Below are 230,686 nucleotides of genomic sequence, written 5' to 3' on the forward strand. Positions count from 1 at the left end.
CTGGAAGCTGATGGCATCGCCGAGGAAGGCGCCCAGTGCGGCGCATACCAGCGCATACGGACCCGACAGCTCACCCAGCCCGATCAGCATGCCCACCGCGAACAGCAGCGGCAGCGCGGGGACGATGGCTCCCAGCACGATCACCGCATCGCAGAAGGCGATGGCGAAGATGACCCCGCCTGCGGCCACGGGATGCGCAGTGATCCAGGCCAGCAGGCTGTCGAACCAGGAAGGATTCATTGCGCCGATTATAAGGGGCATGTCATAGCGGGCATGCCATGGAGGCCATCCCGCGCAGCGCGCCCGGGCGCCGCGGCAGGCATGCGTTTAAACTGTCGACATGAATCGCGTTGTCAGCAAGCCCGAGCCCGCCGTTGAAGTAGAAGCCCTGAAGGCCGACAGTTTCGGCCGCATTGCCCTGATGCGCGATGCCGGCGGCCTGTTCGTACGCCGCGATCTTTCCGCATCGCCCTGGTGGCTGCGCTTTCCCGCCTGGCGCCTGGCACGGCGCGAAGCAATGGCGCTGCGGCACCTGGTCGGCCAGGCGCAGACGCCGCAGTTGCTGAACTGGGACGGCACCCACCTGGATCGCAGCTTCCTCGACGGCGTGGCCATGTACAAGAATCCGCCACGCGGCGACCTGGCCTACTTCCGCGCTGCGCGCCAGTTGCTGCAACAGGTGCATCGGCGTGGCATCGCCCACAACGACCTGGCCAAGGAAGCCAACTGGCTGGTGCGCGCCGACGGCAGCCCGGCGCTGATCGATTTCCAGCTGGCGGTGCGCGGCAATCCACGTTCGCCCTGGATGCGCCTGCTCGCCCGAGAAGACCTGCGCCACCTGCTCAAGCACAAGCGCATGTATTGCCGCGACCGCCTGACCCCGGTCGAATGGCGCCTGCTCAAACGCACCTCGTGGATGCGCGACCTGTGGTTCCGCACCGGCAAGCCCGTCTACCGCTTCGTGACGCGCAAGGTCCTGAAGTGGGAAGACAATGAGGGGCAGGGGCCGAAGCCCTGAGAGCGGTGAAGTGGGGTAGACAGTAAATAGCAAATAGTAAATTCGGCCGCGTTGCGGCCTGCCAATGCCGGTTTGTGCGCACCGTTCCTGCCCCAACGTTTGCAACGCCGCAGGCGCGACTTCACCCTTTGCCATTCACCTTTCGCCATTCACCTTTGCCCCTTCACCTTTCCCCCTTCACCCTCCACCGCATGGAGCCGCAATGAGCAGCCTCGCAGGCAAGACCCTCTTCATCACCGGTGCCTCGCGCGGCATCGGCCTGGCCATTGCGCTGCGCGCCGCGCGCGATGGCGCCAACGTGGCGATTGCCGCCAAGTCCTCGGTACCCAACCCCAAGCTGGCGGGCACCATCCACACCGCCGCCGAAGCAGTGAACGCGGCCGGCGGCCGCGGTCTGGCGCTCAAGTGCGACATACGCGAAGAAGACGACGTCAGGGCGGCAGTCGCCGCCACGGTGGATGTTTTCGGCGGCATCGACATCCTGGTCAACAACGCCAGCGCGATCTGGTTGCGCGGCGCGCTGGACACACCGATGAAGCGCTTCGACCTGATGAGCCAGGTCAACTCGCGCGGCAGTTTCCTCTGTGCGCAGGCTTGCCTGCCGCATCTGCTGGAAGCCGCCAACCCGCACATCCTGACGCTGGCGCCACCGCCCTCGCTGGATTCCAAATGGTGGGCGCCGCACACCGGCTACACCTTGGCCAAGATGGGCATGAGCTTTGTCACCCTGGGCCTGGCCGCGGAATTCGGGCCGCAGGGTGTGGCGGTCAATGCGTTGTGGCCGCGCACGCTGATTGCGACCGAAGCGCTGAACATGATTCCCGGCGTGGAAGCCGCCAATGGCCGCAAGCCGGAGATCATGGCCGACGCGGCGCATGCGGTGCTGGTGCGCGAGGCCCGCGGTTTCTCCGGCCACTTCCTGATTGACGACGAAGTGCTGGCCGAAGCCGGCATCACCGATCTTTCCGGCTATGCGATCGATCCGTCCAAGCCGCTGTATCCGGATCTTTTCCTCGACTGAAACCCCCACACCCACCCGTCGGAGCCCCCGCCACGATGAAATACCTGCACGCCATGATCCGCGTCCATGACCTGGATGCCACCAGCAGATTCTTCACCGAAGGACTCGGCCTGACCGAGACCCATCGCATTGAAAACGAAGCCGGCCGCTTCACCCTGGTCTATTTCGGCGCGCCGGAGAACCCGGAAGCGGAAGTGGAGTTGACTTACAACTGGCCCGAAGACGGCTCGCCCGCCGAGGACTACGGCAGCGCCCGCAATTTCGGCCACCTGGCTTTCGAGGTCGACGACATCTACGCCACCTGCGCGCATCTGCAATCGCAGGGCATCACCATCAACCGGCCGCCGCGTGACGGGCGCATGGCCTTCGTGCGTTCGCCGGACCTGATTTCCATCGAGCTGCTGCAGAAGGGCGGCCGCCTGCCGCCGCAGGAACCATGGCTGTCGATGCCCAACACCGGCGTCTGGTAAAACCATCTGGCAGGTCCGGGCTTGCCCGGATGTTCCGCAAGTCCCCTAGTCGCAGATCCAGCCGCAGAAAACCAATGACCATCACCTCCGACCTGATCGCCGCAGGCCAGCAGTACTACCTCCCCGTCTACCGTCCACGCGAGGTAGTGCTCGAACGCGGCCAGGGCGCGCGCGTCTGGGACAGCGAGGGCAGGGAATACATCGATCTTTCCGCCGGTATCGCCGTCTGCGGGCTGGGCCACAACGACCCCGACCTGGTCGCGGCGTTGACCGAACAGGCAGGCAGGCTGTGGCATACCAGCAACGTCTTCTACAGCGAACCGCCGCTGCGGCTGGCCGAGGAACTGGTCAGCGCCTCGCGTTTCGCCTCGCGTGTGTTCCTGTGCAATTCGGGCGCCGAAGCCAACGAGGCGGCGATCAAGCTGGTCCGCAAGTGGGCCACCGCGCAGGGGCGCGCACCCGACAGGCGCGTCATCGTGACCTTCCGTGGCAGTTTCCATGGCCGCACCCTGGCCACCATCACCGCCACCGCACAGCCCAAGTACCAGGAAGGTTACGAGCCGCTGCCGGGCGGATTCCGCTACGTCGATTTCAATGACCTGGGCCAGCTGGGAGAAGCAATGGCAGCGGGCGACGTTGCCGCCGTGCTGGTGGAGCCGATCCAGGGCGAAGGCGGCGTGATGCCGGCGGCCGACGGTTTCCTGGGCGGCGTGCGCGAACTCTGCGATCGCCATGGCGCCTTGCTGGTGCTGGACGAGATCCAGTGCGGCATGGGCCGCACCGGCAGCCTGTTCGCGCATTGGCAGGAAGGCATCACCCCCGACATCGTCACCCTGGCCAAGGCGCTGGGCGGCGGCTTTCCCATTGGCGCGATGCTGGCCGGGCCGAAGGTAGCCGAGGTGATGCAGTTCGGCGCGCATGGCACTACTTTTGGCGGCAATCCGCTGGCCGCTGCTGTCGCGCGGGTGGCCCTGCGCAAGCTGGGGTCGGAACAGATCGCAGCCAATGTCGCCCGGCAATCGCAGGCCCTGCGCGATGGGCTGGCCTCGCTGGAGGCAGAGTTCGGACTGTTTTCGGAAGTGCGTGGCCGCGGCCTGATGCTGGGCGCGGTGTTGAAGCCCGAGTACGCCGGGCGCGCCGGGGAAATACTCGACCACGCTGCGGCGCAGGGCTTGCTGATGCTGCAGGCGGGCCCGGACGTGCTGCGCTTCGTGCCGGCGTTGAACATCAGCGATGAAGAGCTGGCGGAAGGGCTGCTGCGTTTGCGCGAGGCGCTGGCGAAATTCAAGGCGACGGTAAGCGAGTCGTAGGCCAGGCAGTTGTGGGAGGGGCTTCAGCCCCGACGCTTCTCGACCCAGTGTCGGGGCTGAAGCCCCTCCCACAGTTGTGGCAGGGTCGCTTTAGTCGGGCGCTCTTACGAGTCTCCCACCGGCTCATCACCCCCGCGTCCGGCGGGATGATGGCTGGAATACGGTATGACGATGCGAGGCCTCGTAGAGCGAGCCTGCCCGGCTGCTGCTCGCAGGGAATCAACGGTCCTTCAAAGGCGTTGCGCGGGCCTTCGTTTGTAGGAGCGGCGCGAGTCGCGAAGCACGTGGCGCCCGATTGCCAACAGTATCTGGTCCGTTTCCTGGCTCCGCGACTTGTGTCGCTTCGGGAACCCTGGGGGCGTCAGCCCTACTGCAGCGCCTGCGCCAGGTCGGCAATCAGATCATCCACGTGTTCCAGCCCCACCGACAGGCGCAGCAGGTTCTGCGGCGTGGTCGTCAGCGGTCCTTCCACGGAGCCGCGATGCTCCACCAGCGATTCGCAGCCGCCCAGTGAGGTGGCGTTGGTGAACAGCCGCAGCTTGCCTGCCATTGCCAATGCGGCTTCGCGGCCGCCGCGCAACTGCACGCTGAGCATGCCGCCGAAATCGCGCATCTGCTGCGTCGCCACCACATGGCCGGGATGGGACGCCAGACCGGGATAGTTCACCCGTTCGACCTGCGGCTGCGCCTCCAGGAGCGTGGCGATGCGGCGTGCATTGGAGCAGTGCAGGGCCATGCGCGCCGGCAGCGAACGGCAGCCGCGCAGGGTCAGCCAGGCATTGAATGGCGCCAGCACCGCGCCGGTGATGTGCAGGCGATGGGTGACCCTGGCAAAGAATTCGTCCTCGCGCTTGAACGCCAGCGCCCCGCCCAGCACGTCGCTGTGGCCACCGAAATACTTGGTGGTGGAGTGCATGACGATGTCCGCACCCAGCGCCAGCGGTTGCTGCAGCACCGGCGAGGCGAAGGTGTTGTCGCAGACCAGCAAGGCGCCGTGTTCGCGTGCCAGCGCGGCCAGCGCGGCGATGTCGCTGACCTTCATCAGCGGGTTCGATGGCGTCTCGGCCCAGAGCAGGTCCACGCCGTCGGCGCAGGCGCCGCGTACGGCATCCAGGTCCGCCATGTCCACGCGCCGCACCTGGATGCCGCGTTCGGGCAGGAACTCGGCGGCCAGCATGCGCACGCCGGAATAGCAGTCATCGGGCAGCACGATGCGGGCGCCCGATGGCAGCGATTCCAGCAGGGTGGTGGCCGCGGCCATGCCCGAAGCGAAGGTCAGCGCGGTGGCCCCGCCTTCCAGCGCGGCGATTGCGGTCCGCAGGCGGTCGTTGGTGGGATTGCCCTCGCGCTGGTATTCGTAGCCGGCGATGCGTTCGCCGGCAGGGCCATGCCGGAAGGTGGTGGCCAGGTGGATCGGTGGCGTCGCCGCCCCGGTTTCACTGTCGCTTTCGCCGCCGGCATGGATGGCGAGGGTTTCAAGGCGCATCGGGTCGATCCTCCAGAAGGCCGTGCCGGACCAGTTCCGTGCGCAGCAGCATGTGATTGAGGTAGTGGTGCGCGACCAGCCCCGCCGCGCGTGCGCCGGCTGGATTATCCGGCTTGTCGTCGATGAAGAGGCAGGCCTCCGGTGCCGTCTGCAGCGCTTGCAGACAAGCCATGAATATCCGGGGATCGGGCTTGCCGCAACCGAACTGCGCCGAGCAGAACACCCGTTGTTCGAACAGGGGAAACAGCGGCGGGCAGATCTCGGCCAGGTTGTCGCGCAACAGCAGGTTGTTGTTGGTGAGGATGGCGACGCGCGTCTTTGCCGCGAGCTGGCGGGCAAGCGCCAGCACCTCGGTGTCGGCGCTCATTGCCGCCTTCCGGGCCGCGATCAGGTCCCCGATGGCGACCGGCGCCCCCAGCCTTCTGGCCAGCTCGTCGGCCTGCGCCTGGGCATCGTACAGGCCCAGGTCGGCCTCCAGCTCCAGTCCCGACTCGAACAGGGCCCGGGAGACTTCTGCTTCGCTGGTGCCGGTGCGCTCGGCCAGCACCCGCAGTCGTGAGTCATGTTCATAGCGCGCCAGTACGCCGTCCAGGTCGAACAGGACCAGCGCGATGCTCATCCCGCGGCGACGACCTGGAAGGCCTCGCGCGCGGCGACAAGGGTGGCTTCGATGATCGATGCATCGTGCGCGCTGGACATGAAGCCCGCTTCGTAGGCCGACGGCGCCAGGTACACGCCGCGTTCCAGCATGGCGTGGAAGAAGCGGTTGAAGGCCTGGGTGTCGCAGGCAATGGCCTGGGCGTAGGTGTCGACCTGTTCGGCAGTGAAGAACAGCCCGAACATGCCGCCGACGCGGGTGGTCGTGAGCGCCACGCCCGCGTCTTTCGCAGCTTGTTCGAGCCCATCGCAGAGCGCGTCGGTGGCCGCGGCCAGTCGTTCGTGGAAACCCGGCGCCTGCACCAGTTCCAGCATCGCCAGGCCCGCCGCCATGGCGACCGGGTTGCCGCTGAGCGTGCCGGCCTGGTAGATCGGGCCGCTGGGCGCGATCTGCGTCATCAGGTCGCGGCGGCCGCCATAGGCGCCTACCGGCATGCCGCCGCCGATGATCTTGCCGAAGGTGGTCAGGTCGGGAGTGATACCGTAATGGCCCTGCGCGCCACCCAGGGCCACGCGGAACCCGGTCATCACTTCGTCGAAGATCAGCAAGGCGCCGTGCCGCGTGCACAGTTCGCGCAGGTGCTGCAGATAGCCTTCCCGCGGCGGCAGGCAGTTCGCGTTTCCCACCACCGGTTCGATGATGACGCAGGCCACTTCGCTGCCGAGTTCATCGAAGAGTTTCGTCGCGCCTTCGAAATCGTTGTAGCTCAGGGTCGAGGTGAGTTCGCTGAGGCCGGCGGGCACACCTGGCGAAGTCGGCACGCCCAGCGTCAGCATGCCCGAGCCCGCCTTGACCAGGAACGAGTCACCGTGGCCGTGGTAGCAGCCTTCGAACTTGACGATGCGCATGCGCCCGGTCGCCCCGCGCGCCAGCCGGATCGCCGACAAGGTGGCCTCGGTGCCGGAGTTGACCATGCGCACCATCTCGCACGACGGCACAAGCCGGGTGATGGTCTCGGCCATGGTCACTTCGGCCGGGCAGGGCGTGCCGAATGACAGGCCGTCCTGGATCGCGCGCTGCACGGCCTCGCGCACCTGTGGATGGTTGTGGCCGACGATCATCGGCCCCCAGGAGCCCACGTAATCGATGTAGCGGTTGCCGTCCACGTCGAACAGCCAGGGGCCATCGGCGCGCTGCACGAAGAAGGGCTCGCCACCGACCGACTTGAATGCACGCACCGGCGAGTTCACGCCGCCTGGCAGCAGTTCCTGGGCGCGGGCGAACAGGGCATAGGATTTTTCGTGGTTCATGGTGTCATCGTTTCAGGAGAAGGGGATTTGCAGGAGCGTCGCCGCTCGCGATGTCGCATTGGCGACATGGCTTCATTGTGATTGACGTCGCTACTGCACGTGGAAACATTCGCGATAAGCGTGCACGGCGGCGACGGAATCGGGCGCGTCGTACACGCCGCTGATCACCGCGAGCAGCTCGGCGCCAGCATTCACCAGCGTGCGTGCATTGTCCGGGCTTATCCCCCCTATCGCCACCCGTGGCACCTCCAGTGCAGCCGCCTGGGCCAGCAGTTCGACCCCAGCCCGGCGCGTGCCGCTTTTGCTGCGGGTGGGGAAAAAGGCGCCGAAGGCGACGTAGTCCGCGCCGGCGCCGACGGCGCGTTCGGCCAGTGGCAGCTGGTCATAGCAGGAGGCGCCGATGATGGCCTGCGGCCCCAGCAGCGTCCGGGCCGCTTCGATGGCGCCATCGTCCTCGCCCAGGTGAACCCCTGCGGCGCCGATGGATTTCGCCAGCCGCGCATCGTCGTTGATGATCAACGGAACCGCCGCCGCTGCGCACAGCTCCTGCAACGCCAGCGCCTGCTGCTGCCTGAGTGCGTCGCCAGCATGCTTGTTGCGGTACTGCAGCCAGGTCACGCCCGCCGCCAGCAAGGGCGCGGTGCGCGCGAGCAGCCGGGCGGTATCGGATTCGTCGGGCGTGATCAGGTACAGGCCGCGGGGTGCGGGATCGGGCTGCGGCCAGCGGGGATTCATCGGCGAACTTCCGGTGCGGGGCCGGGGGTGGGACAATGGACGCCCGCTTCCACGACATTATCGCCCCGATGACCGACACCGACGACAGCCGTTACCAGACCTGGATGTGCGTCGTGTGCGGTTTCATCTACGACGAGGCCAAGGGCCTGCCCGAGGAAGGGCTGGCGCCGGGCACGCGCTGGAAGGATATCCCCGACACCTGGACCTGCCCGGATTGTGGCGTGGGCAAGGATGATTTCGAGATGGTCGAGGTCGACTGAAGGCTTCAAGCCCGGGTCGTCTCGCGCCCTAGCGTCGTTCCTGTAGCGCCGAGCTTGCCCGGCTGCTTCCATCCATCCTCATAGGGCAGCCGGGCAAACTCGGCGCTACACGGCAAGCGTCGCCGACCGGCGCAGCGCCGGTAGCCACCTCAGTGCATCCGGCTCCTGCTGGTGTTCAATTCCACCAGGCGCTCGCGCAGCGCATGCGCATCGGCAGCATCAGGGGCCAGGTGCAGGTAGCGGGCCAGGTCGTGGCGTGCGCCGTGCTGGTAGTCCATTTTCAGATAGGCCAGGCCACGGTCGCGGAACGCCTCGGGCTGCTCGGGCGCCAGTTTGAGCACGCGGTCTGCGCTGCGCGCGGCGCGATCCCACTGGTCGCGTTCGGCATACACGCCGTGCAGGTTGCGCAGCATGCGGATCAGGATGGCGCGATGCGATGCCGGGTCCAGGATATGCATCAACGCGTTGTCGTCCGGAATATCACCGCCCAGGTGGGGCTTGGCGCGCTCACGCAACTCGTCGGCGCCCAGCGGGCGGCCACCATTGAACGGGTCCATCACCAGGATGCCGTCATCCACCGGCAGCCGGACCAGGAAATGCCCGGGAAAGGACACTCCGTCCAGCGGCACGCCCAGCCGGCGCGCGACTTCCATCTGCACCATTGCCAGGGTGATCGGATTGCCCAACCTGCGTTCGAACACCTCGTTGAGGTAACTGTTGCGCGGATCGTAATACTCGTCGTGGTTGCCGGTATAGCCCAGCTCGTCGAACAGGTGCCGGTTGATCGCCGCCATCTTCAGCGGCCACTCTTCGATCGCCTCGATTTCCGGACGCAGGTGCTCGGCATGGCTTTGCGCCAGGGTGTCGTAGAGGTCGGCATCGAGGCCGGGGTATTCGTCGCGCGCGATCAGCAGCGCGGTTTCCAGCAGCGGCACGGTGTCGTCGGCCTGCGCCGCCAGCGAACTCCAGTCCGGCAATGTCAGTCGTTCCCCCATGCAGGAAGATTGGCGCCGATCGCCGCGACAATCAAGCCCCGCCGGCCGCTTCGGCGGCCATCGATTCATGGCCGTCGCGATTGCGTCAGCGCGCTGGCGGCTGCCCGCAGCGCCACCTTTTTGCCGGGTATCGGCGCGCCATAATCTGCACATGGCCGCACCACGACCGCTTGCAACGGGGAATTCGCCGGATCAGTGGACCGCGGGCCCGGCTAGGGCAGCGTGCGAAGGCCGCCGCCCAGTTTCAGCACGGCGCCATTCTGCAGCTTCAGCCGCGCCGCCTCGCCGGCGTTCAGTTCCAGGACGTAGCGCGCCGGCGCGTTGCTGGGATACGGCGGGCAGGCGTTGCCGGCGGAGCAGGGCGGTACGTCGCGCTGCTGGGCCACCAGCTTGCGCGTGTTGTCGAAGTACAGGATGTCCAGCGGGATGCGGGTGTTCTTCATCCAGTAGGCCTGGGGCTCCTCGCGCTCGTGCAGGAAAATCATCCCGGTTCCTGCCGCCAGTTCATCGCGGAACATCAGTCCGCGCGCGCGTTCGGCATCGTCGTCGGCAATCTCGACCTTGTAGCGTTGTCCGCCCAGTTCCACCCAGTCACCGGCATTGGCGCAGCCGCTGAGCAGCAGAGTCATGACTAGCAATGCGATGCGGGGAAAGGACATGGGCGATTCCGGTCGAGTGCAGGCGGCTAGTCTAAGGCGGGCGGGGGAAAACCGGGCAAGCACGGTCAGAACAGCGTGCCGGTCTGCCCGATATCCAGGTCCGGTCCGGGCACTGCCTTGCGCTTCGAAGACCAGCCCGCTGCACCGGCCTTGGCCGGCGCCGTCTCCCTCGCGCCGTCCGGTCCGCGTGCATGCCGCTTCTGCGACTCGCGGTGTGCGTTCTCGGCCATCACCTTGAACTGGCGTTCGCGCAGCAGGTACAGCTCGTCGGCGCTGGGGCTCGGGCTGCGTGCGGCACCGCGCCGGCGGGTCGCTGTCTCTTCTTCCAATGCCGTTTCCGGTACGTGGGCGAAGGGAATGCGCATGGGCGCCGCATCGTGGTCGATGGCTTGCTGCATGGCCCCGAAGTAGACCGCATTATTGCCGTACTTGCGGTTGATGCTGTCCAGCACCGTGCTGACCTGGCGCGCACGTCGACGGCCCTCCATCAACTCGCCGGCGAGGCTGCCGGCGGTTTCCAGTCCCGTCAAGGTAACCGCCACCGACAGCGGTGGATGGCGGCGTGGATTCCAGCGGCCGCGCGCGATGCTGTCTTCGAGTTGCAGGAGTTGTTCGCCAAGCTGGTGCAGGAAGGCGGTGGTGTCATCCAGCGGCGCGAAGCAGAGATCGCGTTCGAAGCGCGCTTCCAGCCCCACGAAACGGATGCGCAGGGCCAGGCCACGGGCCAGGTACTGGTCCTTGCGCAGGCGCATCGCCGCCTTGGCCAGCAGTTTGAACAGCACCGAACGCATGCCGGCGAAATTGCGCAGCTCCGGGCCGAGTACATGCGAATGACCCACGGAACTGCGGGTGGTCTTGCGATCGGGCAGGTCATGGCCGCGCAGCTGCAACCAGAAGCGATCACCTTCGACGCTGCCCCATGCCGCGCGCAGGTGTTCGCGGGTGGTGGCGCACAGCTGCTGCACGGTATGGATGCCGGCGGCGCGCAGCCGGCTTTCCATCGACGGGCCGATGCCGCAGAAGTCGCGCAGTTCCAGTGCGTGCAGGATGTCGGGAAGATCGGCGGCTTCCAACACGGTCAAGCCGTCGGGCTTGAGCATGTCCGAGGCGGTCTTGGCCAGGAATTTATTGGGCGCGATGCCGATGGAGCAACGTATGGCCGGACTGTAGCCACGCTCGACCAGGGTCTGCTTGATCCTGAGGGCGATGGCCTCGGCATTGCCGCGCTGGCGCTCGCGCCCGATCAGCCAGCACGGCACTTCATCGATCGACAGCGGCTCGCCATGCGGGATGCAGTCGCCAATGGCCGCCATCAATTCATGGTGCAGTTCCACGTAGCGCGCCGGGCGCGCCTGCACCAGCTTGAGGTCCGGATATTTCTCCAGCGCTTCCCATACCGGCGTACCGGTGCCGATGCCGTAGGTCTTGGCTTCCACACTGGCGGCGATGCAGCAGGTGGTCGCCGCGATCACCGGCACCACGCCCACCGGCCTGCCGATCAGCGACGGGTCGTCGTACTGCTCCACCGAGGCGAAGTAGGAGTTGAAGTCGACGAAGAGGCAGCGCAGGGTCATGGCAGCCCCATTATCGCGCGAGTGGTTCTCAGGCCTGGAGAAACCAGCCGGGCCGGCAGCGTGTGGAATCCGCCAGGCCCGCGGCGTTCAGAGCACGCGCGGTGGCTCGCCGCCGACGATCACCACGTCGGCCGGGCGGCGCGCGAACAGGCCGACGCTGACCACGCCTGGGATCTGGTTGAGTTCGTTTTCCAGCGTCACCGGGTCGGTGATGGACAGCCCATGCACATCGAGGATGACATTGCCGTTGTCGGTGACCACGCCGTCGCGCCAGACCGGCTGGCCACCGGTCAGGGCCAGGATCCGGCGCGCGGCCAGGCTGCGGGCCATGGGTATCACTTCAACGGGCAGCGGGAACCGGCCGAGGACCGGCACCTGCTTGCTGGGGTCGATCAGGCAGATGAATTGCCTGCTGGCCTCGGCAATGATTTTTTCCCGGGTCAGGGCCGCGCCGCCGCCCTTGATCAGGCGCTTGTGCGGATCGCACTCATCGGCGCCGTCCACGTACAGGGCAAGCTCGCCGGTGTTGTTGAGCTCCATGACCTCGATGCCATGCGCGCGCAGGCGTTCAGTACTCTGCTCGGAGCTGGACACCGCACCAGCGATGCGGTGCCTGATGCGGCCCAGCGCGTCGATGAAAAAGGCCACGGTGGAACCGGTGCCCACGCCAACGATCATCCCGTCTTCCACGTACTCGATGGCTTTTTCGGCGGCCAGGCGTTTTGCTTCGTTCTGCGACACGTCGGTAGTTCCCGGTAGTCAGGTTATTCGAGGGACAACAACAGTTTCCATTGCGCCGCAGTGACCGGCATCACCGACAGCCGGCTGCCCTTGCTGGTCAGGGCGAAACCCTCGCCCAGTACATCGGCGTGCTGCTTGATCTCCTCAAGTGGGATGACGCGCTTGAGTTTTCGTTCGAAGGCGACATCCACCAGCATCCAGCGCGGTTCCTCGCGCGTGGCCTTGGGGTCGTGGTAATGGCTCTTGGGGTCGAACTGGGTTTCATCCGGGTAGGCCTTGCTCGCCACCTTTGCAATCCCGGAAATCCCCGGCACCGCGCAGTTGGAGTGGTAGAACAGCACGCCGTCGCCGACCTGCATGCCATCGCGCATGAAATTGCGCGCCTGGTAGTTGCGCACCCCGTTCCAGGGTTCGACGCCAACCTTCCGCAGGTCATCGATGGAGAAGGCATCCGGCTCGGATTTCATCAACCAATAGCGCTTGCGGTCAGTCATGGCGGGGCTCGGCCAGCAGGGTTCGGGTTTCGGTGCAGATGGCGTCGGGCAGCACGTCCCAGGATTCGAGTGGCAGTTGCCCGACCTGCTGGGCGTCGAAGCCCACGCCGACCAGCCACGGCGGCGGCATGTCCCTGTTGCGGAATGCGAAGCTGCGATCGTACCAGCCGCCTCCCATTCCCAGCCGGTGCCCGTCGCCATCGAACCCGACCAGCGGCATCACCGCCAGCGACAGCGCCTCGGCAGGCAGCGCCGAGGACGGCGCGATATCGGGTTCGGGAATGCCGAAGCGATTGGTCACCAGGCCATCGCCCGGACGCCATGGCGCGAATCGCAGCGTGTTGTCGTCATGCAGGACGGGCAGGCAATACACGGTCTCGCGCGGCAGGCGCAGTTGCCAGCTGTGCAACGCGATCTCACCGTCCATGGCCCAGTAGCCAGCCACGTAGCCACGGGCAGGCGCAAAGGCGAGCGCCAGCAGGCGGTTGGCCAGGGCATCGGCGGCGGCAATGCGTTGCGGGGCGGGAATGGCGCGACGTTGCGCACGCAGGTCGCCGCGCAAGCTGGCGCGGTCGGGCGTCGTCGGGTCGGAGGGCATCAGGAGTTGCGCGCTGCAGTCTTCATGTGCGGGATTCTAAGCCAAGCCGCGAAACCGGGCCGGGCGCAGACGAATCATGCGCGCGTGTGAGATCCAGGCTGTACCTGGACCCTGAGGAAACATCGTCGGCGACGATGGATCCTGGAGAGGAATACACCCTCCGCCATGACGATGCCTGCGAAACGACCTTGAACCGTGGGTTCAAGTGGGAAGAGTTGGGGGCCATCGGGCTTTCCGCAACGAGGCGGACATGCACTCCCGGCTTCCGTTCCCTTCCCGTGGTCGTAATTAAGGGACAAGGCGAATGTTTTGCATGCCGTCGTTCACGGCAGAGGATGCGCGGCCAGTATAGCGATGTCGGGAAAAATGCAAAGTCCGTTCGTCGGTTCCGGTTCATTCGCGGTGCATGGCCCAACGCACATGCAGTTTCCAAACCGCGCAGCATGCGCGGGGAATACTCCGCTCAGCGTGGTGCGTCCAGGACGCCGTCCAGCTTGCGGTGCAATTCGCCGAGGGCGCGCGACAACTCGCCGTCGCGCGCGCTGCATTCGTCGCGCAATTGCTGCAGCTCGTGCGCCAGGTTCAGCGCGGCCAGCACCGCCACGCGATCGACCGCGGCCATCTTGTTGCTGCCGCGGACCTCGCGCATCTTGCCATCCAGCAGTTTGGCCGCCGCCATCAGGCTGCTGCGCTCGCCTGCTTCTACACCGATGGTGTATTCACGTTCCAGGATGTGGACGCTGACCGTCTCGGTGCTGCTCACGTGTGTTGCTCCAGCGATTTCAGGCGCGTGATCATGGCTTCCACCCGCGAGCGGGCCTGTTCGTTCTTGGCAAGCAGCTGTGAACGCTCGCCCACCAGTTGCTCCTGCTGCGTGCGCAGGCTGCGGTTCTCATCCGCCAGGCGGTGGCAGCGCTCGGCCAGTTCCTGTATGCGCGCGGCCAGGGTGCGGAGCTGTTCGGCGGCTTCAATATCCATGGCGGCCACGATAGGGGCGCGCCGGGCAGGCGGTCAAGCGTTGGCGAGGCGCCGGGCTTGCCGGGTCAGGAGGCGACCTTGATGGCGTGGTCCACGCCGTACTCGCGGATGAAGCGCAGGCACTCGTCAGCCACCAGGGCGTGCGAAATCCAGTAGCCCTGGACCTCGTCGCAGCCATGGTCGCGCAGGAACTGCAGCTGGGCCGCTGTTTCCACGCCTTCGGCGATCACGTTGAGCGACAGCGAATGGCCCATGTTGATGATGGTGCTGGTGATGGCTTCGTCATCGCTATCGTGGGTCAGATCGCCGACGAACTCCTGGTCGATCTTCAGCGTGGTCAGCGGCAGGCGCTTGAGGTAGGCCAGGGAGGAATAGCCGGTGCCGAAGTCATCGATGGCAATGGATACGCCCAGCGCGCGGCATGCGCGCAGGGTGTCGGCGTTCTTCTCGGGGTTGGCCATGATCACGCTTTCGGTCAACTCCAGCTCCAGGCAATGGGCCGGCAAGCCGGTTTCGCCGAGGACCTGGGCGACCACGTCGGACAGGTCGCCGCGTTGCAGCTGCAGCGCGGAGACATTGACCGCGACGGTCAGGTCGGTCAGACCCTGTTCGTGCCAGCCGCGCAAGGTCAGGCAGGCTTCGCGCAGTGCCCAGGCACCGATCTCCAGGATCTGCCCGGATTCTTCGGCCAACGGAATGAACTGCGATGGCGAGACATCGCCGAACTCCTTGCTGCGCCAGCGCATCAGTGCCTCCGCGCCGGTGATTCGCTGCCGGGTCAGCGACAGCCGCGGCTGGAACACCAGCGACAGTTCATTGTTTTCCAGTGCGCGTCGCAATGCACTGGCCAGGATGGCGCGATGCCGGGTCTTCTCGTCCATCGCCTCCGAATACACCTGGTAGGTATGCCGCCCGGCGGCCTTGGCCTGGTACATGGCGGTATCGGCGTGCTTGAGCAGGTCGGTCGGCACCTGGGCATGGTCGGGGTAAAGGCTGATGCCGATCGAGGGAGAAACCGCCAGTTCCAGGCGGTCGCCGAAGCTGAGTGGCAGACGGAAGGCGTTGATGATCTGCTCGGCGATGTCCTCGGCTTCCTCGAACGAGGCGATGTCCTCCAGCACCACAGTGAATTCATCACCGCTGAGGCGGGCCACCGTGTGCTGCGCGCCCACGGTCTGCTGCACGCGGGCGGCGGCCGCGCGCAGGATCCGGTCGCCGGTGGCATGGCCCAGCGAGTCATTGATGTCCTTGAAGCGGTCCAGGTCGATGAAGAGCACGGCGACGCGCCCGTTTTCGCGGCGCGCACGCACGATGGCGCGCGACAGGCGTTCGGACAACAGCGAACGGTTCGGCAGGCTGGTCAGCGTGTCGTAGTTGGCCAGGTAGCGCAGTTCCTGTTCGGCGCGCTTCTGCTCGGTGATGTCGTTGAGGACCATGACATATAGGCGGCGCTGCCCGCTGGCATCGGGTACCACGTTGGTCTCGATCTTGCAGAGGATTTCCTCGCCGTCCTTGCGCACCTTCCATACTTCGCCCGACCAGCGGCTGTCGCGATCGAGCTGGGCGCGCATGTGTTCGAACAGCGACTTCTCGTGCTGGTCGCTGTCCAGCAGCGTGACCTGCCTGCCGATGACCTCCACGTCGGCGTAGCCGGTGATGCGGGTGAAGGCCTGGTTGATGGCCACGAAGTTGTAGTCCCAGTCCAGCACGGCCACCGCCTCGCTCATGCTGCGCATGACTTCGCTGGCGATGCGGTGCTCGTATTCGGCATTGCGGCTGGCGGTGATGTCGCGCGCGGTACCGGCTATGCGCAACGGGCGGCCGTCGGCATCGCGTTCGACCACGCGGCCGCGTGCGCGCACCCACGTCCAGTGGCCGGTACCGGCCAGGTCCATGCGGTGTTCCGACATGAACAGGGGGGTGTCTCCCTGCAGGTGGCTGCGCAGGCGCTGCATGACCAGTGGCATGTCCTGTTCGTGGATGGCGGGGACATCGCCCTGCCGCGTCAGCAGGGTGATCTGGGCCGAATGGGTGGCGTTTTCGTCGGCGCGCATGCGGTGCATGCGCCGATGGACCAGGTCGTAGTCCCAGAAGTGCTCGCCCGATGCCCACAGGGCCAGTTTCAGGTGCTCGTCGCGTTCGCGCTGCGACTCGGTGCGTGGAGCCTCCGGCGCTACCCGCGGTTGCGGTCGCCAATAGCGCCGCGTGGCGATCGCCGCCACTGCCGCCAGCAACCCCAGCGCCACCAGCATCGCCAGCAGGCGCGCGGGGGAAGGCGCAGCCTGGTTGACCAGGGCGAGGGCGGCGGTCGATAGCATGGGTAATCTCAGCCTCGCTGCGGCGCCGAGGCCGTCAGAGTACCGAGTGTAGGCACGCCGCACGCCGGACAACAAGCGGCCCGCCGGGTTTTTCATTGCTACACTTTCTGCCCGGGCTCCGGTTGTCCTGCCCGTCGTGTGGAATCCGTTGAATGGCCGAACTTCCCCCTATCGCCGACGTTGCCCAGGCCTCTCTCCGCGCCGGGCTGGGTGCCGATCCTTCCGAATTGCATGGCGCCCTGTGTGGATGGTTGTGCGGGGGAGGTGAGGATGCCGCGAACTGGCCCGCGAAAGTACTTGCCGACGATGCCCTGTCGGCGCCTGAAGCCGACGGCCCGCTCGACGAACTGCGCAAGGCCAGCGTGGCGCAACTCGAGGATCGGGGCTTCGGTTTCGAACTGCTGCTGCCGGAGATTGGCGAGTCGCTGAACGACAGGGCCGATGCGCTGTTCGACTGGTGCCGGGCCTTCCTGGGTGGCTTCGGCCTGTCGGCCGGCGCCAAGCCGCCGCTGTCGGAGGAAGCCGAAGAGGCCTTGCATGACCTGGCGCGGCTTGCGCAGGCCGCACCCGAAAGCAGCGACGACGACGAGGACGAGCACGCCCTGGCCGAGATCGAGGAATTCGTCCGCGTCGCGGTGCTGCTGCTGCATGGGGACTGCGTACTGGCGCCACGCCACCGCCAGAGCCTGAACTGATGAAAGCGTCGACCGGCATTTCCGCTGCCGAGTTCGCCCGCCGCCGCAAGCAGCTGATGCGGATGTCCACCGACGACGCGATCCTGATCCTGGCAGCGGCCCCGGAACGCGTTCGCAGCCACGATACCCACTACCCGTATCGCCAGGATTCCGATTTCTGGTACCTGACCGGCTTCAACGAGCCCGACGCCGTGCTGGTGCTGGTCCCCGGGCGCAAGCATGGCGAGGCGCTGCTGTTCTGCCGCGAACGCGACCTGGAACGTGAAGGCTGGGACGGCCCGCGGGCCGGACAGGAAGGCGCCGTCGACCAGTTCGGCATGGATGACGCCTATCCCATCGAGGACCTGGACGAGATCCTGCCCGGCCTGCTGGAGGGTCGTTCGCGCGTCTACTACCACTTCGGCCGTGACGCCGAGTTCGACCTCAAGCTGATCGGCTGGGTCAACCGCGTGCGCGAGCAGGTCCGGCATGGCGCGCAGCCGCCGCACGAATTCCTTGAATTGGGACACTTGCTGCACGAGCTGCGTCTGTTCAAGTCCAGGGACGAGATCAAGCTGATGCAGCGCGCGGCCGATATCAGCGTGCAGGCGCATGAAATCGCCATGCGCGCCTCGCGCCCGGGCATCCATGAATACGAATTGCAGGCCGACCTGGAGCGGGTGTTCCGCGCCAATGATGCCTGGCCGGCGTACGGCAGCATCGTGGGTGCAGGCCGCAATGCCTGCGTCCTGCACTACCGCGCCAACAACGCGCGCGCAGCCGATGGCGAGCTGGTGCTGATCGATGCCGGCGCCGAGTTCCGCGGCTATGCGTCGGACATCACGCGTACGTTCCCGGTCAACGGCCGCTTCAAGAAGGAACAGCGCGCGTTGCATGATCTGGTCGGTGCCGCGCAGGCCGCTGCTTTGTCGAAAGCCCAGCCGGGAATCGCGTATGAGGCAGGTCACGCCGCCGCCGTGGAGACCCTGACCGAAGGCCTGCTGCAACTTGGTCTTTTGAAAGGAAAGCTGGAGAAGAACATCGCCAGCGGCCAGTACAAGCGTTTCTACCGCCACAAGACCGGCCATTGGCTGGGCCTGGACGTGCACGACGTGGGCGACTACCGGCTGGCGGGCGAGTCGCGGATGCTGGAGCCCGGCATGGTCTTCACCATCGAGCCCGGACTCTATGTATCGGCTGACGACACGACCGTGGATGCCAAGTGGCGTGGAATCGGCATCCGCACCGAGGACGACGTGCTGATTACCGGAGATGGCCACCATGTCCTGACCGACGCGTTGGCGCGCAGTGCCGACGAGTTGGAAAGCCTGATGAATTGAGCAAGGCCGGCATGACCTTCGCCGCAGGGAAGGCGTTCACCCCATAAGGATTGGCGCGATGAATCCACTGCACAGCCTGTTGCTGGCATCGGTCTTGCTCTTGCCCTGGCGCCTGTACGCACAGCCTGCGGTCGTCGAACCCATGCCCCCTGCGGAACTGGAAGCGCTGCTTTCCGCCGATGCGGACCCGGCCACGCGCCAGGCCTCGATGCTGAAGCTGGTCGGGCTGGCCCAATCCGGCCAGGGCTATCCCGCCTTCATCCTGGGCGCGCTGTACCGGCATGGCATGGACCATCCCGCGCGCCTGGTCGAGCGAGACGAGGAAACGGCGCGCCACTGGCTTGAAAAATGCGTCGAATCCAGGAACTGTCCCTTGCTGGCGCTGGCCTCGCTGGCCGAGTTGGAGCTGGCCGCGGGCAATGCCAGGCCGGCCATGCAGTGGGCGCAGGCCTGGATAGTGCTGGACCGTGAGCATGACCGCCAGTCGCGGAGCCGCCCGCTGCGCACGCGCGACGAGCAATACCAGTACACCTCCTACCAGGCCTATCTGATCGGACGTTGCTACAGGATCATGCCCAAGGCCCGGGACGCCAGCGCTTTGGGCAAACAATGGTTCAACGAGCTGCGTGTCGCCCGTGGTGTCGTGCTGGACACGATGTTGTTCGACGCGCTGGATTCGGGAGCGGGATGGAATCCGGCAAGCGGTTCGACCGTCGCATCCGGGGAAGGGCTGCAGATCAGCGCCGAGAACCAGCAACGCAAGGAAATCCTGCCCGATGCACCCCAACCCTTTTCCCCGGCGATGGGCCTGTACCTTTATCGAGGCGCACCCGCGGGTGGGCGGGCCGAGAACATCGAACTGATCGAAGCGTTGCCTGCGCCCCTCGCCGCCCGTGGGCTGATGCAGTCGGCGCGCAACCTGCGTACCAAACCCTACGAATCATCCAGCAACGGCGCCCGACGTTACGGATTTGTGCCGGTCAGCTACAACGACGGGGTGCATTCGCTCGTCCCTGACGGGAAATAGGGCGCGTCCACCGTTGCAAGGCAGGGTTTTTCAAGCCGCCGGCGCCAGCAGGGCCAGGGTGTCACGTGCCGAAAACACCGGTCTGCAATAAACTCGCGCCTCTTTAGGTTTCAACCACTGGATATACATGGAATCACTCGCCAATCCCGAAATCTGGATCGCATTGGCCACGCTGACCGCGTTGGAGCTGGTGCTGGGCATAGACAACATCATCTTCATCTCGATCCTGGCCGGCAAATTGCCCGAGCACCAGCGCGACAAGGCCCGCAAGCTGGGCATCGCCCTGGCAGCCATTACCCGGCTGGCGCTGCTGCTGGTGATTTCCTGGATCATCGGCCTGACTGCGCCGCTGTTCTTCCTGTTCGGCAATGACTTTTCGTGGCGCGACCTGATCCTGATCGGCGGCGGCCTGTTCCTGATCGGCAAGGCCACCCATGAGATCCACCAGAAACTCGAAGGAGCATCGGAGCAGGTCACTCCCGGCGCAGCGGCGAGTTTCATGGGCGTGATCGTGCAGATCATGCTGCTGGACGTGGTGTTCTCCCTCGATTCCATCATCACCGCGGTGGGGATGGTCGAACAACGCTGGGTCATGGTGACCGCGATCCTGATCTCGATCGCCTTCATGATCGGGTTCGCCAAGCCGATCGGCGACTTCGTCGAGCGGCATCCGACCGTCAAGGTGCTGGCGCTCAGCTTCCTGATCATGATCGGCCTGGTGCTGATCGCAGACGGCTTTGGCCAGCATATTCCCAAGGGCTACATCTACGCGGCGATGGCGTTCTCGGTCTTCGTCGAGCTGATCAACCTGTGGATCCGCAGGCGCAGCGCCGCTGCGCGCATCGCCCCGGTGAAATTGCACGAGAAATACCTGCCGCCGGGCGGCGGGCAATAATTGTCCGAACGCCCGTTCGCCGGCTGACGTGCGATCGCGATGACTTGGCAAGCCCCTTAGAGAAGGGGCCATGAGTATTTTCGTAGAGGTGTAAGAGGGGTGTGGTGTAGGAGCGACGCGAGTCGCGAAGCTTGTGATGGTTCAATGGTCCGTGGTTTCGCGACTCGCGTCGCTCCTACACCGGATCAGGCGTTGGCTGCGAAGGCCGGCCGGGTCAGGTTGTCCGCATCGCCGTCGGTGCACAGCACTTCGTCTTCGATGCGGATACCGCCATAGGGCCGGAACGCATCCACCCGCGCCCAGTCCACGCTGGCGGCGAGGCCGTTCTGCCTGACCTCGTCCAGCAGCATGTCGATGAAGTAGAGGCCTGGCTCGATGGTGACCACCATGCCGGGCTCCAGTACGCGGGTCATGCGCAGGTAGGGATGGCCCGGCGGCCGCGCGATCTTGCCGCCGCGGTCGGTTTCGGCGAAGCCGGCCACGTCATGCACCTGCAGGCCGATGGGATGGCCCAGGCCATGGGGGAAGAACGCGGCGCTGACGCCGGTCTCCAGCGCGGCTTCTGGCGACACGGTGATCACGCCGAAATCCCTGAGGATGCCCATCAGGGCCAGGTGCGCGTCGATATGCAACTGCCTGTAGTCGACGCCGGCGCGGACGCCTTGGGCCATCGCGACCTGCGCTGAGTCCACGGCATCGATCAGTGCCTGGAATTCGCCCGTCGTGTCCATCGCGTAGGTGCGGGTGATGTCGCTGGCATAGCCATGGAAGCTGGCGCCGGCATCGATCAGGAAACTGCGGACCGGGGCCGGTGCGGTGCGGCCCAGCTCGGTGTAATGGAGCACCGCGCCATGCTCGTTCAGGGCCACGATATTGTTGTAGGGCAGCTCGCCCAGGTCCTGGCCGACCGCACTGCAATAGGCCATGTGGATGGCGAATTCGCTGGCCCCTTCGCGGAATGCGGCCTCGGCGGCGCGATGGCCGCGCACGCCAAGCTGCTGCGCTTCGCGCATCAGCGCGATCTCGTACGGGGTCTTGTAGGAGCGCTGGTACTCCAGGTAGTTGATCACCGCATCGGGATTGTTGGGCGCGTATTGCTCGGCCGTTGCGGCGCCCAGCGTGCTCTGCGCTTCGCCCAGGATGGCGCAGCGTGCGGCGGGCCTGGGCAGCAGCGCCAGCGCGTCTTCGGGTTTGCGGATGATGTGGATATCGAAATGTTCCACCCACCAGCCGCTGGGTGCTGCGGGCACCACGTGCCAGTAGTCGAAGGGCTGGTGGAAGATCACCTTCGGCCGCTCGCCCGGCGTGTACACCAGCCAGCTGTGGGGAACGCGGGTCAGCGGCAGCCAGGCCTTGAACTGCGGATTGACCGCATACGGGTAGTCGCGGTCATCGAACAACTGGTAGTGCGAGGTGCCGCTTGGCACGACCAGGTGGTCGAAGCCACCGCGCGCCAGGGCCTCGTCGGCACGCTGCTTCATCGTGGCCAGGTGGGCGGCATAGAGGACGGTGAAATCGGGCTGGATCATCGCGGCAGACTCATCGGGGATGACGCGATTTTGACCCAAGCCGCGTTTGCGCGCAGTGCAAGGCAGCGGCGCTGCCTCAGTGGCGGGCCTCGGGACGCGCGATCCAGTGGCGCAACACGGCCAGCTGCCTTTCCTCCACGGTCAGGAAACGCAGGCCTGCCCAGCTCTGGCCCGGAGTATTGGCGCTGCCCATCCAGACCACATGGGCGCCCACATCGATGGCCACCATGCGTCCGGTGCGGTCGATGATCTCGAAGCGCAGCTGGTACAGCGCGTCTTCCCGCAACGACCCGCTGGCCACCAGCAACATGCCTGATTCGGAAATGTTGCCTACCCGGCCGAGTACCTGCTCGGTCATGGTGTCCAGCACGGTCACCGACTCGTGCACGTTGCGCCGGTGCGCGCGGCGGGCTTCGGTCATCATGCGCTGGCTTCCGTGGCTGCTGCCGGTGCGCCGCCGGCCAGGTTGCGCAGGGCAGTCACCGTCGCCTGCCATGCGCGATCGATCAGGCGGCTCTTGTTCTGGGTGACCACGCGCACCTGCCCGCGCGCCATCAGCCGGGCCAGGCTGTCCATCGACTGTTCGCCGATGCGCTGGCCGCGCTGGTTGACGAACAGGGCGTTGTCGGTGATCGGGCTGTACCAGGACAGGCGCCGGCGGGTCAGGTCGCCCTGCTGGTTGCTGGTGAATTCAAACCAGGTGCCGAACGGCAGGGTGCGCAGGTAGTCGTGGGCTTCCTGTTCCTGCGGCGAACGGTCGACCGGGGCCTTCTTGCGGGGCTCGGCCTGTTCACCCAGCCGCGCACGCGCCTTCAGGCGCGCGGTGAGTTCGGTGCGCGAAGTGGTTTCGTCTTCACCATCGGCGCTGGACAGGCGCCGTGCGATGGCTGACGCCTCGTCGCCGTGGTAGCCGACCTGCACCAGCGCAGTCTCTATCTGCCCGGTGAGCTCGGCATCCAGGGGCGGCGCACCTTCGTCGCCGGAGGCCCCGGCTTCGCTGGCGGTGGTGGCCACGATGCGCTCGGTGATCGCGACCTGTTCGCGCCACTCCTCCGAATCCTCGCCATTGCGTAACTGGGTCAGGGTGAGCACGTCGGCCCAGGCCTGGTTCAACAGCGCCTGCACGAACTTCTGCGGGGCGTGCCCCTGCAGGGCCTGCTCGATGGTTTCGGCGGCGCGGAACTTGGCGACTTCCAGCCGGTCCTTGCCGCGCGCGGCTTCCACATGCCGGCGCTCGGTGACCTCGGCCTTGCGCGCCATGGCCCGGAAGTGCGCCTGCACGTCGTTGTTGACGCTTTCGAATATCTCGTCGTCGCCGTTGTAGTCGGCGACGACGCGCTCGACGGCGTGATGCAGCTTCTGCACCAGTTGAGGGTCGGCATCGCCCGCGCCCAGCCAGGCGGCGCCGGATTCGGCCACCGAGTTCAGCAGTTCGCGCGCCGGATGCTGGGGCCGCAGGAAGAACTGGCGATCGTGCAGGGCGGCCTGGGCGACCGGCACCTGCAGGCGTACCAGCAGTTCCACCGCCGGCGCGTCGCGCTGCACCTCGCGCTCGATTTCGTTGTAAAGCAGGCCCAGCAGCTCGAAGGTATCGGCGTCCTGCTGGACCAGCGTGGCATTGGGTCCGTGCTGCTCGCGCACCTGCGCCAGCAGGGTGTCCTGCACGTCCATCATGGTGCGGCGGGGCTGCCCAGGCGTGACCGAAACGGGCATGGCCTGCAGGGTTCGCAAGGTGCTGAGCACGTCGTGCGTGGACATGGGTACGGTGAGGCCGCCGGAACGGGCCTCGGCGGAGAAAGCGCCGCGCGGGCCGGTTGCAGGGCCCGCCGCCATTCCACCGGCAGGGGTAGCGCCGTGTTGGCCTGTCGCATTACTGCCAGGGCCGCCAGCGCTGGACGCACGCCGTCCGGACAGCAGTTGCTGCAGGGTGGCGAAAGAAGAGGCTTCGCCGTCCGCGTCGCCATGGGGAGATTGCGCGTGCGCCATTGCATGGCCGGCCGTGCCGCTGCCAGCACCGCCGGCACCGGCTGGACCTGGCGCGGCTCCGCCATGCGATGCGCCCGCGTCTTCGATCCCGAACGCCGACCAGGCCGACGGGGACGAGTGGCCATACCAGTCGGTCATTGGTCGCGAGCCATCGGCGGGCATTGCTTCGCCACCGTATCTGCGCGATCCGCTGCCGCGATCGCTGCGTGCGCGCTGTGGTGCATAGACCAGGCCGGGCAGCACGCCCTGCTGGGCGAGCAGGTTGTTGAGTACTTCGATCCATTTGCCGTAGTCACCCATGACCTTCAGGTCGAAGGACTTGTACAGCAGCAACTGCGAATCCAGGTCGATCTCGAAGGCGGCCGCAACCGCCGCGCGCAGCACCCTGCACAGCACCTGTGGTCCGACCGGCAGCTGTGCCGGCTCGAATGCAGGCGCGCCGGCCAGTACGCCGAATCGCTGGCCCATCAGGTAAAGCGGCGTATGGCTGCGAGCATCGTGGCGTCGCGCGATCTCGCGCAGCACGATGTCCTGGTCCATTTCCGCGTCTTCCACCAGGGTCAGCGTCTGGTACTCGATGCGCTCATGCGCGTCGCTGGATTCGGGTGCTCGCGGCTGGCGCACTGCGGCGACCTCCGCCTCCAGGCCGGCCAGGAACATCGGCAGCAGGTCGGCGCGGCTCTTGCGCAGGGCGTGCAGGTTGGCGAACTGCTCCGATTGCTTCTCGTTGCTGCGCGCCCGTTCGGCCAGCTTGAACAACTGCTGCTCGTATTCCACCAGCATCTGGTTGATCCGCTCACCCAGGTCGGACGAAACCTGGGTCATGAAAACCTCGAGGATGCGGCGCACGCGTGGAGGCAGCGACGCCGCCGAAGCGATCGTCGCCGGAGCCGTCGATGGCGTTCCGGACGATGTGTTGGACATGCGCTGCAAGTACTCCCCTGACGCGGTTATTTAACACATTCCCCTTGGGTGCGCCTTCGCCGCAATGCAGCAAGGCGGTGATCACCGTTCCAGGAAAAGCCCGACCACGTCATTGGTGAAACGCCGTCCAAGCGCGCTGGGGGACACCTGTTCGCCGTCGACCTGCAGCCAGCCACGTGCAACCGCGTGGTCCATCCGGGCCTGGATGGTGTCGCGTGAGAGCCCGGTCCGGGCCTCGAAATCGCATAGCCGGAATCCCTCGTTGAGTCGCAGCGCGTTGAGCATGAATTCGAACGCCCGCCGTTCCGGCGCGATCCGCTCATCGCCACCCAGCGAGGCAGGCGTGCCGGCTTCGCCCTGGTAAACGGTCGGATGCCGGGTCTTCCAGCGCCGCAGAATGTCCTGGTCGGCGCCCAGGGTCAGCTTGCCGTGGGCGCCCGCGCCGATGCCCAGGTAGTCGCCGAAGCGCCAGTAGTTGAGGTTGTGCGCGCACTGCCGCCCGGGCCGCGCATAGGCGCTGACTTCGTACTGGGCATAACCGGCGTCGGCCAGCAGCGCCTGGCAGTGTTCCTGCATGTCCCAGGCGCTGTCCTCATCGGGCAGGCCCTGCGGCGGCCTGGCGAAGAACATGGTGTTGGGTTCCAGGGTCAGCTGGTAATGCGAGATGTGGGTGGGCTGCAGGGCGAAGGCGCGTTCGAGGTCGCGTTCGGCCATGGCCACATCCTGGCCGGGCAGGGCGTACATCAGGTCCAGGTTGAAGTTGTCGAAGCCGGCGTCCTGCGCCAGTTTCACCGCGCGCTCGGCCTCGGCGCTGTCGTGGATGCGACCCAGCCGCTGCAGGCAGCCGTCGTCGAAACTCTGGATCCCGAAACTGATCCGGTTCACGCCCGCGTTGCGGTACTGGTCGAAGCGCCCGTGTTCGGCGGTGCCCGGGTTGGTCTCCAGGGTGACTTCAAGGTTCGGCGTGAAGCGCAGGCGGCTGCTGGCGGCCTGCAGGAAACGGTCGATTTGTTCCGGTGGAAACAGGCTGGGCGTGCCACCGCCGAAGAACACCGAATGGATGCTGCGGCCCCATACCAGCGGCAGGTCCTGGTCCAGGTCTCGGATCAGCGCGTCCACGTAGCCCGCGAACGGCAGTTCGCCCTTGCCTTCGTGCGAATTGAAATCACAGTACGGGCATTTGCGCACGCACCAGGGCAGGTGCACGTACAGCGACAGGAGCGGAGGGATCAGCATCCGCGCAGCGCCTGCCCCAGGCGGCCGCGCAGCAGCGCGAGCGCCTGACCGCGGTGGCTGATGGTGTTCTTGAGCTGCAGGTCCATCTCGGCGGCAGACTGGCCCTTCTGCGGGTCGAAAAACACCGGGTCGTATCCGTGCCCGCCGTCGCCGCGACGCCCGTGCAGGATGCGCCCGTTCCATTGGCCCTCGACGATCAGCGGCTGCGGGTCGTCGGCATGGCGCAACAGCACCAGCACGCAGTAGAAATGCGCGCCACGCGCAGCGTCCGGGACTCCCTGCAACACCTCCAGCAACTTGTCGATGTTGCGCGACGCGTTGCCGTGTTCGCCGGCGTAGCGCGCCGAGTACAGGCCGGGCGCACCGTGCAATACGTCGACGCAGATGCCGGAGTCGTCCGCCAGCGCGGGCAGCCCGGTAAGGCGGGTGGCATGGCGGGCCTTCAGCAGCGCGTTTTCCACGAAGGTGGCGCCAGTTTCTTCCGCATCGTCGACCCCGAGGTCAGTTTGCGCGACCAGCTCGATCCCTTCACCGGACAGCAGGTCGCGCAGCTCCTCGAGCTTGCCGTGATTGGAAGAGGCCAGCACCAGTTTCATGCTGTGGCCGCCGGCGCATTGACTTGCAGCAGGTCCCAGCGGTTGCCGTACAGGTCGCGGAACACGGCAACGGTGGCGTAGGTTTCCTCGCGCGGCGTTTCCTCGAACACGACGCCCCGCGACTGCATGGCCCGGTAGTCGCGCCAGAAATCGTCGGTTTGCAGGAACAGGCCGACGCGACCGCCGTGCTGGTCGCCGATGCGCGCCTGTTGGGTCGCGTTGCTGGCGCGTGCCAGCAGCAGGCCTGTTTCAGTGCTTCCACGCGGCGCGACGCGGACCCAGCGCTTGCCGCCGCCGCGGTCACTGTCTTCCAGCAACTCGAAGCCCAGGTCGCCGGTGTAGTGGGCGATGGCCCTGTCGTAGTCGTCAACCAGCAGGCTGACCAGGCTGAGCGTCTGTTTCATGTTCCGGCTTCTTCGGACCCGCAGGAGCGACGCGAGTTGCGAAGCTCCCGACAATGAAGTTGCGCAGGGTCTAGGGGCATCGCGACTCGCGTCGCTCGTACCGGTCGGGCCTGCAGTTGTTCTTACAGTGCGATTGCCAGGGCGGCGCGCTGCGCCGCAAACAGCTCGGCCATGCCTTTTTCGCCCAGGGCCAGCATGCCGTCCAGTTCATCGCGACGGAAGGCATGGCCCTCGGCCGTACCCTGCAGCTCGATGAAACCGCCGCCTTCGTTCATCACCAGGTTCATGTCGGTATCGCAGTCGCTGTCTTCCGGATAGTCCAGGTCCAGCACTGGCACGCCGCGGTAGATGCCCACCGACACCGCCGCGACCGCGCCGTGGATGGGGTCGCGCTTGAGTTCGTTCTTTGCCGTCAGCACGTTGATCGCATCGACCAGGGCCACGTAGGCGCCGGTGATGGCGGCCGTACGGGTGCCGCCGTCGGCCTGCAGTACGTCGCAGTCCAGGGTGATGGTGCGTTCGCCCAGGGCCTTGCGGTCGACGCAGGCACGCAGGGCACGGCCGATCAGGCGCTGGATTTCCAGCGTGCGCCCGCCCTGCTTGCCGCGGGCGGCCTCGCGGTCGCTGCGGGTGTGGGTGGAGCGGGGCAGCATTCCGTATTCGGCAGTGATCCAGCCCTCGCCCTTGCCGCGCAGGAAACCTGGCACCCGGTTTTCGACACTGGCCGTGCACAACACACGCGTATCGCCGAACGACACCAGCACCGAGCCCTCGGCATGGCGGGTGAAGCCGCGCTGGATGCTGACGTCGCGCATCTGCTCGGGAAGGCGGCCACTGGGGCGAACTACGGTCATGCGCGAATCCGTGAAATGGGTGGGCTAGGGTACCATTCGCCTCCCGCAGCCCCGGCAGCGCCCACAGGCCGAACGATGATCCGCAGCATGACCGCCTACGCCACCGCCGAGCGTGCCACCGATGGCGGGACCCTGGCCTGCGAGTTGCGTGCGGTGAACCATCGCTTCCTGGAGCTGGGATTGCGCCTGCCGGAGGAACTGCGCGTGCTGGAGCCGGTCCTGCGCGAACGCATCTCCGCCCGCATCGCGCGCGGCAAGCTGGATTTCTCGCTGCGCCTGCGCTCGCCCGAAGGCGAAGGCGCCCTGCGCATCAACCAGGAGCTGATCACCCAGCTGGCCTCGGTGGCCAGGGAACTGGATGTGCACTTCCCGCAGCTGCGCGCCGAGTTCATCGACCTGCTGCAGTACCCCGGGGTGTTGCAGAGCAAGGGCGTGGATGCCGAAGCGCTGCAGGAGCACGCGCTGGCGCTGCTGGACACGCTGCTCGACCAGTTCGTGGCCGGACGCGAGCGTGAAGGCGAGAAGCTGGCCGCTGCGATCAGTGAACGCGTGGTCGCGTTGGCCGCACGCGCCGGCGAAGTGCGCGAGCTGATTCCCCTGATCCGTGCCGGGCAGCGCCTGAAGCTGGAGACCCGCCTGGCCGACCTGGCCCAGCCTGCCGACGCCGGCCGGGTCGAGCAGGAACTGGTCCTGTGGCTGCAGAAGCTCGACGTGGACGAGGAACTGGACCGCCTGGACAGCCACATCAAGGAGATCCGCCGCGTCCTGAAGCAGACCGAGCCCGTCGGCCGGCGCCTGGATTTCCTGCTGCAGGAGTTCAACCGCGAAGCCAACACGCTGGGTTCCAAGTCGGTCGACGTGCGCACCACCAACCTGGCCGTGGAGCTGAAGGTGCTGATCGACCAGATCCGCGAACAGGTGCAGAACATTGAATAAGGCCGCGAAGGGGGAAGGAGGAAGGGGGAATCGGAGAAGCCTCGGGCTTTCCGGCACTCCCGGTCTTGTCGCGTCCGTTGCCGGGTTCCCGCCCGTCTTCCTTTTTCCTTCCCGGCTTCCCTCATGACCATGCGTGGAACCCTCTATGTCGTCGCCGCGCCCTCGGGTGCCGGCAAGAGCAGCATCGTCAACGCGGTGCTGGCGCGCGACCCGCAGATCGCGCTGTCGATCTCGTTCACTTCGCGCCAGCCGCGGCCCGGCGAACGCCATGCGCAGCATTACAACTTCGTCACCGCCGACGAATTCCAGCAGATGATCGACGCAGGCGATTTCTTTGAATATGCCAAGGTCCACGGCGACTGGAAGGGCACAGCCCGGCAGTCGGTGGAGCCGCAGTTGAACAGCGGCAAGGACGTGTTGCTGGAGATCGACTGGCAAGGCGCGCGCCAGGTACGCAACCGGGTGCCTAACGCGGTCAGCGTGTTCATCCTGCCGCCCTCGCGTGATGCGCTCGAACAGCGCATGCGCAGCCGCGGCCAGGACAGCGAGGCGGTCATCTCGCAGCGGCTGGCCGCCGCGCGCGAGGAAATGTCGCATTACGGCGAATTCGACTACGTGATCGTCAACGAGGTCTTCGACACCGCGGTCGGGGAGATGTGTGCCATCTTCACCGCCAGCCGGCTGCGCCGGGAACCCCAGGTGGCCAGGCATGCCGGTCTGATCGAGGCGCTGTTGTCCTGAGTCAAGGCCGCTCCTTGCGGCTTCTCAGTGACCCTGGACAAGCCATAAGTGATTGATTAACAAGACGGAATAGGCCCGCAAGCTTGCATGTGGCCAGCCTGGGCTCTACAATCCGCGCCCCTTTCTGTATTAATCGCGCGGCCCCCGGGTCGCCGGGAGCCCGCATGGCCCGCATCACCGTAGAAGATTGCCTGGAAGTCGTCGGAAACCGTTTCGACCTGGTCATGATGGCCGCCAAGCGCGCCCGCCAGCTCGCCAACGGCGTCGAGCCGACCGTCGACAACAGCGAATCCGGCGACAAGCCGACCGTGCTGGCGCTGCGTGAGATCGCAGCCCGCAAGATCGACAACGAGTTGATCGACCGCGTCGAGAAGTCCGAGCGCGAACGCGCCGAGCGCGAAGCGCTGGAATGGGCCGCCGCCGAAGTGGTCGCCGACGACGACCTGTCGAAGGGCGACGACTGAGCCTGGTCCGTCATCCGCTGCAATCACGACAGCCCGCGAAAGCGGGCTGTTTGTTTTAGGGCGCGGCGGTTCGCGCGCAGCATTGATGCGCCAATTCGATATGCGTATCCGCAGTTGTGCCGTGAACACCACGTGATTGGTGATCTGCCCGCTGGGCCGGCTGCGAATCGATTTGCCGTTGTTTGGCCACTGGCATAGGCTGGCGGCATGACTCCCAGCCGCACCGCCAAGACTGTCGCTCATCCGCAAGCTCCCGATGACGGGGTGCCGGATTACGTGCGTCAGCTGGAACGCGCGGCCAGCTATCTGCCCGCGGAGCAGTTGCCGTTGTTGCGACGCGCCTGGGAAGTGGGCGCGGCGGCGCACGAGGGTCAGACCCGGAAGTCAGGCGAGCCGTACATCACCCATCCCGTCGCCGTGGCGCAGGTGCTGGCCGAATTGGGCCTGGACGTGGAGACACTGATTGCGGCGATCCTGCACGACACCATCGAGGACACGCCGCTCACTCATGCCGAAATCACCGAAGCCTTCGGTGAATCGGTGGCCGAGCTGGTCGACGGAGTCACCAAGCTGGACAAGCTGCATTTCCGCGACCGCCAGGAGGCGGCGGCGGAGAGCTTCCGCAAGATGCTGCTGGCGATGTCGCGCGACCTGCGCGTGATCATGATCAAGCTGGCCGATCGCCTGCACAACATGCGCACGCTGGGGGCCCAGAGCCCGGAGGCGCGCAAGCGCATCGCCAAGGAAACGCTGGATATCTACGCGCCCATTGCCCAGCGGCTGGGAATGAGCCTGGTGAAGTCGGAGCTGCAGGACCTGGGTTTCCGCGCCATGTATCCGTGGCGCCACGCGATCATCGACAAGCACATCCGCAGCCAGCCGGTGATGCGCCGCGAATCGATGGCGCAGATCGAGGCGCACCTGTCGCAGCGACTGGCGCGCGACGGTCTGGAACACAAGCTGGTGAGCCGGGTGAAGACGCCCTGGAGCATCTACAACAAGATGCACGGCGAAGGGAAAAGCTTCGACCAGGTGATGGATGTGTTCGGCTTCCGGGTGGTGGTCGACAGCGTGCCGCATTGCTACCAGGCATTGGGATCGGTGCACGCGCAGTACAAGCCGCTGGATGCGCGGTTCCGCGATTTCATCGCCATTCCCAAGGCCAACGGCTACCAGTCATTGCATACGGTGCTGTTCGGCCCGTACGGCTCGCCGATCGAAGTGCAGATCCGCACCGTGGAAATGGACCTGATCGCCGAGCGCGGCATCGCCGCGCACTGGACCTACAAGTACGGCGCGCAAACGCCCAACAGCGCGCAGAGCCGGGCCCATGCCTGGATCATGGAACTGATCGAGAACCAGCGCGCGGCCGGCTCCTCGCTGGAGTTCCTCGACAACGTCAAGGTCGACCTGTTCCCCGACGAGGTCTACCTGTTCACGCCCAAGGGCAAGATCCTTTCGCTGCCGCGCAGTTCCACCGCGCTGGACTTCGCCTATGCCGTGCACACCGATGTGGGCAACCAGGCCGTGGCCTCGCGCGTGGACAAGAAGCTGGTGCCGCTGCGCACCAAGCTGGCCAGCGGCCAGAGCGTGGAGATCATTACCGCCAAGTCGGCGCTGCCCAAGCCGCAGTGGCTGGAATTCGTGGTCACCAGCAAGGCGCGTACGGCGATCCGCCACCAGCTCAAGCAGCTCGAGCACGAGGATGCGGTGCAGCTCGGCCACCGCATGCTGGACCGCGCGCTGGAGGACTTGAACAGTTCGCTGGAGCGCCTGCCCCAGCAGCGCCTGGAAGCCTTCCTGGCCGAGCACCGCTATCCGCGCCTGGAGGCCTTCCTGGCCGACGTGGCGCTGGGCAACTGGATGCCGACCCAGGCGGCGCAGGCGCTGACCGCGTTCGCCGAGTTGCGTGCTGGCGGCCACTCCAAGCATTCGCAGGAAAAGATCCTGATCAACGGCACCGAGCGCGGCGTGGTGAGCTTCGCCAACTGCTGCCAGCCGATTCCCGGCGACGACATCATGGGTTACCACACCGCCGGCAAGGGCATCGTGGTGCACCGCCTGGATTGCCCCAACGTGGCGGAGTTCCGCAAGTCGCCGGAACGCTGGATTCCGATCGGCTGGGATACCAACGTGAGCGGCGACTACGATGCCTCGTTGCTGATAGACACCGAAAACCGTCCCGGCGTGCTGGCCCAGGTCGCCGCCGCCGTGGCCCAGAGCCAGTCCAACATCGACCGCGTGGAATACCTGGAACGCGACATCAATGCGGCGCTGCTGCGTTTCTCCATCCAGGTGCGCGACCGCAACCACCTGGCCGAAGTGATGCGACGGCTGCGCCGGCTGGGCGTGGTCAATGGCGTCCGCCGCCAGTAGCGTCCGGGCGTACCGCACCCACAGACAGGACCCGTAGAGCCGGGCTTGCCTGCTTTTCATGCATGCAGATCGCAGCAGCCGAACAAGCCCGGTTCTACAAGGCGCGTGCGGCTGGATAGAATCGATCGTCCCTGACCATGGAATCGCCATGAGCCGCCATATCATCCACACCGACCTTGCCCCCGCCGCCATCGGCCCCTACTCGCAGGCCGTCCGCGTCGGCGACACGGTTTATTTTTCGGGACAGATCCCATTGGACCCGGCCACCGGCAATCTGGTCGAAGGCGACATCTCAGTCCAGGCCAGGCGCGCCTTCGACAACCTGAAAGCCGTGGCTGAGGCCGCGGGCGGATCGCTGGAACAGATCGCCCGGCTGGGCCTGTACCTCACCGACCTGGCGCAGTTCGGCGCTGTGAACGCGGTGATGCAGGAGTATTTCCATGCACCCTTTCCGACACGTTCCACCGTCGAGGTTTCGGCGCTGCCCAAGGCCGCGGTGTTCGAAGTCGATGCGGTGATGGTGCTCGACTGAAGTAGGTCGGATTACGTCCCCGACGCAATTTACTCACCCGCGCATGATCGCGTGATCCAAAGGCACGCGGCGGGAGTCCGCTCCCACGTAGCTGAGTCACGCCATCTGCCCGCGCGCCTCGCTTGGGGTGTGCCCGGTCCAGCGCTTGAAGGCACGGCGGAACTCGCGCGCGTCGGCGAAGCCGATGTGTCCGCCCACCTGGCTGATGGTCAGGTGGTGGTCGTGCAGCAGCTCCAGCGCGCGTTCGGTACGGATGCGGTCGTGCAGGCGGCTGAAGCTGATGCCGTCGGCGGCCAGTTGCCTGCGCAGCGTGCGTTCGCTCAGGTGCATCGCCCCGGCAATGGCCGCAAGCGTCGGATTCTCGCGCACGTGCTGGCGAAGGAAGCGCTCCACGGTCGCGGTCAATTCACCTTGCGGCGAGGCGATGTCAGCCAGCTGGCGGCGGCATAGCTCCAGTACCTGGCGTGCGATGACGGCGTTGTACGTGGGGAAGCTGAGCTGCATCCATTCGCTGCCGATCACCATGGCGTTGTGCGGGCGCTCGAAATGCAGCTCGCACTGGAACAGCTCGCGATAGCGCTCGACATGACCGGGAGCGGCGTAGGACAGCTCCAGTCGCAACGGGCGGAAGGCATCGCCCACCAGCTCGCGCGCCACCATCAACGAACTGGCGAACATCTCCTCGCACAGGAACGGCAGGATCGCCGGCATGGCCACGGGCGGGCGCGCGGTCATCGCCACTTCTGCCGGGTTGGAGATGTCGGTATCGATGTCCAGCATCGCGCCGGTGGTGCGCTGGTAGGTCATGCCCAGCAGCACCGCCTCGCCAAAGGTGGGCGCCGTCTTCATGGCCAGTCCAAGCAGCCCGAAGTTGCCCACGTCCTGCCTGCAGCCGAGCACCAGCCCCAGGTCCGGACGCCCCAGCGCTGTAATCGCTCGGGTCACCACCTCGCTGGCCTGGCGATAGGAGATGCGGGTCGCAGGGTCGTCGATCTCCTGTGGCTCCAGGCGCATGCCCCTGAACCATGTCGTGCTGTCGACGTTCTGTTCCCGAGCAAGCTGCATCAGCTGGCAAAGCATGTTGGTGGGAAGTACGGCTGCGGCAAGTCTGGCCTCGTCGGCCATGTCCAGGGTGACGCGCATCGAAGCCCTCCAGCTTGTCCGCTTTGCCCCCCCAAGTATGCCGCTCCCGCCCTCACCGGCGTCAAGGACCCGCCACAGACTGCAACGTGAAGTCCGCGTGGATACGCGGGCGTACTGCGCGACCCGTCCCGCCACCCTCCTGGAGAATGAGCAATGCGACAGCACGTCGTCCGTCCGCATGTTGTTGCAGCCACCCTGTTGCTGGCACTGTCTGCCTGCCAGAAGGAAGCGGCCCCGCCGCCCAGCGCTGCCGTGGCCGCGGGTGACGCCGGCTTCGCCGCGCAGCTGCACGAGCGCCTGCTCGACGCCAAGCCCGGCGACGTGATCGACATTCCCCCCGGCAAGTTTTCCTTTGACCGCAGCCTCACCCTGCGCGCCAGCGGCATCACCATCCGCGGCGCGGGCATGGACAAGAGCGTGCTCAGCTTCAAGGGCCAGAAGGCCGGCGCCGAGGGCCTGCTGGTCAACGGTGACGATTTCACCATCGAAAACCTGACCATCGAGGACTCCAAGGGCGACGGCCTGAAGATCAGCGAATCGAAGAACGTGACCATCCGCAGGGTCAAGGTGCAGTGGACCGGAGGACCCAGTACGAAGAACGGTGCTTATGGCCTGTATCCGGTGCTGACCAGGAACGTGCTGATCGAGGACTCGGTGGCGATCGGCGCCTCCGATGCGGGCATCTATGTGGGCCAGTCCGACGGCGTGATCGTGCGCCGCAGCCGCGCCGAGTCCAACGTGGCCGGCATCGAGATCGAGAACACCCTCAACGCCGACGTCTACGAGAACGTGGCAACGAAGAACACCGGCGGCATCCTGGTCTTCAACATGCCAAACCTGACCCAGCAGGGCGGCAACATCCGCGTCTTCAACAACAAGGTGATCGGCAACAACACCGCCAATTTCGGCGCCAAGGGCACGCCGGTGGCCAGCGTCCCGGCAGGCTCGGGGATCGTGGTCAACGCCAACGACGACGTGGAGATCTTCGACAACGAGGTCGCCGACAATGCCACCGCCAACTTCATCATTTCCTCGGTGTATTCCACTGGATACAAGGACTCCAGCATGGCCAAGGACTTCGATCCTTACCCGGAGCGCATCTACGTGCATGGCAACAAGGTTTCCGGTGGCGGGGATTCGCCCGATGGACTGGACCTGAAGACACTGAAGGTGGCCCTGTACGGGCTGGGTGGAAACTTCCCCGATGTGCTGTGGGACGGCTACTACAACAAGGACCGCCTGGTCGATGGCAAGAAGGCGGCCGGTCCCGAGATCTGCCTGCGTGATGTCAGTGGCGTCATCAATGCCGATGGCCCCGGTGGCTACAAGAATCCCAGCAAGGAGGCCAAATCCTTCGCATGCGACCTGACGCGGCTGCCTGCGGTCGACCTGGGGCGCGGCTGAGCACCGATGATGGCGTTGCGTGGAGTTGCCTTTCTGTGCGCCTTGCTGATGCTGGCCGGCTGCAGGCGCGAGGAGGCGGGCGTCCGTTTTTTTCCCGAAGGCCAGCCGAAGTCGCTGGGTGAATGGCATGTCCTGAAGGTCGATGGCGGCCGGCTGTCCTTGAACGATGGTGTGGTGCCCTACGACCTCAATACGCCGCTGTTCAGCGACTACGCGCACAAGCTGCGCACCATCTGGATACCGAAGGGGAAAGCCGCGCGCTACGACGCGCAGCGCAGCTTCGATTTCCCGGTCGGCACGATCATCAGCAAGACCTTCTATTACCCGCTGCCCGGCGACGGTAAATGGGACGGCACGTCGGTCGCACGCACCAGCACGGGCAACGACCTGCAGGGCGGATCGCTGGACCTTTCCCGGGTGCGCCTGATTGAAACGCGCCTGCTGGTGCGACGCGAGGCAGGTTGGGATGCCATGCCGTATGTGTGGAACGAGGCCCAGACCGAAGCCGTGCTGAAGCGCGCCGGCGCGCTGCTGTCACTGGAACTGGTGGCGGCCGATGGCAGCCGCGAGGCCGCCAATTACCAGGTGCCCGACCAGAACCAGTGCGCCAGCTGCCACGCCACCGACAACAAGACCCGCGCGCTGCATCCGATTGGCCTGAAGGCGCGCCACATCAACCGCGACTTCGCCTATTCCGGCGGCAGCGAGAACCAGCTCGCCCACCTGTCGCGGGTCGGCTACCTGGTGGGCGCCCCTGCCGCGGAGCAGGCCCCCCGCAATGCCGACTGGAAAGATGCGGCGCACGCGAAACTGGAAGACCGCGCCCGCGCCTACCTCGACGTCAACTGCGGCCATTGCCATAGCCAGACCGGCCCGGCCATCACTTCTGGCATGTGGCTCGACGCTGCCGTCAGCGATCGGTTGAAGCTCGGCTTCTGCAAGCAGCCGGTGGCGGCGGGCAAGGGGACCGGCAACCGCTTGTTCGATATCGCGCCCGGGCATGCCGATGCCTCGGTGCTGGTGTTCCGCATGGACAGCGACGATCCGTCGGTGATGATGCCGGAGCTGGGGCGGTCGGTGGTGCATCGCGAAGGCGTGCAGCTGGTCAGCGACTGGATCGATGCGCAAAAAGGCACGTGCGACTTTTGAGGCCGGTGCACGTCGCCGGGTTGGCAATGCAGGGCATGGGGAAAGCGTTCATTGATGTAGGGAAGGCATGACGGCGCAGCCATTTCGGCGCGCCGCATCGCAATCAACGGGAGAGGACGATGAAGTTGATCCAACGCGGTCTGGTGGTCGGGATGCGGCGCGCCCTGTTTGGCGGTTGCCTGCTGGCGGCGTCGGCGGGAACAGCCTTGGCGCAGCAGGCAGGGGCCGCGCCGGCCGAACCGGCGCCGCCCGCGGACACCGGGGCCGTGCAAGCCACCACCCTGGACCGGATCATGGTGACCGCGCAGAGCCGCGAGCAGGAACTGCAGGACGTGCCTATAGCGCTGCAGGTGGTGGATGAGTCCCTGATCCGCGACCTGGCCGCGGAGAACATCGGCGACCTGGACAGCTTCGTGCCCGGCCTGGTGGTCAGCGACAGCCAGCCGACGCAAGCCAGCTTCCGGCTGCGCGGCATCAGCACCGGGGATTTCGGCATCGGCACCGACCCGGCGGTCGGCGTGTATGTCGATGGTGTCTATGCCGGGCGCGGTGGTGGCACCGTGCTGCCGTTCCTGGACGTGGAGCGGGTGGAAGTCTTGAAGGGACCGCAGGGGACGCTGTTCGGGCGCAACTCGGCAGCCGGCGCGGTCTCGATCATCACCAAGCGCCCCACCGACGAGGTGGAGGGGCGGGTCAAGCTGCGCCTGGGCAACTACGACAAGCGTTACCTGGAGGGCATGTTCAATACGCCTGCCGGTGACAACGCGGCCTTCCGCCTCAATGCGCTGGTCAACCGCAGCGACGGCTGGCTGCAGGACGCAGCCACCGGCAAGAACCTCAATGGCGATGACAACTGGGCCACGCGCGCGGCCTTTCGCTGGGACATCAGCGACAACACCCAAGCGCTGTTGAGCTGGGACCATGAAAAGCTGGACCAGAAATCGCATCCCACCATTGGCATCGTCCCGCTGCCACCCGCGCCCGGGCTGCCGGCATTCCCGGTGGACACGGACGCCTACCTGGATCCGCGTGACCAGCCCATCTACAGCGACCTGGTCGACAACACCGAGGCGCGGAATTTCGACGGCGTGACCCTGATCGTGGACCATGCACTCGAGTGGGGCCACCTGACCTCCACCAGTGCCTGGCGCGATTTCGACACCGTCAACCGCGCCGAGGAGGACGGCACCAACCGGCGCTACCTCTATATCGACACCGCCAACCGCGAGGAGAACACCAGCTGGTACCAGGAGTTCAAGTTCAGCGGTGGCAGCGGCAAGCTCGACTGGGTCGCGGGCGCCAGCTACTACCAGGAAAAGGCGAAGCAGGCGAGCGAGGTGAATGCCTTCAGCGATACGGTCAACACGATCACCATCACCCAGGATGTGTGGGGGCCGTTCGGCGGCTTGTTTGCCTTTGCCGATACCCTGCTGGCAGGCGCGGGCGTCAACGCATCGCTGCTGGGGCATCCCTGGCAGGAGGCCTACCTGAATACGCTGGATTCGAAGGCATACGCGGTGTTCGGCGATGTCATCTGGCACGCCACCGACAAGCTGAACCTTACTTTCGGCCTGCGTTATACGCGCGACGAAAAGGATTTCACCTGGTACAACGCGCGGCGCACTGCGCCCGGGTTCGACGCGGTGCTCGATCAGGCCGAAGCGGCGGGATTGTTTGAAGCATTGGGCATACCCCGCGGTTTCCTGGTGTTCGATATCGCCTTCGTCGATCCCATCTCCGAGGCCAACAAGGGCGTGACCACCCGTGCCGGCAACGCCTGGAGCGACTTCAGCCCGCGCTTCGTCATCGACTATAACCCCGGCGAGGACACCATGCTGTTCGCCTCGCTCGCCAAGGGCTACAAGGCAGGCGGCTTCAACACCTTTGCCCGGGGCGCCTCGATCGACAACGAAGATGTGTGGAACTTCGAGACCGGCATCAAGCGGTCCCTGGCCGACGAACAGCTGCAGTTCGAGGCCTCGGCCTACTACTACGTCTACGACAACCGCCAGGCGCTGCGCCTGGACACCACCACCAGCATCCCGCGCTACGTCACCGATACCAGCGACCAGACGGCCTGGGGTATCGATTTCAGCCTGCGCTGGCAGCCGACCCGGGCAGTGAGCGTGGACTTCAACACCGCCTGGATAGATTCCACCTACAAGAACTACATCACGCCCGAAGGCCAGGACCTGGAAGGCCAGCCCACGGGTGAGCCCCTGTGGTCGTTCGCCACCGGCGTCAACTACGACCTGGACCTGGCTTCGAACGGCGGGGTCAGGTTTTCCCTGCGGCATTCCTATCGCGGCAGCACCCGCTGCAATTCCGGATCCGGCAGCCAGGGCAATTGCGGGCGCTACCAGGCCTTCTCCATCGGTGGCGAACAGAACCGTACCGACCTGTACGTGCAGTGGCGCTCGCCTGCCGATGCGTGGGGCGTGGCCGTGTATGCGAACAACCTGTTCGACAACCAGTACGTGACCGGATTGAACAGCTACGGCACCACGGTCTTCGGAACCACCGGTGCCGGCATCAGCGAACCGCGCTTCTACGGCCTGGAGCTGCTACACAAGTTCTGACGCACTGACGCGGCAAGTTCTGACTGGCGCTAACCCGGCGCGGTCGGCATCCTAGCCAGATGCCGTCCGCGCCACGCAGCGAAGAACCCGCCTTCAACCAGCCCATTGCCGGACAACTGTCCGGGGTGGGACCGCGCGTGGCGGAGAAGCTTGCCGCGCGTGGCCTGCTGACCTTGCAGGACCTGTGGCTGCACCTGCCGCTGCGCTACGAGGACCGCACCCAGCTCACTCCCATCCGCAACCTGCAGCCCGGGGTGGCCGCGCAGGTGGAGGGCCGCGTGGAAGCGGTGGAGCGTGGCTTCCGTTACCGGCCCATGCTGCGGGTGGCGATCGGCGATGACTCCCAGGCGACGCTGGTGCTGCGGTTCTTCCATTTCCGTGCTGCGCAGGTGGCCCAGTTCGCCCCGGGCACCGTGGTGCGTTGCTACGGCACGCCCAAGCCTGGACAGCAGGGGCTGGAGATCGTGCATCCCAGCTATCGCGTGCTGGGCGACGTGGATTCCCCCGATCTCGGCGAGGCCCTGGATCCGGTCTATCCCGCGGTCGAAGGCATCGGCCCGGCTTCCATGCGCAAGCTCATCGCCCAGGCTCTGGACCGCCTGCCGGATGACCAGGCACTGGAATTGCTGCCGGCGGACATGCTGCGTGGCCTGGGCCTGCCCTCGTTGCGTCAGGCACTGCTCGGCATGCACCGGCCGGCACGCGACACCGACCTGGCCGCCCTGGCCATCGGCAAGCATCCGGCGCAGCAAAGGCTCGCGCTGGAAGAACTGTTGGCGCACAACCTCAGCCTGCGCCGGCAACGGATCGCGCTGCAGCGGCATCGCGCCCCGGAGCTTCCTGGCAAGGGCGCACTCGTGCAGCAGTTGCAGGCCGCATTGCCGTTCGCGCTGACTGGCGCGCAAGAGCGGGTCTTCGCCCAGATCCGCCACGACCTGGCACAGGCTTCGCCAATGCTGCGCCTGGTCCAGGGGGACGTGGGCAGCGGCAAGACGGTGGTGGCAGCGATGGCCGCCATGCTGGCGGTGGAAAGCGGCAAGCAGGCCGCCCTGGCCGCGCCGACCGAACTGTTGGCCGAGCAGCACCTGGCCAACCTGCGGAGCTGGCTGGAACCGTTGGGCATCCGCGTGGTCTGGCTGGCAGGCAAGGTCACGGGCAAGGCGCGCGCCGAAACGATGGCGGCGGTGGCCTCGGGGGCAGCGCAGGTGGTGGTGGGTACGCATGCATTGATGCAGGAAGCCGTGGTGTTCCACGACCTGGCGCTGGCCATCGTCGATGAGCAGCATCGCTTCGGCGTGCACCAGCGCCTGGCCCTGCGCGACAAGGGCGCTTCCGGCGAGTCGGTGCCGCACCAGCTGATCATGACGGCCACGCCCATCCCGCGCACGCTGGCCATGGCCGCTTACGCCGACCTGGACGTGTCGGCGATCGACGAGCTGCCGCCAGGCCGCACGCCGGTGCAGACCATCGCGCTCAGTGGCGAGCGCCGCCCGGAACTGGTGGAACGCATCCGCGCCGCCTGTGCCGAAGGGCGGCAGGCCTACTGGGTCTGCACCCTGATCGACGACAGCGACGAAGTCGTGGCGCAGGCGGCGCAGGGCACCTACGAGGCACTGTCGGTGCAACTGCCCGAATTGCGGGTCGGGCTGGTGCATGGGCGCATGAAGCAGGCCGACAAGCAGCAGACCATGCGCGCGTTCAAGGCCGGGGACATCGATCTGCTGGTGGCGACGACCGTCATCGAAGTCGGCGTGGATGTGCCCAACGCGTCGCTGATGATCGTGGAGAACGCCGAGCGGCTGGGCCTTGCCCAGTTGCACCAGCTGCGCGGCCGGGTAGGGCGCGGCGCGGCCGCTTCCAATTGCGTGCTGCTGTACCAGGCGCCGTTGTCGCTGATGGCCAGGCAGCGCCTGGCGACCATGCGTGAAACCAGCGATGGCTTCGTCATCGCCGAAAAGGACCTCGAACTGCGCGGTCCCGGCGAGCTGCTGGGAACGCGCCAGACCGGGCTGCCCGCATTCCGCGTGGCCGATCTTGCCCGCGACGCGGGACTGCTGCCACAGGTACGCGAACTGGCGGATCGATTGCTGGCCGATTCGCCGGACATCGCCGACCGCATCATCGCCCGCTGGGTCGGCGGGGCGGCGCGCTACGCATCCGCCTAGTGTCATGCGGTATGCGAAACTCATGCGTCTACAAGGAAGGCAAGAAATGACCGACAAGATCCCATTGCTGATCGACACCGACCCGGGCGTGGACGACGCGCTGGCCCTGCTGATGGCTTTCAACGACACCCGCCATGCATTGGTGGGCCTGACCATCGCTGCCGGCAATGTGGGCCTGGATCACACCGTGCGCAATGCGCTCAAGCTGTGCGAAGTCGCGGGCCGGGAGGACGTGCCGGTGTACGCCGGTTGCGCCGAGCCACTGCTGCACCCGGCGGTGGATGCCGCGCACGTGCACGGTCTGGATGGATTCGGTGATATCGGGTTCGAGCCGGCGGCACGCGGGGCCGAGGCCGAGCATGCAGCGCTGGCGATCCTGCGCCTGTCGCACGAACATGCGGGCAGGTTGCTGCTGGTCGCGCTGGGTCCACTGACCAATATCGCGTTGGCGCTCAAGCTGGATCCGAGTTTGCCCGGGCGCGTCCACCGGTTCGTGGTGATGGGTGGTGCGGTCACCGCACACGGCAACATCACCGCTGCCGCCGAATTCAACATTGCCTTCGACCCGGAAGCCGCACATGTGGTGTTCCAGGCTTTCCCCCGGCTTGACCTGGCTGACTGGGAGGCGGTGATCGCCCACGGTTTCCTGCACACGCGCGCCGCCACCTGGCTGCAGGCCGAGTCGTCGCGCGCCCGTTTCTACGACCGGATTTCCATGAAGACCCGCAACTGGTCCGCCGATTCGCGTGGCGAGCGCTGGCATTCGGCTGATGCGTTGGCCATGGCCTACGCGCTGGAACCGGACGGGGCCCAGGAGCTGGCCGAGCGCCCGGTAGCGATCGAGCTGGCCGGCACCCTGACCCGCGGCGCCACCATCGTTGACTGGAACCGGCAACATGGACGGCCCGACAATGCCCGCCTGCTCATGCGCTATGACCAGCAGCGTTTCGAAACCCTGGTCCAGGCTGCCCTGGCGGCCATTTGAGGGGTAGGTTGCGCCGGGCCGACCGGTCGGGCTAAAATGCCGCTCTTCACTTCCCAGATAATTGGTGCCGCCATGAAGGCTGACATCCATCCCGCATACCGCGACGTCGTTTTCCAGGACGTCACGTCAGACTTCAAGATCCTGACCCGTTCCACCCTGGCCTCCAAGGACACGGTGAAGTGGGAAGACGGCAATGAATATCCGTTGATCAAGGTGGAAATCTCCTCCTCGTCGCATCCGTTCTATACCGGCCAGCACAAGGTCATGGATACCGGCGGCCGCATCGACAAGTTCCAGAAGCGCTACCAGCAGAAGTAATACCCGCTGTGCAGCGAAAGCGAACGGCCGTGCCCAGCGCGGCCGTTTTCGTTTGTCCGGCGATCGCGCGCCTCTAGTCCTTTGGTCTGACGGCTGTGCTCTTTTGAGCGACGGCTCCAAAACGCGTGTGCGATAATCTGGGTTATCCAAGGGTCAAGACTTTGACTCCCGTCACGCGTCGCCGGCACTCCGTGCGGCGCCTCCCCACGAAGGAGCGCAACTGTGTCAGAACTCGACCAGGTCACGTTGACTGCCGGCGAAAAGTCGGTGGCCATGCCGGTACTGAAGCCCACGCTGGGTAACGATTGCGTCGACATTTCCAAGTTGACCAAGGAAACCGGCCTCTTCACCTACGATTCCGGTTTCACCGCCACCGCCAGCTGCAAGTCCGCGGTGACCTACATCGATGGCGACGCCGGCGTGCTGCTGTATCGCGGCTACCCCATCGAGCAGTTGGCCAAGCAGTCGAGTTTCCTCGAAGTGGCCTACCTGCTGATGAATGGCGAACTGCCGACGGCGGATGAATTCGCCAAGTTCGACCACGAAGTCGCGCACCACACGATGATGCACGAGGCCTTCAAGAACTTCCTCGGTGGCTTCCGCCATGACGCGCATCCGATGGCGATGATGGTGGGCATGGTCGGCTCGATGGCCGCCTTCTACCACAACACCCTGGACCTGGAAGACCCCGAGCAGCGGCGCCTGGCCGCGATCCGTCTGATCGCCAAGGTGCCGACCATCGCGGCGGCGTGCTACCGCTATTCGATCGGCTGGCCGGTGCGCTTCCCGCGCAACAACCACGCCTACGTCGACCGCTTCCTGCACATGATGTTCGAGGTGCCGAGCGAGCCGCTGGAACTCAATCCGGTCGCCGCCAAGGCCTTGGATCTGCTGTTCATCCTGCACGCGGACCACGAGCAGAACGCGTCGACTTCCACCGTACGCATGGTCGGTTCCACCGGCGCCAACCCTTACGCCTGCGTGGCCGCCGGCGTTGCCGCGCTGTGGGGTCCCGCCCATGGTGGCGCCAACGAGGCCGTGCTGAAGATGCTGGGCGAAATTGGCCGCCCGGAGAATGTCAGCGCCGCCGTCGACAAGGCCAAGGACAAGGAGTCCGGTTTCCGGCTCATGGGCTTCGGCCATCGCGTGTACAAGAACTTCGACCCGCGCGCCAAGATCATCCGCGAGATGACCCACGAAGTGCTGGGCGAACTCGGCGTCAACGATCCGATGCTGGAAGTGGCGCTGCGCCTGGAAGAGGCCGCCCTGAAGGACGATTACTTCGTGCAGCGCAAGCTGTATCCGAACGTCGATTTCTACAGCGGCATCATCTACAAGGCACTCAACATCCCGACCGAGATGTTCACCGTGATGTTCGCCATCGCCCGCACCGCCGGCTGGGTGGCGCACTGGCTGGAACAGCAGGTGGATCCGGAAGCCAAGATCGGCCGCCCGCGCCAGATCTACACTGGCTATGCCGAACGCGACTACAAGGGCATCGACCAGCGCTGACCGCAGCGTGCCCTTAACAACGAAGGAGCCCCGCAACGCGGGGCTTTTTCTTGGTCACCGGCGGCATCGCTGGCTTTCAGCGCAGTCCGGATTCGTACTGGAGCATCTCCTCGTTCGCCAGCAGTTGCTGCAGGGCCGAGAGCGAGGCCCGCTTCATCGGCTTTTCGTCCACCCCCGACAGTGGCGCCTGACGCAAGGCATCCAGCGGGAGGACTGTCAGGTCGAAGGTCAGGCCCTCGGCGCTGAACACCCAGACCTGGAAATCGCCGCTGCGGTCCCGGTCCAGCCTGAGGTGGCGGCTGCGCGCATCGGCGGGAATGCGATGTTCCTCAAGGAAGCGCGGCACCGAATCCGCATCATCGGAATGCAGCTGCAACAGCACCGGCGAGTTCGAATCCGCCGTGCCGTCCAGCACGGGTCCCACCAGGCGGGGCGAGAAGTCGGCGAGGAAATCCAAGGCGCGCACCGCGGCGTCGCGGCGCAGGCCAAGCGCCTGCCGTTGTGATTCACCCACGAACAGCCGTTGGTATTCGCGCAGCGCTTCCTCGATCTCGCGGTTGCGGGGCAGGGACGCATCGTCATGGATGCCCAGGCGCTCGGCGGCCTTGAGCTTGGCCTGGTGGTAGTCGCGGAAACCACCTTCGGCCATCAGGCGCGCGGCTTCATGGGCCAGCCGGTGGCGGCGTTCACGGGTACGGGTTTCAGCGTGCTGGCGCGCGTGGTGCATGGGGAGCCTCCGCGTCGAACTGGAGCAGACTGTACCCGATGCAAGGGGTGGGCAGTGTGGCGGTTGTGGCCGCCACGCTTCCGGTGCTTAGAAGATGTCGAAGGCTGCTTCGTCGGCCGCCGCGCTGTCGTCGGTGTTGAAGCTCTCTTCACTCTGGATGCGTTCCAGGTCTTCGACCTTGACCCACTCGGTGGCGCCGTTGCTGGTGGTTTGCACCATGCCTTCAGGTGGGTCATTGGCGGCAATGGGCTGGTCTTTCAGGGACGCGCGCATGAAATCGATCCAGATCGGCAAGGCGGCCTTGCCGCCATATTCGCGATTGCCCAGGCTGCGGAAATCGTCGCGTCCCACCCACACGACAGTGGAATAGCGTCCGCCGAAACCACCGAACCAGGCATCGCGGTGGTCGTTGGTGGAACCGGTCTTGCCGCCGATATCTTCGCGATTGAGGACCTTGGCCGCAGTGGCAGTGCCGCGCAGGACCACGTCGCGCATCATCGAAACGAGCTGGTAGGCAGTGCGGTCGTCGATGGCGCGAGGCGCAATGCGCATATTGGGATCAAGAGGCTTGGGCGGCTCCACCGGTTTTGTCGGCGTTGCAGTGGCCGGCTTGGGTTTGCCGCCGGCCTGGGCCGGGCCCAGGTCGAATCCGTCCACCACCGAGCTGACCTGGGTCGCACCGTTGCCACCGCGCCCACAGGTGCGGCAGGCGGTTGCCGGGTTCTCCTTGAAGACAATATTGCCTTCGCGGTCCTTCACTTCGTCGATGAACCACGGTGTCACCAGCGATCCGCCGTTGGCGAACACCGCATACCCACGCGCCATGGACAAAGGCGTCAACGAGGCAGTGCCCAGCGACATGGACAGGTTGGGCGGCAACTCGGCCTCGTTGAAGCCGAACTGGCTGATGTACTTGCGCGCGAAATCAACGCCAATGCTGTCGAGCAGCCGTACCGACACCAGGTTGCGCGACTGGACCAGCGCATCGCGCAGGCGCATGGGACCGCGGAAGCCGCCGCCGTCGTTCTGCGGCCGCCACATGTGGCCGCGACGGTCGCGGAACACCACGGGCGCGTCCAGCACTATCGACGCCGGATTGAAGCCGCGCTCGAATGCAGCCGCGTAGAGGAAAGGCTTGAAACTGGAGCCGGGCTGGCGGCGCGCCTGGGTGGCGCGATTGAATTTGTTGCCGGCAAAGCTGTAGCCGCCAATGATCGCCTTGACCGCACCAGTGCCTGCGTCCAGGGAAACCAGCGCGGCCTGACCGCGTGGAAGCTGATCGATCTCGTAGGTGGCCGCCGTTGCGGTGGACGCCGTGGTTTCCGCTGCCGTGCCCGCCGCTCCGGCCTTGGGCGCCGCGGCTTTCGGTGTTACGGCCTTGATTCGTACCAGGTCGCCGCGCTTGACCAGCGAGGCGGCGCTCTTGCCGGTCCATTTGCTGGCCGATGCCGGCAGCATGACTTCGCTTGCGTCCGCGAGCACCACAGTCACGCCGCCGCCATCATTGCTCCGTGCAACGACTGCGGGAATGAGGCCGTTCTGGATGGGAATGCCGGCCAGATGGCTAGCCAGCGCCGCCGCATCGGCATCGGCAGTGACTTCGAAATGCTGCTCCACTCCGTGCCAGCCATGCCGGTGGTCATACAGGCGCAGGCCCTCGCGCACGGCCACGTCCGCAGCCAGCTGCATGCCCGGATCGATCGTGGTGGTGACGTGGTAACCCTTGGTCAGCACCTCGCCACCGAAGCGCGCGATCATCTCCTGGCGCACCATTTCAGCCACGTACGGCGCATACACCTCCACCGGCCGCTCATGCGGCTTGGCGTGCACGGGCTCGTTCTTTCCCTGCTCGGCCTGGGCGGCGTTGATGTAGCCGTCTTCCAGCATGCGCTGGATCACGTACACGCTGCGCTGGTGGTTGCGCTCGGGATTGCTGATCGGATTGCCGCTGGAGGGAAACTTGAGCGCGCTGACCAGGCTGGCCGTTTCGCCGAGCGACAGCTGGTTCAAAGGCTTGCCGTAGTAGTACTCCGCCGCTGCGGCCACGCCGTAGGCGCGGTTACCGAAGAAGCTCTTGTTGAGATAGAGCTCAAGGATCTCGTCCTTGGTCAGCATCTGCTCGATCTTCATGGCGAGCATCATCTCCACCAGCTTGCGGCTGTAGCTGACCTCCGAACTCAGGAACCATTGGCGCGCCACCTGCTGGGTGATGGTGCTGCCACCGGCTACCCGCCCTTTCTTGAGTGTCAGGGTCTGCCAGATCGCGCGCGAGGTGCCTTTCGGGGAGACGCCCTTGTGGGTGAGGAAGTCGGCGTCTTCGGCCGCGATGAAAGCCTGGCGGACAGCCTGCGGCACGTCCTTGATGGCGACCGGGTAGCGGCGGGTTTCACCGAAAAGGCCAATGAGCCGGCCATCGCTCGCATAGACGTACAGGGGCTCCTGGAGCTCGACATTGCGCAGGGACTGGATGTCCGGCAGCTTGGACGAGACCACGTAATAGAGGATTCCCAAGCCGATGGCGCCAAGCAGGAACAGGGCAGTGAACGCGATAATTGCCCAGCGGAGCAGGCGGCGGAAACGGGGCATCCGATCAGATTCCGATTGCAGTATTCGTGGCGGCGGAGTATAGATGACGCGGGGTGAGGCGGTTACGTTCCGGGGGGAAACAGTGACTTGCCGCATATCTTTAGTGAACCGTGACAAGCCGCACAGGCTGGTTAACGGGTATTGCAAGTGGTGAAAAGTTCGTTATTAATGTGAGCCGGGGCTCGACCTGCTTGTTGCGCCTGTCGGAAGGGGAGATACCGTGGGGCTTATACCTAAAGGCCAGTCGCCGCTCATTGGCGTCGACATCAGTTCGACTGCGGTAAAGCTGCTTCAGCTTTCCCGGGTCGGCAACCGTTTCCGCGTAGACCACTACGCCGTGGAGCCGTTGCCGCCCAATGCGGTGGTCGAGAAGAACATCGTCGAGGTCGAGGCGGTCGGCGAGGCCATCCGCCGCGCGGTGACCCGCGCAGGCAGCAAGGCCAAGTACGCCGCAGCCGCGGTCGCCGGCTCTGCCGTGATCACCAAGATCATCCCGATGCCCGCCGAGCTGGACGAGAACGACCTGGAAGCCCAGGTGGAGCTCGAGGCGGTCAATTACATCCCGTATCCGATCGAGGAAGTGAACCTCGACTTCGAGGTGCTGGGTCCGATGCCCAACAACCCCGAAATGGTGCAGGTGCTGCTGGCCGCATCCCGTTCGGAAAACGTCGAGCTTCGCCAGTCGGCCCTCGAGCTTGGCGGTTTGACCGCCCGGATCATGGACGTCGAGGCCTTCGCGGTCGAAAACGCATTTGCCCTGCTGTCAGGCGACCTGCCCATTCCGCATGACGGCGTGGTCGCGCTGGTCGACATCGGCGCCACCATGACCACGCTCAATGTGCTCCGGTCCGGCCGTAGCCTCTACAGCCGCGAACAGGTGTTCGGTGGCAAGCAGCTGACCGATGAAGTCATGCGCCGCTATGGCCTGACCTACGAAGAAGCAGGCATGGCCAAGCGCCAGGGCGGCCTCCCTGAAAGTTATGAAATAGAAGTGCTGGAGCCGTTCAAGGAAGCCACCGTCCAGCAAATCAGCCGCCTGCTCCAGTTCTTCTATGCCGGCAGCGAGTTCAACCGCGTTGACCAGGTCGTCCTGGCAGGTGGCTGCGCTGCACTGGTGGGCTTGCCCGAGATGGTGGAAGAACAGCTGGGCGTGCCGACCGTGGTCGCCAATCCGCTTGCACAGATGACCTTGGGTCCACGCGTGCAGGCGCATGCCCTTGCCCAGGATGCACCGGCGCTGATGATCGCCACCGGCTTGGCCCTGAGGAGCTTTGACTGATGGCGAAGATCAACCTGCTCCCGTGGCGCGCCGAACGACGCGCCAACCGGCAGCGAGAGTTTTATGGAATGCTTGGATTGGCGGCTGCGACGGGCCTGGTGCTCTCCTTCCTGATCTGGTTCTACTACAGCCAGCAGATCAGTGGCCAGAACACGCGCAACGAGTTCCTGCAGGCTGAAATCCAGAAGGTCGAGGGCAAGATCAAGGAGATCGAGGCCCTGGACAAGCAGAAGGATCGCCTGCTGGCCCGCAAGAAGGTAATCGAGCAGCTGCAGGCCAACCGCTCGCAGATGGTCCACCTGTTCGACTCCCTGGTTCGCACCATTCCTGACGGCGTGGCCCTGGCCAACATCAAGCAGGAAGGCGAGATCCTGACCTTGGAAGGCCGGGCCCAGTCCAACGCGCGGGTCAGCAACTACATGCGCAACCTGGAAAGCTCGGGCTGGATGACCAATCCGGACCTGTCCATCATCGAGGCCAAGGCCGAGGCGACCACGACTCCGGCGACCGTTACCCCGGGCGCGCGTGCGCTTCCCTACGCATTCACCTTGAAAGTGAAACTGGCCAATCCCAATGCACCGGATGCGGACGGCAATGTCGTGGCTCCGGTTGCGATAGGTCCTGACGCCGCGGCAGTTCCTCCCGCCGCGCCTGCAGTGCCAGTCGTGGCCCCGGCGGCCGCACCGGCCACCACCGCGCCGGCGACGGCACCTGGGGCAGCGACTCCCGTTCAAACACCTGCGCCGACGAACCAGGGGAGGCCGGCGTCATGAGTCAGAAGAAAGTCAAACTCAGCGACTTGGATTTCAACAACATCGGCAATTGGCCGCAGAACTACAAGATCGGCTTCTGCGTGCTGGTGGGTTTCCTCATCCTGCTGCTTTCCTACTTCCTGCTTATCAAGGGCAAGCGCGAAGAGCTGGACGGCCTTGAGCGCACCGAGACCCAGCTTCGCGCCGACTTCGAGGACAAGGCGGGTCGTGCTGCCAACCTGGAGCCGCTGAAACAGCAGCTGGCACAGATGGAGCAGGTGCTGCAGCAGATGCTGCGCCAGCTTCCCAGCAAGACCGAAATGCCAGACCTGATCGTCGACATCTCGCAGACCGCGCTGTCCAGCGGCCTGTCCAACGAGCTGTTCCAGCCCGGCCCGGAGACTCCGAAGGAGTTCTACGCCGAGAAGCCGATTGCATTGCGCATGGTGGGCAGCTATCACCAGTTCGGCGCATTCGTGAGCGGCGTGGCGTCACTGCCGCGGGTTGTGATCCTGACCATGCACGACATTTCGCTGAAACCCCGGGACAACAAGGGTCGAATCACCGACAACAGCGCACTTGAGCTGTCCGGCACCGTCAAGACCTATCGCTATCTCGATGAAGAAGAGACGGCGGCCCAGGAAAAGAAGGCCGCTGAGGAAGCCAGGGCAGCGGGCGGCACGCCGCCGGCCGCACCGGCTGCAGGGGGTGGCGCATGAACATGCATCAGACCGTGCGGCTCAGGCTCCTGCGTTCAATCTGCCTGACCGCGGCAGTACTGCTCGCTGCCGGTTGCGCACGCGGGATCTCCAGCTCGCCTGGTGACGCGCCCAACCTTGAAAAGTGGGTTGCAGACGTGCAGGCCCGACCCGCGCCAGCGCTGGAACCACTGCCCGTGATGCAGCAGTTTGAAACCTTCGAATATGCGGCCCAGGGCCTGCGCGACCCCTTCAGCGATGCCTGGAGCAACGCTGACAGTGGCGGACTGCGCCCTGATCCGAATCGTCGCAAGGAAACACTCGAGCAGTACCCGTTGGACAGCCTGGACATGGCCGGCACCATCGGCAAGGGCGCGGGGCTGGTCGCATTGGTGATGGCTCCCGACAAGGTCACCTACAGGGTGAGGCCGGGTGCTTACATGGGGCAAAGCGATGGCCGCATCACCAGCGTCCATGAAGATCGCATTGAACTTGTCGAACTTGTGCCAGATGGTGCGGGCGGCTGGCTGGAACGGCCGGCGTCGATTGCGCTTGAAGATCAATGATTAGGGGATACAGGATGACTGCTTCGAACGCTCATAGCCCGCTGCCTTTCCGGCGCTTGGCCACCTTCCGGGCATGTACGCTTGGACTCGCCATCGGCTTGATGGCATTTTCCAGCGTCGCGACAGCGGCGGTGCCCGTGGCTACCGCGCCGGTCGCCAAGGCCGGGCCAGCCAGCCAAGTGCCCGGGGCCCTTGAGGTCTCGAGTATCGACTTCAAGCGTGGCGAGGCCGGGGCGGGTCGCCTGATCCTGCGTTTCAACGGCAAGGGCGCCATGCCCGACCTGCGCAACCAGGGCAACAATGTGGTGGTGGACGTTGGCAATGCCAGCCTGCCGGCCTCGTTGCAAAAGCCGATCAACGTCGTCGATTTCGCTACCCCGGTACAGCGTGTCGACGCACACAGCGCCGGTGCAGGGACCCAGCTGGTTCTCAGTACCAATGGTCTGTATGAATCATTGGCCTACCAGACCGGTAACGAGTACGTGGTCGAAATCGTGCCGCGTGCGGCCCAGTCCGCAGTAGGCGCCTCCAGCGCCGTCGCGGTTGCTGCCGGCTCAGCACGCGTAGCCACCGCAGCCAGGTCCTTCAGTGGCCGGCCGGTGACGTTCAACTTCCAGGACGTGCCGGTCCGTACCGTCCTGCAGCTGATTGCAGAAGAGTCGAACCTCAACATCGTCGCGTCCGACACCATCCAGGGCAACGTCACCCTGCGCCTGGTCAATGTGCCGTGGGACCAGGCATTGGACATCGTTTTACGCGCCAAGGGACTGGACCAGCGCCGTGAAGGCGGCGTGGTCTGGGTTGCCCCCCAGCCCGAACTGGCCAAGTTCGAGCAGGACAAGGAAGACGCGCGCATCGCCATCGACAACCGCGTCGACCTGGTCACCGATTACGTGCAGATCAATTACCACAGTGCTTCGGCCATCTACAAAGCTTTGACCGAGGCCAAGGGCATCGGTAACAGCGGTGGCGGTGGCAGCGGCGGCGCCGACCAGGAGAACGGCTTCCTCAGCCCGCGCGGTCGCCTGGTTGCGGACGAACGCACCAATACGCTGATGATCAGCGACATCCCCAAGAAGGTCGCGCAAATGCGCGAGCTGATCAACGTGATCGACCGCCCCGTGGATCAGGTGCTGATCGAAGGTCGCATCGTCATTGCCACCGATACGTTCGCTCGTGACCTGGGCGCCAGGTTTGGTGTCGGCGGGACCCGCAATTACAACAATGGAGCCAACACCGGCACCATTGGCAGCAGCGTAGGTGGAACCACTGGCGCAAACCGCGGGCTGAATGTCGACCTCCCGGCGGGCGCATTCACAAATGGCTCCCCTGCCAGCCTTGCCTACACCCTGCTGGGTGCCAACTTCAACCTGGACCTGGAACTTTCCGCGCTGCAGGAAGAAGGTCGTGGTGAAGTGATTTCCAACCCGCGCATCATCACCGCCAACCAGCGCGAGGGTTATATCCGCCAGGGCCGCGAAATCGGCTATGTGACCATCACCGGCGGTACCGGTGGTGCAGCGGCCACGCCCAACGTGCAGTTCAAGGAGGTCCTGCTTGAGCTCAAGGTGACCCCGACCATCACCAACGACGGTCGCGTGTTCCTCAACCTCAACATCAAGAAGGACGAAGTGGAGGAATTCATCATCCTCGCCGGTTACGGCCAGGTCCCAACCATCAGCAAGCGCGAGATCAATACCGCTGTGCTGGTCGAGGACGGACAGACCGTGGTCATCGGTGGCGTGTATGAATTCACGGATCGTAGCGATGTTGCCAAGGTGCCGTTCCTGGGTGATATCCCGTTCCTCGGCAACCTGTTCAAGAAGAAGGGTCGCCTGAAGGACAAGGCTGAACTGCTGATCTTCATCACTCCTAAGGTGTTGTCAGTCGCAAAGCGCTGAGCAGCCGCAACGCGTCATGACCGAACGGGACTGCTTGCGGTCCCGTTCCTGTTTCCGCGACCCATTCCCTGAACCGCATGGAACAAGTCTGGCGGCCGCATGAACCAACTGGGGGCAGGCTCGGTCAAAATCGCCCGATGCCCATTCCAGAACGCCCCAGCATGGATAGTCCGACCTTTCCCGCGGCCATAGACAGCGCCGCCGACAGTCAGTCACACCTCCACAGCGCTTTCATGGAACTGAGCGCAGGGCTGTCCGAAACCATCGTCGGCCAGGCCGCGCTGGTGGAAAGACTGCTCATCGCCCTGCTGGCCGATGGCCACCTGCTGGTCGAGGGCGCGCCGGGGCTCGCCAAGACCACCGCCATTCGCGCCCTGGCCTCACGCCTGCAGGCGGATTTCGCCCGGGTCCAGTTCACACCCGACCTGCTCCCGGCCGACCTGACGGGTACCGAGGTGTGGCGCCCGCAAGAGGGCAGTTTCGAGTTCCAGCCGGGCCCCATCTTCCACCCCATCCTGCTGGCCGACGAGATCAACCGCGCGCCGGCCAAGGTGCAGTCGGCGCTGCTGGAGGCGATGGGCGAGCGCCAGGTCACGGTCGGTCGGCATACCTATCCGTTACCGCAACTGTTCCTGGTGATGGCCACGCAGAACCCTATCGAACAGGAAGGGACGTTCCCTCTGCCGGAAGCGCAGCTGGACCGCTTCCTGATGCATGTGCGCGTCGGCTACCCCGAAGCGGCGGCCGAGGCGGAAATCCTGCGGCTGGCGCGAGAACGTGCGCGCGACACCCTGCAGCACACCCCCGAGGCGATCGTCCGTCTTCCGATCGAGGATGTGTTCGCGGCCCGTGCCGCCGTCCTCGAGCTGCACGTCGCCCCGCAGCTGGAGCGCTACCTGATAGAGCTCGTGCTGGCCTCGCGCGATGCAGGTCGCTACGACCCGCAGTTGGCGCGTCGTATCGCCTGGGGCGCAAGCCCGCGTGGTTCGATCGCGCTGGAGCGATGCGCGCGCGCGCGCGCCTGGCTGGCGGGCCGTGATTTCGTTACCCCCGATGACGTGCGGGCGATTGCCCCGGACGTGCTTCGCCATCGGGTGCTGCCCAGCTATGAAGCGACCGCCGAAGGCTGGGATGGCGACCGCCTGGTCGCCGCGCTGCTGGACGTGGTCCCGCTGCCCTGAGCATCAGGCCGGAGCAGGAACAGATGAATGCCAATGGCGCAGCCGGCGATGGACTCAAGCCGACGTTGGCCGAACTGGTGGCCTTGCGTGCGATCGCGCAGCGTCGGATCGCGGCGCGCAAGGGTCGCCATAACGTCACCGGCCCTGCGCAATCCAGCCTGCGCGGTCGCGGCATGGAATACGCCGAGTCGCGCGAATACGTAGCCGGCGACGACGTACGCCACATCGACTGGCGGCTCACCGCGCGTAGCGGGCGCACCCATACCAAGCTGTTCCAGGCCGAACGCGAGCGCCTCACGCTGATCGTCGCCGATACTTCGCCGGCCCTTTATTTCGGCACCCGGGTGCGCTTCAAGTCGGTGCAGGCTGCACGCGCTGCTGCCGTCGCCGTCTGGGCGGCCGTGCGCGATGGCGATCGCGTCGCGATCCTGCGCGGCAGCAGCAGGGAAGCGCCGGTACCTCCGGCGTCGGGCGCGCGCGGTGCGTTGCGTGTGCTCGATGCGCTGGTCCGCTGGTATTCGCAGCCGCCACAGGACGATGCCGGGCTGGGCGTGGCCCTGGACCATGCGCTGCGGCTGCTGCGTCCCGGCTCGCGGTTGATAGTGCTGGCAGATCCGCGCAGCATCGCCGCGCTACCTGAATCGCGCTGGCCGGCCCTGGCCGCGCACCACGAAGTAGTAGTGCTGCTGCTGACCGATGCACTGGAAAGCGCGCCGCCCGAAGCCATGCTGCCGTTCGCGCTGGGCGACCATCGCGTGGAGCTGGACCTCGCCAATGCAACCCAGCGCAAGCGCTGGCAGCAGGAGTTCACCGGCCCGGTGGAAAGCGCGCTGGAGGCGCTGCCGCGTCGTGGCGTGCGGGTCTATTCACTGCAGGGCGACGCACCCAGCGAATCGTGGCTGCCATTGCTGGGCCGTTCGCAGTCGCAGGTGGCCTGATGCAGGCTTCCGAACTGGTATTGCGCGATGTGCACGTGCCGGCGGCACCGTCGCTGTGGCCGCCCGCGCCGGGGTGGTGGTTGATGGCCGCCGCCCTCATGCTGGTGGTGGCTGTCGCATGGTGGATCAGGCGCCGACGTTCGCGCAGGTTGCGCGCCTGGTCGGAACTGTTCGAAGAAGCCTGCACTGGTGCCCCATCCAGCCAGGCAGGGGCGGCCTCGGAATTGCTGCGTCGCGCCGCGCGCCGCATCGATTCTTCCGCTGATCGCCTGCAGGGTGAAGCCTGGCTGCGTTTTCTTGATGGAACCGGCAAACGCAGGGATTTCAGTGAAGGTCCCGGTCGTCTGCTGCTGGAAGGCGGATACCGGCGCGAGCTTCCCGCAAAGCAGTGGGACGCGGCGCGCGAACTGGCGCGCCAGCGCTACCTCGCACTGATGGCGAAACGCAAATGAGCAGCGCCGTGTTCGAGCTGCTCACGACCGCATTTGGAGGCTTTGCGTGGCCCTGGATGTGGCTGGCTTTCCCCTTGCCGTGGTTGGCCGGCGTGTTCCTGCCGCCACTGCGCAATACGTCGGCTGCCTTGAGGGTGCCGTACGGCGCCAGGCTCGATGCCATTGCCACCACGGGAGCCGCGCGGCCCCGGCACTTGCATGTCGCCGTGCTGGCCTGGCTGGCGTGGTTCCTGCTCTGCGCCGCAGCCGCGCGCCCGCAGCAGCTTGGCGAAGCAGTCGCGCCGCCGCAGAGCGGACGTGACCTGATGCTCGCCGTGGACCTGTCAGGCAGCATGAGCGAACCGGACATGGAGCTGGGAGGTGATGTGGTTGACCGCCTCACCGCAGCCAAGGCGGTGCTGGCCGATTTCCTGGATCGCCGCGTGGGCGATCGTGTGGGGCTGCTGGTATTCGGCCAGCGCGCCTACGCACTGACCCCGCTGACCCGCGACCGGGATTCGGTGCGCGACCAGCTGCGTGACAGCGTGGTCGGACTGGCCGGGCAGGACACCGCCATTGGCGACGCCATAGGACTGGCGGTCAAACGCCTGCGGGAACAACCACAAGGGCAGCGCGTATTGATCCTGCTTACCGACGGCGTCAATACCGCAGGCGTGCTGGATCCGCTCAAGGCGGCCGAACTTGCGAAGTCCGAACACGTGCGCATCCACACCATTGCCTTCGGCGGGTCCGGGGGCGGCTTCAGCCTGTTCGGACTGAGCCTGCCGATCCCCGGAGGTGGCGATGAAATCGATGAAACCGTGTTGCGGCAGATTGCGCAGAAGACCGGCGGCCAGTCGTTCCGCGCCCGGGACACGGCGGAGCTCGCGGGCATCTATTCGGAACTTGATCGCATCGAACCGGTGGCCCACGAAGGCCAACGCGTGCGGCCGCGCATCGAACGCTACTGGTGGCCGCTGGCGGCCTCTTTGCTGGTCGCGTTGTGCGCCTTCCTGATGACAGGGCGCCGCCGATGAGCGCCTGGTGGGACACATTGCATTTCCTGCGGCCGCAGTGGCTCTCGGCCCTGCTTGCGCTACCGGTGTTGTGGTCGTTCTGGCGAATGCGCCGGCGCCGCCAGCACGCCTGGCGCGATGTCGTCGACGCACACCTGCTGCCGCACCTGCTTGAAACCGGTGGGGCGGCCACGCGCAGCCTCGCCTGGATCGGTGCGCTGGGTTATCTGCTGGCGGTCTTGGCCCTGGCCGGGCCCAGCTGGCGGCAGGGCGAACAACCCTTGTGGCAGTCGCAGGCCCCGTTGGTGATCGCCTTCGACCTGTCCAGCAGCATGACGGCACCCGACCTGCCTCCTTCGCGACTGCTGCAGGCACGCAGCAAGGTCGCCACCCTGTTGCGCGAGCGCGCCGGCGGCCAGGTAGGCCTGGTCGCCTATGCAGGCGAAGCCTTCACGGTGGCGCCGCTGACCGACGATGCCGCCAATGTGGCGCTGTTCCTGGATGCGCTGGAGCCTGCGGTGATGCCAGTGGATGGCCAGCAGGTCGACAAGGCCATCGCCTGGTCCGCGCGACTCCTGCAGCAGGCCGGTTTCCAGCGCGGCGACATCCTGGTGCTGGCCGACCACGCCGATGCGGCCGCGCTTGCCGCCGCCGCCGATGCCTCGCGCCAGGGATTTCGCGTGGCTGCACTGGGCACGGGCACGGCGGCGGGTGCGCCCTACCGTGATGCGGAAGGTCGCATCCTGCATGCGCGGCTGGACGCGGCTTCGCTCGCTGCGCTGGGAACGGCCGGTGGGGGCGGATATCAATCCCTTTCTGCGGGCGAGGGTGACCTGCGCGCACTCGGCGTGCTGGATCCGGCACAGGCCGATGGCGCCGCGCAGCGTGGCGAACAGGGGCTGGCCTGGCTGGATGAGGGTTACTGGCTGCTGCCGCTGCTGATGCTGCTGGCGTTGTTCGCGTTCCGCCGCGGAGGAGCCTTCGCCGCGATCCTGCTCTGCGCGGCCATGCCGCTGGCCATGCCTGCGCACGCGGCTGAAGGCAATCTCTGGCAGCGCGCCGACCAAATCCAGCATCAGCGCATCGCGCAGGGCGCCGATGCCTATCGCAAGGGTGATTTTGCTGCTGCCGAGAAGTCGTTCACGGGCATCGAGCAGGCCGACGCGTATTACAACCAGGGCAACGCACTGGCCAAGCAGGGCCGTTACGACGAGGCCATCGCCGCCTATGACCAGGCCTTGAAGCGGCAACCGAAAATGGAAGACGCCATCGAGAACCGCAAGGTCGTGGACGCGGCGCGCAAGCGCAAGAACAACGAAGGCAAGAACAAGAAGGACGGCCAGGGCAACCAGCAGAAGCAGGAGCCGTCGGGAAACAAGGGCCAGGGTTCACCACAGGCTGGCAAGGAGGCGGAGCAGCCAGCGAACCAGGGCAAGCAGCCTGCGCCCCAGCCCGGCCCGCCGAAGCAGGAGGCCGGTGCGGGTCCCTCGCCACAACAGAAAGCGGCCGATGCCAAGGCGCAGCAAGCCGCCGACGCCGCGCAGCGCGAACGCATGGCCCAGGCCATGGAGAAGGCGGGCCAGGGCAAGCCGGCAGCCGGGAAGCCGCCGGGTCCGGCACGTGCCGAAACCGCGCAGCAGCGCGAGCAAAGGCAAGCGGTGGAAGCGTGGCTGCGGCGCGTGCCCGATGAGCCGGGCGGATTGCTCAAGACCAAGTTCCGGTTGGAATACGAACGCCGACAGAAGGAAGGCCCATGAAACACGACGGCAGGTTCGGAATGTGGTGGGTGTTGCTGCTGTGCCTGGTACTGGTGCCGGCGCAGGCGACCACGCGTGCCTGGCTGGACAGGGACCAGGTGCCTTTGGGTGAGTCGGTCAGCCTCAGCATCGAGACCGACCAGGCCGCCGCGCGCCCCGACCTGTCACCGCTGCAGGCCGATTTCGAGATATCCGCGCAATCCAGCAACAGCAGCGTGTCACTGGTCAACGGCGTGGTCACCGCGCGCACCACTCACATCGCCTCGCTGACGCCGCGGCGCTTCGGCGCGCTCGCCATTCCGGCCTTGCGGGTGGGCAGCGAGCGCACCGCGCCTATGGTGTTGAGCGTCAGTGCGACTCCCGCGGCAGCGGCACCACGCGGCAATGCGACGGCGTTCCTGGAAACCGATGTCGACGATCCCACTCCGTACGTGCAGCAGTCGGTCGGCGTTACCGTGCGCCTGTTCTATGCCGTTCCGCTGGTCTCGGGCCAGCTCGACCTGGACGCGCCGGAAGGTGCATCGCTGCAGCAGATGGGCAAGGACGTGCAATCGAGCCGCCAGCTCAACGGCCGCAACTACAACGTGGTCGAGCGGCGCTTCCTGCTGGTACCCGATCGCAGTGGCGCCCTGGTCATCCCGGCGCCACGCTTCATCGGCCGTGGTGCCGGCGGCTGGATGGATGACCTGCTGGGCGGCAACAGCCGTGAAATGCGAGCCAACGGCGCGCCGCGTGCGATCAGCGTGCGCGCGCAACCGGCCAATGCGCCGCAACCCTGGCTGCCGTTGCGCGACCTGCGCCTGCGTTACGTGGCCGCGCCACAGGCCGCGCGTGCAGGGGAAGCCGCCACCCTGGTGGTGGAAGCGGTGATGCTGGGCGCCACCCAGTCGCAGATGCCGGAGTTGCCGGTGCCCTCGATAAACGGTGCGCAGGTGTTCGCCGAACCGCCGCAGTACGACGAAACCTTCGTGGCCGGTTCGCCACAGGTCAAGCTGACGCGCCGTTATTCGGTGGTGCCCAATGGCGCAGGCAAGCTGGTGGTGCCGGGCATGCAATTGGCGTGGTGGGATGTGCGGGCAGGCAAGGCAAAGACCGCGTCGCTGCCGGACCTGAGCTTGCAGGTGGCGCGTGGCGTGGGCGGTTTCGCCACCAATACACTGGCCGAGCCGGAGGACACCGGCGTGGCCGCAGGCGCAACTACGGCTGGTCTATCCGGTGACGGCCAGCGCGCGTTCCCGTGGCAATGGATGGCGGTCGGCTTCGCTGGACTATGGCTGGTGACCCTGGCCTGGGCCCTGCAGCGCCGTACCCGCCCGCCGACACGCAAGCAGGCGCCCACGACTGCGCATGAACCCCCGGGCGCAATGCCCACGCACGCGCTGGCAGACCTGCGGCGCGTGCTGGACAACGGCGACCTGGACGAAGTGGGCGAAGTGTTGCGAGGCATGTCCACGCCGCCCAGTGCCGACCTGGATGCCCTGGTTGCCAAGCTGGACTCGCCGCCGCAGCGCAATGCCGTCGAGCAACTGCGTCGTGCGCGCTGGGCCGACGGTGACGGCGTGGCGGCGCGCGCCGCCTTGCGCGAGGCATTCGCCAAAGGGCCGCTGTGGCGCAGCGTGCAAGCATCGCGCAAGGAAGTATTGGCGCCGCTGTATCCGCCGCGCTGAGCGGCATGCGCAGGCGGTAGGCGGTAGGCGGTTGTAGAGCCGGGCTTGCGCGGGTGCTCTTGATTGCTTGGGTTAGGCGCGGACAGCAGTCGAGCAAGCTCGACTCTACAAGGCAGGCCTGCCCAGCAGGCAACGCATCGCCGAGGCGCTGATCGGCGGTTTGCTAAGCTGCGGTCGAACCGACACAGGAACCACCGCATGAGCAACGCGCCCGTTTCCGGCAAGCCCGTACCCACCAGGGGCAAGCTTCCGTTGCACTGGAAAATGGCGATCGGCTTCGGCCTGGGCCTGCTGCTGGGGCTGGTGGTGCATGCGACCGGCGGAGGCGATGCCGAATGGGTCAAGGCGGTCACCACCTATGTGACCACGCCGTTCTCCAAGATCTTCCTCAACCTGATCTTCATGCTCATCGTGCCGCTGCTGTTTTCGGCACTGGTGGTCGGCATCGCCGAAATGGGCGACATCCGCGCGCTGGGCCGCATCGGCTGGAAGACCCTGGCCTACACCGTGGTCCTCTCCTCCATCGCCGTGATCATCGGCCTGGTGCTGGTCAACGTGCTCAAACCCGGCGCAGGCGTGGACCCGGTGCTGGCGCAGAGCCTGCTCACCGACAACGCCGAGCGCGCCAAGGAAATCGTCGCCAGCGTGGACAAGCAGCCGCGCGGCATGGACATGCTGCTGTCCATCGTGCCGAGCAACGTGATCGGCGCGGCGGCGGACAACGGCGCCATCCTCGCGCTGATGTTCTTCGCGGTGATGTTCGGCGTGGGCCTGGTGCTGACCGACAGCGAAAACACCCGCATCCTCAAGCGTGGCATCGAAGGCATCTTTGAAATCTCCATGACCCTGATCGGGCTGGTGATCCGGCTGGCGCCGTATGCGGTGGCCTGCTTCATGTTCAACCTGGCCGCGATCTTCGGCTTCGACCTGCTGGTGCGCCTTGGCGCCTATGTCGGCGTCGTGGTGCTGGCGCTGGCGGTGCACATGTTCGTGGTCTATTCGCTGGCATTGAAGACGGTGGGCAAGTCACCGCTGGCGTTTTTCCGTGCCACCCAGGAAGCCAGCGTGATGGCGTTCTCCACCGCTTCCAGCAATGCCACGCTACCGACCGCATTGCGGGTGGCGGAAGAAAAGCTGCACCTGCCCAACCGCGTGTCGCGCTTCGTGCTGACCGTGGGCGCCACCGCCAACCAGAACGGTACCGCCCTGTTCGAAGGCGTCACCGTCTTGTTCCTGGCCCAGTTCTTCGGCGTCGAACTGGGCATCTGGCAGCAAGTCATGGTCATGCTGGTCTGCATCCTGGGCGGTATCGGCACCGCCGGCGTGCCGTCGGGCTCGCTGCCGGTGGTGGCGCTGATCTGCGCCATGGTCGGCGTGGACCCGGTCGGCATCGGCATGATCCTGGGCGTCAACCACTTCCTGGACATGTGCCGCACCACCCTGAACGTGACCGGCGACCTGACCCTGGCCACGCTGGTGGCGCATGGCGAACCTGACGCGGTGGAGCAACGCGCCGCGGTCGCCAACACCCGCGCCTGAGCGGGCGGAGCGCGACAGGGCGGCCCCCGGGATGGGACAATGGGTCGCCCGAGCTACGGGCGACCTCCCTGAAATCGCCCCCATGACGACGCCCGCCTCGAACAAGCCTGGCCGCCGCCAGCTCGCCAACGCCATCCGTTTCCTCGCCGCCGATGCGGTGGAAGCCGCCAAATCCGGCCATCCCGGCATGCCCATGGGCATGGCCGACATCGCCGAAGTGCTGTGGAACGACTACCTCAGCCACAACCCCAACAATCCGAAGTGGTTCAACCGCGACCGCTTCGTGCTGTCCAACGGCCACGGCTCGATGCTGCAGTACGCGCTGCTGCACCTCAGCGGGTACGACCTGCCGCTGCAGGAGCTCAGGAACTTCCGCCAGCTGCACAGCAGGACCGCCGGCCATCCGGAACACAGCGAAACCCCGGGCGTGGAAACCACCACCGGCCCGCTGGGACAGGGCTTCGCCAACGCCGTCGGTTTCGCCCTGGCCGAGAAGCTGCTGGCCCAGCGCTACAACCGCCCCGACTTCGACTTGGTCGACCACCGCACCTGGGTGTTCATGGGCGACGGCTGCCTGATGGAAGGCATCTCCCACGAAGCCGCCTCGCTGGCCGGCACCTGGGGGCTGGGCAAGCTGGTCGCCTTCTGGGACGACAACAAGATCTCCATCGACGGCAACACCGACGGCTGGTTCACCGACAACACCCCGGCGCGCTTCGAGGCCTATGGCTGGCAGGTGATCCGCAACGTCAACGGCCAGGACGCGATCGAGATCAAGACCGCCATCGATACCGCGCTGAAGACTCCAGGCAAGCCGACCCTGATCTGCTGCCGCACCACGATCGGTTTCGGCGCGCCCAACAAGGGCGGCAAGGAGTCTTCGCACGGCGCGCCGCTGGGCAAGGACGAACTGGCTGCTGCACGCGTGCAACTGGAATGGCCATATGCGCCATTCGAGGTGCCCGAGGAAATCTACGCAGGCTGGCGCGCCGGCGTTGCCGGTGACGAACGCGAGGCCAGGTGGAATGCGCTGCGCGACCAGTACGCAGGCAAGCATGCCGACGAGGCCGCCGAGTTCGCGCGCCGCTCGCGCGGCGAATTGCCGGAAGGCTTCGTCGATTCCGCCAATGCCTTCATTGCGAAACTGCAGGCCGAGGGCCCGGTCATCGCTTCGCGCAAGGCCTCGCAGATGTCGATCGAGGCGTTCGCGCCGTTGCTGCCGGAACTGATCGGCGGTTCGGCCGACCTGGCCCATTCCAACCTGACCCTGTGGAAGGCCAGCAAGTCGGTCGCCAGCGACGATCCCAACGCCAACTACGTCTATTACGGCGTGCGCGAATTCGCGATGACCGCGATCAGCAACGGACTGGCCCTGCACGGCGGCTTCATTCCGTTCGACGCCACCTTCCTGGTCTTCAGCGACTACGCACGCAATGCGGTGCGCATGAGTGCGCTGAATCCGGCGCACGCCATCCACGTGTACACCCACGACTCCATCGGTCTGGGCGAAGACGGCCCGACCCACCAGCCGGTCGAACACCTGGCCTCGCTGCGCTACATCCCCAACAACGACGTGTGGCGTCCCTGCGATGCGGTCGAGTCGGCCGTGTCGTGGCGTGCCGCGATCGAGCGCAAGGACGGGCCGAGCTGCCTGGTGTTCAGTCGCCAGAACCTGCAGCACCAGCCGCGTAGCGAAGCCCAGGTCACCGACATTGCCCGCGGCGGCTACGTGCTGGCCGAGGCCGAAGGCGGCACTCCGGACGTGATCCTGATCGCCACCGGTTCGGAAGTGGGGCTGGCCACGCAGGCCAAGGCCACCCTTGAAGCCGACGGCATCAAGGTACGCGTGGTATCGATGCCCTCGACCGACGTGTTCGACCGCCAGCCGGCCGAGTACCGCGAATCCGTGCTGCCGAACGCCGTGCGCAAGCGCGTCGCCATCGAAGCCGGCGTCACCGGTTTCTGGCGCCAGTACGTGGGCCTGGATGGCGCAGTCATCGGCATCGACACCTTCGGCGCCTCGGCGCCGGCGGAAGTGCTGTATCCGCACTTCGGCATTACCGTCGAGAAAGTGGTGGAAGCGGCGAAGTCGTTGGGTTGAGTGCCGTTGGCGGGAACTCGCGTATCTCAAACGGGATTTTGTGGAAGGGGCTTCAGCGCCTCACAACCGATCGGCATGAGTGATCGCAGCGTGCATAGGGTTTTTGTGGGAGGGGCTTCAGCCCCGACGAACGCAGCGGGATGAGCGTCGGGGCTGAAGCCCCTCCCACACTCTCCTGTTAGATAAGAGGTTCTTCCGACAGCAGGGCGCGCCATCAGCTGATGGCGCGCAAAGCAGGCAGGCACGAGGATGCGGGCATGAATCTGCAACCGCCCCTGCCCGGATACCAGGCTTTGCGCCGTGGCCGCTGGTCTGGGCCAGGCCAGGTGTACCTGGTCACCACCGTCACCCACCAGCGTCAAAGACTCTTCCTCGACTGGACTTCAGCATCCCTTGCCTGTTCGATATTTTCGGATGCGCGCAACTGGGCGGACGCACGCCTGCTGTGCTGGGTGCTCATGCCCGACCACTGGCATGGGTTGGTCGAGCTCGGCAGTCTTGAATCTCTCGCTGATCTGCTGGGGAGGGTGAAGGGAAAGTCGGCTCGCGCCATCAATCTCGCTGCGGGTCGAACTGGACCGGTGTGGATGCCGGGGTTCCATGATCGCGCGCTGCGTCACGAACAGAGCGTTGTCAAAGCAGCGCGATATTTGGTTGCCAACCCCTTACGCGCGGCGCTGGTCGACAGGCTGGGCGACTATCCTTACTGGGACAGCATTTGGCTGTCGGCAGAGGATGCCGATGTGCGCTCAGAGCGTCGGGGCTGAAGCCCCTCCCACAAAAGCACGGGTATGGGCTGAAGCTCCCTCCGCAGCAACTACTTTCGCGACCCGCGCTTCCAAGGCCGCTGGACTGCGCCGTTGTGGGGAGGGGCTTTCAGCCCCGACGCCTTTCAACTGCCAGCACATCAACCTGTCGCAGTGCATAGGCCAGCAGCCTCGACTCGATCCTTTGGGCCAGACCCGAAGTCCGTGCCAATCCCATCCTCTGCTGTGCCTCCTCATCCGCCCGCACCGGTCCGACAACAGCCCGGAATATCGTCGAAACCTTCTTCGGTAGCGTCCCGGTCTGGGCCTTCAACCATCCCAGCGCCTTCGCCAGCCGCTGCTCCACTTCGGTGAAATCGCTGCCCAGCGGGTAGTCGGGCAGGGTGCCGTCGCTGCGGAACGGGGCCAATGCATCGCGCAGGCGTTGCGGGGTGTTGCGCGACCACTCGGGTTCGGCGGCGAAGTCCTTGTCGATTTTCCGCGATGCCTTCGCCTGGTCCAGCAGTGGCTGCTGGAAGCGCGCATCACTGATGGCGGCCATCGCGATCACGCAATCCTCGTCGGTCTGGCCGAGCAGGTCGGCGATGCCGTATTCGTTGACGAAGATGTCGCGCAGGTGGCGGGGGATGGTGGTGTGCCCGTAGTTCCAGCGCACGCTGGATTCGGCCGCATCGCCTTCGCCGCGTTGCGAGCGGAACATCAGCACGCTGCGCGCATCGTCCAGGGCATGGGCCATGGCCACGAAGTTGTACTGGCCGCCCACGCCGGAGACGATGCGCCCGTCTTCCAGCCCGTCCGATACCGCATCGCCCAGCGCCGTGGCCATCATGCAGGTATTGAAGAAACGCGACCCCACGCGCTGCAGGCGCTCCAGCGATTCGTGGCCGCCGTAGAGCTGGTTGATCTCGCTGATCCGGCGCATGCCGATCGCGCGGCGCTGGTCGTCGGGAAGGTTGCGCAACCAGTCGTAGAAGGCCGGCGATCCCAGGTAGAAGGCGCCATGCAGGTACTCGCCGTCGCGCTGCAGCCGTGCCTGGTCGCCGAGGTTGGCGCTGCCATTGGCCAGGCGCTCCATCAGCGCTTCGTCGTCCACCACCTTGCGCCGTATCACCCCTGCTTCGACCAGGCGCTTGAAGCCTTCGTTGAGCATCTCGCTGCAGCCGTACAGGCCGATGGTGAACGGGGCCATGCCGCCGCTGGCGATTACCGCCGGGTGGTGGGTGAGCTCCGGGTCCAGCGCGTGCAGGATTTCGCGATACTTTTCGTTGTCGGTATGGCGCAGCGTCAGCGCATGCGACAGCGCGTCGGAAAGCGCACCGATGCCGATCTGCAGCGTGCCGCCATCGCGCACCAGCGTGCTGGCGTACAGGCCGATGGCGTAGTCGGTGTCGCCCACTGGCTGGCGAGGCATCGCGAACAGCTTCGGATAGGGGCCGGGCGGGGTGATCACCAGGTCGAAATAGCTTTCCTCCACCGCCGCGGTCCCATCGATCCATGGCAACAGCGGATCGATTTCAGCAACCAGAAAAGGGCGTGGCAAGCCCAGGGCGCGAATTGCATCCACCGTATCCTGGGTGGTGTCGGTGTTGCATGACATGGAAAGCCTCGCTGCCCTGCCATGCGGCGGATCCGGCTCACGCGCCACCTTCTGCAGGATTGCATTGGCGCCACGCTGGGCCACGCCTGCCGGGGCCTCGGTGTAGTTGAGGCTGGTATAGCGGCGTTGCGCCTGCGACGAATGCAGCAGCGCGCCGGACTGCATGTAGAACTCCTCCACGGTGATGTTGGCCGGCAAAGCATCGCGCTTCAGCGCTTCCACGTAGCGCAGGCGCGGGAAGTCTTCGCCGAAATGCCGCGAAGCGAATGGGCCCAGGAAGCGGCGTTCCAGCCCCGGCGCTGCACTTGGCGGATCCAGCGACAACGCCGTGTAGATTTCCAGCCGGCGGGCCGGTTCCTGTTCGATGCGCTGGTACAGCGCGTTGAGCAGCCGGTGCGGCTTGCCGATGCCAAGCGGCGCGGCGATGCGCAGGGTGCCGGGGATGCGCTTCAGCAGCAGCGAAACGGCTTCGTCAAGATCAGTGAGGTGCATGGTCATGGGGGAAGGGTAACGGCGCGCCCTTGAACTGACCATGGAAAATGCGGATTGCCCCGTGGCAATGGCCCCTTGCGACACGGTCTCCAGCCGCGGACTGGCTGTCGCTGTTGAACTTGTGGCTGGTCAGCCCCCCACAACAAGCCCGGTCACGGGGGCATTCTCAGTCCAGCAGATGCACCGCGTCGGTCAGCCGTTTCACCTCGTCGGCCGAATGGCTGACGTAGATGATTGGCAGGGTGGTCTCGTCGCGCACGCGCTGCAGGTAGGGGATCAGTTCCTCGCGGCGGGCCTGGTCGAGCATCGACAGCGGCTCGTCCAGCAGCAGCAGGGCTGGTTGCGAGAGCAGGGCGCGGCCCAGGGCGATGCGCTGGGATTCGCCGCCGGACAGGTTGGCAATGCGGCGTTCGAGCAACGGTTCGATTCCCAGCAGCGCGACCACGTTGTCGAAACCGAAGGCCTCGGCCGTGCCGCCCGCATGGCGTCCGTATTGCAGGTTGCGGCGCACGTCGAGGTGCGGGAACAGGCGTGCGTCCTGGAATACATAGCCGACGCGGCGGCGGTGGGCCGGGACGTCGATGCCGCGCGCGCTGTCGTAAAGGCGCTGCCCGTTGATTTCGATGTGGCCGGAGCGTGGCGTCACCAGTCCCGCGATGGCATGCAGCACGCTGGTCTTGCCGGCGCCCGAGTGTCCGCTCAGCGCGATCACCCGGGCCGTGTCCTCGACGCGCACGTGGCGCTCGAAGCTGCCGCGGCGCAGCTGCAGGTCCAGCGACAGCATCAGTGCACCTCGTCTTCGCGCTGGCGGCGCGCCAGCCATTCGGACAGCAGCAGGGCCAGCAGCGAAATACCCACCGCCACCATCGCCAGCCGCCAGATGCTGGATTCTCCGCCGGGCACCTGCAGCAGGTTGTAGATCGCGGCGGACAGGGTCTGCGTTTCCCCGGGAATATTGGAGACGAAGGTGATCGTGGCGCCGAATTCACCCAGTGCCTTGGCGAATGCCAGCACCGCGCCGGCCACGATGCCAGGCCAGGCCAGTGGCAGGGTGATGGTGTGGAACACGCGCCAGGGACTCGCGCCGAGCGTCGATGCAGCCTGTTCCAAGCGCCGGTCGGTGGCTTCGATGGAAAGGCGGATCGCGCGCACCATCAACGGAAAACCCATGATTGCGCTGGCCAGCGCGGCGCCGGTCCAGCGAAACGAAAAATCGATTCCGAAGTTCGCCAGGAAGCGTCCAATCACGCCCTGGCTGCCGAAGTTCACCAGCAGCACATAGCCCACCACCACCGGCGGCAATACCAGCGGCAGGTGCACCAGCGCATCAACCAGCGACTTGCCGAAGAAGCGCTTGCGCGCCAGCAGCCAGCCCAGGGCAATGCCGAACGGCAGGCTGGCCAGCGCCGCAGTGAAAGCGACCTTTAGGCTGAGCGCGATCGCGGTCAGTTCATCGGCGGTGAATGGCGACATGGGTCCGGGTACGCCGACCTACAGCACCTTGAAGCCGTGCTTACGGAAGATCCGGGCCGCACTGGGTGTGGCCAGCCAGCGGACGAAAGCCGCCGCGCCGGGGTGGCGGCTCGACGCGATGCGCGCCACCGGATAGACGATCGGGGGGTGCGTGTCTTCTGGAAACACGCCGACCACGCGTACCTTCGGCTCGGCCTGCGCATCGCTGCCGTAGACAACGCCGAGCGGCGCCTCACCGCGCGCCACCAGCATCAACGCGGCGCGCACGCTTTCGGCCTCGGCCACGCGCGGCTGCAGCGCAGTCCACGCGCCCAGCGAAACAAAAGAGGCCCTGGCGTATTTTCCTGCCGGGACGCTGGCCACCAGGCCCATGGCGATGCGGCCACTGGCGCCCAATCGCGGCAGCAGGTCGACGCCGCGCTGCATTTTCACCGGCCTGACGTCGCCGGCGGCCGGCGCAACCAGCACCAGGGTATTGCCCAGCAGGTTGCGTCGCGTGGCAGTGTCGACCCGCTTGCGTTGCTGCAGGTAATCCATCCATTCCAGGTCGGCGGAGAGGAACACGTCGGCCGGCGCGCCCTGTTCTATCTGTCGCGCCAGTGCGGAACTGGCCGCATAGGACACGCGCACCGGCTGTGCGGTTTGCTTCTGGTAGGCGAGGACTGCTTCGTCCAGCGATTCCTTCAGGCTGGCGGCGGCGAACACGGTCAGCGGCCCCGAAGCATCGGCGGCACGCGCGGCAGGCAGCAGGGCGGCCAGCATCACTGCGCACAACAGCAGTCGCATCAGGGTTCCGATGGATGTCATGGGGCGCTTACCACGGTAATGGAATGGACTTGCCGGACCCAGCGCGCATCCTGTGACTCGCCGGGCGCGATCAGGCGGAGCGGGCCGTCTTCCTGGTCCAGTGCCTTGCCATCGCAGCGGTCGACCAGCAACACGCGATGGTTGCCAAGCGTGGGTTCCACTTCGGCCAGCGAAAACAAGGCGCGGTAGCCATCGCGCGCCGTGACCAGCACGTAGTTGGCGAGACGCGGTCCCCGCAGCGCTTCCGCATCCAGCGCGCCAGCGCCGCGCAGCAGCACTGCCAGTGGAATGCCTGCGCAGCGCAGGGTCTTTCCGTGCGCCATCGCGGTCACTGACTCGCGCGGCAGCCTTGCCAGGAAGGCGGTGTCCAGCGATACCACCAGCGGCGAGGCGTGTGTCACGTTGCCGGGCGAAGACGCGTGCTGGTGCAGCGATGCGGTGCTTGCATCACCCTGTGCGGGCTGCGCCAGCGCCGCCTGCGTGGTCGCCAGCGCGAGTGCGAGCAGGCTGGATCGGAAAGACGGTTTCATGGGCTCAGCGTACAGGCAGGAACTTGCGGCAGAGCGCCGAGCCTGCCAGCAAGGCAAGGACGAAGACAACCGCTTCGAGCGTGCCGTGGGCGAGGTTGGCCAGGGCCGGCCCCGGGCAGTAGCCCGCGATGCCCCAGCCGATTCCAAACAGCGCACTGCCGGCCAGCAGGCGCGCATCGAGGCGTGGCGAGGGCGGATCGGGCAACGCGGCGCCGCTGAAACTGCGTCCGCGCCTGCGCATCCAGGCGAACGCCGGCGCGCTGACCGCCAGCGCGGCCCCCATCACCAGGGCCAGCGACGGATCCCACTGGCCGGCCACATCGAGAAAGTTCAGCACCTTGTCCGGATCGGTCATGCCGGACACGGCCAGGCCCAGGCCGAACAGCAAGCCGGAAACCGTGGCGACCAGCAGCCGGTTCATGCGATGCCTCCCACGGCGTGCCGCAGCACGAAGACCGTCAGCATCGCGCAGGCCATGAACACGACCACCGCCACCAGTGACCGGCGCGACAGCCGTGCCAGCCCGCAGATGCCGTGGCCGCTGGTGCAGCCATTGCCCAGCCGCGTGCCAAAACCCACCAGCAGGCCGGCCGCCAGCAGCCACGGCAGGGGGAAATCATTGCGGGGCGAGGGCACGCCATGCCCCAGCGCGAACCACAGCGCGGCACCGATGATCATCGACAACAGGAATGCGATGCGCCAGCCGCGGTCGGCGGCCTGCTCCAGTGCCTGGTTGAGCAGGCCGCTGATGCCCGCGATGCGGCCCAGCGCCGCATACAGCACTGTCGCCGCCAGTCCGATCAGCGCGCCGCCTGCCAGTGCGGTCAGTGGAGTGAAGGAAGTAGGCATCGCGCGCTCCTCAGAATTTGTCCAGTGGCACTTTCAGGTAACGCAATCCGTTGTCTTCCGCCGCGGGCAGCTCGCCTGCGCGGAGGTTCACCTGCAGCGCGGGAATGATGATCGCCGGCATTTCCAGCGTAGCGTCGCGCGCTTCGCGTATCGCAACGAATTCGGCTTCGCTGATGCGTTCGTGCACGTGGATGTTGCAACGCTTCTGTTCACCAATCGTGGTTTCACAGGCGAACTCCCGACCGCCCGGTGCGTAGTCATGGCAGACGAATACCCGCGTGGCATCCGGCAACCCGAACAGGCGTTGGATCGAGCGATACAGCAGCGCGGCATCGCCCCCGGGAAAATCGCAGCGGGCGGTGCCGCCGTCAGGCATGAACAGCGAGTCGCCGGTGAACAGCGCGTCGCCGACCAGGTAGGCATTGCTGTCGCTGGTGTGGCCGGGCACGGCGATTACGCGTGCCTGCAACGAACCGAGGGTGAAGGTTTCGTCGGCGCCGAACAGGTGATCGAACTGCGAGCCGTCCACCGGGAACTGCGCGCCCAGGTTGAACACGGGCCCGAAGGTCTGCTGCACCGCGCGGATGCCTTCGCCGATGGCCAGTTTCGCATCCGGCAATTGCGCCTTCAGCCAGTGACCGGCGCTGAGGTGGTCGGCATGCGCATGGGTTTCCAGGATCCACGCCACCTGCAGCTGCGTATCGCGCACATGGTCGAGCAGTGCCTGGGCCGAGGTGGTGGCAGTGCGCGCCGACTTCGGATCGAAATCCAGCACCGCATCCACCAGTGCGGCGGCGCCGCTGGCCGGGTCCGATACCACGTAGCTCCAGGTATTGCTGGGCGGGTGGAAGAAGGCCTTTACCTGTGGATTCATCATGTTCTCCCGCATGCAGGAATCTTGGCGACGGCGCGCACCTGGACAGGACCCCCAGCCGGCCGCCGCTTGTGCGGACCAGCTGTCAATTCACCAGCGTCGCGTTCAACAGGTCCGCAAGACGCTTGGCCGCAATCTCCACCTGTCGCTCGGCGAGCGGACGCTGCGCATCCAGGTAGCGATGGTCCAGCCTGTGTCCCTTGGGGTACAGGCGATGCGCGTCGATCAGCTTGCAGGCTTCCATCGACCAGTCCGCCGGCCTTGGGGACTTGCCGATGTTCTCCGGCGGCCACGGGCGCGTGCCCAACCGCTCGGAATAACCATCCGCCGTCAGGCCTGCCGACGCGAGCACGTAGTAGTCCCAGATGGAATGCAGGTTGGTTCCCATCACCCCGTCCACATACTTGCTGGCCAGTTCGCCGGTAGGGACCAATGGCGTGCGCAGGCTGATCTGGTAATCGTTGCCGCCCTTGTCCTTGTAGTTGCTGTTGTGCAGCGGCTGGTGCGCGTCGCCGACGAAATGCACAAGGAATTTCAGCGCGTCACGCCGGACGGCCACGGGCTGCGTGCGGTCGGCCAGGATCAGGCGCTGGCGCTCGATCTGGCCGACCACGCAGTTGCCGTCGGGGCAGTCGCGTGGCGGCTCGTAGGTGCAGGTCCTGGCAGGAAAATTGACGTAGTGCCAGCGATCGCTGCCGGGATAGGCTTGCGGGTCGTCCTTGCGCAGCGTGTCGGCCCAGGACGCGATGCCGGCCAGGCTGGGCTCGGCTTCGCCCTGCAGTAGTCCGGCAACCTGCGCGTTGGCCGCTGCAGTCAGGTGGCGCTGGGCGAGTTCGCCGACAAGTCGATGACCCAGGTTGGACCAGGCCATGGCTGGCAGCGGCAACAGGAAAATGCAGGCAATCAGTAAGGCAGGGAGTCGGATCATGCAGTGGATTCTACCCGGCATGATCCGTACACCCGATGACGCGCGGCAGCGGGGATCAGAACTTCCAGACGTAGGCGGCGCCATAGACCAGCGGATCGATGTTGGCGCTGCCCAGCCTGGCGCCGTTCAACGACACTTCGGTGTCGATATCGGCCCAGCGCACGTCGACGCGCACGGCGCCGCGCTCACCGACCTTGAAGTCCAGGCCGGCATGCGCGGCCAGGCCCCAGGAATCACCGAGCTTGAGGCGGTCGCCGGCCAGCGCGCCCCTGCTTTCTTCGCTGAAGAAGGTCGTGTAATTGATGCCCGCGCCCACGAACGGCGAGACCGTGCCGGCACTGTTGAAGTGGTATTGCAGCGACACGGTCGGCGGCAGGTGTCTGGTGCTGCCCACGGTGCCCAGCCCGTCGATGGCGATGTCGTGCTTGAACGGCAGCGCGGCCAGCACCTCGATGCCGAGGTTCTGGCGCACGAAGTATTCGAAGGTGATGGTCGGCTTGACGTCGCTGTCGACGTCCAACGCCAGGGTGCCGCCGGCGAGGGCGCCGTTGCCGGACTTCGGGTTCACCTGGTGCACGCCGACGCCCAGGGTCCAGTCGCCTGCCGACTGGGCCAGGGCGGGTGTGGCGAGGCCGGCAAGGGCAAGGGCGAGCCCCAGGGCAAGGGGGCGTTGGCTGTGGATCATGGGTTGCTCTCCGTGGGGTGACGATCACCCGTTGCAACCGATTTTCCGCCGCCTTCCAAACGCGCGTTTGAGAATGATCAAGTTCCTTCGCCCGCAGGCGTGCATGGGCGGCGGTCCTCACGTGGCCAGGGCGGATCGGCTAAAATCGCCAATCCCGTTCCATTCAATCCAGTCCGTTATATCCAGGAGTTACAGGCAATGGCGATCAAGGTGGGCATCAACGGCTTCGGCCGCATCGGGCGCAACGTGCTGCGTTCGGCCGTGCAGAATTTCGGCAACGACATCGAGATCGTGGCCATCAACGACCTGCTGGAACCGGACTACCTGGCCTACATGCTGAAGTACGACTCGGTGCACGGGCGTTTCGATGGCGACGTGTCCATCGACGGCAACCACCTGGTGATCAACGGCAAGAAGATCCGCCTGACCCAGGAACGCGATCCGGCCGCCCTGAAGTGGGACGAAGTGGGCGCCGAGGTGGTCATCGAATCGACCGGCCTGTTCCTGGACAAGGTCACTGCGCAGAAGCATCTGGATGCGGGCGCGAAGAAGGTGATCCTGTCGGCGCCGTCGAAGGATGACACGCCGATGTTCGTGTTCGGCGTCAACGACAAGAAGTATGCGGGCGAGGCGATCATCTCCAACGCCAGCTGCACCACCAACTGCCTGGCGCCGATCGCCAAGGTGCTGCATGACAAGTGGGGCATCAAGCGCGGCCTGATGACCACGGTGCACGCGGCCACCGCCACCCAGAAGACCGTCGACGGCCCCAGCAACAAGGACTGGCGCGGCGGCCGCGGCATCCTCGAGAACATCATTCCCTCCAGCACCGGCGCGGCCAAGGCCGTCGGCGTGGTGATCCCGGAATTGAACAAGAAGCTGACCGGCATGTCGTTCCGCGTGCCGACCTCGGATGTCTCGGTGGTCGACCTGGTGGTCGAGCTCGAGAAGGATGCCAGCTACGCCGAGATCTGCGCGGAGATGAAGGCGCAGAGCGAAGGCGCGCTGAAGGGCATCCTGGGTTACACCGAGGACAAGGTGGTGGCCACCGATTTCCGCGGCGACACCCGCACTTCGATCTTCGACGCCGATGCCGGCATCGCCCTGGACAGCACCTTCGTCAAGCTGGTCAGCTGGTACGACAACGAATGGGGCTATTCCAACAAGTGTCTGGAAATGGTGCGCGTGGTGGCGGCGAAGTAGGCCACACCTATCCAACGAAAGTTTGACGGGAGCGCCTATATGGCGCTCCCGTCGTATCCGGGCCCTACCCGTTGTCGCTAAAACCTGCTGTTGTAGGAGCGACGCAAGTCGCGAAACACGCATTACCCGATTGCAGACAGAACGGGTCCCGACGATTTCCTGGCTTCGCGACTTGCGTCGCTCCTACGACACCCGGTCAGGCGGTTCTTCCGGTGTTAGGAGGATGGCGTTGGAAGGGGCGCGATGGTAAGCCAGTTGCAAAGCGGTACCGATTCATCGACGCTTCGCTGAAGCAGGCATGGGGAATGGACGCGAATGGATGATCTGGCGGGGATACTGGTTCTGCTTGGACTGGTGGTGTTGGCGGTACCGGTGCTGCTGGTCATGGCGCTGGTTTCCATCAGTGGCCTGAAGCGCCGCGTCGGCGACCTGGAAGATGAAGTGCGAGGCCTGCGCATCGCGCCATCGCCGTTGCCGGCCGCCGTGCACGGCGGTGAACGGGTCGATAACGGGCCCGTTGCCCAGGGCGCACCTGCTGCGGAGCCTGGTCTTCGCGAACCGACACTGGCCGAACTCACACGCAGGCCCAGCGTGCAGGAGCCGGCCGTCATCATTACGCAAGTCGAAGTTCCCGACCCGACGCTCGCCGCGCCACTGCCGCCGCCACTGCCGCCCACACCGCGGATTCCTGCAGCCGCGCGGCGTTCTTCCGCGCCTCCGCCGCCATCAACGCCGGATGTATTCACCGTCGCCTCGCGCGCGGTCAAGCGCTGGTTCACCGTGGGCAACGTGCCGGTCAAGATCGGCATGCTGGTGCTGCTGGCCGGCGTGGCCGCGCTGCTGAAATACGCGGTCGACCAGGGCATGTTCACCCTGCCGATCGAACTGCGACTGGCCGGCATTTCCGCTGCGGCGCTGGCCGGCCTGGTATTCGGCTGGCGGCAGCGCGAGCACAAGCGCGCGTTCGCGCTGGCGCTGCAGGGCGGCGCCATCGGCGTGCTGCTGTTGACCGTGTTCGCCGCATTCAAGCGCTACGACCTGCTGGAAGCGGCGCCCGCGTTCGGCATCAGCGTGGTGCTGATTGCGGGCATGGGCGTGCTGGCGGTGCTGCAGGACTCGAAGACGCTGGCCGTGCTGGGCATCCTGGCCGGTTTCATGGCGCCGATCTGGCTGTCCACCGGCAGCGGCAACCACGTCGCGCTGTTCTCCTACTACGCGGTGTTGAACGCAGCCATCCTCGCCATCGCCTGGTTCCGGCCGTGGCGGGTGTTGAACCTGCTGGGCTTCGTCTTCACCTTCGGCATCGGCACGCTGTGGGGCGTGCTGAAGTACGACGCCACCAAGCTGGCCAGCACCGAACCCTTCCTGTTGCTGTTCCTGGCCTTCTACCTGCTCATCCCGATCCTGTACGCGCGCAAGCAGCCGGCCAGCCGCGGCGACCTGATCGACGGCTGCCTGGTATTCGGAACGCCGCTGGTGGTGTTCTCGCTGCAGGCCGCCCTGCTGATGCCCGCCGATGACAGCCCGCGCATGCCGCTGGCGCTGTTCGCACTGGGGCTCGGCGCGCTGTACGCGGTGCTGGCGAAACTGTTCATCCACCGCGAGCGCTATGCAGCGCTGGGCACCTCGTACGCCCTGCTCGCGGTGGGCTTCGCCACGCTTGCCGTGCCACTGGCCTTGTCGGCACGTGCGACCGCATCGGTGTTCGCGCTGGAAGGCGCCGCCCTGGCCTGGCTGGGGTTGCGCCAACAACGCTGGCTGCCCCAGGTCACAGGTGCGGGCCTGCAACTCGCTGCGGCCGCAGCGTTGTCCATCGGTGCTTCGCGTTACTGGCCCGGCGAGCAGGCCGTTGCCAATCCCACCTTCATGGGTGCGTTGCTGATCGCGCTGGCCGGCATCGCCAGTGCCTGGGCGTACCGCCGCGAAAACAGGCCGCAAATCGCACTGGCGTACTACCTGTGGGCGCTGGCCTGGTGGTGCGGCACCGCGCTCAACGAGATCGGCGATTTCATCGCCCGTGACACGCGCGCCGACGTGGTGCTGGCGTTCGCCGCCGTCACCGGCTGGCTGGCCGCCGAGGTGCATCGACGCAACCCGGCGCCCGCGCTGGCGCTGACCACGCTGGGCGGTTTCGTCGCGGCGATTCCGCTGGCGCTGTTGCAGATGGACGCGCACCAGCAGCCGTTCGCCGGTTACGGCCTGTGGGCCTGGCTGGTGTTCGCGGTACTCGGCATCCGCAGCCTGCTGTGCCTGCGCGTCAGCGAAGACCGCTTCGCTGGCTGGGCGCAGTTCGCCTGGTGGCTGGTGTGGCCTTCGGTGGCCTCTATGCTGTTCTCGTGGCTGGCCGGGCGCTTCGATCTTGCCCAGGGCTGGCAGGCGGCGTTGCTGGCCCTGCCGTGGCTGCTGGCAGTCACCCTGTCGATGTTCCGCTGGCCCTGGCTGGCGGCACCGCAGGGCGAAAGCTTCGATCCTTATCGCACCGGCCTGCAGACCGTCTATTTCACCGTGCTGGGCCTGTGGTGGCTGGTCGCCCTGTTCCTGCCCGGCGACAGCACGCCGCTGCCGTGGCTGCCGGTGCTCAATCCGATGGAACTGGCGCAACTGGCGCTGCTGGCGCTGGCCGCGCGCTGGCTGTGGTCGGAACAATCGCCGCAGTGGCTGCAGAACCTGCGCATCTTCAAGATGTCGGCGGCCGGCTTCCTGATGGTCACCTTCGTCACCCTGCGCGCGGTGCATCACTGGGGTGGCGTCGAATGGAACGCGGGCATGCTTTCGACCAGCCTGGCGCAGACCAGCCTGACCGTGGTCTGGAGCGTGCTGGGCGTGCTGGGCTGGGTGATCGGCTCACGCCGCGGCCAGCGCGGCCTGTGGCTGGCCGGCGCGGTGCTGATGGGCGTGGTGCTGGCCAAGCTGGTATTCGTCGACCGCCAGCACCTGGGCAACCTGCTCGGCATCGGCTCCTTCATCGCCTACGGCCTGCTGTGCACGCTGGTGGGCTACTTCGCGCCGGCGCCGCCGCGCACCGCCAACGAGGAAGTCCCCGCATGAAAACCGCCGCTGTCAGCCGTCTGGCCTGGATTGCATTGCTGCCCCTGGCCGCCTTCGCCGGTGTGCGCGAGGACTATGCCCGGCAGTGGCCACTGACTTTGTCGAATGCCGATGCCGGCGCCTACCGCGTGGTGCTGGATCGCGACGTATATGCGCAACTGCAATCCCCCGCCTTGAAAGACCTGGTGGTGGTGAATGCCGAAGGCGCTGCCGTGTCGGCTTCGTTGTTCGATGCGGAACAGCCGTTGGCGCAGTCCATCCCCGCGGTGGAGGTGCCGTGGTTTCCGCTGCCGACCGGCAAGGCACTGGCGGGCGACATCGCTTCCATCAGCGAGATCGCCGCCGACGGCAGCCTGCGTCGCGTGGTGATGACCGGCGCGGGAGCGGCGGCAGCGGCCAGCAGCGATTACCTGATCGACACCAGCCGCCTGCGCCAGCCCGTGCGGGCCTTGCAGGTCAGCTGGCAGGCAGGGCAGGGGCCTTTCGACCGCGCCTACCGGGTCGCGGCCTCGGATGACCTCAAAGCCTGGCGTACGGTGCAGGAAGAGGGACACCTGGTCGACCTGCAGAACAACGGTGCACGCATCCTCGAGGACCGCATCGAACTGGACGGCGTGCAGGCCAGGTACCTGCGCCTGCAGCCGTTGCAGAAGGACCAGCCGGCGCTGGCCCTGACCGGCGTGCGTGCCGGTTTCGCCGCTGCCGCCGCGCCCGATTGGCAGTGGGAGGAAATCAGCGGCAAGCGCGTCGTCGAAAAAGATGGCATCGCGGCCTTCGTCTATGAAATCAAAGGGCGGTTTCCGTTCGAGCGTGCGGACGTGGTGCTCCCCGGCAACAGCAGCAACGAGTGGATGTTGAAGTCGCGCGACCACGAGGATGCCCCATGGCGCGCCGTCGCGGCACCGTGGATGGCCTTCCAGTTGCAAGGTGGCAGCAGCCGTTCCGCGCCGCAGCCGCTGCAGGGACTGGATCGCGATCATTACTGGCAGCTGACCTCAAAATCCGCTGCCGATGGCGCCGCGCCGCTGTTGCGGCTCGGCTATCGTCCCGAAGTGCTGGTGTTCCTGGCACAAGGCCAGCCGCCTTATGCGGTGCTTGCCGGCAGCGCGCGGGCCGCGCGTGCAGAGGCTCCACTGTCGCAGCTGGTCGATGCGCTGCGTGCGCAGCGCGGACAGGACTGGCGGCCTGCCAGCGCCACCCTGGGCCAGGGTGAATCCCTCGCCGGCGCAGCGACGGCATTGACGCCAGCGCCGGTGGAGCGCGACTGGAAGGCGTGGCTGTTGTGGGCGCTGCTGGTTGGCGGCGCACTGGTCGTGGCCGGTTTCGCCTTCAGCCTGCTGAAGAAGCCGAAGCAGGCGCAATAGCCAACGAGCTGCTGTAGGAGCGACGCCCGTCGCGAAGCAGTGGAGATTGCAGCGGCAGCGACTTGCGTCATCGCGCCATCCCGAACCCGGCTCCGGGGACAACCACGCCAATCGTGATCGCCCCCGGTTCCACTGCTTCGCGACGGGCGTCGCTCCTACAGGGATGCGTCGCTCGTGCAGGTATACCGTCGCATGTGCAGGGAGTGCATCCCTGTCGGCGTTACAGCTTGGCGCGCTGTTCCTGCAGGCCGCTCAGCTGGGCGCTCCAGTCGAGCAGGCGCTGGCGTTCCTGGTCGATGACGGCCGGCGGGACCTTGTCGCTGAATTTCCCGAGCTTGGCTTCGCTCTTCTCCTTCTCGGCCGCGACCCGGGCAATCTCCTTGTCCAGGCGCGTGCGTTCGGCATCCAGGTCGACCAGTCCTTCCAGTGGTACCAGCAGCTTCAACTCACCCACGATGGCCACGGCCGAAGCGGGAGCCTGTTCGTTTTCCTGCAGCCATTCGATCGCTTCAAGCCTGAGCAGGAAGGCCAGCTGCGACGCATAGCGATCGGCCAGCTTGCGATCGTTGGCGTTGCCATCCTGCAGCAGCAGGCGCACCTGCTTGCCGGGTGACACACCCAGCTCGCTGCGCACGCGGCGCAAGCCCGAGACCATGTCCTTCAACCACTCGACGTCGATACCGGCCTGCGTGTAATCGTCGGCAGCATGATCGGACGCGGCCGGGTAGGGCTGCAGTGAAATCGTCGGCGCATCGATGCCCAGGCGTGGGGCGACCTGCTGCCAGAGTTCCTCGGTGACGAACGGCACCAGCGGGTGCAGCAGGCGCAGCAGCGCTTCCAGCACGTACAGGACGGTGTGGCGGGTGCTGTCGGCGGCCGCCGCATCGCCACCGTTGAGCGCCGGCTTGGACAGTTCCAGGAACCAGTCGCAGAACTCGTTCCAGGCGAATTCGTACAAGGTCTGCGCAAGCAGGTCGAAGCGGTAGCTGGCGTAGTGGGTTTCGGCCTCGGCCGTGGCCTTGGCGAGGCGCGACAGGATCCACTTCTCGGCGTCGGTGACAGCCGCGGGAGTGCCTGCGGGAGCCGCGAAGCCCTCGGTGTTCATCAGCACGAAGCGCGTGGCGTTCCACAGCTTGTTGCAGAAATTCTTGTAGCCCTCGGCGCGGCCCATGTCGAACTTGATGTCGCGGCCGTGGTTGGCCAGCGCGGCGATGGTGAAGCGCAGCGCGTCGGCGCCGTGCGCGGCAATGCCATCGGGGAATTCCCGGCGCGTGGCCTTCTCGATCTTGGGCGCGTCGGTCGGCTTCATCAGGCCGGTGGTGCGCTTGGCGATCAGGTCTTCCAGGCTGATGCCGTCGATGATGTCCAGCGGGTCCAGCACGTTGCCCTTGGACTTGGACATTTTCTGCCCGTCCTTGTCGCGGATCAGGCCGGTGATGTAGACGTCCTTGAACGGCACCTGCCCGGTGAAGTGGTCGGTGAGCATGATCATGCGCGCGACCCAGAAGAAGATGATGTCGAAGCCGGTGACCAGCACGCTGCCGGGCAGGTAGCGGTCGAAGCCGCGCTCGTCCATGGCGCCGGCATCGGGCCAGCCCATGGTGCTGAAAGGCCACAGGCCCGAGCTGAACCAGGTTTCCAGCACGTCGTGGTCCTGGGTGAGGCGGATTCCGGTCGCTGATGTTGTGGGAGGGGCTTCAGCCCCGACGCTTTCACCCACCTGCGCGGTCGGGGCTGAAGCCCCTCCCACAGAAGCGGCGGCCTTTGCATAGGCCTCTTCTTCGGTGCGGGCGACGTAGTAATTGCCTGCCTCGTCGAACCACGCCGGGATGCGGTGGCCCCACCAGAGCTGGCGGCTGATGCACCAGTCCTGCAGGTTCTCCATCCAGTGGCGGTAGGTGTTGATCCAGTTACCCGGGACGAAGCGCACGTCGCCGTCGTTGGCGAGCTTCAGGCCGCGCTCGCCCAGCGCGTCCATCTGCACGAACCACTGGTCGGTCAGGTAGGGCTCGATCACCTGCCCGGTGCGGTCGCCCTTGGGCACCTGCAGCTTGTGCGGCTTGGTTTCGACCAGCAGGCCTTGGTCCTCGAGGTCGGCCAGGATGCGCTTGCGTGCTTCGTAGCGATCCAGCCCGCGGTATTGCTCCGGTGCGTTGTCGTTGATCGATGCGGTCGGGGTGAGGATGTTGATCAGCGGCAGATGGTGGCGCAGGCCGACCTGGTAGTCGTTGAAGTCATGCGCCGGGGTGATCTTGACCACGCCGGTGCCGAATTCGCGTTCGACATAGGTATCGGCAATCACCGGAATTTCGCGATCAGTCAGCGGCAGCTTTACTGTCTTGCCGACCAGGTGCGCATAGCGCTCGTCTTCCGGATGCACGGCCAGCGCCGCATCGCCCAGCATGGTTTCCGGGCGCGTGGTCGCCACGGTGAGGGTGCCGCTGCCGTCGCTGAGCGGGTAGGCAATCGACCACAGGAAACCATCCTGCTCCACGTTCTCCACTTCCAGGTCCGAGATCGCGGTCTGCAGTACCGGGTCCCAGTTGACCAGGCGCTGGCCGCGGTAGATCAGGCCTTCCTCGTGCAGGCGCACGAAGGCTTCGATAACGGCCCTGGAGGCCGGCGGATCCATGGTGAAACTGCTGCGGCTCCAGTCGCCCGAGGTGCCCATGCGTCGCATCTGCCGCTCGATGGTGTCGCCGGACTGCGCCTTCCATTCCCATACTTTCTCGATGAAGCCCTTGCGGCCCAGCGAATCGCGGGTCTCGCCATTGCCTTCCAGCGCGAGGTTGCGCGACACCACCATCTCGGTGGCGATGCCGGCGTGGTCGGTGCCGACCTGCCACAGGGTGTCGTAGCCGCGCATGCGGTGGTAGCGCACCAGCGCGTCCTGCAGGGTGTGCTGGAACGCATGGCCCATGTGCAGGGTGCCGGTGACGTTCGGCGGCGGCAGCAGGATGGTGTAGGGCTCGCCCTTGCCGCTGGGCTTGAAATAGCCGGCGCTTTCCCACTCGGCGTAGAGGCGTGCCTCGAAGGACTTGGGGTCGTAGCTGGGTGCGAGTTCGGCGGTCATGGGTGACGCTGCAAGGAGGGAAAGGGATGGAGCGGAAAAAGAGCGAAGGGGAAACGGCGGGAAGTGCGCAGACTGCACGCGCGCGGCGGCAGTGTCTTTCTTCACCCTTCACCCCTCACTCTTCCCCGCTCTCACATATCGTGTTTCTTGACCTCGTACCCGCGCGCCTTGTACTGCTTCCAGCGCTCGCGCAGCGGTTCGCGCGCCGATTCGTCGGCGGGCACGACTTCCAGGATGCGGTCGCAGGGGCCGTCGAAGGTCGCATCGCGCAGGTTGATCACCAGCGCGCGTGCCGGCACGTCGACATCGGGCGTGGCGATCAGCACGGGCGCCAACTCGTCTTCCTCGTCGCCGGCAACCTGGTGCGGAATGTAGGCGTCGTCGTCCATTTCCCACAACAGCGCGTCGATCTGCTCGGCCTGCTCCGCGTCACGCGCCAGGATCAGCGTCCACAGGTTGGCGTCGTAGGACTTGCGCGCCAGCTCGCAGACCAGCTTCAGCGGTTCCTCGAGGAACCGCGGCTTGGCGATCAGGTAGAAGTCGGCGCGTGGCATGGGATTCGCTTCGCTCGCGGTCAAGGGTGAAGTCGTGCGCTTTGCGCACTGTGAATGGCGAAGAGGGAAAGCGAGCGCTTTCCTTTGCCATCTGCAGCCTGCGAAGCAGGCGAATTCACTCCTGGCCGCTCCGATCCAGCAGCCACTGGGTCAGCAGGCCAACCGGGCGGCCGGTGGCCATGCCGCGCTTGCCTTCGTCATTGGCCACGCCGGCGATGTCCAGATGGGCCCAGCGCTGGTTTTCAGTGAAGCGCGCCAGGAAGCAGCCGGCGGTGACCGCGCCGGCCCAACGACCGCCGATGTTGTAGACGTCGGCGAAGGTGGAATCGAGCTGGGTCTGGTATTCGTCCCACAGCGGCAGGCGCCAGGCGCGGTCGAACACGTGTTCGCCGGCGGCGACCAGTTCGTTGGCCAGGTCGTCGTGCTTGCTCATCAGGCCGGTGGCGTAGCGGCCCAGAGCCACGATGCAGGCGCCGGTCAGGGTGGCCACGTCGAGCAGGGCTTCGGGTTCGAAACGCTGCGCGTAGGTCAGCGCATCGCACAGGATCAGGCGGCCTTCGGCGTCGGTGTTGCCCACTTCGATGGTCTTGCCGGACATGCTGGTGATGACGTCGGACGGGCGATAGGCGTTGCCGTCGATGGCGTTCTCCACCGCCGGTACCACCACGATCACGTTCAGCGGCAGCTTCATCTTCACCGCGGCCACGAAGGTGCCGATCACGTTGGCCGCGCCGCACATGTCGTACTTCATTTCCTCGATGCCGCCCTGGGTCTTCAGGTTGACGCCGCCGGTGTCGAAGGTGATGCCCTTGCCGACCATCACGTAGGGCTTGGCGTCGGCCTGGGTCGCGCCGTTCCACTTGAGCACGATCAGGTGCGGGCGGTTCACCGAGCCGCGCGCGACGGCCAGCAGCGAGCCCATGCCCAGCGCTTCCATCTGCGCCTCGTCCAGGATCTCCGATTCGGCGCCTTCATGGCCGGCGGCGAATTCCTGCGCCTGTCCGGCCAGGTAGGCAGGGGTGCAGATATTCGGCGGCAGGTTGCCCAGTTCGCGGGCGAAGGCCACGCCGGCGGCGATGGCAGCGCCCTGCGACAACGCGGTTTCGTCATTGCCGCTGATCGACAGGGTGGCCAGGCCGGCGTCGTCGTTCTTCTTCTTGCCCAGGGTGGCGGTGTAGCGGTAGCTGGCGTGGTCCGAGGCAATCACCGCCTGGCGGATGTTCCAGGCCGCGTCGCGCCCTTTCACTTCCAGTTCCGACAGGGTGAACAGTGCGTGGGCAGACGGCCCGATCTTCAGCGCGCGGGTCGCATCGCCAATGGCCTTCAGGTATTGGGGGACGCCGAATTTGGCCACGTCACCCAGGCCGATCACCAGCACGCGCGGTGTGGTGACGCCGGCAAGGTCGTGCAGCAGGGTGGTCTTGCCGGTCTTGCCGCTGACATCGCCACGCTGGACCAGCGTATTGAGCTGGCCGCCGCTGGCCGCATCCAGGGCGCGCGCAGCCGGGGTCAGGGTCTTGTCGCCGTATGCGCCTACCACGATGCAGTCGAAGCTGGCCGTGGCCGGCGCGTCGTGGTTCAGGGTGAATTGCAGTGCCATTGAGCAGATTCCCAGATCAATTAATGACTAGTTCCGTACAATCGCTGGTTCCCGGCATGCGGGATGACCCGCGCCAGACCGCGAAACAGGCCGTAAACATGCGGCCAATCCCCAGCGAACGAACCCGAGATTGTAAACCAACCCCTCATGGCGAAGCTGGACCGGTACCTCTTCCGTGAATTCACCCAGAGCTTCCTGGCCACGCTGATCGTGTTGCTGGTGGTCAGCCTGGGCGGGGTCATGGCCGACCTGCTGGGCAATATCGCCGATGGCCGCATTCCGGCGACCCTGCTGCTGTCACAGGTTGGCCTGCAGTTGCTGAACTACCTGCCGGTGATCCTGCCGCTGGCGCTGATGCTGGGGCTGCTGCTGGCTTTCGCGCGCATGTACCGGGATTCGGAGATGCCGGTGCTCACCTCGATCGGGATCGGGCCACGGCGCCTGCTCCGGCCCCTGCTGATGCTGGTGGGGCCGGTGGTGGCCGTGGTCGCCATGCTTTCGCTCTGGCTCGGTCCCTGGGCCGACCGCACCAGCGAACGCATGATCGAGCACGCCAACCGCAGCCTGGTGGTGGCCGGGCTGGATGCCGGCAAGTTCACCATGCTGCCCAATGGCAGCGTCATCTACATCGGCGGCATTTCCGCCGATGGCACCCAGCTGCAGCGGATCTTCGTGCAGCGCCAGGAAGGCGAGCGGCTGGACGTGGTCACCGCGCGCAGCGGGGAGATGTTCTTCGAAGGCGCCCGCGACCGTTACATGCGCCTCAACGAGGGTTTCCGCGTGGAAGGGCCGCTGGACCGCGGCCGCGACTACAACCTGATGCGCTATGTCAGCAATGAGTTCGCCTTGCCCGACCGCGCCGACGTGCGCGAGCAGACCGATCCCGAGCTGCTGCCCACCCTGGCGCTGTTCAGCGACAAGCGGGCCAAGGCGCAGGCCCAGTTGCATGCGCGGCTGACCCCGCCGCTGCTGGCGCTGGCGTTCGCCCTGATCGCCCTGCCCCTGGCGCGCAGTTCACCGCGGCAGGCGCGCTACGGCCGCATCATGCTGGGATTCCTTGCCTATCTGGTCGGCACCAACCTGATGTTCATCGGCACCGATGCGTTGTCGAAAGGCAAGATTCCCGCCCTGCTTGGCCTGTGGTGGCTGAGCCTGCCGCTGCTGGCGCTGGGCCTGTGGTTGTACCTGCGCGATGGGCGCATGAAGCGCCTGGGCCTGAAGGCATGAGGTTGCGTCCGAACCTGCATGACCTCTACGTCGGCCGGGTGGTGCTGACCACCGTGCTGCTGGTATGGGCGGTGCTGGTGGGGCTGGACGTGGTCAACGCGATTGCCTCGGAAGTGGGCAACGTGGGCAAGGGCAGCTACAGCTTCGGCCACGTCGTGGCCTACGTCGCCTACACCGTTCCGCGCCGCGCCTACACCATGTTCCCCACCTCGGCGGTGATCGGTGCGCTGATGGGCCTGGGCCAGCTGGCCAACAGCTCCGAACTGATCGCGCTGCGCGCGGTCGGCCTGTCGCGCCGCCGCCTCAGCCTGTCCGTGGCGATCACCCTGTCGCTGCTGACCGGGCTGATGGTGGTGGGCATGGAGACCGTCGGCACCTGGGGCCAGCACCAGGCCGACAGCCTGAAGATCGCGGCCACCTCCAACAACCTGGCGCAGGCCAAGTACTCGGGAATCTGGGCGCGCGAAGGCAATACCTTCCTCAATGCGCAGAGCGGCGACGAGCGCGTGGAGAACGGCAAGCAGTGGCTGCAGTTGCGCGATGTGCGCCTGTACGAGCTGGGCGACGACGGGCGGCTGGCCTCGATTTCCCATGCCACCACCGCTGAACATTTCGAAGGCAACTGGGTGCTGAAGAATGTCCTGCGGACGACCTTCCATGCGCGCTCTGTGACCCAGCAACAGATGCTGGGCATGCGCTGGGAGTCGGACCTTGAGCCCGCCGCGATCGCCGCCACCATTGCCAGGCCGCGCTACATGACGGTGGGCGACCTGGCCAGCAGCATCGAATACCGCCTCCGCAACGGCCTGGACGCACGCGAGTACGAGGACGTGTACTGGGGGCGCTGGTTCTATCCGCTCAATGTGCTGGCCCTGTGCCTGGCGGCGATTCCGTTCGCCTTCGGCAGCCTGCGCAGCGGCGGGCTGGGCAAGCAGCTGTTCCTCGGCATCCTGTTCGCGTTGGGGTTCTGGTTGCTGCAACTGCAATTCAGTCGCCTGGCCGGCGCCTTCAAGTTCGACTACCGCATCGCCTACCTGGTGCCACCGATCCTGATGCTGGGCATCTCCACCTGGCTGTTCAAGCGCAGAAGCACCTGAGAGGGCGGGCCCTGGCCCGCCATTGACATGGTCAGGCTTGCGATGGCAATGGAACGAATCCATTCCCGCGCGTGTGACGACTCGCGCCGATCCGCGTCGATGTCACCCGGTTGCCGTCGGGGCCCTGGGGGATGGCAATGGCGGGTTGAAACCCGCCCTACGTTTTCGGCAGCCGGATCATGCGCGTGGCGCTGGCCCGGTCATGCCACGTCAGCTTGTCGCGGTCGAAAAACGCCCACCAGAACCCCAACCCTGCCGCCAGCACCGACAGGCAGCCCACCAGGAAACGCACCAGCAAGGCCTTCCAGCCCGGTGCCTGCCCATTGGCGCCCGCTACTTTCAGCCGCCACGGCCGCATTCCCAGGGTCTGTCCACCGCGCCGCCAGCTGAGTACCGCATACAGGCCGGTGACGGTCAGGCAGATCAGCCACTGCGCCCACCACAGCGGCGAAAACGGCGCGATGTTCTGGTGCGCGTCATGTCCGCCGATGAAGGTGTAGCCGAGCACGAACGGCACCGCCACCAGCATCCACATCGCCAGCACCGGCCACAGGTCGTAGAGCAGGGCCAGCAATCGCCAGCCGATCAGTGCCTGCGGGCGCGGAGTTGCGGCGGGGTGTTCCAGGGCCACGGGTTGGTCATTCATGGGCCACAGAATACCGGCGCCACCCTTTCCACGGAACGCCGCGCGCCGCCTCGAAAGCGCGACGCGTTGCTTGTGGCGCGTTCGCGCGGTGCGCGCGGCGGCCTGCAGCGGCTAAGCTCCCCCGATGAATCCCGCCACGCCTGCCGAGCGCCGCCAGTCCGCCATGGCGCTGCCGCCGGTACCCGACGCCGATGCGCTGCTGATCGCCTCCTTCCTGGATTCGATCTGGGCCGAGAACGGGCTGGCCAGGCAATCGCTGGCCGCCTACCGGCGCGACCTGGAGGGCATCGCGCGCTGGCGCAACGGCCAGGGCGGGCTGGTCGCCGCCGATCGCAGCGGCCTGTTCAACTATTTCGCGGCGCGCACCGTGCAGGGCTATTCCCCGCGCAGCAATGCGCGCCTGCTGTCCTCGCTGCGCGCTTTCTATGCGTGGCTGTTGCGACGCGGCGACCGCAGCGACGACCCGACCGCGCTGCTGGACCCGCCGAAGCTGCCGCGCTCGTTGCCCAAGGCGCTGGCCGAAAGCCAGATAGACGCCTTGTTGCTGGCGCCGGCGGTCGATACGCCGCTGGGCCTGCGCGACCGGGCCATGTTCGAACTCATGTACGCCGCCGGCCTGCGGGTCAGCGAACTGGTCGACCTGCCGGCCAATGCGGTGAACCTGCGCCAGGGCGTGGTCCGGGTCACGGGCAAGGGCAGCAAGGAGCGGCTGGTGCCGCTGGGCGAGGAGTCACAGCACTGGCTGGAGCGTTACCTGGCCGAAGCCCGCCCGCAACTGGCGGGCAAGACCCGGCCGGACAGCCTGTTTGTCGGCAGCAACGGCAACGCGCCCAGCCGCCAGGAATTCTGGGGGCTGGTGAAGCGCTACGCCGCCGTTGCCGGCATCGATCCGGCCCGCATCAGTCCGCATGGCCTGCGCCACAGCTTCGCCACCCATCTGCTCAACCGCGGCGCCGACCTGCGCGCGCTGCAGATGCTGCTGGGGCACAGCTCGCTGTCCACCACCCAGATCTACACCTTCGTTGCGCGTGAACACCTGCAGAAGCTGCACGGCAAGCACCATCCGCGCGGTTGATCGGTAGAAGACATGGGGGTGGGCCGCCATGTCGTAACTCACAGGCGCGGAAATGGTTCGCGCCATTGCCACCGCGGGCGCGGGCGCAGCAATGGCGGGCTTCGTTCGATGGCCATCGCGACCGGGCGCATGGCAATGGCGGGTCAAGACCGGCCTTACGCACGGGAAGGGGTTCATTCCATTGCCGTCGCGAGGGGGAAGATGGGAATGGCGGGTCAAGACCCGCCCTACGCGTTTATCGCGAGGCAAATTGACTCACGCACGAGGCAAATCCACTCAGCGATGAGGCAAATTGACACACGCACGAGGCAAATCCACTCAGCGATGAGGCAAATTGACTCATCGTTGAGCCAGATTCCCTCGCCGTCAGCCTTGGGCTCCTGCATCGCGCCCGGGCGGGCGTCGGGGGCATTCCTGTGGTTCTGGCCACCCTTGGGAGCGGCCGGGGCCGGTCTCACTGGTGATATGCGAAAATCGGCGAACCTGGCACCCGGCCTGCGGTCGAATCCTTCCCCGCGCCTGCGCCCAGTTCCCAAGGATTGCTTGATGAAGCTTCTGTACTGCATTGCCGCGCTGCTGGCCTCGGCCAGCCTGACCGCCTGTGCCCAGGCCCCACAACCGGGCCAGCCGGCAAAGCCAGCCGCCGCCCCGGCCGCCGCCCCGGCTGCCGCTGCGCCGACAGGAGCCACGCCCGAGGCCCGAGCCCGCGCCGCATTGCAGACGCTCAACCCGCAGGTCCAGATCGACTACGTCGGCGAAGCGCCGCTGCCCGGCTTCCGCGAGGTCATCGTTGGCGGCCAGGTGGTACTGGTCAGCGACGACGGCAAGTACCTGGTGCAGGGCTCGGTGCTGGACATCGCCCAGAAGAAGGAACTCACCCAGTCCAGCCCGGCCCTTTCCAAATACCGCGTGGACCTGCTCAAGAGCGTCAAGGCCGGCGACCGCATCGTGTTCGCCCCGCCCAACCCCAAGTACACCATCAGCGTGTTCACCGATATCGAATGCGGCTACTGCCGCAAGCTGCACAGCGAGATCGCCGAATACAACCGCCAGGGCATCGCCATCGAATACATGGCCTTCCCGCGCATGGGCCTGGGCAGCAAGGACCACCTCGACATGATCTCGGTCTGGTGCGCCAGTGACCGCAAGCAGGCGCTGACCGATGCCAAGAACGGCAAGCCGGTGCCCAAGCGCAGCTGCCAGAGCACGCCGGTGGACATGGAATACAACCTCGGCCAGCGCCTGGGAATTTCCGGCACCCCGGCCGTATTCGCCCCGGATGGCAGCCAGCTGGGCGGTTACCTGCCGCCGGACAAGATGCGCCAGGCGCTGGACGAGCTGGCGGCAGGCGTATCGGGCGGCATCAACTGAGCCCGCGTTCGCCAACATGATCCCGACGAAGCCGGCCCTGTGCCGGCTTCGTTACAATAGGCAATCCACGCTCCTCTACGGTTTCCCGGACATGATCGTCCTCGAGGGCCAGTCGGCCTTGTCGCAGTTCCGCCGCGCGCGGCTTGAATCCCGATTGCAGTCCCTGTCACCGATGGTCCTGGTGCGTGGCGCCTGGCATGTGTATTTCGTGGAGCCCGAAACCGGCGCCGGGATCGACATGGACGCGCTGGGTCGCATCCTGCAGGCCTCGGCCGAGCCGGTGGCTGCCGCCGCCGACAGCCAGTCCCGCTTCGTGGTCCCGCGCCTGGGCACGCTGTCGCCCTGGGCCAGCAAGGCCACCGAGTTGCTGCGTGGCGCCGGCCTGCCGGTACGGCGGGTCGAGCGCGGCACCCGCATCGACCTGCAGCACTGGGAAGACAGCGCGGCGCTGGCCAAAACCCTGCACGACCCGATGACCCAGTCGCTGCTGGCCACGCGCGAGCAGGCCTCGGCCCTGTTCACCGCGCCGGCCCGCGGCGCCCTGGAACGGATTCCGCTCGGCGCCCTGGAAGCGGCCAACAAGCGCCTGGGCCTGGCCCTGGCCGAGGACGAGATCGAATACCTGCGGCTGCGTTTCGGCGAGCTGGGGCGCGACCCCTCGGACGTCGAGCTGATGATGTTCGCCCAGGCCAATTCCGAGCACTGCCGGCACAAGATCTTCAACGCCAGCTGGAGCATCGACGGCAAGGACCAGGATCGCTCCCTGTTCCGCATGATCAAGCACACCCATGCCCAGACCCCGCAGCACACCCTGTCGGCCTACAGCGACAACGCGGCGGTGGTGGAAGGCTACGTTGCCTCGCGCTTCCGGCCGGATGCCTCGGGCACCTACCGCAGCGAGCCGGCGGTCGAGTCGGCCTTCTGCATCAAGGTGGAAACCCACAACCACCCGACCGCCATCGCCCCATTCCCCGGCGCGGCCACGGGCGCGGGCGGCGAGATCCGCGACGAGGGCGCCACCGGTCGCGGCGGCAAGCCCAAGGCCGGGTTGACCGGCTTCTCGGTCTCGCACCTGCGCATCCCGACCCTGCCGCAGCCCTGGGAAGAATTCGATACCAGCCGCCCGCGCGCGCTGAACCCGCGCATGGCCCCGGCGCTGGAAATCATGCTCGACGGCCCGCTGGGCGGCGCCGCCTTCAACAATGAATTCGGCCGGCCCAACCTGGCCGGTTATTTCCGCAGTTTCGAACTGTCCGAAGGCCGCGCCAGCGATGGCAGCACGCTGACCCGTGCCTACGACAAGCCGATCATGCTGGCCGGCGGCCTGGGCGCGATCGACCGCATCCAGGTCGAGAAGATCCGCCTGCAGGATGGCGATGCGGTGATCGTGCTCGGCGGCCCGGCCATGCTGATCGGGCTGGGCGGCGGCGCCGCCAGTTCGGTGGCCTCCGGCGACAGCGCCGAAGACCTCGACTTCGCCAGCGTGCAGCGCGACAACCCGGAGATGGAGCGCCGCTGCCAGGAAGTCATCGACCGCTGCGTGGCGCTGGGCGCCGGCAACCCGATCCGCTGGTTCCACGACGTCGGCGCGGGCGGCCTGTCCAACGCCATTCCCGAGCTGCTGCACGACTCGGGCCGGGGCGGGGTGATCGACCTGGACAAGGTGCCCAGCGACGATCCCTCGCTGTCGCCGATGCAGCTGTGGTGCAACGAATCGCAGGAGCGTTACGTGCTGGGCGTGGCCCAGGAGCGGCTGGCCGAGTTCGCCGGAATCTGTGAGCGCGAGCGCTGCCCGTTCGCGGCGGTGGGCACCGCCACCACCGAGGAGCGGCTGGTGGTCGCCTACGGCGCCGCGGTGGGATCCCTACCCGAAGCGCGCGCCATCGACCTGCCCATGGACGTGCTGTTCGGCAAGGCGCCGAAGATGCACCGCGACGCCACCCATCCACCGGCGCCGCGCTGGCCGGCGTTGCAGACCGGCGGCATGGACCTGCATGAGGCCGGCCTGCGCGTGCTGGCCCATCCTTCGGTCGCCTCCAAGCAGTTCCTGGTCACCATTGGCGACCGCAGCGTGGGCGGCCTGACCGCACGCGACCAGATGATCGGTCCCTGGCAACTGCCGCTGGCCGACTGCGCCATCACCCTGTCGGGCTTCGACGGATTCACCGGCGAGGCCATGGCCATCGGCGAACGCACGCCACTGGCGCTGCTGGACGCCGCCGCCTCGGCGCGCATGGCCGTGGGCGAGGCCATCACCAACCTGTGCGCGGCGCCAGTGGCCTCGCTGGACCGGGTCAAGCTGTCGGCCAACTGGATGGCCGCGGCCGGCCATCCAGGCGAAGACGCGTTGCTGTTCGATGCGGTGCGCGCGGTCGGCATGCAGCTGTGCCCGGACATCGACCTCAGCATTCCGGTCGGCAAGGATTCGCTGTCCATGCAGGCCCAGTGGCAGGCGGGCGGCGATGCGCAGAAATCCGTTTCCCCGGTCTCGCTGGTCATCACCGCGTTCGCCCCGGTCACCGATGCGCGCGAGCAGGTGACGCCACTGCTGGCGCGCAGCGAAGACAGCGACCTGTGGCTGATCGGGCTGGGCGCGGGCAAGCAGCGCCTGGGCGGCTCGGTGCTGGCCCAGTGCCATCCGCATGCCGGCGGCGGCCCATTGCCTGCCTTCGGCGGCGACGTGCCCGACCTGGACGACCCGCAGCGGCTGCGCGATTTCTTCGAACTCATCGGCGATGCGCGCGAAGCCGGCGTGTTGCTGGCCTACCACGACCGCAGCGACGGCGGCGCTTTCGCGGCGCTGTGCGAAATGGCCTTCGCCGCGCATTGCGGGCTGGACATCCAGCTGGACGGCTGGGGCGACGATCCGTTCCGGACCCTGTTCTGCGAGGAACTGGGCGCGGTGGTCCAGGTCGCGGCCGAACACCGCGCCACGTTCGCGGACCTGGTCGAACGCCACGCGCTGACCGAATGCGCCCAGCGCATCGCCAAGCCGACGACCGCGCCGGTGATCCGCGTGCAGCAGGACGGCGAAGTGCTGGCGCAGTGGCGCTGGGACGCGCTGTTCGATGCCTGGTGGTCGGTCACCCACGCCATGCAGAAGCTGCGCGACAACCCCGAGGTTGCCGACGAGGAGCGCGCCATCGCGCGTGACTACGCCGCGCCCGGCTTGCGGCCCCGATTGTCGTTCGATCCCTCCGACGACATCGCCGCGCCTTATGTGTCGCGCGGCACCAGGCCGAAGGTGGCGATCCTGCGCGAGCAGGGCGTCAACGGCCAGATTGAAATGGCCGCCGCCTTCGATCGCGCCGGCTTCGACGCCCACGACGTGCACATGAGCGACCTGCTGGGCGGCCGCACCAGGCTGGAAGGTTTCACCGGCCTGGCCGCCTGCGGTGGTTTCAGCTACGGCGACGTGCTGGGCGCGGGCCGCGGCTGGGCGACTTCGATCCTTGAGCACAGCGCGTTGCGCGATGCCTTCGCGGGATTTTTCGCGCGCGGCGACAGCTTTTCGCTTGGGGTCTGCAACGGCTGCCAGATGATGAGCCAGCTGAAGGACATCATCCCGGGGGCGACCCACTGGCCGCGCTTCCTGCGCAACCGCAGCGAACAGTTCGAGGCACGCTTCTCGCTGCTGGAAGTGCTGGAGTCGCCGTCGCTGTTCCTGCAGGGCATGGCCGGTTCGCGCATCCCGGTGGCGGTCTCCCATGGCGAAGGACGCGCCGAATTCGACAGCCCCGCCGACCAGGCCGCCGCCCAGGTCGCGCTGCGCTTCATCGACGGCGAGGGCAGGGTGGCCACCCACTACCCGCTCAACCCGAACGGCTCACCGGACGGCATCACCGGCCTGACCACCGACGACGGCCGCGTCACCATCCTCATGCCGCATCCCGAACGCACCCTGCGCAGCGTCAACCTGAGCTGGAGTCCTGGCGAGTGGAACGGGGAGTCGCCCTGGTCGCGGATGTTCGCAAACGCCAGGGCCCGCGTAGGCTGAGTGGTCCGGAAGCGTTCCGGAAGACACATCCAGGCCATCCTTGTTGCCGAAGCCCGCCGAAGCAAGTTCGGCGGGCTTTCGCGTTCCGGCGCCGGCCATTGCCGTCGTCCAGGGGCGTGTACGCGGCTACATGATGCGTAGGGGCCGCGTCCCTGCCGTGGTTTGTGCAGTGCGGGAATCCGTGCAGGCCCGACCCCGCTGCCAGCAAATAATTTCTGGATATCCGAATCATTTCCGGAACGTGCGGAAGCCAATAACGACGGGCTTCCCGGGGTTTTCGACGTACCCGGGCGTATCGATCATTGCGGCCTGAAAAAAAATAGCCAACCGCTTGTTTTCAGCGGAAATCCTTTTTCGTGCCAGCGCATTCTGCTGGCCGGTCCGGATGGCGCGAGTGTGGCGTTTTGTGACTTGACTCGCGATAACGGACTGGTGACTATCGGATTCAGGTTGCGTGGTAAAGGACACATTCAGCTAGTGCTTTTGATTTGGGGAACAACCTCCGATGCCCCGGGTGGGCATCCCACGGGAGGCTTCACGACTTTCAGCTAGGTTGTCGCGCATCAGCGCGACGGCCCGGGTATTGCTTTGCCAATTTTCTATAGGGGACAGTTTCGATGAATCGTATTTATCGCAAGGTTTGGGATGCGGCCCGCGGCGTGGTGGTGGCTTCGGAATTGGCAAAGTCGAAAGGCAAGGGCAAGGGCGGCAGGCTGCTGCAGGCGGTAGCGCTTGCAGGTGCGCTAGGCGCGACGACCAGCGCGCTTGCCGCGGGGGTCTGTTCCGTGACTGGAACCAGCCTGGGTACGGCGGCCACCGCCGTCGGGGCCAACTCCTTCGCCTGCGGTGCCAACGGCACCATCGCCAACGGCAGCGGGGCCAACGCATTCGGTACGCAGGCCCGCGCCGTGGGCGCCAACACCACTGCCGTGGGCAATTTGGCTTGGGCAACGGCTGCCAACGCGACCGCAGTGGGACAGGATTCGTTTGCTGCCGGAATCAACTCCACCGCCGTGGGCAATTTCGCTTGGGCAACGGCTGCCAACACGACCGCAGTAGGACAGGACTCGTTTGCTGACGGAATCAGCTCCACCGCAGTAGGCGTCTCCGCCTATGCGTTGGGCGACGACGCCGTGGCCGTGGGATACGCCAGCCGGGCTACCGGCTTGGGCAGCGTGGCAGTGGGCGGCAATGCGGGTGGCTTTGCGGCCGAGGCGCTGGCTGATGGCGCCGCCGCGTTCGGCTCCGGCTCCGGCGCGCTCGCTGACTTCACCACCGCCATTGGCACCCTGGCTTCCAGCGATGCGGTGCAGGGCACCGCGCTGGGCGCGGGTTCTTATGCCAGTGCCGAAAACAGCGTGGCGCTCGGTGCGTTGTCGGTAGCTGATCGTGTGGACACCGTTTCAGTAGGCGCCGCAGGCGGCGAGCGGCAGGTGGTGAACGTGGCCGCCGGTACCGAGGGCACCGATGCGGTGAACCTGGACCAGCTTCAGGATGCCACCGCCAGCACCCATTATTTCCAGGCTTCGGGCAACGATCCGCTTGATGCGTCGTCCGATCCGGGCGCGTTCGTCGACGGCATCAACGCGACGGCCGCCGGTGATGCGGCCAATGCGATCGGCGCGGGCGCGTCGGCCTTCGGCAGCGGTGCCAATGCCTATGCCGACGGCGCCACCGCGGTGGGCTTCAATGCACTGGCGTTCGATGCCAATGCCGCGGCCTTTGGCAGCAATGCCCAGGCCCTCGGCGACTCGGCCACGGCGGTGGGTTCGGACAGCCTGGCCAGCGGTTTCGGGTCCGCGGCCACCGGCGCCGCCAGCCTCGCTTCTGGCGATGTGGCCACGGCCGCGGGCTTCGCCAGCGAGGCCTCCGGCCTGGGCGCCAGTGCGCTGGGTGCTTTATCGATTGCCAGCGGCGACTATGCGACTGCGGTGGGTGTGGCGGCCGAGGCCTCCGGCCTGAGCAGCTTGGCGGTGGGCGATTTCAGCATCGCTTCGGGTGATGAGAGCTTGGCCCTGGGTTCCGGCGCCGTGGCGGTGGGTGCCCTGAGCTCGGCAGTGGGCGGGCTGAGCTTCGCCGACGGCGCCAACTCAACCGCGATCGGTGGTGCCGCGTTCGCATCGGCCGATGACTCCACGGCCTTGGGCTTTGCATCAACTGCCTTGGCCGCCAACAGCGTGGCCCTGGGTACCCTGTCGGTCGCCGACCGCGCGGACACCGTCTCGGTGGGCGATGTCGGTTTTGAACGCCAGATCACCAACGTGGCCGCGGGTGTGGAAGACACCGATGCGGTCAACGTGGCGCAGTTGAACGACGTGGCAGACGTTGCCGCGGGCACCGATCGTTACTTCAAGGCCGACGGTTTGAATGACGGTACCGACGATGCGTCCATCGCCGGCATCGGTGCGGTGGCCATTGGCGCCAGCGCAATCGCCAGCAACGACGGCGCCATCGCGCTGGGCGCAGCCAGCGAAGCCAGCGGCGAGCAGGCCATCGCGGTAGGCGCCGGCAGCGTGGCCAGCGGCGACGGCAGCGTGGCCACGGGTGCGTTGAGCGAGGCCTCCGGCCTCGAGTCGACCGCCAATGGTTACTTCAGCACCGCCTCCGGTGACTTCGCCACCGCAATTGGCGCAGAGTCGATTGCCAGTGGTACCGAAGCAGCGGCCTTTGGCTATGCGGCCGAGGCCTCGGGCAACTACAGCACCGCCGTGGGCGGCAATGCTTGGGCCGCGGGTTTCAACAGCACCGCGCTCGGCAATTTCAGCACGGCTACCGGTTCCTCGGCCGTGGCACTGGGTTCGGACAGCACGGCCGATGGTGACTACAGCTTGGCCGTGGGCCAGGCCAGCACGGCTTCGGGCGAGGCCAGCGTGGCCGTAGGCCAGGGCAGCATTGCCACCGGCATCAACAGCGTGGCCGTCGGTGGCGCCACTTCGTTCGGTACCGAGGCCAGTGGCGACTACAGCACTGCGGTCGGTGGTGAAGCCTGGACTCCGGGTTTCAACAGCACGGCGCTGGGCAATGCCTCGATCGCCTTTGGGGACAACACCGTCGCCCTGGGCTCCGATGCCATCGCCGAAGCCGAAGGCAGCGTGGCCCTCGGCCAGGGTTCCTATGCCGGCCGCGACAACACCGTGTCGGTGGGTGACGTGGGCAGCGAACGCCAGATCACCAACGTGGCTGCCGGTACCGAGGGCACCGATGCGGTGAACTTGGACCAGCTGACCGCCGTGGCCGATGTGGCCGCGACCACCAACAAGTACTTCCAGGCCTCCGGTGGCCCGGGCAGCGATGCCGGTGCCTACGTGGACGGCGACTACGCCACGGCCGCCGGTGAGGCGACCAATGCGATCGGCGAGGGCGCCTCGGCCTTCGGCAGCGGCGCCCTGGCCTATGCCGACGGCGCCACGGCAGTAGGGTTCAATGCACTGGCTTCGGGCCAGAACAGCGCCGCCTTCGGCCAGAACGCCCAGGCCACCGGCCCGGCCGCGGTCGCGGTCGGCGGCAATGCGGTGGATGAGAACGGCGATCCGCTGATCACCAATGGTGGCGTGCCCGTAGACACCGGCGCGACCAGCGCTGGCGTGGGCGGCACCGCGGTCGGCGCCAGCGCGCAGGCCGATGGCTTTGCCGCCACGGCGGCGGGCGTGGGTGCCTATGCATCGGGCGCGCAGTCCTCCGCCTTCGGTGCGGTGGCCAACGCCACCGGTGACTACTCCACCGCGGTGGGCACGGAAACCACCGCCTCGGGCACCAGCAGCGTGGCCGTCGGTGGCCCGGCAGACCTGATTCCAGGCCTGGGCTTCTTCGTGACCACCCAGGCGACGGGGGAAAGCTCGGCCGCATTCGGCGCGGGCACCATTGCTTCGGGTGACTACAGCACGGCGGCCGGCAGCCTGTCGGAAGCGGCAGGCCTGGAAAGCACGGCGGTGGGCTATTTCGCCTATGCCGCTGGCGACAACGCCAGTGCCCTGGGCGCCGAGTCCTGGGCCAGCGGCACCAACAGCACCGCAGTCGGTTTCTACAGCACGGCTTTCGGCGAGTATTCGGTTGCCGTGGGTGACAACAGCCTGGCCAGCGGCGACGAATCGGTGGCACTGGGCGGCAGCGTGGGCGGCTCCATCTCCACCGAGGCAGCGGGTGCGGGCGCCACGGCATTGGGTGCCGGAGCCCTGGCCGTGGGCGACCAGAGTTCGGCGGTGGGCTGGCTGAGCACGGCCGAGGGCCTCAACTCAACCGCGGTCGGTGGTACCGCGGTGGCATTGGCCGATGACTCCACGGCCTTGGGCTTTGCTTCAACTGCCCTGGCCGCCAACAGCGTCGCCCTGGGTACCGGTTCGGTCGCCGACCGCGCCGATACCGTCTCGGTGGGCGATGTCGGTTTTGAGCGCCAGATCACCAACGTCGCCGCGGGTGTGGAAGACACCGATGCGGTCAACGTGGCGCAGTTGAACGAGGTAGCCGACGTCGCCGCAGGCACCGACCGTTACTTCAAGGCTGATGGTTTGAATGACGGAACCGACGATGCCTTCATCAGCGGCGTGGGTGCGATTGCAATCGGCGCCAATGCGGTCGCCAGCGCGGACAACGCCATTGCCCTGGGTGCGGGCAGCCAGGCCACGTCCGAGTACGCAACGGCTGTGGGTGCAGGCAGCGCGGCGAGCGGCGAGCAGAGCACGGCGACCGGCGCGCTCAGCGTGGCCAGCGGCGATGGCAGCGTGGCCACGGGTGCGTTGAGCGAGGCCTCCGGCCTCGAGTCGACCGCCAATGGCTACTTCAGCACCGCCTCGGGCCTGGGCTCGACGGCATTGGGTGCCGAGTCCACCAGCAGCGGCGATTACGCCACCGCGGTGGGCCTGGCGTCGACGGCTTCGGGCGTCAGCAGCGTGTCGGTGGGCGAGTACAGCATCGCTTCCGGTGACGAGAGCGTGGCCCTGGGCGGGACGGCGTTCGGCTTGTTCAGCGCCGAGGCCAGCGGCTACGGCGCCGTGGCTTTGGGTGCGGGCACTTACGCGGCGGGCGACTTCAGTTCGGCGATCGGCTGGCTGACCGAGGCGACCGGCTTCAACAGCACGGCCGTCGGTTCGGCGGCCAGCTCCGCGGGCTACAACAGCACCGCACTGGGTTCGGATTCCGAAGCAGTGGGCGAAGGCAGCGTGGCCCTCGGCCAGGGATCCTATGCCGACCGCGACAACACCGTGTCGGTGGGTGACGTGGGCAGCGAACGCCAGATCACCAACGTGGCTGCCGGTACCGAGGGCAGCGATGCGGTGAACCTGGACCAGCTGACCGCCGTGGCCGATGTGGCTGCGACCACCAACAAGTACTTCCAGGCCTCCGGTGGCCCGGGCAGCGATGCCGGTGCCTACGTGGACGGCGACTACGCCACGGCCGCCGGTGAGGCGACCAATGCGATCGGCGAGGGCGCCTCGGCCTTCGGCAGCGGCGCCAATGCCTATGCACTCAACGCCACGGCGATCGGCTTCAACGCCCTGGCCATTGGTGAGAGTGCCCTGGCACTGGGCGCCAGCAGCCAGGCGACGGGTGAATTCGCCACCGCAGTGGGTGCTGAAAGCGAAGCCAGCGGATACCTGTCGACCGCGACCGGCGCCGGCAGCGTGGCCAGCGGCGATGGCAGCGTGGCCAGCGGTGCATTGAGCGAAGCCTCGGGCGAGGAATCCACGGCGCTGGGCTTCTTCAGCAGCGCTTCGGGTGACGTGTCCACGGCGCTGGGTGCCGAAAGTATCGCCTCGGGTATCGAAGCGACCGCCGCCGGTTTCCGCAGTGAAGCCTCAGGCGTGGGTGCCAGTGCACTGGGTTCGGAGTCGCTCGCCAGCGGTGACTATTCGACGGCAGTAGGCTTGGCGGCTTCGGCCACCGGCCTGAGCAGCGTGTCGGTGGGTGAATACAGCATCGCCTCCGGCGACGAGAGCGTGGCCCTGGGTGGCACGGCCTTCGGAACCCTGAGTGCGGAAGCCAGCGGTGCCGGTTCCACGGCGCTGGGAGCCGGGGCCTGGGCCACCGGTGACCAGAGCACGGCGACCGGCTGGTTGAGCACGGCCGATGGCGTCAACTCGACGGCCGCGGGCGCGGCATCGTGGGCGGAAGCCGACGACTCCACCGCCCTGGGTTACGGTTCCTACGCCTCGGCCGCCAACAGCGTGGCCCTGGGCGCGGGTTCGGAAGCCGATCGCGTCAACACGGTCTCGGTGGGTTATGCCGGCGGCGAACGCCAGATCACCAACGTGGCCGCGGGTGTGGAAGACACCGATGCGGTCAACGTGGCGCAGTTGAACCAGATCACCGGCGACCTCAGTGACCTGGCCGCTGATGCGGTGACCTACGACGACGCCAGCAAGGACACCCTGACGCTGGAAGGCGCCACTGGCACCACCATCACCAACCTGGCGGCTGGTGCCATCTCTTCCACCAGCACCGACGCGATCAATGGCGGCCAGTTGTACGGTTCGCTGGACAGCATCGCCACCGCCCTGGGCGGCGGCACCTATGTCGGCGCGACCGGCGGCCTGGTCGGCACCACCTACGTGGTGCAGGGCGGCGATTACTTCAACGTCGGCGACGCCCTGGCGGCGATTGATGCAGCGGTGACTTCGATCGACGGCAGGCTGACCGTGGTGGAAAACACTCCGCCTCCGGGTCCGGCTCCTGATCCGCATATCGCGATCGGCGGCGAGACCGACGGCAGCGACCCGGCGGTGATCGGTGCAGGCACCAATGCCGTGGCCATAGGTTCCAACGCCACCGCCAACGCCGATGGTGGCGTGGCGATCGGCGCCGATGCCTACGCCCATGGCCCCAATGACACCGCGATCGGTGCCGGCTCGCATGTCGGCGCCGATGGCAGCACCGCGGTGGGTGCCAATACCACCATCAGCGCCACCGCCACCAACGCCGTGGCCGTGGGTGAAGGGGCCAGTGTCACGGCCGCGTCGGGCACGGCGCTGGGTCAGGGCGCTTCGGTAACGGCGGCCAACGCGGTGGCCCTGGGCCAGGGTGCGGTCGCCGACCGCGCCAATACCGTGTCGGTGGGCAGCGCGGGCAACGAACGTGCGGTCACCAACGTGGCCGCAGGTACGGCGGCTACGGATGCAGCCAACCTGGGCCAGGTGCAAGCCGGCGATGCGGCCACCCTGGCGACCAGCAAGGCCTACACCAACACCACTGCAACCCAGACCCTGACCTCGGCCAACGCTTATACCGATTCGCGCTTCGCGGCCATGGATGACAGCTTCGAGGACTTCCGTACCCAGACCGATCGCCGCTTCCTCGACCAGGACCGTCGCATCGATCGCCAGGGTGCGATGAGCTCGGCCATGTTGAACATGGCAACCAGCACCGCCGGCATCCGCACCGACAATCGCGTCGGCGTCGGCATCGGCTTCCAGGGCGGCGAGAAGGCGTTGTCGGTCGGTTACCAGCGTGCGCTGAGCGACCGCGCCACCATCACCATCGGCGGCGCGTTCAGCGGCGACGAGAAGTCGGTGGGCGTCGGTGCCGGCTTCGGCTGGTGATGAAACACACGGGGCTTGCCGCCGGTTGCGGCCGGCAAGCCCCGGAGGTTGTGGCCTGATTCGCGGGCCAGCGCAGGAAACACCTGGCCGGGCCGGCCAAGGGACCGGGGTCGCAAGCCACCACAGCAAACGGCCTGACATCTCGCGGCTCCAGGCAAGTCGTTCAAATACATTGCTCAAACACATTGCTCAAACAAATTCCATGAGGGCTTCAACGTGATCAAGAAGAACAAACTCGGTTTGGCGGTAGCAGGCGCGGTAGTGATGATTGCAATGGGTGGCCCGGCGGCATTCGCCGCCGCCCCGGACAAGACCGTGCCCGTCGCGCACCCCTATGCCAACCCCGACATGGGCGCCCGGATCATCGTCAAGTATCGCGATGCGAGCGGCAGCAATGCGGCGAAGCTGACGTCGGTGCGCTCGGCCGCATCGCGGGCCGGCGTGGTCCAGGGCCGCAGCGGCACCACCGCCACGCCGCTGGCCGTCAGCTTCGTGCGCAAGCTTGGCGTGGGTGCGGACGTGATCAAGCTGTCGCGCTCGCTGAGCGAGGCTGAAATGACCAACCTCACCCGTGAGATCGCGGCCGATGCAGCGGTGGAATTCGTCCAGGTCGATCGGCGCATGAGCCGCCTCAGCACGCCCAACGACCAGTACTACGCCACCTACCAATGGCATTTCAACAATGCAGTGGGCGGCATCAACGTACCCACCGCGTGGGACATTTCCACGGGCACCGGTGCGGTCGTGGCCGACCTGGACACTGGCATCCTGCCGGCCCATCCGGACATGAGCGCCAACCTGCTGCCGGGCTACGATTTCATCACCGATGCGTACGTGTCGCGCCGCGCGACCGATGATCGCGTCCCGGGCGCGCTCGACTATGGCGACTGGACCGACGGCAGCCAGGCCGAAATCGATTACTGCGGCGATGTGGGCGCCGAAGCGAGCTCGTGGCATGGCACGCACACCGCCGGCACCATCGCGGAAATGACCAACAACAGCATCGGCATGGCGGGTGTGGCGCATAACGCCAAGGTCCTGCCGGTGCGTGTGCTGGGCCGCTGTGGTGGTTACACCTCCGATATCGCCGATGCCATCATCTGGGCCTCGGGCGGGACGGTAGCCGGCGTGCCGGCCAACGCCAATCCGGCCGAAGTGATCAACATGAGCCTGGGCGGCGGCGGCGCCTGCGACACCGTGACCCAGGCCGCGATCAATACCGCCGTGGCCAACGGTACCGTGGTGGTGGTCTCGGCTGGCAACAGCAACGCCAACGCCGCGAACTATTCGCCGGCCAGCTGCGCCAACGTGATCACCGTGGGCGCCACCGGCATCAAGGGCGCGCGTGCGTACTACTCCAACTACGGGGCGCTGGTGGATATCTCGGCCCCGGGTGGTGGTGTCACCGACAGCACCGTGAATGCGGAAAAATACGTCTGGCAGGCCGGCTACAACGGAACCACCACGCCGACCTCCGGCGCCTACAGCTACATGGGCATGGCGGGTACCTCGATGTCGGCTCCGCATGTGTCCGGCGTGGCCGCACTGGTGCAGAGCGCGCTCATCGCCGGTGGCAAGGATCCGCTGACTCCCGCGGCGATGGAGGCACTGCTGAAGGAAACGGCCCGCGCATTCCCGGTCACCATTCCTGCCGCCACCCCGATCGGCGCCGGCATCCTCGATGCCAGGGCAGCGCTGGACAAGGCCCTGGAAGAGCCGTGCGATCCGGCGACCGAAACCTGCGGCCCGGTGGCCACGCCGCTGGTCAACAAGACCAACGTGACCGGCCTTTCCGGCGCAGCGGGCAGCGAGAGCCTGTACAGCTTCCAGGCGACCGCCGGCAGCGTGCTCAGCATCATGACCCTGGGCGGCACCGGCAACGTCGGCCTGTACGTCAGCTTCGATGAAGAGCCCACCACCAGCTCGGCCGACTTCACCTCGGTGCGTCCGGGCAACAGCGAAACGGTGCGCATCACGGCGCCGCAAGCGGGCACGTACTACATCAAGCTGGTCGGCAACGGCGCCTACAGCGGCGTGACCCTGGTGGCGCGCCAGTAAGCAGGCGCGTTTCACTGGTCTAAACGGAACCCCGGCCATGGCCGGGGTTCCTGCATCTGCGCTTCGCACGCGTGCGAACGCCTCCAAATTCAGGATGGAATCGCTGCTAGAGTGTGCCCCGGTTCCCTGCGGAGTACTGCATGAGCGCAGCGCTTTCACCCGACATCCAGCACCCGTCCATCGCCGCGATGGATGCGGAGGAAAGGATCGTCGCCGCCCTGCTGGAAAAAGGCAGGCTGAAGGATGCCGACCTGGTGCGCGCGCGCCGCCTGCAGGAAGAGACGGGCGGCAGCCTGTTGTCGTTGCTGGCGCGGCTGGGACTGGTGTCAGAGCGCGACCATGCCGAAACCTGTGCCGAGGTCCTGGGCCTGCAGCTGCTGGGCCTGAAACAGCTTCCCGAACTGCCGCCCGAACTGCTGCCCGAAGCGCAGCCGCTGTCGCCGCGCTTCCTGCGCCAGTTCCATGTCTGCCTGCTGGGCGAAAGCAAGGGCCAGCTGGACCTGTGGATGGCCGACCCCTACGATTCCTACGCCATCAAGGCGGTGCAGCTGGCCACCGGCATGCGCGTGCGCCCCTGGGTCGGGTTGCGTTCCGAGATCGACGACCTGGTCGAACGCTGGCACGGCCAGGGCCGCAGCGCGATGGGCACGATCGTGGAAGACGCCGATGGCGAAAGCACCGGCAACCTGGACGACGTGGAGCACCTGCGCGACCTGGCCTCCGAAGCGCCGGTGATCCGCCTGGTCAACCTGGTGATCCAGCGCGCGGTCGAGCTGCGCGCCTCCGATATCCACATCGAGCCGTTCGAGAACCGCCTGAAGGTCCGTTACCGCGTCGATGGCGTGCTCGAAGAGGGCGAGAGCCCGCCGGCCAACCTCACCGCCGCGGTGATCAGCCGGGTCAAGATCATGGCCAAGCTCAACATCGCCGAGCGCCGCCTGCCGCAGGACGGCCGCATCATGCTGCGCGTTCAGGGCAAGGAGCTGGACCTGCGCGTAAGCACCGTGCCGACCGCGCATGGCGAATCGGTGGTGATGCGCCTGCTCGATCGCGAAACCGTGGTCTTCGATTTCCACAGGCTCGGCTTCACCGACCACTTCCTGCCGCAGTTCCAGAAGGTGCTGGAGCAGCCGCATGGCATCCTGCTGGTCACCGGACCCACCGGCTCGGGAAAGACCACCACGCTGTACACGGCTTTGAGCAAGCTCAACACCGCCGACGTCAAGATCATCACCGTCGAGGATCCGGTCGAATACCAGATCGAGGGCATCAACCAGATCCAGGCCAAGCCGCAGATCGGGCTGGACTTCGCCCATGCGCTGCGCAGCATCGTGCGCCAGGACCCGGACATCATCATGATCGGCGAAATGCGCGACCTGGAGACCGCGCGCATCGCCATCCAGTCCGCGCTCACCGGCCACCTGGTGTTGTCCACCCTGCACACCAACAATGCCGCCGGCGGCATCACCCGCATGCTCGACATGGGAGTGGAGGATTACCTGCTCACCTCCACCATCAACGGCATCCTGGCCCAGCGCCTGGTGCGCCGGCTGGAGCCGGTGCACGCGGAAAAATACGCCGCGTCGCCCGAGGAAATCGAGAAGTTCGCGCTGCGCCGTTACCAGCCGCAGGGCGAGATCTTCCTGTACCGCCCACGCGCCTCGCCGCTGGCGCCGACCGGCTACTTGGGCCGCACCACGATCATGGAATTCCTGGTCATGAACGACGAGCTGCGCCGCGCGGTGATGCGCCATGCCGGCATGGGCGAACTGGAGCAGCTCGCACGCGACGCCGGCATGCGCACCATGTACGAGGACGGCATCGTCAAGGCGCTGAGCGGGCAGACCACGATCGAGGAGGTGTTGCGGGTTACGGAGGATGCGTAGTGCCGCGAGGTGGGAGATGGGAGGTGGGAAGCGGGAGGCGCGATAGTGCTTCGCGTTTTGTGCTGCCCGAGTGCATCACTAGGGTCTCAATGCAACCCGGAGTTTTTCAAGATCGTCATTCCCGCGAAGGCGGGAACCCAGCGACTTTGCTTTTGGAATGCTTATGGACAAGCAGCCTGCGACGTACATTCTGGCCAGCGAGCGGAACGGAACGCTTTACATTGGAGTCACCAGTAACCTTATAGCGAGGGTTTGGCAGCATCGTGAGCATGTAGTGGAAGGATTCACCAGCAAATACGAGGTGAGCGTATTGGTTTGGTACGAGTTCCACAGCGCGATGGAGGAAGCCATCCTTCGCGAGAAGCGGATAAAAAATTGGAACCGGGCGTGGAAGATCCGGTTGATCGAAGAAAAGAATCCCTATTGGAACGATCTCTGGAACGAAATAGCGGGATGAACGGCAAAGTCACTGGGTTCCCGCCTTCGCGGGAATGACGGCTGAAATGAATCGAATGACTACAAATCACTGCTATCCGTACATCAATAAGCAAAACCTAATAACTACCCAACAACTCATCCCTAGCCCACAACACCATGCCCCTCTACCACTACAAAGCCCTCAACACCCGCGGCGAAGTCCTTGACGGCCAGATGGAGGCCGCCAGCGACGTCGAGGTGGTGGCGCGGCTGCAGGAGCAGGGACATCTGCCGGTGGAGGCACGGCTGGCGACCGAGGGTGGTGGCGGCGGCTCATTGAAATCGCTGTTCCAGGCCAAGCCCTTCGCAGGCGAGCGGCTGGTGCAGTTCACCCAGCAACTGGCCACGTTGCTGGGGGCCGGGCAACCGCTGGACCGTGCGCTGAGCATCCTGCTGGAGCTGCCCGAGGACGAAAAGGCCCGGCGCACGATTGCCGACGTGCGCGACGCGGTGCGCGGCGGTGCGCCGTTGTCGGCGGCGCTGGAGCGCCAGCACGGCACGTTCTCGCGGCTCTACATCAACATGGTGCGCGCGGGCGAGGCCGGCGGCAGCCTGCATGAAACCCTGCAGCGGCTGGCCGATTATCTGGAGCGCAGCAGCGCGCTGCGCGGGCGCGTGATCAACGCGATGATCTATCCGGCGATCCTGGTGGTGGTGGTTGGCTTTGCGCTGCTGTTCCTGATGGGCTTCGTGGTGCCGCAATTCGCCCAGATGTATGAAAGCCTGGACGTCACGTTGCCCTGGTTCACGCGCATCGTCCTGGGCGTCGGCATGGGGGTGCGCGACTGGTGGCTGCTGCTGGTGCTGGCCCCCGCCGCGCTGCTGTGGTGGTTCGATCGCAAGCGCCGTGACCCGGTGTTCCGGGATCGCTTCGATGCCTGGATCCTGCAGCGCAAACTGGTCGGCCCGCTGATTGCCCGGCTGGAAACCGCGCGCCTGGCACGCACGCTGGGCACCTTGCTCAAGAACGGCGTGCCGCTGCTGGCCGCGCTGGGGATCGCGCGCAACGTGCTGGGCAACCGCGCACTGGCAACGGACGTGGATCAGGCCGCCGAGGACGTGAAGAACGGCCACGGCCTGTCGGTGTCGCTGGCCAAGGGCAAGCGTTTCCCGCGGCTGGCGCTGCAGATGGTGCAGGTGGGCGAAGAGTCCGGGGCCATGGACACGATGCTGCTGAAGGCCGCCGATACCTTCGAGCAGGAAACCGCGCAGGCCATGGACCGCATGCTCGCCGCCCTGGTGCCGGTGGTGACCCTGGTCTTGGCAGCCGTGGTGGCGGTGGTCATCATCGCCGTGCTGGTGCCGCTGTACGATCTGGCCGGCGCCATCAGCTGACCCTTAATCACGGAATACAAGATGCGAAACCCACGAAGCAATTCCCGCACGCCACGCCGCGGCCGCCAAGCCGGCTTCACCCTGATGGAAATCATCGTGGTGGTGATCCTGATCGGCGGCATCGTGGCGTTCGCCGCGACCCGCATCCTGGGCAACGCCGACCGCGCCAAGGTCCGGCTGGCGCAGGCCCAAGTGCAGACCGTCGCCGAGAAGATCCAGCAGTACGAGATGGACACCGGCAGCCTGCCCAACACGCTCGATGACCTGGTTGCCGCGCCCGGGGACGCCGGCGGCTGGCTGGGCCCGTACGCCAAGACGGCCGAGCTCAAGGACCCGTGGAACAAGCCCTACGAATATCGCGTTCCCGGTGACGGCGCGCCGTTCGACCTGCTGAGCCTGGGCAAGGACGGGCAGCCGGGCGGCGACAGCGTGAGCGCCGACATCAAGTACCAGCAGTAAGCCACAATGGAGCTTGTCGCCCGCGCTCGCGACAGGACATCGATGCCCGCGGCGCGTACTGCGCATGGCTTCACGCTGATCGAGATCCTGGTGGTGCTGGCGCTGATCGCCTTCGCCACCACGCTGGCCGCGGTGGCCTTCAGCGGCGGAGTGGACGGCATGCGCCTGCGTTCGAGTTCCAAGGAAATCGCCGCGCAGTTGCGTTACGCACGGACACTGGCCATCGCCACCGGCACGCCGCAGCGCTTCAGCATCGATCCTGCCGGGCATCGCTGGCAGGGCGCACGGCAACGCCACGGCCGCATTCCGGAATCATTGAGCGTCGAGTTCACCGGCGCGCGCCAGGCGGGCGTGCGCGGGGGCGAGGGCGGCATCCTGTTCTTCGCCGATGGCGCGTCCACCGGCGGACGCATCCAGCTGCAGGTCAAGCGGGCGGCCTGGCGCATCGACGTCGGCTGGCTGACCGGCGAGGTGAAGCTTGCGCGCGTCGACCCAGGCTTGCTGCAGTGAGGCCGGCGACACGCCACGCGCAGCGGGGCTTCATGCTCATTGAAGTGATCGTGGCATTCGCATTGCTGGCGCTGGCGCTGAGTTTCCTGCTGGGAGCGCTTTCCAGTGCGGCGCGACAGGTACGCATCGCCGAACAGTCCGGGCGGGCAACGCTGCATGCGCAGTCATTGCTGGCGCAGGTGGGAGTGGGTGAAACCCTGCAGGCAGGGCATAGTGCAGGCAGCCTGGAAGAAGGCCGCTATCGCTGGACCCTGGACGTGGCGCCCTACGCCGACCCGGCCCTGCCGGCTTCGTCCTCCACCGTCGATGCCGCGGCGCCGCGCCTGCTGGAACTGCGCCTGCACATGCAATGGGGGGACAGCGCGGCGCAGAAGCTGCAGTGGCAGACCTTGCGGCTGGCACCGGCCGACATCAACCAGCCCGCCCTGCCATGAACAATGCGAAGCAGGCCGCGGGCGGCTTTACCCTGATCGAAGTGCTGCTGGCGACCATGCTGCTGGTGATGGGGCTGGGCTTGGCATTCGCCACCCTGCGCGCCTCCACCACGGTGGTGCAGCGGGGCGAGCTCATCGCCCAGCGCAGCGAGCGCATGCGCGCGGTGGAGGGATTCCTGCGGCGCCGGCTGGCTGCCGCGCAGATGATCGCCTTCGCCACCGATCCCTCCACCCGGCAGCAATCGCGTTTCATCGGCGAGCCGCAGCGCATGCGCTTCGTTTCCGACCTGCCGGATTACCTGGGTCGTGGCGGACCCTACCTGCACGACCTGGTGGTCGCCGATGGCGGCAGTCGTCTGCTGGTTGCATTCCAGATGGTGCATGCGGGGCAGGCCATCGAGGAGGCGCAGCCACGACCGCCCGAAGCGCTCGCCGACGGACTGCGCGAGGTGCGTTTCCGTTATCGCGGGCTGAAGCCGGAGGGTGGGCTGGACGACTGGCAAAGCCAGTGGACGGCGAGCGAAACCCTGCCGCTGCAGGTGTCCATCGACATCGAAGCGGCCGACGGCAGCCGCTGGCCGGCGCTCATCGTCACCCTGGCCCAGGGCAGTGGTGGCGGCTACACCGGTCTCGATGGCAACACCGGTTTGCCGACCCGATGAGCAGGCAACGCGTACAAGGCGCGGCGCTGGTGCTGGTGCTGTGGCTGACCATGCTGCTGGCCACGCTGATCGTGGCCTTCACCCTCACCGCGGGTGTTGAATCGATGCAGGGCAAGGTGCTTGGCAAGGGCGCAGCCGCCCAGGAAGTCGCGCGCGCCGGGGTGGAGTACGCGCTTCTGCGGGTGGGCCAGGCCGATCCGGCCGTGCAATGGCTGCCCGATGGCCGGCCCTACCGCTGGGACTATGCCGGCAGCGTGGTGACCATCCGCATCGTCGACGAGACCGGCAAGGTCGACCTCAACCAGGCCGAGGCACCACTGCTCTCCGCGCTGGTGCGCACCGTTGGCGGCGAGCCGGCGCTGGCCGATGGCATCGCCGCGGCGATCATCGACTGGCGCGACAGCGACCCGCTGACCCAGCCGGCCGGTGGCGCCGAGGATCCGGACTATGCCGCCGCCGGCCTGCCGTACGGCGCCAAGGACGCACCGTTCGAATCGGTGGCCGAAGTGGAACAGGTGCTGGGTATGACGCCCGAACTCTACGCGCGGCTCGAGCCCAGCCTCACCCTCTACAGTGGCCGCCCGCAGCCTGATCCCACCTATGCGCAGGCCCCGGTGCTGACGGCGCTGGGGCTGGACCCGGGCGAATACGAAGCGCGTCGTCGCGGCGCCGTGGCTGCTATCGCAGGGCAGCAACTCGTGGGCGGCGGCACCGGCACGTATAGTATCCAGAGCCACGTCCGCACCGCCGAGGGAGGCGATGCGACAACCAGGACGGTAGTGCGCGCAGGCGGCGGCCCGGTGCCGGGCTCCGTGTACACCATTCTGCGCTGGGAGGAAGCTGCGGCACCCCGATGACTAGTCTCGACCACAGTCCCGCGCTGGCGGACCGTATCCGGCGTTATGGCGTTGGCACCGGCAGCTTTCTGATCTGGTGGCGCCAGGCGCTGGCCAGCTGGCTGCCCGCACGCTGGCGGGTGCTGCTGGGCCTGGCCCAGGACCGCCTGCTGCTGGCCGGTGCCGGCGAGGAAGTCCAGTTGCAGTGGCAGAACGGCAACGGCGTGCACGACGTCGTGCGCCTTCCGCTGCCCTTGCAGGACGCCGACCTGGAACGCGTGCTCGGCAATCGCCTGGCCGCATTGCCGCGCTGGCTGGTGCTGCCGCCGGGCCTGGTGCTCAGGCGCTCCATGCTGCTGCCGGCCGCCGCGGCCGAACGCTTGCGCGACGTGGTGGGTTTTGAAGTCGACCGGCAGACTCCCTTCAGTGCAGCCGCGGTGCGCTTCGATGCACGCCTGCTCGGGCGTCGCGCGGACGGCCAGCTGGAGGTGGAGCTGGTGGCGGTGCCGAAACCGGCGTTCGAGGAAGCGCTGTCCGCTTTGGGCGGACTGGCCGGCGGACTGGTCGGGGTGGACGCGCTGGACGCCGCGGGCACGCCGCTGGGGGTCAACCTGTTGCCGCAGGAGCAGCGCCGCAGCCGCAGCACTCCAATGCGTAGCTGGAACATGGTGCTCGTCGCAGTGGCCTTGCTCGCCGTGGTCGCCACTGCCTGGCAGGTGCTGGCCAACCGCCGCGATGCCGCGGCGGCGTTCAGCGCGCAAGTCGACGCGAGCGCGATCCAGGCCCGCAAGGTCGCCATCCAGCGCGACCGCCTGCGCGATATCGTCGAAGGAGCGAAGTTCCTGGACCGGGCGCGCGCCAGCCGGCCCACCACCGTGGAAGTGATCGACGAAGTCAGCCGCCGCCTTCCCGACAACACCTATCTGGAAAAGCTCGCCATCGAAGGCGATCGCCTGCTGCTGATCGGCCTGAGTCCCGAGGCCTCCGCGCTGGTCGGCAGGATGGAGGGCTCCAGCCTGTGGAAATCGCCCGCGCTCAGCGGCGCCCTGCAGCCGGACCCACGCACCCGTCGCGACCGCTTCAGCCTGACCGCCGACCTGGTCGGCACCCGCCCGGCGGCCACCGCCCCAGCAACGGGGGCTGCCAATGGCGATGCCCGTCGCTGAGCGCGACCGCTGGCTGGCGCTCGCGCTGCTGCTGGCGGTGCTGGGGATCGGCTACCTGCTGCTGGTCCATCCGTGGTGGACGGCGCCCATGCTGGCCGTGAACCAGGACATCGCCGCCAGCCAGGAACGCGAGCTGCGCGTGCGCACCCAGTTGCAGCAGGCACCCCAAGTGGAAGCCCAGCTGGCCGCAGCCCTGGTGCAGGAGGCGCAGCGACCGGGCTTCCTGCTCGAGTCCAGCGCCGAGCTGGCCACCGCAGGACTGGTGCAGCGACTGGAAACCGTGGTCGTCCAGGCCAGTCCTGGCAACCGCAGTTGCGCCATCAGCAATCGTTCGCCCATGCCGCAACCCGGCCGCGAGCGTTTCGAGCGGGTGGTCGTGCAGGTGCGCCTGCGCTGCGGCACGCCGGAACTGGCCGCGGTGCTGCATGCGCTGGAAAGTGGCACGCCGCGGTTGTTCATCGATAACCTCAACGTGCTGGCCCAGCGCTATGCCTATGTGTCGGCCGCGCCCGCTGCGGGCAGTGGTGGCCTGGACGTCAGCTTCGACCTGTATGGCTACCTGCGACCGGTTGCAGGCGCCACGGCCGCCAATGCCGCAGGACGGCCCGCTGCACGCAGGCCGCAGGTGACGGCTGCGCAGGGAGGCATGGATGGGATCTGACGCCATCGGACCGCGCACCTGGTTGCTGGTCGCCGTCGCCGGCTGGGCCGTGCTGGCCTGGGTGCTGGCGTTGTCCGGCATGGGCGGCGTGATCCGTCCGCTGCCCGCCGATCCCAGCCTGGTGCAACCGCTCCCGCAACTGCAGGCCGCGACGAACGAAAGACTCGGGCCGCTGGCGCAGTACGGGGAAATGAGCGCGCGTCCGTTGTTTTCCGAAAACCGCCAGCCGGAAGCCTTCTTCATTGCCGGCGAGGAAGGCGGCGAGCAGCCGCAGACCTTCGATTTCGAGCTGACCAGCGTGCTGATCAGCCCGGGACTGCAGTTGGCGATCCTGCAGTCCAGGGAAAGCGGGGAATCGGTACGGGTCAAGCTGGGTGAAGCACCCGATGCCGCACCCAACTGGCGGGTCATCGAGATAAGGCCGCGCAGCGTGGTGTTCGCCGGTCCGGAAGGCCAGCAGACCCTGGACCTGCGGGTGTTCGATGGCAGTGGTGGCCAGCCGCCTACGCCTTCCCAGGCAGCGGCCGGGCCGGGCGCAACCACAGCCCCCGCGCAGCCCCCCAGGCAGACGCCGACGCCTACACCCGTACCGGTGTCGCCCGCAGCTCCGGCGATGCCCGTACCCACGGCCAGCGGCGCGACTGCCGAACCCGTGCTCACCACCGAGCAGCAGATGGACCTGATCCGCAAGCGTATCGAGGCAAGACGCGCGCAACTGCGCGAGCAGGGCGCAGTCCCGCCAACCCCAGACAAGACAAAGTAGAGTGCAGGCATGACCTCACGTTTCATCCTTATCTCCGTGTTGGCGGGCCTGCTGGCTGCGTGCGCGACCGTTCCTACCCCGGACGTGCGCCGCAAGGGCAATCCCGATCGCGTTGTGGTCGCCGGCAGCGGCGTACAGACCTCGCCATTGGATGTGGTGGAAGAGCCGCAGGCCGGACCGCAGGCAGTGATCCGTCGTGGCAGCGGCCAGGTGATCAACCGCAGCGCCGCCGCCGCGGCCCCGCCGTCACTGTCCAACCTCAGTGGCAGCGGCGCGACCTTCAATTTCGAAGGCGAATCCGTGCATGCGGTGGTCAAGGCCATCCTCGGCGACATGCTGGGCCAGAACTACGTGATCGCGCCGGGCGTGCAGGGCACGGTCACCCTGGGCACGCCCAAGCCGGTGTCGCCGGCCCAGGCCATGACCCTGCTGGAACAGGTGCTGGGCCAGAACAACGCGCGCATGGTCTACAGCGACGGCCGCTACAACATCGTGCCCGCCGACCAGGCGCTGTCCGGCACGCTGTCGCCGCGCACCGGACCGGCTGCCAATGCCCGTGGCTTCGAGGTGCGGGTGGTGCCGCTGCGCTTCATCTCGGCCAGCGAAATGAAGAAGGTGCTGGAGCCCTATTCCCGTCCCAACGCCATCGTCGGCGTGGACAACTCGCGCAACGTGATCACCCTGGCCGGTACCCGCAGCGAGCTGGAAAACTACCTGCGCACGGTGGAGATTTTCGACGTCAACTGGCTGGCGGGGATGTCGGTGGGCGTGTTCCCGCTGCAGTCCGGGCGCGCCACCAAGGTGGTCGCCGACCTGGAGAAGGTGTTTGGCGAAACCAGCAAGACGCCCAGCGCCGGCATGTTCCGCTTCATGCCGCTGGAAGGCGCCAACGCGGTGCTGGTGATCACGCCGCAGGCGGCCTACCTGGATGACATCCAGGACTGGCTGGAACGCATCGACGGCGCCGGCGACGGCGCGCGCCTGTTTTCCTACGAACTGAAGTACATCAAGGCCAAGGACCTGGCCGACCGCCTGGCCGAGGTGTTCGGCGCCGGCCGCAGTGGCAGCCAGCAGACCGGCGGCGACAGCCCGGCCTCGCTGATGCCCGGCACCGACCCGGTGCAGATCCGAGACGGCGCCAATGGCGGCAGCGTCGACTTCGGCGGCAGCGGCAGTGATTCCTCTGCCGGCAGCAGCGGCGGCGGGCTTGGCAACGGATCGCTGTCGCTCAACCAGCGTACCGGCGGCAACGGCAGCGTGACCCTGGAAGTGGAAGGAGACCGGGTCGGCGTCTCCGCCGTGGAAGAAAACAACACGCTGCTGGTGCGCGCCAGCGCCAGCGCCTGGAAATCGATCAAGGATGTGATCGAGAAGCTGGACGTGATGCCGCTGCAGGTCCACATCGAGGCGCAGATCGCCGAGGTCAACCTGACCGGCGACCTCAGCTATGGCGTCAACTGGTACTTCGAGAATGCCGTCACCGCTGCGCCGCCAGCCGGTCCGGGCCTGCCCAGCGCGCTTGGCCGCGACATCTGGGGCGACATCGCCGGCAGCATCACCGGCAGCGCCGGGCTGGGCTGGACCTTCCTGGGCAGGAATGCGGCCGCAGTCATCACCGCGCTCGACCAGATCACCGACGTGCGCCTGCTGCAGACGCCGTCGGTGTTCGTGCGCAACAACGCGGAGGCCACGCTCAACGTGGGCAGCCGCATCCCGATTTCCTCGGTCACGGTCAATCCCGGCCTTGGCGGGGACAACACCTACAGCCAGGTGCAATACCTGGACACCGGCATCATCCTGAAGGTGCGCCCACGGGTGACCCGCGACGGCATGGTGTTCCTGGACATCGTGCAGGAAGTCAGCACCCCGGGCGACATCCCCGATGAGAACGGCAACGTCCGCATCAACACGCGCAGGTTGAAGACCGAGGCGGCGGTGCAGGCCGGCGATACGGTGATGCTGGCCGGCCTGATCAGCGACTCGGCCTCCAACGGCTCTTCCGGGGTGCCGGGCCTGAGCCGGCTGCCGATCATCGGCTCGCTGTTCGGCAAGAAGACGCAGAACTCGACCCGCAACGAAGTCATCATCCTGCTGACGCCCACGATCGTGCGCAACCCGCAGGAAGCGCGCAACCTGACTGACGAGTACGGGCAGAAGTTCCACGCGCTCGACCCGCTGCAGACACCGAAGAAGAAGTGAGCCCGGCACCCGCCGCTGCGCTGCCCGTCATCCTGCTGCCGGTCGGCGTCGACGACGACGCGCTGGACGCCTGCCTGGGCTCGCTGGATGCCGGCACCCCGGCAGGCACGCGCATCTGGCTGGCCGACGACGCCCAGGCCGGGCCGCGCGCCGCCGTCATCATCGAGCGCTGGCTGAAGCGCACGCCGCTGCAGGCCGACTACACGCGCCGCCACAGCATGATCGGCGAGGTCGCGCACCTGGATGAAATGCTGAAGGCCTGTGCGGGCGCGGACGTGGTGGTGCTGGCGCCTGACGCCCAGCCGCTGCCCGGCTGGCTGCAGCAACTGGCGGCCTGCTTTGCCCGTGATGCCTCCATCGCCAGCGCCACCCCCTGGTGCAATGCCGGCGAAGCGGCCTCGTGGCCGCAGCTGGGCGAAATCACCGCGCCTCCGGTCGACTTCGAGCGCACCGCCGCCGCCTGCGCGGCCATGCCGCCCGTGCATCCCGAGCTTCCCTGCGCGGTCAACCATGCCGTTGCCCTGCGCGGCAGCGCGCGCCAGCGCGCCGGCGGCCTGGATGCCAGCAGTTACGCTTCCTGGTATGCGGCGCTGATCGATCTTTCGCTGCGCATGTCGGGACTGGGCTGGCGCAATGCGCTGTGCGAAACCGCGTTCGTGGCCCGCGGCGGCGAAGGTCTCCCCGCCGATGGCGACATGGATACCCTCAACGTGCGCTGGCCGGCCTGGCATGCGCGGCTGGCGAACTTCCTGATGCAGGATCCCCTGCGCACCCAGCGCGAGCAGCTGGCCGCGCTGTACGCAAAGACTGCATCGCCGGAGCCGCAGCGTGAACTCTTCCACTGACCCGCGCGACATCGCCGCCATCGTGGTCAGCCACGAAAGCGCCAGCACCCTGGACGAATGCCTGAAGCGGCTGCGTGCCGCCCACGGCGTCTGCGAGATCCGCATCATCGACAACGCCTCGGTGGACGGCACGCTGGACCTGATCCAGCGCCACGCGGCCCAGGATGCGCGCGTGCGCTTCATCGGCAATCCCGACAATCCCGGCTTCGCGGTGGCCTGCAACCAGGGCGCGAAGGAATCCGCCGCGTCGTGGCTGGCGTTCGTCAATCCGGACCTGATGGTGGAAATCGATACGCTGTCGCGGTTGCGCGCGCATGCCGATGCCCTGTGCGGCAATGTCGTGCTCGGCGTGGACCTGGTGGATGAGTCCGGGATGCTGGACGAGGCGGCGCGTCGCCGGGATCCTGATTTTGGTGCCATGGTGGCGTCGCCCGCGGCGTCACGTCTGGGGATTGCCGCCGATCGGGAATCCAGCGTGCAGGTCGTGGATGCAGTCTCCGGTGCATTGATGCTGATGCCGCGTGCCCTGTTCGACACCTTGCACGGTTTCGATGAAGGTTATCGCCTGCATGCCGAAGACCTGGACCTGTGCCGCCGCGCGCGCACGGCCGGGGCGATCGTGGCCATCGCCAACGACATCCGCGTGCTGCACGTGCGCGGCGTGTCCAGCCGCGCGCGGCCGCTGTTCGTGGAGTGGCACAAGCACCGCGGGCTGTGGCGGTACTTCAGCAAGTTCGAGGCGCCGCGGCGCAGCCTGTTGACCCGGGCCATGGTGTTCGCGTCGATCTGGTTGCGGTTCGGGTGGGTGGTCGTGGGAAAATACGTCTCCACAAGAACCGGCGACAGGCATTGAATATCCTTCAAGCAGGAAACTGCGCCAGTTGCGATCGCGCCATCGACGGCGCCCTGCAAAAGTTCTGCCCGGCCTGCGGCCAGCCCACGCCGGCGCATCGCATCGACTGGCATTTCCTCGGCCACGAACTGGAGCACAGCGTGCTGCACATGGACCGGGGCATCCTGTACTCGCTGAAGGAGCTGATGTTGCGGCCCGGCCATCTGATGCGTGATTACATCAACGGGCGCCGCGGCCACCAGGCCAAGCCGTTGCTGATGCTGATGGTGATGGCGGCCGTGGTGGTGATTCTCAGTAAATACCTGGCCGGCGAGGGAGTCGCTGACGCCGCAATGATGGCCGGAGCGGCAGCGGCCACAGAAGGCAGCGGGGGCGTGCCTGTGGACAAGGCGCTGCTGGACAAGACCACCCGCATGGCGGCCGACTTGATGAACCAGTACTTCGCCGCGTTCACCTTGCTGCTGCTGCCGCTGGAGGCGGCCGCATTCCGTCTGGCGTTCCGTCGCGTGGGCAACCTCAATTACCCCGAATGGCTGGTGATCACCGCCTTGCTTACGGTGCAGGCTTTCGTGTTCTGGGCCGCCCTGCTGGTCCTGCATCGATGGATACCGCAACCGGCGATCTGGGCGTTGTTGCTGTCGATGGTTTACGCGGTGTTTTCCCTGGTCCAGTTCTTTCAGGGCTATCCGCGCTGGAAATCCGTGCTGCGTACGCTCCTGGGCCTGGCAATCTTCATGGTCATGAACATGGTGGTCAGCCAAGTCGTGGCGATGCTGCTGTTCCTTTCGATGCGCTGACCCGAGTGCTGCTTCGCTCGCCGGACCCACGCGAGGGGTTACGGCCTGGAGTGCAAGGGTGTATCGGGGATCAACGGCAGCAGGAACGAGACGCCCGCCAGTCGGCGTTTGCTCGCAGCGTCAATCTTCCTGGCAATGAGCGGTCAGGTCGACCGGGCGCGCACCAGATCCTGTAGGAGCGACGCAGGTCGCGAAGCTTCCATCGTCCGGACGGCGATGGCTCGGCGACCCGCACTGCTCCTGCAAAATCCGGGATCAGGCGACCGGGCTGCGATGTAGTGGTCAGGTGTGACGCATCGGCAAAATCGCGCTGCACGCGGTGCTTTTCAGATCAGGAACAAAGTCCGTGGATTCCCGCCTGCGCGGGGATGACAGATTGGCCAAGCCGCGCTGCAAGCGGTGCTTTTCAGATGAAGAACAAAGTCGCTGGATCCCCGCCTGCGCGGGGATGACAGATAGGCTAAGCCGCGCTGCGCGCGGTGCTTTCAGATGAGGAACAAGGTCGCTGGATCCCCGCCTGCGCGGGGATGACAGATAGGCTAAGCCGCGCTGCGCGCGGTGCTTTCAGATGAGGAACAAAGTCGCTGGATCCCCGCCTGCGCGGGGATGACGCATTGGCAAAACCGCGCTGCGCGCGGGCCAATGCGTCACTTCAGTGCCTTGAACCTCAGGCGTTTGGGTTGCGCGCCTTCGGCGCCCATGCGGCGCTTCTTGTCTTCTTCGTATTCGCGGTAGTTGCCCTGGAAGTACTCCACGTGCGAGTCGCCTTCGAAGGCGAGGATGTGGGTGGCGATGCGATCCAGGAACCAGCGGTCATGGGAAATGACCACAGCGCAGCCCGGGAACTCCAGCACTGCATCTTCCAGCGCGCGCAGGGTTTCGATGTCCAGGTCGTTGGACGGTTCGTCGAGCAGCAGCACGTTGCCGCCCTGCAGCAGGGTCTTGGCCAGGTGCAGGCGGCCGCGCTCGCCGCCTGACAGCGTGCCGACCAGCTTCTGCTGGTCCTGGCCCTTGAAATTGAAGCGGCCGATGTAGGCGCGCGACTGGATCTCGACGCCATTGATGTTGAGGATGTCGGCGCCGCCGCTGACCTCCTGGAACACATTGTGGTTGCCGGTCAGGGCGTCGCGGCTCTGGTCGACGTAGGCGATCTTGGTGCTGGGACCCTTGACGACTTCGCCCTTGTCCGGCGTTTCCTGGCCGGTGATCATCTTGAACAGCGTCGACTTGCCCGCGCCGTTGGGGCCGATGATGCCGACGATGGCGCCCGGCGGGATGATGAAGCTCAGGTCGTCGATCAGCAGGCGGTCGCCAAAGCTCTTGGACACGTTCTTGAACTCGATCACCGACTGGCCCAGGCGCTCGCCGGGCGGGATGAAGATCTCGTTGGTCTCGTTGCGCTTCTGGTATTCGACCGAGTTCAGTTCTTCGAACCTGGCCATGCGTGCCTTGCCCTTGGTGCGGCCGCCCTTGGCGTTGCTGCGCACCCACTCCAGTTCCTTGGCCAGGGCCTTCTGGCGCGCCTTTTCGCCGGACTCTTCCTGCTTCAGGCGCTCGGATTTCTGCTCCAGCCAGGCGGTGTAGTTGCCTTTCCACGGGATGCCCTTGCCGCGATCCAGTTCCAGGATCCATTCGGCCACGTTCTCCAGGAAGTAGCGGTCATGGGTGACGGCGACCACGGTGCCGGTGTAGCGGGCCAGGAATTGCTCCAGCCATTCAACCGACTCGGCGTCCAGGTGGTTGGTCGGTTCATCCAGCAGCAGCATGTCCGGCTTCTGCAGCAGCAGCTGGCACAGGGCCACGCGGCGCTTCTCGCCACCGGACAACTTGCCGATGATCGCGTCCCACGGCGGCAGGCGCAGCGCGTCGGCGGCCACGTCCAGCTGGTGTTCCAGGGTATGCGCGTCATTGTTGGCCAGGATGGCTTCCAGGCGCTGCTGGTCGATGGCCAGCTTGTCGAAGTCCGCGCCTTCCTCGGCATAGGCCTCATAGATCTTGTCGAGTGCGGCCTGGGCCTTGAGCACTTCGCCGACGCCTTCTTCCACCGCCTCGCGCACCGTGTGCTCGGGGTTGAGCTGCGGCTCCTGGGCCAGGTAGCCGACCTTGATGCCGGCGGCAGGGCGTGCTTCGCCGCTGAAATCGGAGTCCACGCCGGCCATGATTTTGAGAACGGTGGACTTGCCCGCGCCGTTCAGGCCCAGCAGGCCGATCTTGGCCCCCGGGAAGAAGGACAGCGAGATGTCCTTGATGATCTGGCGCTTCGGCGGCACGACTTTGCTGACGCCGTTCATGGTGTAGATGTATTGCGACATGGGGTCTCCGGGGAAGGCACTGCCGTGCCCGCGCAAGGCTGGCGCGGTGGCGAAAATCGAGAAAGGGCGAATTATACGGGCTGCGGCCCGCTGGCTGGGGTCTTAACGGTTTTCTACAAATCCATTTACAGAAGGCCGTGGTTCAGCACGTCCATTCGATATTCAACCCACCAGGGCAAACAGGAGGTGGATACGATGAATTACGTGATCAAGACCGGCTTGGCGCTGCTGTTCGCGGCGACCGTGGCCTCCGCCCCCGCAATGGCCCGTGATCACCACAGAGACCGCGAGCACGGCAGCCGGGGTTATGAGCGTGAGTGGAGTGACCGCGGTGTAGGGCGCTACGAAACGCGCCAGAGAAGGGAAGACGGCAACTACCGCGCTTACATGCACAATGACCGTAATTACCGCCCCGCCCCGCCCCGCGTCGTTTACCGGCCGGCCTATCGGTCCTCGTATGGCAACGCGGGCTACGGACCCCCGCGCTGGGCCCGGGGCGCACGCTACTACGGTGACGGCTATGGCCCGACCTATGTGGTCAACGATTACCGGGGCTATGGTCTTCGTGCTCCGCCTCGCGGCCAGTACTGGCGCCGCAGCGACGCAGGCGACTACCTGCTGGTCGCCGTGGCCACGGGCATCATCACCGACCTGATCCTGCGTCACTGATAGTCCCAGAGGATCTGTTTGAACGGAAAAGCGCGCCGCAAGGCGCGCTTTTTCTTTGTGGGCAGGCGTTTACCCCTCACAACTCCGTTCCATTCACTTCTTTTGTAGGGGCGGGAGCGGGGGGCTACAATCGGCAGCCCGATCCCTCCCGGAGCTCCGATGTTCCAGCGCAACGCCCGCATTGAAGGTTACGACCCCGAACTGGCCGCCGCGATCGCGTCGGAGAACCGCCGCCAGGAGGACCACGTCGAGCTGATCGCCTCCGAGAACTACTGCAGCGCACTGGTGATGGAAGCCCAAGGCAGCCAGCTGACCAACAAGTACGCAGAGGGCTACCCGGGCAAGCGCTATTACGGCGGCTGCGAATACGTCGACATTGCCGAGAAGCTGGCCATCGAGCGGGTCAAGCAGCTGTTCGGCGCCGACTACGCCAACGTGCAGCCGCATTCGGGCTCGCAGGCGAACCAGGCCGTCTACCTGGCGCTGCTGAGCCCCGGCGACAGGATCCTGGGCATGTCGCTGGCCCATGGCGGCCACCTGACCCACGGTGCCAAGGTCAATATCTCCGGCAAACTGTTCGATGCCATGCAGTACGGCGTCAACGAGCAGGGCCTGATCGATTACGACGAAGTCGAGCGCCTGGCGCTGGAACACAAGCCGAAGATGGTGGTCGCTGGTTTCAGTGCCTATTCCCAGGTGGTCGACTGGGCGCGCTTCCGCGCCATCGCCGACAAGGTGGGCGCCTATCTGTTCGTCGACATGGCCCATGTCGCCGGCCTGGTGGCCGCGGGTGTCTATCCCAATCCGTTGCCACATGCGCACGTAGTCACCTCGACCACGCACAAGACCCTGCGCGGTCCGCGCGGCGGCATCATTGTCGCCAAAGGGGCGGGCGAAGAGATCGAGAAGAAGCTGCAGAGCATCGTCTTCCCCGGCATCCAGGGCGGCCCGCTGATGCACGTGATCGCGGCAAAGGCGGTGGCCTTCAAGGAAGCGCTGGAGCCGGAATTCAAGGCCTACCAGGCGCAGGTGGTGAAGAACGCGCAGGCCATGGCCAAGACGATCATTTCCCGCGGCTACAAGATCGTCTCGGGCGGCACCGAGAACCACCTGATGCTGGTCGACATGATCGGCAAGGGCGTCACCGGCAAGGCCGCCGAGGAAGCGCTGGGCAAGGCCCACATCACCGTCAACAAGAACGCAGTGCCGAACGATCCGCAGAAGCCCTTCGTGACCTCGGGCCTGCGTCTGGGCACGCCTGCGGTCACGACCCGCGGTTACCTGGAACCGGATTGCGTGGCCCTGGCGAACTGGATCTGCGACGTGCTGGATGCGCCGGGCGATGAAAATGTCATCGCCGGAGTGCGTGATAACGTCGAGAAGCAGTGCGCGAAGTTCCCGGTGTACGGATGAGCGGGTTGCGCTACGCAGCCTTCAATCTGCTGGCCCTCCTGGTTGGATGCGCAGCATTGCCCCCGCTGCTGCATGCGGCCGGGCAGCCGCCGACCAAGGTCAACGAGGCCGCCCTGCAGAACAGCAAGCGCATCACCACCACGATGCGACTCGCACGTTACGATGGCACGACCGGCCTGTGCACCGCTGGCTCGGTGCAGCTTTTGACGAAAGCGGCGATTCTGGAGCGCAAGGCGGCCTGGAACGAAAAGTCGGTGGACGGTGGCTGTGTCGACCCTGCCAAGAAGCCGGTGCAGGCGCGGGCCCTGTATCCGGTGGACGAAAAGGGAAAGCACTTGCGGGGAGCGGCGCACCTGCTTCTGGAGCTGGACGAGGCCGGCGCCATCGCGGCCGTGCGTCCGGTGTGTGCGACCGATGCCGCGTTCGCAAGCGCCGCAGCGGTCACCGCCGCCAAGCTGGCGTTCTCCCCCAGGATGTGTGGTGGAAAGGCGGTCCGCAGCGCCATCCTGCTGCCTTTCGCATTCGATCCCTGAAATGCATTGCCCCTTCTGCCAGCACACAGACACCCGCGTGATCGACTCGCGCGTTTCCGAAGACGGCGCGACCATTCGCCGTCGCCGTGAATGCGAGGCGTGTGGCGAGCGCTTCAGTACCCTCGAGAACATCGAGATCAAGTTGCCCACCGTCATCAAGGGTGATGGCCGCCGCGATACGTTCGACGCGCGCAAGTTGCGGGTGGGCTTCGATCGCGCATTGCAGAAGCGGCCGGTGTCCGAAGAGCAGATTGAATCGGCGGTGCGCGCGGTGGTCCACCAGATCCGCATGAGCGGCGAGCGTGAAATCGCCTCGCGCCGGATCGGCGAATTCGTGATGACCGAACTGCGCAAGCTCGACCATGTCGGCTACGTACGCTTTGCGTCGGTCTACCGCAGCTTCGAGGACGTGGCCGATTTCCGCGAGGAGATCGAGAAGCTCGAGCGCGACCTGCCTACCTCCAGCGGCCAGTTGCCCTTGCTGGGCGGCGAGGTGGTGCCGATCGACAAGAACAAGAAACGCTGATGATGAAGCTTCTCCAATTCGGGAGAAGGTCGCGCAAAGCGACAGCGGGAACCCGGTGGAATTGCTGACCCTCATGTCACCCGGATTCCACCGTACCCTCACCCCAACCCCTCTCCCGATGGGAGAGGGGCTCGACAGCCGGTCCACATGACTGCCTTCACTGCCACCGATCACCTGCTGATGGCCCGCGCCCTGCGCCTGGCCGAACGTGGCGCCTATACCACCCGCCCCAATCCTATGGTCGGCTGCGTCATCGCCCACGGTGAGGAGGTGGTGGGCGAAGGCTTCCACCAGCGTGCCGGCGAGCCGCACGCCGAAGTGCTGGCATTGCAGGCGGCCGGTGCGCGCGCCCAGGGCGCGACCGCATACGTCACCCTGGAGCCCTGCGCCCACACCGGTCGCACCGGTCCCTGCGCGGAGGCGTTGATCGCCGCAGGTGTCAGCCGCGTGGTCTCGGCCATGCGCGATCCCTTCCCGCAGGTCGACGGCGCGGGCTTCGACCAGTTGCGTGCCGCCGGTATCACGGTCGAATCAGGTTTGATGGAAGCACAGGCGCGCCAGCTCAACCGCGGGTTCCTGTCGCGGCTGGAACGTGGCCGCCCGTGGGTGCGGGTCAAACTCGGCACCAGCCTGGATGGCCGCACGGCGATGGCCAGTGGCGAATCCAAATGGATCAGCGGCGAAGCCTCACGCCAGGACGTGCACAAATGGCGCGCCCGCGCCGGCGCCATCATCACCGGTGCCAACACAGTGCTGATCGACGATCCTTCGCTCACGGTGCGCTTCGATGACGACACGCCGTTCCTGCCACCGCTGCGCGTGGTGCTGGATCCGGGCCTGGCCACGGTGGCGCGCGGGCGGGTCCGGGATGATGCGGCACCGACGCTGTACCTGCACGCTTCCGATGCCAAGCCTCCGCGTGATCTTGACGTGCAGCGCGCCGTCGCTCCGGTCAATGGCGGGCGCTTCGACCTGGAGGCGGTGCTGAAGCTGCTGGCGGCGCGCGAAATCAATGAAGTGCAGGTTGAAGCCGGCGCCACCCTGGCCGGGGCCTTCGTGGCGGCCGGCTTCGCCGATGAAATCCTGTTGTATGTGGCGCCTGTACTGCTGGGCGAACGTGCACGGCCGCTGTTTGCAGGCCTGGGGATCGACGCCATGGCGCAGCGTGCGCAACTCACCGTGGTCGATGCGCGTGCAATGGGCGAGGACCAGCGCCTGCTGCTGCGACCGGCAAAGGCCTGAACAATGCAAACAGGCGCTCCGGTCGCACTGCCAGCGAACGCAGCCTCGGCATCGGTAATGCCGCGATGACAACGCAGTTCCTGTTGCCAGCACCGGGTTGCACGAGCGCATGAAAACCTTCAAGGATCACTTCTCCCAGGTCGCAGGCGCCTACGCCAGCTGGCGGCCTACTTATCCCGATGCATTGTTCAATGCCATCGCCGCGGTAGCGCCGGCAAATGCTTCGGTATGGGAGCCGGGCTGCGGCAGTGGCCAGGCCACGCGCGGATTGAGCCAACGCTTCGCCGATGTGTTCGCCACCGATCCCAGTGCAGCGCAGATCGGGCAGCACTGGGCCGCGGGCGGAGACACCGCCAACGTCCGGGTCGCGGTCGAGCCGGCAGAAGCCACGTCGCTGGCCGACCACAGCGTGGCACTGGTCGCGGTCGCGCAGGCGCTGCACTGGTTCGACCGCCCGCGCTTCTTTGCCGAATGCGAACGCGTGCTGCGCCCCGGTGGGGTGCTGGCGGCCTGGACCTACCAGGACATGGTGTTTTCGGATGACCTGCTACCCGCGGCGGATGCCTTTCGCGCGCAGATCGAAGCGTACTGGCCGCCGGAACGCGCGGACGTGGATGCCGGTTATGCAGGCTATGCATGGCCGTTCCCGGCCTTGCCAGCACCGGCCTTGTGGCTGACCGCCGAGTGGAACCTGCCGCAGTTGCTGGGTTACCTGGGCAGCATGTCGGCAACCGCGCGCTGCAGGGCCGACACCGGGCGTGACCCGGTCGAGCACCATGCCGATCCACTCGCCGCGGCCTGGGGCGAACCCATGCGCCAGCGCACCATGCGTTGGCCGCTGGTGCTGCACCTGCGCCGGAAACCCCGCTAGCAGGGCTTGACCGCGATGCGCTTGCGGAAAACCAGGCGGGCCAGGTCCGTTGCGGCCTGAGGTGGAACATTGCGTCCGGCGGCCGACGCAGGTGGCGATGCTAGAATTCGCCGCCGGTTCGCCGGCCAGCACCAACCAGTAATTCCAACCAGTAAACGTCTTCAGGGCGGGGTGCGATTCCCCACCGGCGGTAGGTCTTCGGCGTCATGCGCCCTTGATGAGCCCGCGAGCGCCTCTGCAGTTTCCACCCAGGAGACCGCCGAAGGGTCAGCAGATCCGGTCCGATGCCGGAGCCGACGGTCATAGTCCGGATGAAAGAAGACGAGCCATGTGCGACCTCGCGGTTGCGCGTTGCCCCGTGCCCTGTGGGCGTTTTTTCGCATTCTTCAACGCGGGAAACGATCCATGACCATCGCCAAGCAGGATTTTCCAGTCGCCGCCTTCCTGGGTGCGCACTGATGTTCACCGGGATCATCGAAGGCGTGGGCCGCCTGGCCGGCATCGACACCGGCAGCGGCGATGCGCGCCTGGACATCGAGGTCGGCAACCTGCCTTTCAGCGACGTACAACTGGGCGAGAGCATCGCCGTCAATGGCGTCTGCCTGACCGTGGTCGCCTTCAGCGCGACCCATTTCGAGGCCGATGCCTCCAACGAAACCCTGTCGCTGACCACGCTGGGCGCTTTGCTACCTGGAGCACTGCTCAACCTGGAACGCGCAATGCGGCCGACCGATCGTCTGGGCGGCCACCTGGTCAGCGGCCACGTCGACGGCGTGGGCAAGGTGCTTGGCATCCTGCCCGACGCACGTGCGCAACGCTGGCGATTCGCGGCGCCGCAAGCCCTGCTGCGCTACGTCGCCAGGAAGGGTTCGATCTGCGTGGATGGCGTCAGCCTGACCGTCAACCAGGTGGACGCGGATGGGTTTGAAGTAGCCCTGATCCCGCACACCGTTGCCAACACCGCTTTCGCCGGCACCGCGATCGGCGCGGCGGTGAACCTGGAAATCGACCTGGTCGCGCGTTATGTCGAGCGCCTGCTCGGCGCGCATTCCGACGGAGCAAGCGCATGAGTTTCGCCACCATTCCCGAACTGCTGGAAGAGATCCGCAACGGCCGCATGGTCGTGATCGTCGACGACGAGGACCGCGAGAACGAAGGCGACCTGATCATGGCCGCCGAACTGGTCAAGCCTTCCGACATCAACTTCATGGTCACCCATGCGCGCGGCCTGGTGTGCCTGTCGCTGACCCGCGAGCGTTGCCGCCAGCTTGGCCTGCCGCCCATGGTTCAGGACAACACGTCCCAGCACCACACCAACTTCACCGTCAGCATCGAGGCCGCGGAAGGCGTCACCACCGGCATCTCCGCCTACGACCGCGCCCACACCATCCGCACTGCCGTGCGTCCCGACGTGAAGCCGCAGGACCTGTCGCAGCCGGGGCACATCTTCCCTCTGACCGCGCAACCTGGCGGCGTGCTCAACCGCTCCGGCCACACCGAGGCGGCCACTGATCTGGCGATGCTGGCGGGAATGGAGCCGGCCGGCGTGCTGGTCGAGATCCTCAACGCCGACGGCAGCATGGCGCGCCGGCCGCAACTGGAGGAATTCGCGCGCACCCACGGCCTGAAGATCGGCTCCATAGAGGAACTCATCCGCTACCGGCTTAGCACCGAGCACACCGTCGAGCGCGTGGACGTGCGCGAGATCGAAACCGAACACGGCCCATTCCGGCTGCACACCTATCGCGATCGCCTCAGCCACGGCCTGCATTTCGCGCTGCTGCGCGGCGACGCAGACGCCAGCGTGCCCACGCTGGTGCGCGTGCACATGCAGAACCCGCTCGCCGATGCGCTGCACTGGCGGCGCGCGGATTTCGGGCCGGCAGTGGGGGAGGTGCTGGCGGCTATCGCCCGCGAGGAGCGCGGCGCGTTGGTCCTGCTGGATGAGGCGTCCAGCCCGCAGGCGCTGCTGGCGCGGATCCAGGCCCAGCCCGGCCACGACTCCGAGCCGCCCAGCGGGGGCGCGCTGGCCGAATGGCGGCGCAATGGTGCCGGTGCCCAGATCCTGGCCGACCTGGGGCTGGGCAAGCTGCGCGTGCTCGGCACCCCGCGCCGGCAAGTGGGACTGGCTGGCTATGGTCTGGAGGTCGTGGAATACGTCTAGTTGCCAGGCAGTAAAGGGCTGCAGCGCCGATCACTTCCGGGTCGAGCGCCGGGACTGGAGCCCGGCCCACGAGGCATCGGGCCTCTGTCGCTGCTGTTAAACTGCCGCCCCCAAGGAAACATCACCCATGCCCCATTACGAAGGCGAGCTGCGCGCTCCCGAAGCCGCACGTTTCGCAATCATCGCCAGCCGCTGGAATCCGCGCATCACCGATGCGCTGGTCACCGGTGCGCGGCAGAGCCTGGCGGACAATGGGATTGCCGATGCGGCTGTGGACGTGGTCCGCGTGCCGGGCGCCTGGGAAATTCCGCTGGCCGCGGCGCGCATCGCCGCCGCCAGCCAGCATGCGGCGATCATCGCGCTTGGCTGCGTGATCCGCGGTGACACCCGCCATTACGAACACGTGGCTGATCGTTGCGCCGAGGGCCTGATGCGGGTGTCGCTGGATTTCGGCATCCCGGTGATGAACGGGGTGCTGGCGGTCGAACGCATCGAGGATGCCGAGGTGCGCGCCGGCGGCAGCCACGGCAACAAGGGCGAGGAAGCCGCGCTGGGCGCCATCGAGATGGCGCAGCTGCTGGAGCAACTGCCATGAACCGAAATTTCCGCAAGGACAGCAACCGTCGCGACGGCGTCGACCCGGTCACCCGCGCGCGCGCGCGCCGCCGCGCCCTGCAGGCGATCTATGCCTGGCAGATATCGGGCGGCCTGGTGGATCAGGTCATCGCCCAGTTCGCGCACGAACAGGCGCACGAGATCGCCGACCTGGAATACTTCGACGACCTGGTCCGCGGCGTGATCAAGCATCGCGCCAGCCTGGACGAGGCGCTGGTGGGCTGCCTGGACCGTGCGGTCGAGGAAGTGGACCCGATCGAACGCGCCGTGTTGCGGCTGTCGGCCTACGAGCTGATCCACCGGCTGGACGTGCCGTATCGCGTGGTCCTCAACGAAGCCATCGAGATCGCCAAGCGCTTCGGTTCCGAACACGGCCACACCTACGTCAACGGCGTGCTGGACAAGGCCGCCGCCGAATGGCGCCCCGCGGAATTCAGCGCCACCCGCTGACCAGGCCGAGCGGGCCGGTTGCCGATCGTCTTCCCCCACTCATTGCTGGCGCCGCCACACCGCTTCCAGCTGGCAACGCCGTGCCAGGGCGATAGGATGCAGCGATGGGTACCGCAGAATTCGACCTCATCTCCCGTATCCGTGCACGCATCGGCGCACGCGGCGACGTGGTGCTGGGCATCGGCGACGATGCCGCGCTGCTAGCGGTCCCCACGGGCATGCAACTGGTAGTCACCGCCGACACGCTCAATGCAGGCGTGCATTTTCCCCATGCCACCACGGCCGCCGACATCGGCTGGAAGTCACTGGCGGTAAACCTCTCCGACCTCGCGGCCATGGGCGCCGTGCCCACCTGGTGCACGTTGTCGCTTTCGCTGCCGCAGGCGGAGGAAACCTGGGTCGACCAATTCCTGGACGGGTTCCTGCAGCTGGCCGAACCCCACGGGATTGCGCTGGTAGGCGGCGACACCACGCGCGGCCCACTGTCGATTTCGGTCACCGCCATGGGCCTGGTGGAAGCAGGCACTGCCTTGCGCCGCGATGGCGCCCGCATCGGCGACGACATCTGGGTCACCGGTACCCTGGGCGACGCCGCAATGGCATTGCATGGCGTGCTGGAAGGAGCGGAGGCCAGCGCGTCATCGCGCCTGCGCCTTGATCGCCCAAGCCCGCGCGTGGCAGCGGGCCGGCGCCTGTCCGGTCTGGCGAACGCCTGCATCGATCTGTCCGACGGATTGTTGGCCGACCTCGCCCACGTGTGCGAACGCAGTGGCATGGGCGCCGAAGTGGACTTGCCTGCGTTGCCTGCTTCGGCCGAACTGCAGCAACTCGATGCGGCGGCCCGCTGGCCGCTGCAGGCCTGTGGTGGCGACGATTACGAGTTGTGTTTCAGCGCCCCGCCAACGCATCGGGAATTGATCCTGCAGGCAATGGATTTCGCCGGCGTCGACGCCACGCGCATCGGCCGCATCGTGCCGGGGCAGGGCGTAAGGGCACTGGATGGCGGTGGCGCGGAGTGGCACCCGGCCCGTTCCGGATACCAGCACTTCCGTTGAGGCCCGCAAGCGCCGGCGCGGGCGCCCGGGCAGGCGGTCCACGCCCCGCATTCCCCGTGTAGGCTAGGGACAACAGCGGCACCGGTGCCGCCGCGGCGCTGCCCATGTCCGACCGCAACGACGTCCCGCTGCTGGCCAACAGTCTGGTGCTTGGAGTCACCGGCCACCGCAGGTTGCGCAGCGCCGATGTGCCCGGCCTGCAGGCGCGGGTGCGCACGTTCCTTGAAGACTTGCAGGCGCGTCATCCCGAATTGCCGCTGGTCCTGCTGTCGCCCATGGCCCAGGGCAGCGACCAGCTGGTCGCGCAGGTGGCGCTGGACCTGGGCCTGCGCGTGATTGCGCCGCTGCCGCTGCCGCTGTCGACCTACCGCGAGGACTTCGATGCGCCGGACCTGCAGTGGCTGGAGCGGCAACTGCCACGGGTCGAAGTGCTGGAACTGCCGCTGGAACGCGGCAGCACGCCCCAATCGGTGGCCGTGCCGGGACTTGACCGCGACCGGCAGTACGCGCAGGCCGGGATTTTCGTCTCCAGCCATTGCCATGTGCTGCTGGCGTTGTGGGACGGGCAGGAATCAGGACGGCTCGGTGGTACTGCGCAGATCGTGCGTTTCCACCTGCACGGGGCGATGTTCGGTGGCGCTGAACGGCGCCACGCCACGGCCAACCTGCTGGGACCCGACCACGAGAACGTCGTGCACCACATGCACACCGCCCGCCAGGGCGACGGCGATGTCTCCGATCCGGGCGGCCGCTGGCTCACTGCAGCCGAAGGAACGCAGGCCAGCGAAGAGCTGCAACCGGAGTTCGCCCAGATGCTCCATCGCCAGGCGGACTACAACGTCGACGTGCACAAGTACGCCGCGCAGATCGCCGCCCAGCCGGCAGACTCGGCGCAGGCAGCGCAGTGCCCGGTCTGGAAGACATTCATCGCGGCGGACTGGCTGGCCCGCACTTACCAGCGGCGCGTGGGGCGAGTGCTGCGCAGCACCTATGCGCTGGTCGCGCTGATGGGCTTTGCGTTCTTCACCTATACCCACGTGGTGACCCAGGATGTGGTGATCTACACCTTCCTGTTGCTGTTCCTCATCGGCATGGGCGTCACCGGCCTGGCCAGCCGCCGCCAGTGGCAACGCAAATACCTGGACTACCGCACGCTGGCCGAGGGCCTGCGCGTGCAGTCGTACTGGCGCCGCGCAGGGATCGTGGTCCCCGGCACCCCGGCTTTCGCGCATGACAATTTCCTGCAGAAGCAGGACGTCGAGCTGGGCTGGATACGCAATGTGATGCGCGGCGCCAGCCTGGACGGGATGCTGGCGCCGGTGATGGCCGATGCCGGCCACGTCGATGCGGTGATCGGCGAATGGATCGGCACCTCGCGCTCGGGCGGACAGCTCGGTTATTACTCCCACTCGGCGCTGCGCAGGTCACGCCTGCATCATCGTGCCGAGCTCATGGGCCATGTCTGCATCGGGCTGGGCGTGGCGCTCAGCGTATTGCTGGCCATCCTTGCCCATCGCTTCGACGACCACCTCAAGCACACCCTGGTATCGGTGATGGGCATCCTTTCGGTGATCGCCGCGGTGCATGAAGCCTACGTGCACAAGAAGGCGGACAAGGAGCTGATCCGCCAATACCGCTTCATGCAGCGCATTTTCGCTGCGGCGCAGCGCCTGCTCGATAGCGCGCGTGGACTGGAAGAAAAGCGCGGGATCCTGCGCGCACTGGGCGAAGCGGCCCTGACCGAACACGCCGAATGGAGCCTGATGCACCGGGAGCGGCCGCTGCCTACCTCGCGCATCTGAGCGCCGAACCATGCACGTGCGGGCGGAGTGCGGCCCGGGGCCGATACCGCGGGTCAGTGGTTTGTCGATCCCGTGGCGGGGCGGGCGCGCCCGCGCAGCTCAGCAGTCGTCGGCGCGGAACGCATCGCGCAGCCAGGTGATGCGTGGTGAGTCGGGGTCTCCATCGGCCTCGATGACATCGAAGCGGCACGCCGTATTCGCGTATTGCCGGTGTTCGGACAGGAAACTCTGGGCGGCATGGATGAGCTTGCGGCGCTTGCCGGCATCGACCGAAGCGGCACCGCCACCGAACGCCGCCGATTTCCGGTACCGCACTTCCACGAACACCAGGGAGGGGCCGTCGCGCCCGCTGTCATCGCGCATCACCAGGTCAAGCTCGCCGCCGCGGTAGTTCGCATTGGACGCGACCTGGCGCAGGCCCGCGCGCAGCAGGTATTCAAGCGCAGCCGTCTCGGCACGGTCGCCACGCGCCCTGCGATCGATCACGCGGGCCGCTCAACCGCCTCCGGAAACCGGCACTGCACGTCCGTCGTTGAAGGTGGCCCATGCCGGCATGCGGATCACGTTGCCAAAGCCATCCAGGGTGAGCTCGCCGGTCGCGCCCTCGAGTCGCGCGTTGTTGCCCGTGGCCAGCTTCTCCAGGTATGCCGTCAGCATCCAGGCGTCGTAACCAAAGGCGAACAGGCGCGCGGCCGGGCCGCGGGCGGTGGGCAGGCGTGCACCCACCACGCTGGCCGCCGGCAATCCGCCAAGACCGCGTGCAGTCCACACTTCAGTGGGGTAGACGATGCCATCCAGCGCGCTGTCCTGCTCGGGCTTGCCCGTACCCGAGATCAGCTGGGAGCTGGCCACGCGACTCTTGCCGGCCAAGCCGGCCAGCGCCAGCTGTGGCGCGATCGCACGCGCGGTGTTGCCCTTCATCGCAAGGAAGACCGCGTCCACGCCGCGTTGCGCCGCAGTGGCCAGGTTGGCGGAAATGCTGCCCGGCACCTCGGCCACGCCAATGGTTTCCACCACGGTTCCGCCGCGCTGGGTGAAGCGCTCGCGGAACGCGGTGGCCGCCCGCCTGCCGCTGTCGTCGTTGCCGTTGATCACCACCGCTGTGCGACGCTCGCGGCCCAACAGGTATTCGGCGGCAATGATGCCGTCGTCCTCGGGGGCCAGCGAGAAGCCCGCGTTGCCTGCAGGCGGCGCGGAAGTGCCGCGATTCAGCGCCAGCACCGGCACCGACAGATTGGCCTGTCCGAACACCGCGCTGACTTCGTCGCGTCCCAGCGGACCGATGATGAAATCGGCGCCCGCCGCGGCCGCAGACGCATAGGCGGCGACCGCGCCGCCGGCCGTTCCCGCGGTGTCGTAGAAATTGATCTCGGGGCGGCGCCGGCTTTCACCGTAATACCCGGCCAGCAAGCCATCGCGAACCGGTGCCGCGGCCGTGGCCAGCTGTCCGGACAAGGGCAGCAGCACCGCCAGTTTCACGGGCGGACGATAGCCGTCGCGCTCCGCAGCGGGGCGGTTGTTGAGGTCGAAACGCCACTGGGCGCCACGTTCGAACGCGTGCGGCAGGGGCAGGCCCCGGCTCAGCAGCGCGCGGCCCACGAACGGATACAGGGGATCGCCGGCACGCAGCGCCGATGCACCGCGCGCCAGGCTTGCGTTGTCGATGGCGGCCAGCAGGCGTTCGATCTGCCGCGCATTGTCGGCCTTGGCCTGGCCGCTCAGGCTTGCATCGTTGCGCGCCAGCTCCGATGCGGCAGAGAGAGCGCCGCGCTCGGCCTGCGTGGTCTGGCCGCCGCCGCTCACCTGGGTGGTCGCGCAGCCGGCGAACAGCGCCGCCAGCATGAAGAGGGGGAAGATCCTTCCGAATCGCATATCCATGGGGCTTGCTCGGCGGGGGTGCGTGGGAACCGGCTAGGATTGTACCTTCGGCGGCGCTGGACTGCGTTCAGGCCACGGCCCAAGGATCATGTAATGCCTGCTGGAACTCTGTTCATCGTGGCAACGCCCATTGGCAATCTCTCCGACCTTTCGCCGCGCGCGCTGGAGACGCTGCGGAGCGTGGCCGGCATCTGTGCCGAAGACACCCGCCACACCCGCCAGTTGCTGTCCCATTTCGGCATCGAGCGCCCGCTCATCGCATTGCATGAACATAACGAGGAAGCGATTTCCGAGCGCGTCGTGGAACGCATGGTGGGTGGGGATTCGCTGGCGCTGGTCAGCGACGCCGGCACTCCGCTGGTCAGCGATCCGGGTTTCCGGGTCGTGCGGGCAGCGCGTGCGGCGGGCCTAAGGGTCAGCCCGGTTCCCGGCGCCTGCGCGGCTATCGCGGCGCTGAGCGTGGCCGGATTGCCCAGCGACCGTTTCGTCTTCGAAGGCTTCCTGCCGGCCAAATCCTCGGCGCGGCGCGAACGCCTCGGCAAGCTGGCCAGCGAGACGCGCACGCTGGTCTTCTACGAATCCTCGCACCGCATCGCCGAATCGCTGGCCGACATGCGGGTGGTGTTTGGCGATGCGCGCAATGCGGTCATGGCGCGCGAGTTGACCAAATTGTTCGAGACCGTGCTCGATGGCAGTCTGGAATCACTGCATGCGCAAGTGCTGGCGGATGACAACCAGCGCAAAGGCGAGTTCGTGGTGATGGTGCAGGGCGCGGGCGACGACGAGGAGGCCCAGCTCATCGAAGGCCGGCGCCTGTATGCCAGGCTCAGCGAACACCTGCCGCCGTCGACGGCGGCCAAGCTGGCGGCCGAACTCAGCGGCGCGCCGCGGAAGTCCTTGTACGGCAGCTGACAGCGGCCGGTACCGGCGACGTGAGACAATGCGCGCGGCGGAGTCGGCCAGACAGTCGCGTCACTCGCAAGAGTGCCGAGGAAAGTCCGGGCTCCACAGGGCACGGTGCCAGGTAATGCCTGGGCGGCGCGAGCCGACGGAAAGTGCAACAGAAAGATACCGCCGATGGCCCGCAAGGGATCAGGTAAGGTTGAAATGGTGCGGTAAGAGCGCACCGCGAGTCTGGCAACAGACCGGCACGGCAAACCCCACCGGGAGCAAGACCAAATAGGGACCTCATGACGCGGCCCGCGTCGGGTCCGGGTAGGTTGCTTGAGCGTAACGGCGACGTTGCGCCTAGAGGAATGACTGTCCACGACAGAACCCGGCTTATCGGCCGGCTCCGCCACTTTCATCGACGCTTTGCTTTCGATGAAAGTCCCAAAGTTTGCTTTGCAAACTTTGGGCCCCTGGCTTGTGCCTCCAATTCCCCGCCGCTGTCGCGGCGCCCCCTTTACCAAAGGGGGCTGTTGCTCCGCTTTCGACTGATGGCTCCGACAGTAGACGGGGCGATGAGAGTCGCGACTTTCCGCGCTACGCCCAGGAAAATCCCAAAGTTTGCTTTGCAAACTTCGGGCGCCGCTTGTTATCCAATTCCCTGCCGCTGTCGCGGCGCCCCCTTTACCAAAGGGGGCTGTTGCTCCGCTTTGGACTGATGGCTCGGGCACTAGACGGGGCGATGGGAGCCGCGACTTCCCGCTCTGCGCCAGAAAAATCCCAAAGTTTGCGTTGCAAACTTCGGGCCACGCTTGTGCCAGCGATTGCCCGCCGCCGTCGAGGCGCCTGCTTGCCAAAGGGCCTGTCGCTCCGATCCTTGATCGATGGTTTGGCATTGCAGGGTGCGGCCGGGCACGGCAGGGGCGAGGTAGGTAGTGATTGAGGCGACAGAGGCGACTCGGGTCGCTCTTGCGCCAGCTACGGATCTGTATTGATCGACAGGGTGGTTTCGCCTTCGAACAGGCCGTTCGGGCCGAAGCGGCGTTCACTGATGAAGCCGCGGCCTTCGTAGTCGATGGCGATGAGGGTGCTGGCGCGGGTGCCGTAGGCCTGGCCGCGGATAAAGGCAGCCGAAAGCAGGCGTTCCAGTTCGATGCCGACGCCGGTATCCGGCAACGCGGAGTCTTCGGCAATGCGTTCGTCGGCCAGCGCGTTCCAGAGCGGAGCAAGGTCCTCTTCGCCGGAATCGATCCATTTTTCCAGCGCTCCGCACAGGCGCCTGGTCTTGGGCCAGGCGACGTCGAATCCGCCATTCGACATGCCGTGGATGCCCGGTGCGATGGCGTGCTGTTCCAGGCGCGGATGGTTGCCCAGGTAAGCGCAGGCGTCCGCATCGACCAGCAACAGGTTGAAGGGCGCGTAGCCGGCGGCGTCACTGGCAAGGGCCGTCGTCGTGGCCAGTGCATCGCGGCCTCCTTGCAGGAACCGCACCGGCAGCTGTCCGCGCGAAGGGCCGGTGCTGGCGGCAAGGGGGTCGCGCACATTGGTCACCACGGCGCAGCGGCCCCGTGCGTCGGCGCCCACCCAGGTGCCGCCCGAGCGCAGGTCGCGGCCGGCTTTGACCCCCGCAGGCAGCCGCCATTCGGCCAGCGGCGCGGTGGGGCGGGCGTGGAGCTCGTCACGGTTGCCCGCCATCAGCCAGCGCCAGCGGGGGTGGGTTTTCCAGGCAAGGGCGACCAGGCACATGGGTGGGATTCTCCGCCGGCGCGGAATGCAGGGCCAGTCGGGGATACCTCTCGACCAGGATCATGTCGTTTTAACAAGCCGTCGACAGGGCTGAATGATGGCTCAATCTCAAAATTTGAGACTAAACAGCAGCTTGTGGATAACCCTTGAACAAGTTTGTGAAGTTGCTCGCAAGCCATTGAAGTAAAAGACGATTTATCACTCTGTTTCCTGTTGACAACCTTTCGGGCGGTGCTAAGGTGGGCACCAGAGGGAAAACCGGGTTATTGGTGGTTTTTCGTGGTTCAATTGCCGCCTTCAAGCGGGTTTCGTGGGTGCAGGGCTTGTGTTCCAGGGTGAGACCGCTATCACAGTTGACGACAAGGGCCGGTTGGCGGTGCCCACCGCCTACCGGGATCTGGTCGCGCGCGAGTGCGGCAATCGTCTGGTGATCGCTTACAACCCGTTCGAGCTGGGTTGCCTGTACCTGTATCCCGAGAAGGAATGGCAGCGGGTGCGGGACTCGGTCAACGCCTTGCCCAGCACCCAGCGCGCCCATCGCAACCTGCAGCTGAAGCTGGTGGGTGCGGCGACGCCGGTGGAGCTGGACGGCAACGGCCGCATCAGCATCCCGGCCAGCCACCGCAGCGCGGTGGGCATCGAGAAGAAAGCCGTGCTGCTGGGCATGGGTGACAAATTCGAATTGTGGAGCGAGCAGGCGCATCACGCGCAGATCCGTCAGACCTTGTCCGACGAAGATCTGAGCGCGCACATGCTCGAACTGAAGCTGTGACGGACGGTGCCCGGGTGCGCGGCGAAGCGCAGGCCGGCCACCTTCCGACGCACTTGCCGGTGATGTTCGAGCAGGTCATGGAAGGGCTGCGGGTCCAAGAGAACGGAACCTATCTGGACGGCACGTTCGGGCGCGGCGGCCATGCGCGCGGGGTGCTGCAACGACTCGGCCCGGGAGGCCGGCTGCTGCTGATGGACAAGGATCCCGAAGCGATCGCGCATGCCGGGCAGCTGTTCGGCGGCGATGCGCGCGTGGCGATCCACCGCGGCAGCTTCGCGGCCATGGCCAAGTGGGAAGCGACTTCCGCGGGCCTCGACGGAATCCTGCTGGACCTGGGGGTTTCCTCGCCGCAGCTGGACATGGCCGAACGCGGTTTCAGTTTCGGCAAGGACGGCCCGCTGGACATGCGCATGGATCCGGACAGCGGCGAAAGCGCCGCCCAGTGGCTCGCACGTGCCGAAGAAGCCGAAATCGCCGACGTGCTGTGGACCTATGGAGAAGAACGCCTGAGCCGGCGCATCGCCAAGGCCATTGTCGCGCGCCGCGCAGACAAGCCGTTTACCCGCACGGCCGACCTGGCCGATCTGCTGGGCGCGGTGGTCGGGCGTGGCAAGCACGACATCAATCCAGCCACGCGCAGCTTCCAGGCCATCCGCATCCACATCAATCGCGAACTGGCCGACCTGGAAACCGGGCTGGATGCGGCCCTGGAACGCCTGAACGTGGGCGGCCGCCTGGCCGTGATCAGCTTCCATTCGCTGGAAGACCGCATCGTCAAGCGCTTCATCGCAAAGTACGCCAAGGCGCCGCCCGCCAATCGCCGGTTGCCCGAGCTCGAAGTGTTCGTGCCGACGCTCAAGGCCATCGGCGACGCCGTGCGTGCCGAACCCGCCGAAACCTCCTCCAATCCACGTGCCCGCAGCGCCGTCCTGCGCGTGGCCGAGAAGCTGGGGCGGGCCGCGTGAGCCGCTTCCTGCTGGCGGTGCTCATCCTGGCCTGCGTCGGTTCGGCTATCGGCGTGGTCCATGCGCGCCATCGCCATCGCCTGCTGTTCGTGGAGCTGTCGCGACTGGAAAAAGCGCGCGATGAACTCAATATCGAGTTTGGCCGCCTGCAGCTGGAACAGGCCACGGTGGCCGAGAGCAACCGCATCGACCAGGTGGCGCGCCTGCGCCTGGGCATGAAGTTCCCGGAAGCGGGCGACGTGGTGGTGATCCGCCCATGAAAGGTTCGGTCAAGAACGCAGCCCCCAACCGCAGCCGCAGCCGCGCACGCTTCAACCTGCGCGGCCGGGTGCTGATGGTGGCGTGCGCACTGGGCCTGTGCTCCATCAGCCTGGTCGGGCGCGCCGCCTATGTGCAACTGGTCAACAGCGACTTCTACCAGCGCGAAGGCAACGAGCGTTTCGTGCGCGACATCGAGATCCCGATCTCGCGCGGCATGATCACCGACCGCAATGGCGAGCCCGTTGCGGTGTCCTCGCCGGTGGAATCGATCTGGTGCGACCCGAAGGAGCTGTTGAAGACGCCCGACCGCCTGCCCGAACTTGCCAGGGCCCTGGGCGAGCCGCTGGAACTGCTCACCAGCCGCATCAGCCAGCGCGCGGAGAAGGAGTTCTACTACCTCAAGCGCCGCATCAACCCCGACGAAGCCAGGAAGATCCTCGCCCACGGCGTGCCGGGCGTGTATTCGAAGCGCGAGTTCCGCCGCTTCTATCCGCAGGGCGAAGCCATGGCGCACGTGCTGGGCTTCACCAATATCGACGACCGCGGCCAGGAAGGCGTGGAGCTGGCGTTCGACGAATGGCTGCGTGGCAGCCCGGGCGAGAAGAAGGTGATCCGCGACCGCCGCGGCCGCATCGTCGAGAACGTCGACCTGGTGCGCCAGGCGCAGCCAGGCAAGGACCTGGTACTCAGCATCGACCGTCGCATCCAGTTCCTGGCCTACCGCGAACTGCGCAACGCACTGGTGTCCAACAATGCCAGCAGTGGTTCGGCGGTGGTGCTGGACGTGGCCACCGGTGAGGTGCTGGCCATGGTCAACCTGCCCACCTTCAATCCGAATGCGGCGTCGCTGGGCAAGCAGGAAGCGCACCGCAACCGCGCGATCACCGACATGATCGAGCCGGGTTCGACCATCAAGCCGATCACCGCGGCGGCGGCCCTGTCGGCGGGCCTGGTCACGCCGGGCACCCAGTTCAATACGGCGCCGGGCTGGATCCCCAATGGCAGGTGGAAAACCACCGACACGCACAATTACGGTTTGCTGGATGTCACCGGCATCATCCGCAAGAGCTCGAACGTGGGCGCGGCCAAATTGGCTGCCCTCGTGCCCGATCGCCAGTACTACGAGTTCCTGCGCAAGTTCGGTTACGGCAGCAAGACCGGCAGCGGCTTCCCGGGTGAAGCGGCGGGCGAAATATCTCCGCCCGAACGCTGGAGCGGCACGACCAAGCAGACCATGTCATACGGCTACGGCCTGTCGGCGACGCCGCTGCAGATAGCGCATGCCTACGCGACCATCGGCAACGGCGGTCGCGCCATCGCGCCGACCTTCATCAAGGGCCAGCGCAACGAATCGACCGAAGTGCTGTCGCCGGCGATCGCAAGCCAGGTGCTGCACATGATGCAGACGGTCACCGAGCCGGGCGGCACCGCCACCCAGGCGGCGATCCTGGGCTACCACGTGGCTGGCAAGACCGGTACCGCGCGCAAGGCCAGCGCGGGCGGCTACTCGCGCGAATACCGCGCTTTCTTCGCCGGCCTGGTGCCGGTGGAAAATCCGCGCTTCTCCATGGTCGTGGTGATCGACAATCCTCAGGCCGGTTCCATCTACGGCGGCATCGTCTCGGCGCCCGTGTTCCGCAACGTCATGGAAGGCTCGCTGCGCCTGATGGACGTGCCGCCGGACGATATCGAGACCTGGATCGCGGCACAGGAAAAGAACGAAGCCAAGCGCCCGCTCGCTGCGCGGCTGCCGACGGCCATCGCCGAGCCCGCCACCGCCGTCGACGTGCGCGCGGCGTTGCCCGCGCCCTTGCCGGGCAACGTGCAATGAGGCGCGCGATGGCCCTTGCCGACCTGCTGCCGGAGCTGGACGTGCCGCGCGACATCGTGGTGCGCGGACTGGTGCTGGACAGTCGTGCGGTCGAGCCGGGCGACGCCTTCGTCGCCATCGGCGGATTTGGCGCGCATGGACTGGGATTCGTGGAGCAGGCGAAAGCGGCCGGCGCGGCGGCGATCCTGTTCGAGCCGCCGGCACCGGCCGAGCTGCCCGCGCCTGCCGATGCCATTGCCGTGCCGGGGTTGCGCGAGCGGCTGGGCGACATGGCCGATCGTTTCCACGCCCGTCCGTCGCGTGACATGGACATGGTCGGCGTCACCGGTACCAACGGCAAGACCTCGACCGTGCAGTTGCTGACCCAGGCCTGGCACCTGCGCGGCAAGCGCGCCGGCAGCATCGGCACCCTGGGTGCGGGCATGCATGGCGAAGTGGTGCCGACCGGGTTCACCACTCCCCTGGTGCTGCAGATGCACGCGCTGCTTGCGGAAATGCGCGATGCCGGGGCCAGGGCCGTGGCCATGGAAGTCAGTTCCCATGCGCTGGACCAGGGCCGCGTGGATGGCGTGCATTTCGACGTGGCGGTGTTCACCAACCTCACCCGCGACCACCTCGATTACCACGGCGACATGGACAGCTATGGCCGCGCGAAGGCGCGCTTGTTCGCCTGGCCCGAGTTGAAGGCCGCGGTGCTGAACCTGGACGATGCGTTCGGCCGCCAGCTGCAGGCGGAACTGCCGGCCCAACTGCGCAGCATCGGCCTGAGCTCGCGCGGCCAGCCGCTGGCGACCGTCCGCGCCGAGCAATTGAGCCTGGACGCCAGCGGCATCACCTTCGAGCTGGTCATCGAAGACCAGTCCCAGCACGTGGAATCCAGGCTGCTGGGCCGCTTCAACGTGGACAACCTGCTGGCCGTGGCCGGTGCGCTGCATGCGCTGGGCGACGCCCCCGCCGATATCGCGCGCACCCTGGCACGGCTGCAACCGATCCACGGGCGCATGAACCGCCTGGGCGGCGACGGCGAGCGGCCACTGGTGGTCATTGACTATGCACACACGCCCGATGCACTGGAGCAGGCGCTGTCCAGCCTGCGTGACCATGCGGCGGGCCGGCTGATCTGCGTGTTCGGCTGCGGTGGCGAACGCGACGCCGGCAAGCGCCCGCAGATGGCGGCCAGTGCCGAACGACTGGCCGACCTGGTGATCGTCACCGACGACAATCCACGCGGCGAATCCGGCGATGCGATCGTGGCCGACATCCTGGCCGGTTTCTCCCGGCCCGGTGCGGTGATCGTGCAGCGCGACCGGGCTGCCGCCATTGCCCGCGCTATTGGCGAAGCCGGCCCGGACGACATCGTCCTGGTTGCCGGCAAGGGCCATGAGCCGTACCAGGAAATCGACGGCGTCAGGCATCCCTTCGACGACACCCAGGTGGCGCGCCAGTGCCTGGAGGTGGCCGCATGAAGCGACTGCCGCTCTCGCTGCTCGCGCACTGGGCCGGTGGCGAACTGCACGGCGATGACGTGCTGGTCGACACCCTGGCACATGACACCCGCGCGCTGATGCCCGGCAGCCTGTACGTCGCCTTGCGGGGCGAGCGTTTCGACGGCCACGACTTCGCCTATGACGCGGCCATGCGCCACGCCGGTGCCTTGCTGGTCGACCACCCGGTGCAAGTCGAACTGCCGCAGATAGTGGTGGCCGACACCCAGCTTGCGCTGGCCCGCATTGCGTCCAGCCTGCAGGGCGACCGCAGCGCGCGCGTGGTCGCGATCACCGGCAGCAACGGCAAGACCAGCGTCAAGACGCTGCTCCACTCCATCCTGCAGCTGGCTGGCAGCAGCTATGTCAATCCGGGCAACCGCAACAACGAAATAGGCCTGCCGCTGGCCGTGATAGATGCGCCCGACGATGCCGACTTCGCGATCTACGAGATGGGTGCCGGCAAACCCGGCGACATCGCCTACCTGACCGACATCGTCACCCCGCAGGTGGCGCTCGTGAACAACATTGCATCGGCTCACCTGGAGCGCCTTGGCAGCCTGCTGGGTGTGGCCGAGACCAAGGGCGCGATCTATGCGGCGCTGCCGGCTGACGGAGTGGCGGTGATCAACGCCGATGACGCCTTCGCGGAATATTTCGCCGGCATTGCCGCGGGCCGGCGCATCCTGCGCTTCGGTCTGGAGGCCAGCGCCGACGTGACCGCGAGCAACCTGCGCAGCGATGGGCATGGTTCGCAGTTCACCCTCAGCACGCCGCAGGGCGAGATCGCCGCGAGCCTGCCGCTGCCGGGCCGCCACAACGTGCTCAACGCGCTGGCGGCGGCCTCGCTGGCACTGGCCTGTGGCGTTTCGCTGGCCACCATCGCCCACGGGCTGGCCGAGACCCGGCCGGTGCCGGGCCGGCATGTGCCACGCACCTTGTCCAATGGCGCGGTGCTGATCGATGACAGCTACAACGCCAATCCGGGGTCGCTGGCCGCGGCCATCGACACCTTGGCTGCCGATGGCGGCGAGGCCTGGCTGGTATTGGGTGACATGCGCGAGCTTGGTGATGAAGGTGAGGCGCTGCACGCCGATGCCGGTCGACGCGCCAAGGCTGCCGGCATCGCCCGCCTGTACACGCTGGGAGCGCTCAGCGCCGCCGCTGCGCAGGCATTCGGCGAAGGCGCGCGCCATTTCGAAACACACGCCGCACTGATCGATGTCTTGCGCGTCGACCTGCGCGAATCGACGCAGCCCAAGGCGCTGCGTTGCCTGGTGAAGGGATCGAGGGGAAGCGCGATGGAACGCATCGTCAGTGCATTGCTGTCCAACGGGGAGGGCGCATCACATGCTGCTTGAGTTGACACGTTGGCTGCAGCAGCTGGAGAGCCTGTTCGGCTTGTTCGGTTACCTGACCTTCCGCGGCATCCTGGCCGCGCTGACTTCCCTGTTCCTGTCCCTGTGGCTGGGGCCGGCGGTGATCCGCCGGCTGGCCCAGTTCAAGGGCGGCCAGCCGATCCGCGCCGACGGCCCGCAGACGCATTTCACCAAGGCCGGTACGCCGACCATGGGCGGTGCGCTGATCCTGATGACGGTCCTGCTCTCGGTGTTGCTGTGGGGCGACCTGCGCAACCGCTATGTGTGGGTGGTGCTTGCGGTGATGCTGGCCTTCGGTGCCATCGGCTGGTACGACGACTGGATCAAGATCGTCAGGCGCGATCCGAATGGCCTGAAGTCGCGCTGGAAGTACCTGCTGCAGTCGGTCTTCGGGCTGGCCGCGGGCATCTTCCTGTGGATGACGGCCGACCCGTCGGTGCCGGCGTCGACCACCTTCTACATCCCCATGATCAAGAGCGTGGCCTTGCCGCTGGCCGGGCTCAGCTTCATCGCCATTGCCTATTTCTGGATCGTCGGTTTTTCCAATGCGGTCAACCTGACCGATGGCCTGGACGGGCTGGCCATCATGCCGACCGTGCTGGTCGCGTGCGCGCTGGGCGTATTCGCCTATGCCTCGGGCAACGCGGTGTTTTCGGCCTACCTGCAGATTCCGCAGGTGCCTGGCGCGGGTGAACTGGTGATCATCTGCGCGGCCATCGCCGGCGCAGGGCTCGGCTTCCTGTGGTTCAACACCTATCCGGCCATGGTGTTCATGGGCGATATCGGGGCCCTGGCGCTGGGCGCGGTACTCGGCACCGTGGCCGTGATAGTGCGCCAGGAGCTGGTGCTGGTGATCATGGGCGGCATCTTCGTGATCGAAACCCTGTCGGTGATGATCCAGGTGGCGTCGTTCAAGCTCACCGGCAAGCGCGTGTTCCGCATGGCGCCCATCCACCATCACTTCGAATTGAAAGGCTGGCCGGAGCCGCGCGTCATCGTGCGCTTCTGGATCATCTCGGTGGTGCTGGTGCTGGTTGGCCTGGCCACGTTGAAGGTGCGCTGATGAACGACACGCCGAGCCAGGCAACGCGCGCGGAGGCCATCGGTGGCCGCTACGACCCGTGGCTGCTGGCCGCGGCGCTGGCATTGGCGGGCCTGGGTGTAGTGATGGTCGGCTCTGCCTCGATCGCCATGACCAGCGATCCCTTCCATTACCTTTCGCGCCACGTCGTGTTCCTGGCCTTGGGCGTCGCCCTGGCGTGGGGGGCGATGCGCCTGGAATTGAAGACCGTCGAACGCTACAACCAGCTGCTGCTGCTGGGTTGCGTGGCGTTGCTGCTGGTGGTGTTCCTGCCGGGCATCGGCGTCAACGTCAATGGCGCCCGGCGCTGGATCAACCTGGGTTTCGTGCGCTTCCAGAGCGTGGAAGCGGTGAAGGTCCTCTACATCGTCTGGCTGGCCAGCTACCTGGTGCGCTTCCGCGACGAGGTCAACGCCACCTGGCCGGCGATGCTCAAGCCGCTAGGCGTGGCCGTCGTGCTGGTCGGGTTGCTGCTGCTGCAGCCTGACTTCGGCTCGTCGACGCTGCTGCTGGCCATCACCGCCGGCATGCTGATCCTGGGCGGCGTGAACCTGCCGCGCATGTCGGCGCCGATCCTGATCCTGCTGCCGGCGCTGGTGGCCATCGCCATCATCGAGCCGTACCGCGTACGCCGCATCACCTCCTTCGTCGATCCGTGGAAGGACCAGCTGGGTTCGGGTTACCAGCTCTCCAATGCCTTGATGGCAGTGGGTCGCGGTGAGTGGACCGGGGTGGGCCTGGGCGGTTCGGTGCAGAAGCTCAACTACCTGCCCGAGGCGCATACCGACTTCATCTTCTCGATCATCGGCGAGGAACTCGGCTTCGTGGGTGTATGCCTGGTGGTCGCGCTGTATGCGCTGCTGGTCGGGCGCGGGTTCTGGATCGGTTACCGCTGCGTGGAGATGCGTCGGCATTTCCCCGGCTACTGCGCCTTCGGCGTGTCGCTGTGGATCAGCCTGCAGGCCTTCGTTTCGATCGGCGTGAACCTGGGCATGCTGCCGACCAAGGGCCTGACCCTGCCGTTGATTTCCTCCGGCGGCTCCAGCGTGATGATGACCTGCGTGGCCGTGGGCCTGATGCTGCGGGTGTCCTACGAACTGGAGCGTACCCAGCGCCAGGTGGCGCTGCTGCGTGGCGAGCCGTTGCCGGCGCAGGACCTGCCGGAAACGACCCAGCGTGACGCTGCACCGGTGGCGCCGAAGCGCGGCACCAGTCGCCTGAACGCCCGGGTCGAGCCGACCTTCGAGAGGATTGCATGAGCGGCGCTGCGCCCGTCACTCCGCTGCGCCGTGGCGATGCCGCGCCGGTGATGATCCTGGCCGGTGGCACCGGCGGGCATATCTTTCCTGCGCTGGCCGTGGCCAAGGTATTGCGCGCGCGCGGCGTACCCGTGACCTGGCTGGGCGCCGACGGTGCCATGGAAACCAGGCTGGTTCCGCAGCACGACATCCCGCTGGACACCATCGCCATCTCCGGCGTGCGTGGCAAGGGTGCGCTATCGCTGCTGGGCGCGCCGCTGCGCGTCCTGAAGGCCGTGCGCAGCGCCGGTGGCGTGCTGCGCCAGCGCGCGCCGCGTGCAGTGGTGAGCTTCGGCGGTTTCGCGGCCGGTCCCGGCGGCATGGCCGCGCGTCTGCAGGGCCGTCCGCTGCTGGTGCACGAGCAGAACCGCGCGCCCGGCCTCACCAATCGCATCCTTGCGAAATTCGCCCGGCGCATCCTTACCGGCTTCCCCGGCAGCTTCGGTTCGCGCGAGGAAGCGGTAGGCAATCCGGTCCGCGCCGAGATCGCGGCGCTGCCGCTGCCGGCGCAACGCCTCGCCGGATCAACGCGCGAACTGAAACTGCTGGTGCTGGGCGGCAGCCAGGGCGCGCGCGTACTCAACAGCGCATTGCCGCAGGCGCTGGCCGCCTTGCCCCAGTTGCAGATCACGGTGCGCCACCAGTGCGGCGAGAAGATGCGCGACGAAGCCGTGCGTGCCTATGCCGATGCGGGCGTGGCCGCAAGCGTGGAAAGCTTCATCGCCGACATGGCCGAAGCCTATGCCTGGGCGGACCTGGTGGTATGCCGGGCCGGGGCTTCCACCCTTGCGGAACTTTGCGCGGTGGGTATCGGCAGCGTGCTGGTGCCCTTCGCCGCCGCGGTGGACGACCACCAGACCAAGAATGCGATGTACCTGGTCGAGCACGGCGCCGCCGTGCTGCTCCGCCAGGACGACCAGCTTGCAAGCCGCCTGCAGGAACTGCTGGGTGAACTTGCGGCCGACCCGGCGCGCCGCCTGGCCATGGCCGAAGCCGCACGCGTGCTGGCCAAGCCCGATGCCGCCGAGCGTATCGCCGACATCATCCTCGAAGAATCAGAACTGGAACGCGCCGCATGATGATGGCCGCCGCACGCGAACGCCGCCTGCAACACACGGGCAACCTGGCCCAGGAATTCCGCCGCGTGCATTTCGTGGGCATCGGCGGCTCGGGCATGAGCGGCATTGCCGAAGTGCTATGCACGCTGGGCTATGAAGTGTCCGGCTCGGACAATGCCGACAATGCCGCCACCCGCCGGCTGGCTTCGCTGGGCGCGCGGGTGATGCGCGGACACAACGCCTCCAATGTGCTCGGCACCGATTGCGTGGTCGTCTCCAGCGCGATCAAGCACGACAACCCGGAGCTGATGGAAGCGCGCTCGCAGCGCATCCCGATCGTGCCGCGCGCGGCGATGCTGGCCGAACTGATGCGCTTCCGCCGCGGCATCGCCGTGGCTGGCACGCACGGCAAGACCACCACCACCAGTCTCACCGCCGCGGTGCTCAGCGAAGGCGGTCTGGATCCGACTTTCGTGATCGGCGGGCAGCTGTTGGCCGCCGGCGCCAATGCCAAGCTCGGCGACGGCCAGTGGCTGGTGGCCGAAGCCGACGAGAGCGACGGCAGCTTCCTGCGTCTGAATCCGCTGATGGCGGTGATCACAAACATCGACTCGGACCACCTGGAAAACTACGACAACGATTTTTCCAAGGTGCAGGCCGCGTTCGCCGAATTCCTGCAGCGCCTGCCGTTCTACGGGCTGGCCGTGCTGTGCATCGATGATCCGGAAGTCGCTGCGCTGGCCGCCGACACGCCGCGCCACGTGATGAGTTATGGCTTTGCCGAAAACGCGGACGTGCGCGCCGAGAACGTGACCCAGGAGGGCGGGTGCATGCGTTTCACCCTGCGCCTGCCGGAAGACACACAGGTACAGGTGACGCTGGCGCTGCCCGGCCGCCACAACGTGCAGAACGCGCTGGCCGCGGCCTGCATCGGCTGGCAACTGGGCGTTTCCCCACACGACATCGCCAATGCGCTGGAGAAGTTCACCGGCATCGGCCGCCGCTTCAACGAACTGGGTGAGCTCACCACGCCGCAGGGCGCGCGCGTGCAGCTGGTCGACGACTACGGCCACCACCCGCGCGAGCTGGCGGCGGTGTTCGCGGCCGCGCGCGGCGGCTGGCCGGACAAGCGCCTGGTCGTGGCCTTCCAGCCGCATCGCTACAGCCGCACCCGCGACCAGTTCGATGCGTTTGCCGCGGTGCTGTCGGAAGTCGACGTGCTGGTGCTGAGCGAGGTCTATCCGGCTGGCGAGGCGCCGATCGCCGGCGCCGACGCCAAATCCCTGGCACGTGCCATCCGTGCGCGCGGCCGCAATGAACCGGTCGTGGTCAGCCAGGTGTCCGAACTCGCCGGCGTGCTGCCGGACGTGTTGCAGGACGGCGACCTGTTGCTGCTGATGGGGGCGGGCGACATCGGCCACGTTGCCCAGGACCTGGTCGCGTACGGCTTTGGCGGGAACAGGTTCGAATGAGCACGCCCGCGATTCCCGCGCCGACCGTCACCGACCCGAAGGCCTTCGGTCGCGTCGCCGTGCTGCTGGGCGGCACCTCGAGCGAGCGTGAAGTCTCGCTGGACTCCGGCCGCAACGTGCTGGACGCCCTGCGCGCGCGCAGCGTCGACGCGACTGCGGTCGATGGCGTGGCGGCGTTGATTGAAGGTCTGGCGCAGGACCGGTTCGATCGCGTCTTCAATATCCTGCACGGCGGTGAAGGCGAGAACGGCGTGCTGCAGGGGCTGCTCGAGGCGCTGGGTGTTCCGTACACCGGTTCCGGCGTACTGGGCTCGGCGCTGGCGCTGGACAAGATCCGCTGCAAGCAGGTGTGGCTGGCGGTAGGCCTGCCCACGCCCGCGTATCGCAAGCTGGCCAAGGGCGATGACGTGCAGGCAGCTGCGCATGCCATCGGCCTGCCCTTGATCGTCAAGCCATCGTGCGAAGGTTCGAGCGTCGGCATCTCGCGCGTGGTCGATGCAGGCGACCTGCCGGCCGCCCTGGAACTGGCCGCGCGTTATCCCGGCGAACTGCTGATGGAGCAGATGGTCATCGGCGACGAACTGACAGTGCCCATCCTGGGTGACATTGCGCTGCCGTCCATCCGCATCGTGCCGAAAGGCCAGTGGTACGACTACCACGCCAAGTACATCGCCGATGACACGCAATACCTGTGTCCGGGACTGGAAGGCGCTGACGAGATCGAGATCGGCCGCATCGCGGTCGAGGCCTTCAAGGCGGCGGGTTGCCGCGGCTGGGGTCGCGTAGATGTGATGCGCGATCGCGCCACCGGCAATTTCTACCTGCTTGAAGTCAACACGGCACCGGGCATGACCAGCCATTCGCTGGTGCCCAAGGCCGCCGGGCAGGCAGGCATCGGGTTCGAGGAACTGTGCTGGCGCATCCTGGAAACCACGCTTCCGGAGGTGGCCGGCTGATGAATGCCGCGCTGCGCATCTTCACCTGGCTGCTGGCGATCGCGCTGGTCGTGCTGCCCGTGGTTGCCGTGGTGAATGGCTGGGTGGGCGGCGAACGCTGGCCGCTGACCAGGCTGCGCGTGCATGGCCAGTTCCAGCGCGTCGACCCGGTGCAGTTGCGCGCGGTGGTGCTGCCACATGCCCGGCCGGGCTTCTTCGCCGTACGCCTGCAGGAAGCGCAGGACGACGTGGAAAAGCTGCCCTGGGTCGAGCGTGCCGAGGTACGCAAGCGCTGGCCCGACGTGCTTGAAGTGGAAGTCGTGGAACACAAGCCGTTCGCGCGCTGGGGCAGCGATCGCCTGTTGTCCGAGCATGGCCGCCTGTTTCCGATTCCGAAGGGCTTGCAGCTGGAGGCCTTGCCGCAACTCGGTGGACCGGATACGCAGGTCAAGGAAGTGGTGGCGCTCTACAACGAGTCACGCGAACTGTTCGCGCAGATCGGCGTCAAGGTCGACAGCGTGGTCATGGACCGCCGCGGCAGCTGGTCGCTGGCATTGAGCAATGGCACCCAGGTCGTGGTGGGGCGCGCCGATGCGCGCCCGCGCCTGGACCGCTTCGCGCGGATGCTGCCGCAGCTGCTGGCGCGCAATGCGTTGCCACTGGAGCGCGCGGACCTGCGTTACACCAATGGTTTCGCGTTGAGCTGGGGAGAGCTGGCAACGGGGAAGGGGGAATCGGGAACAGGGAAGGCTGCTCAGGCCGCCCAGGCATCTGCCACATCCGTTGGCCAGGTCCGGAATTCCGGAGACCCGCTTTCCTCCATTCACCATTCACCATTCCCAATTCACGGTCTTACATCATGAATCGCAAAGGCGACAAATCGCTGATCGTCGGTCTCGACATCGGCACCTCCAAGGTCACCGCGCTGGTCGGCGAGTATTCGCCGGGCAATCCCATCGAAGTGATCGGTATCGGCTCGCATGAATCGCGCGGCCTCAAGCGCGGCGTGGTCGTCGACATCGAATCCACGGTGCAATCGATCCAGCGCGCGGTGGAAGAAGCCGAGCTGATGGCCGGCTGCGAGATCCGCTCGGTCTACGCCTCCATTTCCGGCGCCCACGTGCAATGCAAGAACTCGCCCGGCATTGTGCCGATCCGTGATGGCGAAGTGACCTGGGGCGACCTGGACCGGGTGCTGGAAGCGGCCAAGGCCGTGGCCATTCCCGCCGACCAGAAGATCCTGCACGCCATTCCGCGCGAATACGTGCTGGACGACTCGCAGGAAGGCATCCGCAACCCGGTCGGCATGACCGGCGTGCGCCTGGAAGTACACGCCCACCTGGTGGTCTGCGCGCAGTCGGCCGCCGCCAATATCAGCAAGTGCGTGCAGCGCTGCGGATTGCAGATCGATGACCTGATCCTGTCGTCGCTGGCCTCCAGCGTGGCGGTGCTGACTTCCGACGAGCGCGAGCTGGGCGTGGTGCTGGTCGACATGGGCGCGGGCACCACCGACCTGGCCGTATTCGTGCAGGGCGCGATCTGCCACACCGCTTCGCTGCCGATCGCAGGCGACCACGTCACCAATGACATCGCGCACATGCTGCGCACGCCCACGCCCGAAGCCGAGCAGATCAAGGTGCGCTACGCCTGCGCTCTGGCGCAACTTGCGACGGCCGAGGAAAGCATCCAGGTGCCCAGCGTCGGCGACCGTCCGCCGCGGCGCCTGCCGCGACATTCGCTGGCGCAGGCCGTGCAGGGCCGCTACGAGGAAATCTTCGAGATGGTGCAGGCCGAACTGCGCCGCTCCGGCTTCGAGGAAATGGTGCGCGCCGGCATGGTGCTGACCGGCGGCGCTTCGAAGATGGAAGGCGTGGTCGAGCTGGCCGAGGAAATGTTGCAGATGCCGGTGCGCATCGGCATTCCGCAGCACGTCACCGGCCTGGGCGAAGTCGTCGGCAACCCGGTCCACGCCACCGGCGTGGGCCTGCTGCTGATGGGCAGCCAGATCGAGCATCCAAGGCGTCCGTCCTTGCCCCTGGGCAAGACCGGAAGCCTGTTCAACAAATTGAAGAACTGGTATCGCGGCGAGTTCTGAGGTCGCGCATGGGCAGGCGCATCCGCGACGGCGCGGGTGGGTGAGGCGGGAAGGGAAAAACGGGAATTGAGCAACAACCCGATTGATTGAATACACCACATAACTATTACGAGGACACGGACATGGCACATTTCGAACTGGTTGAAAGGATGGCTCCGAACGCGGTGATCAAGGTCATCGGCGTCGGCGGCGGCGGCGGCAACGCGGTCGCGCACATGGTCAGCAGCAGCGTGGACGGGGTGGAGTTCATCACCGCCAACACCGACTCGCAGGCCATCAACAACTGCGGCGCCAAGACCCAGCTGCAACTCGGCGGCAACGTCACCAAGGGCCTGGGCGCAGGCGCAAACCCGGAAGTGGGCCGCCAGGCCGCGCTCGAGGATCGCGAGCGCATCATCGCCGCACTCGACGGTGCCGACATGGTGTTCATCACCGCCGGCATGGGTGGCGGCACCGGCACCGGCGCGGCACCCGTCGTGGCGCAGCTGGCCAAGGAAATGGGCATCCTGACCGTTGCAGTAGTGACCAAGCCGTTCCCGTTCGAAGGTCGCCGCCGCATGCAGGTCGCGCTGAAGGGCATCGAGGAACTCAGCCACCACTGCGATTCGCTGATCACCATTCCCAATGAGAAGCTCATTACCGTGCTGGGCCGCAACGCCACCATGATCCAGGCTTTCCGTGCCGCCAACGACGTGCTGCTGGGCGCCGTGCAGGGCATCGCCGACCTGATCGTGCGTCCGGGCCTGATCAACGTCGACTTCGCCGACGTGCGCACCGTGATGTCCGAAATGGGCCTGGCCATGATGGGTACCGGTTCGGCACGCGGCGACGACCGCGCCCAGGCCGCCGCCGAGGCCGCCATCCAGAACCCGCTGCTGGACGACGTCAACCTGTCCGGCGCCAACGGCATCCTGGTCAACATCACCGCCGGCCCGGATTTCACCATGGCCGAGTTCGACGAAGTGGGCCGCACCATCGAGGGCTTCGCTGCCGAAGACGCCACCGTGGTGCTGGGCACCGTGCTGGACCCGGACATGCAGGACGAAGTCCGCGTCACCGTGGTCGCCACCGGCCTCAACCGCACTGCTGCCGCCCGCGCACCGATCGGCCGCAACGATGGCCTCAACCTGCGCGAGCCGATGCGGGTGCCGGTCAAGCTGGTCCGCGACGGCACTACGGGCATGGCCTATGACGCCAACGCCGGCATGGACGCGGTGGCCACCGCGGTGGGTGGCCTGGGCCTGCGTCGTGGCAGTGCCGAGCCCGCCTCGTCACCTGCCTCGGCCGCTCCGGCGGTTGCCGACATGCCTGACTACCTGGACATCCCGGCCTTCCTGCGCCGCCAGGCGGACTGAGCAACCCGTTCCTCCTGCACCGCGGGAGGGAAGGGCAACCGTTGAACGCGGACTCCTTGCCATGGGAGTCCGTGATGCAAGACCGTCCTGTTCTTCTTGCTGCCGGGCCTGTTCGGCCCGGCAGGTTTTCCCCGTGCATACCGCGTTTGCCCGCCCGTAGCGAAGGCCGGGGCGACGCTGCTCTTCCTATATGATTCAGGCACCTGCGTGCTAATCTCGCGGTCCGCTTGATCCAGACCCCCCTTGCAGCACAATCCTGTCGCCCCATGACCCAGCAGCGCACCCTCAAGAATGTGATCCGCGCCACGGGCGTGGGATTGCACAGTGGGGAAAAGGTCTACATGACCCTGCGGCCTGCGCCGGTCGACAACGGCATCGTGTTCCGCCGCGTCGACCTGGATCCGGTGGTGGAAATCCGTGCCAGCGCCGAGCTGGTCAGTGAGACCACCCTGTGCACCGGCCTGAGTCAGGACGGGGCCAAGGTGATGACCGTCGAGCACCTGATGTCGGCCATGGCCGGATTGGGTGTCGACAATGCCTATGTGGAACTGTCCTCGGCAGAACTGCCGATCATGGATGGTTCGGCCGGTCCGTTCGTGTTCCTGCTGCAGTCGGCGGGAATCCAGGAGCAGGGCGCGCCCAAGCGCTTCATCCGCATCAAGCATGAAGTGGAAGTGCGCGATGGCGACAAAGTCGCGCGCTTCGTGCCACATGACGGCTTCAAGGTTGGCTTCACCGTGCAGTTCGACCACCCCATGATCCCGGCCTCGCAGTCCCGGGCCGAGATCGATTTCTCCACTGCCGCCTACACCAAGGAAGTCGCGCGCGCGCGCACTTTCGGCTTCATGCGCGATCTGGAATACATGCGCGAGCGCAACCTGGGCCTGGGCGGCTCCATGGACAATGCGATCGTTCTGGACGAGTTCCGCGTGCTGAACGATGACGGCCTGCGCTACACCGACGAATTCGTGCGTCACAAGATCCTGGATGCCATCGGCGACCTGTATCTGGCCGGTCACCCCATCCTGGGGGCGTATGAGGGCTTCAAGTCCGGGCATGCGCTCAACAACAAGCTGGTGCGGGCCCTTATGGCCGACCGTTCGGCTTGGGAAGAAGTCACCTTCGAGACCGCCGCGGCCCCGGCGCCGGTGGCCTATGGCAATCCCGCCCTGGCGGTGTAAGTCGCCAGGCCGCTAACGCCCGAACTGTGAACCCGGACCGTTAGATGTCCGTGAATTCACTTTTATTTAACGAACCGCTAACTACCGCTGGGCCCGTCGTGGGTACCATGCTTCGGCCTGTGCGCGCCGGATTCAACGTTTCGTCCGGCCGCGCCGGTGCTCTGGAAGGGGTTTGACACCCCCGTCGGATTCTGTGGAGACGGGATCTTCCAGGGCTGCCAAGGCGGCTTTCAGCGCAATGCGCGAAGCCTCCGACAATGGTTTCACCGCAAGTCCGGCCGGCTGGGGCCGCTGGAAAGGTGCAGTCGTAGTCTTGGCAACCACTTCGGTGGCGGCAAACCCGACGGACCGGGCCAAGTTGATCAGTTCGGGTGCGGCGAGGCGCAGTTTGGCGTGCCACACCGCGGAATCGACGATAAAAACGAGTTTTCCACCGGTCACGTTCCCCAATCTGCAATGGGGGGCCAGGGCAGGAGGCAGACAGGGGCGAAGTAACTGTTCCAGCGCTTCGAGCCGCATGGCCCGGCGTATCGGGTCGGTGGCGGCATCGGTCATCGCAGCCTGCAAGGCGGGCTGTGGCGATGAAGCACGACGCGGCTGGGACTTCGAATCAGACATTGGTATCCATGAATTTACAAAACATCCTAAACAATTCGCGCGCCCGCCTGGCGCACAAGCAGGCCAGCATGTCACGGCAGGCGCGTGGATTCGTCCATGCCCGCCCGCTCGCCAGTGCCGGCCTACTGCTTTTCGCCGGCCTGCTGGTCGGCTTCGGCGGCCGCAGCGCCGCCGGCATGGGCCAGGTCTCCCTGTTGCAGGCCAAGGCCGAGCGCCAGCAGTCTGAACTGGATCAGGTCCGGCGCGGCGCCCAGCAGGAAGTCAACGCCATGGCCGCGCGCCTGGGTGAACTGCAGGCCCAGGCCAACCGCCTGAACGCGCTGGGCGAACGCCTGACCCGCGTCGGCCAGTTGCAGGACGGCGAGTTCGACTTCAATGAACCGGTCGGCGTCGGCGGCAACGACCAGGCCTTCGACATGGCGCCCAAGGCGCTGGACGCGGGCGTGACCCAGCTGGAGAAGCAGTTCGCCGCCTCGGGCAAGCAGTTGTCGGTGCTGGAAGCGCTGCTGTTCAACCGCGAGCTGGACAAGAATGCCATGCCCTCGCGCCTGCCGATCCTCAACAGCTACATCACCTCGGGCTTTGGCGGCCGTGCCGATCCGTTCGGCGGCGGCGGCCAATACCACAAGGGCATCGACTTCAAGGCCAGCGTGGGCGACCCGGTGCTCACCGTGGCCGACGGCGTGGTCAGCTTCGCCGGGGTCAAGAGTGGCTACGGCAACGTGGTCGACGTGGACCATGGCAATGGCTACGTGACCCGCTATGCGCACAACTCGCGGCTGGTCGTGCGCGTGGGCGACCTGGTGCGGGTTGGCCAGGAAATCGCCAAGGCCGGCTCCACCGGGCGCTCCACCGGCGCGCACGTGCATTTCGAAGTTTGGGAGAACGGCGCCGTGGTCAATCCGCGCAAGTTCCTGGGCGAAGGCCCCACCCCGACCGGCAAGGTCATCCGCGGCTAGTTTACCCCGGGCAGGATCGGCCGGGCCTGGAGGCCAGCTTTCCGAACGGAGCGCCAGCCGGTGCTCCGCTCGCTGCATGGGAGCCTTGATTCACTGGCTGCCGCCCCAAGCTACAATAGGCAGTTGCCACAGGGCGCTTTGCGCCCTGTTCCATTTGGGCGCAGGCCATTTCCGGGAATCCACACTGCCCGGCATCCAGCCATTGCGCCCGGTGCTCCCTCCCAACCGGTTCCCTACATGATCAACAGTCTGCTCACCCGTGTCTTCGGTAGTCGCAACGAACGCCTGCTCAAGCAGCTGCAGCGCAGCGTCGGCAAGATCAACGCGCTGGAACCGGAGCTCGAAAAGCTCTCGGACGAGGCGCTGAAAGCCAAGACCCCCGAGTTGCAGAAGCGCATCGCCGATGGTGAATCCGTCGACAAGATCCTGCCGGAAGCCTTTGCGGTCTGTCGCGAAGCCTCGCGTCGCGTGCTGGGCATGCGGCACTACGACGTGCAGCTGATCGGCGGCATGGTGCTGCACCTGGGCAAGATCGCCGAGATGCGCACCGGCGAAGGCAAGACCCTGGTCGCCACGCTGCCCACCTACCTCAATGCGCTGGAAGGCAAGGGCGTCCACGTCATCACCGTCAATGACTACCTTGCGCGCCGCGACGCCGCCTGGATGGGCAAGCTCTACAGCTGGCTGGGCCTCAGCGTCGGCGTGGTCTACCCCGGCATGCCGCATGGCGACAAGCGCGAGGCCTATGCCGCCGACATCACCTACGGCACCAACAACGAATTCGGCTTCGATTACCTGCGTGACAACATGGCGATGTCACGCGAGGACCGCTACCAGCGCGGCCTGAACTACGCGATCGTCGACGAAGTCGACTCCATCCTGATCGACGAAGCACGCACCCCGCTGATCATTTCCGGGCCCGCCGACGAGTCGCCGGAACTCTACATCCGGGTCAACCGCATCGTTCCGCAGCTGATCAAGCAGGAAGCCGAAGACGGCGAAGGCGACTTCTGGGTCGACGAGAAGGGCAAGCAGGTGCACCTGTCCGAATCCGGCATGCAGCACGCCGAGGAGTTGCTGCGCGAAGCCGGCATCCTGACCAGCGAAGAGGACAGCCTGTACGGCGCCAACAACCTGAGCGTGGTCCACCACCTCAACGCCGCGCTGCGCGGGCACGCGATCTACCAGCGTGACGTCGACTACATCGTGCGCGATGGCGAAGTGATCATCGTCGATGAATTCACCGGCCGCACCCTGACCGGGCGCCGCTGGTCCGACGGCCTGCACCAGGCCGTCGAAGCCAAGGAAGGCGTGCCGGTCCAGCGAGAGAACCAGACCCTGGCCAGCATCACCTTCCAGAACCTGTTCCGCATGTACAACAAGCTGTCGGGCATGACCGGCACGGCCGATACCGAAGCCTTCGAATTCCAGAGCATCTACGGGCTGGAAGTGATCGTCATCCCGCCCAACCGCCCGACCGTCCGCAAGGATTCGCCCGACCAGGTCTTCCTCAACCGCAACGGCAAGTTCAATGCGGTGCTGGTCGACATCCAGGACTGCTATGCGCGCGGCCAGCCGGCGCTGGTGGGTACCACGTCCATCGAGACCTCCGAGCTGCTGTCCGAGCATTTGGGCAAGGCCGGCGTGCCGCATGAGGTGCTAAACGCCAAGCAGCACGAACGCGAAGCCCATATCGTGGCCAACGCCGGCATGCCCGGCGCCATCACCATCGCCACCAACATGGCCGGTCGCGGCACCGACATCGTCCTGGGTGGGTCGCTGGATGCGGCGCTGGAGGAGTTGCCCGAAGAAGCTACCGCTGCCGACCGTGCGCGCGTGAAAGCCGAGTGGCAGCAGCGCCACGACCAGGTCGTCGCCGCCGGCGGCCTGCACATCGTCGGTACCGAGCGCCACGAATCTCGCCGCATCGACAACCAGCTGCGCGGCCGCTCAGGCCGGCAGGGCGACCCGGGTTCCTCGCGCTTCTACCTGTCGCTGGAAGACAACCTGATGCGCATCTTCGCCAGCGACTGGGTACAAAAGGCGATGAAGCTGATCGGCATGAAGGAAGACGACGTCATCGAGGACCGCCTGGTCAGCCGCCAGATCGAGAAGGCGCAGCGCAAGGTGGAAGCGCACAACTTCGACATCCGCAAGAACCTCCTGGACTTCGACGACGTCAACAACGACCAGCGCAAGGTCATCTACAACCAGCGCGACGAATTGCTGGACGCCGAGTCGGTGAAGGACAACATCGAGGGCATCCGCGGCGACGTGGTCGAGGACCTGGTGGCGAAATTCGTGCCGCCCAATTCGGTCGACGAGCAATGGGACCTGGAAGGCCTGGAGCAGGAGCTGGCGGTCGAAGCCGGGCTGCCGTTGCCGGTCACCAGCTGGCCTCTGGAAACCGGGGAACTGGACGCCGAGGCGATCAGCCGCCGCGTGCAGGAAGCCATGGCCGCGCACTTCGAGGAGAAGGAGTCGCAGCTGGGTCCGGAGACCATGCGCTCGCTGGAAAAGCACATCATGCTGACCGTGCTCGACAAGAGCTGGAAGGAGCACCTGGCCAGCATGGATTACCTGCGCCAGGGCATCCACCTGCGCGGTTATGCGCAGAAACAGCCGAAGCAGGAATACAAGAAGGAAGCCTTCGAGCTGTTCTCCGAGATGCTGGAAAAGGTCAAGCGCGAAGTGGTGACGGTGCTGGCGCGCGTGCGCATCCGCAGCGAGGAGGAAGTGGCCGCTCTGGAAGCCGAGGAACGTCGCATCGCGGCCGCCCGCGCGCAGCAGCTGCAGTTCCAGCACCAGGAGGCGGGCGGCTACAGCGCCGACGAGGAAGCGGCCGATGTCGAAGCCGCACAGCTGGGCTTTTCGCCTGTCAGCCGCGACGGACCCAAGGTCGGACGCAACGATCCCTGTCCCTGCGGCAGCGGCAAGAAGTTCAAGCACTGCCATGGGCAGCTGAGCTGAAAAACAAAAAGGGCGCCGCAAGGCGCCCTTTTCATTTGCGTTGCGGGCCTCCTTGCCGGCAAGCTCGGGGCATGCCTCCTTCCCCGCAGCGATTCATCCACGTGGTCGCCGCCGTCATCACCGACGTGCGCGGCCGCGTCCTGCTGGCGCGGCGCACCGATGGCCGCGACCTGGCCGGTCTGTGGGAATTTCCAGGCGGCAAGCGCGAGCCGGGTGAATCACCCGAAGCGGCGCTGGTGCGCGAACTGCAGGAAGAACTGGGCATTACGGTGCAGGTGGGTGCGCCGCTGATCAACGTGCCGCAGCAATACCCGGACAAGCGCCTGGTCCTGGACGTGCGCCGGGTGACCGCCTGGCAGGGCACGCCGCGCGGGGTGGAAGGCCAGGCCCTGGCCTGGGTGGCGCCTGGCAAACTTGTGCGCTATCCCATGCCGCCGGCCGACCGTCCGGTAGTCGCCGCCCTGCTGCAGCCCGATCGCTACCTGGTGACCCCGGAACCCGACGAAGACGGAAAGGCGTGGCTGGCCTCCCTGTCCCGGGCCCTGGCCGCCGGCATCCGCCGCGTGCAGTTGCGGGCGCCTGCCGGGCAGTCGCAGGCCGGCTGGCCCGGACTCGTCACCCAGGCCGCGGCCCTGTGCCGAAAGGCCAAGGCGGAAGTGCTGGTCAACGGCGACATCGTCCTGGCCCGCGAACTGGGCATTGGCGTGCACCTGCGCGCCTCGCAACTTGCCGGGCTGCCGGCCCGCCCCTTGCCCGAAGGCCTGCCGGTCGCGGCGTCCTGCCATGGCGTCGCGGAACTGCAACTGGCCCAGGCACTGGGCTGCGATTTCGCGGTGCTGGGCAGCGTGCTGCCCACTGCCACGCATGCGGGTGGTGCGGTGCTGGGATGGGAAGGCTTTGCGGCCCTGCGCGAGTCAGTCTCGCTGCCTCTCTACGCCATCGGGGGCCTGGCGCCTTCCGCCATCCCCCACGCCCGCCAGCAAGGTGCCCAAGGCATTGCCGCCATCCGCGCGTTGTGGCCGAGCCTCCCGTAGGAGTGCGCCTTGCCTGCTCCTATGACGCTGCCGCGGCCAGGGCACGGTAGCGGGCGTCCAGATCGGCGGCGGCTTGTTGCAGGTGGCCGAGGGAGCCGTCGTTGACCACGATGTCGTCGGCCAGCGCGAGCCGCTGGGCGCGACTGGCCTGGGCGGCGATCATGCGTTCGGCCAGATCGGAATCGATGCCATCACGCTCCATGAGCCGGTCTTTCTGCGTGGCGAACGGGGCATCAATCACCAGGATCCGGTCCAGCCACGGATAGGCGCTGCGGCCGCCTCCCTCGGTCAATAGCGGGATGGTCGCGATTGCGTAGGGACTGTCGGCGCCGCGGCACTGGTCCAGCAAGGTGGTGCGGATGAGCGGGTGCAGGATTGCCTCCAGCGCGTGCCGCGCCGTTTCATCGCCAAAGACGTAGGCGCGCAGACCGGCGCGGTCGAGGCTGCCGTCGGCAGACAACACCGAAGCCCCGAAATGCGCGGCCACGGCCGCCAGTGCAGGCTGTCCCGGCTCCACGATCTGCCGCGCAATCAGGTCGGCATCCGCTACGAAAATGCCGCGCGCCGCGAATTCGCGTTCCAGCGCGCTCTTGCCCGAGGCGATGCCGCCGGTGAGTCCGATGCAGTAATCGCTCATCGCTTGGTCCTACGCGCGGGTTACGCCAGGCCGGAGAACTTCATGTAGGCGTCAATGATCGGCTTGCCCCAGAAGAACACGATCCAGCCGGCGATGGCCAGGTAGGGGCCGAATGGGATCGGGGTGGCGCGGTCGCGGCCCTTCATGGCCAGCCAGACCGAACCGATCACGGCGCCGACCACCGAAGACAGCAGGATGATCGGCAATATTCCGCTCAGGCCGACCCAGGCACCCAGTGCGGCCAGCAGCTTGAAATCGCCGTGGCCCATGCCTTCCTTGCCGGTCAGTTGCTTGAACACCCACCAGACGACCCACAGCGAGCCGTAACCCACGATCGCCCCAAGCAAGGCAGGCTTGGCCGGCATGTAAAGGTTGTCCAGGCTGGCGATCAGCCCCAGCCACATCAAGGGCAGGGTCAGCTGGTCAGGCAGCAGTTGCGTGCGCAGGTCGATGCCGGACAGCGCGACCAGGAAACAGCTCAGCAACACCGCGCCGAAACCCTGCCAGCCGAAACCGAAATGCCACACCGATACCAGCGCCAGCAATGCGGTCAACAGCTCCACGGCGGGGTACTGGGCCGAAATCGGCGCTTTGCAGTGCCGGCACTTGCCGCGCAGGGCCAGCCAGCTGAACACCGGGATGTTCTCGTACCAGGACAGCTTGTGCTTGCAGTGCGGGCAGTGCGAAGGCTCGATGACGATGCCCGGCGGCGGCGGGTCATAGACCTCGGGCAGCTCCAGGATCTCGGTCGCATCCCGCTTCCATGACCACTCCAGCCGCCGCGGCAGCCGCAGGATCACCACATTGAGGAAACTGCCCACCAACAGGCCCAAACCGGCCGCGAGGGGATAGCCCAGCGCGGGGTTCTGGTCAAGAAATGCCATGCAGGATCAGCCGACCACCGCGCCAAGTTTGAAGATGGGCAGGTACATGCCAATGACCATGCCGCCAACCAGCACGCCCAGGATCACCATGATCATGGGCTCGATCAGGCTGGCCAGCGCATCGACTGAGTTGTTCACTTCCTGCTCGTGGTATTCGGCCACCTTGAACAGCATGGCATCCAAGGCGCCGGCCTCTTCGCCGATAGCCACCATCTGGATGACCATGTGCGGGAACAGGTTGGTCTGCTTCAGGGACATGTTGACCGGGTAGCCCACGGCCACGTCGTCGCGCACGCGCAATACCGCTTTTTCGTAAACGGTATTGCCGGTCGCGCCTGCCACCGTCTCCAGCGCCTCGACCAAAGGCACGCCGGCCTTGAAGGTCACCGCCAAGGTGCGCGAGAAGCGCGCAATGGCGGAGTTGTGCATGATCTGGCCAATGACCGGAACCTTGAGGATGAGTCGGTCGAGTAAATGCTGGAACGCCAGTGAGCGCTTCTTGAAGTAGATGAAGGCGAAAATGGAGCCGGCTACCGCGAACAGCATGATCCACCAATACGACACCATGAAGCGCGAGGCTGCAACGATCATTTTGGTGAAGGCCGGCAGGTCAGCCCCGAAGCTCTGGAACACCTGTTCAAACTGCGGCACCACGAACACCAGCAGAATCGCACTGACGATCAGGGCCACGGCAATGGTCATGGCCGGGTAGAACATGGCCTTCTTGATCTTGCCCTTCAGGGTTTCTAGGTTTTCCTTATAGGTTGCGATGGTGTCCAGCACCGTCTCCAGTACGCCAGCGCCTTCACCTGCACGCACTAAGTTGCGGAACAGCTCGTCGAACTGCACCGGGAACTTGCTCACTGCCTCGTAAAGGGACGAACCACCCTCGACGTCTGTCTGCATGTCCTTGACCATCTTCTTCATGCGCGCGTTCTTGTGGCCGCTGCCAATAATCTCCATCGACTGTACGATCGGGATGCCCGACTTCATCATGGTCGCCATTTGGCGGCTGAAGAAGGCGATCTCCTTGGGAGTAATGGGCTTCCCAGCGCTGCCAAACAGGGGCTTGGGCTTGGGCTTGACCACGGTGGGCGTAATTCCTTGGCGGCGCAGCTCGGCACGCAGGAAGTTCACGTTCTTCGACTGCTGTTCACCCTTCATCTTGACGCCGCGCTTGTCGTTGCCTTCCCAGACAAACGTCACCAGCTGGTTCGTGTTGCGAACCGCGGGATCGACTTTCTTCATTGCGCTACGGGTCACGGCCATCTTCAACTCCCCAAGGCCGGCATCCCCACGCCAGCGGTCATGGCGCATGGTAACGGGTAATTAAGGCCAGCGGTATTCGCCACTGTGACGGCCCGCAGGGTTTAGGAACTACCGTACAAGCCTTCCCATAGGAGCGGGCCTGGCCCGCGATGCCCGTACCGAATACCCGGAAACCAACAGTATCGCGGGCCACGCCCGCTCCTACAGAGTCAGTCCTTGGTGACGCGGTTGATCTCGGCCAGGCTGGTCACGCCTTGGCGAGCTTTGCTCAGCGCCGACTGACGCAGGTCGCGCACCCCGGCACGCTGGGCTGCCTGCGCTATCTGCATGGCATTTCCACCCTCCAGCACAATGGCAGCAATCTCGTCGCTCATCGGCATGACCTGATAAATGCCGCTGCGGCCCTTGTAGCCTTCGGTGCACTCTTCGCAGCCCACGGCCTCATAGAGGTTGATGCCAGCATTGATTTCGGCTTGGCTGAAGCCCTCGGCCAAAAGGGCGTGCGCCGGCAGGTCCACCAGCCGCTTGCACTTGTTGCACAGGCGCCGGGCCAAGCGCTGCGCGATGACCAAGGTGACCGAACTAGTGATGTTGTAAGGCGCGATACCCATGTTCATGAGGCGGGCAATGGTCTGGGGGGCGTCGTTGGTGTGCAGGGTACTGAGCACCATATGGCCAGTCTGAGCGGCCTTGACCGCAATTTCGGCGGTCTCTAGGTCGCGGATTTCGCCAACCATGATGATGTCCGGGTCCTGGCGTAGAAAGCTGCGCAGCGCGGCAGCAAAGGTCATGCCACGCTTGGTGTTTTGCTGTACCTGGTTCACTCCGGGCAATCGGATTTCCACGGGATCTTCGACTGTGGAGATATTGCGAGTCTCGTCGTTCAGTATACCCAGGGCCGTGTACAAGGACACCGTCTTGCCGCTGCCGGTCGGGCCGGTGACCAGCACCATTCCGTAGGGCCTTTGGATGGCATCCTCGAACAGTTTCTGCTGATCGGGCTCGTAGCCCAGTTTTTCGATGCCCAGCTTGGCGGCACTGCCGTCTAAAATACGCAGCACGACTTTTTCACCGAACAAAGTCGGCAGCGTGCTAACGCGGAAGTCAACCTGCTTGGTCTTGCTAAGATTCAACTTCATGCGCCCGTCCTGTGGCACCCGCTTCTCGGCGATATCGAGCTGAGCCATAACCTTGAGCCGCGCCGTGATGCGCATATTGAGCTTTACAGGGGCCTTGGCCACCTGCTTAAGGATGCCATCAATGCGCTGGCGCACGCGGTAATCGGTTTCATATGGCTCGAAATGAATATCCGAGGCGCCTCGCTTGATCGCATCTACCAGCATTTTGTTGACAAACTTGACGACCGGCGTGTCGTCTTCTTTTACGCCACTGCTTTCACTGGCAGGGCCGTCATCTTCACCGCCCGAGATGTCCAGCGACTCCATGCCGTCGTCGTCGCTGTTGAAAGCGTCATTCAAACTCTCGGTCAGGTTGGACCACTGCTCGAGGGTGCGGCGAAGCGAGTCCTCGTCCACAAGGATCGGCTCTACCACGAGGTTGGTATGGAACTTGATCTCGTCGAGGGCATTAGTGCGGGTAGGGTCAGACACTCCGACAAATAGCTTATTGCCACGCTTGAACAGCGGCAGCACCTGATGTTTGGCCAACAGCTCTTCGCTGATTAGCTTCAGCGCCCCATGGACGGGGTCGAATGCGTTGACGTCGAGTAACGGCATGCCAAACTCAATTGCATTGGCAGCGGCCATGTGCGCAGAGCTGACGAGCTTTTTCTCTGCGATCCACTGGGCCAAAGGCACCTTGGCTTCGCTCGCACTTGTCATCGCGGCCCGTGCAGCGTGTTCGTCCAGTGCTCCGTCGGAAACCAGGCGGCGCGCGATACCCGTGATACCGACCAAGTTTGGAGAATTAGCAACGACGGCATTCATGCGTTTGATTCCTGGTGGCTGGGTACAATCTCTGGTGCTTAAAGCCATCTAAGGCGCAAGCAGCCTAAGGCGCAAGTAGCGCGCCAATCCGAACTCTAGCGCATGCGCGCTGCTATGGCCTACTACCTGACTAATCGCTCAGCTAAACGACGAATCGGCAGGCGGTCCGCAGTGGCAGATTTATTGAACCCACTGGTCCGTGCAGGGAGCCAGTATCAAGCGCTTCCAGGTTTATGCGATCAGAGAACCATGCCTCAATTTGCACTGCGGCTCGATCGTAAACCATCGAAGGCTGGTGTGCGGGTGAACATATATGCTCCTTCGGAGGCCCGGCCTCCGTAGGGAGTGTCGTGGGTGCTCACTTTATAACAATCGCTATCGACAGCTTGCTGGCACGTGCTTTGCCAGACCGGCGATCGTAGTACAGGCCCACTGTAGTTGGTCGTCTGTGTTGGCCTGTGTCGGCGTGTACCTGAGTACCGGGGAGACAACTGCACCGGTGTTCTTGGTGGTCACTGTTATCTCGCCTGTTACCGCAGTTATTGTCACTGATGCAACGTAAGCGTTAGTGGCCGTCGATGGATTGAACGCCCAAGCGACATTTGCGGAAGTGACATTGGCAAGGCGGCCTCGGGCGACGGCTGCTTCAACGACGGCCAGCTTGGCCGAAGAGGCCATGCCTACGCCTTCTGCCACTTTGGCTCGAATTGTGTAGTCCTGATAGGCAGGCAGCGCGATGGCAGCCAAAATTGCGATGATGGCGACAACGACCATCAGTTCGATGAGGGTAAAGCCTCGAATATCCGCTTTCATAAAATTGCCCCCTTGGCCGCTTATCCATCTGCCGCGCTTGTAACGATTGCCGCCGAGCGGGAGACGGTCGGCACCACCCGCAGCGTAGCTCGTAAATAAACGCAATTACCATGCCAGCGCTGGACTGCAAATCACGTGCCGCGTCTATCCCTGACTAAGCACAATTTTGCTACATGCAAAAAAACCCCGGCCTAAGCCGGGGTCTTATGCAAACAGATCAGACCGGGGCAATTAGCGGCAGTTGGCCGGCACGTGCTTTGCCAAGCCAGCCGTAAATTTGCAGGTCCACTGCAGCTGGTCATTCACTGTTGCTTGAACCGGCGTAAGCGTAAGGACAGGTGCAACAGCCGCACCAGTGTTCTTAGTGGTGACCGTTACAACACCGGTGACCGGAGTGATGGCGACAGAAGCGACGTAGGCATTGGTGGCCGCCGACGGCGTGAAGGTGTAGCCGGAGTTGGCAACGGTAACGTTGGCCAAACCGCCTTGAGCAGCCGCGGTCTCTGCGACAGCGAGCTTGGCAGCGGAGGCCATCGAAACGGCTTCCGTCACCTTAGCGCGGATGGTGTAGTCCTGGTAAGCCGGCAGAGCGATGGCGGCCAGGATGGCGATGATGGCGACAACGATCATCAGTTCGATGAGGGTGAAGCCCTGCATGTTCTTCTTCATGGGTGAAACTCCTGATTGGCTTGATTAATGGGACACAAGCCCCGTGTCCCATATTGGTATGGACCGTGGGCGCCGTGGTTGACGTGCCACGTGCACGGGGATGATCGCAGGAAGCGTGCCAACTACTTTTTCTACCCCCTCGGCTCAACTCTGCGTCGACAACCCTTCCGTTTCCGGAAAGATCTGCGCTTATGGCCATTACCCCGTGACCCGTTGCGTCAGCAAGTGACGTTTTGGGTCAGATTTCAGGTCTCCATAACGGGCCAACCTTGACGACGGTCACGCTCGGCAGCTTTTCGCCCCCTTATTCCATTCCCAGTTTTTTCAACTTGTAACGCAAGGCCCGAAAGGTGATGCCCAGTTGCGCGGCGGCCTTGGTCTTGTTCCAGCGGTTGTCTTCCAGCGCCTTCTGGATCGCCGCCCGTTCCAGTTGCTCTATGTAGGAGGGCAGGGCGCCGGCGCCGGGGTCTATGCCGGCGAGCGGGGCCTCGTCGGCCAGCGCGGGCACCTCGACCGGGGCGCCGCGGCCGCCGTGGCCATTGCCTTGGGGCAGATGCAGGTCGGGCGCATCGATGGTGTCGCCGTCGGCCATGGCCAGGGCGCGTTCCAGGATGTTTTCCAGCTCGCGCACGTTGCCCGGGAAGGAGTAGCCGGCCAGGGCGGCAATGGCCGCGGCGGTCATGTGCGGGACGCTGCGGCCGTGGCCTGCGGCCAGGCGGTCGAGGATGGCGGTGGTCAGCTCGGGCAGGTCGCCGGTGCGCTCGCGCAGCGGCGGCACCCGCAGTTCGATCACGTTGATGCGGTAATAGAGGTCGTGGCGGAAGCGGCCGTCGTTGGCCAGTTCGCCCAGATCCTTGTGGGTGGCCGAGAGGATGCGCACGTCCACGGCGACCTCGCCCGAGGCGCCAACCGCGCGCACGGCCTTTTCCTGGATGGCGCGCAGCAGCTTGACCTGCATGGACAGCGGCAGCTCGGCGACTTCGTCCAGGAACAGGGTGCCGCCGTTGGCGGCCTGGAACAGGCCGGTCTTGTCGGCATGGGCGCCGGTGAAGCTGCCCTTCTTGTGGCCGAAGAACTCGCTTTCCATCAGTTCGGCCGGGATGGCGCCGCAGTTGACCGGCACGAACGGCCCGGCTACGCGCGCACCCTGCTCATGGATGGTGCGGGCAACCAGTTCCTTGCCCACGCCGGACTCGCCGAGGATGTAGACCGGGGCCTGGCTGCGGGCGACCTTGGCGATGGTGTCGCGCAGGGTGCCCATCGCGGCCGAACTGCCGCGCAGGCGGCTGGCGTGTTCCGGTGGAGCGGGCGGGGGCGGGGCGCGTTCGGTGTTGTTGAGTTCCAGGGCGTGCTTGACCAGGCCGCGCAGCACGCTGATGTCGACCGGCTTGCTGACGAAGTCGAAGGCGCCGGCCTTAAGTGCCTCGACCGCCAGCTCGACGTTGCCGAAGGCGGTGATCATGGCCACCGGGATGTGCGGATAGTTGCGGTTGATGTCGCCAACCAGCTCGATGCCGTTGCCGTCGGGCAGCTGCATGTCGGTGAAGCAGAGGTCGTAGCGGTTGCGGGTCAGCAGCTCGCGCGCTTCGCCCAGGTTGGCGGCAGTGTCGATGCGCAGGCCCATGCGGCCCAGGGTCAGGGTGAGGAGTTCGCGGATGTCGCGTTCGTCATCCACGATCAGGGCGCTGCGGTTTTCGCTCATTCTTTAGCCTCGGATTGCCCCTGTTCCCGAAGTGTAGCGGTTTGCGGGGGGTTGTAGGAGCGGCTGCCAGGGCGCGTTTGGCTGGCAGGTCCGGGCTTGCCCGGACGCCCTGGGCTCGACCGAAGCCCAAGCATCCGAGCGAGCTCTGACCTACAAGGGCAGGCATCCCCCGCCGTGGCGTGGTGCGGGCGCGATCAGGCGGGCATCAGCGTATGCGGTGCGGCCAGGGTGATGCGGAAGCAGCTGCCGCCGCCCGGTACGGCGACGTGTTCCAGGGTGGCCTGGTTGGCGCGGCACAGTTCGCGGGCGATGTAGAGGCCCAGGCCGGTGCCGTGTTCAGAGGTGGTGTAGAACGGGCGGAACAGCTGCGCCGCCACGCCTTCGGGAATGCCGGGACCACGGTCCAGCACGTCGATCATCGGGCGCTGGTCGACCAGGAACACGCGCAGCCGCACGCGGGCCGGCTCGCCGGGCAGGCGGCCGTAATACAGCGCGTTCTGGACCAGCACCGTCAGTACCTGCTGCAGGTGGCGCTGGTCCATCAGCCCGTGCACAGGCTTGCCGCCGATCACCGTTTCCAGGCTGTCGGTCTCGATCGACATGTTCTGCTGGTACTCGGCCACGAACTGGCGCACATAGCCGTTGAGGTCGAGGTTCTCCGGGCTGGCGCGCTCGCGCCGGGCCAGGCTGAGCACGCTTTCGACGATTCCGTTGGTGCGCTGGCACTGCTGGTGGATGATCTGCAGCAGGCGACGGTCGCCGTCGATGATGCTCTTGGATTCCTCCAGCAGTTGCACCGCGTAGTTGATCGCCGCCAGCGGGTTGCGGATCTCATGGGCCAGGCTGGCCGAAAACCGGCCCAGGGCGGTCAGCGTCAGCGATTCGGCACGACGCGAGACCACGCTGGTGTCGTCCAGGAACACCAGCGACAGCTCGCTGCCAGCCAGCAGGCGGGCGAAACGCGGTTGCACCTCGGGCTGGTCGGGCGACAGTTGCAAGGCGCTTTCGTCGCCCTGCCAGCCGTTGCGCCACTGGTCCAGCCGGCGGGCCAGCTCGGGCGCGACCTGCGGCAGGTGGATGCCACGGCCGTCGGATTCGCCGTCGCCGCCGTCCCCCAGCAGCAGCGAGGCGGCCTCGTTGGCCAGGCGGATGCGGTTGCCGGCGTCGACCACCAGCACGCCGGTGCGCATGCGGCGGATGATCAGTTCGTTGACTTCGAACAGGTTGGCCACCTCGGCGCCGCGCTGGTCGGCCAGGGCCAGGCTGGAGCGCTGGCGCTGGCCGGCCTGGCTGGCGAGCAGGCCCACCGCGGCGTAGCTGATCGCGAACATGATGACTTCGGCGACCGGCCGGTCGGTGACCTGCTTGGTGAATACTTCCACCAGGAATTCGAGGATCACGGCCACCGGGGCAGCGGCTGCCACCGCGAAGCCCAGCCGCATCGGCAGCAGCAGGCAGGCGGCGGCGACGTTGAAGAGCAGCAGCATGGCGATGCCGGCGGTGGCCTGCGGCACGGCATAGGTCGCCAGGCAGGCGACCAGGATGTCCACGCCCACGCCGACCAGCAACAGCGGCACCAGCCAGCGCTGCTGCCGGCCCAGCAGCATCATCGCCATGGCGAACAGCAGGTAGAAGCCGGTGACCGCGGTACCCAGCCCAGGTGCCCGCAGCTCGCCCAGCACCCCGGACAGCGGGCTGAACATCAGGCCGGCCAGGATGCCCGCTTCGAGCACCCGGTACAGGGAGAAAAAATAGAGTTCGCGCCCGGGAGCGGATTCGATGTGGGCGATGATCGAGTGGCGCTGCGTCAAGCGGGGGATTCCCGACGGCGGAGCCCACAGTATAAGGAGTGTTCCTCCCGACCGGCCGGTCTACGCCCAAGGTCGGTTTTGCACCGCAGCACCCGGTGGGGGACAATGGGCGGCCCATCCACGCCCTCCGGCCCGCCCGGACCTTCGCGTGCGATGTGTTCTGTTCCTCCCTCAAGGTGATGCATGAACTTCCACGAATACCAGGCGAAGCAGTTGTTTGCCGAATACGGCATTGCAGTGCCGGCCGGGCGCATCGCGCGCACGCCGGATGAAGCGGTCGAGGCCGCCAAAGCCATTCCCGGCGACCTCTGGGTGGTCAAGGCCCAGATCCACGCGGGTGGCCGCGGCAAGGCCGGTGGCGTCAAGCTGGCCCGGACCCTGGACGAAGTGAAGCAGTACGCCAAGGCGATGCTGGGCACGAAGATGGAGACCTACCAGTCCGCTGGCGTGGCCCTGCCCATCGACACGGTGCTGATCTCCGAGGGCACCGACATCGCCAAGGAGCTTTACCTCTCCGTGCTGGTCGACCGCGCCAGCCAGGCCATCACCTTCATCACCTCCAGCGAGGGCGGCGTCGACATCGAGACCGTCGCCAAAGAGACGCCTGAGAAGATCCAGACCCTGGACGTCAACTTCGTGCAGGGCCTGCAGCCGTACCAGACCCGCGAAGTCGGCTTCAAGCTGGGCCTGACCGCCAAGCAGGTCAACCAGCTGAGCAAGATCATGCTGGGCCTGTACAAGCTGTTCAACGAGAAGGACCTGGCCCTGGTGGAACTCAATCCGCTGGCCATCCTCACCAACGGCGACCTGGCCGTGCTTGATGGCAAGGTCAATTCCGACGACAACGCCAGCTTCCGCCACCCCGACCTGGTGGCCATGCGCGACAAGGCGCAGGAAGACGAGACCGAAGTGCTGGCCAGCGAGCACGACCTCAACTACGTGACCATGGACGGCAACATCGGCTGCATGGTCAACGGCGCGGGCCTGGCCATGGCCACCATGGACGTGATCAAGCTGAGCGGCGGCGAGCCGGCCAACTTCCTCGATGTGGGCGGCGGCGCCACCAAGGAACGCGTGACCACGGCATTCAAGCTGATCCTGTCCAGCGACAAGGTCAAGGCGATCTTCGTCAACATCTTCGGCGGCATCGTCCGCTGCGACATGATTGCCGAAGGCATCATCGCCGCGGTCAAGGACGTGGGCGTCAAGGTGCCGGTGATCGTGCGTCTTGAAGGCACGAATGTCGAAGCGGGCAAGGCGCTGCTGCGCGAGTCCGGCCTGGACATCATCACCGCTGACGACATCAACGATGGTGCCCGCAAGGCGGTTGCCGCCGTTGCCCAGGCGGCCTGATCCACATCATGTAGCAGCGGCGTGAGCCGCGACCGTGACCCTGGCGTCTTCCGGAAAATTCCGCAGGACGTGACGTTTTCCGGCCGCAGCTTGCGCAGCTCCTACGAAGCACAAGGATTTAAAAATGAGCGTTTTGGTCAACAAGAACACCAAGGTCATCGTGCAGGGCTTCACCGGCCAGCAGGGCACCTTCCACGCCACCCAGATGGTCGAATACGGCACCAAGGTGGTCGGCGGCGTGACCCCCGGCAAGGGCGGCACCACCCACATCGAACTGCCGGTGTTCAACACCGTGCGTGAAGCGGTCGAGGCCACCGGCGCCGACGCGTCGGTGATCTACGTACCACCGCCGTTCGCGGCCGATGCGATCCTGGAAGCAGCCGAGGCCGGCATCAAGGTCATCGTCTGCATCACCGAAGGCATCCCGGTGCTGGACATGCTGCGGGTCAAGAACACTTTGAAAGGTTATCCCGACACCACCCTGATCGGGCCCAATTGCCCCGGCATCATCACCCCGGGCGAGTGCAAGATCGGCATCATGCCGGGCCACATCCACCTGCCGGGCAAGATCGGCATCGTCTCGCGTTCGGGCACGCTGACCTATGAAGCGGTCAAGCAGACCACCGACGTGGGCCTGGGCCAGAGCACCTGCATCGGCATCGGCGGCGACCCGATCAACGGCGTCAACTTCGTCGACGCGCTGAAGCTGTTCAACGAGGATCCGCAGACCGAAGGCATCATCATGGTCGGCGAGATCGGCGGTTCGGCCGAGGAAGAAGGCGCTGCCTACATCAAGCAGTACGTCAAGAAGCCGGTGGTCGGCTTCATCGCCGGGGCTTCGGCGCCGGCCGGCAAGCGCATGGGCCATGCCGGCGCGATCGCGTCGGGCGGCCAGGGCACGGCCGAAGGCAAGTTCGCGGCGATGGAAGCGGCGGGCGTGGTCACGGTGCGTTCGCCCGGTGACCTGGGCGCGGCGATTGCGAAGCTGGTGAAGAAGTAGAATCGCGTCTGGTACGCGCTCACGAAAGGCCGCCGCGTGCGGCCTTTCGTTTATCCGGAGTCCGCATGAGCAACACCCTACGCATCGCATTGGCCCAGTTCGACTTTCCGGTCGGTGCGGTCTACCAGAACGCCGAACGCATCGCCGCGATGATCGCCGAGGCGCGTGACGTGCAAGGCGCCGACCTGGTCCTGTTCCCCGAGCTCGCCATCAGCGGCTACCCACCGGAAGACCTGCTGATGCGTCCCGGCTTTCTTCGCGATTGCGAACTCGCGCTGCAACAGGTGGCCCGCGCCACCCAGGGCATCGTGGCGGTGGTGGGCTGGCCGCAGTCGGCCGGCAGCGTGCTCTACAACGCCGCCAGCGTGCTGCGCGATGGCGGGGTGGAGACGACCTACCGCAAGCGCGAGCTGCCCAACTACAACGTGTTCGACGAGCGCCGCTATTTCGACGTCGACCCCGATGGCGGCGCCTGCGTGTTCGAGGTCAAGGGCGTGCCGGTGGGCCTGGTGATCTGCGAAGACCTGTGGTTTGCCGAACCACTGGCCGAAACCCGCGACGCCGGCGCGCAGCTGGTGCTGGTGCCCAATGCGTCGCCGTTCGAACGCGACAAGCACGCGCAGCGTGATGCATTGTTGGCACAGCGCGTGAGCGAGACCGGCATCGCGCTGGCCTACCTCAACGTGGTCGGTGGCCAGGATGCACTGGTGTTCGATGGCGCCTCGGTGCTGGCCGATGGCGATGGCCTGGTGCATCCGGCCGCGCGTGCGTTCGAGGACCACTGGCTGCTCGCCGATTTCGATGCCGCGACACGCAAGTTCACCGCGCTGCAATGGCCGCAGGACGGCGATGAAGGCCGCGATGCGCTGGCCTGGCGCGCGGTGGTGCGCGGCACTCGCGACTATTGCCTGAAGAACGGTTTCGCGAAGGTTTGGCTGGGCCTGTCCGGTGGCATCGATTCGGCCCTGGTGCTGGCCATTGCCGTCGATGCGCTGGGCGCCGACAACGTCACGGCAGTACGCCTGCCTTCGCGTTACACCGCCGACCTGTCCAATGACCTGGCGGCCGAACAATGCGCCACGATGGGCGTGAAGATGGAAAGCATTGCCATCGAGGCGCCGTTCAAGGGATTCATGGAGGCATTGGCGCCGCTGTTCGCCGGGCGCGATGCAGATACCACCGAAGAGAACCTGCAGTCGCGCAGCCGTGGGGTGATCATGATGGCCCTGTCGAACAAACTGGGCGGACTGCTGCTGACCACCGGCAACAAGAGCGAGTACGCGGTCGGCTACGCGACCATCTACGGCGACATGTGCGGCGGCTATGCACCGATCAAGGACCTGTACAAGACCGAGGTGTTCGCGCTGGCCCGCTGGCGCAACACGGTGGGCGGTACTCCCGTCATTCCCGAGGCGGTGATCAGCCGGCCACCGTCGGCTGAGCTGCGCGAAAACCAGACCGACCAGGATTCGCTGCCGCCCTATGACGTCCTGGACGCCATCCTGCTGCGCTACGTCGACCAGGAACAGTCGCGCGACGAGATCGTCGCCGCCGGCTTCGAGGCTGGCATGGTCGACCGCATGCTGCGACTGGTGCGGATCAACGAATGGAAACGCCACCAGGCGGCGCCCGGGCCGAAGGTGTCGCGGCGTGCTTTCGGCCGGGAACGGCGCTATCCGATCAGCAACAAGTATCCGGGGTGAGCACCGACAGCCTCCGGCCTGCGCCGGAGAAGAAGGATAAAAAAGGGGCCTTGCGGCCCCTTTTCCTTCAATCCTTTTTCTTGGTATCCACGGCCGACTTCTCGCCGGCGAACGGGTTGAGCTTGCGTAGCGAGTTGGGATAGTCCGGCCAGTTGCCGGTCAGCCAGGGATGTTTCGGATCGTTCTGCTGCAACACGCGGCGCGCGTCGGCGGCCAGGGTTTCATTGCCAAGGTGCGTGTAGGCCTCGCCCAGCACGGCCACTGCGTCGTACTGGTATTCGCTCTGCGGATAGGTTTCCAGCAGGTACTTGCCGCGGGCGGCAGCCGAAACCCAGGCATCGCGGCGCAGGTAGTAGAGCGCGGTGTCCAGCTCGTGGCGGGCGAACAGGTTGCGCAGCGCCAGCATGCGCAGTCGCGCATCGGCGGCGTAGCGGCTGTTCGGATAGCGCTCGGCCAGCAGGTTGAAGTCGCTGTAACCCTGCAAGGGGGTCGCCAGGTCGCGGCGGCTGGGATCCAGTTTCCATACCCTTTGCAGGAATACGGTGTCGCGTCCCGAGTTCGCCAGGCCGCGCAGGTAGTACATGTAAGGCACGTTGCGCTGGGTGGGATAGGTGCGCAGGAAGCGGTCGATGGTGGAGATCGTATCGTCCACCTTGCCGGCCTTGTACTGGGCGTAGGCGGTTTCCATCAGTGCCTGCTCGGTATACGGCCCGTAGGGATACTGGGCGATGAGCTGGCGGAAGGTGATTTCGGCCCGGTCCCAGTTGCCGCCGGTCATCGAGGCGTGCCCCTTCTCGTACAGCTCTTCGACCGGCTTGCCTTCCGGGGCATCCTTGTCCTTCTTGAAGAACTTGCCGCAGCCGGTGCCGGAAACGGCGATCACCAGCATCAGGGCGACGATGCGCAGGAACGCAGGGCGGGCGGGGGCATTGGAGCGGGTCGTGATGCGCTGGGTCATGGGCTGGCGGAGGGCCGCGGCGGGGAAACGGAACGGCGATGATAGCCTAGGCGCTGCCCAAGCCATGAACGAGCGGCCAACACGCCGCCTGCAACGCATGATCGAACCCATTTCCCCCGATTTTCCCGACGACCTGCCGGACGATCTCCCCGAGGACGTTTCCGAGGAGGGCACCGCCCGCACCGCGGTCGTTCCCGGCAGCTCGGCCGGCCGCCGTTTCGATGCCGTGCTGGCCGAATTGTTCCCCGAGTATTCGCGTACGCGCCTGTCCGAATGGATCAAGTCCGGCGATGCGCGGCTGGACGGCGCTCTGGTGCGCGGGCGCGATCCGGTGCGCGGCGGCGAGATCGCCAGTCTCGACGTAGTGCTGGACACCCAGACCCATGCCCTGCCCGAGGACATCCCGCTGGACGTGCTGTACGAGGACTCGGAGGTCTTCGTGCTCAACAAGCCCGCTGGCCTGGTCGTGCATCCGGGCGCGGGCAATCCCCGTGGGACCCTGGTCAATGCGCTGCTGTTCCGCGATCCCTCGCTGTCGACCATCCCGCGCGCGGGCATCGTCCATCGCCTCGACAAGGACACCAGCGGGGTCATGGTCGTGGCCCGCACGCTGCCGGCGCACACCGCGCTGGTCGAGCAGCTGTCCTCGCGCGAGGTGCATCGCCAGTACCTGGCCATCGTGGTCGGCTCGATGGTCTCGGGCGGAACCGTCAATGCACCCATCGACCGCCATTCGCGCGACCGCATCCGCATGTCGGTGCGCGAGGAAGGCCGCGACGCGGTGACCCACTACCGGTTGCGCGAACGCTTCCGCGCCCACACCGCGCTGGAATGCCGGCTGGAAACCGGTCGCACCCACCAGATCCGCGTGCACATGACCCATCTGAAGTACCCGATCGTCGGCGATCCGATGTACGGCGGTCCCTTGAAGCTGCCCAAGCATGCGACCGAGGAACTCATCGCGGCGCTGCGCGGCTTCAAGCGCCAGGCACTGCACGCCGAGACGCTGGAATTCAAGCATCCGGCCACGGGTGAACCGCTGCGTGTCTCGGCGCCGATCCCGGCCGACATGCTCAACCTTCTGGCCGCGCTGCGTTCCGATGGCGAGGCGCAGAAGCAGCGATGACTCCGGCGGTATGGGCGCAGTGGCCGGTGCCGGCGAACGTTCGGGCATTCACCAGCGTGCGCCATGGCGCCGGCAGTTCGCTGCCGCCATTCGACAGTTTCAACCTGGGAAACCGCGCTGCCGCTGGCTGCGATGATCCGCAGGTGGTCGATCGCAATCGCGCCGAACTGGTGGAGCGCTTCGACCTGCCCTCGACCCCGCGCTGGCTGCGGCAAGTGCATGGAACGGAGGTGGTCCGCTTCGACCGGGCCGCCATGGCGCAGCATGAGGAACCGCTTGCCGATGCCTGCGTGACTGCCGATCCCGGCGTGGTCCTGGCCATCCTCACGGCCGACTGCCTGCCGGTGGTGCTGGCCGCAGAAGACGGCAGCGAGATCGGCGCCGCGCATGCCGGCTGGCGTGGCCTGGCCGATGGCGTGCTTGAAACCACGGTGGCCGCCATGCAGACGCCTGCCGGCAGGCTGCTGGCCTGGCTGGGTCCGGCCGCGGGGCCGCGTACCTATGAAATCGGCGAGGAAGTGTTCGATGCCTTCGTTTCGCAGGATGCAGGCGCCGAAGCCGCCTTTGCGCCCACGCGCCGCGGTCACTGGCGGGTTGATCTGTACGCACTGGCGCGCCAGCGCCTGATGAGGCTCGGCCTCACCCGTATCCACGGCGGCGATTTGTGCACCATTTCCGATCCGGGGCGCTTCTATTCGCATCGCCGCGACGCGCGCACCGGCCGTATGGCAACGGTGGTGTGGATGCAATCGTGACGCAGGGACTGTTCCAGCGCGTACTCGGCGACCCCGCTTTCGATTGCTTGCCAGCCACGGTAAGCCTGCTTCACTCCCGCGCCGGCCGGCAGCGATATCGCGGCGAGGTCGACGTGCGTCGCGGCAGGCATCCCATGGCCCGGCTGTTCGCCTGGGCAACCCGGCTTCCGCCGGCGGGCGAGGGCATCATCAGCGTTGAGATCGACGCCCGGGGAACGGGCGAGCACTGGACGCGCCATGTCGGCGGCCATGCAATGCCGTCACGGCTCTGGTCGCAGGACGGCCTGCTGTGCGAGCAACTCGGCCTGGTGCGATTCGGTTTCCGGCTGACGGTGGAAGAGGGCGTGCTGGTCTGGCGGGTGGCGCGGGTGCATGCGCTGGGCCTGCCGTTGCCGGCGCGCTGGTTCCGGGCGGTGCTGGCGCGCGAAAGTGAAACAGCGGGGCGTTACTGGTTCGACGTGGCGGCGGCGATGCCGCTTGCTGGCCTGCTGGTGCATTACCGGGGCTGGCTGGAAGTACTGGATCCCGCGGGAACCTGAAAAACAAGCCGGCGCAGTGGCCGGCTTGTTTTCCCGTACCCGGCGCAGCTGATCACTGCACCAGGCTGAACTCCATGCGCCGGTTGCGGGCGCGGCCTTCCGTGGTGCCGTTGTCGGCCACTGGCTTGGCGTCGCCATAGCCCTTGGCCGTCAGCATGGCCTCGGTCACGCCCAGTTCGACCAGGCGCGCACGCACTGCGGCGGCCCGCGCGTCACTGAGCTTGAGGTTGGCGGCGGCGTTGCCGGTGTTGTCGGTGTGGCCGCCGATTTCCACGCGGGTGCCGCTGGGAGCCTTCTTGAGGGCTGCGGCGGCCTTGCCCAGGATGGCCTGGCTGTCGGCACTGATCCGTGCCGATCCGGTGTCGAACTGGATGCCGGTCAGGTTGAGCGCCTTGACCAGGTCATCGGCCGTGAAGTTGCCGGCCTGCAGGGCATCAGCGCCGCGTCCGCCGTGGGCGCGGGAGCCGTTTCCACGACCGGTTCCGGCGCGGCTGGCTCAGCAGAGGGCGCAGGTGCAACGGCCACAGGTTCAGCCGGACTGGCCACCTCGGCGGCCGGCGTGGTACTGGCGACTGGAGCCTGGCCGCGTTTGCTCCACATGCAGTAACCCAGGGCCAGCACGATGGCGAGCGGGATCAACCATTTCAGGAAGCCCAGCCCGCCGCCTGCGGTGGCGCTGGTACTGGCCGCCGCCGCCCCGACCACGCTTGCGCCCCGGCCCAGGCTGCTGGCGGTCTCACGCGACGCATTGCCAACTGCCGCTGCGGCACCGCCAATACCGGCACCCGGACCTGCGCCGGGAATCAGGCTGGCCAGACCGGACGGGATCGAGTCGGGAAGCTGGCCGCCTGGTGTCAGTGCAGCGACGATCCGCGGCAAGAGCCCTGCGGTCGCCAGGCTTATCGCCGAGGCCGGAACGCCGATCTTGCCGGCCAGCGAGGAGATGGTGTCGCTGCCGAGCACCGCGTGCACCTGGTCGGGCTGGAGTTCGTTGTCGCCAGGGCTGCCGCCTACCCAGGAGGAAGCAACACTGCCAAGCCCGGCATCCCTGAATTTCTGCAGGAATCCCGAGATGCCGCCTGCTGCGGGGTTGAAGATCAGGGCGAGCAGCTGGCCGACAAAGGGCCTGGCATTGTCGCCAAGTCCGAAACGTTCCGCCGCCTGGCGGATGATGGCGTCGAGCATTTTGAATCTTCTTCTGTCATGTGCAACAGGGATGAAACGCCCGCCGGCGGCCCAGGGCACGTCTGCGCGCCGGCAGCACATCACAGCCATCCGGGCGCGGTGTTAATCCGGCATAAAAAAAGGGCCCGGCGGGTCATCACCCAGCGCCGTCCCTACCAGCGCGAACGCAGGCTGCGAGCCGCCGCAACGCCCGCAGGCGCTGTGGCACGTGCCCTGCACGGCCCACATGTTTGCGACGAGCGGCAAGTCCGTCGCCGAGGCGAGGGACCTGGGGCGCCGCGCACTGCTTTCAGAACGTGTAGCGGATGCGCGAGTAGTAGTAGGCGCCGTTGCTGCCGACCGGTGACAGCACGTCGTAGGGCAGGTTGCCGAAGTAGGCGATGTCGTCGATGGAACGGTCCGGGTATTCGTCGGTCAGGTTCTGTCCGCCCAAAGCCAGGCTCCACTTCGGGGTGATGCGGTACTCGACCTCCGCATCCAGCTGCCACTCGGCGCCGTAGGTCTGCCTGGGCTCGAAGCCGCCGCCGAAATTGAACACCCGGGTCGCACTGCCATGGCGGCTGACGCGGCCCAGCAGGTTCCAGCGGTCGCTGGCCCAGTTGGCCGACAGCAGCGCGCGGGTGCGCGGCGCGGCATCGGTCAGGGTATTGCTTTCCTCCACACCGAACAGCACGTAGTCCGGGTCCAGCGCGGTCAGCGCAGCGGGTGTGGCGGTGATGCGCTTGATATCGGTCCTGGCGTAGCTGTAGGTACCGCTCAGCAACAACTGGCCGCTGCCCAGGGCCTGCCGCCAGTTGGCGACGAGCTCGGCCCCTTCGGTGCGGGTATCGGCGGCGTTGATGAAGAAGTTGACGCTCTGCACGCCCGCTACGCCGAACTCTTCCTCCACGAATCCGGTCAGCGCGTCGCCGCTGATGCGCTCGGTCAGGGCGACGCGGTCATCGATGTCGATGCGGAACACATCCAGCGACACGTCGAAGTGTTCGCCGATACGGCTGGTGAAGCCCAGACTGAAGTTCACCGACTTTTCCGGTTCCAGTGGTCGGGCGCCCAAGGCCTGTGCGATCGGATTGTTCACGGACAGCAGGCGGCCTTGCAGCAGCTGGCCGGAGGCGTCGTAGCCGGTGGAGGTGGCCTCGTAGCCGATCTGGCTGAGCGATGGCGCGCGGAAATTGTTCGACACCGAGCCGCGCAGTGCGAAGGCCGGCGTGAACTCGTAGCGCGCGGCCAGCTTGCCGGTCAGTTCGCCGCCGAAATCGTCGTAGTGCTCGTAGCGCGCGGCGAGGTCGGTGCTGAACTTCGGGCCGAATTCGCTGGACAGGCTGGCGTACACACTGGAGACGTCGCGCGACAGGTCGGCCACGTCCTGCGGGGTAAGTCCACCGCCGGCCTGGGAACCAGTGGGCCGGTCAATGTAGGGACCGGCCGCGTAGGACGCTGGATCGCCGGCGCCGGTCTGGTAGTCCTCGCGGCGCAGTTCCAGGCCCGTGGCGAAGGTGTGGTGGTTGGCGCCACTGTCGAAGCCGCGGCTGACGTCGAAGTTGGCCAGCAACTGCTTGAATTCGTAGTCGCCGGTCTTGAACCGGGTCGGGCTGCCGGGACCCAGTGACGCGTTCAGGGAATTCTCCAGCCGATAGGTGAAGGCGTTGCGGCCGTGGTTGAGGCTGGCGTCGTAGTCCCAGTCGCCCAGCCGCCCGCGCAGGCCGGCCACGCCGGCCACGTCCAGGTTCTCACCGATGGAAATGGGGCGGTAGCCTTGCGGATATACCTCTTTCCAGTTGGACACGCCGTCGGGATAGCGGAAATAGTTGGCTCCGCGCGTGTCTCCCTGGTGGTAGGTGGCGAAGGCATAGAGCTCCGCGTTCTCGCCTACCGGCACGGCGCTGTTGAGCCAGGCGTTGAGTGCCCTGGATTCACCATCGCCAAGCTGATAGTTGCGCTGCCCGGCCAGGGCCAGGTTGTCGGCGGTCTGGTCCTCGAAGAACGGGATCTGGTCGAAACCGGCGCGGTTGGTGGCCTCGCGGTTCTTAAGCTCCAGGCCCACGCGGAAGAACCCGCCGTCACCGATGCCACTGCCGACCTGGGCGCTGGCGAAACTGGTCTGGCCGTCGGTGACCGTCTGGTCGATGGGCTCCACGTCGGTGTGGTGCACGCCGAAACTGGCCTCGTACGCGCCGCCTTCCGGGGCATCGTCGAGGATCACGTTGATCACGCCAGCCACCGCGTCGGAACCATATTGGGCGCCGGCGCCGTCGCGCAGCACTTCAATGCGCTTGATCGCGCTGACCGGGATCGCGTTGAAGTCGACCGGGGTGGTGCCCTTGCCGATCTTGCTGTCGGTGTTGACCAGGGCGCTGGTGTGGCGGCGCTTGCCGTTGACCAGTACCAGCACCTGGTTGGGGCTCAGGCCGCGAAGCTGCGCAGCGCGCACGTGGTCGGCGCCGCCGGAGTTGGACTGGCGCGGGAAATTGAACGAAGGCAGCAAGGCCTGCAGGGCGCTGCCGAGCTCCCCGTTCAACACGCCGGCCTTGCGGATGTCCTCGGCGGTGAGTACGTCGATCGGTGAGGTGGACTCCAGCACGGTGCGGTCGGTGGCTCGTGTGCCGGTGACGATGACGGTGTCGAGATTGGTGGCTTCGGCCGCGCTTGCGGTTGAATCCTGGGCGAGGGCGGGCCCGGCGAGTGCCAGGGCGATGGCGACGCCAAGCGGCGCCACGAGAGGGTGGGACATGGGAACTCCTGGAGTTTGCGGACTGGTTGCGCGCAGCGCGTTACGGGAAACGAGTCAGCCGCGACAGCATCGCCGGCATGCACGGGGACGAATCAGGAACATCGAGTCATCGGCGCAAGCGTTATCGTTCCGTAATGCAGATACCTTAGTGGCATAAGCCAGGCTGCGACACGCCGGCGCCATGGGGTTTGCGCATCACTTCATGCCTTACGGTTATTTCGGGCATGGCCGGGATGGAACCAGAGTAGCGGGCTGTTCAAGGGAGCAATGACATGGGTCTTCGCGGCACCGTTGTACGCGGCATGCTGTTGGCGGTGATGATCGGCCTGGGGGCCTGCGCGACCCAGCCTGTTGCAACGCCCGTGCAAACTTCAGCCAGCATGCAGGGCGATGCGGCACGACCGGCGTTGGCGCGCGGCTGGGTGCGCAGCGAGCTGTATTTCGGGGTCGGTGAGGAAAGCGGTCCGGCGGACAGGCCGCAGGCCAAGCCGATCGGCGAGGCCCAGTGGCGCGCCTTCGTGGACGCGGAAGTCACCCCGCGATTTCCCGATGGCTTGACCGTGTTCGATGCCTACGGCCAGTGGCTGTTCCGCGGCGCCAAGGAGCCGAACCGGCTTGGCACCAAGGTGCTCGTGATCCTGCATGAAGATACGCCACAGCGAAGCGCGGACATCGAGGCGATCCGGCTGGCGTGGAAGCAGGCGACGAAGCATCAGTCGGTGTTGTGGGTGAAGCAGGCGGCGGAAGTATCGTTCTGATCGGATCGGTATGATCCAGCCTGCCGTGTTGGCTTCCTTCGCGAAACCGGCTGTTGCCGCCGCTCGCGGATTCCTGGGCAAGGCAGAAGCAAGACCGGAATGACCCCGCCAATTCGCGAGCAAAGAATGTCCTCGACTCCTGCACATACCCGCCGCTGGTTCGTGGCTGGCGACCTCAACGGCTTCTTCGGCCTGGTGGTCGACAACCTGTCGATCCTGGGCTTCATCGCCATGGCCCTGATCGGGATCTTCGGGTTCCCGGCCGAGGTCGTGTACCAGCGCATGTTCCCCGGCACCGCGTTCGGCGTACTGGTCGGCAACCTGATCTACACGTGGATGGCGCGCCGGCTGGCAACGAAGACCGGGCGCGATGACGTGACCGCGATGCCGCTGGGACTGGACGCTCCGACCAGCATCGGCATGGCGCTGCTGGTGCTGGGTCCGTCCTTCGTGGCGTTGAAGCAGCAGGGCATGGATGCACAGGCGGCTGCCATGGCGACCTGGCAGCTCGGCATGGCCTCGCTGATCGTCATGGGCCTGCTGAAGCTGGTGTTGTCCTTCTTCGGCGATGCAGTGACCCGCATCGTGCCGCGCGCCGGATTGCTCGGCTCCATCGGCGGCGCGGCGCTGACCCTGCTCGGGTTCCTGCCGCTGATCGAAACACTGCGTTCGCCCATCGTCGGATTCGTCACCTTCGGCCTGCTGCTGTACGTGCTGGTAGCGAAGGGCCGCCTGCCGGTGAAGATTCCCGGCGTGCTGCTGGCTTTCATCGTCGGCACCACGCTGTACTACGGCCTCGGGCTGGCGGGGCTGGGCGCGCCAGGCTTCGCGGTGCCGCAGGCGGTGCCGCTGGCCTTCACCCTGCCGCTGCCCACGCTCGGTTTCCTCGAAGGACTGCCGGCCACGGTGCCTTATCTCCCGCTGCTGCTGCCTTTTGGCTTGTTGATGGTGGTGGGCGGCATCAACGTCAGCGAAAGCGCGCGCGCTGCCGGTGATGATTACCGCACCCGCGACGTCCTGCTGGCCGAAGCGGTGTCGACGCTGGTCGCAGGCTTCTGCGGCGGCGTGGCGCAGACCACGCCCTACATCGGCCAGCCGGCATACAAGCACATGGGCGCGCGCAGCGGCTATACGCTGCTGACGGGTCTGTTCATTGGCCTGGGCGGCATGCTCGGCTACGTGTCGGGCCTGGTGCAGTGGCTGCCGCTGGCGGTGCTGGCGCCGATCATCGTCTACGTGGGCCTGGACATCACCGTGCAGGCCTTCACCGAAACCCCGCGCAAGCACGCCATCGCCGTGGCGCTCGGCTTCCTGCCCTCGATCGCCTACCTGCTCAACATCAAGTTCGGCAATCCGGCCTGGATCGCGCCGGACAGGTTCGCTGCGCTCTATCACGGCACCGACGGCCGCGGCCTGCCTGACCTGGCCACCATCGTGACCCTGGGCAATGGCTTCATCATCACCGCGATGATCTGGACCACGGCGCTGGTGGCGATGATCGACGGAAAACTGCGGCATGCGGTGCTGGCCTTGCTGGTCGGCGCGGGGCTGACCCTGTTCGGCTTCATCCATTCGGTCGATCCGCGTGGCGGCATCTACCTGCCCTGGGATCTGGTGGAACTGCCAAAGCTGATCATGTGGCAGTTCTTCGGGGCGTACCTGGCGTTGGCGGTGGTGCTGGGGCTGCTGTCGCTGCAGAAGGCGGAGCCGGAGCGCTTATAGGAGCGCCGTCCAGTCTCACCGCGGCTTGAATCGCGGCCGCGGCAGCCGCATGTGGATAACATGCCGGCACGCCGGCCCCCTTATCCAAGGAATTCCCGATGCGGATGGACAAGCTCACCTCGCGTTTCCAGCAGGCGCTGGCCGACGCCCAGTCGCTGGCCGTGGGCCGCGACCACAACATGATCGAACCGGTGCACGTGCTGACCGCCCTTCTGGACCAGGCCGACGGCAGCACCCGGCCGTTGCTGGCCCAGGCCGGGGTCAACGTGCCGGTGCTGCGCGAGCGACTGGTCGAAGCACTCGACAAGCTGCCCAAGGTCACCGGCGAGGCCGGCAACCTGTCGATCGGCAACGAGCTCACCCGCCTGCTCAATGTCACCGACAAGCTGGCCCAGCAGAAGGGCGACCAGTTCATCGCCAGCGAGTGGTTCGTGCTGGCGGCGTTCGAAGACAAGGGCCCACTGGGGATGGCACTGCGCGCGGCCGGCGCCGACAAGACCCGGCTGGAAGCGGCCATCGAGAAAGTGCGCGGCGGTGAAAGCGTGCAGTCCGAGAATGCCGAGGAACAGCGCCAGGCACTGGAGAAATACACCATTGACCTGACCGAGCGCGCCGAGTCCGGCAAGCTCGACCCGGTAATCGGGCGCGACGAGGAAATCCGCCGGACCATCCAGGTCCTGCAGCGCCGCACCAAGAACAACCCGGTGCTGATCGGCGAACCCGGCGTGGGCAAGACCGCGATCGTCGAGGGCCTGGCCCAGCGCATCGTCAATGGCGAAGTCCCCGAGGGCCTGAAAAACCGGCGCGTGCTGTCGCTGGACATGGGCGCGCTGATTGCCGGCGCCAAGTTCCGCGGCGAATTCGAGGAGCGCCTGAAGGCCGTGCTCAACGACCTGTCCAAGACCGAGGGCCAGGTGATTCTGTTCATCGACGAATTGCACACCATGGTCGGCGCCGGCAAGGCCGAAGGCTCGATGGACGCCGGCAACATGCTCAAGCCGGCGCTGGCGCGCGGCGAACTGCACTGCATCGGCGCGACCACGCTGGACGAATACCGCAAGTACGTCGAGAAAGATGCCGCGCTGGAGCGCCGCTTCCAGAAGGTCTTCGTCGGCGAACCCACGGTGGAGGACACCATCGCCATCCTGCGCGGCCTGAAGGAACGCTACGCCGTGCACCACGGGGTGGAGATCACCGACCCGGCGATAGTGGCAGCGGCCACGTTGTCGCACCGCTACATCGCCGACCGCCAGTTGCCGGACAAGGCCATCGACCTGATGGACGAGGCTGCCTCGCGCATCCGCATGGAGATCGACTCCAAGCCCGAAGAGCTCGACCGCAAGGAGCGCCGCCTGATCCAGCTCAAGATCCAGCGCGAGATGCTGAAGAAGGAGAAGGACAGCGAATCGAAGAAGCGCCTGGCCGACCTGGAAGCCGACATTGAAACCCTGGAACGGGAATTCTCCGACCTCAATGAAATCTGGAAGTCCGAGAAGGCCGCATTGCAGGGTTCGACCCGGATCAAGGAACAGATCGAGCAGGCGCGCCTGGAGCTGGAAGCCGCGCAGCGCCACCAGGACTACGCGCGAATGAGCGAGATCCAGTACGGCCTGCTGCCCGAGCTGGAGAAGCAACTGCAGACCGCGCAGGAAGTCGACCGCAAGGATTTCAAGCTGGTCCAGGACCGCGTCACCGCAGAGGAAATCGCCGAGGTCGTGTCGCGCTGGACCGGCATCCCGGTCAGCAAGATGCTCGAGGGCGAGCGCGAGAAGCTGCTGAAGATGGAATCGCAGCTGCACACGCGCGTGGTCGGGCAGGAGGAAGCGATCAAGGTCGTGTCCGACGCCATGCGCCGTTCGCGCGCCGGCCTGTCCGATCCGAACCGGCCGACCGGCTCGTTCCTGTTCCTGGGCCCGACCGGCGTGGGCAAGACCGAGTTGTGCAAGGCGCTGGCCGAGTTCATGTTCGACAGCAGCGACGCCATGATCCGCATCGACATGAGCGAGTTCATGGAGAAGCATTCGGTAGCGCGCCTGATCGGCGCGCCCCCGGGCTATGTGGGTTACGAGGAAGGCGGCTACCTGACCGAGGCGGTGCGCCGCCGCCCGTATTCGCTGATCCTGCTCGACGAAGTGGAGAAGGCGCATGGAGACGTGTTCAACATCCTGCTGCAGGTGCTGGACGACGGCCGGCTGACGGACGGGCAGGGGCGCACGGTGGACTTCCGCAACGTGGTGATCGTGATGACCTCCAACCTGGGCTCGCACCAGATCCAGGACATGTCCGACAACGGCGGCGCCGACATCGACTCGGCCGAGGCCTACACGCAGATGAAGGCCGCGGTGATGGGCGTGGTGCAGGCGCACTTCCGTCCCGAGTTCATCAACCGGCTGGACGACATCGTGGTGTTCCATCCGCTGGACAAGGCGCAGATCAAGCAGATCGCAGGCATCCAGCTGCACGGACTGGAGAAGCGGCTGGCCGAACGCGGCATGCGCATCGAGCTGGAGGACAGTGCGCTGCAACTGCTGGCCAATGCCGGGTTCGACCCGGTGTATGGCGCGCGACCCTTGAAGCGTGCGATCCAGCAACAGCTGGAGAACCCGCTAGCGCAGAAGATCCTCGCCGGCGATTTCAGCAGCGGCGACACCATAGCGGTCTCGGCCGAAAGCGGTCACCTGCAGTTCAAGCGCCGGTGATCCGGGGGTTGGGTCTGTGCAGTCCCAGCGGTTGCAACGTAACCGGGGATGACTTCTTCACCTGCCTTTGATCGACAGGACGGGGCAGGCGGCCTAGCATTCCCGCGTGATGCTGCATCCCTGCAGGCATGTGGGCACAGGCAATCCGCCAGCCCTTCCCCTGCGACTATCGGAGTACCGCCAATGAGCAAGACGATCCTGGGGGCCGGCCTGCTGGTGGCCCTGGCACTTTCCGCAACGCCCGCTTCCGCGCAGGCCATGACCTGCAAACTAACTTTCAGTTCTTCAAGCTGGTCGATCTTCTACAAGACCACCTCCGGTACCGGCACGGTGAGATGCAGCAACGGCAGCAGCCTGCCGGTGCGAATCTCCGCAAAGGGCGGAGGCCTGACCGTAGGCAAGTCCAAGATCACCAACGGCTTCGGCGAGTTCGCCAATGTCCAGAACATCCGCGACGTGCTGGGCAGCTACGCCTCAGCCGAAGCGACGGCCGGCGCCAAGAAGTCCGCGATTGGCCAGGCCATGACCAATGGCAAGGTGTCGCTGGCGCTGTCGGGCAAGGGCAAGGGCTGGGACCTGGGCGTGGCTTTCAGCAAGTTCACGCTGGAGGCGCGCTGATACTGCATCGGCAACTGCAGCAACAAGAAAGCCCCGGCACTGCCGGGGCTTTTTTTTGGCCCGCTGACCTTCGCGGCCGGTACACAGATCAGCGAGGGGCAATCAGTACTGCGTAGCTCGCGCCGGGCTCGGTCCTGCGCGCAGCATGCCGGCGGGAGCCTGGCTCTGCACGTGCATCAGTTGTTGCTGGTCACCGTCCGCATCGCCCGGTAAGGCGGGGTGGACATCACCATCTCGGCCAGCGAATAGGCCAGCTCGCGTTCGGCCATGATCGCGCCGTCCGCGCCGTGGGCCAGCAGGTGCTTTACTTCGGCATCGCTGTGCGCGCGGGCCAGCAGGGTCAGTGCGGGATTGATGGCACGCAGCTTGGCCAGGGCCTCGCCGGCTTCCAGCGGCTGCGGAATGGCAAGGATCACGATCTTGGCCCGCTCCGGGTGCGCTTCGGCCAGCACCGCGTCGGAGGCGGCACTGCCGCGGATGCCCGGGATGCCGGCGGCATGGGCGCGGTCCACGTGATGTTCGTTGTCGTCGATGATGATCACCGGCACGCCGCGATCGCGCAGTACGTTGGCCAGCTCGCTGCCGACGCGGCCGTAGCCGATGACGATGGCATGGTCGGTGACGTCAAGCGACGGTCCCGGTGGGCGTTCGGTGACCGGCTCGACCACCGGTCCTGCCTTGTGGCCCGCCTGCCAGCGGTCGAGCAGCACGAAGATCATCGGATTGAGCATGATCGAGATCAACGCGCCGGCGAGCACCAGGTCCTGGCCCTCGGTCGGCAGGATCTTCAGTGCCACGCCCAGCCCGGCGATGATGAAGGCGAACTCTCCGATCTGCGCCAGGCTGGCCGAGATGGTCAGCGCGGTGCTGTTGGAGTGGCCGAAGGCACGCACGATCACGAACGCGGCCAGCGACTTGCCGAACAGGATGATGCCGGTGGTGGCCAGCACCTGCCACGGGTGGTCGACCAGGATGGACGGGTTGAACAACATGCCCACCGAGACGAAGAACAGCACCGCGAAGGCATCGCGCAGCGGCAGCGAGTCGTTGGCCGCCTTGTGGCTCAGTTCGGACTCGTTGAGCAGCATGCCGGCGAAGAAGGCGCCCAGCGCGAACGACACGCCGAACAGCTTGGCCGAGCCGAAGGCCACGCCCAGTGCAATCGCCAGCACGGCCAAGGTGAACAGTTCACGCGAACCGGTGCCGGCGGTGCGCTCCAGGATCCAGGGGATCGCCCGGCGTCCCACCACCAGCATCACCGCCACGAACGCGCCCAGCTTGAGCAGGGTCCAGCCGATGCTGAGGGCGATGCTGCCCAGGGTGTGCGGTTCTGAACCGGCGGGCTGTTCGACGAAAATGCCGGCCAGCACCGGCATCATCACCAGTGCCAGTACGCAGGCCAGGTCTTCGACGATCAGCCAGCCCACCGCGATCTTGCCGCGGGTGGTGTCCAGCAGGCGGCGCTGTTCCATGGCCCGCAACAGCACCACGGTGCTGGCCGTGGCCAGCGAGAAGCCAAACACGATGCCCTGCACGGTGGGCCAGTCCATGGCCCAGGCCAGGGCCCAGCCCAGCACGGTGGCCACGGTGATCTGCACGATCGCGCCGGGAATGGCGATCGCCTTGACCTCCATCAGGTCCTTCAGCGAAAAGTGCAGGCCGACCCCGAACATCAGCAGCATCACGCCGATTTCGGCCAGCTGCGTGGCCAGCTCCTGGTCGGCGACGAAGCCCGGGGTGAAGGGTCCGACCAGGATGCCCGCGACCAGATAACCCACCAGAGGCGACAAGCGCAGTTTGTTGGCCAGGGCGCCCAGTACAAAGGCGATTCCCAGGCCTACGGCGATGATGTCGATCAGGTCGGTGTCATGGGGCATTCAATTTCCAGCGCTTGTTTTCGTGAAAACAAGTGTCGCCGATGCGTCCGCGCGCGGCAAACGGACAATGACTGGCGTGTTCACGCACGCAAAAAAAGCCCCGGCATTGCCGGGGCCTGGTGACTGTCGTGCGCTGGTCAGCAGATCACCACTTGTACCCTGCCTTGGCGTACATATAGGCGCCGTTGAAGCCATTGGGCGAGCTGGCGCTGTAGACGATCTGTCCATTGGTCGAATTGGGAAACAACACTTCGTCGGGGTAGGAATCCAGCACGTTGTCTCCGCCAAGGGTGAAATTCCACTTGCCCACCTTGTAGGTGGCGGAGAGGTCCAGCACCCATTGCGCATCGTAGTATTCATCGCGGCTGGTGACTGCGGGGTCGTTGCCGAACAACACGCTGAATTCGCCATAGCGGGTGGCGAAGGCATTGAAGGACCAGTTGCTCAGGTTCCAGGTAGCGCCCAGCAGGATCTTGTCGCGTGGTGCCCCATCGGTGAAGCGGTTCAGTTCCACGCGGCCGAAGCGCAATGCACTCGGGTCGATGGCGGTCAGGGTCGCCGGGTTGCCCGCGATCCGGTCGACTTCGGTCTTGTTGTAGTTGTAGCCCGCGGTCAGGTCGACACTGCTGTTGTCGAGCTTCCAGTTGTAGGTGGCCACTATGTCGATGCCGTCGGTGGTGGTATCGATGGCGTTGGTGAAGTAGCGCCCACCACCGACACCGGTAAGCCCAACGGCGGGCGAGTTCAGGAAATTGCGCACCGCGGTCGAGGTCAGGTTTTCCGACAGGACGACGCGGTCCTTTATCTCGATGCGGTAGGCGTCGATGGTGACGTACAGGCCGTCCACGGGCTGCAGTACCAGGCCCAGGCTGTAGTTGGTGGATTCCTCGGCCTTCAGCGGCTCGGCACCCAGGGCGATCGCGGCCGGGTCATTGACACGGAAGGTGAAGATGTCGAACGGCGTGCCGCCGATGAAATTGGTGGCCGTGGACTGGAAGTACTGCTGCTGGAGGGAAGGTGCGCGGAAGCCCGTGGAAACCGTGCCGCGCAGGGCCACCTGGTCGGTGAACGCATAGCGGGCAGAAAGCTTGCCCGACGTCGTATTGCCGAAGTCACTGTAGTTTTCGAAGCGGCCGGCGATGCCGGCAGACAGTTTGTCGGTGATGTCGGCTTCCAGTCCTGCATAGAACGAATAGCTGTTGCGGTCGAACTTGCCGGCATTGGCGGGCTTGAAGCCGGCGAACACCTGCGAGCCGGGGACCGGGGCCGATGCGCCGGGAGCCACGACCCCGCCGTTGACGTAGGAGGCCAGCTCGCCCGGTGATTCATTGAACTTCTCGCCGCGCCATTCCGCGCCCCATGACGCGGTCACCGGATACGCCAGCCCCCAGTCCAGCGCCTTGTTGAAATCGAAGTTCAGCACGTTCTGGGTGACTTCCAGCGCGCCGGCATGGAACTCGGTCTGCACTGGCGTGATCGTGGTCCCCAGACTGCGGTTGAGGCTGTTGCGTACATCGAAGGTCAGGTGGTTCTGCCCGTAGTTGTAGCTGATGTCGATCTTGGTGCCGCCAGCCGTCGAACTCCTCAAGCCGCCCACCCAGGCCACGTCCTTGCTGACATTGAATATCCCGGGCAGGAAGCCATTGGGATAGACCGACGGGATGTTGCGTGCATCGGCGGCGGTGCGGAAGAAACCGTTCGACAGTGCTTCGCGCCTGCTGGCGATGCCGTAGGAGTAGAAGGTCAGGTAATCGGTCGGGCTGTACTCGCCGTTGTAGGAAAAGGCGGCCGAATCGACTTCGGGATCGCCCTGCCGCTGCACGACGGTGCCGAGTGGCGGTGCGGTGGCGGGGGGCACGGTGACGCCCGGGGACAGCAGGTAAGGGCGCGCGCGATCGGTCTGGTCCTGGTGCCCGCCCTGGACTGCGAAGTGAACGGCACCACTCTCGCCCAGCCTGATGCCGGCGTCGGCGCCCAGGTTCCATTGTTCGCCGTCACCGGCGCTGTACTTCCCATAGGTGGCATCGATGCTGCCGCCTTCCCCGCTGCCTTTCAGGACGATGTTGATCACGCCGGCGATGGCGTCCGAGCCGTACTGCGCCGAGGCGCCGTCGCGCAGCACTTCGACGCGTTCGATGGCCGATACCGGGATCGCGTTCAGGTCGGCCGGTGACGAGCCGCGGCCCTGGGTGCCGTTGAGGTTGATCAGGGCGGTGCTGTGGTAGCGCTTGCCGTTCACCAGCACCAGCACCTGGTCCGGGGAGAGTCCGCGAAGTTGCGCAGGACGTACCGCGTCGGATCCATCGCTGATGGCCGGTCGCGGGAAATTGAGCGAAGGAACCGCGCGGGACAGGGCGGTGGCCAGTTCGGTGGTGCCGGTTGCCCGCAAGGCTTCCGAAGTGATGATGTCGATGGGGGCCTGGGATTCGGCCACGGTGCGGTCGGCGACCCGGGTGCCGGTGACGATCAGGGTGTCGAGGGTCTTGGCTTCGGCGGGAGTGGCTTGCTGGGCCAGGGCGGGGGAAGCGACCAGGGCGAGGAAGATCGCTGTGGCCAGCGGGGACGGCTTGCGGTTCATGGCTACTCCAAAAAATGATCTGCGGGATGCAAGAAACTTGAAGGGACTGCCTGAATCTTTTCGCTGGATTGACGGCGCACTTCCTGCTGCGACGCATCAAAGTCCGGATTACAGGCATATGAAGCTCGTGTCAATGATTCCTTAACAAATGTGGAAGGGCCGCTAATAGTTAAACTATGCCCAGCGATTCCGTTAATAACCCTGGCTCATCCCGTGATTTCCTTACGTAATTTCGCCCTGCGCAGGGGCGAACGCCTGCTCCTGTCCGATGTCGACCTGACCATGCATGCTGGCTACCGGGTCGGCGTGGTGGGCCGCAACGGCACCGGCAAGTCCAGCCTGTTCGCCGCCATTCGCAACGAGATCGAGGCCGACAAGGGCGATATCGACCTGCCCGGCAAGGTCCGCATCGCCAGCGTGGCCCAGGAAACCCCGTCGCTGCCCGACCCGGCCATCGAGTTCGTGCTGGCAGGCGATGTCGACGTGGCCGCCGCCTTGCGCGCCGAGGCCAAGGCCCTGGCCGCCGAGGACTGGGAAGCGGTCGCCATGGCCCATCACCGGCTGGAAGAGGTCAACGGTTACGACGCCTCGGCCCGCGCCGGAAAGCTCCTGCACGGCCTGGGTTTCCCCGGCGATACCCACCAGCGTGCGGTGTCCTCGTTCTCGGGCGGCTGGCGCGTGCGCCTGAACCTGGCGCGTGCGCTGATGACGCCCAGCGACCTGCTGCTGCTCGACGAGCCCACCAACCACCTGGACCTGGACGCGGTGCTGTGGCTGGAGCAATACCTGCTGAAATACCCCGGCACGCTGCTGCTGATCTCGCATGACCGCGAATTCCTCGACAACGTCACCACCCACACCCTGCACCTGCATGGCGGCAAGGCCAAGCTCTATACCGGCGATTACACCGCCTTCGAGCGCCAGCGTTCCGAGCAGCTGCGCCTGCAGCAGATCACCCACGAGAAATCACAGGCCGAGCGCGCCCACCTGCAGAGCTTCATCGACCGCTTCAGCGCCAGCGCCGCCAAGGCCAAGCAGGCGCAGTCGCGGGTCAAGCGCCTGGCCAAGATGGCCGGCACCGAGGCCGTGCGCGCAGAACGCGAACTGACCATTGAATTCGCCCAGCCCGCGCGCCTGCCGTTCTCGCTGATCCGGCTCAATCATGTCGATGCAGGCTATGGCGAGGACAAGATCATCCTCAAGGATGTCGCCTTTGGCCTGGAGGCGGGCGACCGCATCGGCCTGCTCGGCGTCAACGGCGCCGGCAAGTCGACCCTGGTCAAGACCCTGGTCGGCGACCTGGGGCCCATCCATGGCACCCGCAGCTGCCATCCGGACGTGCGCATCGGCTACTTCGCCCAGCACACGGTGGAATCGCTCAAGCCCGCGCAATCGCCCATCGACCACCTGCGCGACCTGGCGCCGGATGCACCGATGCAGTCCTTCCGCGATTTCCTCGGCAAGTGGAATTTCCCCGGCGACCGCGCCTTCGAAAGCGTGGACGGTTTTTCCGGCGGCGAACGCGCGCGCCTGGCCCTGGCACTGATTGCCTGGCGTCAGCCCAACGTGCTGCTGCTCGACGAACCCACCAACCACCTTGACCTGGAAATGCGCGAGGCCCTGGCCGAGGCGCTGAGCCTGTTCGAGGGCGCCATCGTCATGGTCTCCCATGACCGCCACCTGATCGGCCTGGTCTGCGAGACCTATTGGCGCGTGGCCGATGGCGTGGTCGAGCCGTTCGCCGGCGACCTCGACGAATACGCCGCCTGGCTGCGCAGCCGCGCCAGCGCGCAGGGCAACAAGCCGCCGAAGATCCCCGAAACCCCATTGCCGTCCGTTACCCCGGCCAAGCCAGCGGAGCCCGCCAGGAAGATCAATCCCCACAAGCTGGCCAAGGCCGAGGCGCGGGTGGCGGAGCTGGAGGGCAAGCTCGCCGCACTGGAAACCGAGATGGCCGATCCGGGCGTCTACAGCGCGGGCGGTGCACGCGTCGCGGAGATCGGACGCCAGCAGGCGCAATTGCGTGACGCGCTGGCCAAGGCCGAAGCGGAGTGGTCTGCGCTTTACGACTAGACTGTGGCGATTCGCAGCCCGGCGAACTTGCTTCGCCGGCTCCTGCCCCCAGTAACAAGCCTCAATCCGCACGAACTGCCTGTTGCCAATGCCTATCTATGCCTTCCAGTGCGCCGAATGCGGCCACCACTTCGACCGCCTGCAGAAGATGTCCGATCCCGACCCGGACACCTGCCCCTCCTGCGGCGCCCATCAGGTCAAGCGCCAGGTTACCGCGCCTTCCTTCCGGTTGTCCGGCAGCGGCTGGTACGAGACCGATTTCAAGAAGGACGGTGACAAGAAGCGCAACCTGACCGAGGGAAGTGAAGGCATCGGCAAGCCGGATGGCAAGACCTCGGGTGATGCCAAGCCAGCCGCCGCGGAATCCGCGGGCGCGCCCAAGGCCGACAACAAGCCCGAAGCGAAGCCGGCAGCGCCTGCTGCGTCGCCCTCTTCGCCACCGCCTGCCTCCTCCACCTGAGCCGGCGTGACTGGAGCCTCGCGGAAGTACCCCTTGTCATGTGATCGGCTCGCGGTGTTTGCCGATGCGGGGCGCGGTGCGGTGAAAAGCTGCCTCCTGCTGACGGTCATCCTGTCCCTGGGCGGCTGCGCTGGTGCGGCGCGCTTGAAGTCCGGCGTGTCTTCCGAATCACTCCCGGCGGATGTCTTCTTCCAGCGCATTGCCGGCCTGTGTGGACAGTCCTTCGCCGGCCGCATCGTCGCCGACACACCGGCTCCGGCCGCACCGGATCCTTTTGCCGGCAAGGCCCTGGTGATGCACGTGCGCGGATGCAACGATGGCGAACTGCGGGTTCCCTTCCACGTCGGCGAGGACCACTCGCGGACATGGGTCATCACCCGGCACGCCGGCCGCCTGCGGCTCAAACACGACCATCGACATGCCGATGGCAGCCCGGATGCAACGACGATGTATGGCGGCGACACGCGCGAGGCAGGCACTGCGCAGCGCCAGGGGTTTCCCGTGGATGCGGAATCCATCGCCCTGTTCCGCGAGCGGGGCATGCAGGCTTCACTGACCAATACCTGGGCGATGGAAATCACGGCTACGGAATTCGTCTACGAGCTCAGCCGTCCCGGCGGTCGCCTGTTCCGGGTGAGTTTCGACCTGAGCCGGCCGGTGGCCAACCCGCCCGCACCCTGGGGCGCGGACCCCTGAACCGGAAAAGCCGCCTTGCGGCGGCTTTCCGATTGGGCACGGTGGGCTCAGCGCGCGCCGAAGCGGGCCCGGCAACCGCGATCCACCCAGATCTGGTTGCCCGCGAAGCCCCAGCTGTCGCCTTCACGGCAGCTGTCCGATGAGAGCTGCTGGAGCAGCTCCGGACGTCCATAGCGGCTGTTCCAGGCACAGCTGGCGCGGCGCCCGTTGACGCTGCTGCAGGTCACGTTGTAACCGCTGTTGTTGCCGGTCCAGTTGCCGTTGCCGTAGCCGGAGTTGCCACCATTCCAGTTGCCCGAACCTTCGACAAACTCGGCCCGGCAACCACGGTTGACCCATACCGTGCCGTTGCGCTGGCCCCAGGTGTCGCCTTCGGTGCAGCGGGCGTCCGACAGCTTGCGGCTGAGGACGGCGTTGCGGAAGCCGGTGCGGCATTCGTTGTAGCGGTTGTCGACGCTGCCGCAGGTGACCGGCGCGCTGCTGCCGATGCCACCACGGCCTTGCACGAAGCGACCGCGGCAGCCGCGGTCCACCCACACCACGCCATTGCCGGAGCCCCAGTTCTGGCCCTCGACGCAGCGCGTCTTGGACAGGTTCTCGCTCAGCGTGGCGCGGCCGCGGAAGCCGGTATTGCACGTCTTGCGGCGATTGTCCTCACTGCCGCACAACACGGAATTGCCGTATCCCGGGGCCTGGTTCCAGCCGCCGCCATTGCCGCGCAGCGACGTGGCGATGTCCTGGCGGATACGGCTGAAGGTCCAGTTCGAGCGGTTCACCTGGTCCAGGTAGAAGCGCAGCTGGTCATCGGGAATGCGACGGTTGCCGGTCTGTTCCGAGTATTCCTGGTTGATGACCCGCTCCTGGTCGGAACGCGACAGGGTGCGCAGGTTTTCGGGCGCGTAGGCCCGTTGCTGATACTGGGCGTGGGCCGGGAAGGGCGCTGCGAGCAGCAGGCCAAGTACTACCAGCAGGGTCGACAAGTTGCGCAACATGACACTCTCCAGCAAGGGTTCGGGCGGTTGCGCCGGAATATACGCCCGGCTTATTCAGGCCAGATGATGGCGACGATTTGCCGGGGCAGGGTCCCGGCCCCAAAATAGCGGGCTTTCCGGCCCACTCTGGCTGGAACCGCTTCCCGGAGTTTCCATGCGTACCCATTTCTGCGGCCTCATCGACGAGGCCCTGACCGGCCAGTCCGTCACCCTGTGCGGCTGGACCGACGTCGCCCGCAACCTGGGAGGCGTGTGCTTCATAGACCTGCGCGACCACCATGGCATCGTCCAGGTGCTGGTCGAGCCGGAACAGGTGGAAGTGTTCAAGGTCGCCGCCAGCCTTGGCTACGAGGACGTGCTGCAGGTCGAGGGCGTGGTGCGCGCCCGCCACAGCGTCAACGACAAGCTGAAGAGTGGCCAGGTGGAAGTGGTCGCAACGAAGATCACCATCCTCAACAAGGCCGAACCACTGCCGTTCCACGCCCATGAGAACGCCGGTGAGGAAACCCGCCTCAAGTACCGGTACCTTGACCTGCGTCGCCCCGAGATGCAGCGCATGATGCGCACCCGCACCAGGCTGGTGGCCGCGTTGCGCCAGTGGCTGGACGCGCGCGATTTCCAGGATATCGAAACCCCCATCCTGACCAAGGCCACGCCCGAGGGCGCGCGCGACTTCCTGGTGCCGGCGCGCATGCATCCGGGCGAGTTCTACGCCTTGCCGCAGTCGCCGCAGCTGTTCAAGCAGATCCTGATGGTGGCCGGCTTCGACCGCTACTACCAGATCGCGCGCTGCTTCCGCGACGAGGCGCTGCGCGCCGACCGCCAGCTGGAATTCACCCAGCTCGACATGGAATTCGCCTTCGTCGCGGAGCGTGACGTGCAGGACACCACCGAGGACATGATCCGGTCCGTGTTCCGCGAAGTGATGCAGGTCGAACTTGCCCCCGAGTTCCCGCGCCTGACCTGGGTCGAAGCCATGCGCCGCTTCGGTTCGGACAAGCCCGACCTGCGCAACCCGCTGGAACTGGTGGACGTGGCCGAACTGGTGAAGGACAGCGAATTCAAGGTGTTCACCGACTGGGCCTCGAACCCGGAAGGCCGCATCGCCGCGCTGCGCATTCCCGGCGGCGCGCTGCTGTCGCGCAAGCAGATCGACGACCTGGGCGCGCACGCGGCCAAGTACGGCGCCAAGGGCCTGGCCTACATCAAGCTGGGCGGGAACGGCGAGGTGACTTCGCCGATCGCCAAGTTCTTTGCCGAAGCCGCGTTCGCCGCACTGATCAAGGCCACCGGCCTTCAGAACGGCGACCTGGTCTTCTTCGGCGCAGGCAAGTACAACACGGTGAGCGATTTCATGGGCGCGCTGCGGCTGAAGGTGGGCAAGGACATGAAGCTGGTGGAGGACCGCTGGGCGCCGCTGTGGGTCACCGACTTCCCGATGTTCGAGTACGACGACGAAGCGCAGCGCTACGTCGCCCTGCATCATCCCTTTACCGCGCCGGCGGTGGACGACATCGACGACCTGCGCGCCAATGCGAGGACCGCGGTTTCGCGCGGCTACGACATGGTGTTGAACGGCAATGAGATCGGCGGCGGTTCGATCCGCATCCATCGTCCCGACATGCAGAGCGCCGTGTTCGAACTGCTTGGCATCGGCGCCGAAGAGGCCGAAGCCAAGTTCGGCTTCCTGCTCGACGCGCTCAAGTACGGCGCGCCGCCGCATGGCGGCATCGCCTTCGGCATCGATCGCATCGCCGCGCTGATGGCGGGCACCGAATCGATCCGCGACGTGATTGCCTTCCCCAAGACCACCACGGCGCAGTGCCTGATGACCGGTGCGCCATCGCCTATCCCCGACGCGCAGCTGGCCGAAGTGCACGTCTCGGTGCGGCCGAAGGAAAAATGAGCGAAGCGTTCGCCATCCGCAGGGCCACGCCGGACGACGCGGCGACGATGTCGCGCATCGCCACCGATACCTTCGTGGAAACCTTCGGCCACCTGTATCCGCCCGAAGACCTGGCCTACTTCCTGCTCAATTCCTATTCGCCGGCGGCGCAGCGGGAAATGCTGGAAAAGGAATCCGTGGCGATGTGGTTGCTCGAGCGCGATGGCGTGCCGGTCGGCCATGCCTGCGCCGGCGCCTGCGGCCTGCCGCATCCCGAGGCCAGGGTCGAGGACGGCGAACTCAAGCGACTGTACGTATTGCGCGAGGCGCACAACGCCGGCTGGGGCTCGCGGCTGTTCGAGACCGCACTGCACTGGCTGGAAAAGGACGGCCCGCGCACGCTGTGGATCGGCGTATGGTCGGAGAATCTGGGAGCCCAGCGCTTCTACGCACGCTACGGCTTCGAGCGCGTGGGCGAGTACCGGTTTCCGGTGGGCAATACGATGGATGACGAATTCATCCTGCGTCGCAAGCCCTCCGCCTGACTGGGTGATTCACGGATGAGCCAACGCGTCCTGCTCCTGCACGGCATCTGGAACGCCAAGGCCTGGCTTGGGCCGCTGGCACGCCGCCTGCGCGCGGAAGGACTTGAGGTCGAGGTGTTCGGCTATCCCAGCGTGCTGGGCGGGCCGGATGTGGCGGTGCCGCTGCTCATCAAGCGCCTGCGCGACAGCGAGCCGGTCACCCTGTTGGGCCACAGTCTGGGCGGCCTGGTGGCTCTGGAGGCGTTGCAGCGCGAGCCTGCGCTGCCGGTGACGCGCGTGGTCTGCCTGGGCTCGCCGTTGCGTGGCAGCGACGCGGCGCGCAGCCTGGCTGCACGGCGCTGGATATCACCTGCGCTGGGCCGCAGTGCAGGCCTGCTGCAGCGTGGTTTCGAACGCTGGGAAGGGCAGCCGCAGGTGGGCGCCATAGCGGGCAACGTGCCGCACGGCCTGGGTCGTCATTTCGCCCGCTTCCAGGGCGAATCGGACGGCACGGTCTCGCTTGAGGAAACCCGCCTTCCCGGCCTGGCCGACCACTGCGTGGTCGCCGCCAGCCATAGCGGGCTGGTGTTTTCCGCCGAAGCCGCCCGCCAGGCCGCCCACTTCCTGGGCCACGGCCGCTTCGCCCCACCGGTATAATTCGCGGCTTCGCCAAAGCACACCGGACAGCACACATGGGTCGTGGTCCCTCCATCGAAGGCCGCAAGAACGCCACCGACGCCAAGCGCGGCAAGATCTTCACCAAGATCATCCGCGAGATCGGCGTGGCCGCGCGTGCCGGCGGCGGCGACGTCGCCAACAACGCGCGCCTGCGCACGGCGATCGACAAGGGCCTGTCTTCCAACATGTCCAAGGACGTGATCGAACGCGCCATCAAGAAGGCCACCGGCGAACTTGCAGGTGTGGAATACGAGGAAATCCGCTACGAAGGCTACGCACCCGGCGGCGTGGCCGTGATCGTCGACTGCCTGACCGACAACCGCGTGCGTACCGTGGCCGAAGTGCGGCATGCCTTCGGCAAGTGCGGCGGCAACATGGGCGCCGAAGGCTCGGTCGCCTTCATGTTCCGCAAGCTTGGCGTGTTGAGCTATGCCGCGGGCACCGATGAAGATGCGGTCACCGAAGCGGCGATCGAGGCGGGCGCCGATGACGTGGTCGTCTACCCCGAGGATGGGGCTATCGACGTGCTCACCTCGCCGGATGCATTCCTCCCGGTGAAGGAAGCCATGGAAGCCGCGGGTCTGGCACCGGGGCACTCCGAAATCACCATGCGCGCCGACAACGATATAGCCGTGGATGCCGAGCTGGCGCCGCAGGTGGTCAAGCTGCTGGACATGCTGGAGGACCTGGACGACGTGCAGGCCGTCTATTCCAATGCCGACCTGGCGGAGCATGCGTGAAGGTGCTCGCGCCAGCCGCTGCAAAGGGTAACGTCTGGCACTACGCGACCTGCGAATAGTCAATCGAGGCGATGCTTCCCTTTCCCCTTCACAGCGCGCACGGTGCACGGCGTCACAGGTTGCGTCGCAGCCGGACTGGCTGCGCATGACCCGGATCCTCGGCATTGATCCGGGTTCCCAGCGTACCGGCGTCGGCATCATCGATGTCGACGCGGCGGGCAAGACCACCCATGTCTACCACGCACCGCTGCTGCTGCTGGGCGAGGGCGATTTCGCCCAGCGGCTCAAGCGCCTTCTGGTCGGCTTGGGGGAAGTGATGGAAACCTACCGTCCGGACGAAGTTGCCATCGAACAGGTGTTCATGGCGCGCAATCCCGACTCCGCGCTCAAGCTGGGTCACGCCCGCGGCGCTGCGATCTGCGCGGTGGTGCTGCGCGACCTGCCGGTGCACGAATACGCGGCCAAGGAAGTGAAGCTTGCGGTGGTTGGCAAGGGCGGCGCGGACAAGGTGCAGGTCCAGCACATGGTTGGCCTGATGCTCAACCTGACCGGCAAGTTGCAGGCCGATGCCGCCGATGCGCTGGCCGTGGCCATCACCCACGCGCACGTGCGCGCCACGGCCAACAGGCTCGGCGTCAACGTGCGCCAGGCCTGGAGCAGGAAATGAATGAAGCGGTGAAGGGAGAATGGAAAAGGGCGAATGGACAATCGCAACGGCAGGCTCCCGCAAGTCCATACTGCTCGGATTGGCCGCAAGCTGGCCGCCGTGCTTTTCAATTCCTTCCCTGCCTGGCATCCCTGCGGAGTGCAAATCAATGATCGGACGTCTGCGTGGAATCCTGGCCTACAAGCAGCCACCGTGGCTGGTGATCGATGTGGGCGGGGTCGGCTACGAACTCGAGGCGCCGATGAGCACGTTCTACGACCTGCCTGACGTGGGCCGCGAAGTGATCCTGTTCACCCATCATGCGCAGCGCGAGGACAGCGTATCGCTGTACGGTTTCCTGCGTGAAAGCGAGCGCCGCCTGTTCCGCGACGTGCAGAAGGTCAGCGGTATCGGCGCCAAGATCGCGCTGGCGGTGCTGTCCGGCGTGGCGGTGGACGAGTTCGCCCGCCAGGTGCAGACCGGCGACATCGCCGCGCTGACCCGCATCCCCGGCATCGGCAAGAAGACCGCCGAACGCATGGTGGTGGAATTGCGTGACCGCGTGGTCGACATGGGCGGCACCCCGCTGGGCTCGCCCAGCCTGCCCAACGACCCGCAGTCCGAGGCGACCATCGCCCTGCAGCAGCTGGGCTACAAGCCGGCCGAAGCAGTGCGCATGGCGCGCGAAGCGGTGGTTCCCGGTGATGACGCGGCCATGATCATCCGCAAGGCCCTGCAATCCGCATTGCGCTGAGCGCTATACCGGTTCCCTAGAGCTTCTCCTCACATTCTCCGCGCTACGCTTGGGGCGCCATGTCAGCCACTAATTCTCCGCAGGTTCCCGCCGGTCATTCCGGCGAGCATGGTCATGGCAAGGCGGGACTCGCCGCGCTGGTCGCAGGCGCCGTGGGCGTGGTATTCGGCGACATCGGCACCAGCCCGCTGTACACCATCAAGGAAATGTTCCACCCGCACTTCGGGTTGACCCCGGACCCGGCGACGGTGCTGGGGTTGCTGTCGCTGGGCTTCTGGTCGCTGATCCTGATCGTGACGCTGAAGTACGTCGTCGTGATCATGCGCGCCGACAACGAAGGCGAGGGCGGCATCATGGCCCTCACGGCGCTGGCGCAGCGCAGCCTGAAGAAGGGGTCGCGCGGCAGCTATGCGGTCGGCATCCTCGGCATCTTCGGTGCCTCGCTGTTCTTTGGCGACGGCATGATCACCCCGCCCATCACGGTGCTGGGCGCGGTGGAGGGCCTGAGCGTGATTTCCGCAGGGCTCACCCGCTGGGTTGTTCCCATCAGCCTGGTGATCCTGGTCGGCCTGTTCGCCTTCCAGCGGTTCGGTTCGGCCAAGGTGGGCAAGATCTTCGGGCCGGTGATGATCCTCTGGTTCATCGTGCTGGCGGTTATCGGCGTTTACAACATCGCGGGCTTTCCAAGCGTCCTGCGGGCCCTCAATCCCTACTGGGCATGGAAATTCTTCACCACCCACGACTGGCATGCGCTGTTCATCCTCGGCGCGGTGGTGCTGACCGTCACCGGTGGCGAGGCGCTGTATGCGGACATGGGTCATTTCGGCAAGAAGCCGATCCGCTGGGCGTGGTTCGGCTTCGTGCTGCCCGCGCTGGTGCTCAATTATTACGGGCAGGGCGCCGTGCTCCTGGAACATCCCGAAGCCATGAAAAGCCCCTTTTTCATGTCGATGCCGTCGTGGGCGCAGATTCCCATGACCGTGCTGGCCACGCTGGCAGCGGCCATCGCCTCGCAGGCGGTGATCACCGGCGCATTCTCGGTGACGCGCCAGGCCATCCAGCTCGGTTACCTGCCGCGACTGGCCATCAAGTACACCTCCCAGGACACCTTCGGCCAGATCTACGTGCCCTCCATCAACCTGATCCTGCTGGTGGCGGTGATCGTGCTGGTACTCGTGTTCCGCAGTTCCGGTGCCCTGGCCACCGCTTACGGCCTGTCCGTCACCGGCACCATGCTGATCGACACGCTGCTGCTGGCCGTGGTGGCCTATACGCGCTGGCCGGATTCGCGGAAGTGGGTGCTGCCCCTGTGCGCATTGTTCCTGCTGATCGACATCGCCTTCCTGGTCGCCAATGGCGCCAAGCTGTTCACCGGCATCGGCGCGTGGGTGCCATTGTTCATCGGCATCGTCGCCTTCCTGATGATGCGCACCTGGCGTCGCGGACGCGAGTTGCTGCATGCGGAGGTGCAGAAGGAAGGCATCCGGCTGGACAGCTTCCTGCCAGGGCTGATGCTCGCACCGCCGGTGCGCGTGCCGGGTACCGCGATCTTCATGACCGCCGACCAGGGCGTGGTGCCGCATGCGTTGATGCACAACCTCAAGCACAACAAGGTGCTGCACGAACGCAATGTGTTCCTGACCGTGGAAACGCTGAATGTGCCGCACGCGCCCAAGGAAAAGCGGCTGAAGATCCAGGCCATAGGCGATGACTTCTACCGCGTGGTCATCAGTTACGGCTTCACCGAGACGCCGGACGTGCCGCAGTCATTGATGGGCTCCTGCGACCGCGGTGGCATCTATTTCGACCCGATGGAAACGACCTATTTCGCCAGTCGCGAGACCATCATCGCCAGCGCCCACCGTGGCATGCCGGTGTGGCGCGACAAGCTGTTCGCGGTGATGCACCGCAATGCCGCCCCCGCGACCGGCTTCTTCCGCATCCCGGGCAACCGGCTGGTGGAGCTGGGCGCCCAGGTCGAGATCTGACGTGCGGTGAAGGGCAAATGGGGAAGAGTGAAGCGCAGTGCTCCGCTCGGATTGCGGGCTGGGCACTTCCATTTGGTCCTTGATCTTGGCCCTTTACGCCGCGCCATTCCCGCATAATCGGGGCATGACCGAAGACCGCATCCTCACCCCCGCGGCGACCCGCGAAGACGACGTTCTGGAAGCCAGTATCCGGCCCAAGCGCCTGGACGAATACCTGGGCCAGAAGCCGGTACGCGACCAGCTTTCCATCTACATCGAGGCTGCCCGCGGCCGCGGCGAGGCCATGGACCACGTGCTGATCTTCGGCCCACCTGGCCTGGGCAAGACCACGCTCAGCCACGTCATCGCCAACGAACTGGGCGTGAACCTGCGGGTCACTTCCGGCCCGGTGATCGAGAAGGCCGGCGATCTGGCCGCGCTGCTGACCAACCTGCAGCCGCACGATGTGCTGTTCATCGACGAGATCCATCGCCTATCGCCGGTGGTCGAGGAGGTCCTGTATCCGGCGATGGAGGATTTCCAGATCGACATCATGATCGGCGACGGCCCGGCGGCGCGCTCGATCAAGCTCGACCTGCCGCCCTTCACCCTGATTGGTGCCACCACCCGCGCCGGCCTGCTCACCGCGCCGCTGCGCGACCGTTTCGGCATCGTCCAGCGCCTGGAGTTCTACAACACCCAGGAGCTGACCCAGATCGTACGCCGCTCGGCGAAGATCATGAACATCGATTGCGTGGCCGAAGGCGCCGCCGAGATCGCCAACCGTTCGCGCGGCACCCCGCGCATCGCCAATCGCCTGCTGCGCCGCGTGCGTGACTACGCGCAGGTGCGCGCGCAAGGCCACATCGACCACGACGTGGCCAAGGCCGCGATGGTCATGTTGAACGTGGACCCTGAGGGCTTCGACGAGCTCGATCGCCGGCTGCTGCGTCTGATCATCGAGAACTTCGATGGCGGCCCGGTCGGGGTCGAATCGGTGGCCGCGGCATTGTCGGAAGAGCGCGGCACGCTGGAAGACGTCATTGAGCCGTATCTCATCCAGCAGGGGTTCCTGGTCCGCACCGCACGCGGGCGTATGGCCACTGCAAAAGCCTACCGGCACCTGGGATTGAAGCCGTTGAAGCCTGTGCCCGAGCTGTTCGCGGAGAACGACGATGCCGGTTGAGCAACAGGCCGATGGCCTGCGGTTCAGTTGGCCGACACGCGTGTATTGGGAAGATACCGATGCGGGTGGAGTGGTCTACCACGCGCAGTACGTTGCTTTCCTCGAGCGCGCACGCAGCGAATGGCTGCGCCATCGCGGACACGGACAGGAACGATTGCGCGGCGAACACGACCTGGTTTTCGCGGTACGAGCCATGCAGCTGGATTTCCTGGCGCCGGCCCGGCTGGATGACCTGCTGGATGTGATCGTTGAAATCCGCGCCTGCAAGCGCGCCAGCGTGCTGTTTGCGCAATCCATCCTTCGAGGAGGGCGGGTGCTGCTCACCGCCGAAGTGCGGGTTGCGGTGCTGAGTGCATCAAGCTTTAGACCCAAACCGGCGCCGGATGCGTTGTACGAAGAGTTCAAGGCGCTGGAAGTGCCCAAGCCGCTACCCAATCCCGAATCGGAAACCAGAGGAAATAACGGATGATTGCACTGCTCCTGGCCCTGCAGGACACCGTGGTCGAGGCCCTGCCCGAAGACGCCGCCAGCGCCGCCACCCAGGCAGGTGCCGAAGCCGTCCACAGCAGCATCAACTACTTCGACCTGATGCTGAAAGCCAGTCTGCCGGTGCAGTTGATCGTGCTGCTGCTGCTGGCTGGCTCGCTGATCAGCTGGGTCATCATCTTCCGTAAGGCGCGTATTTTCAGCCGCGCCAACCGTGATGCCGACGAGTTCGAAAACCGCTTCTGGTCGGGGGCTGAACTCAACAAGCTGTATTCCGGTGCCACCGACCGCAACCGCGTGGTCAGCGGCCTGGAGGCGATCTTCGAAGCCGGCTTCCGCGAATTTGCACGCCTGCGCGACAAGCGCAAGCTCGACGGACGCACGCAGCTGGAAGGCGCGCAGCGCGCCATGCGCGCGACCTACGCGCGCGAAGTCGACCAGCTGGAGCGCAACCTGGAGCTGCTGGCCAACATCGGCTCCACCGCGCCTTACGTGGGCCTGGTCGGCACCGTGTTCGGCATCATGGTGACCATGCACGACATGCTCAACAGCGGCCAGCAGGCGGGCATTGCCGCCGTGGCGCCGGGTATTTCCGAGGCCCTGTTTGCCACCGCCATCGGCTTGTTCGTGGCGATTCCGGCGGTGTGGGCGTTCAATCGATTCACCACGCGCGTGGAGCGCCTGTCGGTGCGTTACGAATCCTTCGCCGAGGAATTCAGCTCCATCCTGCAGCGCCAGTCCGTTGGCGATGAATAAGCGGGGCCGCACATGACCGCCGCCATCTCGCGCCATCGCAAGCGCCGCAAGCTCAAATCCGAAATCAACGTCGTGCCCTATATCGACGTGATGCTGGTGCTGCTGATCATCTTCATGGTGACCGCGCCGCTGCTGACCCTGAGTGTCGACGTCACCTTGCCCAAGGCCAACGCAAAGGCCGTTGAAAGCAAGGAGGATCCCATCGTGGTGGTCGCCTATCCCGATGGACGCATGGGATTGAAGCTGCCGGATGCTGACATCCAGGTGCTGGATACGGCCGCATTCGAGGCCACGCTGGCACCCATCGTGGCCCAGCAGGGCGGCGAGATGCGGGTGATGGTGGCCGCCGAGGGCGATGCCCCCTACCAGGTGGTGTTGACCGCTATGGACGTGTTGAAAAAGGCCAAGGTCAAAAACGTCAGCCTGCTCACAGAATCAGGTGGCAATGCACGCTGAAGCTGCCCCACGCGCAGTGGCATTGCCCGACGAGGGTTACGGGAAGGCCATCGCCTACGCCATTGCCATCCACGTGGCGCTGGCGCTGCTGCTGTGGCTTTCATCGTGGTTCTCCTGGGAGCATGAAACCGAATCCTCGGCCGGCCTGCCGGTGATGGACGCGTCGCTGGAAGCTTCGGCCTCGGAAATCCGTGCCGCCGAGCGTGCGCTGCAGCATGTGCCTGAACCACTGCCGCAGCCCGTGGAAGAAGTGGCCGAGGAGGAAACCGTGCCGCCTCCGCAGCCGATCGAGGAGCCGCGGCCACAGGATTCACCCACGCCGCAACAGCGGACCGCGCAGGAGCGCATTCCCGTTCCCGATACCCAGGACCAGGACGAGGCCAGCCGCCTGGCGGTTTCCCAGGAGAAGGCGCTGCGCGAGCAGGAGGCCAAGCGCCGCCAGGAACAGATCGACCTGACCGAGCAGAAGCGTGTGGAAGAGGCGCAGAAACAGCAGCGCCTGGCCAAGCAGCAGGAGGAGGCGGACAAGCAGAAGAAGCTGGACGAGATCCGGCGCCTGCGTGCCCAGGCCTCCAAGGATGCGCAGCTGGCGGAGCAGAAACTGCGTCAGCTGGCTGACGCGCGTGCACGCCAGGCGTCGAGTGCAGCGCCAAGCGCCGCAGCCAGTTCCAGTGCACCGGCCGGCAACAACGGCGTGGATCCCAACCTGCGAGGCCAGTATGCCGCAGCGATCCGGGCCGCCGTGCTGGCCCAATGGACGCGCCCGGATTCGGTGCCCCTGGGCACGCGCTGCAAGGTCGTGATCAGGCAGAGCCCGGGTGGCAACGTGCTCAGCGCTGAAGTACAGCCCGGCTGCCCGATGGATGCGGCGGGGCAGGATTCGGTGGAACGCGCGGTGCTGAAGGCGCAACCCTTGCCCTATCGTGGTTTCGAACAGGTCTTTGCAAGGGAACTGATCCTGAATTTCGAAGCGCAGGACCGTTGATCACACGGCCTTTCGTTCACGATTGCGAAGATATTCAGAGTCAGGCTGGTATCCCTTCCCCGCCCCCAAATTCCGAAGTGCCCATGAAAACATTGCCGCATTGGCTGGCCGTAGCCGTACTCCTGTTGTCGCCATTCGCCGCCTCGGCGCAGCAGCAAGGCCTGGAAATCGACATCGTCGGCGGCAACGCCTCGGCCCTGCCCATTACCGTCGTGCCAATGGCCTACCAGGGAGGGGCAGGCGCCCCGGCCACCGATGTCGCCGCCGTCATCCGCGCCGACCTTGAGCGCTCCGGCGCCTTCCGCGCCCTGCCCGAAGCCAGCATCACCGAGCGCCCGACCCGCGGCGCCGAGGTGCAGTACCCGACCTGGCGTGCACTGAAGCAGGATTACCTGGTAGTCGGCCGCGTGGTCGATGCCGGCGCCGGCAGTTACCGGGTCGAATACGAACTGTTCGACGTAGCCAAGCAGGAACGGCTGCTGGGCCTGGCCCTGACCGCGCGCTCCAACGCCATGCGCGATGTCGCCCACCAGGCGGCCGATGCTATCTACGAGAAGATCCTCGGGATCCGCGGCGCATTCTGGACGCGCATTGCCTACATCACCCAGACCGGTCTGGGCAAAGACGCGCGCTACGCCCTGATGGTTGCCGATTCGGATGGTTTCAATCCGCAGACCGTGGTGCGCTCCGCCGAGCCCCTGCTGTCGCCCTCATGGAGCCCGGACGGCAGCAAGCTCGCCTATGTCAGCTTCGAGCGCGGCAATTCGTCCATCTACATCCAGAACATCACCACCGGTGCACGCGAACTGGTTTCCAGCTTCCGCGGCATCAATGGCGCGCCGATGTTCTCCCCCGATGGCGGACGCCTGGCGTTGACCCTGTCGCGCAGTGGCAACCCCGAGATCTATGTCATGAACCTGGGCAGCAAGCAGCTGACCCAGCTGACCAACCAGTTCGGCATCGACACCGAGCCGACCTGGAGCGCGGACGGCGGCAGCATCTACTTCACTTCCGACCGCGGCGGCCGTCCGCAGATCTACCGCGTGCCGTCCAGTGGCGGCAGCGCCTCGCGGGTCACGTTCCAGGGGAACTACAACGCCACCGCCAGCGTGTCCTACGACGGCAAGAAGATCGCCGTGGCCCAGGGCAGCGGCAACAACTACCGCATCGCAATGATGGACAGCAGCCTTGGCGCGCCCCGCTGGAGCACGCTGTCGCCTGGCTCGCTGGACGAATCGCCGAGCTTCGCCCCCAACGCCAGCATGGTGCTGTACGCCGCCCGCGAGGGCCGCCGCGGGGTGCTGTATGCCGTTTCGGCCGATGCGCGGGTGCGCCAGCGGTTGGTCCTGGCCGACGGCGACGTGCGCGAGCCGGCTTGGTCACCCTACCGGACGCCACGCGCCAACCCGTAGAAAACGGTTCCACCGTTAATTGTTAATATTGCGGTCAAGCTTACCCACCCCCGTGCCACGTTCGAGGATTTCCGATGAATAACACCACCCGCGTCGTCATGCTCTCCCTGCTCTCCGTGGCCGTGCTGGCTGGCTGCAAGTCCAAGGCCGCCAAGGACACCACGCCGCCCACCGACACCACCACCGGAACGACTGGCACGGTGGTCGACAACACCACGGCCGCAGGCGCCTACGGCCCGAACGACCTGGACACCGATTCCTGCCTGCGCCAGCGCGTGGTTTATTTCGACCTGGACCAGGATTCGCTGAAGCCGGAGTTCCAGGCCATCGTCGGTTGCCACGCCAAGTACCTGCGTGATCGTCCTTCCTCGCGCATGAACCTGGAAGGCAATGCCGACGAACGCGGCAGCCGTGAGTACAACCTGGGCCTGGGCGAACGCCGTGGCAACGCCGTTTCCTCCGCCGTGCAGGCGCAGGGTGGTTCGGGCAGCCAGGTCAACGTGGTCAGCTACGGCGAAGAACGCCCGACCTGCACCGAATCGAACGAGGATTGCTGGGCCCGCAACCGTCGCGTCGAAATCGTGTACACGGCCAAGTAAGCGGCAACGATGCGATTCCTTTCAGGATCCATCCTGGTCATCGCGGCGGCCCTCGTGGCCGTCGCACCAGCCCATGCGCAACGCCAGAGCCTGGCCGATCGCGTGGCTGCGCTGGAAACCAAGTCCGCCAATGACCGCGGCAACACCGATTTGCTCAACCAGGTCACCCAGCTGCGTACCGAAATGCAGCAGCTGCGCGACATGGTGGAACAGTTGCAGAACGAAAACGAGAAGTTGAAGCAGACCAGCCGGGACCAGTACCTGGACCTGGACGGCCGCCTCAACCGCCTGGAAGGCGGCACGGTTCCGGCACCTGCCGTTGCACCGCCCGCAGCGGCAGCACCCCCTGCAGGCAAGCCGGCCACTGCGGCGGCAACCCAGGAACGTCCACCGTCGGTGCATGGCGACGTCGGCGCAATGGCCAACGCCGGCGACGAGCGTGCGGCCTACAACGTGGCCTTTGATGCGTTGAAGGGCGGCAATTACGCCGATGCGGCGCAACTGTTCCTGAGTTTCCTGGAGCTGTATCCCAGCGGCGCCTATACCCCCAACGCGCTTTACTGGTTGGGTGAGAGCTATTACGTGACCCAGAACTACCAGTTGGCCGTGCAGCAGTTTCGCACCCTGCTGGATCGCTATCCGACCCACGACAAGGCGTCGGGTGCGCTGTTGAAGCTCGGACTGGCCGAATATGGCCTGGGCAAGGTGGATGACGCCGAGCGCACCTTGAACGAGGTCCTGACCCGCTATCCCGGCAGCGACGTCGCCCGCACCGCCGATGACCGCCTGCGGTCGATGCAGCTGGGCCGCAGCATCCGCTGAACCAGCAATTCCGTAATCCAGTACCCGTAATCCCGTAATCCAGCAGCACCGCTTCGGGCACCAGCAACCCAGTCCGCTGGACCACAGACCGTGCATGCGCGCTGCCGTATTCGAGCCGTGAAGTCCATAATTCCCGCCATGAACGCCGCCATCCCCAGCGAAATCGTCCAGGCTTCCACCGACCGGCTGAAGATCACCGAGATATTCCTCTCCCTGCAGGGTGAGGCCGCGACTGCCGGATGGCCGACGGTGTTCGTGCGCCTGACCGGCTGCCCGCTGCGGTGCCAGTACTGCGATACCGCCTATGCATTCCATGGTGGCGAATGGCGTGAGATCGCCGACATCGTGGCTGAAGTGGCCCGGCACGGCGTGCGCCACGTCTGCGTCACCGGCGGCGAGCCGCTGTCGCAGAAGCGCTGCCTGATCCTGCTGCGCGCGTTGTGCGACGCGGGTCATGACGTTTCCCTGGAGACCTCCGGCGCACTGGATATAGCCGACGTGGATGCGCGCGTATCAAGGGTGGTGGACATCAAGACGCCCGGGTCCGGGGAGCTGGCGCGCAATCGCTGGGAAAACCTGCCGCTGCTGACGGCGCGTGACCAGCTGAAGTTCGTTCTCTGCGGCCGCGAGGATTACGAATGGGCGCGCGAGCTCGTGCTGGCGCGCAAGCTGGACCAGCGTTGCGATGTATTGTTTTCGCCCAGCAAATCGGATCTTTCACCCCGCGACCTGGCCGACTGGATCGTCGCCGACCGCCTGCCCGTGCGTTTCCAGATGCAGTTGCACAAGTTGCTGTGGAACGACGAGCCCGGCCGCTAGCCCATGTGGGAGCCGCGCAAGCTGTGACCGCACCGGAGCCTCCGGTAAAATCCTGCATCAGCAATTTTCGGTCGGAGCTTGCGCAGCTCCCAAGCCCAACTTCTGGAACACACATGAAAAACGCAGTTGTCCTCGTCTCCGGCGGCATGGATTCGGCCGTCGTGCTTGCCTTGGCACGCGAGGAAGGCTTCGCCGTGCATGCGCTCAGCGTGAGCTACGGGCAGCGCCACACTTCCGAACTGCAAGCCGCTGACCGGGTATCGGCGAGCCTGGGCGCGGTGGCGCACAAGACGGTCAATGTCGACCTGCGTTCCATTGGCGGCTCGGCACTGACCGACTCTGACATCGAGGTGCCGGAGGCGGGCGGCCAGGGCATTCCCAGCACTTACGTGCCCGCACGCAACACCATCATGCTGTCTGTCGCGCTGGGCTGGGCCGAAGTGATTGGCGCCGCGGACATCTTCTGCGGCGTCAACGCAGTGGACTACTCCGGTTATCCGGATTGCCGGCCCGAGTTCATCGATGCGTTCGAACGGCTGGCCAACCTAGCCACCAAGGCCGGCGTCGAGGGCGCCGGACTGCGCATCCGCGCGCCCCTCATGACGATGGGCAAGGCCGACATCGTGCGCGAGGGCGTGCGCCTGGGCGTCGACTTCGGCCAGACCGTCTCCTGTTACCGCGCCGATGACCAGGGCCGCGCCTGCGGCCATTGCGACGCCTGTCAACTGCGCTCCGCCGGTTTCGCCGATGCCGGCGTGGCCGATCCCACCCGATACGCGTGATTCCGCACACGGCCCCTGTGCGCTAGAATGCCCCTCCCGGCGCAAGGCCGGGGGTTTCATGTGGGCCGTTAGCTCAGTTGGTAGAGCAGAAGACTTTTAATCTTTTGGTCGATGGTTCGAATCCATCACGGCCCACCATATCCCTGTTCCGAAGCATCCCCTAAAGTCCAAAAACCCTGCAGAAATGCCGGGTTTTTCGCTATCTGGCGTCCCATAGCGTCGGGTAACGACTTTTGCAATCCGGGGCAACAGGGGCAACAGGGAGCAAGCTTGTGGGCGCAGGCATGCGCCCGAACCGAGTTGCCCCCAAATGACCCTCACCGATGTTGCGATCCGCAAGGCTATTCCTACTGCCAGGTGCGGGGTCACGCCGATGGCGGCGGCCTGTATCTGGAGGTGTCGCCTCCGGTGTTGTCCGACAACCGGCCCTGTCATCCCGGGTCGGTGGGGATCCGACAATCAATGGACCGGAGAGCTCTCATGGGCTCCCTGGCGCCGCCTATGTCAGGTGAAGTCAGGCCGGGTCAACGGACAAAGCGGTCCGGGTCTCTTCAGTGCGACACGAGGAGTGGCAGCCGCGCCCGGGCCAGCACCGTGCGGGTCGCGCCACCGAGGACGAACTCGCTGATGCGGGAACGGCCGATGGCACCCATCACCAGCAGGTCGGCATCGACGGCCTGGCAGCATTCCAGCAGCACGGCCCCGGCATCATCATTGCCGCTGCACTGCTCCAGCACGACCGGCACGTCGTGGCGCGCCAGGTGCGCCGCCATGTCGGCTCCGGGATCCTCGCCGTACGTTGCGTGCGTGCGGGCTTCGGGCACCACGACCAGGTGCACCGCTTCGCATGCAGCCAGCAGCGGGAGCGCATCGGCGATGGCTTGCGTGGCTTCGGCACCGCCGTTCCATCCGATGACCACACGGGTGGGAATGCGTTGCCATGGCCAGTCGGTGGGAACCAGCAGGCAAGGCCGGCCAGACTCGAAGACCGCGCGCTCGGACAGGCCGAGCATGGTGATGTCGTTGTTCTGCTCTGCAGGCGGTCCCAGCACGGCCAGGTCCGCGTGCCGGGCATGCAGCATCAGTGCCTCGGCGGTCTGGTTGTTGGACTCGCGCCACTCGGCGGTAAAGCTGCGCCGCGCCGTCAACTGTTCGAACTCGGCGCGTATGAGCTCCAGCGCAGCAGCGGTGCGTTTGCGATAGGTCGCCAGCATGTCGGGCAGGGCAGCGCCGATGGCAAACCCCGCATGCGGGTTGAGCACCAGTGGCTCGGAGACGAAAGTGGCGATCAGGTGCGCCTGCGACCGTTTGGCCAGCGCCGCTGCATAGGCAAGGCGATCGCTGCATCCTGGTCCTGCTTCGAGGAAAACGACGAGATCCCTGAGTGACATTCCACCTTCCTCCGCGCAGCCTGCATTGCACTATCCCGCCGGCGGCGCGAGGCGCTTTGATCTCGATCAAGGTGGGAGCGATGCTCTGGTGATCGATGCACTGCCAGGTGCGCACGGAACACGCCAATGTGGTGTTGCGACGCAGCAGCCAGGCCGAGCCGTGTGTGACGCAAGCGGGATCAATGCTGTGTCCCACGAATGCAAGTGACCGCGCCAGGGACCCGCAGATCCAAGTCGCGCGCACGCCTGATGCGGACACCACGGGTGGCTACCACTACAGCTGGTGTACGCAAACGACGTGGATTGCAGGTGCGCATGTCGCACGCGTCGCTAATGGCCACGTGCGCGAGAACAGCATGCTTGCCTCGCATTTCTCTGTTGCAATGAGGGAGTAAAAGCGCAAACACACTGCTTTTGCACTTGAATCGATGGCGCGTGCAAAAAATAAATGCATCGACGCCAAAGTGCCTGGACGAGTTTCAAGCAACGTCTGGACTGGATTGCCACTGCACTTGAACGCTCATTGCGATTGGTCCGGTACGGCGGCGAAATGAACATGCATAACGTCCTGGTCGTAAAAATCCGGACCTTCTGCAGCCGATTCCCCATTGCGTATTTTTCGTTACACAACTTGTAAGTCAGACCTTGTTGCACTGCACGGTGACAAGGACATCAAAGCTTGATTAGGCTGCGCCCACTCAATGTTAGCGCTACCACCGCAGCAAACGGCGGTAGCGATGACGGGTCGATGGGAGCTGGGGGCATTGCATGCGTCATTGCCGCGGGCTGAAAGACCGGTCTGGATTCCAGCGCGTTTTTTTGAGTCGCGGTCCGGAGCGGGCAGGCCATCGCCAGCGGGTGTCCCTGGGGAGGGCGCCAGATCCATCAAGGGAACCGGGAGGGGAGAGCAGATGGGAGATTTTCGATATCCAGGTATCGCGCGGAAAGCTGCTGAAGTCATGGCGGACGTTGACTCTTGTGCCGAAGGCGGAGCGCTCTCGGCAATTCACACACCAGTGCTGAGGGCACCCAAATGAATCACAAGCTGAAGCGATTCAAGTCGAAAGCCATGTTCACTTTCGTGGGCGGTGCTTTCATCATCAACCCGGCGTTCGCCCAGGAAACCGAGGCGCAGGCCCAGGGCAGCACGCAGGCGACCGAGACACGACAGCAGGCCTCTGACGAGGCGACCAACCTCGATACCATCGTGGTTACCGGCATACGCGGAAGCCTTAACCAGGCCATGCAAGTCAAGCGCGATTCGGCCGGCGTGGTCGATGCGATCAGCGCCGAGGACATCGGCAAATTCCCTGACACCAACCTGGCCGAATCGCTGCAGCGCATCACCGGCATCTCGATCGAGCGCCGCGATGGTGAAGGTGCGCAGGTGACTGCGCGTGGCTTCGGCCCCGAGTTCAACATGGTCACCCTCAATGGGCGCCAGATGCCGGGTGCGGATGCGTTCGGTGCGGCGGGACAGGTTGCCATCGGCGGCGTTGACGGCGGCACCCGTGCATTCAATTTCGCCCAGCTCGCGGCCGAGGCCATCAACGGCATCGAGGTGTACAAGACCAGCCAGGCACAGGTCCCCAGCGGTGGCATCGGCGCCTCCATCAATATCCTGACCGACCGGCCGTTCAACCATGAAGGCATAGTCGCCAGTGCCGGCGTCAAGGCGGTCTCCGACCAGTCACAGCCGTTCGACAACGACATCACCCCGGAAATCTCGGGGATCTTCAGCTACACCAATCCCGACAAGACCTTTGGCTTCGGCATCAGCGCAAGTTCGCAGAAGCGCAAGGGTGGGTCGGTGCAGGCGACCGAGAACTACTGGAACGTGCAGCCCTGGACCGGCAGCATGCCGGGCGACCCGGTGGTAGTGAACGAACCGGCCATTGGCGACCTCTACGCGCGGCCCAACGACTTGCGCTATGCGTTCTCCGAGTTCGAGCGCGAACGCGTCAACGGCCAGGCGGTCGTGCAGTTCGCGCCGACCGACAGCCTGACCTTGACCCTGGATTACACGTACTCGACCAACGAGATCACCGAGAATCGTGGCGAGCAGGCCATGTGGTTGCAGAACAGCAACTACACCAATGTGGAGTTTGACACCGGCGGCGCGGTGGCGACCCCCGTGTACATCCGCGAGATCGCAGGCACCAAGGACTTTGGCCTGGAACAGCAGCGCACCATGCAGAAGTACAAGCTGGGTTCGCTGGGATTCAATGCGGTCTGGGACGTCAGCGACGACTTCCGCTTGAGCTTCGACGCCCACAACTCGAAGAACGAGAGCCGGCCCAACGACCCGCTTACTGGTGGTGGTTCCATCTTCGCGAGTATCGCCGGCACCAACAATTGCACCACCGGCCCGCACTGCGGCGGGACGTGGGTACAGGAGTTGTTCTTCAACAACGGCCTGCCAGTTGGCTCGCAGACCTGGTATCCCACCACGCCGGACGCAGAGGCCGGCACCAACGGGGTGGTCAACCCCGGCTTTGTCGAGGGCGAGATCGGCTCGCAGGTGCTGCGCGTCAACGCGCAGACCCAAGTCAGTGAAATCAAGCAGGGTCGCATCGACGGCGAATGGAGCTTTGAGCGCGGCCGTTTCCAGTTCGGCGTGGACAGCTCGAAGCAGTCGACCCATCGGCTGCAGGCGGCGGAGAATTACCAGACCCTGGGGGACTGGGGCGTGGCCAACGTGGATGAGGACGTTGCCAATGGCCTGATGGACCTCCTGCAGCCGGTCGACATCGTTGGCCTGTTCGACGACTACAGCATCGGCAGCAGCAATGGAGCGTGGCGGGGCAACGCCGGTCAGCTGGCGCAATGGGCCGCAGACAACTACGGCGTCCCCATTGGCGTGAGTTCGCAGAACTCCGCCGACAATCGTGTCGAGGAGAACACCAAATCAGCGTATATGCAGGTGCAGCTGGACGGCGAGCTGGGTGGCATGCGCACCAACACCCGCATCGGTGTGCGCTACGAGACCACCAAGGTGGTTTCCACCTCGGTCATCGCAATACCCGAGGCTGTGGAATGGCAAGCCAACAACGATTTCAGGATCGTGCTGTCCGATGAGCAGCAGCCTTTCAGCGAGAAGTCCAGTTACAGCTACGTCCTTCCAAACCTGGACTTCAGCATCGACTTCACGGACACGCTGAAAGGTCGCGTATCGTTCGGAAAGAGCATCGCGCGCGCACCTTTCGGCAATCTGTATGCCGGCCCCGGGGCACAGCAACCGTTTGGTTCGGTATTGCTCGATCCCTCGGTCCGGGCGAGCGGCAGCGCGCAGAACCCGCGCCTGAAACCCCTGGAATCGGACAACCTGGACCTGGCGTTGGAGTGGTACTTCGCAGATGCCAGCTATTTGTCGGTGACCTACTGGAACAAGTCGGTAGCCAACTTCATCGGCAACACGGTGGCGCAGGAATCGCTGTATGGGTTGACAGATCCCACTTCCGGACCTGACGCGCAAGCGGCGCTGGCCTTCCTCCAGAGTGCGGCCTGCGTTACCCAGGTGGGAGCGGCCAATGCCGCCGCCTGCTCGGCCAATGACACCTCGCTGTTCACTGCCCTGGCGCTGCTGCGCAACGATCCCGCGGGGCTCGCAGCCTTCAATGGGACGGGTGCGCAGCAACTGGCGACCGAAACCGCCTACAACCTTGTAGGTGAGGCCGACGACCCCCTGTACCTGTTCAACGTGAACCGGCCGGTCAACCAGAACCAGGCCAAGCTGCATGGACTGGAAGTGGGTGGCCAGTACTTCTTCGGAGATTCGGGCTTTGGCATCCTCGCCAACTACACCTCGGTCAACGGCGATGTGGGCTACAACAACGCGGGCGATCCAGGTATCGACCAGTTCGCGTTGACCGGCCTCAGCGATACGGCCAACGCCATGTTCATGTATGAAAAGTTTGGCTGGTCAGTGCGCCTGGCGTGGAACTGGCGCGACGAGTACCTGATCCTCGCCAACCAGGGTGCCAGCCGCAATCCCTACTATGTGGAGAAGTACGAACAGTGGGACCTGAGCGTCAACTACGCGCTCGACGACCACTGGTCGTTCGGCCTGGAGGCGATCAACCTCACCGGCGAGGACGTGCGCTGGCACGCCCGCACCAGCGAGCAGATCGTCAAGCTGGCCGACCAGAGCCCGCGCTACATGCTTGGGGTACGTTACAAGTTCTGAGTCCTGCGATACATCCTCCCCGGATGTCGCGTGGCGGGACCGCTGCGAAAGCAGCGGTCTCTTTTATCAAGCAGCAAGCGCAAACCAGGGACGCTTGCTGGCGGATTGGTTTTCTGCAATCGTTGCCATGATCGGAGTCGCACCCATTGCATCGCTGGAGCTGAGATGGCCCGATACGAACTCCTCAACAACGTCACCCACAAGGAGCTGCGCGTAGCCACGCGATTCGGCCCGGAATTCGGCGACGACATCGGCATGCTGCAGGCATTCCCCAGCGAATATGCCGAGCTGCAGAGGGAATATCCGATCTTCTTCCGCAAGGACCGCGAAAGTGGCCAGTGGCAGTCGGTGGCCTTGCTGGGCTTCGAGCAGCGTGAAAACCTGTTCCTGCGCGACGGGCGCTGGAACGCGGCCTATCTTCCCGGCGCCGTCGCCAAGGGACCGTTCCTGATCGGATTCCAGGAACAGCGCATCGATGGAGAACTGCGCAAGGAGCCGGTCATCCATGTGGACGTGGAGCACCCGCGCGTCAGTTTCAGCGACGGCGAGCCCGCCTTCCTGCCGCAGGGAGGAAACAGCGCCTATCTTGAACACATCGCGGGCGTGTTGCGGGGCATCCGCGATGGTGCTGAATTCGGTGCGGCCATGTTCGCCGCCTTTGATTCGCTGGGCCTCATCCAGCCGGTCAACCTGGACGTGCAGCTCGACGACAGGCATCGGGTCAGCGTCAGCGGCCTTTATGGAATCGACCGCGAGGCGCTGGGCGCGCTGGAGGCCGGACCGTTGCGGCAGCTCAACCAGGCAGGATTCCTGGAAGGCGCGTATCTGGTCTTGGCTTCACTGCACAACATGCGCCGGTTGATGGCCGAAAAGCAGCGGCGCCTGCGGGAGCAGGACGGGCCGGCAACCGAACGGGCGGCGTGACCGCGATGAATGAGGGGCCAGCCAGCATCCGCGTGATCGAGGGCTGTCGTGGTGATGCCCTGCCGCTGGATGAACTGTTGTCCTCCGGTGAGCCGGCAATATTGAAAGGCGTTGTGCGTGACTGGGCCCTGGTGGGCGCAGGACGGCAGTCCAGACAGGCAGCGATGGACTACCTGCGCGGTTTCGACGCAGGAAAGCCGCTGCAGTATTCCTTTGGTGATCCGGAGATTGCCGGGCGTCCGTTCTACAACGACGACTTCACCGAATTGAATTTCGAAGTCCGGCGCGGCGGCCTGGGCCAGGTCCTGGATGCGATTTCCGCGCACGTGGACGATCCCGCTCCGCCCACGTATTACGTGGCGTCATTGCTGGTCGACGGCGACCTGCCGGGCTTTCGCGAACACAACGACCTGGACCTTGCAGGAAGTGGCGTGCAGGCGCCGCCCAGTATCTGGATCGGAAACCGGGTGGTGGCGTCCTGCCATTTCGACGCACCCAACAACCTGGCCTGCTGCGCGGTAGGCCGGCGCCGGTTCACGCTGTTTCCGCCGGAGCAGATTTCCAATCTCTATCCCGGTCCACTGGAGCCGACACCCGGTGGCCAGGTGGTCAGCGTGGTGGATTTCTCCAACCCTGATTACGGGCGTTACCCACGGTTTCGCCAGGCGTTGGCCGCGGCCCAGGGCGCGGAGCTCGAAGCGGGTGACGCACTCTTCATCCCCAGCATGTGGTGGCACCACGTCCAGAGCCTGGAACCGTTCAACGTGCTGGTAAATTACTGGTGGAGCAGCATGCCGGCCTACATCCCGGCGCCGCTGCAGGCGCTGCAACATGCGCTGTGGACCATCCGCGACCGGCCCGAGCAGGAAAAACAGGCCTGGCGCGAGGTGTTTGAACATTACGTATTCGGACCCCGCGAACAGGCGGGTGAACACCTGCCCGCGGCAGCACGCGGTCCGTTGGGTCCGGTGGACGAAACGCTGGCACGCCGGCTTCGCGCGATGCTGATTGGCAAGCTCAACCGCTGAGCGGGAAGCGGACATGCGCCATGCGCATCCATTGCAGAAGGGGAAGTCGACGTGGATAAGGGCCAGATTCGCAAAGTGGTGATCGCCGGCGGTGGCACGGCCGGCTGGCTTGCCGCCTGCGCGCTATCGCACCAGTTCCGCGAACGCCTGGACATCACCCTGGTGGAGTCCGAACAGATCGGCACCGTAGGGGTCGGCGAATCGACGGTGCCGCCTATCCGCACCTTCCATCGTTTCCTGCAGATCGACGAGCCGGATTTCCTGCGCGCGGTGGCCGGCACCTTCAAGCTTTCCATTTCCTTCGAGAACTGGCGCCGTCCCGGCGATCGTTTCATCCACCCCTTCGGCACCACCGGACAGGGCACGCTGGCCTGTGCCTTCCATCATTTCTGGTTGGACAGCCTGCGCCGCGGCATGCCTTCGGAACTGGGTGATTTCTGCCTGGAAACACTGGCCTCACGGGTGGACCGGTTCTCGCTGGGGGAGCAGTCCCAGGTAAATTATGCCTACCACTTCGATGCGGGGCTCTATGCGCGCTTCCTGCGAAGCATCGCCGAGGGCTACGGGCTCAAGCGCGTGGAAGGCAAGATCCGCGAGGTTCGGCAGCACGCCGATTCCGGCTTCGTGGAATCGCTGGTGCTGGAAGACGGGCAGGTGCTCGAAGGCGACCTGTTCATCGACTGCACCGGCTTTCGCGGCCTGCTCATTGAGCAGGCCCTGCATACCGGCTACGAAGACTGGAACAACTGGCTGCCCAGCGACCGCGCGGTGGCCGTGCAGACCGAACCAGTCGGTCCGCCGGTGCCCTACACGCGTGCGATCGCGCACGAAGCCGGCTGGCGCTGGCATATCCCGCTGCAGCATCGCGTCGGTTGCGGGCTGGTTTTCTCCAGCCGCCACATGTCCGATGACGAGGCCACCGCCAAGTTGTTGCGTGACGTCGGCGCGCCGCCGATCCGCGACCCCTGGCTGGTGCCGTTCCGCACCGGGCGCAGGCTGAAAGCCTGGAACAGGAACGTGGTGTCGCTGGGTCTGGCCAGTGGTTTCATCGAGCCGCTGGAATCGACCAGCATCCACCTGGCGATCAGCTCGGTGTTCAGGCTGATCCAGCTGTTTCCTTTCGATGGCATTGCACCGAGCCTGGTCGACCTGTTCAACGACGTCAGCCGTTCGGAAATGGAACACGTGCGCGATTTCATCATCCTGCACTACCACGCCAACCAGCGCGACGAACCGATGTGGAAGGAATGTCGCGAGATGGAGCTGCCGGAATCGCTGGACATGCGTCTGCGTGCCTGGCGTGAACGCGCGCACGCCTGGCAGGGTGCTGACGAATTGTTCCGTGTCGATTCGTGGACTCACGTGCTGCTGGGGCAGGGCATCATGCCCGGCGAGCATCACCCGCTGGCGCGCGCGTTGTCAGAGCAGGACATGCGCAGGTTGCTTGACTCGCTTCGCCAGCCCATCGAACGCGCGGTGGGGCAGATGCCATCGCAGCAGGAATTCATCGAGCGCTACTGCAAGGCGCCCCCCGCCGTCTGGGGCGCCCGTGCCCCGGCTGCGATGGCCTAGACGAAGCCGGGACGCCCATGCTGCTCGAACACCATCCCGGCCTGCGCGTCAGCAAGCTTTCCCTCGGCAGCGAGGGAGCGCCATTGCTGGTCATCGACAACCTGGTTGCCGATCCGGAACGCCTGGCGCGCAAGGCAGCACGCAGCCAGTTCGTTGCGCAGGCGTCGATGTTTCCGGGCATCCGGGCGCCGGCACCGCTTTCCTACCAGTACTTCCTTGAGACGACGTTGAACCCGCTGCTGGAGGAATGCTTCAGCATGCAGCCGGGCCGCTTCGTCTTCCCGATGTGCCATTTCTCCCTGGTGACCTTGCCGCCCGGCAAGCTGGAATTCCTGCAGCGCGTCCCGCACATCGACTCGGTGAGCGCCGACGGCCTGGCCAGCGTGCACTACCTGTTCCACGGGGACTGGGGTGGCACCGACTTCTACCGCCACAGGCGCAGCGGCTTCGAGTCCATAGACCTGGCGCGCCGGGAATCCTATTTCCAATGCCTGGAACAGCAGCGCCTGGATTCCGGCGGCCAGACGGATGGTTACATCGGCGGCGACACCAGCCTCTTCGAACGTATTGCGCAAGTACAGGGCGTGTTCAACCGCATGGTGGTGTACCGACGCAACTCCCTGCATTCCGGCAGCATCGACAACAGCCGCGTGCCGCCACCCGATCCCATGACGGGACGCCTCTCCATCAATACCTTCATCGACGTGCTGCATTGAAGGCAGCCGAGCCACACGTAATCCGCCTTGGTTGCTTCCAGCGCACAGCCAACGCTTTCCCCCACCACGCTGAATATCCGCAGGAATTCGCAAGGAACCGAACGACATGAAGCCAGTCCACCATTCACCTGCGGCTGCACCGCGTCTTCGTCTGCGGCGGGCAGCGCTTTTCCATGTGCTTGCCATGGTGATTGGCGGGGTGGCCTCGGCCGCAGCCGCAGCCCAGCAGCCTGAGTCGGATCGCGTACCCGGCAATGAGACGGCGCGCGCGCATCCGGAGTTGTGGCCGGCGTTGCAATCCCCATTGGCGCCTGACCCGGCACTTGAACGGCGTGTGCGGCAGTTGTTGTCCAGAATGACCGTGGAAGAAAAAGTGGGCCAGGTGGTGCAGGGCGACATCGCCAGCGTGACCCCGGACGACGTACGCAAATACCGGCTCGGCTCGGTGCTGGCGGGCGGCAATTCCGATCCGGGCAACGACTATCGCGCCACCGCTGCGCAATGGGTCGCGTTGGCTGACGCTTATTACGACGCGTCCATGGACATTGGTGGTGGCCACAACGCCATACCGTTGCTGTTCGGCATCGATGCGGTGCACGGCCACAACAACCTGGTGGGGGCAACGCTGTTCCCCCACAACATCGGGCTGGGTGCGGCGCGGGATCCTGAACTGCTGCGCGAGATCGCAGCCGCCACTGCGGTCGAGCTTCGCGCCACCGGCCTGGACTGGACCTTTGCACCGACGCTGGCGGTTCCGCGCGACGATCGCTGGGGGCGCACCTATGAAGGCTATTCGGAGCATCCCGAGATCGTGGCGCTGTATGCGGAGCCGCTGGTCGAAGGCCTGCAGGGCAAGGCCAACAGCCGGTCGTTCCTGTCGCCCGAGCACGTGATCGCCACGGCCAAGCACTTCCTGGGGGACGGCGGCACGTACGAGGGCCGAGACCAGGGCGATGCAAGAATCAGCGAGCAGGAATTGCGCGACATGCAGGGCGCCGGCTATCCGCCCGCGCTGAAGGCCGGCGTGCAGGCGGTCATGGCGTCGTTCTCAAGCTGGAACGGCACGCGGATGCACGGCAACGAAAGCCTGCTGACGGAAGTGCTTAAAAAGCGCATGGGGTTTGACGGATTCGTGGTCGGCGACTGGAATGCGCAAGGCCAGATTCCGGGCTGCACCAATACCGACTGTCCCGCTGCGGTCAATGCCGGCGTGGACATGATGATGACGCCTGATACCTGGAAGGGCTATTACGAAACCACGCTCAAGCATGTGCAATCGGGGCGCATTTCGATGCAGCGCCTGGATGATGCGGTGACCCGCATCCTCCGGGTGAAAATGCGGGCCGGCCTGTTTGAAGCCGGACGACCCTCGCGACGTCCACTTGCCGGAAACGCAGCCCTGCTGGGCGACCCCAAGCACCGTGCCCTGGCACGGCGCGCGGTGCGCGAATCACTGGTATTGCTGAAGAACCAGGGAGGGATCCTGCCGCTCGATCCCAAGGCCAGCGTACTGGTCGCCGGCGATGGCGCCGATGACATCGGCAAGCAATCCGGTGGCTGGACCCTGACCTGGCAAGGCACTGGCCTGAAGGCGTCCGATTTCCCCAGGGCGCAATCGATCTGGTCCGGCATTGCCGAACAGGTGAGGGCTGCAGGCGGCAAGGCCACGCTGTCGGTGGACGGAAAATATTCGGCCAGGCCCGATGTGGCCGTGGTGGTGTTTGGCGAAGATCCCTATGCCGAATTCCAGGGCGACATCAAGTCGGTTGCCTACAAGCCGAATAACACGGCCGACCTGGAACTCATCAAACGCCTGAAACAGGAAGGGATTCCGGTCGTGGCCGTGTTCCTGTCGGGTCGTCCGCTGTGGGTGAACCGGGAAATCAATGCGTCCGATGCCTTCGTCGCGGCCTGGCTGCCAGGCTCGGAAGGCGGCGGCGTGGCCGATGTGCTGCTGCGCGACCGCCAAGGTAAGGTGGCCCACGATTTCACCGGCAAGCTGTCCTACTCGTGGCCGCGCAGTGCGGCGCAGTCTCCTGTCAACGCGGGGCAAGGGGGCACTCCGCCACAGTTCGCCTACGGTTATGGCCTCAAGTACGGCCAGGATGGAAACCTTGCGGCATTGGACGAAGATCCCGGACTGGATCTCAGTGCGCTGCAGAGCGCGCGCTACTTCGAGAAGGGCGGAGTAGCCAAGGGCTGGCGCCTGCGCCTGGACCACGCCGGCGCGCCGGTCTATGTGGAGCGCGCGGGCGATACGCATGATGCCGGCATCACCGTGGTGGCCGTCGACCACAAGGCCCAGGAAGACGCCTGGCGGTATGCATGGAAGGCGCCGGGCATTTCCAGCATCGCCTTCGTCGCGCCGGAACCGCTGGACCTCAGCCGTGAAACCAATGGCGACGTGTTGCTGGTGATGACCATGCGTATTGAAGCCACGCCAGCGGCCGACACCGCACTGTTCGTCGAATGCGGCGACAAATGCGCTGGACGGGTGGCGGTTGGCGCGCAACTGGCGAAGTTGCCTGCCAACCAGTGGATGAGCGTGGCGCTGCCGTTGAAGTGCTTCGCCAGCGCCGGTGCCAATATGGCCAGCCTCACGGTGCCGGCAGGCATCGAATCGCTGCAGGGAAACCAGTTGGCAATCAGTGAGGTCGGCTATGGAACGGTGTCGGACCATGTGCTTGCGTGCGAGGCGCCCTGAAATGCAGGCCGCCCCGGGGCACGGCCGGGCAGCATCGGGCAGCAACCCGACGCTTCTGCACGGGCGCAATCGATGCCATCCCCGGCGTCCCAAGCCAATGATCCAGAAAGGATTCTGCGATGCAGCACGATTTTTTCGGTGGCGGCCGGTAAAGTGCATATCCACCACAACCTGCCCGAGAAGCAACTTGAAATCAGCTCTTCCCGCCATCCGGCCTTTTTTTTGCAACCCGAATGGTAGCGCTAACTCTTTTTGTGTTGGAGGATGTTTTCGATGACCCTCACCGCCGGCATCGACGCAGGAACGCAAAGCGTGAAGGTCGTGGTGTACGACGACCAGGCCCGTCGCGTCGTTGCTGCCGCCAGCGCGCCGCTGGAGTTGTCGAGCGGGGAAGATGGCAGCCGCGAACAGCATCCCGATGCCTGGGTGGCGGCAGTACGCAGCTGTTTCGGTGCGCTGGATGCGGAACTGCGCGGCAGGATCAAGGCCATCTCGGTCTCCGGCCAGCAGCATGGCTTCGTCGCCCTTGATGCGCAGGGCGAGGTGCTGGCCCCGGCCAAGCTCTGGTGCGACACCAGCAGCAGTGCCGAATGCGTGGAGATCATGGACGCGGTGGGCGGAGCGGAGCGCAGCATCGCACTGGCCGGCAATCCGATCCTGGCCGGTTACACCGCCTCCAAGTTGCCCTGGACGCGCAAGCATCGCCCCGACGTGTATCAGCGGCTGGCAACGATCCTGCTGCCGCACGACTACCTGAATTTCTGGCTCACCGGTCGGGCGTTCTGCGAACACGGCGACGCTTCGGGAACCGGCTGGATGGACGTGCGCACGCGGCAGTGGTCTGCGGAAATGCTGCACGCCATCGACGCCGAACGCGACCTGACCCCGTGCCTGCCGCCCTTGGTGGCCAGCGACCGCGTCTTCCAATTGCAGCCTGGGCGCGCCGACGAGCTCGGCCTGGCGCGCGAGGTCATCGTGGCGGTGGGTGGCGGCGACAACATGATGGCGGCCATCGGCACCGGTTGCGTAGTGCCCGGCAGGCTGGCGATGAGCCTGGGCACCTCCGGCACGCTGTTTGCGTATTCGGATGCCGCCATGGTCGATCCCGACGGTAGCTGGGCGGCCTTCTGTTCGTCCACCGGCGGCTGGCTGCCGCTGATCTGCACCATGAATTGCACGGTTGCCACCGAGACCATTGCCAGGCTATTCGGTTTCAGCACGCGCGACGGCGACGTGCATATCGAGTCCACCACGCCGGGCGCCGGTGGCCTGACCCTGCTGCCGTTCCTCAATGGCGAACGCACTCCCGACCTGCCGCTCGCCAAGGGCGTACTGACTGGCATGGGTACGCACAACGCCAGCGCCGCCCATTTCTACCGCGCCGCGATGGAGGGTGCGACCTTCACCCTGAAGCACGGCTACGACGCCTTCCTGGCGGCGGGCATGCAGTTCGATCGCATCGTACTGACCGGAGGCGGCGCCACCAGCGCCGCATGGCGCCAGATGGTGGCCGATGTATTCGACCTGCCGGTGGAAGTACCGCGTGAAGCCGAGGGCGCCGCATTCGGCGCCGCGTTGCAGGCCTTGTGGGCTTGCTCGCTCGCGCAGGGCGCCGATCTTTCCCTGGCCGAACTGGTCGATGCGCACGTCGGCATAGATGCCGCGCTTGCCTGTACGCCGGAACCGTCGCGCGTGGCCGCCTATCGCGAGCCCTACCGCAGATTCCTGGAACACCTTGTCGCCGTCAGGCAGCTCTACACGGCGTGACAAGCCCTCCCACTTGCAAATACCACCGTTAGGAACCGTCATGAACACTCAATTCTTCATAGGCGCACGGGAATACTTCCCCGGCATAGGCAGCATCCCGTTCGAGGGAAGCGGTTCGGACAATCCGCTCGCATTCAAGGTCTACGAGCCTGGCAGGATGATCGGCGGAAAGACCATGGCCGAGCACCTGCGCTTCGCGGTCTGCTACTGGCATACCTTCACCAATGCCGGCCATGATCCCTTCGGGCCGGGTACGCGCCGTTTCCCCTGGGAAGCCGGCTCGCCAATGGCCACCGCCGAGGCCAAGGTCGACGCGGCCTTCGAATTCTTCACCAAGCTGGGCGTGCCCTACTGGTGCTTCCACGACGTCGACCTGGCGCCGGACGCCGAGGACATCGGTGAGTACGAGAAGAACCTCAAGCACATGGTCGCGCTGGCCAAGGAGCGCCAGGCCGCCACCGGCATGAAATTGCTGTGGGGCACGGCCAACCTGTTCTCGCACCCGCGCTACATGAATGGTGCATCGACCAATCCGGATTTCGCCGTGGTGGCGCGCGCCGCGGTGCAGGTCAAGGCGGCGCTGGATGCCACCGTTGAACTGGGCGGCGAGCACTACGTGTTCTGGGGCGGCCGCGAAGGCTATGCCACGCTGGCCAACACCCAGATGAAACGCGAACTCGAGCACTTCGCGCGCTTCCTGACCATGGCGCGCGACTACGGGCGCAGCATCGGCCTGAAGGGCAATTTCCTGATCGAGCCCAAGCCGATGGAGCCGATGAAGCACCAGTACGATTTCGACAGCGCCACCGTGTCAGGTTTCCTGCAGCAGCATGGGCTGGACAAGGACTTCAAGCTCAATATCGAGGCCAACCACGCCACCCTGTCGGGCCACACCTTCGAACACGATCTGCAGGTGGCCTCCGATCATGGCCTGCTGGGCAGCATCGATGCCAACCGCGGCAATGCGCAGAACGGCTGGGATACCGACCAGTTCCCGACCGACCTTTACGACACGGTGGCCGCCATGCTGGTAGTGCTGCGCCAGGGCGGCCTGGAAGGCGGCCTGAACTTCGACGCCAAGGCGCGTCGCGAGTCCACCGACATGGAGGATCTTTTCATCGCCCATATCGGCGGCATGGATAGCTTCGCGCGCGGTCTTGAAGTCGCGCATGCGCTCTTGAACGATTCGCCGTGGGAGCAGTGGCGAAGCGCGCGCTATGCCAGTTTCGACAGCGGCGCGGGCCGGGATTTCGAACAGGGCCGGCTGTCCCTGGCCGACCTGCACGCGCTGGCGCTGGGGCAGGACGAACCACGCCAGATCAGCGGCAAGCAGGAGCGTTACGAGAACCTGCTCAACCAGTATCTGCTGCGCTGATCCCGGTGCCGATGCAGGAACGCCATCGGGCGTTCCTGCAGTCGCCGAAGGCCCCGCGGCAACCCGTCTGCATGTGATGACCTATTCCAGCAGGCCAGGATGACGGGGAAAGCGGCGCGCGAGCTCAGCCCTTATTCGCCCGCTTGCGCTTGGCAAGCGGTGCCACCGAATCACGAATGACCAGCTGATAGGGAGTCACATGGTCCACCACCATGCGCACACTGCGATCCTTGCGCCGGATGTTGCGCATCAGGATGTCGATGGCGGAGTCGGCCATGTCGGAGATGGGCTGGTGGATGGTGGTCAGTTCGGGCCACACCGTGGTCGCGGCAAAAGTGTCGTCGAACCCGACTACCGACAGGTCGCGCGGTACATCGAGGCCCTTGCGGTGTGCGACCGAGATGACGGCAGAGGCCATGTCATCGTTGCTGGCGAAAATGGCGGTGGGCGCGAGCCGGTGCGCCAGCATTTTTTCACTGGCCTCCAGGCCGGACCGGTAGGTGTAGTAACCCTGCTCGACCAGGCTTTCGTCATGGGTGATCCCCGCCTCGGACAGGGCGGCCTGGAAGCCTTCGTAGCGGTGCGCACTGGCGGTCTGGTTGGGGTGGCCCTTGATATAGCCGATGCGGCTATGGCCCTGGGCGATCAGGTGGGCGGTGATTTCCTTGCTGGCGCGGAAGTCATCAATCCGCACGCACGAGATCTCGTTGCTGAAACGGCCCGACGCGATCGCCACGACGGGCACGCCGGCACTCACGAATTCCTTGATCACCGCCTTGGACTCGCAAAGCGGCGGCGGCAGGATCACGCCCGCGACCGTCTTGGCGAGCACGCGTGCCGCATTGCGCTGCTCGTCGGCGCCAAGATTGTCCCAGGTGTCGATGACCAGCTGGGCCGCGGTGCGGGCCGCGCCACTCAAGGCGCCTACCAGCAGTTCGCGAAGGTAGGCCGAGCTGGGGTTGGTGTAGATCAAGGCAATGCGGGTGTGTTGCGCAGTGGCCAGCGAGCTGGCTGCAAGGTTTGGGGTATAGCCCAGCTCCTGCACGGCGCGCATGACGTTCTCGCGCGTGGAATCACGCACCTTGCCCTGGCTGTTCACCACGCGCGACACCGTCATCGGCGATACGCCAGCGAGCAGGGCCACTTCATCGATGGTGACGGCGCGTCCCTTCCGGCGTATCGATTTCCTGGGTTTTTCCAACGCTCCCACCTTTGCTCTGCTGCCGGCCATGCACGCACCGCGCGAGCGATCCGTGCATGACGCATGTAACCCGCCTCAACCGGAGTCAGGGGCCTGGCATGATGACTGCGTCGATGGTAACGCTAACAAGCCCATGCGGCGAGCGTGCCGGGCGCTGCAATGGGCGTGTCGCAGCCCGGGCTGGCCTATTGTCCGACCCCAGCCCCGATCGCTTCTCCAGGCTGTTCGTGCTGCTGGCCTGGCTGTTCATGGCCATGTTCGCCACGCCGCGCGCACATGCAGAAGACGGTCATGAACTCTGGCTGCGCTATCGACCGTTGGCTGCCGCGGTTGCGAAGATCTATCGATCCCAGGCCACGCAACTCATCGCCGCCCAGGACACGCCGATGCAGGCCGCAGCCCGGGCGGAATTGCAACGTGGCCTCGAGGGCTTGCTGGGGAAAGCACCGCCCGGCGTCGCTGGAATAAGCAGCGATGGCGCCATCATCATCGGCACGCCGCGTTCGTCCCCAGTTCTAGCGCGCCTTGGGCTGGACCTTGACGACCTGGGTGGCGAGGGTTACCTGATTCGCAGCCTGCTCGTCGATGGCCGCAAAACCACAGTGATCGCGGCAAACGAAGACATAGGCACGCTTCATGGCGTTTTCCATCTGCTGCGGTTGCTGCAAACCGGTCAATCACTGGCGCACCTGGAACTGCGTGAATCGCCCCGGCTGAAATTGAGGTTGCTCGATCACTGGGACAACCTGGATGGTTACGTGGAGCGCGGCTATGCAGGGTCCTCGATCTGGGACTGGGACACGCTGCCCGGTTACCTGGCGCCACGCTATATCGAGTACGCGCGCGCCAATGCCTCGCTGGGTATCAATGGCACGGTACTCAACAACGTAAACGCCAGCGCATTGAGCCTGAGTGCAGCCTACGTGGCCAAGGCGGCTGCGGTGGCGGGCGTTTTGCGCCCTTATGGGATCCGTGTGTTCCTCAGCGCGCGCTTCAGCGCGCCGATGGAGATCGGCGGCCTGGCCACGGCGGACCCACTGGATCCTGCAGTGCAGGCCTGGTGGCGAGCGAAGGCCGATGAAATCTATCGGGCCATTCCCGACTTTGGCGGCTTCCTGGTCAAGGCCAACTCGGAAGGGCAGCCCGGGCCCCAGGACTACCGCCGGTCGCACGCCGATGGGGCGAACCTGCTTGCCGACGCACTGGCGCCGCATGGTGGCACGGTGATGTGGCGGGCCTTCGTCTATTCCCATGAGCAGCCCGATGACCGCGCCAGACAGGCTTACGACGAATTCGTCCCGCTGGACGGCAAGTTCCGCGACAACGTGCTGGTGCAGGTCAAGAATGGACCGGTCGACTTCCAGCCGCGCGAGCCGTTCCATCCCTTGTTCGGCGCGATGCCTGCAACGCCATGGTGATGGAATTCCAGATCACCAAGGAATACCTGGGTTTCGCCACGCACCTGGTGTACCTGGGGCCGCTGTACGAGGAAGCCCTGCGGGCCGAAACCATGGCACGCGGCAAGGGGTCCACCGTGGCCAGGGTGATCGACGGATCACTGCATGGACACGCATTGAGCGGCATGGCCGGCGTCGCCAATATCGGTACCGACCGCAACTGGAGCGGCTCGCATTTCGACCAGGCCAACTGGTACGCGTTTGGCCGCTTGGCCTGGGATCCGGGTCTGTCCGCGCGCGACATCGCCACGGACTGGGTGAAGATGACCTTCTGCAACGACGATCGCTTCGTCGTGCCCGTGGTGGAAATGATGATGGGTTCGCGGCAGTCGGCGGTGGATTACATGACGCCGCTGGGCCTGCATCACCTGATGGGGCGCGGCCATCACTATGGGCCGGCGCCGTGGCTTGCAGGCGGGCCACGCGCCGACTGGACCTCGGTTTACTACCATCGCGCCGACAAACACGGAATAGGTTTCGACCGTTCCCGCCACGGCAGCAATGCGGTCGCGCAGTATTTTCCGGCGGTGGCCCGCCAGTTCGACGACCTCCGGCGCGTGCCCGAGGATTACCTGCTGTGGTTCCACCATGTCGACTGGGATTACAGGACCCGGTCGGGACGGATCCTGTGGGACGAGCTGGTGCACCGCTACACACGTGGCGTGGACTATGTGCGGACGATGCGTGGCACCTGGGAGGGCCTGGCGCCTTACGTGGACAGCGAGCGACAAGCGCAGGTGACCGCGCTACTTGTCATCCAGGAGCGCGAAGCGCAGTGGTGGCGTGATGCCAGCATTGCCTATTTCCAGACCTTCTCGCAACGCAAGCTGCCTGCCGGTTATGCGCCGCCCGCCCATTCGCTCGCCTATTACAAGGCCCTGGAGTTTCCGGACGCACCAGGAGATGGGCGATGATCGCTGCCTCCGTCTTCAACACGCTTTATCGGCACCTGTTCTTCAGTGCGCTCGCGGTTTCGCTGCCATGGGTGGGCATGGCGCAAGCTCACGCGGCGGTGCCGGCCGAGTTACCGCTGCTGCACGCCATGTTCCAGGATCACGCGGTGCTGCAGCGCGGCCAGCCAATCCGCGTATGGGGCAGCGCCACGCCGGGGCAGGATGTGCGGGTTGCGCTGGCTGGCAGCCGCGGCCGCGCGCGCGCCGACGGCGAGGGCCGATGGCAGGTGTCGCTGCCTGCATTGCCGGCGGGCGGACCGCATCGCCTGACGGTCAGGTCTGGCCAGCGTACCCAGAGTCTCGAGGATGTCCTGGTCGGTGACGTCTGGCTGTGTTCCGGCCAATCGAACATGGAGCTGCCGGTAAGGCGATCGCTGGACGCGGATTCGGAGATCGCCGGTGCAGCGGCTCCCACCCTGCGGCTGTTGACCGTGCCGCAGGCGGCCAGCGTGGTTGAACTTGATACGTTCCAGACCGCAGTGCACTGGCAGACCGTAAGCCCCGGCACGCTGCGTGATTTTTCGGCGGCCTGTTTTTATTTCGCGCGGGAACTGCAGAAGAAGGTGGCGGTGCCGATGGGGCTGGTCAGTGCGGCGTGGGGTGGTTCACGCATCGAAGCCTGGATGAGTACAGCAGCATTGCGCGCGGAAGGTCGACACGATGACGGACTGGACGCGTTGGCGCTTTATGCCCGCGACCCGGCCGATGGCGCCCGACGTTGGGGTGAAATCTGGCAGCGCTGGTGGCAACAGCGCGCAGGAGTGGCCGCGGTTGACAAGCCATGGAACCCGTCCCAGGCGCCGGTCGGCCAGTGGCGAAAAGCGCCGGCTGCGCTGGGCGCATGGGAGTATTGGGGCGAGCCGGCGCTGGCCGACTACAACGGCATGGTCTGGTATCGCACGACCGTGCGGCTCAGCGCAGCCCAGGCTGCACAGCAAGCCACGCTCGAGCTTGGCGCTATCGACGAGACCGACATGACCTGGGTCAACGGCCGCGGCGTGGGTAGCGCCTATGACCCCGGCTCGGGCCGTCGATACGTGCTTCCACCAGGATTGCTGCGCGTAGGCGACAACAGCGTGGTGGTGAACGTGCTGGATACCTATCGCGATGGCGGCATGAATGCGCCTGCCTCCGCCTACCGGCTGAGTTTCGGCGATGGCACCAGTGTGCTTCTGCAGGGATGGAGGTACCGTGCGGCGCCCGGCGACGGCGCGCCGCCCAGCGCGCCCTGGCAGACCGCAGGCGGCCTGGCCAGCCTGTACAACGGCATGATCGCGCCTATCGGCCCCTACGGCTTGCGCGGCGTGCTCTGGTACCAGGGCGAGTCCAACACCGGCGAGTCCGGCAGCTACCAGGCGTTGCTGAAGACCCTCAGCCGCGATTGGCGAACACGATTCGGCGCGGCACTGCCGTTTTTGGTCGTGCAGCTTGCGGGCTACGGCATGCCGCCCACGCATCCACGTGAAAGTGGCTGGGCGGGATTGCGCGAGGCGCAGCGGCAGTTTGCCTACGAGGATCCACATGCGGCGCTGGTGGTTGCGCTGGACATTGGCGACCGTTACGACATCCACCCACCGAACAAGCAGGAACTCGGCCGTCGCCTGGCACGCGCGGCGCGCGCGCTCGTGTACGGGCAGCCCTTGGCGGCTTCCGGGCCGGTGCCCGTGTCCGCAAGACGCGAGGACGACACAGTCATCGTCCGCTTTGCAGAAGCAAGCGAGCCGCTGCTGGCCTACGGCGCGGACACGCCGGTGGGCTTCGAGCTTTGCGGGGCCGCGCCGGGCAGTTGTCGCTATGCCACTGCCCGTATTCGTGGCCAGGAAGTGGTATTGCACGGACCGTTGGAACAGCCTGCCACCCGCGTCCGCTATGGCTGGGCCGACAATCCGGTTGTCACCCTGTTCGACAGCAGCGGGCTGCCGGCAGGCCCATTCGAAATGGAGATTCCATGAGCGCCCCTACCTACCCTCCGTGCTGGTTCGCCGAGAAGCGGGAAATCGCGATAACGCGGATGATCACCGTGTTGTTGCTGCTGTTCCCGGCGATGCTCGCGTCGCCCGTGCTTGCGCAGGAGTCGGTGCTGTTCGACTGGTTCGAATACCAGGGCCACGATGCGGTATTCGAGGCGCCGCTTCCGCAAGGCAGTTATCGCAATCCCATACTGGCCGGGTTCCATCCCGACCCCAGCATCACCCGGGCCGGCGACCGCTTTTACCTGGTCACCTCCAGCTTCGCGTTCTTTCCAGGCATCCCCGTGTTCGAGAGCGGGGACCTGGTGCACTGGAAGCAGATCGGCAACGTCATCGATCGCCCATCGCAACTCGACTTCGATGGGCTGGGCATGTCGCGCGGTGTGTTCGCGCCCTCCATCGACTATCACGACGGCATCTTCTACGTGGTCAACACCGCCGTCGACAGTGGCGGAAACTTCCTGGCTACCGCCGTCGACCCGGCCGGTCCCTGGTCCGGTCCCATCTGGCTGCCGACCATCGGCGGGATCGACCCGTCGCTGTTCTTCGACGACGACGGGCGCACCTACCTGCTCAACAACGATGCACCGGTCGGCGCGCCGCGCTACGACGGCCACCGCGCGATCTGGATGCAGGAATTCGACCTTGCCAGGAAGCAGCCGTTCGGTCCGCGCAAGGTGTTGATCGATGGCGGCGTCGATCCGTCGACGAACCCGATCTGGATCGAAGGCCCGCATATCTTCAAGCGCGATGGCTGGTATTACCTCAACTGTGCCGAGGGCGGCACCGGTCCGCAGCATTCGCAGGTAATCCTGCGCAGCCGCGCGGTATGGGGACCGTACCAGCCGTATGAAAAGAATCCCATCCTGACCCAGCGCGACCTGCCCACTGACCGTGTCCATCCCATCACCAACGCGGGCCATGCCGACCTGGTGGAAGGACTGGATGGCCGCTGGTGGGCCACCTTCCTGGCCAGCCGCAACTATGGGGAGGTGCACTACAACACCGGCCGCGAGACCTTCCTCTTGCCTGTGGAATGGAGGGATGGCTGGCCGATGATCCTCGAGCCAGGCCTGGAAATTCCCTACCTTGGGCGTGGTCCTGGCTTCATGGCGCATGCGGCAGCGCAGGCACCCGCCACGGGTAACTTCATTTGGCGCGATGAATTCGACACGCTGGCGCTGGGAAAGGAATGGATGTTCGTGCGCGTGCCCAAGTTGCAATGGGCCGACCTGGCCGGCCACCCCGGACAACTCGCGATCCGGCCCTTGGCTGA

Annotated in this window: 189 protein-coding genes, 1 tRNA gene, 2 other RNA genes, 4 pseudogenes and 1 riboswitch (2 of these 197 running past the window's edge); of the genes and pseudogenes, 135 read left to right on the plus strand and 61 right to left on the minus strand. The window is 65.9% G+C overall.

Going from position 1 to position 230,686, the window contains the following annotated elements; translation table 11 throughout:
• Positions 1–240, minus strand: partial view of a bifunctional DedA family/phosphatase PAP2 family protein gene (locus tag DT603_RS03720; RefSeq protein ID WP_162348513.1) — the 5' end (the start) only. The gene continues 1,770 nt to the left of window position 1, outside the view; only the first 240 of its 2,010 coding nucleotides appear in the window; the start codon lies at positions 238–240; the stop codon falls past the left edge of the window.
• 100 nt (positions 241–340) lie between these two features.
• On the opposite strand from DT603_RS03720, the gene DT603_RS03725 reads away from it, so the two are divergent.
• The 4 genes from DT603_RS03725 (at position 341) to DT603_RS03740 (ending at position 3,819) form a co-directional block, all read left to right on the plus strand.
• Positions 341–1,018, plus strand: coding sequence for a protein kinase family protein (locus DT603_RS03725; RefSeq protein WP_162348514.1), 678 nt, complete (start codon positions 341–343; stop codon positions 1,016–1,018).
• 202 nt (positions 1,019–1,220) lie between these two features.
• Positions 1,221–2,039: an SDR family oxidoreductase gene (locus DT603_RS03730; protein ID WP_162348515.1), complete on the plus strand. Its 819-nt coding sequence runs from the start codon at positions 1,221–1,223 to the stop codon at positions 2,037–2,039.
• A gap of 35 nt (positions 2,040–2,074) precedes the next feature.
• Positions 2,075–2,509 carry a VOC family protein gene (locus DT603_RS03735; RefSeq protein WP_162348516.1) on the plus strand — a complete coding sequence of 145 codons (435 nt, stop codon included), beginning with the start codon at positions 2,075–2,077 and terminating at the stop codon, positions 2,507–2,509.
• Between the two features lie 74 nt (positions 2,510–2,583).
• Positions 2,584–3,819 (plus strand): acetylornithine transaminase, encoded by a 1,236-nt coding sequence (locus tag DT603_RS03740; RefSeq protein WP_162348517.1) that lies wholly within the window; start codon positions 2,584–2,586, stop codon positions 3,817–3,819.
• 367 nt (positions 3,820–4,186) lie between these two features.
• Here DT603_RS03740 and DT603_RS03745 read toward each other — a convergent pair whose 3' ends face one another.
• From DT603_RS03745 to thiE, 4 genes are all read right to left on the minus strand, one after another.
• The gene (locus DT603_RS03745; RefSeq protein ID WP_162348518.1) at positions 4,187–5,305 is read right to left on the minus strand and encodes a trans-sulfuration enzyme family protein; all 1,119 of its coding nucleotides are present in this window, start codon (positions 5,303–5,305) and stop codon (positions 4,187–4,189) included.
• A complete protein-coding gene (locus tag DT603_RS03750) occupies positions 5,295–5,924 on the minus strand; it encodes an HAD-IA family hydrolase (protein WP_162348519.1) in 630 nt (209 codons plus the stop codon). Before DT603_RS03750 ends, DT603_RS03745 begins: the two co-directional genes overlap by 11 nt.
• Positions 5,921–7,213, minus strand: a complete 1,293-nt coding sequence (gene hemL / locus DT603_RS03755) for a glutamate-1-semialdehyde 2,1-aminomutase (RefSeq protein WP_162348520.1) — start codon at positions 7,211–7,213, stop codon at positions 5,921–5,923. The genes DT603_RS03750 and hemL overlap by 4 nt, the downstream gene beginning before the upstream one ends.
• 90 nt (positions 7,214–7,303) lie before the next feature.
• Complete coding sequence (thiE, locus tag DT603_RS03760; protein WP_162348521.1) at positions 7,304–7,948, minus strand: thiamine phosphate synthase; 645 nt, start codon at positions 7,946–7,948, stop codon at positions 7,304–7,306.
• Between the two features lie 13 nt (positions 7,949–7,961).
• Between thiE and DT603_RS03765 the strand changes: the two are divergent.
• Positions 7,962–8,208: pseudogene (locus tag DT603_RS03765) on the plus strand (rubredoxin).
• Between the two features lie 149 nt (positions 8,209–8,357).
• Here the strand turns inward: DT603_RS03765 and DT603_RS03770 are convergent.
• From DT603_RS03770 to DT603_RS03815, 10 genes are all read right to left on the minus strand, one after another.
• Entirely contained in the window at positions 8,358–9,203 is an 846-nt protein-coding gene (locus DT603_RS03770) for a SirB1 family protein (RefSeq protein ID WP_162348522.1), read from the minus strand.
• A 212-nt stretch (positions 9,204–9,415) separates the two neighbouring features.
• On the minus strand, positions 9,416–9,862 hold the full coding sequence (locus DT603_RS03775) for a DUF192 domain-containing protein (protein ID WP_162348523.1): 447 nt from the start codon (positions 9,860–9,862) through the stop codon (positions 9,416–9,418).
• Between the two features lie 65 nt (positions 9,863–9,927).
• Positions 9,928–11,436 carry a DNA polymerase Y family protein gene (locus DT603_RS03780; protein ID WP_162348524.1) on the minus strand — a complete coding sequence of 503 codons (1,509 nt, stop codon included), beginning with the start codon at positions 11,434–11,436 and terminating at the stop codon, positions 9,928–9,930.
• A gap of 87 nt (positions 11,437–11,523) precedes the next feature.
• The gene (gene rpiA / locus DT603_RS03785) at positions 11,524–12,177 is read right to left on the minus strand and encodes a ribose-5-phosphate isomerase RpiA (protein WP_162348525.1); all 654 of its coding nucleotides are present in this window, start codon (positions 12,175–12,177) and stop codon (positions 11,524–11,526) included.
• A gap of 23 nt (positions 12,178–12,200) precedes the next feature.
• Complete coding sequence (locus DT603_RS03790; RefSeq protein ID WP_162348526.1) at positions 12,201–12,671, minus strand: EVE domain-containing protein; 471 nt, start codon at positions 12,669–12,671, stop codon at positions 12,201–12,203.
• Positions 12,664–13,269 carry a 5-formyltetrahydrofolate cyclo-ligase gene (locus DT603_RS03795; RefSeq protein WP_162348527.1) on the minus strand — a complete coding sequence of 202 codons (606 nt, stop codon included), beginning with the start codon at positions 13,267–13,269 and terminating at the stop codon, positions 12,664–12,666. Before DT603_RS03795 ends, DT603_RS03790 begins: the two co-directional genes overlap by 8 nt.
• A 153-nt stretch (positions 13,270–13,422) precedes the next feature.
• Positions 13,423–13,607, minus strand: a non-coding RNA gene (ssrS, locus tag DT603_RS03800) — 6S RNA.
• Between the two features lie 125 nt (positions 13,608–13,732).
• Positions 13,733–14,032: a cell division protein ZapA gene (locus DT603_RS03805; RefSeq protein WP_162348528.1), complete on the minus strand. Its 300-nt coding sequence runs from the start codon at positions 14,030–14,032 to the stop codon at positions 13,733–13,735.
• Positions 14,029–14,247 (minus strand): TIGR02449 family protein, encoded by a 219-nt coding sequence (locus tag DT603_RS03810; protein ID WP_162348529.1) that lies wholly within the window; start codon positions 14,245–14,247, stop codon positions 14,029–14,031. Before DT603_RS03810 ends, DT603_RS03805 begins: the two co-directional genes overlap by 4 nt.
• A 65-nt stretch (positions 14,248–14,312) precedes the next feature.
• The gene (locus DT603_RS03815) at positions 14,313–16,565 is read right to left on the minus strand and encodes a putative bifunctional diguanylate cyclase/phosphodiesterase (RefSeq protein ID WP_211368271.1); all 2,253 of its coding nucleotides are present in this window, start codon (positions 16,563–16,565) and stop codon (positions 14,313–14,315) included.
• 152 nt (positions 16,566–16,717) lie between these two features.
• Between DT603_RS03815 and DT603_RS03820 the strand changes: the two genes are divergently transcribed.
• The 4 genes from DT603_RS03820 (at position 16,718) to DT603_RS03835 (ending at position 20,501) form a co-directional block, all read left to right on the plus strand.
• Positions 16,718–17,260: a UPF0149 family protein gene (locus DT603_RS03820; RefSeq protein WP_162348530.1), complete on the plus strand. Its 543-nt coding sequence runs from the start codon at positions 16,718–16,720 to the stop codon at positions 17,258–17,260.
• A complete protein-coding gene (locus DT603_RS03825; protein ID WP_162348531.1) occupies positions 17,260–18,579 on the plus strand; it encodes an aminopeptidase P N-terminal domain-containing protein in 1,320 nt (439 codons plus the stop codon). Before DT603_RS03820 ends, DT603_RS03825 begins: the two co-directional genes overlap by 1 nt.
• A 58-nt stretch (positions 18,580–18,637) precedes the next feature.
• A complete protein-coding gene (locus tag DT603_RS03830; protein ID WP_162348532.1) occupies positions 18,638–19,606 on the plus strand; it encodes a hypothetical protein in 969 nt (322 codons plus the stop codon).
• Between the two features lie 127 nt (positions 19,607–19,733).
• Positions 19,734–20,501 (plus strand): TerC family protein, encoded by a 768-nt coding sequence (locus tag DT603_RS03835; RefSeq protein WP_162348533.1) that lies wholly within the window; start codon positions 19,734–19,736, stop codon positions 20,499–20,501.
• 185 nt (positions 20,502–20,686) lie between these two features.
• On the opposite strand, the gene pepQ is transcribed toward DT603_RS03835, so the two are convergent.
• The 7 genes from pepQ to rph all read right to left on the minus strand — a co-directional run bounded on the left by pepQ (position 20,687) and on the right by rph (position 28,030).
• On the minus strand, positions 20,687–22,030 hold the full coding sequence (gene pepQ / locus DT603_RS03840; RefSeq protein ID WP_162348534.1) for a Xaa-Pro dipeptidase: 1,344 nt from the start codon (positions 22,028–22,030) through the stop codon (positions 20,687–20,689).
• 76 nt (positions 22,031–22,106) lie between these two features.
• A complete protein-coding gene (locus DT603_RS03845) occupies positions 22,107–22,454 on the minus strand; it encodes a PilZ domain-containing protein (protein ID WP_162348535.1) in 348 nt (115 codons plus the stop codon).
• Complete coding sequence (locus DT603_RS03850) at positions 22,451–24,940, minus strand: DUF1631 domain-containing protein (protein WP_162348536.1); 2,490 nt, start codon at positions 24,938–24,940, stop codon at positions 22,451–22,453. Before DT603_RS03850 ends, DT603_RS03845 begins: the two co-directional genes overlap by 4 nt.
• An 81-nt stretch (positions 24,941–25,021) precedes the next feature.
• On the minus strand, positions 25,022–26,176 hold the full coding sequence (gene hemW / locus DT603_RS03855; RefSeq protein ID WP_246191554.1) for a radical SAM family heme chaperone HemW: 1,155 nt from the start codon (positions 26,174–26,176) through the stop codon (positions 25,022–25,024).
• The gene (rdgB, locus tag DT603_RS16035; protein ID WP_162348538.1) at positions 26,170–26,772 is read right to left on the minus strand and encodes an RdgB/HAM1 family non-canonical purine NTP pyrophosphatase; all 603 of its coding nucleotides are present in this window, start codon (positions 26,770–26,772) and stop codon (positions 26,170–26,172) included. The genes hemW and rdgB overlap by 7 nt, the downstream gene beginning before the upstream one ends.
• Positions 26,769–27,176 (minus strand): VOC family protein, encoded by a 408-nt coding sequence (locus DT603_RS03865; RefSeq protein ID WP_162348539.1) that lies wholly within the window; start codon positions 27,174–27,176, stop codon positions 26,769–26,771. The genes rdgB and DT603_RS03865 overlap by 4 nt, the downstream gene beginning before the upstream one ends.
• Positions 27,177–27,298: 122 nt before the next feature.
• On the minus strand, positions 27,299–28,030 hold the full coding sequence (rph, locus tag DT603_RS03870; RefSeq protein WP_162348540.1) for a ribonuclease PH: 732 nt from the start codon (positions 28,028–28,030) through the stop codon (positions 27,299–27,301).
• 75 nt (positions 28,031–28,105) lie between these two features.
• Here rph and DT603_RS03875 point away from each other — a divergent pair, with 75 nt between their 5' ends.
• The 5 genes from DT603_RS03875 to DT603_RS03895 all read left to right on the plus strand — a co-directional run bounded on the left by DT603_RS03875 (position 28,106) and on the right by DT603_RS03895 (position 33,079).
• On the plus strand, positions 28,106–28,966 hold the full coding sequence (locus tag DT603_RS03875; RefSeq protein ID WP_162348541.1) for a YicC/YloC family endoribonuclease: 861 nt from the start codon (positions 28,106–28,108) through the stop codon (positions 28,964–28,966).
• A gap of 129 nt (positions 28,967–29,095) precedes the next feature.
• The gene (gene gmk, locus DT603_RS03880) at positions 29,096–29,707 is read left to right on the plus strand and encodes a guanylate kinase (RefSeq protein WP_162348755.1); all 612 of its coding nucleotides are present in this window, start codon (positions 29,096–29,098) and stop codon (positions 29,705–29,707) included.
• Between the two features lie 164 nt (positions 29,708–29,871).
• Positions 29,872–30,171 carry a DNA-directed RNA polymerase subunit omega gene (gene rpoZ, locus DT603_RS03885; RefSeq protein ID WP_162348542.1) on the plus strand — a complete coding sequence of 100 codons (300 nt, stop codon included), beginning with the start codon at positions 29,872–29,874 and terminating at the stop codon, positions 30,169–30,171.
• A gap of 207 nt (positions 30,172–30,378) precedes the next feature.
• The gene (locus DT603_RS03890; RefSeq protein ID WP_162348543.1) at positions 30,379–32,547 is read left to right on the plus strand and encodes a RelA/SpoT family protein; all 2,169 of its coding nucleotides are present in this window, start codon (positions 30,379–30,381) and stop codon (positions 32,545–32,547) included.
• 148 nt (positions 32,548–32,695) lie between these two features.
• A complete protein-coding gene (locus DT603_RS03895) occupies positions 32,696–33,079 on the plus strand; it encodes a RidA family protein (RefSeq protein ID WP_162348544.1) in 384 nt (127 codons plus the stop codon).
• Between the two features lie 96 nt (positions 33,080–33,175).
• Here DT603_RS03895 and DT603_RS03900 read toward each other — a convergent pair whose 3' ends face one another.
• A complete protein-coding gene (locus DT603_RS03900) occupies positions 33,176–34,222 on the minus strand; it encodes an AraC family transcriptional regulator (RefSeq protein ID WP_162348545.1) in 1,047 nt (348 codons plus the stop codon).
• Positions 34,223–34,375: 153 nt separating this feature from the next.
• Between DT603_RS03900 and DT603_RS03905 the strand changes: the two genes are divergently transcribed.
• From DT603_RS03905 to DT603_RS03935, 7 genes are all read left to right on the plus strand, one after another.
• A complete protein-coding gene (locus tag DT603_RS03905; RefSeq protein ID WP_162348546.1) occupies positions 34,376–35,626 on the plus strand; it encodes a parallel beta-helix domain-containing protein in 1,251 nt (416 codons plus the stop codon).
• A 9-nt stretch (positions 35,627–35,635) separates the two neighbouring features.
• Positions 35,636–36,775, plus strand: a complete 1,140-nt coding sequence (locus tag DT603_RS03910) for an SO2930 family diheme c-type cytochrome (protein WP_246191555.1) — start codon at positions 35,636–35,638, stop codon at positions 36,773–36,775.
• A 119-nt stretch (positions 36,776–36,894) separates the two neighbouring features.
• Entirely contained in the window at positions 36,895–39,354 is a 2,460-nt protein-coding gene (locus DT603_RS03915) for a TonB-dependent receptor (RefSeq protein WP_162348548.1), read from the plus strand.
• A gap of 59 nt (positions 39,355–39,413) precedes the next feature.
• Entirely contained in the window at positions 39,414–41,519 is a 2,106-nt protein-coding gene (gene recG, locus DT603_RS03920; RefSeq protein ID WP_162348549.1) for an ATP-dependent DNA helicase RecG, read from the plus strand.
• 46 nt (positions 41,520–41,565) lie between these two features.
• A complete protein-coding gene (locus DT603_RS03925; protein ID WP_162348550.1) occupies positions 41,566–42,504 on the plus strand; it encodes a nucleoside hydrolase in 939 nt (312 codons plus the stop codon).
• A gap of 72 nt (positions 42,505–42,576) precedes the next feature.
• Positions 42,577–42,822, plus strand: a complete 246-nt coding sequence (locus DT603_RS03930; RefSeq protein WP_162348551.1) for a type B 50S ribosomal protein L31 — start codon at positions 42,577–42,579, stop codon at positions 42,820–42,822.
• Positions 42,823–43,044: 222 nt separating this feature from the next.
• Positions 43,045–44,334, plus strand: a complete 1,290-nt coding sequence (locus tag DT603_RS03935; protein ID WP_162348552.1) for a citrate synthase — start codon at positions 43,045–43,047, stop codon at positions 44,332–44,334.
• A 76-nt stretch (positions 44,335–44,410) separates the two neighbouring features.
• Here the strand turns inward: DT603_RS03935 and DT603_RS03940 are convergent, their stop codons facing one another.
• Together DT603_RS03940 and DT603_RS03945 are read right to left on the minus strand one after the other, a co-directional pair.
• Positions 44,411–45,061 (minus strand): hypothetical protein, encoded by a 651-nt coding sequence (locus DT603_RS03940; protein WP_162348553.1) that lies wholly within the window; start codon positions 45,059–45,061, stop codon positions 44,411–44,413.
• 87 nt (positions 45,062–45,148) lie between these two features.
• Positions 45,149–47,647: a penicillin-binding protein 1A gene (locus tag DT603_RS03945; protein ID WP_162348554.1), complete on the minus strand. Its 2,499-nt coding sequence runs from the start codon at positions 47,645–47,647 to the stop codon at positions 45,149–45,151.
• A 220-nt stretch (positions 47,648–47,867) separates the two neighbouring features.
• On the opposite strand from DT603_RS03945, the gene DT603_RS03950 reads away from it, so the two are divergent.
• From DT603_RS03950 to DT603_RS04015, 14 genes are all read left to right on the plus strand, one after another.
• Positions 47,868–48,926 carry a type IV pilus assembly protein PilM gene (locus DT603_RS03950; protein WP_162348555.1) on the plus strand — a complete coding sequence of 353 codons (1,059 nt, stop codon included), beginning with the start codon at positions 47,868–47,870 and terminating at the stop codon, positions 48,924–48,926.
• Complete coding sequence (locus DT603_RS03955) at positions 48,926–49,699, plus strand: PilN domain-containing protein (protein WP_162348556.1); 774 nt, start codon at positions 48,926–48,928, stop codon at positions 49,697–49,699. The genes DT603_RS03950 and DT603_RS03955 overlap by 1 nt, the downstream gene beginning before the upstream one ends.
• The gene (locus DT603_RS03960) at positions 49,696–50,397 is read left to right on the plus strand and encodes a type IV pilus inner membrane component PilO (protein WP_162348557.1); all 702 of its coding nucleotides are present in this window, start codon (positions 49,696–49,698) and stop codon (positions 50,395–50,397) included. The genes DT603_RS03955 and DT603_RS03960 overlap by 4 nt, the downstream gene beginning before the upstream one ends.
• A 2-nt stretch (positions 50,398–50,399) precedes the next feature.
• On the plus strand, positions 50,400–50,942 hold the full coding sequence (locus DT603_RS03965) for a pilus assembly protein PilP (RefSeq protein WP_211368288.1): 543 nt from the start codon (positions 50,400–50,402) through the stop codon (positions 50,940–50,942).
• A gap of 14 nt (positions 50,943–50,956) precedes the next feature.
• A complete protein-coding gene (locus DT603_RS03970) occupies positions 50,957–52,843 on the plus strand; it encodes a type IV pilus secretin PilQ (protein WP_162348558.1) in 1,887 nt (628 codons plus the stop codon).
• Positions 52,844–53,076: 233 nt separating this feature from the next.
• Positions 53,077–54,024: an AAA family ATPase gene (locus DT603_RS03975; RefSeq protein ID WP_425500935.1), complete on the plus strand. Its 948-nt coding sequence runs from the start codon at positions 53,077–53,079 to the stop codon at positions 54,022–54,024.
• 23 nt (positions 54,025–54,047) lie between these two features.
• A complete protein-coding gene (locus tag DT603_RS03980) occupies positions 54,048–54,962 on the plus strand; it encodes a DUF58 domain-containing protein (RefSeq protein ID WP_162348560.1) in 915 nt (304 codons plus the stop codon).
• Positions 54,962–55,414, plus strand: a complete 453-nt coding sequence (locus tag DT603_RS03985) for a DUF4381 domain-containing protein (RefSeq protein WP_162348561.1) — start codon at positions 54,962–54,964, stop codon at positions 55,412–55,414. The genes DT603_RS03980 and DT603_RS03985 overlap by 1 nt, the downstream gene beginning before the upstream one ends.
• Positions 55,411–56,430, plus strand: a complete 1,020-nt coding sequence (locus DT603_RS03990) for a vWA domain-containing protein (RefSeq protein ID WP_162348562.1) — start codon at positions 55,411–55,413, stop codon at positions 56,428–56,430. Before DT603_RS03985 ends, DT603_RS03990 begins: the two co-directional genes overlap by 4 nt.
• On the plus strand, positions 56,427–58,166 hold the full coding sequence (locus tag DT603_RS03995; RefSeq protein ID WP_162348563.1) for a VWA domain-containing protein: 1,740 nt from the start codon (positions 56,427–56,429) through the stop codon (positions 58,164–58,166). The genes DT603_RS03990 and DT603_RS03995 overlap by 4 nt, the downstream gene beginning before the upstream one ends.
• The gene (locus DT603_RS04000; RefSeq protein WP_162348564.1) at positions 58,163–59,833 is read left to right on the plus strand and encodes a BatD family protein; all 1,671 of its coding nucleotides are present in this window, start codon (positions 58,163–58,165) and stop codon (positions 59,831–59,833) included. Before DT603_RS03995 ends, DT603_RS04000 begins: the two co-directional genes overlap by 4 nt.
• Before the next feature lie 198 nt (positions 59,834–60,031).
• Positions 60,032–61,372: a dicarboxylate/amino acid:cation symporter gene (locus DT603_RS04005; protein ID WP_162348565.1), complete on the plus strand. Its 1,341-nt coding sequence runs from the start codon at positions 60,032–60,034 to the stop codon at positions 61,370–61,372.
• An 82-nt stretch (positions 61,373–61,454) separates the two neighbouring features.
• Positions 61,455–63,473, plus strand: a complete 2,019-nt coding sequence (tkt, locus tag DT603_RS04010) for a transketolase (protein WP_162348566.1) — start codon at positions 61,455–61,457, stop codon at positions 63,471–63,473.
• 257 nt (positions 63,474–63,730) lie between these two features.
• The gene (locus tag DT603_RS04015) at positions 63,731–64,240 is read left to right on the plus strand and encodes an REP-associated tyrosine transposase (RefSeq protein ID WP_211368272.1); all 510 of its coding nucleotides are present in this window, start codon (positions 63,731–63,733) and stop codon (positions 64,238–64,240) included.
• Between the two features lie 109 nt (positions 64,241–64,349).
• Here the strand turns inward: DT603_RS04015 and DT603_RS04020 are convergent, their stop codons facing one another.
• From DT603_RS04020 to DT603_RS04065, 10 genes are all read right to left on the minus strand, one after another.
• A complete protein-coding gene (locus DT603_RS04020; protein ID WP_162348567.1) occupies positions 64,350–66,335 on the minus strand; it encodes an acetyl-CoA hydrolase/transferase C-terminal domain-containing protein in 1,986 nt (661 codons plus the stop codon).
• 160 nt (positions 66,336–66,495) lie between these two features.
• Positions 66,496–67,113 carry an ATP-binding cassette domain-containing protein gene (locus DT603_RS04025; RefSeq protein ID WP_162348568.1) on the minus strand — a complete coding sequence of 206 codons (618 nt, stop codon included), beginning with the start codon at positions 67,111–67,113 and terminating at the stop codon, positions 66,496–66,498.
• Complete coding sequence (gene modB / locus DT603_RS04030; protein ID WP_162348569.1) at positions 67,113–67,802, minus strand: molybdate ABC transporter permease subunit; 690 nt, start codon at positions 67,800–67,802, stop codon at positions 67,113–67,115. The genes DT603_RS04025 and modB overlap by 1 nt, the downstream gene beginning before the upstream one ends.
• Positions 67,803–67,820: 18 nt before the next feature.
• The gene (gene modA, locus DT603_RS04035; protein WP_162348570.1) at positions 67,821–68,609 is read right to left on the minus strand and encodes a molybdate ABC transporter substrate-binding protein; all 789 of its coding nucleotides are present in this window, start codon (positions 68,607–68,609) and stop codon (positions 67,821–67,823) included.
• A complete protein-coding gene (locus DT603_RS04040) occupies positions 68,606–69,139 on the minus strand; it encodes a molybdopterin-dependent oxidoreductase (RefSeq protein WP_162348571.1) in 534 nt (177 codons plus the stop codon). Before DT603_RS04040 ends, modA begins: the two co-directional genes overlap by 4 nt.
• A gap of 4 nt (positions 69,140–69,143) precedes the next feature.
• Positions 69,144–69,560 (minus strand): YeeE/YedE family protein, encoded by a 417-nt coding sequence (locus DT603_RS04045; RefSeq protein WP_162348572.1) that lies wholly within the window; start codon positions 69,558–69,560, stop codon positions 69,144–69,146.
• Positions 69,557–69,988, minus strand: a complete 432-nt coding sequence (locus tag DT603_RS04050) for a YeeE/YedE family protein (protein ID WP_162348573.1) — start codon at positions 69,986–69,988, stop codon at positions 69,557–69,559. The genes DT603_RS04045 and DT603_RS04050 overlap by 4 nt, the downstream gene beginning before the upstream one ends.
• 10 nt (positions 69,989–69,998) lie before the next feature.
• The gene (locus DT603_RS04055; protein ID WP_162348574.1) at positions 69,999–70,862 is read right to left on the minus strand and encodes an MBL fold metallo-hydrolase; all 864 of its coding nucleotides are present in this window, start codon (positions 70,860–70,862) and stop codon (positions 69,999–70,001) included.
• An 85-nt stretch (positions 70,863–70,947) separates the two neighbouring features.
• A complete protein-coding gene (locus DT603_RS04060; RefSeq protein ID WP_246191556.1) occupies positions 70,948–71,790 on the minus strand; it encodes a S1/P1 nuclease in 843 nt (280 codons plus the stop codon).
• A 55-nt stretch (positions 71,791–71,845) separates the two neighbouring features.
• On the minus strand, positions 71,846–72,475 hold the full coding sequence (locus DT603_RS04065) for an OmpW/AlkL family protein (protein WP_162348575.1): 630 nt from the start codon (positions 72,473–72,475) through the stop codon (positions 71,846–71,848).
• Between the two features lie 198 nt (positions 72,476–72,673).
• On the opposite strand from DT603_RS04065, the gene gap reads away from it, so the two are divergent.
• From gap to DT603_RS04080, 3 genes are all read left to right on the plus strand, one after another.
• The gene (gene gap / locus DT603_RS04070) at positions 72,674–73,678 is read left to right on the plus strand and encodes a type I glyceraldehyde-3-phosphate dehydrogenase (protein ID WP_162348576.1); all 1,005 of its coding nucleotides are present in this window, start codon (positions 72,674–72,676) and stop codon (positions 73,676–73,678) included.
• A 324-nt stretch (positions 73,679–74,002) separates the two neighbouring features.
• The gene (locus tag DT603_RS04075; protein WP_162348759.1) at positions 74,003–76,726 is read left to right on the plus strand and encodes a DUF2339 domain-containing protein; all 2,724 of its coding nucleotides are present in this window, start codon (positions 74,003–74,005) and stop codon (positions 76,724–76,726) included.
• Positions 76,723–78,090 (plus strand): DUF3999 domain-containing protein, encoded by a 1,368-nt coding sequence (locus DT603_RS04080; protein ID WP_162348577.1) that lies wholly within the window; start codon positions 76,723–76,725, stop codon positions 78,088–78,090. The genes DT603_RS04075 and DT603_RS04080 overlap by 4 nt, the downstream gene beginning before the upstream one ends.
• A gap of 220 nt (positions 78,091–78,310) precedes the next feature.
• Here the strand turns inward: DT603_RS04080 and DT603_RS04085 are convergent, their stop codons facing one another.
• The 3 genes from DT603_RS04085 to DT603_RS04095 form a co-directional block, all read right to left on the minus strand.
• On the minus strand, positions 78,311–81,163 hold the full coding sequence (locus DT603_RS04085; RefSeq protein ID WP_162348578.1) for a valine--tRNA ligase: 2,853 nt from the start codon (positions 81,161–81,163) through the stop codon (positions 78,311–78,313).
• Positions 81,164–81,294: 131 nt separating this feature from the next.
• Positions 81,295–81,717 (minus strand): DNA polymerase III subunit chi, encoded by a 423-nt coding sequence (locus tag DT603_RS04090; protein WP_162348760.1) that lies wholly within the window; start codon positions 81,715–81,717, stop codon positions 81,295–81,297.
• A gap of 115 nt (positions 81,718–81,832) precedes the next feature.
• Complete coding sequence (locus tag DT603_RS04095; RefSeq protein ID WP_162348579.1) at positions 81,833–83,317, minus strand: leucyl aminopeptidase; 1,485 nt, start codon at positions 83,315–83,317, stop codon at positions 81,833–81,835.
• 147 nt (positions 83,318–83,464) lie between these two features.
• Between DT603_RS04095 and lptF the strand changes: the two genes are divergently transcribed.
• Both lptF and lptG read left to right on the plus strand, forming a co-directional pair.
• Positions 83,465–84,544: an LPS export ABC transporter permease LptF gene (gene lptF / locus DT603_RS04100; protein WP_162348580.1), complete on the plus strand. Its 1,080-nt coding sequence runs from the start codon at positions 83,465–83,467 to the stop codon at positions 84,542–84,544.
• Positions 84,541–85,641: an LPS export ABC transporter permease LptG gene (gene lptG, locus DT603_RS04105; protein WP_162348581.1), complete on the plus strand. Its 1,101-nt coding sequence runs from the start codon at positions 84,541–84,543 to the stop codon at positions 85,639–85,641. The genes lptF and lptG overlap by 4 nt, the downstream gene beginning before the upstream one ends.
• A gap of 157 nt (positions 85,642–85,798) precedes the next feature.
• Here the strand turns inward: lptG and DT603_RS04110 are convergent, their stop codons facing one another.
• Entirely contained in the window at positions 85,799–86,287 is a 489-nt protein-coding gene (locus DT603_RS04110; protein ID WP_162348582.1) for an RDD family protein, read from the minus strand.
• 124 nt (positions 86,288–86,411) lie between these two features.
• Between DT603_RS04110 and xerD the strand changes: the two genes are divergently transcribed.
• From xerD to DT603_RS04210, 20 genes are all read left to right on the plus strand, one after another.
• Positions 86,412–87,362, plus strand: coding sequence for a site-specific tyrosine recombinase XerD (xerD, locus tag DT603_RS04115; RefSeq protein WP_162348583.1), 951 nt, complete (start codon positions 86,412–86,414; stop codon positions 87,360–87,362).
• A 546-nt stretch (positions 87,363–87,908) separates the two neighbouring features.
• On the plus strand, positions 87,909–88,733 hold the full coding sequence (locus DT603_RS04120) for a DsbC family protein (protein ID WP_162348584.1): 825 nt from the start codon (positions 87,909–87,911) through the stop codon (positions 88,731–88,733).
• 91 nt (positions 88,734–88,824) lie between these two features.
• The gene (purL, locus tag DT603_RS04125; protein WP_162348585.1) at positions 88,825–92,730 is read left to right on the plus strand and encodes a phosphoribosylformylglycinamidine synthase; all 3,906 of its coding nucleotides are present in this window, start codon (positions 88,825–88,827) and stop codon (positions 92,728–92,730) included.
• 617 nt (positions 92,731–93,347) lie between these two features.
• Positions 93,348–100,262 (plus strand): ESPR-type extended signal peptide-containing protein, encoded by a 6,915-nt coding sequence (locus tag DT603_RS04130; protein WP_162348586.1) that lies wholly within the window; start codon positions 93,348–93,350, stop codon positions 100,260–100,262.
• A gap of 216 nt (positions 100,263–100,478) precedes the next feature.
• The gene (locus DT603_RS04135) at positions 100,479–102,320 is read left to right on the plus strand and encodes a S8 family peptidase (protein ID WP_343037715.1); all 1,842 of its coding nucleotides are present in this window, start codon (positions 100,479–100,481) and stop codon (positions 102,318–102,320) included.
• 188 nt (positions 102,321–102,508) lie between these two features.
• Complete coding sequence (gene gspE, locus DT603_RS04140; RefSeq protein WP_162348762.1) at positions 102,509–104,206, plus strand: type II secretion system ATPase GspE; 1,698 nt, start codon at positions 102,509–102,511, stop codon at positions 104,204–104,206.
• Between the two features lie 163 nt (positions 104,207–104,369).
• Entirely contained in the window at positions 104,370–104,663 is a 294-nt protein-coding gene (locus tag DT603_RS04145) for a GIY-YIG nuclease family protein (RefSeq protein ID WP_162348587.1), read from the plus strand.
• A gap of 137 nt (positions 104,664–104,800) precedes the next feature.
• Positions 104,801–106,018 carry a type II secretion system protein XpsF gene (xpsF, locus tag DT603_RS04150; RefSeq protein ID WP_162348588.1) on the plus strand — a complete coding sequence of 406 codons (1,218 nt, stop codon included), beginning with the start codon at positions 104,801–104,803 and terminating at the stop codon, positions 106,016–106,018.
• Positions 106,019–106,039: 21 nt separating this feature from the next.
• Positions 106,040–106,477, plus strand: a complete 438-nt coding sequence (gene gspG / locus DT603_RS04155; RefSeq protein WP_162348589.1) for a type II secretion system major pseudopilin GspG — start codon at positions 106,040–106,042, stop codon at positions 106,475–106,477.
• Positions 106,478–106,519: 42 nt separating this feature from the next.
• On the plus strand, positions 106,520–106,987 hold the full coding sequence (gene xpsH, locus DT603_RS04160) for a type II secretion system protein XpsH (protein ID WP_425500930.1): 468 nt from the start codon (positions 106,520–106,522) through the stop codon (positions 106,985–106,987).
• Positions 106,988–107,019: 32 nt separating this feature from the next.
• A complete protein-coding gene (xpsI, locus tag DT603_RS04165) occupies positions 107,020–107,421 on the plus strand; it encodes a type II secretion system protein XpsI (RefSeq protein ID WP_162348591.1) in 402 nt (133 codons plus the stop codon).
• Positions 107,418–108,083: a general secretion pathway protein GspJ gene (locus DT603_RS04170; RefSeq protein WP_162348592.1), complete on the plus strand. Its 666-nt coding sequence runs from the start codon at positions 107,418–107,420 to the stop codon at positions 108,081–108,083. The genes xpsI and DT603_RS04170 overlap by 4 nt, the downstream gene beginning before the upstream one ends.
• The gene (locus tag DT603_RS04175; RefSeq protein ID WP_162348593.1) at positions 108,080–108,940 is read left to right on the plus strand and encodes a type II secretion system minor pseudopilin; all 861 of its coding nucleotides are present in this window, start codon (positions 108,080–108,082) and stop codon (positions 108,938–108,940) included. Before DT603_RS04170 ends, DT603_RS04175 begins: the two co-directional genes overlap by 4 nt.
• A complete protein-coding gene (locus DT603_RS04180; protein ID WP_162348594.1) occupies positions 108,937–110,085 on the plus strand; it encodes a PilN domain-containing protein in 1,149 nt (382 codons plus the stop codon). The genes DT603_RS04175 and DT603_RS04180 overlap by 4 nt, the downstream gene beginning before the upstream one ends.
• Positions 110,066–110,746 carry a type II secretion system protein GspM gene (gspM, locus tag DT603_RS04185; RefSeq protein WP_162348595.1) on the plus strand — a complete coding sequence of 227 codons (681 nt, stop codon included), beginning with the start codon at positions 110,066–110,068 and terminating at the stop codon, positions 110,744–110,746. The genes DT603_RS04180 and gspM overlap by 20 nt, the downstream gene beginning before the upstream one ends.
• Complete coding sequence (locus DT603_RS04190) at positions 110,736–111,509, plus strand: general secretion pathway protein GspN (RefSeq protein ID WP_162348596.1); 774 nt, start codon at positions 110,736–110,738, stop codon at positions 111,507–111,509. The genes gspM and DT603_RS04190 overlap by 11 nt, the downstream gene beginning before the upstream one ends.
• Positions 111,510–111,518: 9 nt before the next feature.
• Positions 111,519–113,708, plus strand: coding sequence for a type II secretion system secretin GspD (gene gspD, locus DT603_RS04195; RefSeq protein WP_162348597.1), 2,190 nt, complete (start codon positions 111,519–111,521; stop codon positions 113,706–113,708).
• Complete coding sequence (locus DT603_RS04200) at positions 113,705–114,553, plus strand: glycosyltransferase family 2 protein (RefSeq protein ID WP_162348598.1); 849 nt, start codon at positions 113,705–113,707, stop codon at positions 114,551–114,553. The genes gspD and DT603_RS04200 overlap by 4 nt, the downstream gene beginning before the upstream one ends.
• Complete coding sequence (locus DT603_RS04205) at positions 114,537–115,406, plus strand: glycosyltransferase (protein ID WP_162348599.1); 870 nt, start codon at positions 114,537–114,539, stop codon at positions 115,404–115,406. The genes DT603_RS04200 and DT603_RS04205 overlap by 17 nt, the downstream gene beginning before the upstream one ends.
• Entirely contained in the window at positions 115,403–116,203 is an 801-nt protein-coding gene (locus DT603_RS04210) for a DUF3667 domain-containing protein (RefSeq protein ID WP_162348600.1), read from the plus strand. The genes DT603_RS04205 and DT603_RS04210 overlap by 4 nt, the downstream gene beginning before the upstream one ends.
• Positions 116,204–116,850: 647 nt before the next feature.
• Here the strand turns inward: DT603_RS04210 and ettA are convergent.
• Positions 116,851–118,515 (minus strand): energy-dependent translational throttle protein EttA, encoded by a 1,665-nt coding sequence (ettA, locus tag DT603_RS04215; RefSeq protein ID WP_162348601.1) that lies wholly within the window; start codon positions 118,513–118,515, stop codon positions 116,851–116,853.
• A 195-nt stretch (positions 118,516–118,710) separates the two neighbouring features.
• On the opposite strand from ettA, the gene DT603_RS04220 reads away from it, so the two are divergent.
• The 12 genes from DT603_RS04220 to DT603_RS04275 all read left to right on the plus strand — a co-directional run bounded on the left by DT603_RS04220 (position 118,711) and on the right by DT603_RS04275 (position 129,855).
• Positions 118,711–119,184, plus strand: a complete 474-nt coding sequence (locus DT603_RS04220) for an RcnB family protein (protein ID WP_162348602.1) — start codon at positions 118,711–118,713, stop codon at positions 119,182–119,184.
• A gap of 159 nt (positions 119,185–119,343) precedes the next feature.
• The gene (glyA, locus tag DT603_RS04225; RefSeq protein WP_162348603.1) at positions 119,344–120,597 is read left to right on the plus strand and encodes a serine hydroxymethyltransferase; all 1,254 of its coding nucleotides are present in this window, start codon (positions 119,344–119,346) and stop codon (positions 120,595–120,597) included.
• Between the two features lie 56 nt (positions 120,598–120,653).
• Positions 120,654–121,130: a hypothetical protein gene (locus DT603_RS04230; protein ID WP_162348604.1), complete on the plus strand. Its 477-nt coding sequence runs from the start codon at positions 120,654–120,656 to the stop codon at positions 121,128–121,130.
• A 1-nt stretch (position 121,131) separates the two neighbouring features.
• On the plus strand, positions 121,132–121,656 hold the full coding sequence (gene nrdR / locus DT603_RS04235) for a transcriptional regulator NrdR (RefSeq protein WP_162348605.1): 525 nt from the start codon (positions 121,132–121,134) through the stop codon (positions 121,654–121,656).
• 147 nt (positions 121,657–121,803) lie between these two features.
• Complete coding sequence (ribD, locus tag DT603_RS04240) at positions 121,804–122,898, plus strand: bifunctional diaminohydroxyphosphoribosylaminopyrimidine deaminase/5-amino-6-(5-phosphoribosylamino)uracil reductase RibD (protein ID WP_162348606.1); 1,095 nt, start codon at positions 121,804–121,806, stop codon at positions 122,896–122,898.
• 109 nt (positions 122,899–123,007) lie between these two features.
• Positions 123,008–123,769, plus strand: a complete 762-nt coding sequence (locus tag DT603_RS04245; protein WP_162348607.1) for a class I SAM-dependent methyltransferase — start codon at positions 123,008–123,010, stop codon at positions 123,767–123,769.
• A gap of 153 nt (positions 123,770–123,922) precedes the next feature.
• Positions 123,923–124,096, plus strand: a riboswitch (FMN riboswitch).
• Between the two features lie 131 nt (positions 124,097–124,227).
• Positions 124,228–124,839, plus strand: coding sequence for a riboflavin synthase (locus tag DT603_RS04250; protein WP_162348608.1), 612 nt, complete (start codon positions 124,228–124,230; stop codon positions 124,837–124,839).
• Entirely contained in the window at positions 124,836–125,933 is a 1,098-nt protein-coding gene (ribB, locus tag DT603_RS04255; protein WP_162348609.1) for a 3,4-dihydroxy-2-butanone-4-phosphate synthase, read from the plus strand. The genes DT603_RS04250 and ribB overlap by 4 nt, the downstream gene beginning before the upstream one ends.
• Before the next feature lie 127 nt (positions 125,934–126,060).
• On the plus strand, positions 126,061–126,528 hold the full coding sequence (gene ribH, locus DT603_RS04260) for a 6,7-dimethyl-8-ribityllumazine synthase (RefSeq protein WP_162348610.1): 468 nt from the start codon (positions 126,061–126,063) through the stop codon (positions 126,526–126,528).
• Positions 126,525–126,998 (plus strand): transcription antitermination factor NusB, encoded by a 474-nt coding sequence (gene nusB, locus DT603_RS04265; protein WP_162348611.1) that lies wholly within the window; start codon positions 126,525–126,527, stop codon positions 126,996–126,998. The genes ribH and nusB overlap by 4 nt, the downstream gene beginning before the upstream one ends.
• A 104-nt stretch (positions 126,999–127,102) precedes the next feature.
• Positions 127,103–128,053 carry a thiamine-phosphate kinase gene (gene thiL, locus DT603_RS04270; RefSeq protein ID WP_162348612.1) on the plus strand — a complete coding sequence of 317 codons (951 nt, stop codon included), beginning with the start codon at positions 127,103–127,105 and terminating at the stop codon, positions 128,051–128,053.
• Between the two features lie 104 nt (positions 128,054–128,157).
• Positions 128,158–129,855 (plus strand): hypothetical protein, encoded by a 1,698-nt coding sequence (locus DT603_RS04275; protein ID WP_162348613.1) that lies wholly within the window; start codon positions 128,158–128,160, stop codon positions 129,853–129,855.
• Positions 129,856–129,954: 99 nt separating this feature from the next.
• Here DT603_RS04275 and DT603_RS04280 read toward each other — a convergent pair whose 3' ends face one another.
• Together DT603_RS04280 and DT603_RS04285 are read right to left on the minus strand one after the other, a co-directional pair.
• Positions 129,955–130,341, minus strand: coding sequence for a YraN family protein (locus tag DT603_RS04280; protein ID WP_162348614.1), 387 nt, complete (start codon positions 130,339–130,341; stop codon positions 129,955–129,957).
• A gap of 9 nt (positions 130,342–130,350) precedes the next feature.
• Positions 130,351–131,634, minus strand: a pseudogene (locus DT603_RS04285) (penicillin-binding protein activator); the annotation flags it as partial.
• A gap of 192 nt (positions 131,635–131,826) precedes the next feature.
• Between DT603_RS04285 and rsmI the strand changes: the two are divergent.
• Both rsmI and rnpB read left to right on the plus strand, forming a co-directional pair.
• Positions 131,827–132,645, plus strand: coding sequence for a 16S rRNA (cytidine(1402)-2'-O)-methyltransferase (gene rsmI / locus DT603_RS04290; RefSeq protein ID WP_162348616.1), 819 nt, complete (start codon positions 131,827–131,829; stop codon positions 132,643–132,645).
• Positions 132,646–132,684: 39 nt separating this feature from the next.
• Positions 132,685–133,033: RNase P RNA component class A (rnpB, locus tag DT603_RS04295), an RNA gene on the plus strand.
• Positions 133,034–133,599: 566 nt separating this feature from the next.
• Here rnpB and DT603_RS04300 read toward each other — a convergent pair.
• Positions 133,600–134,367 (minus strand): NRDE family protein, encoded by a 768-nt coding sequence (locus DT603_RS04300; protein WP_162348617.1) that lies wholly within the window; start codon positions 134,365–134,367, stop codon positions 133,600–133,602.
• A gap of 325 nt (positions 134,368–134,692) precedes the next feature.
• Between DT603_RS04300 and mraZ the strand changes: the two genes are divergently transcribed.
• From mraZ to lpxC, 15 genes are all read left to right on the plus strand, one after another.
• Positions 134,693–135,139, plus strand: a complete 447-nt coding sequence (gene mraZ / locus DT603_RS04305; protein WP_162348763.1) for a division/cell wall cluster transcriptional repressor MraZ — start codon at positions 134,693–134,695, stop codon at positions 135,137–135,139.
• A 14-nt stretch (positions 135,140–135,153) separates the two neighbouring features.
• The gene (gene rsmH, locus DT603_RS04310; RefSeq protein WP_162348764.1) at positions 135,154–136,104 is read left to right on the plus strand and encodes a 16S rRNA (cytosine(1402)-N(4))-methyltransferase RsmH; all 951 of its coding nucleotides are present in this window, start codon (positions 135,154–135,156) and stop codon (positions 136,102–136,104) included.
• Positions 136,101–136,364 carry a cell division protein FtsL gene (ftsL, locus tag DT603_RS04315; RefSeq protein ID WP_162348618.1) on the plus strand — a complete coding sequence of 88 codons (264 nt, stop codon included), beginning with the start codon at positions 136,101–136,103 and terminating at the stop codon, positions 136,362–136,364. Before rsmH ends, ftsL begins: the two co-directional genes overlap by 4 nt.
• The gene (locus tag DT603_RS04320; protein WP_162348619.1) at positions 136,361–138,196 is read left to right on the plus strand and encodes a peptidoglycan D,D-transpeptidase FtsI family protein; all 1,836 of its coding nucleotides are present in this window, start codon (positions 136,361–136,363) and stop codon (positions 138,194–138,196) included. Before ftsL ends, DT603_RS04320 begins: the two co-directional genes overlap by 4 nt.
• On the plus strand, positions 138,193–139,662 hold the full coding sequence (locus DT603_RS04325; RefSeq protein WP_162348620.1) for a UDP-N-acetylmuramoyl-L-alanyl-D-glutamate--2,6-diaminopimelate ligase: 1,470 nt from the start codon (positions 138,193–138,195) through the stop codon (positions 139,660–139,662). Before DT603_RS04320 ends, DT603_RS04325 begins: the two co-directional genes overlap by 4 nt.
• Positions 139,659–141,041, plus strand: a complete 1,383-nt coding sequence (locus tag DT603_RS04330) for a UDP-N-acetylmuramoyl-tripeptide--D-alanyl-D-alanine ligase (protein ID WP_162348621.1) — start codon at positions 139,659–139,661, stop codon at positions 141,039–141,041. Before DT603_RS04325 ends, DT603_RS04330 begins: the two co-directional genes overlap by 4 nt.
• Positions 141,031–142,122 carry a phospho-N-acetylmuramoyl-pentapeptide-transferase gene (gene mraY / locus DT603_RS04335; RefSeq protein ID WP_162348622.1) on the plus strand — a complete coding sequence of 364 codons (1,092 nt, stop codon included), beginning with the start codon at positions 141,031–141,033 and terminating at the stop codon, positions 142,120–142,122. The genes DT603_RS04330 and mraY overlap by 11 nt, the downstream gene beginning before the upstream one ends.
• Positions 142,122–143,399, plus strand: a complete 1,278-nt coding sequence (gene ftsW, locus DT603_RS04340) for a putative lipid II flippase FtsW (RefSeq protein WP_162348623.1) — start codon at positions 142,122–142,124, stop codon at positions 143,397–143,399. Before mraY ends, ftsW begins: the two co-directional genes overlap by 1 nt.
• On the plus strand, positions 143,396–144,517 hold the full coding sequence (gene murG / locus DT603_RS04345; protein WP_343037716.1) for an undecaprenyldiphospho-muramoylpentapeptide beta-N-acetylglucosaminyltransferase: 1,122 nt from the start codon (positions 143,396–143,398) through the stop codon (positions 144,515–144,517). Before ftsW ends, murG begins: the two co-directional genes overlap by 4 nt.
• The gene (gene murC / locus DT603_RS04350; RefSeq protein ID WP_162348766.1) at positions 144,517–145,968 is read left to right on the plus strand and encodes a UDP-N-acetylmuramate--L-alanine ligase; all 1,452 of its coding nucleotides are present in this window, start codon (positions 144,517–144,519) and stop codon (positions 145,966–145,968) included. Before murG ends, murC begins: the two co-directional genes overlap by 1 nt.
• Positions 145,965–146,924, plus strand: a complete 960-nt coding sequence (locus DT603_RS04355) for a D-alanine--D-alanine ligase (protein WP_162348624.1) — start codon at positions 145,965–145,967, stop codon at positions 146,922–146,924. The genes murC and DT603_RS04355 overlap by 4 nt, the downstream gene beginning before the upstream one ends.
• Positions 146,924–147,766, plus strand: coding sequence for a cell division protein FtsQ/DivIB (locus DT603_RS04360; RefSeq protein ID WP_162348625.1), 843 nt, complete (start codon positions 146,924–146,926; stop codon positions 147,764–147,766). The genes DT603_RS04355 and DT603_RS04360 overlap by 1 nt, the downstream gene beginning before the upstream one ends.
• On the plus strand, positions 147,763–148,998 hold the full coding sequence (gene ftsA / locus DT603_RS04365) for a cell division protein FtsA (RefSeq protein ID WP_162348626.1): 1,236 nt from the start codon (positions 147,763–147,765) through the stop codon (positions 148,996–148,998). Before DT603_RS04360 ends, ftsA begins: the two co-directional genes overlap by 4 nt.
• Positions 148,999–149,120: 122 nt before the next feature.
• Positions 149,121–150,353, plus strand: a complete 1,233-nt coding sequence (ftsZ, locus tag DT603_RS04370; RefSeq protein WP_162348627.1) for a cell division protein FtsZ — start codon at positions 149,121–149,123, stop codon at positions 150,351–150,353.
• Positions 150,354–150,619: 266 nt separating this feature from the next.
• Positions 150,620–151,534, plus strand: coding sequence for a UDP-3-O-acyl-N-acetylglucosamine deacetylase (lpxC, locus tag DT603_RS04375; protein ID WP_162348628.1), 915 nt, complete (start codon positions 150,620–150,622; stop codon positions 151,532–151,534).
• Positions 151,535–151,666: 132 nt separating this feature from the next.
• On the opposite strand, the gene DT603_RS04380 is transcribed toward lpxC, so the two are convergent.
• The gene (locus tag DT603_RS04380; RefSeq protein WP_162348629.1) at positions 151,667–152,152 is read right to left on the minus strand and encodes a DciA family protein; all 486 of its coding nucleotides are present in this window, start codon (positions 152,150–152,152) and stop codon (positions 151,667–151,669) included.
• 8 nt (positions 152,153–152,160) lie between these two features.
• Here DT603_RS04380 and DT603_RS04385 point away from each other — a divergent pair, with 8 nt between their 5' ends.
• From DT603_RS04385 to DT603_RS04395, 3 genes are all read left to right on the plus strand, one after another.
• Entirely contained in the window at positions 152,161–153,111 is a 951-nt protein-coding gene (locus DT603_RS04385; RefSeq protein WP_162348630.1) for a M23 family metallopeptidase, read from the plus strand.
• A 237-nt stretch (positions 153,112–153,348) separates the two neighbouring features.
• Positions 153,349–156,081: a preprotein translocase subunit SecA gene (gene secA, locus DT603_RS04390; protein ID WP_162348631.1), complete on the plus strand. Its 2,733-nt coding sequence runs from the start codon at positions 153,349–153,351 to the stop codon at positions 156,079–156,081.
• 71 nt (positions 156,082–156,152) lie between these two features.
• Positions 156,153–157,115: a Nudix family hydrolase gene (locus tag DT603_RS04395; protein ID WP_162348632.1), complete on the plus strand. Its 963-nt coding sequence runs from the start codon at positions 156,153–156,155 to the stop codon at positions 157,113–157,115.
• 19 nt (positions 157,116–157,134) lie between these two features.
• On the opposite strand, the gene coaE is transcribed toward DT603_RS04395, so the two are convergent.
• From coaE to DT603_RS04435, 8 genes are all read right to left on the minus strand, one after another.
• Entirely contained in the window at positions 157,135–157,752 is a 618-nt protein-coding gene (gene coaE / locus DT603_RS04400) for a dephospho-CoA kinase (protein WP_162348633.1), read from the minus strand.
• 20 nt (positions 157,753–157,772) lie between these two features.
• On the minus strand, positions 157,773–158,636 hold the full coding sequence (locus tag DT603_RS04405) for a prepilin peptidase (RefSeq protein WP_162348634.1): 864 nt from the start codon (positions 158,634–158,636) through the stop codon (positions 157,773–157,775).
• A gap of 6 nt (positions 158,637–158,642) precedes the next feature.
• Positions 158,643–159,905 carry a type II secretion system F family protein gene (locus DT603_RS04410; RefSeq protein WP_162348635.1) on the minus strand — a complete coding sequence of 421 codons (1,263 nt, stop codon included), beginning with the start codon at positions 159,903–159,905 and terminating at the stop codon, positions 158,643–158,645.
• Positions 159,906–160,114: 209 nt separating this feature from the next.
• Entirely contained in the window at positions 160,115–161,851 is a 1,737-nt protein-coding gene (gene pilB / locus DT603_RS04415) for a type IV-A pilus assembly ATPase PilB (protein ID WP_162348636.1), read from the minus strand.
• A 375-nt stretch (positions 161,852–162,226) separates the two neighbouring features.
• Positions 162,227–162,664, minus strand: coding sequence for a pilin (locus tag DT603_RS04420; protein ID WP_162348637.1), 438 nt, complete (start codon positions 162,662–162,664; stop codon positions 162,227–162,229).
• Positions 162,665–162,895: 231 nt separating this feature from the next.
• Positions 162,896–163,333 carry a pilin gene (locus DT603_RS04425; RefSeq protein ID WP_162348638.1) on the minus strand — a complete coding sequence of 146 codons (438 nt, stop codon included), beginning with the start codon at positions 163,331–163,333 and terminating at the stop codon, positions 162,896–162,898.
• Positions 163,334–163,637: 304 nt separating this feature from the next.
• Positions 163,638–165,035, minus strand: a complete 1,398-nt coding sequence (locus DT603_RS04430; RefSeq protein ID WP_162348639.1) for a sigma-54-dependent transcriptional regulator — start codon at positions 165,033–165,035, stop codon at positions 163,638–163,640.
• A 194-nt stretch (positions 165,036–165,229) separates the two neighbouring features.
• Positions 165,230–166,846, minus strand: coding sequence for a sensor histidine kinase (locus DT603_RS04435; protein WP_162348640.1), 1,617 nt, complete (start codon positions 166,844–166,846; stop codon positions 165,230–165,232).
• A 183-nt stretch (positions 166,847–167,029) separates the two neighbouring features.
• Between DT603_RS04435 and sucC the strand changes: the two genes are divergently transcribed.
• From sucC to DT603_RS04450, 3 genes are all read left to right on the plus strand, one after another.
• Positions 167,030–168,199: an ADP-forming succinate--CoA ligase subunit beta gene (gene sucC, locus DT603_RS04440; protein WP_162348641.1), complete on the plus strand. Its 1,170-nt coding sequence runs from the start codon at positions 167,030–167,032 to the stop codon at positions 168,197–168,199.
• A gap of 124 nt (positions 168,200–168,323) precedes the next feature.
• The gene (gene sucD / locus DT603_RS04445) at positions 168,324–169,199 is read left to right on the plus strand and encodes a succinate--CoA ligase subunit alpha (RefSeq protein WP_162348642.1); all 876 of its coding nucleotides are present in this window, start codon (positions 168,324–168,326) and stop codon (positions 169,197–169,199) included.
• Positions 169,200–169,264: 65 nt separating this feature from the next.
• Positions 169,265–170,902 carry an NAD+ synthase gene (locus DT603_RS04450; RefSeq protein ID WP_162348643.1) on the plus strand — a complete coding sequence of 546 codons (1,638 nt, stop codon included), beginning with the start codon at positions 169,265–169,267 and terminating at the stop codon, positions 170,900–170,902.
• Positions 170,903–170,969: 67 nt separating this feature from the next.
• Here DT603_RS04450 and DT603_RS04455 read toward each other — a convergent pair whose 3' ends face one another.
• Positions 170,970–171,791 (minus strand): outer membrane protein assembly factor BamD, encoded by an 822-nt coding sequence (locus tag DT603_RS04455; protein WP_425500936.1) that lies wholly within the window; start codon positions 171,789–171,791, stop codon positions 170,970–170,972.
• Positions 171,792–171,957: 166 nt separating this feature from the next.
• On the opposite strand from DT603_RS04455, the gene rluD reads away from it, so the two are divergent.
• From rluD to DT603_RS04470, 3 genes are read left to right on the plus strand one after another with little or no spacing between them, the layout of a single operon-like run.
• Positions 171,958–172,986, plus strand: a complete 1,029-nt coding sequence (rluD, locus tag DT603_RS04460) for a 23S rRNA pseudouridine(1911/1915/1917) synthase RluD (RefSeq protein WP_162348645.1) — start codon at positions 171,958–171,960, stop codon at positions 172,984–172,986.
• The gene (gene pgeF / locus DT603_RS04465) at positions 172,983–173,741 is read left to right on the plus strand and encodes a peptidoglycan editing factor PgeF (protein WP_162348646.1); all 759 of its coding nucleotides are present in this window, start codon (positions 172,983–172,985) and stop codon (positions 173,739–173,741) included. Before rluD ends, pgeF begins: the two co-directional genes overlap by 4 nt.
• Positions 173,738–174,280, plus strand: coding sequence for a DUF4166 domain-containing protein (locus DT603_RS04470; RefSeq protein ID WP_162348647.1), 543 nt, complete (start codon positions 173,738–173,740; stop codon positions 174,278–174,280). The genes pgeF and DT603_RS04470 overlap by 4 nt, the downstream gene beginning before the upstream one ends.
• Before the next feature lie 52 nt (positions 174,281–174,332).
• Here DT603_RS04470 and DT603_RS04475 read toward each other — a convergent pair whose 3' ends face one another.
• Both DT603_RS04475 and DT603_RS04480 read right to left on the minus strand, forming a co-directional pair.
• Positions 174,333–174,710: an OmpA family protein gene (locus DT603_RS04475; RefSeq protein WP_162348767.1), complete on the minus strand. Its 378-nt coding sequence runs from the start codon at positions 174,708–174,710 to the stop codon at positions 174,333–174,335.
• Complete coding sequence (locus DT603_RS04480) at positions 174,659–175,465, minus strand: YidB family protein (protein ID WP_162348648.1); 807 nt, start codon at positions 175,463–175,465, stop codon at positions 174,659–174,661. The genes DT603_RS04475 and DT603_RS04480 overlap by 52 nt, the downstream gene beginning before the upstream one ends.
• Before the next feature lie 182 nt (positions 175,466–175,647).
• On the opposite strand from DT603_RS04480, the pseudogene DT603_RS16280 reads away from it, so the two are divergent.
• Positions 175,648–175,767 (plus strand): annotated as a pseudogene (locus tag DT603_RS16280) (WhiB family transcriptional regulator); the annotation flags it as partial.
• Here DT603_RS16280 and DT603_RS04490 read toward each other — a convergent pair.
• A complete protein-coding gene (locus DT603_RS04490; protein WP_162348649.1) occupies positions 175,755–178,196 on the minus strand; it encodes a TonB-dependent receptor plug domain-containing protein in 2,442 nt (813 codons plus the stop codon). The pseudogene DT603_RS16280 and the gene DT603_RS04490 sit on opposite strands and share 13 nt — an antisense overlap.
• A gap of 272 nt (positions 178,197–178,468) precedes the next feature.
• Between DT603_RS04490 and DT603_RS04495 the strand changes: the two genes are divergently transcribed.
• From DT603_RS04495 to DT603_RS04510, 4 genes are all read left to right on the plus strand, one after another.
• Entirely contained in the window at positions 178,469–178,954 is a 486-nt protein-coding gene (locus DT603_RS04495) for a DUF3574 domain-containing protein (protein WP_246191557.1), read from the plus strand.
• 126 nt (positions 178,955–179,080) lie between these two features.
• A complete protein-coding gene (locus DT603_RS04500; RefSeq protein ID WP_162348650.1) occupies positions 179,081–180,676 on the plus strand; it encodes a SulP family inorganic anion transporter in 1,596 nt (531 codons plus the stop codon).
• A gap of 98 nt (positions 180,677–180,774) precedes the next feature.
• Complete coding sequence (clpB, locus tag DT603_RS04505; RefSeq protein ID WP_162348651.1) at positions 180,775–183,375, plus strand: ATP-dependent chaperone ClpB; 2,601 nt, start codon at positions 180,775–180,777, stop codon at positions 183,373–183,375.
• Between the two features lie 183 nt (positions 183,376–183,558).
• Positions 183,559–183,993 carry a hypothetical protein gene (locus DT603_RS04510; RefSeq protein WP_162348652.1) on the plus strand — a complete coding sequence of 145 codons (435 nt, stop codon included), beginning with the start codon at positions 183,559–183,561 and terminating at the stop codon, positions 183,991–183,993.
• Between the two features lie 176 nt (positions 183,994–184,169).
• Here the strand turns inward: DT603_RS04510 and ybaL are convergent, their stop codons facing one another.
• Positions 184,170–185,870 carry a YbaL family putative K(+) efflux transporter gene (gene ybaL, locus DT603_RS04515; protein WP_162348653.1) on the minus strand — a complete coding sequence of 567 codons (1,701 nt, stop codon included), beginning with the start codon at positions 185,868–185,870 and terminating at the stop codon, positions 184,170–184,172.
• A gap of 145 nt (positions 185,871–186,015) precedes the next feature.
• Positions 186,016–188,448 carry a TonB-dependent receptor plug domain-containing protein gene (locus DT603_RS04520; RefSeq protein WP_162348654.1) on the minus strand — a complete coding sequence of 811 codons (2,433 nt, stop codon included), beginning with the start codon at positions 188,446–188,448 and terminating at the stop codon, positions 186,016–186,018.
• A gap of 213 nt (positions 188,449–188,661) precedes the next feature.
• On the opposite strand from DT603_RS04520, the gene DT603_RS04525 reads away from it, so the two are divergent.
• The 3 genes from DT603_RS04525 (at position 188,662) to DT603_RS04535 (ending at position 191,677) form a co-directional block, all read left to right on the plus strand.
• Entirely contained in the window at positions 188,662–190,521 is a 1,860-nt protein-coding gene (locus tag DT603_RS04525) for an ATP-binding cassette domain-containing protein (protein ID WP_162348655.1), read from the plus strand.
• A gap of 88 nt (positions 190,522–190,609) precedes the next feature.
• Entirely contained in the window at positions 190,610–190,981 is a 372-nt protein-coding gene (locus tag DT603_RS04530) for an FmdB family zinc ribbon protein (protein ID WP_162348656.1), read from the plus strand.
• Between the two features lie 81 nt (positions 190,982–191,062).
• Positions 191,063–191,677, plus strand: coding sequence for a hypothetical protein (locus tag DT603_RS04535; RefSeq protein WP_425500931.1), 615 nt, complete (start codon positions 191,063–191,065; stop codon positions 191,675–191,677).
• 47 nt (positions 191,678–191,724) lie between these two features.
• Here the strand turns inward: DT603_RS04535 and DT603_RS04540 are convergent, their stop codons facing one another.
• Positions 191,725–192,669, minus strand: coding sequence for a DUF3011 domain-containing protein (locus DT603_RS04540; protein WP_162348657.1), 945 nt, complete (start codon positions 192,667–192,669; stop codon positions 191,725–191,727).
• A 154-nt stretch (positions 192,670–192,823) separates the two neighbouring features.
• Between DT603_RS04540 and aspS the strand changes: the two genes are divergently transcribed.
• The 18 genes from aspS (at position 192,824) to DT603_RS04630 (ending at position 208,304) form a co-directional block, all read left to right on the plus strand.
• Entirely contained in the window at positions 192,824–194,575 is a 1,752-nt protein-coding gene (gene aspS, locus DT603_RS04545; RefSeq protein WP_162348658.1) for an aspartate--tRNA ligase, read from the plus strand.
• Positions 194,572–195,099 carry a GNAT family N-acetyltransferase gene (locus DT603_RS04550; RefSeq protein ID WP_162348659.1) on the plus strand — a complete coding sequence of 176 codons (528 nt, stop codon included), beginning with the start codon at positions 194,572–194,574 and terminating at the stop codon, positions 195,097–195,099. Before aspS ends, DT603_RS04550 begins: the two co-directional genes overlap by 4 nt.
• 15 nt (positions 195,100–195,114) lie before the next feature.
• Complete coding sequence (locus DT603_RS04555) at positions 195,115–195,735, plus strand: lipase family alpha/beta hydrolase (RefSeq protein ID WP_162348660.1); 621 nt, start codon at positions 195,115–195,117, stop codon at positions 195,733–195,735.
• A gap of 35 nt (positions 195,736–195,770) precedes the next feature.
• A complete protein-coding gene (locus tag DT603_RS04560; protein ID WP_162348661.1) occupies positions 195,771–196,496 on the plus strand; it encodes a YebC/PmpR family DNA-binding transcriptional regulator in 726 nt (241 codons plus the stop codon).
• Between the two features lie 145 nt (positions 196,497–196,641).
• Positions 196,642–197,163, plus strand: coding sequence for a crossover junction endodeoxyribonuclease RuvC (ruvC, locus tag DT603_RS04565; RefSeq protein ID WP_162348662.1), 522 nt, complete (start codon positions 196,642–196,644; stop codon positions 197,161–197,163).
• Between the two features lie 148 nt (positions 197,164–197,311).
• Complete coding sequence (gene ruvA, locus DT603_RS04570; protein ID WP_162348663.1) at positions 197,312–197,896, plus strand: Holliday junction branch migration protein RuvA; 585 nt, start codon at positions 197,312–197,314, stop codon at positions 197,894–197,896.
• 59 nt (positions 197,897–197,955) lie between these two features.
• A complete protein-coding gene (locus DT603_RS04575) occupies positions 197,956–199,884 on the plus strand; it encodes a potassium transporter Kup (protein ID WP_162348664.1) in 1,929 nt (642 codons plus the stop codon).
• Positions 199,885–200,008: 124 nt separating this feature from the next.
• Complete coding sequence (gene ruvB, locus DT603_RS04580; protein WP_162348665.1) at positions 200,009–201,049, plus strand: Holliday junction branch migration DNA helicase RuvB; 1,041 nt, start codon at positions 200,009–200,011, stop codon at positions 201,047–201,049.
• Positions 201,039–201,518, plus strand: coding sequence for a tol-pal system-associated acyl-CoA thioesterase (gene ybgC, locus DT603_RS04585; RefSeq protein ID WP_162348666.1), 480 nt, complete (start codon positions 201,039–201,041; stop codon positions 201,516–201,518). The genes ruvB and ybgC overlap by 11 nt, the downstream gene beginning before the upstream one ends.
• On the plus strand, positions 201,515–202,291 hold the full coding sequence (gene tolQ / locus DT603_RS04590) for a protein TolQ (RefSeq protein WP_162348667.1): 777 nt from the start codon (positions 201,515–201,517) through the stop codon (positions 202,289–202,291). The genes ybgC and tolQ overlap by 4 nt, the downstream gene beginning before the upstream one ends.
• 12 nt (positions 202,292–202,303) lie before the next feature.
• Positions 202,304–202,747 (plus strand): ExbD/TolR family protein, encoded by a 444-nt coding sequence (locus tag DT603_RS04595; protein ID WP_162348668.1) that lies wholly within the window; start codon positions 202,304–202,306, stop codon positions 202,745–202,747.
• Positions 202,737–203,732 (plus strand): cell envelope integrity protein TolA, encoded by a 996-nt coding sequence (gene tolA, locus DT603_RS04600; protein ID WP_162348669.1) that lies wholly within the window; start codon positions 202,737–202,739, stop codon positions 203,730–203,732. Before DT603_RS04595 ends, tolA begins: the two co-directional genes overlap by 11 nt.
• Positions 203,733–203,815: 83 nt before the next feature.
• Positions 203,816–205,144 carry a Tol-Pal system beta propeller repeat protein TolB gene (gene tolB / locus DT603_RS04605; protein ID WP_162348670.1) on the plus strand — a complete coding sequence of 443 codons (1,329 nt, stop codon included), beginning with the start codon at positions 203,816–203,818 and terminating at the stop codon, positions 205,142–205,144.
• A 74-nt stretch (positions 205,145–205,218) separates the two neighbouring features.
• Positions 205,219–205,743, plus strand: a complete 525-nt coding sequence (gene pal / locus DT603_RS04610) for a peptidoglycan-associated lipoprotein Pal (protein ID WP_162348671.1) — start codon at positions 205,219–205,221, stop codon at positions 205,741–205,743.
• A 9-nt stretch (positions 205,744–205,752) separates the two neighbouring features.
• Positions 205,753–206,565, plus strand: coding sequence for a tol-pal system protein YbgF (gene ybgF, locus DT603_RS04615; RefSeq protein ID WP_162348672.1), 813 nt, complete (start codon positions 205,753–205,755; stop codon positions 206,563–206,565).
• Positions 206,566–206,703: 138 nt separating this feature from the next.
• Positions 206,704–207,384, plus strand: coding sequence for a 7-carboxy-7-deazaguanine synthase QueE (queE, locus tag DT603_RS04620; protein WP_162348673.1), 681 nt, complete (start codon positions 206,704–206,706; stop codon positions 207,382–207,384).
• Positions 207,385–207,497: 113 nt separating this feature from the next.
• Positions 207,498–208,166 carry a 7-cyano-7-deazaguanine synthase QueC gene (gene queC / locus DT603_RS04625; protein ID WP_162348674.1) on the plus strand — a complete coding sequence of 223 codons (669 nt, stop codon included), beginning with the start codon at positions 207,498–207,500 and terminating at the stop codon, positions 208,164–208,166.
• Positions 208,167–208,228: 62 nt separating this feature from the next.
• Positions 208,229–208,304 (plus strand) — tRNA-Lys (locus DT603_RS04630).
• Between the two features lie 413 nt (positions 208,305–208,717).
• Here DT603_RS04630 and DT603_RS04635 read toward each other — a convergent pair.
• Positions 208,718–209,557: a universal stress protein gene (locus DT603_RS04635; protein ID WP_162348675.1), complete on the minus strand. Its 840-nt coding sequence runs from the start codon at positions 209,555–209,557 to the stop codon at positions 208,718–208,720.
• A gap of 1,033 nt (positions 209,558–210,590) precedes the next feature.
• On the opposite strand from DT603_RS04635, the gene DT603_RS04640 reads away from it, so the two are divergent.
• The 8 genes from DT603_RS04640 (at position 210,591) to xylA (ending at position 223,829) form a co-directional block, all read left to right on the plus strand.
• Positions 210,591–213,743, plus strand: a complete 3,153-nt coding sequence (locus DT603_RS04640) for a TonB-dependent receptor (RefSeq protein ID WP_162348676.1) — start codon at positions 210,591–210,593, stop codon at positions 213,741–213,743.
• Positions 213,744–213,908: 165 nt separating this feature from the next.
• Positions 213,909–214,667 (plus strand): SapC family protein, encoded by a 759-nt coding sequence (locus tag DT603_RS04645; protein WP_162348677.1) that lies wholly within the window; start codon positions 213,909–213,911, stop codon positions 214,665–214,667.
• 5 nt (positions 214,668–214,672) lie between these two features.
• Positions 214,673–215,695 (plus strand): cupin-like domain-containing protein, encoded by a 1,023-nt coding sequence (locus DT603_RS04650; RefSeq protein WP_162348678.1) that lies wholly within the window; start codon positions 214,673–214,675, stop codon positions 215,693–215,695.
• 51 nt (positions 215,696–215,746) lie between these two features.
• Positions 215,747–217,267 carry a tryptophan 7-halogenase gene (locus DT603_RS04655; RefSeq protein WP_162348679.1) on the plus strand — a complete coding sequence of 507 codons (1,521 nt, stop codon included), beginning with the start codon at positions 215,747–215,749 and terminating at the stop codon, positions 217,265–217,267.
• A gap of 17 nt (positions 217,268–217,284) precedes the next feature.
• Positions 217,285–217,983, plus strand: coding sequence for a DUF6445 family protein (locus tag DT603_RS04660; RefSeq protein ID WP_162348680.1), 699 nt, complete (start codon positions 217,285–217,287; stop codon positions 217,981–217,983).
• A 106-nt stretch (positions 217,984–218,089) separates the two neighbouring features.
• Complete coding sequence (locus DT603_RS04665) at positions 218,090–220,687, plus strand: glycoside hydrolase family 3 protein (protein ID WP_425500932.1); 2,598 nt, start codon at positions 218,090–218,092, stop codon at positions 220,685–220,687.
• A 273-nt stretch (positions 220,688–220,960) separates the two neighbouring features.
• Positions 220,961–222,454 carry a xylulokinase gene (xylB, locus tag DT603_RS04670; protein ID WP_162348681.1) on the plus strand — a complete coding sequence of 498 codons (1,494 nt, stop codon included), beginning with the start codon at positions 220,961–220,963 and terminating at the stop codon, positions 222,452–222,454.
• Positions 222,455–222,494: 40 nt separating this feature from the next.
• Positions 222,495–223,829 carry a xylose isomerase gene (gene xylA / locus DT603_RS04675; RefSeq protein ID WP_162348682.1) on the plus strand — a complete coding sequence of 445 codons (1,335 nt, stop codon included), beginning with the start codon at positions 222,495–222,497 and terminating at the stop codon, positions 223,827–223,829.
• A gap of 124 nt (positions 223,830–223,953) precedes the next feature.
• Here the strand turns inward: xylA and DT603_RS04680 are convergent, their stop codons facing one another.
• The gene (locus DT603_RS04680; RefSeq protein WP_211368274.1) at positions 223,954–225,060 is read right to left on the minus strand and encodes a LacI family DNA-binding transcriptional regulator; all 1,107 of its coding nucleotides are present in this window, start codon (positions 225,058–225,060) and stop codon (positions 223,954–223,956) included.
• Positions 225,061–225,278: 218 nt separating this feature from the next.
• On the opposite strand from DT603_RS04680, the pseudogene DT603_RS04685 reads away from it, so the two are divergent.
• The 3 genes and pseudogenes from DT603_RS04685 to DT603_RS04695 all read left to right on the plus strand — a co-directional run.
• A pseudogene (locus DT603_RS04685) lies at positions 225,279–227,401 on the plus strand (alpha-glucuronidase family glycosyl hydrolase).
• The gene (locus DT603_RS04690; protein WP_246191558.1) at positions 227,398–229,392 is read left to right on the plus strand and encodes a sialate O-acetylesterase; all 1,995 of its coding nucleotides are present in this window, start codon (positions 227,398–227,400) and stop codon (positions 229,390–229,392) included. Before DT603_RS04685 ends, DT603_RS04690 begins: the two are co-directional and overlap by 4 nt.
• Positions 229,389–230,686 carry the 5' portion of a glycoside hydrolase family 43 protein gene (locus tag DT603_RS04695; protein WP_425500933.1) on the plus strand. It continues 427 nt past the right edge of the window, so only the first 1,298 of its 1,725 coding nucleotides appear in the window; the start codon lies at positions 229,389–229,391; the stop codon falls past the right edge of the window. Before DT603_RS04690 ends, DT603_RS04695 begins: the two co-directional genes overlap by 4 nt.

It is taken from the genome of Pseudoxanthomonas gei, assembly GCF_010119615.1.
Lineage (GTDB): Bacteria > Pseudomonadota > Gammaproteobacteria > Xanthomonadales > Xanthomonadaceae > Pseudoxanthomonas_A > Pseudoxanthomonas_A gei.

Bases quoted from the DNA above. Each gene is read 5' to 3' on its own strand.
- ruvC (WP_162348662.1), top strand. From the start codon at position 196,642: ATGACCCGGATCCTCGGCATTGATCCGGGTTCCCAGCGTACCGGCGTC.
- DT603_RS04450 (WP_162348643.1), top strand. From the start codon at position 169,265: ATGAGCAACACCCTACGCATCGCATTGGCCCAGTTCGACTTTCCGGTC.
- xpsF (WP_162348588.1), top strand. From the start codon at position 104,801: ATGCCCCTCTACCACTACAAAGCCCTCAACACCCGCGGCGAAGTCCTT.
- clpB (WP_162348651.1), top strand. From the start codon at position 180,775: ATGCGGATGGACAAGCTCACCTCGCGTTTCCAGCAGGCGCTGGCCGAC.
- DT603_RS04120 (WP_162348584.1), top strand. From the start codon at position 87,909: ATGAAGCTTCTGTACTGCATTGCCGCGCTGCTGGCCTCGGCCAGCCTG.
- DT603_RS03975 (WP_425500935.1), top strand. From the start codon at position 53,077: ATGGAACTGAGCGCAGGGCTGTCCGAAACCATCGTCGGCCAGGCCGCG.
- DT603_RS04425 (WP_162348638.1), bottom strand. From the start codon at position 163,333: ATGAAGAAGAACATGCAGGGCTTCACCCTCATCGAACTGATGATCGTT.
- DT603_RS03925 (WP_162348550.1), top strand. From the start codon at position 41,566: ATGACCGACAAGATCCCATTGCTGATCGACACCGACCCGGGCGTGGAC.
- DT603_RS04550 (WP_162348659.1), top strand. From the start codon at position 194,572: ATGAGCGAAGCGTTCGCCATCCGCAGGGCCACGCCGGACGACGCGGCG.
- glyA (WP_162348603.1), top strand. From the start codon at position 119,344: ATGTTCCAGCGCAACGCCCGCATTGAAGGTTACGACCCCGAACTGGCC.
- DT603_RS04085 (WP_162348578.1), bottom strand. From the start codon at position 81,163: ATGACCGCCGAACTCGCACCCAGCTACGACCCCAAGTCCTTCGAGGCA.
- pal (WP_162348671.1), top strand. From the start codon at position 205,219: ATGAATAACACCACCCGCGTCGTCATGCTCTCCCTGCTCTCCGTGGCC.
- DT603_RS04145 (WP_162348587.1), top strand. From the start codon at position 104,370: ATGGACAAGCAGCCTGCGACGTACATTCTGGCCAGCGAGCGGAACGGA.
- DT603_RS03955 (WP_162348556.1), top strand. From the start codon at position 48,926: ATGGCGAAGATCAACCTGCTCCCGTGGCGCGCCGAACGACGCGCCAAC.
- DT603_RS03940 (WP_162348553.1), bottom strand. From the start codon at position 45,061: ATGCACCACGCGCGCCAGCACGCTGAAACCCGTACCCGTGAACGCCGC.
- nusB (WP_162348611.1), top strand. From the start codon at position 126,525: ATGAACCGAAATTTCCGCAAGGACAGCAACCGTCGCGACGGCGTCGAC.
- DT603_RS03905 (WP_162348546.1), top strand. From the start codon at position 34,376: ATGCGACAGCACGTCGTCCGTCCGCATGTTGTTGCAGCCACCCTGTTG.
- pgeF (WP_162348646.1), top strand. From the start codon at position 172,983: ATGACTCCGGCGGTATGGGCGCAGTGGCCGGTGCCGGCGAACGTTCGG.
- ribB (WP_162348609.1), top strand. From the start codon at position 124,836: ATGAGTTTCGCCACCATTCCCGAACTGCTGGAAGAGATCCGCAACGGC.
- DT603_RS04680 (WP_211368274.1), bottom strand. From the start codon at position 225,060: ATGGCCGGCAGCAGAGCAAAGGTGGGAGCGTTGGAAAAACCCAGGAAA.
- DT603_RS03810 (WP_162348529.1), bottom strand. From the start codon at position 14,247: ATGGATATTGAAGCCGCCGAACAGCTCCGCACCCTGGCCGCGCGCATA.
- DT603_RS04490 (WP_162348649.1), bottom strand. From the start codon at position 178,196: ATGTCCCACCCTCTCGTGGCGCCGCTTGGCGTCGCCATCGCCCTGGCA.
- DT603_RS03890 (WP_162348543.1), top strand. From the start codon at position 30,379: ATGACTCCCAGCCGCACCGCCAAGACTGTCGCTCATCCGCAAGCTCCC.
- DT603_RS04095 (WP_162348579.1), bottom strand. From the start codon at position 83,317: ATGGCACTGCAATTCACCCTGAACCACGACGCGCCGGCCACGGCCAGC.
- DT603_RS04520 (WP_162348654.1), bottom strand. From the start codon at position 188,448: ATGAACCGCAAGCCGTCCCCGCTGGCCACAGCGATCTTCCTCGCCCTG.
- DT603_RS03985 (WP_162348561.1), top strand. From the start codon at position 54,962: ATGCAGGCTTCCGAACTGGTATTGCGCGATGTGCACGTGCCGGCGGCA.
- DT603_RS03960 (WP_162348557.1), top strand. From the start codon at position 49,696: ATGAGTCAGAAGAAAGTCAAACTCAGCGACTTGGATTTCAACAACATC.
- ribH (WP_162348610.1), top strand. From the start codon at position 126,061: ATGCCCCATTACGAAGGCGAGCTGCGCGCTCCCGAAGCCGCACGTTTC.
- ftsZ (WP_162348627.1), top strand. From the start codon at position 149,121: ATGGCACATTTCGAACTGGTTGAAAGGATGGCTCCGAACGCGGTGATC.
- lpxC (WP_162348628.1), top strand. From the start codon at position 150,620: ATGACCCAGCAGCGCACCCTCAAGAATGTGATCCGCGCCACGGGCGTG.
- modA (WP_162348570.1), bottom strand. From the start codon at position 68,609: ATGACATCCATCGGAACCCTGATGCGACTGCTGTTGTGCGCAGTGATG.
- thiE (WP_162348521.1), bottom strand. From the start codon at position 7,948: ATGAATCCCCGCTGGCCGCAGCCCGATCCCGCACCCCGCGGCCTGTAC.
- DT603_RS03980 (WP_162348560.1), top strand. From the start codon at position 54,048: ATGAATGCCAATGGCGCAGCCGGCGATGGACTCAAGCCGACGTTGGCC.
- rsmI (WP_162348616.1), top strand. From the start codon at position 131,827: ATGCCTGCTGGAACTCTGTTCATCGTGGCAACGCCCATTGGCAATCTC.
- lptF (WP_162348580.1), top strand. From the start codon at position 83,465: ATGGCGAAGCTGGACCGGTACCTCTTCCGTGAATTCACCCAGAGCTTC.
- DT603_RS03845 (WP_162348535.1), bottom strand. From the start codon at position 22,454: ATGATGACCGAAGCCCGCCGCGCGCACCGGCGCAACGTGCACGAGTCG.
- thiL (WP_162348612.1), top strand. From the start codon at position 127,103: ATGGGTACCGCAGAATTCGACCTCATCTCCCGTATCCGTGCACGCATC.
- DT603_RS04665 (WP_425500932.1), top strand. From the start codon at position 218,090: ATGAAGCCAGTCCACCATTCACCTGCGGCTGCACCGCGTCTTCGTCTG.
- DT603_RS04480 (WP_162348648.1), bottom strand. From the start codon at position 175,465: ATGCTCGACGCCATCATCCGCCAGGCGGCGGAACGTTTCGGACTTGGC.
- gspE (WP_162348762.1), top strand. From the start codon at position 102,509: ATGGATGCGGAGGAAAGGATCGTCGCCGCCCTGCTGGAAAAAGGCAGG.
- queC (WP_162348674.1), top strand. From the start codon at position 207,498: ATGAAAAACGCAGTTGTCCTCGTCTCCGGCGGCATGGATTCGGCCGTC.
- DT603_RS04275 (WP_162348613.1), top strand. From the start codon at position 128,158: ATGTCCGACCGCAACGACGTCCCGCTGCTGGCCAACAGTCTGGTGCTT.
- sucD (WP_162348642.1), top strand. From the start codon at position 168,324: ATGAGCGTTTTGGTCAACAAGAACACCAAGGTCATCGTGCAGGGCTTC.
- DT603_RS04640 (WP_162348676.1), top strand. From the start codon at position 210,591: ATGAATCACAAGCTGAAGCGATTCAAGTCGAAAGCCATGTTCACTTTC.
- coaE (WP_162348633.1), bottom strand. From the start codon at position 157,752: ATGAGCGATTACTGCATCGGACTCACCGGCGGCATCGCCTCGGGCAAG.
- murC (WP_162348766.1), top strand. From the start codon at position 144,517: ATGATGGCCGCCGCACGCGAACGCCGCCTGCAACACACGGGCAACCTG.
- murG (WP_343037716.1), top strand. From the start codon at position 143,396: ATGAGCGGCGCTGCGCCCGTCACTCCGCTGCGCCGTGGCGATGCCGCG.
- DT603_RS03730 (WP_162348515.1), top strand. From the start codon at position 1,221: ATGAGCAGCCTCGCAGGCAAGACCCTCTTCATCACCGGTGCCTCGCGC.
- ettA (WP_162348601.1), bottom strand. From the start codon at position 118,515: ATGTCGCAATACATCTACACCATGAACGGCGTCAGCAAAGTCGTGCCG.
- DT603_RS04190 (WP_162348596.1), top strand. From the start codon at position 110,736: ATGGGATCTGACGCCATCGGACCGCGCACCTGGTTGCTGGTCGCCGTC.
- DT603_RS03780 (WP_162348524.1), bottom strand. From the start codon at position 11,436: ATGACCCTGCGCTGCCTCTTCGTCGACTTCAACTCCTACTTCGCCTCG.
- DT603_RS04005 (WP_162348565.1), top strand. From the start codon at position 60,032: ATGAGCAACGCGCCCGTTTCCGGCAAGCCCGTACCCACCAGGGGCAAG.
- DT603_RS03745 (WP_162348518.1), bottom strand. From the start codon at position 5,305: ATGCGCCTTGAAACCCTCGCCATCCATGCCGGCGGCGAAAGCGACAGT.
- rluD (WP_162348645.1), top strand. From the start codon at position 171,958: ATGATCGAACCCATTTCCCCCGATTTTCCCGACGACCTGCCGGACGAT.
- xylA (WP_162348682.1), top strand. From the start codon at position 222,495: ATGAACACTCAATTCTTCATAGGCGCACGGGAATACTTCCCCGGCATA.
- gspG (WP_162348589.1), top strand. From the start codon at position 106,040: ATGCGAAACCCACGAAGCAATTCCCGCACGCCACGCCGCGGCCGCCAA.
- DT603_RS03995 (WP_162348563.1), top strand. From the start codon at position 56,427: ATGAGCGCCTGGTGGGACACATTGCATTTCCTGCGGCCGCAGTGGCTC.
- DT603_RS04555 (WP_162348660.1), top strand. From the start codon at position 195,115: ATGAGCCAACGCGTCCTGCTCCTGCACGGCATCTGGAACGCCAAGGCC.
- DT603_RS04575 (WP_162348664.1), top strand. From the start codon at position 197,956: ATGTCAGCCACTAATTCTCCGCAGGTTCCCGCCGGTCATTCCGGCGAG.
- DT603_RS03775 (WP_162348523.1), bottom strand. From the start codon at position 9,862: ATGTCCTTTCCCCGCATCGCATTGCTAGTCATGACTCTGCTGCTCAGC.
- DT603_RS03770 (WP_162348522.1), bottom strand. From the start codon at position 9,203: ATGGGGGAACGACTGACATTGCCGGACTGGAGTTCGCTGGCGGCGCAG.
- gspD (WP_162348597.1), top strand. From the start codon at position 111,519: ATGACCTCACGTTTCATCCTTATCTCCGTGTTGGCGGGCCTGCTGGCT.
- pepQ (WP_162348534.1), bottom strand. From the start codon at position 22,030: ATGATCCAGCCCGATTTCACCGTCCTCTATGCCGCCCACCTGGCCACG.
- DT603_RS04045 (WP_162348572.1), bottom strand. From the start codon at position 69,560: ATGAACCGGCTGCTGGTCGCCACGGTTTCCGGCTTGCTGTTCGGCCTG.
- recG (WP_162348549.1), top strand. From the start codon at position 39,414: ATGCCGTCCGCGCCACGCAGCGAAGAACCCGCCTTCAACCAGCCCATT.
- DT603_RS04170 (WP_162348592.1), top strand. From the start codon at position 107,418: ATGAACAATGCGAAGCAGGCCGCGGGCGGCTTTACCCTGATCGAAGTG.
- DT603_RS04065 (WP_162348575.1), bottom strand. From the start codon at position 72,475: ATGATCCACAGCCAACGCCCCCTTGCCCTGGGGCTCGCCCTTGCCCTT.
- DT603_RS04025 (WP_162348568.1), bottom strand. From the start codon at position 67,113: ATGCTGTCGCTGGACCTGCAGCTGCGCCGCGGCAGCTTCGAGCGCCAC.
- ruvB (WP_162348665.1), top strand. From the start codon at position 200,009: ATGACCGAAGACCGCATCCTCACCCCCGCGGCGACCCGCGAAGACGAC.
- DT603_RS04690 (WP_246191558.1), top strand. From the start codon at position 227,398: ATGATCGCTGCCTCCGTCTTCAACACGCTTTATCGGCACCTGTTCTTC.
- DT603_RS04325 (WP_162348620.1), top strand. From the start codon at position 138,193: ATGAGGCGCGCGATGGCCCTTGCCGACCTGCTGCCGGAGCTGGACGTG.
- DT603_RS04300 (WP_162348617.1), bottom strand. From the start codon at position 134,367: ATGTGCCTGGTCGCCCTTGCCTGGAAAACCCACCCCCGCTGGCGCTGG.
- DT603_RS03970 (WP_162348558.1), top strand. From the start codon at position 50,957: ATGACTGCTTCGAACGCTCATAGCCCGCTGCCTTTCCGGCGCTTGGCC.
- DT603_RS04130 (WP_162348586.1), top strand. From the start codon at position 93,348: ATGAATCGTATTTATCGCAAGGTTTGGGATGCGGCCCGCGGCGTGGTG.
- DT603_RS04020 (WP_162348567.1), bottom strand. From the start codon at position 66,335: ATGACCATGCACCTCACTGATCTTGACGAAGCCGTTTCGCTGCTGCTG.
- DT603_RS04245 (WP_162348607.1), top strand. From the start codon at position 123,008: ATGAAAACCTTCAAGGATCACTTCTCCCAGGTCGCAGGCGCCTACGCC.
- DT603_RS03790 (WP_162348526.1), bottom strand. From the start codon at position 12,671: ATGACTGACCGCAAGCGCTATTGGTTGATGAAATCCGAGCCGGATGCC.
- secA (WP_162348631.1), top strand. From the start codon at position 153,349: ATGATCAACAGTCTGCTCACCCGTGTCTTCGGTAGTCGCAACGAACGC.
- DT603_RS04360 (WP_162348625.1), top strand. From the start codon at position 146,924: ATGAATGCCGCGCTGCGCATCTTCACCTGGCTGCTGGCGATCGCGCTG.
- ruvA (WP_162348663.1), top strand. From the start codon at position 197,312: ATGATCGGACGTCTGCGTGGAATCCTGGCCTACAAGCAGCCACCGTGG.
- DT603_RS03930 (WP_162348551.1), top strand. From the start codon at position 42,577: ATGAAGGCTGACATCCATCCCGCATACCGCGACGTCGTTTTCCAGGAC.
- DT603_RS03900 (WP_162348545.1), bottom strand. From the start codon at position 34,222: ATGCGCGTCACCCTGGACATGGCCGACGAGGCCAGACTTGCCGCAGCC.
- DT603_RS03815 (WP_211368271.1), bottom strand. From the start codon at position 16,565: ATGCTATCGACCGCCGCCCTCGCCCTGGTCAACCAGGCTGCGCCTTCC.
- tolQ (WP_162348667.1), top strand. From the start codon at position 201,515: ATGATTGCACTGCTCCTGGCCCTGCAGGACACCGTGGTCGAGGCCCTG.
- DT603_RS04320 (WP_162348619.1), top strand. From the start codon at position 136,361: ATGAAAGGTTCGGTCAAGAACGCAGCCCCCAACCGCAGCCGCAGCCGC.
- DT603_RS04430 (WP_162348639.1), bottom strand. From the start codon at position 165,035: ATGAGCGAAAACCGCAGCGCCCTGATCGTGGATGACGAACGCGACATC.
- nrdR (WP_162348605.1), top strand. From the start codon at position 121,132: ATGCATTGCCCCTTCTGCCAGCACACAGACACCCGCGTGATCGACTCG.
- DT603_RS04650 (WP_162348678.1), top strand. From the start codon at position 214,673: ATGAATGAGGGGCCAGCCAGCATCCGCGTGATCGAGGGCTGTCGTGGT.
- DT603_RS03735 (WP_162348516.1), top strand. From the start codon at position 2,075: ATGAAATACCTGCACGCCATGATCCGCGTCCATGACCTGGATGCCACC.
- DT603_RS03740 (WP_162348517.1), top strand. From the start codon at position 2,584: ATGACCATCACCTCCGACCTGATCGCCGCAGGCCAGCAGTACTACCTC.
- rdgB (WP_162348538.1), bottom strand. From the start codon at position 26,772: ATGAAACTGGTGCTGGCCTCTTCCAATCACGGCAAGCTCGAGGAGCTG.
- DT603_RS04060 (WP_246191556.1), bottom strand. From the start codon at position 71,790: ATGATCCGACTCCCTGCCTTACTGATTGCCTGCATTTTCCTGTTGCCG.
- DT603_RS03820 (WP_162348530.1), top strand. From the start codon at position 16,718: ATGGCCGAACTTCCCCCTATCGCCGACGTTGCCCAGGCCTCTCTCCGC.
- queE (WP_162348673.1), top strand. From the start codon at position 206,704: ATGAACGCCGCCATCCCCAGCGAAATCGTCCAGGCTTCCACCGACCGG.
- DT603_RS04395 (WP_162348632.1), top strand. From the start codon at position 156,153: ATGCCTCCTTCCCCGCAGCGATTCATCCACGTGGTCGCCGCCGTCATC.
- aspS (WP_162348658.1), top strand. From the start codon at position 192,824: ATGCGTACCCATTTCTGCGGCCTCATCGACGAGGCCCTGACCGGCCAG.
- hemW (WP_246191554.1), bottom strand. From the start codon at position 26,176: ATGCTGATCCCTCCGCTCCTGTCGCTGTACGTGCACCTGCCCTGGTGC.
- DT603_RS04420 (WP_162348637.1), bottom strand. From the start codon at position 162,664: ATGAAAGCGGATATTCGAGGCTTTACCCTCATCGAACTGATGGTCGTT.
- DT603_RS03895 (WP_162348544.1), top strand. From the start codon at position 32,696: ATGAGCCGCCATATCATCCACACCGACCTTGCCCCCGCCGCCATCGGC.
- DT603_RS03795 (WP_162348527.1), bottom strand. From the start codon at position 13,269: ATGCCCTCCGACCCGACGACGCCCGACCGCGCCAGCTTGCGCGGCGAC.
- DT603_RS04380 (WP_162348629.1), bottom strand. From the start codon at position 152,152: ATGTCTGATTCGAAGTCCCAGCCGCGTCGTGCTTCATCGCCACAGCCC.
- DT603_RS04645 (WP_162348677.1), top strand. From the start codon at position 213,909: ATGGCCCGATACGAACTCCTCAACAACGTCACCCACAAGGAGCTGCGC.
- DT603_RS04015 (WP_211368272.1), top strand. From the start codon at position 63,731: ATGAATCTGCAACCGCCCCTGCCCGGATACCAGGCTTTGCGCCGTGGC.
- DT603_RS04220 (WP_162348602.1), top strand. From the start codon at position 118,711: ATGAATTACGTGATCAAGACCGGCTTGGCGCTGCTGTTCGCGGCGACC.
- DT603_RS04330 (WP_162348621.1), top strand. From the start codon at position 139,659: ATGAAGCGACTGCCGCTCTCGCTGCTCGCGCACTGGGCCGGTGGCGAA.
- DT603_RS04000 (WP_162348564.1), top strand. From the start codon at position 58,163: ATGAAACACGACGGCAGGTTCGGAATGTGGTGGGTGTTGCTGCTGTGC.
- DT603_RS04080 (WP_162348577.1), top strand. From the start codon at position 76,723: ATGAAAACCGCCGCTGTCAGCCGTCTGGCCTGGATTGCATTGCTGCCC.
- DT603_RS04055 (WP_162348574.1), bottom strand. From the start codon at position 70,862: ATGAATCCACAGGTAAAGGCCTTCTTCCACCCGCCCAGCAATACCTGG.
- lptG (WP_162348581.1), top strand. From the start codon at position 84,541: ATGAGGTTGCGTCCGAACCTGCATGACCTCTACGTCGGCCGGGTGGTG.
- DT603_RS04500 (WP_162348650.1), top strand. From the start codon at position 179,081: ATGTCCTCGACTCCTGCACATACCCGCCGCTGGTTCGTGGCTGGCGAC.
- DT603_RS04090 (WP_162348760.1), bottom strand. From the start codon at position 81,717: ATGCCACGCGCCGACTTCTACCTGATCGCCAAGCCGCGGTTCCTCGAG.
- DT603_RS04540 (WP_162348657.1), bottom strand. From the start codon at position 192,669: ATGTTGCGCAACTTGTCGACCCTGCTGGTAGTACTTGGCCTGCTGCTC.
- DT603_RS04110 (WP_162348582.1), bottom strand. From the start codon at position 86,287: ATGAATGACCAACCCGTGGCCCTGGAACACCCCGCCGCAACTCCGCGC.
- rpoZ (WP_162348542.1), top strand. From the start codon at position 29,872: ATGGCCCGCATCACCGTAGAAGATTGCCTGGAAGTCGTCGGAAACCGT.
- DT603_RS04635 (WP_162348675.1), bottom strand. From the start codon at position 209,557: ATGTCACTCAGGGATCTCGTCGTTTTCCTCGAAGCAGGACCAGGATGC.
- ftsW (WP_162348623.1), top strand. From the start codon at position 142,122: ATGAACGACACGCCGAGCCAGGCAACGCGCGCGGAGGCCATCGGTGGC.
- DT603_RS04250 (WP_162348608.1), top strand. From the start codon at position 124,228: ATGTTCACCGGGATCATCGAAGGCGTGGGCCGCCTGGCCGGCATCGAC.
- xpsH (WP_425500930.1), top strand. From the start codon at position 106,520: ATGCCCGCGGCGCGTACTGCGCATGGCTTCACGCTGATCGAGATCCTG.
- purL (WP_162348585.1), top strand. From the start codon at position 88,825: ATGATCGTCCTCGAGGGCCAGTCGGCCTTGTCGCAGTTCCGCCGCGCG.
- DT603_RS03875 (WP_162348541.1), top strand. From the start codon at position 28,106: ATGATCCGCAGCATGACCGCCTACGCCACCGCCGAGCGTGCCACCGAT.
- ribD (WP_162348606.1), top strand. From the start codon at position 121,804: ATGACTGCCTTCACTGCCACCGATCACCTGCTGATGGCCCGCGCCCTG.
- DT603_RS04455 (WP_425500936.1), bottom strand. From the start codon at position 171,791: ATGCTGGTGATCGCCGTTTCCGGCACCGGCTGCGGCAAGTTCTTCAAG.
- DT603_RS03865 (WP_162348539.1), bottom strand. From the start codon at position 27,176: ATGAAACAGACGCTCAGCCTGGTCAGCCTGCTGGTTGACGACTACGAC.
- DT603_RS04180 (WP_162348594.1), top strand. From the start codon at position 108,937: ATGACTAGTCTCGACCACAGTCCCGCGCTGGCGGACCGTATCCGGCGT.
- DT603_RS04385 (WP_162348630.1), top strand. From the start codon at position 152,161: ATGAATTTACAAAACATCCTAAACAATTCGCGCGCCCGCCTGGCGCAC.
- DT603_RS04495 (WP_246191557.1), top strand. From the start codon at position 178,469: ATGGGTCTTCGCGGCACCGTTGTACGCGGCATGCTGTTGGCGGTGATG.
- DT603_RS03725 (WP_162348514.1), top strand. From the start codon at position 341: ATGAATCGCGTTGTCAGCAAGCCCGAGCCCGCCGTTGAAGTAGAAGCC.
- DT603_RS04510 (WP_162348652.1), top strand. From the start codon at position 183,559: ATGAGCAAGACGATCCTGGGGGCCGGCCTGCTGGTGGCCCTGGCACTT.
- DT603_RS03835 (WP_162348533.1), top strand. From the start codon at position 19,734: ATGGAATCACTCGCCAATCCCGAAATCTGGATCGCATTGGCCACGCTG.
- DT603_RS04410 (WP_162348635.1), bottom strand. From the start codon at position 159,905: ATGGCCGTGACCCGTAGCGCAATGAAGAAAGTCGATCCCGCGGTTCGC.
- xylB (WP_162348681.1), top strand. From the start codon at position 220,961: ATGACCCTCACCGCCGGCATCGACGCAGGAACGCAAAGCGTGAAGGTC.
- tolB (WP_162348670.1), top strand. From the start codon at position 203,816: ATGAAAACATTGCCGCATTGGCTGGCCGTAGCCGTACTCCTGTTGTCG.
- ybgC (WP_162348666.1), top strand. From the start codon at position 201,039: ATGCCGGTTGAGCAACAGGCCGATGGCCTGCGGTTCAGTTGGCCGACA.
- DT603_RS03965 (WP_211368288.1), top strand. From the start codon at position 50,400: ATGCATCAGACCGTGCGGCTCAGGCTCCTGCGTTCAATCTGCCTGACC.
- ybgF (WP_162348672.1), top strand. From the start codon at position 205,753: ATGCGATTCCTTTCAGGATCCATCCTGGTCATCGCGGCGGCCCTCGTG.
- DT603_RS04530 (WP_162348656.1), top strand. From the start codon at position 190,610: ATGCCTATCTATGCCTTCCAGTGCGCCGAATGCGGCCACCACTTCGAC.
- gap (WP_162348576.1), top strand. From the start codon at position 72,674: ATGGCGATCAAGGTGGGCATCAACGGCTTCGGCCGCATCGGGCGCAAC.
- pilB (WP_162348636.1), bottom strand. From the start codon at position 161,851: ATGAATGCCGTCGTTGCTAATTCTCCAAACTTGGTCGGTATCACGGGT.
- DT603_RS03750 (WP_162348519.1), bottom strand. From the start codon at position 5,924: ATGAGCATCGCGCTGGTCCTGTTCGACCTGGACGGCGTACTGGCGCGC.
- DT603_RS03910 (WP_246191555.1), top strand. From the start codon at position 35,636: ATGGCGTTGCGTGGAGTTGCCTTTCTGTGCGCCTTGCTGATGCTGGCC.
- DT603_RS04405 (WP_162348634.1), bottom strand. From the start codon at position 158,636: ATGGCATTTCTTGACCAGAACCCCGCGCTGGGCTATCCCCTCGCGGCC.
- DT603_RS04595 (WP_162348668.1), top strand. From the start codon at position 202,304: ATGACCGCCGCCATCTCGCGCCATCGCAAGCGCCGCAAGCTCAAATCC.
- modB (WP_162348569.1), bottom strand. From the start codon at position 67,802: ATGTCGCCATTCACCGCCGATGAACTGACCGCGATCGCGCTCAGCCTA.
- DT603_RS04175 (WP_162348593.1), top strand. From the start codon at position 108,080: ATGAGCAGGCAACGCGTACAAGGCGCGGCGCTGGTGCTGGTGCTGTGG.
- hemL (WP_162348520.1), bottom strand. From the start codon at position 7,213: ATGAACCACGAAAAATCCTATGCCCTGTTCGCCCGCGCCCAGGAACTG.
- mraY (WP_162348622.1), top strand. From the start codon at position 141,031: ATGCTGCTTGAGTTGACACGTTGGCTGCAGCAGCTGGAGAGCCTGTTC.
- DT603_RS04040 (WP_162348571.1), bottom strand. From the start codon at position 69,139: ATGAAACCGTCTTTCCGATCCAGCCTGCTCGCACTCGCGCTGGCGACC.
- DT603_RS03915 (WP_162348548.1), top strand. From the start codon at position 36,895: ATGAAGTTGATCCAACGCGGTCTGGTGGTCGGGATGCGGCGCGCCCTG.
- DT603_RS04355 (WP_162348624.1), top strand. From the start codon at position 145,965: ATGAGCACGCCCGCGATTCCCGCGCCGACCGTCACCGACCCGAAGGCC.
- ybaL (WP_162348653.1), bottom strand. From the start codon at position 185,870: ATGCCCCATGACACCGACCTGATCGACATCATCGCCGTAGGCCTGGGA.
- DT603_RS04660 (WP_162348680.1), top strand. From the start codon at position 217,285: ATGCTGCTCGAACACCATCCCGGCCTGCGCGTCAGCAAGCTTTCCCTC.
- gspM (WP_162348595.1), top strand. From the start codon at position 110,066: ATGGCGATGCCCGTCGCTGAGCGCGACCGCTGGCTGGCGCTCGCGCTG.
- DT603_RS04560 (WP_162348661.1), top strand. From the start codon at position 195,771: ATGGGTCGTGGTCCCTCCATCGAAGGCCGCAAGAACGCCACCGACGCC.
- tolA (WP_162348669.1), top strand. From the start codon at position 202,737: ATGCACGCTGAAGCTGCCCCACGCGCAGTGGCATTGCCCGACGAGGGT.
- sucC (WP_162348641.1), top strand. From the start codon at position 167,030: ATGAACTTCCACGAATACCAGGCGAAGCAGTTGTTTGCCGAATACGGC.
- xerD (WP_162348583.1), top strand. From the start codon at position 86,412: ATGAATCCCGCCACGCCTGCCGAGCGCCGCCAGTCCGCCATGGCGCTG.
- ftsA (WP_162348626.1), top strand. From the start codon at position 147,763: ATGAATCGCAAAGGCGACAAATCGCTGATCGTCGGTCTCGACATCGGC.
- rph (WP_162348540.1), bottom strand. From the start codon at position 28,030: ATGACCGTAGTTCGCCCCAGTGGCCGCCTTCCCGAGCAGATGCGCGAC.
- DT603_RS03830 (WP_162348532.1), top strand. From the start codon at position 18,638: ATGAATCCACTGCACAGCCTGTTGCTGGCATCGGTCTTGCTCTTGCCC.
- xpsI (WP_162348591.1), top strand. From the start codon at position 107,020: ATGCTCATTGAAGTGATCGTGGCATTCGCATTGCTGGCGCTGGCGCTG.
- DT603_RS03990 (WP_162348562.1), top strand. From the start codon at position 55,411: ATGAGCAGCGCCGTGTTCGAGCTGCTCACGACCGCATTTGGAGGCTTT.
- gmk (WP_162348755.1), top strand. From the start codon at position 29,096: ATGCGTGGAACCCTCTATGTCGTCGCCGCGCCCTCGGGTGCCGGCAAG.
- DT603_RS04050 (WP_162348573.1), bottom strand. From the start codon at position 69,988: ATGCCTACTTCCTTCACTCCACTGACCGCACTGGCAGGCGGCGCGCTG.
- DT603_RS03850 (WP_162348536.1), bottom strand. From the start codon at position 24,940: ATGTCCAACACATCGTCCGGAACGCCATCGACGGCTCCGGCGACGATC.
- DT603_RS03825 (WP_162348531.1), top strand. From the start codon at position 17,260: ATGAAAGCGTCGACCGGCATTTCCGCTGCCGAGTTCGCCCGCCGCCGC.
- tkt (WP_162348566.1), top strand. From the start codon at position 61,455: ATGACGACGCCCGCCTCGAACAAGCCTGGCCGCCGCCAGCTCGCCAAC.
- DT603_RS03945 (WP_162348554.1), bottom strand. From the start codon at position 47,647: ATGCCCCGTTTCCGCCGCCTGCTCCGCTGGGCAATTATCGCGTTCACT.